This is a genomic window from Brevundimonas sanguinis, assembly GCF_029636725.1.
GTDB classification, from domain to species: Bacteria; Pseudomonadota; Alphaproteobacteria; order Caulobacterales; family Caulobacteraceae; genus Brevundimonas; species Brevundimonas sanguinis.
Genome location: NZ_CP116770.1, coordinates 422743 through 643410 on the forward strand (window position 1 = coordinate 422743; position 220668 = coordinate 643410).

Sequence of the window (220668 nt, forward strand, 5' to 3'; positions counted from 1 at the left end):
GCCAGATCCGCGAGGCCCTGGCCGGGCCGGGGGGCGGCGCGCCGGCTCAGACCCGGCTGAACATGGTGGTGCGGATCATCGCCCGCTCGATGGTGGCCGAGGTCTGCTCCATCTATCTGCGGCGCGCCTCGGGCGAGCTGGAGCTGTTCGCCACCGAGGGGCTGAACCCCGAGGCCGTCCATAACACCCGCCTGCGCCCCGGCGAGGGGCTGGTCGGCGAGGTGGCCCGCACGGCCGAGCCGCTGAGCCTGTCGGACGCCCAGTCGCACCCCAGCTTCTCCTACCGGCCGGAAACGGGCGAAGACCCCTATCACGCCTTCCTCGGCGCGCCCCTGCTGCGCGGCGGCCGGGCCATCGGCGTCCTGGTCGTCCAGAACCGCGCCGCTCGTCGCTATGACGAGGAAGAGATCGAGGACATCCAGACCATCGCCATGGTCCTGGCCGAGACGGTGGCCTCGGGCGAGCTGCTGGCGCTGGAGGAGCTGCGCGACGTCGAGGTGGCACCTCATCGGCCCGAACGGCTGCGGGGACAGAAGTTCGCCGAAGGCCTGTCGTTCGGTCGGGCGGTGCTGCACGAGGCGCCGATCGCGCCCGAACAGCTTCTGGCCGACGACCCGATCGCCGAGGAGGTCCGGCTGAAGGCGGCGCTGGACGGTCTGCGCACCAGCATCGACGCCCTGCTGGAAGGCAGTCAGGGCAAGCTGGGCGGCACCCCCTATGAGGTGCTGGAGACCTATCGCATGTTCGCCGACGACCGGGGCTGGAACCGGTCGCTGGAGGAGGCGGTGCGCTCTGGCCTGACGGCCGAGGCCGCCGTCGACCGCGTTCGTAACGAGCACCGCGCCCGCTTCGCCAATGCCCGCGATCCCTACATCCGCGAGCGTCTGCACGACTTCGAGGACCTGGCCAACCGCCTGCTGCGGCTGATGGCGGGCGACCATCCGGGCCAGCGCGACCTGCCCGACGACGCGATCCTGGTGGCCAAGAATCTCGGTCCAGCGGACCTGCTAGAATATCCGCGCCACAAGCTGCGCGGCCTGCTGCTGGAAGAAGGCTCGGCCGCCGCCCACGCGGCCATCGTCGCCCGCGCCCTGCAGATCCCCTGCGTCGGCCGCCTTCAGGGCCTGCGGGACCGCCTGACCGAGGGCGATCAGGTGATCGTCGACGGCGAGACGGGCGAGGCCTATCTGCGGCCGCGTCCGGACATGCTGGCGGCGGTCGAGAGCCGCATGGCCGTGCGCGCCCAGCAACGCGCCGAGTTCGACCAGCTGCGCGACACCCCCGCCGTCACCAAGGACGGCAAGCGCATCGTGCTGCTGACCAACGCCGGTCTGGCGGTGGACCTGGAGAATCTGGACGCTACGGGGGCTGAGGGCATCGGCCTGTTCCGCACGGAGTTCCAGTTCATGGTCTCGGACGAACTGCCGCGCTTGGACTCGCAGACGGCCCTCTACAAGCTGGTGCTGGATGCGGCGGGCGATCGGCCGGTCACCTTCCGCACGCTGGATATCGGCGGCGACAAGGTCCTGCCCTATCTGGACAATGAGCGCGAGGAGAACCCGGCGCTGGGTCGGCGCGCCATCCGTCTGGGGCTGGATCGTCCGGCCCTGCTGAGGATGCAGCTGCGCGCCCTGCTGACCGCCGCCGCCGGCCGCGAACTGCGCGTCATGTTCCCGATGATCGCCACGGTGGACGAGTTCAGGGCCGCGCGCGAACTGGTCGACATCGAATGCGACTGGGCGCGACGTCGGGGCCGCCCGCTGCCGTCCCTGCTGCGCGTCGGGGCCATGATCGAGTGCCCCAGCCTGCTGTGGCATCTGGACGCCCTGCTGCCGCTGACCGACTTCGTCTCGATCGGCACCAACGACCTGATGCAGTATATGTTCGCCTCCGACCGCACGAACCCGCGGGTGTCCGAGCGTTATGACGCCCTGTCGCCGCCCTTCCTGCGCGCCCTGGCCGAGATTCAACAAAAGTGCGCCGACAGCGCCACGCCCGTCTCCGTCTGCGGCGAACTGGCGGGCCGCCCGCTGGAGGCCTTCGCCCTGATCACCCTGGGCTACAGCCGCCTGTCCGCCCCGGCGGGCGGGGTGGGGCCGGTCAAGCGCATGATCCTGTCGGCGGATCTCAATGCGGCGCGACGGGGGATGAACGTCCTGCTCGGCTCCTCGGCCGGGTCGGTGCGCGGCGAGATCGAGTCGCTGGCGCGCAAGCTGAACGTGGAAGTCTAGGAAAGCTGCGCCGCTTTCCCGCGTTGCCCGCGCTCCTCGCCTCGTCTAAGCGGGGATGACGGGCGCACGGCCGCCTGGCGTGACGGAACCCCGACCCTATGGACCAGGATCGGCAAGCCGCGTTCGACTTCGACGCCGACGCGACGCTGGATCAGACCCCTGAGCCGACGCCCCAGCCGGCGCCGGAAGATCCCTCGGAAGATTCCCTGGGCGCGACTTTGCGCGCCGCGCGTCTGGCCTCGGGCCTGTCGATGGCCCAGCTTTCGACCATGACGCGGGTGCATCCGCGTTTCCTGACGGCGCTGGAGCAGGCTGAGTACGCCGCCCTGCCGTCGCGCATCTTCTCGATGGGCTATGTGCGCGCCTATGCGGGCGCCTTGGGGCTGGACGAGCTGAACGCGGTCGAGCGGTTCAAGCAGGAATATCCCGATGCGGCCGTGCCGTTGCAGCCGCCGACGGGCGCCGCCCTGCAGCAGATGCGCCAGAACTCGCCCAAGATCTTGGGCGTCATCGGCGCCTTTCTGGCGGTGGTGGTCGGCTGGAACGTGTTTCAGCGGCTGAACCGCATCGAGGCGCCGCACCCGTCGGATCTGGTCGCCGTGCCCAAGGACTGGGCCGAGCAGGCCGACCGCCAGCGCGACCGCGCCCTCTACCTCGGCGCCCCCCGGGCCGCCCCGCCGGATCAGACCACGCCGGCCATGTACATCACGCCGGGCCTGGAGGCGCAGCTGACCGGCATCGACCCGGACGACCCCAACGCCGCGCCGCCGCCGGCCCCGCCGGTGCAGGCCGCCTTCAACCCGCGCGGCGCCATCTACGGCGCCTCGGCCACGGTGTCGCAGGTCACGCTTCAGGCCCGCAAACCCGCCATCCTGGTTATCCGTCAGGGCGACGGCCGCATCCTGTTCGCGCGCCAACTGGCGGCGGGCGAGGCCTGGCGCGCGCCGCCCGGCCTGTCGGCGACCATCGACACGCCCGATCCGGAGGCGTTCGACGTCTATCTGAACGGCGAGCATGGCGGCGTCCTGCCCGCGCCTCAGTCGCCGCTGGGCGCGCTGAACAATCGCGCCCAGGCCGCCGCGCGTGAATCCGAGGCGCGCGCCGCCGCCGCCGTCGAGGCCCGCGCCCGCGCCGCCCAGGCCGCTGCGGCGGCCGCCGCAGCGGCGGCGCCGGGACCGCAGCCGTATCAGCCTGCCGCCGCCCCGGTCGCCCAGCCGCCCGCCGCCTGATCTGATCCTTTGGCTGCGACGACGATCTTTCGTCGTCTGTCGTGGTTTTGCCGTCCGTCCTGTCCTATGTGTACGGCGTCATGAGCGACCACAGTTCCGAACTCGGCCACGTCCGCCCCTGGCGCCACATCGAGCGCCGCAAGAGCCGCCAGATCATGGTCGGCTCCGTTCCCGTCGGCGGGGGCGCGCCGATCAGCGTCCAGTCGATGACCAATACGCCGACCGCCGACGCGGCGGCGACGCTGGAGCAGATCCGCCAGCTGGAAGAGGCCGGGGCCGACATCGTCCGCGTCTCCTGCCCGGACGAAGAGTCGACGGCGGCCTTCAGCACCATTGCGCGCGAGGCCCGCGTGCCGCTGGTGGCCGACATCCATTTCCATTACCGCCGGGGCATCGAGGCGGCCCAGGCGGGCGCCGCCTGCCTGCGCATCAACCCCGGCAACATCGGCTCGATCGAGCGGGTCAAGGAGGTCGTCCAGGCCGCCCGCGACCACGGCTGCTCCATGCGCATCGGCGTCAACGCCGGGTCGCTGGAGAAGGAGTTGCTGGAGAAATACGGCGAGCCCTGCCCTGACGCGATGGTCGAAAGCGCCCTGAACCACGCCCGCATCCTGCAGGACCTGGACTTCCACGAGTTCAAGATTTCGGTGAAGGCGTCCGACCCCTTCCTGACGGTCGCCGCCTATCAGCAGCTGGCCGACGCCATCGACTGCCCCCTGCACCTGGGCGTGACCGAGGCGGGGCCGCTGCGCACCGGTACGATCAAATCGGCCATCGGCATGGGCAATATGCTGTGGTCGGGCATCGGCGACACCATCCGCGTGTCCCTGGCCGCCGATCCGGTCGAAGAGATCAAGGTCGGTTTCGACATCCTGAAGTCGCTGGGCCTGCGGCACCGGGGGGTGAACATCATCGCCTGCCCGTCGTGCGCCCGTCAGGGCTTCAACGTGATCGAGACGGTGGGGATTCTGGAAGAGCGGCTGGCGCACATCTCGACCGCCATGTCGCTGTCGATCATCGGCTGCGTCGTCAACGGGCCGGGCGAGGCCCTCTATACCGACGTCGGTTTCACCGGCGGCGGCAAGGGGGCGGGCATGGTCTATCTGAACGGCAAGATCGCCCACAAACAGGCTAACGACGGCATGATCGAGGAGATCGTCGCCCAGGTCGAAGCCAAGGCCGCCGAACTGGACGCCGCCCGCGCGGCTCCCGCCGCCCTCAACGCCGCCGAGTAATCATGAAACTCTACATCACCACCCCGTCGCCCTTCGCGCGCAAGGTGCGCATCGTCGCCCGTGAAAAGGGTCTGGCCGACCGTATCGAGGAGATCGTCGTCGATCCCTACGGCAATGCGCCGGAGCTGCTGTCGACCAATCCGGTGGTGCAGGTGCCGACCCTGATCGCCGAGGACGGCCTGCCGCTGAACGACAGCCCGGTGATCGCTGAATATCTGGACGCCCTGGGCGCCGGCCCGCGTTTGCTGCCCGCCGAGGGGGCGGAGCGTCTGCGGGTCAAGCGGCTGGAGACGCTCGGCAACGCCGCGCTGGAGATGGGCGTCAAACTGGTGCTGGAGAAGCGCCGCCCCGAGCAGGAGCGCTCGGCGTCCTGGATCGAGCGCTGGACCGTCAATATGGGCCGCGCCCTGGACGCGCTGGAAGCCGCCGCGCCGGACGCCCAGGCGCTGGACATGGGCGTGCTGACGGCGGGCGTCGCCGTCACCTGGATCGGCTTCCGCCACCCGGACTACGACTGGAAGACCGGGCGCCCGAACCTGGTCGCCATGCAGACGGCGCTGGAGCAGCGGCCCAGCTTCATCGACACCTATCCCGTCTGAGGCTCAGTCGTCCCCGTCGAACGCGGCGAGAAGGCGGTAACGCAGACGGGTGTTGTCCGCCTCCAGAACCTCCAGCCGGGCGCCGCGAAAGCCGATCACCGCGCTGTGGGCCAGGTCGTAGTCGAGGCTCTGGGTCTGGGGCGCGCTGTCGCCCATCGTCTCGCGATAGAGGAAGCGCACCTTGCCGTCGGCCCGGCCGTGGTAGATCAGCTCGCGTCGCCGCGCGTCCTCGTCGGCCTCTTCGATACGGATATCGCGCACCTGGGGCGTCGCGTTCCAGGTCAGGACGCACTGGCCCGGCGTGATGAAGCCGCGCACCGGGCCTGAGCCGTCCTTGGCGCGGCACAGCCCGCCGGAGGCGTAGGGCACCGTTCCGAACAGCGGATCGCGGGCGGTCATCCGGTCGGAAAAATAATAGATGTGGCGGGCGTCGCTCTGGCGCGCCGCCAGTCGGCCCGGCGCGATGGTGAAGCGTTTTCTCAGCACCCCGTCGCCCCAGCTCAGCTCATTGGCGAGGGCCAGACCCGGCAGGCTTCGGCTCCGTCCTGTCGCGACCGCCGCCTCCCCCAGTTCGATGGCGGTGACGGCCCCGAGAGCGGGCTGATCGATCTGTTCGATCTGCGGCGGGATCGTCTGCGTCGAGGCGCAGCCGGACACCAATCCCCCGACCATGACGCCGATCATCCATACGCGCATTCGTCGCCCCCCGGCCTAGTGTAGGGACAGTCGGCCAGCCGCGCGATCGGCTGTCAATGACCCGCGTTAGGTCAGGAGCTGATAGCCCTGGAACGCCGCCAGCACGATCAAGAGCCCGCCGACGGCATAGGTCAGCACCTTGCGCGGCACCTTCTTGACGATCAGGCCGGCGAAGGGGGCGGCGATCAGCCCGCCGACGACCAGTCCGCCCACAGCGGCGGCGTGATTCTGAAGGGCCCCGGCTTCTTCCCAGTGGCCGGTGACCAGGGCCCAGACGAAAGTGGCCGAGACGGCGACGGTCAGGAAGAACTCGGCCGTGTTGACCGTGCCGATGGCCTTGCGCGGCTCGTGCCCGGCGCCGACCAGGGTCGAGGAGACGGTCGGCCCCCAGCCTCCGCCGCCGATCGCGTCCAGAAAGCCGCCGACCAGTCCCAGCGGCCCGGTGATCCAGGCGGGCAGGCGGCGGTGCGGAATATCGTGCCCGGCCCGCCACAGAATCCACACCCCGATCAGGGCCAGATAGGCGACGATGAAGGGCTTGATCACCGCCGCTTCCAGCCCGGTCAGCACATAGGCGCCCAGCACCCCGCCGATCACCCCGGCGACGGCCAGCGGCGCCATCAGCCGCCATTCGACGTTCTTGTGCCAGGCATGGCTGCCCGCCGAGGCGGCGGTGGTGAAGACTTCGGCGGCGTGGACGCTGGCCGACGCCGTGGCCGGGGGCACCCCCAGCGCCAGAAGGACGGACGACGAGATGACTCCATAGGCCATGCCGAGCGCCCCATCGACCGCCTGGGCCAGGACGCCGACCAGCAGAAACAGGAAGAAGGTTTCCATTCAGCGCCTCAGCCGGGGATTACGGACCATCAGGCGCAGGTCGCAGCCGGTCTGGCAATGGCCTGCGCGAGGGCCCCTGCCGGGCGTCAGGCCCCCTCCAGCCGGGCGATGGCGTCCAACACGTCGCGCCCGCTGTAAGGTTTGATCACCATGGCGGCGGCCAGCTCGGCGTTGTGCGCCGCCGCCGTGACGTCGCCCGACAGGAAGATGACGGGCATGCCCCAGCGTGATTTCAGCTTGCGCGCCAGGTCGACGCCGGTCGCCTCCCCCGACAGATTGATGTCCAGCAGGGCCAGGTCGATGGCGTGCAGGGCGGTCGCCGCCTCGGCCGCTTCGGCGCTGTGGAAGGGGCCGATCACGCGATGTCCGGCGGCGTCCAGCGCCTCGGTCAGATCGGCGGCGGCGTCGGCGTCGTCCTCGACCAGCAGGACGGTCCGGGGCTCGACCGGCGTGGAGGCCGCCGTCGGCTCCCGCGGCGCCTGCCGCACCAGGACCGCGCGGACATAGGGCCACAGTTCGGCGGCGGGCCGCTCGGCGTCCAGGTCGAAGATGTTGGCCAGCGCCTTCAATTCCTTTTCGGCGGCGGGACTTATGGAAGGTGAGCCCGGCGTCAGCAGGTCGTCGTAGAGCGCGCACAGGCGCGCGACATCGGCGCCCGGCGTGATGCCCGCCGGCGCCCCTTCAGGAGGTTTGTGATGTGTCATGCCCTGTCTCCACTTCGGTTCCAGCCCGTTAAAGTCGAGGTGGAGCTAGGGCGCTTGCAGGTGCGAAGAAACCGAGCTGACGGGTTTGTGACGGCGGTTCACAATCGCTCCATGAGCGCGTGTAGAGGCGTTTTTATCGACACGGCGCGGCGGCGCGGGTAAGGCTCCGCCCTCGTTTTCCTCTGCAAGGACACGCCGTTGCGACTGCCCCAGGCCCGGCTCGATCAGGTGCTCGACCGCTTCCATCAGGTGGAGGCCCGGATGGGCGCCGCCACGGACGGCGCCGAGATCGTGCGCCTGTCGAAAGAGCACGCTGAACTCAAGCCCGTGGCCGATGCGGTTCAGGCCCTGGCGCGCGCCCGCGCCGAGATCGAAGACCTGAAAGCCATGGCCGCCGACCCGGAAATGGCCGCCCTGGCCGGCGATGAACTGGACGCCCTGACCGCACGCCTGCCGGAACTGGAGCGCGAGGTCGCCCTGCTGCTGGCGCCGCGCGACGCCGATGAGAACGCCTCGGCCGTGCTGGAAGTGCGCGCCGGCACCGGCGGCGACGAGGCGGCGCTGTTCGCCGGCGACCTGTTCCGCATGTATTCGCGCTACGCCTCCACGCGCGGCTGGCGCGTCGAGATCGACAGCGCGACCGAGGGCGATGCGGGCGGTTTCAAGGAAATCATCGCCACCGTCAGCGGCGAAGGCGTGTTCGGTCGCCTGAAGTTTGAAAGCGGCGTCCACCGCGTCCAGCGCGTGCCGACCACCGAGGCGGGCGGGCGCATCCACACCTCGGCGGCCACGGTCGCCGTCCTGCCCGAGGTCGAGGACGTCGAGATCGAGATCCTGGATAAGGACATCCGCATCGACACCTTCCGCGCCTCCGGCTCGGGCGGCCAGCACGTCAACAAAACGGATTCGGCGGTGCGCATCACCCACCTGCCCACCGGCATCGTCGCCACTTCGTCGGAGAAGTCGCAGCATGTGAACCGCGACAAGGCGATGAAGAACCTGCGCATCCGCCTGTACGACATGCAGCGCCAGGCCAAGGACGCCGCTCGTTCCGACGCGCGCAAGTCGCAAGTCGGCTCGGGCGACCGGTCCGAGCGCATTCGCACCTACAACTTCCCGCAAGGGCGCGTGACCGATCACCGCATCGGCCTGACCCTGCATAGCCTGCCGCAGATTCTGGAAGGCGACTTGGCCCCTTTGCTGGACGCCCTGATCGCCGAGGATCAGGCCGCTCGCCTGGCCGATCTGGAAGCTGAGTTCGCTTAGGACCAGGAGCCACGCCTCTCCCTCCCCGTCCCGGGGAGGGTGGTCGGAGCGAAGCGGAGGCCGGGTGGGGAGGGCTGGGCGATCCGGGCGCCACGAACAGCCTATGCGCCTTGATCGCCCGGCGCCTGAATAGCCTAGCCGCCCCCACCCCGCTTCGCCCTGACGGGCTCAGCCACCCTCCCTGGGACGGGGATGGAGAGGCGCGACGTGACGTCAGCGCCGCCGCTTCAGCACCCGGTCGCCCAGGCTCTCGGCGTATTTCAGCGTATAGGCCAGGGCGGCGGGGTTGCCGCGTCGGGCCCCGACGGAATCGGCCATCACCGCGCCTCGCTCGCCGATGGGCAGGGGCGGACCGATGGTCGTATCCTGGGCTGTCTGGTGTTCGATCTCGGCGTTCAGGCGCGCGCCCATCAGGATCACCTGCACCGAGAACCAGGTCCACAGCAGGAAACCCATGGCCGCCGCCAGCGGGCCGTAGGAATCGGTGCGCACGAAGTTGGTCAGGAACCAGCTGAACAGGAAGGAGACCAGCAGGCTCATCGTCGCTGCGAACAGGGCGCCCGGCGTCAGCCAGCGCCACCGCGCCCGCGCCCGGCTCGGCCCCAGCCGATAGATCAGGGCCAGCGCGCCGACATAGCCGAAGAACAGCAGGGGCCAGCGCAAGGGGGCCAGATAGGCCCATTCGTCCTGAAGCCCGAACACCGCCAGCACCAAGGGCACGCCGACCACCAGGGCCGAACTCAGCAGCACCGCCGCCATCGCCGAGACGGTGAAGGCCATGCACATCAGGTTGTAGACCACGATGTTGCGCCGCTCGACCTCATGGTAGGCGAGATTCAAGCCGTAGAAGAGCGTCTTGATGCCCCCGTTCGCCGCCAACAGCGTCAGCAGCAGGGTCCACACCAGGGTGAAGGTCAGCTGGCCGGTGGAATTGCCCGCCAGCCGCGTCATCTCAGCCCCCAGGAACTGCGCCACGTTCGAGGGCAGAATCTCATAGAGGAAGCTGAGCTGGCCCCAGGCGTCGGTCGGATCAGCGAACAGGCCGTAGATGGTGACGAAGGCACCCAGCGTCGGGAACAGCGCCAGCAGCATGAAGAAGGTCACGCCTCCCGCCACGAAGCCGACCCGGTCGCCGAAATAGCCCATCACCGTGCGCCACAGGATATCGACCCAACCCTTGTGCGGGATTTGCAACGGCCGCTGGGCCAGGCGACCGCGTCCCGGCTCCTTGTCGTCATAGTCCTCGGGCGTCGGATCGCGCGGCGGCAGGACGTCGGGGCGCGCCGGCCGCAACTCAAGGCCGAAGCGATGGCCTTGCGTATAGAGCAGGTGGGCGGCGGTGGCTCCGGTCGCCAGTCCGCCGGCCGCAGCCGCCAGATAACGCACCAGGCCGCCGCCGCCTCTCGTCGAGGAACGAGACGGGCGACGCCTTGAACGGCGACGGTTCGATTTGAGCCGGTCGTGAATCCCCATTCGCCCCTCAACGGCTACGCTGCGATGCCGTTCCGTCTTGAAATCGCGCGCCGCAGACCCCAATCACCGGGAATGCCCGATCAGAACACCCAACCGACCCTGCTGACCGCCTGGAAAGGCGCGCAGGCCCGCCTGAAGGCCGCCGGCATCGACAGCCCCTCCATCGACGCCCGCCTGCTGCTTGAGGCGGCGACCGGGGCGGGGCGCGTCGACATCCTGACCGATCCCTATCGCGCTCTCAGCGAAGAGCAAACCCGCGCGCTGGACGCCATGGTCGATCGCCGCCTGCGCCGCGAGCCGGTGTCGCGCATCCTGGGCCGCAAGGGCTTCTGGAAGATCATGCTGAACGTCACCCCCGACGTGCTGAGCCCGCGCCCGGACACCGAGACGGTGGTGGACGTCATCGTGCGCGCCTTTCCGCCGCACTCGACCTTCGAGATGGCTGATCTGGGCACCGGGTCGGGCGCGATTCTGCTGGCCGCCCTGGCCGAGCGGCGCGGCGCGCGCGGCGTCGGCACCGACATCTCGACCGAGGCCATCGCCGTGGCGCGGGAGAACGCGGCCAATCTGGACCTGAACAACCGCTGCACCTTCATGCGAACGGACTGGGCGGCGGGTTTCGCCGACGCCAGCTTCGATCTGGTGGTGTCCAACCCGCCCTATATTCCGACCGGCGACATCGCCGGCCTGGATCCCGAGGTGCGCGAGCACGACCCGCATCTGGCCCTGGACGGCGGGCCGGACGGCCTGCAGCCCTATCGCGACCTGGCGCCCGAGATCGCCCGCATCCTGCGCCCCGAGGGCGTCTTCGCCGTCGAGATCGGCTGGGATCAGGGCGAGGCGGTCAAGGCCCTGTTCGAGGCGGCCGGCTTCACCGACGTCAAGGTGGTCAAGGACCTGGCGGATCGCGACCGCGTCGTGACCAACGGTCCGGACCCCCGCGTGGGCCCCATCCCCGAGGTCGAAGCGCCGCTGCAATAAAAACCCTTGGAAAGCGGCGCGCCGCGCGCTAAGTCCGTGTTGTTCCCATCCAAACGCATCCTTTTCGGGCAGGTTTGCTCGCTTAAGCGCGTCTGGGTCCAGTGACGGTCGCGCCCCTCAGACGGACGCGGCGGACCACGGGGAACACACGGTTTTCCGAACAGCTCGCACCGGGGATAGGCCCCGAACGAACGGAACGACGAACAGGGTCCCGCCCGTCCTCTTCGACGGCGGCCCGCACCAGCACGGTAAGCTCCGATGAGAGATTTCAAGGGCATGAAGCGTCAGCGCGGACGCAACCGGAAGCCCGGCGGCGGCAACAACGCCAACGCCACAAATCCGAACCGCTCGTGGGACTCGCAAGGTCCTGAGAACATCAAGGTCCGGGGCAACGCCCAGACCGTCTATGAACGCTATATGCAGCTGGCGCGCGACGCCGCAGCCGCTGGCGACCGCGTTCTGGCCGAGAACTACACCCAGCACGCCGAACACTATTTCCGCGTCCTGCGCGCGCTTCAGCCCCAGCGTCCGGTTAGCGAGATCGCCCAGCGCGAACTAGCGGGCCAGGGCTTCGACATCGATTTCGAGGACGAATCGGGCGCTCAGGCCGCCGCCATCATCGCCGCTCAGCAGGCCGAGGAGCGCCGTGTGGAAGACGAGGCGCGCCGCCAGGCCGAGCGCGCCGACCGCGAGGCCAACCGCGACCGTGACCGCGATCGCGACCGTGACCGCGAGGGATCGGACAACGGCGCCGACGCCGAAGGCCGCGAGGGCGGTCGCCGCGAAACGCGTCGGGAGCGCTGGGAGCGCCGGCGTGAGGAGCGCAACCGCCGCTTCGAGAACAATGAAGGCGAAGGCGACGCTGCGGCCTCTGGCGAAGATTCGGCGCCGGGCGAGGACCAGCCGATTCAGAGCGCCGAGGCGCCGGCCGTGGTTGAAGAAGCCCCGGTCGAGCGTACGCCCCGCGCGCCTCGTGCTCCGCGACGTGCGCGTGCGGCGGCCGAGGACGATGCGGCTCAACCGACCGATGACGCCGCCGCTCTGCCGGGCTTTCTGACGCGGCCGATCGCGGCCGAAGAAGCGGCCTCCGCCGAGGATGAACCGGCCCCCGCGCCCAAGCGTCGCACTCGCCGCAAGGCCGATGCGGTCGCCACGGACGAAGAAGGCTGAGGCCCGTTTAAACCGTAAAGGTTGCGCCTACAGACAAATACAACCTTTCGTCGTCATCCTCCTCTCTATGGGAGGAAGGCTGATGGAATTGCTCGTCTTTGTAGTCGCTCTCTGTCTGGCGACAGGCGTCGCCGGGGTCCGGCTGTCTTTCCGAGCGCATCGACGCATCGGCGCGGTCCAGCGCGTTCATGACGGCCAGCTGGAAGGCGCCCGTCGCCGCGTCGCCCAGCTCGAGGCCGCTCTGACGCAGTCCGATGCGGCGCGCCTGCGTGCTGAAGAAGAGGCCTTTCAGGGCCGTCGTCGCCATGCCGATCTGATCCGCGTCGTCAGTCGCCAGATGCGCACGCCGCTGGAGGGCGTGCTGGGCTTCTCGGATCTGCTGCGGCTGAACGCAGGGGGCGAGCCGCTCAGCCATCGCCAACGGCAGGCGGCCGAACGCATCGGCGAAGCGGCGACGCGCCTGCTGACGCTGGTGGAGGGCTTGAGCGCGCTGGCCGAGGCCGAACGGCCGGCGACGGGCCGGCTTCAACGCGTCGATCCCCTGTTGCTGGCGCACCGCGCCTGCCTGCCCCTGCTTCAGGAGGCCGAAGCGGCCAAGGTGTCGCTGGCTCTGCCCGAGCCTCAGGCCGGGCTGACCGCGATGGCGGATCCCGAACGCCTGATGCGCGTGTTCGCCGATGTGATCGCGGGTGCGGTACGGCGCAGCGACCCCGGCGGCTCTGTGGATATCCTGGCGCGCCGTCTTGGCGGCGAGGTCCAGGTGACGGTTCGCGACAACGGTCCGGGCCTGTCGTCGGCGCAGCTTGAAACCCTGTTCCAGCCGCTCGCCGCCCATGCCATCGCCGCTGTCGGCGAAGAGGGCGCTCGCTCATCCTGGCCGGGACTGGCCGCCGCCAGGAGCCAGTTGCAAGCCATGCAAGGGCGTCTCGAAGGCGTCAGCGCCGAGGGGCGGGGCGCCGCCTTCATCATCAGCCTGCCTGCCGCCGACGCGGCTTCGACGGATGGGGCGCCGAATGCGGATCGCCTGTTGCCGGAGCTGTCGCGGCTGCCGCACGGCGTGGTCCTGTATGTCGCCAGGGACAAGGCCGCCGTCGCCCTGATGCGCCGCCTGGCGCAGGACTTCGGCGGCTTGCAGCTTCATGTCGCGGACTGCGCGGCCAAGGGTGCGGCGATGGCGCGCGACCTGCGGCCGGACGCAGTGGTGATCGATCTGGATCTGGCGGCGGACGGCGGCGCGGCCTTCCTGACGGACCTGCGGAGGGACCCGGCCATGCGCTCCACCCCCGTGCTGGGCGTCAGTTCGGATCCTGAGGTTTCCAGGGCCGCGGACGTGGCCGAGGTGCTGCACCGCCCGGTCTCCGTGACGGGGTTGGCGCAGGCGTTGACGCGCGCCCTCAGCGGACCGCCCGCGATGCGCGCCGCTTCATAAGTCGCGGCTCAGGGTTGACGCGGAGGGCTGCGACGGCTTCCTAGAGAAATGGGGCTTTCGATCCCGTTCGTCAGGGAAACCCGATATGCAGCGCGCGCCCGTTGACTTTTTCCGACCAACCGTTGTCCGCACCGGTCTGGCGGCGCTGTCGCTGTCCGCCCTGCTGGCGGCGTGCGCCACGACCCTGCCGCCGCCCCCTCCGCCTCCGCCGCCGCCTTCCATTCCGGCCGCGCCGGACGCGCCGACGGGCGCCGTGCTGGCGGATTGGCGCGGCGTCATCACCGCCGCCGATCGTGATCGTTATCAGCGCCGGGCCGCCGCCTGGTCGCTGGCTCTGGAGCAGTCCAGGCGTCAGACAGGTTCGGGCGACCTGGCGTCGCTGGGCGACCTGATCGACCCGGCCGCGACGCGGGCGGGCGTGACGCCGCCTGAGGGCGCCTATCGCTGCCGGACGGTCAAGCTGGGTTCTCAGGGCGGCGACGGCGGTCTGGGCTATGTCGTCTACGGCTGGTTCGCCTGCCGCATCGAGAACACCGCCCTGGGGCTGAAGCTGACCAAGCTCAGCGGCTCGCAACGTCAGGCGGGCCTGCTGTTCCCCGAGAATGATCGTGAAATGGTCTTCCTCGGCTCGATGGCGCTGGCGTCGGAGCCGGCCGCCCGCGCCTACGGCCAGCGGCCCGAGCGCGACATGGTCTCGGTGCTGGAGCGGATTGGCGAAAGCCGCTGGCGGCTGGTGACGCCCTGGCCGGCCAATGAGTCCAATCTCGACATTCTGGAGCTGGTTCCGGCCCCGGCCGCAACGCCGAAGCGCCGACGCTGATCGGCGTCGTCATGATGCTTGACCGCAGGCGGCTCTCGCCGCCACCTTGCCCGTCTCTTTTGCTTTAGCTTTTCAGGACAAGCCCATGCGCGGCGTCGGCCTCACCGTTGGATCCATCGTCGGCGTCGTCGCCGTCCTGGCGATCGTGCTGATCGGATTTCCGACCTACAACGTCTACTCCAAGCAGATGGCCGGCCGCGCCGCCTATGAAGAGGCCGTGCAGAACCGCCGCATCCGCGTGCTGGAAGCCCAGGCCGCCCTGGACTCGGCCAAGCTGACCGCCGCCGCTGAGATCGAGCGCGCCAAGGGCGCCAATGAGGCCAACCGCATCATGGCTGAGGCCCTGGGCGGCCCAGAGGCCTATCTGCGCTGGTCCTACATCAACATGCTGCAGGAGACGGCCGGTAAGGACGGTCGCCAGACCATCTACATCCCGACAGAGGCGGGCATGCCGATTCTCGAGGCGGGGCAGCGGCCTGCGCGCTGACCGAGGCCCTTCTTCCCTTGTGGGAGAAGGTGGCATGCGCAGCATGACGGATGAGGGGTGATGGCGGGCGGCTTCAAGGTTCAAACGTGTCGTCGCCCCACATTCTAGGCGAGGCGCCCACACCCCTCATCCGGCCCTGACGGGCCACCTTCTCCCACAAGGGGAGAAGGGACCTTTTTTCAGACCCGCGTCAGCCGCAGGTCTTGATAGTCGTAGCTGAAGTCGATGTCGGGCGAGACGCCCTTGACCGTGGCGGTCGCGGGCTTGGCCGTGGCGATCGCAAAGGTGATGAAGGCGTCCTCCTCGCGCTTGTCGGCGAAGCGGGTGCGGAACGTCTCGCCGTCATAGGGCTCCAGCCAGCCCTGCAGCGCCGGGGTGTGGGTGAAGCGCAGCCACAGGCCGGACTTGCGGTTGCGGCCGCGACCTTCGGTCTTCGGCTCGATGACGATGTCGCCGTACCAGGGGTCGCGCCAGGTTCCGGCGTAGGCCTCCAGCGGCATGGAGGGCGGCGCGCCCGCCGCCTGTTTGGCGTCGATCTCGACGGCGGCCTTCAGCGATTTCTCGACCCCCTCGGCCTCGATGCGTTTGGAATCGGCGATCCAGTCGACGTCGACCTTGTTCATGGCGATGTCGGACAGGCCGGAGCGCAGGGCGCGCAAGAGGAAGCTCTCCTCGGCGTTGGTGAAGACGGAAAAGCCGATCTTGCGGCCGGGGATCAGCACCGTGGCCGAGATGCCGCCGGGCGAGCCGCCGCCGTGCGTCGCCAGCCGCTCGCCGCGATAGTCCTGCACCTGCAGCCCCATGGCGTAGGTCGAGGCCACTGCCCGATTGGGCAGGGCCGCCGTCGGTCCGTTGGACGAGGAGACGACGATGTTGGGCTTGTACATTTCCCGCGCGGCGGCTTCGGAGAACAGGCGCGAGCCGTCGGCCAGCTTGCCGTCGTTCAGGCGCACGGCGATCCATTTGGCCCAGTCATGGGCGCTGGCGCAGATGCCGCCCGCCGCCGCCGCCGAATCCCAGTTCCACACCTCGACGATGGAGTCGGCGATCTGGGTCATCGGCCCCTGATAGCGCAGGGGCGGCCCGACGCGGCCGTGGGGCAGGGCGGACTTCGCCGGATCGGCTAGGCGGGCTAGGGGCACGCTCTCACTCATGCCGACCTTGTCGAAGATGCGGGTCTGGACGAAATCCTCCCACGACAGGCCCGACACCTTCTCGATCACGGCGCCCGCGACCACGAACATCAGGTTGCAGTAGTTGTAGCCTTCGCGAAAGCCGTCCTTGATCGGCACGAAGGCGGCCTGGGCCAGGACCTCGGCGCGGGTCCGGTCGCTATTGGGCCAGAACAGCAGGTCGCCGGCGCCCAGGCCGAAGCCGGCGCGGTGGCTCAGCGTATCGCGCACGGTGATGCGCTCGCCGACCATCGGGTCCGACAGGGTGAAGCCGGGCAGATAGGTCTTGATCGGCTCGTCCCACTTCACCTTGCCCTCGTCGACCAGGATGGCCAGGCAGGCGGCGGTGACGTTCTTGGAGTTCGACGCGATGGCGAACAGGGTGTGCTCATCGACCGGCTCGGCCTTGCCCTGGCGGCGCACGCCGTAACCCTTGGCCAGCACCGTCCTGCCGTCGCGCACCAGGGCCAGGGACACGGCGGGCTGCTCCGGCCAGGCGGCCATGCAGCGCTGCACCCAGGCGTCGGCGGCGGCGGCGATCTCCTCGTCAGAGCGCGTATCGGCGCTGGTCTGGGCCCAGCCGGTCGTCGGCAGGGCCGCGCCCGTGGCGGCGACGGCGGACGAAATCAGCGCCGCGCGGCGCGACAGGCGGATCGACATCAAGAACGCTCCCGAAGACTGAGCGGCGACGCTACCGCCGCCCGTCTCCGGGGCCAAGGGGGAGTCTGACCTAGGCGGCCAGCCGCCAGCGTTGCAGGTGCTCCAGCACGTCCGCCACGATCTGGGCGCGGGTGAAGCCGGTCACGTCGCGCGGGCGGGCGCCGTCGCCGGTCACGGCGCTGAGCCGCCACTCCAGCGCCCGGCGGCTTTCGGGCGCTTCCAGCGCGGTGAGGGCGGGGCGAGGTCGCGACCGGGCGCCCAGTCGATAGAGGAAGTCCCGTCCGTTGGCGTGCTCGACCCTCAGCCAGACGCCGTTCTCGTCGCTCTGCACTTCGCTGTTCTCCAGCCCCTCGGCGGCCACGGCGGCGCGCACCTCTTCCAGCGCCGGGGCGCCGTGGCGTGCGATCTGGCGATCAATATCGCGGCGGCTGGCGGGGGCTAGGATGCGCTTGAGCTGTTCGCGCAGCGGCGCCGCGTCGGTCTCGACGGCCTCGCCCTTCAGGTCGGCGTTCATCTGCCGCGCCAAGCCGAAACAGGCCAGGATCATGATGACGGCGAAGGGCAGGGCCGCCACCAGTGTCGCCGCCTGCAGGGCGCCGAGCCCGCCGGCCAGCAGCAGCAGGGCCGCCGCCAGCCCCTGCACCAGGCACCAGTAGATGCGCTGCCAACGCGGCGTGTCCTCGGCGCCGCCCGAGGCCAGGGTGTCGATCACCAGAGAGCCTGAATCCGCCGAGGTGACAAAGAAGACCGCCACCAGGGCGATGGCCAGGACCGAGGTGATCGCCGTCCCCGGCAGATACTCCAGGAAGCGGAACAGGGCCGTCGACAGGTCCGCCTGCACCGCCTCGGAAATGGCCCCGGCCGCCACGCCCAGGTCCAGGCTCATGGCCGAATTGCCGAAGACCGTCATCCACAGGAAGGTGAAGGCCGACGGCACCAGCAGCACGCCGATCAGGAATTCCCGAACGGTCCGCCCGCGTGAGATGCGGGCGATGAACATGCCGACGAACGGCGACCAGGCGATCCACCAGGCCCAGTAGAACAGCGTCCAGTCCGCCATCCAGGCGCGTGGCTCATAGGCGTAGAGGGTGAAGGTGCGGACGAAGAAATGATCCAGATAGAGGCCGAAATTCTGCACATAGGCCCGCAGCAGGAACAGCGTCGGCCCCGCGATCAGCACGAACAGCATCAGGCAGACGGCGATGACGAGGTTCAACTCGGACAGTCGCCGCACCCCTTTGTCTACGCCCGTCAGGACCGAGATCGTCGCCGCACCCATGACCACGGCGATCAGCCCGACTTGCATCATCACATGGCTGGGCACGCCGAAGACGTAGTTCAGTCCCGAGTTCATCTGCGCCACGCCCAGCCCCAGGGAGGTGGCGATGCCGAACAGCGTGCCGCAGATGGCGAAGATGTCGACCGCATCGCCCAGCCAACCATTCACCCGCTTGCCCAGTAGGGGATAGAGACTCGACCGCATGGTCAGGGGCAGACCCTTCCTGTGCGCGAAATAGCCCAGGCTGAGGCCGACCACGGCGTAGATGGCCCAGGCATGCACGCCCCAGTGGGTATAGGTGATGACCATGGCCTCGCGCGCGGCGTTCAGCGTGCCGGGCTGGGCCTCGGGCGGGGCGATGTAGTGCTGAACCGGCTCGGCGACAGCGAAATACATCAGGCCGATGCCCATGCCCGCCGCGAACAGCATGGCCAGCCAGGAGACATAGGGAAAGTCCGGTTCGGCGTCGTCCGGCCCCAGCTTCAGCCGTCCGGTCGGCCCGACGGCCAGCACCGCCACAAACAGCAGGAAGCCGGCCACCGAGGCCACGTAGAACCAGCCGAAGGTGTCGATGACCCAGGCCTGGGCGCGCCCGAACAGAAGGTCGGACGTAGCGGGCGCCATCAGGGCGAGCAGCAGCAGCCCGCCCGCAATCGCGCTGGCCCCCCAGAAGACGCGGGGGTTCATCTTGGTCGTCAGCATGGGGGCCAAGCGCCCGGCGAAGCTTATTGTTCCAGCCCTTCGCCGACCCTGCTGCAGATCAGGCCCCAGGTCAGGGTTGAGGACAGGCGCAGGAACCGGTCAGGCGGCGCAGATGAGAGGAGGCGAGGGCGGCGCCGCCCTCGCGACGGCTCACCTCTCGAACACTTCGACCCCGATCAGGCCGTCGGTGGCCAGCCAGGCGCGCTTCATGCCCTGGCTATTGTAAGGGGCGGCGATGTTCCCCTCACGGTCCAGGGCGATCAGGCCGCCGTCGCCGCCCAGGGCGCCGATGCGGTCGATCACGCTCTGAGAGGCCTCGGCCAGCGACTGACCGGCGGCGACGCCGAAGGCGGTGCGGGCGGCGGCGGCGACGCGGATGAAATATTCGCCCTGGCCGGTGCAGGAGACGGCGGCGTGCTCGTCGGCCCAGGTCCCGGCGGCGGGGATGGGGGTGTCGCCGACGCGGCCCGGCATCTTGCCGAACGCGCCCGCAGTCGAGGTGGCGGCCGCCAGACGGCCCTGGCTGTCCAGCACGCAGCAGCCGACGGTGCCGTGGCTCAACATGCTGGGCGGATGGTTGTCTTCGCCCTTGCCGGCGCCGGTGAACCAGGCGGCGGGGTCCTCCACGCGCGCCAGGCCCTGTTCGGCGGCGAAGCGGGCGGCGCCGCTTCCGGCCAGCATGACGTGGGGGGTGCGGTCCATCACCGCGCGGGCGGCGACGACCGGGTTGCGGAAGCCCTGCAGGGCGGCCACGGCCCCGGCCTTGCCGGTCGCGCCGTCCATCAGGCTGGCGTCCAGCTCATATTCGCCCGCCAGATTGGGCGAGGCGCCGCGCCCGGCGACGTAGAGGCCGGAGTCTTCGAGCATGACGACGGCCTCGACCGCCACGTCCAGCGCCGAGGCGCCGGCGTCCAGCCGCGCCTTCATCGCCTCGACCACCTGGCGCATGTTGGCGACCTCGGCGTCGTAGTTGCGCTCGCGCCGGGCCCCGGCGCCGCCGTGAAGGATGAGGGCGGGTTTCGCCATGATCGTCTCCTCAGAACCTGTTCGGCCTCTTTGCATCGGGCCGCAGGCTGATTAGCGTCGCTGGCGTGTCGGCGCCATGGCCGGCGGGGGTGGCTGAAGAGAGTTCCTAATGCGCGCAGTCCTGTCCAAGGCTCCTGGCGGCCCGGAATCGCTTGTCGTCGAGGAGGTCATGGACCCCACGCCCGGACCGGGCGAGGTGGTGATCGAGGTCAAGGCCGTAGGCGTCAACTATCCCGACGCCCTGATCATCGCCGACAAATACCAGTTCAAGCCCGAGCGCCCTTTCGCGCCGGGGGCCGAGGTCGCGGGCGTGGTCGACGCTGTCGGCGAGGGGGTGAAGGGCGTGTTCCGGGGCGACCGCGTCGTCGCCGTGCCCGGCTGGGGCGGCATGGTCGAGCGGCTGAAGGTCAGGGCCGAGACCCTGATCCCCATTCCCGAGGGCATGGACTATGAGACCGCCGCCGCCTTCATCATGACTTACGGCACCAGCTATTACGCGCTGAAAGACCGGGCGCAGCTGCAGCCGGGCGAGACCCTGCTGGTGCTGGGCGCGGCGGGGGGCGTCGGCGCCGCCGCCGTCGAGCTGGGCAAGGCGATGGGCGCGCGCGTGGTCGCCGCCGCCTCGACCAACGACAAGGTGGAGTTCGCGCTGGAGTTGGGCGCCGACAACGGCCTGATCTACCCCTCCGGCCCGATGGACAAGGCGGCCCAGAAGGCGCTGTCGGGCGAGTTCAAGCTGGCGACCGGCCGCGACGGGGCGGACGTGGTGGTCGACGGCGTCGGCGGCGACTACGCCGAACCGGCCCTGCGCGCCATGGACTGGAACGGGCGCTATCTGGTGGTGGGCTTCCCGGCGGGGATCCCCTCCCTGCCGTTGAACCTGACGTTGCTGAAGTCGGTGTCGGTCATCGGCGTCTTCTGGGGCGCCGCCGCCGCCCGCGATCCCAAGGCCCACGCCGCCAACATGGCAGAGCTGATGCAGCTCTACGCCGAGGGCAAGATCAAGCCGCGCGTCAGCCGCACCTTCCCGCTGGAACGCGCCCATGAGGCCATTCAGGCGCTCAGCGACCGCACGGCCGTCGGCAAGATCGTGGTGAAGGTCGAGGATTGATCGGAGCATCCTTCTCCCCTTGCGGGAGAAGGTGGCCCGTCAGGGCCGGATGAGGAGTGTGAGCGCGACATTCAGGTGATTGATGCAGAGGGACGGCGACAGGATTTCAGACCGGTCGCAGACACCCCTCATCCGAGCGCCTCCGGCGCCCACCTTCTCCCACAAGGGGAGAAGCGGCTTATTCCTCGTCCTCCCGGAGACGTTTCAGCGCCTGCGCCGCCTGATCGTGATGGCGCGGTTTCAGGTGCGCGCCCAGGGTGGCCAGCACGGCGGCGATCACCGCCGCGTCGTCGGTGAAGCCGATGCCGGCGAAGATGTCGGGAATGGCGTCCACCGGCATGACGAAATAGGCCAGCGCCCCCAGGATCAGGCCCTTGGCCGCCAGCGGGGTCTTGGGGTCCTGGGCCGCGTACCAGGCTGCGACCGCCTGCTGGGCGAAGGGGATGCGGGCGGCGGTGCGCCGCATCTTGGGCCAGAAGCCCTTGCGCACGCGCAACTCGTTCACCTTCTGCACGGCGGGAACCAGGGCCTTGTCAGGATTGATGGCGTCATCAGGCGACATTCCGTTGGTCTTTGCGGTCATGGCCGCTAAATCCTCGCACTAGCACTCGGTTCAATCGAATATAGGACGACTTCCATGAAACTCGACGCTTCGATCGCGGCGGTGGTGACGGGCGGGGCTTCGGGCCTTGGCGAAGGCACGGCGCGCGCCCTGGCGGCCAAGGGCGTCAAGGTCGCCCTGTTCGACCTGAACGAAGAGCGCGGCGAGGTCATCGCCCAGGAGATCGGCGGCGTCTTCTGCAAGGTGGACGTGACTTCGGACGACAGCGTCGCCGCCGGCTTCGCCAAGGCGCGCGCCGCCCATGGCCAGGAGCGTCTGACCGTCAACTGCGCCGGCATCGCCACCGGCCAGAAGACCGTCAGCCGCAAGAAGGACACCGGCGAGATCCGCGCCCACGACATGGCCCAGTTCGAGCGCACGGTCTCGATCAACCTGTTCGGCACCTTCCGCGTCCTGTCGCAGTCGGCGGCGGGCATGGTCACGTTGGAGCCGATGGAAGACGGCGAGCGCGGGCTGATCGTCAACACCGCCTCGGTCGCGGCCCAGGACGGCCAGATCGGCCAGGCGGCCTATTCGGCGTCCAAGGGCGGCGTCTACGCCATGACCCTGCCGATCGCGCGCGACCTGATGAACGAGGGCGTGCGGGTCAACACCATCCTGCCGGGCATCATGTGGACGCCGATGATGGCGGGCATGGATCAGAAGGTGCAGGACGCCCTGGCCGCCATGATCCCCTTCCCCAAGCGCCTGGGCACGCCGGCCGACTACGCCGCCCTGGCCCTGCATCTGGCCGAGAACACCTACATCAACGGCGAGTGCATCCGTCTGGACGGGGCTATTCGTCTGGCACCTCGCTAAGGCGAGGAGCGGAAGGCCGCTAACGCTCGCCGCGCGGCGGCTCGCTGCTTGAGCGGGTCGGGCGCGTAACGGCAGGCGGCGGCGCTTTGAAGCGGCCTCCGGGCGTCCTTTCGGGCGTTTCGGGGGCCGTTTTCGTGTGAAGTTTCAGGGCTGTTCGAAAAAAATCGACGGATTGGACGAAAATCGAAAAAGGGGCTTGCGCGATCCGAAGCGGGTCCGCTATACGCCCCTTCCTCGACGGGGAGCAGCACATCGCTCCCAACGGAGTGCGGGCGTAGCTCAGGGGTAGAGCATCACCTTGCCAAGGTGAGGGTCGGGCGTTCGAATCGCCTCGCCCGCTCCAGTCGAAGCGTGGAAAACGGGGTCCGGCCGCAAGGTCGGGCCCCGTTTCGCTTTTCCGCCCATTGTGTTCAGCCTGCATGGCCGCGCGCGCGATCGCGGCCTATATGGAGCCTGGCGGTTGACCCCGCCGGGAGCGGCGCTAGTGTCCGCGCCGCTTCCTTCCCAGCGCATTTCGTATCCAGCGCCAGACCGATCAGAGGACCTCATGGCCGACGCCGCTTCCCAGACCTACGACGTGGTGATCATCGGGGGCGGGCCGGGCGGCTACAACGCCGCCATCCGCGCCGGCCAGCTGGGCCTGAAGGCCGCCCTGGTCGAGAAGCGCGCCACGCTGGGCGGCACCTGCCTGAACGTCGGCTGCATGCCCTCCAAGGCCCTGCTGCACGCTTCGGAGCTGTATGAGGCCGCCAACGTCGAGTTCGCCGGCATCGGCATCGAGGTGAAGCCCAAGCTGAACCTGGCCCAGATGCACAAGGCCAAGGACGACAGCGTCGACGCCCTGACCAAGGGCATCGAATTCCTGATGAAGAAGAACAAGGTCGACGTGGTGAAGGGCTTCGGCCGCATCGCGGGTCAGGGCAAGGTCGAGGTCGAAGCCGAGGGCGGCGCCAAGACCACGCTGGAGACCAAGAACATCATCATCGCCACCGGCTCCGAGCCGACCCCGCTGCCGGGCGTCGCCTTCGAGGACGGCAAGGTCATCGACTCGACCGGCGCCCTGTTCCTACCCAAGGTGCCCAAGCATCTGATCGTCATCGGCGCGGGCGTCATCGGCCTTGAGCTGGGCTCGGTCTGGCGCCGCCTGGGCGCCCAGGTCACGGTCGTGGAGTTCCTCGACAAGGTCGGCGCGGGCATGGACGGCGAAGTCGCCACCGCCTTCCAGCGCGGCCTGACCAAGCAGGGCATGACCTTCCGCATGGGGACCAAGGTCACCGGCGCCCAGACCTCCAAGGACGGCGTCGAACTGACGCTGGAGCCGGCCAAGGGCGGCGAGGCCGAGACGCTGAAGGGCGACGTGGTGCTGGTCGCCATCGGCCGCCGCCCCTACACGCAAGGCCTGGGGCTGGAGACGGTCGGCGTCACGCCGGATCAGCGCGGCTTCATCGCCAACGACCACTTCAAGACCTCGGCGCCGGGCGTCTGGGTCATCGGCGACGTGACGCACGGCCCGATGCTGGCCCACAAGGCCGAGGAAGACGCCGTGGCCGTGATCGAACTGATCGCGGGCAAGCCGGGCCACGTCGACTATGACCTGGTGCCGTCGGTGATCTACACTGGCCCGGAAGTGGCCTGGGTCGGCAAGACCGAAGAGGCGCTGAAGGCCGCGGGCGTCAACTACAAGAAGGGCAAGTTCCCCTTCGCCGCCAACAGCCGCGCCAAGATCAACCACGAGACCGACGGCTTCGTGAAGGTGCTGGCCGACGCGGCGACCGACAAGGTCCTGGGCGTCCACATCTACGGCCCGCAGGCCGGCGAGCTGATCGGCGAGGCGTGCATGACCATGGCCTTCGGCGGCTCGTCCGAGGACATCGCCCGCACCTGCCACCCGCACCCGACCCGCTCCGAAGCCGTCCGTCAGGCGGCCATGGGCGTCGAAGGCTGGACCATGCAGGCGTAAGCCTCCGGCTTCCGTTTGAAGTCAGAACGGCGCGCTCCGCATGGGGCGCGCCGTTTTGTTTGGAAGGGCGTCAGGAAGCGCGATCATGGCCGTCTGGCCCCCCGGGGTCACCCGCGCGGGTGCGCCTGCGAATAGGCGGCCAGCAGGCGGGCGGCGTCGACCTGGGTGTATTTCTGCGTCGTCGACAGGCTGGCGTGGCCCAGCAGTTCCTGGATCGAACGCAGGTCGGCCCCCGCCCCCAGCAGGTGGGTGGCGAAGCTGTGCCTCAGCGCGTGGGGCGTCGCGGAGGCGGGCAGGCCGAGCCGCCCGCGCAGCCGCTGCACCGTCGCCTGCACATGGCGGGCGCTCAAGGGACCGCCGCGTCGGGCGCGGAAAAGGGCCTGATCGGCGTCGATGACGAAGGGCTGGAGCGCAAGATAGGCGTCGATCGCCTCGCGCACCTGCGGCAAGACGGGGACCATGCGCGTCTTGCCGCCTTTGCCGGTGATGCGAAGGCTGTCCGGCAGGGGGGCGTCCGACCGCGTCAGCGACAGGGCCTCCGAAATCCGCAGGCCGCAGCCGTAGAGCAGGGTCAGGACGGCGCGGTCGCGCGCCGCCTCCCACGGCTCCATGTCGGGGTCGGCCTCGGGTTCATGCAGCAGACCCTTCGCCTGATCCTCGCTGATCGGTCGGGGCAGGGAGGGCTTGACCTTGGGCCCGCGCACCAGGGTCAGTTGCGGCGTCGCCACGCCCAGCCGTCGGTCGAGGAAGACGTGAAAGCCCCGGATGGCGGCTAGGGTCTGGCTGAGCGAGCGGGCGCTCAGCGGGCGCTCGCCGCTGCGGCGCTCGGCCAGGTGGGCGCGCGCCTCGGCCGCCGTGACCGAGCCGAGCTCGGCCGCGCTTTGCGGCCCGCCGCGATGGCGCTCCAGAAAGGCCAGATACAGCCGCCCGATATGGCCATAGGCCTCGAGCGTGCGCGGCGACAGGCGGCGTTCGTGGGCGAGATGCTCCAGCCAGGCGGCCAGAGCGTCCTGCGAAGTCATGGAGGGGGCGGTCAGGCTTCCAGCGGCCATCGCTCGGCCATGCGTTCGACGACGCGAGCGACGAAGGCCACCAGTTCGCAGCCCATGGCGGGGGTGAAGCCGTCGTCCTCGGCCGAGCCGAAGGCGCACAGAGCCGGTCGGGGCAGGCTTTCGCCGGGCGCGCTCAGGCTCATCCGCACCAGGGCGACCGAGGCGACTTCGCCCTCAGAAGGGCCGAACAGGCTGAGGCCGGTGAAGTTGGGGCCGAGCCAGTGCAGGCCGTCCTCGCCCAGCAGGGCGTCGACGCGGCCCGGCTCCAACGCCTTCCAGCCGAAGGGGACGGCGCCCGGCTTCTCGATCGCCACGGCGGCGCCCGCCAGACCGAACCGGCCCTGCGCGACGGCGTCCAGATGGCGCGCCAGTTCAACGTGGGTGCGCGCCTCCATCAGGTCCAGGGCGGCGACATGGGTCTGGGTCTGGGCGGCGAAGTTGGCGCGGGCGATCTCTTCGATCAGCTTGCGCGCGCCGGCCTCGCGCTGGGCCACGGCCTCCAGCCGCGCCAGGGCGGCGCGGCCGAAGTCGACGACGTTGCGGCCGGTGGCGGCCAGGCCCAGCTCTTCCAGCAGGGCCCGGTCGTCCAGCAGGTGTTCAGCGTGATCTTCCAGCCAGGCGCGCACCTGCGGCCAATGAAGGCCCGCGGCCGGGTCGGCAGAGAGGTCCAGGGAAGTGCTCAAGCGGGACCTCTCATCGGGTCAGAACTACAGAATCGGCGTCACAGGATGGACTGACCGGTCTTGCCCCAGTCCGCCAGGAAGGCATCCAACCCCTTGTCGGTTAACGGGTGCTTGACCAAGGCCTTGAAAACGTCGGCCGGAATGGTCGAGGCGTCGGCGCCGGCCAGCGCAGCGGCGGTCACATGGTCCGCATTACGCACCGAGGCGGCCAGGATTTCCGTGCTGAAGTCGTGGATGTCGTAAAGGGTGCGGATGTCTTCCAGCAGGCCCACGCCGTCGGCGCCGACATCGTCCAGGCGACCGACGAAGGGCGAGATGAAGGTCGCGCCGGCCTTGGCGGCCAGCATGGCCTGGGCGGCCGAGAAACACAGGGTGACGTTGGTCTTGATCCCCTTGTCGGCGAAGGCGCGGGTGGCGCGCAGGCCGTCCCACGTCAGCGGCAGCTTGACCACGACGTTGGGGGCGATGGAGGCCAGCTTGTCGCCCTCCTTGACCATGGTCTCGAAGTCGGTGGCCACGGCCTCGGCCGAGATCGGCCCCTCGACCAGGGCGCAGATTTCGGCGATGACCTCGGCGATGTTGCGACCCGACTTGGCGATCAGGCTAGGATTGGTGGTGACGCCGTCCACCATCCCGGTGGGCAGCAGGTCCTTGATGACGGCGACGTCGGCGGTGTCGAGAAAGAGTTTCATGGGGAAGAGTTCTAACCCTGACCAACGCGAAGGGCGACTCCCCTTTTCCTCCCCATTTTATGGGGAGGGGGACCACGTCGTGGCGGAGGGGCCTCTGTCAGCAGAACCAAGCAGCCCCTCCGTCGCGGCCGCTGCGCGACCGCGCCACCTCCCCATGAGATGGGGAGGAGAAGCCGCGTGAAGGTCGCCTCCGTCCTCATCCCCCTGCCGGTGCCGGAAGCCTTTGACTACGAAGTCCCCGAGGAACTGACGGTCGTGCGCGGCGATCAGGTCGCCGTGCCGCTGGGGCCGCGCCTGATCCGGGGGGTGGTGGCCGAAGTGTTCGAAACGACCGGCTCCAACCGCAAGCTCAAGGCGGTCGAACAGGTGCTGGACGATCCGCGCCTGCCGGAACGCACGCTGGACTTCGTCGAATGGGCGGCGCGCTGGACCCTCAGCCCGCCCGGCGAGATGGCGGCGACGGCGCTGAAGGGCCTGCGCGCGCCGCGGCCCCGGCCCGAGCGGCGGGTGCGGCGTGTCGAGGGCCGCAGTCCCGCCCGCCCGACGGCGGCGCGCACGGCGGTGCTGGAGGCCCTGGGCCAACGATCCATGCCCGGCCCCGATCTGGCGCGGGCGGCGGGCGTCTCGTCCGGCGTGGTCAAGGGCCTGGTCGATGAAGGGGTGCTGGAGCCGTTCGAGGTCGAGGCGGTCGCCGCCTTCGACCCGCCCGATCCCGACCATGCGCCCGCGACCCTGAACCCGGATCAGGCGGCCTCGGCGGCGGCCATTGCGGACGCTGTGGCGGCGGGCGGCTTCGCCCCTTTCCTGCTGGACGGGGTGACGGGCTCGGGCAAGACCGAGGCCTATCTGGAGGCGGCGGCGCGGGCGCTGCGGGCCGATCCGACGGCGCAGGTGCTGATCCTGCTGCCCGAGATCGCCCTGACCCAGGCGGTGATCGAGCGCATCACCGCCCGCTTCGGCGTCGCCCCGGCCGAATGGCATTCCGGCGTCGCCCCGCCGCGCCGGCGACAGGCGTGGGAGGCGGTGGTCTCCGGCCGCTGCAACATCGTCGTCGGCGCGCGCTCGGCCCTGTTCCTGCCCTACGCCAACCTGAAGCTGATCGTGGTGGACGAAGAGCACGACGGCTCGTTCAAACAGGAGGAAGGGCTAGTCTATCACGGCCGCGACCTGGCCGTGGCGCGGGCGCGGATCGAGGGGGCGACGGTCGTCCTCGCCTCGGCCACCCCGTCGCTGGAGACGCTGTGGAACGCCCATCAGGGGCGGTATCGCTGGCTGAAGCTGGCGGCGCGACACGGGGCGGCGGTCCTGCCCGAGATCGGCCTGATCGATCTGCGCGACTGTCCGCCGGACCCGCAGACCTGGCTGTCCGCACCTTTACGCGAAGCCATCGGCGAGACGCTGACGCGCGGCGAGCAGAGCCTGCTGTTCCTGAACCGGCGCGGCTACGCCCCGGTGGTGCTGTGCCGGTCGTGCGGGCATCGGCTGACGGCGCCGGATACGGATTCCTGGCTGGTCGAGCATCGCTACACCGGGCGGCTGGTCTGCCACCTGACCGGCTTCTCAATGCCCAAGCCCAAGACCTGCCCGTCGTGCGGGGCCGAGGATTCGCTGGTCCCCGTGGGGTCGGGCGTCGAGCGGGTCGAGGAGGAGGTGCGCCAGCTCTTCCCTCAGGCGCGCACCGCCGTGTTCAGCTCGGACACCGTGCCGGACGGCAAGTCGGCCCGCGCCCTGATACAGAGCATGGCCGACGGCGAGATCGACATTCTGGTCGCCACCCAGGCTGCGGCGAAAGGCCACAACTTCCCGCGCCTGACGCTCGTGGGCGTGGTGGATGCGGACCTGGGCCTGCGCGGCGGCGACCTGCGCGCGGCAGAGCGGACCTATCAGCTGCTGGCCCAGGCTACGGGCCGGGCGGGGCGGGCGGACAAGCCGGGCCGCGCCCTGCTGCAGACCTGGACGCCCGAGCATCCGGTGCTGCAGGCCCTGGCGGCGGGCGACCGCGACGCCTTCGTCGAGGCCGAGATGGCCGAGCGCGAGGCGGCCTCCCTGCCGCCGCACGGCCGTCTGGCGGCGCTGATCCTGTCCAGCGAGAACGCCATGGCGGTCGAGAAGGTCGCCCGCGACCTGGCCGAGGCCATCCCCAACGCCGAACGGCTGGAGGTCTATGGTCCCGCCGACGCGCCCCTGGCCTTGGTTCGCGGGCGGCGCAGGAAGCGGCTGTTGGTGCGCGCGGATCGCGACGTGAACCTGCAGGCCTTCCTGCGCGCCTGGCTGGCTCGGGTGAAGGTCCCGGCGTCCGTCAGACTGACCGTGGACGTGGATCCGTACAGCTTCTTGTAGGGCGCGCTGACGCCTACCCGCTCTCCGTCATCCTCGGGCTTGACCCGAGGATCGAGCAGCGGGCGCGCTCACCTCTCCAAAGTCGCGCAGGGGGATGGACCGATCCTCGGGTCAAGCCCGAGGATGACGGTGGAGTGAGGGGCAAGGGCGAGAGCCGCGCCTACCTCGGCCCGGTCAGCCGGATCTCGAACAGGGCGGGCCAGTTCTTGCCGGTGACGAACAGGCGGCGGCTCTTGGCGTCCCAGGCGATGCCGTTCAGCACGTCGTCGGCCGGATCCTGCACCGGATCCTTGAGCAGGCCGGTCAGGTCGATGACGCCGACGACCTGGCCGGACGCCGGGTCGATGCGGACGATGAAGTCGGTCTGCCAGACGTTGGCCCAGACCTCGCCGTCGATCCATTCCAGTTCGTTCAGTCGGCTCAACGGGCGGCCGTTCAGGGTGACGACGACGCGGCCGGTCTCGGCTTGGTTGTCGAGGTCGAGAAAGCGCAGGGTCGCCGATCCATCGGACAGGATCAGGCGCGTTCCGTCGTGGGTCAGCCCCCAGCCTTCGCCCGCATAGGCGAAGCGGGAGACGGGCTTCAGGTCGTCCGCATTCCAGATGAAGCCGACGCCGTTGATCCAGGACAGGGAGAAGACGCGCCCGTCCTTCTCGGTCAGGCCCTCGCCGAAATACGCGGGGTCGAGTTCATGGCTCTGAAGCACGACGCCGTCCTCGAGCCGCACGCGGCGCACGCTGGACGGGTTGCGGCCGGTGCTTTCGATCAGCACGCCGTCGCGGATGACCAGCCCCTGGGTGAAGGCGGCGGGATCGTGGGGAAAGGCCCGCACCACCTCATAGCCGTAGACCGGAATCGGCGCGGGCGCTGGGCGGGCGGGGGAAGATGCGGGGGCCGGCCCCGGCGCCTGCGCCGCCGCCGGCGCGCAAAGCGCCAGCAGAAGCATCGCCAGGACCGGCCCCACGCCCATGTCTTAGACGCCGGGCTCGGCGGTTTCGGCCTTGTTGAGGGCGGCCCGCGCGGCTTCCTGGGCCTGGGCCTTTCTGATCTGGGCGTTGCGCGACCACATGTTCAGGCCTTCCACCAGGGCCGAGAAGGCCATGGCGGCGTAGATATAGCCCTTGGGCACATGGACGCCGAAGCCGTCGGCGATCAGCACGGCGCCGATCATCAGCAGGAAGCCCAGGGCCAGCATGACCACGGTCGGGTTCTTGTCGATGAAATTGGCCAGCGGATCGGCGGCCAGCAGCATGACGGTCACGGCGGCGATGACGGCCACCATCATGATGGGCACGTGTTCGGTCATGCCGACGGCGGTCAGGATCGAATCGACCGAGAAGACCAGGTCCAGCAGGATGATCTGGAAGATGGCCGCGCCGACGTTGTTGAGGACGACGTCCTTCTTGTCCTTCTCCAGCAGATCGTTCGACGGGGTGGTGTCGACCGAGTGGTGGATCTCCTTCGTGGCCTTCCACAGCAGGAACAGGCCGCCGGCGATCAAGATCAGGTCGCGCCAGGAGAAGGCGGTGTCGAAGGTCTCGCCGTGGAAGCCCAGGTCGAACACGGGCTGGGTCAGGCCGACGATCCAGCCGATGGTGGCCAGCAGGCCCAGACGCATGATCAGGGCCAGGCCGATGCCGATGCGGCGCGTGCGTTGGCGATGCTCGGGCGGGAGCTTGTTGGAGAGGATCGAGATGAAGATCAGGTTGTCGATCCCCAGCACGACCTCCATGACCACCAGAGTCACGAGGGCCGCCCAGGCGGCGGGGTCGCTGAGGAGCGGGGTTATGCTTTCAAGCATCGGGTTTCCAGGATGTGATGGTGAGCATAAGCGGTAACGGGGCCGTGAGGTTGCATCAAGCGGTCGTGCGCGGCGTCGTGGTCGCACCCCCCGGCACATCGGTCACCAGGGCGCCGGGCCCGCCCCCCGCCATGACGGCCGCGCGGACCGCCGCGTGGCTGGCCAGGCTCTGGGCCTCGACATAGATGCGGCCTGCCTGGGGGTGGGCGGCGCGGATGCGCTGCTCCAGCCGCGCCACGGCAGCCTCGACATCGGCGGCGCTGAGCCGGTCGTCGAAATCCAGGCTGAGGGCGACCAGGATCTCGTTGGGTCCGAAATGCATGGTGCGCAGGTCGTTCAGACCCTCGACGCCCGGCTCGGAGCGGGCGATGGCGGCGATGCCGGCCCGCGTGGCTGGATCGGCGGCCTCGCCGGTCAGCAGGCTCTGGCTCTCGAAGGCCAGGAAGCCGGCGGTCAGGGCCAGCACGACCCCGATGGCCACGGAGGCGACCCCGTCGATGACGGGCAGGCCGAAGACGTGGCTGGCGACCACCCCGATCAGGGCGATGACCAGGCCGGTCAGGGCGGCGGTGTCCTCGAACAGCACGGTGAAGACGGTGGGGTCCTTGCTGTCGCGCACGGCGGCCAGCAACGGGCGGCCGCCGCGCTGGCCGTTGAAGGCCCTCAACGCCACCCACCAGGAGCCGCCCTCGAACAGCACCGCCAGCCCCAGCACCAGATAGTTGACCCAGGGGTTCTGGATCGGCTCGGGCGCGCGGATGCGCTCGAGCCCGTGCAGGATCGAGATGACCGCCCCCAGGCCGAAGATCAGGATGGCGACGACGAAGGTGTAGAAATAGAGCTGAAGCCCGTGACCGAAGGGATGGCGCTCGCTGGCCGGCCGCGCGGCGCGGCGCAGGCCGATCAGCAGCAGGACCTGATTGCCGGTGTCCACGGCCGAGTGGATCGCCTCGCTCATCATGGCGGCCGAGCCGGTGAACAGGGCGGCGGCGAATTTCGTGATGGCGATGGCGGCGTTGCCCGCCAGGGCCGCGAAGATCACCTGCTTGGATGTAGAGGCGGCCATGACGTCCCGCTTCGGTTCGACCAAAGGAGCGCGGGTGCGGCGTTATCGTTCCGCGCCCCTTGGTTGCGGCTTGCGGCCTTGCATGGTATCAGCCGCGCGGCTTTAGCGAAGGGCGTATCGAAAGATGCGTCCCCAGCGTGCTTTCTCAAAGCATATCAGGCCCTTGACTGGCGCAGGCGACTGCGGCCGGTCTTGCGACAATCGCTTCAGACGCGGACCAATATAAGTGGCGGACGATTTCAGGACGACGGAAGTCGGCGGACGGTATGCACAGGCGCTGTTCGACCTGGCGGATGAGACGGGGGCGCTGGACGCCGTGCGCGCCGATCTGGCTTCGCTGAAGGCGGCCTGGATCGACAGCGCCGACCTGCGCCGTCTGGCGACCTCGCCGCTGATCTCTTCGGATGATCAGGCCAAGGGTCTGGCGGCCATCGCCGACAAGGCGCAGTTCACGGCCACGACGCGCAACTTCCTGGGCCTGCTGGGCCAGAACGGCCGCGCGGCGGACCTGCCGGGCGTGATCGCCGCCTTCGAGGCGCTGTACGCCAAGAAGACGGGCGTGGTGGCCGCCGAGGTGACTTCGGCCGTGGCTCTCAGCGCCGCTCAGACCAAGACGATCCAGAGCGAGCTGCGCGCCGCCCTGGGCCGCGACCCCGAACTGACCGCCCGCGTCGATCCGTCGATCCTGGGCGGCCTGAAGGTCAAGGTGGGCTCGAAGCTGTTCGACGCCTCGCTGAAGACCAAGCTCGACCAGATGACCTTTGCGCTGAAGCGCGCCTAAACCCCGAATTTCAGTTCAAGCCGGGCCAGCGGGCCCGCACCGAAGACGAAAGCCGAAAGAGCCAATCATGGATATCCGCGCCGCCGAAATCTCGGCCATCCTCAAGTCGCAGATCGCCAACTTCGGCGTAGAAGCCGACGTTTCCGACGTCGGCCAGGTGCTGTCGGTCGGCGACGGCATCGCGCGCATCCACGGCCTGGACAACGTCCAGGCGGGTGAAATGGTCGAGTTCACCAAGGCCGGCGTGAAGGGCATGGCCCTGAACCTGGAGCGCGACAACGTCGGCGCCGTGATCTTCGGCGCGGACGCCGCCATCGCCGAGGGCGACGACGTGCGCCGCCTGGGCGAAATCGTGGACGTGCCGGTCGGCAAGGGCCTGCTGGGCCGCGTCGTCAACCCGCTGGGCGAACCGATCGACGGCAAGGGTCCGATCCAGTTCACCGAGCGTCGCCGCGTCGACGTGAAGGCCCCCGGCATCATCCCGCGTAAATCGGTTCACGAGCCGATGCAGACGGGCATGAAGGCCATCGACACCCTGATCCCGGTCGGCCGCGGCCAGCGCGAGCTGATCATTGGCGACCGTCAGGTCGGCAAGACCGCCGTCGCCATCGACACCATCCTGAACCAGAAGACGGTCAACAAGTCGGACGACGAGTCGGCCAAGCTGTACTGCATCTACGTCGCCATCGGCCAGAAGCGCTCGACCGTGGCCCAGATCGTCAAGACCCTCGAAGAGTCCGGCGCGCTGGAATACACCATCGTCGTGGCCGCCACGGCGTCGGAACCGGCCCCGCTGCAGTTCCTGGCTCCGTTCGCCGGCACCGCCATGGGCGAGTATTTCCGCGACAACGGCATGCACGGCCTGATCATCTATGACGACCTGTCCAAGCAGGCCGTGGCCTACCGCCAGATGTCGCTGCTGCTGCGCCGTCCGCCGGGCCGTGAAGCCTACCCGGGCGACGTCTTCTACCTGCACAGCCGCCTTCTGGAGCGTTCGGCCAAGCTGAACGAAGACTACGGCTCGGGCTCGCTGACCGCCCTGCCGATCATCGAAACCCAGGCCAACGACGTGTCGGCCTACATCCCGACCAACGTGATTTCGATCACCGACGGCCAGATCTTCCTGGAATCGGACCTGTTCTATCAAGGCATCCGTCCGGCCGTGAACGTCGGCATCTCGGTGTCGCGCGTGGGCTCCTCGGCCCAGATCAAGGCCATGAAGCAGGTCGCCGGTTCGATTAAGGGCGAGCTGGCCCAGTATCGTGAAATGGCCGCCTTCGCGAAGTTCGGCTCGGACCTGGACGTCTCGACCCAGCGCCTGCTGGCCCGCGGCGCCCGCCTGACCGAGCTGCTGAAGCAGCCGCAGTACTCGCCGCTGGCCGTCGAGGAGCAGGTCGTGTCGATCTACGCCGGCACGCGCGGCTATCTGGACGGCATCGCCGTTTCGGACGTCGGCCGCTTCGAGAGCGAACTGCTGGCCCGCGTTCACGCCAACCACGCCTCGCTGCTGGAAGGCATCCGCACCAAGAAGGCCCTGACGCCCGAGCTGGAAGCCGAGCTGAAGGACATCCTGGCGGCCTTCGCCAAAACCTTCGCCTGATCGTTCGGCCCTGTAGTCAAAGGAAGAGCAGAGCCGGATGGCTAGCCTCAAGGAAATGCGCGATCGGATCGGAAGCGTCAAAGCGACGCAGAAGATCACGAAAGCCATGCAGATGGTCGCCGCGGCCAAGCTGAAGCGCGCCCAGGAGCAGGCGGAGAACGCCCGCCCCTATGCGTCGCGGATGGCCTCGGTCATCGCCAACCTGGCGGCGGGCGTCGGCGACGACGGCCCGCGCCTGATGACCGGAACCGGCGCCGACCAGAAGCACCTGGTCGTCGTCGCCACGGCCGACAAGGGTCTGGCGGGCGGGTTCTCGACCAACGTCATCCGCGCCGCGCGCGATCACATCAACAGCCTGATCGCCAACGGCAAGGACGTCGAGATCGTCGCTGTCGGCCGCAAGTCGCGCGACCAGCTGACCCGCCTGTTCGGGGACAAGGTCGTCAAGACTTTTGAACTAAGCGAACATAAGACGGTGGGCCTGCATTCGGCCCAGCCGATCGCCGAACTGCTGGCTGAAAAGTTCGAGGCGGACGAGGCCGACAAGGTCACGCTCTTCTACAGCCAGTTCAAGTCGGTGATCTCTCAAGTCCCGTCGTCGCGTCAGCTGGCCCCGGCCGAAGTCGACGCCGACGCCTCGGCCGACGCCGGCGCGCTCTATGAGTACGAGCCGTCGGAAGAGGACATCCTCGAGACCCTGCTGCCGCGCAACCTGACGACGCAGATCCTGGCCGCCCTTCTGGAAAACCAGGCCGGCTTCTTCGGCGCCCAGATGGCTGCGATGGACAACGCCACGCGCAACGCCGGCGACCTCATCAGCGCCTTGACGCTGCAGTACAACCGTTCCCGCCAGGCCCAGATCACCACCGAGCTGATCGAGATCATCGCCGGCGCTGAAGCGCTCTGATCCCGACACAGCCGACATTCGACACGGATAAACCCCGATGACCGACACCACCGCCCCCAAGAAACCCGCCGCCAAGAAGCCGGCCGCCAAGAAGGCCGCTCCGGCCGCCGCTCCCGTCGCTGTCGCGGGCCAGGGCAAGATCGCCCAGGTCATCGGCGCCGTCGTCGACGTTGAGTTCACCGGCCACCTGCCGGGCATTCTGAACGCTCTGGAAACCCAGAACGTCGACCAGAAGACGGGCGAGCCCTTCACCCTGGTCCTGGAAGTCGCCCAGCACCTGGGTGAGAACATGGTCCGCACCATCGCCATGGACACGACCGAAGGTCTGACGCGCGGCCAGGCCGTCGTCGACACCGGCAAGTCGATCATGGCTCCGGTCGGCCCGGGCACGCTCGGCCGCATCATGAACGTCGTCGGCCAGCCGATCGACGAAGCCGGTCCGATCAAGACTACCGAGTTCCGCCCGATCCACCGCGAGGCGCCTTCGTTCGAAGAGCAGTCGACCTCGTCGGAAATCCTGGTGACGGGCATTAAGGTCATCGACCTGATCTGCCCCTACACCAAGGGCGGCAAGACCGGCCTGTTCGGCGGCGCCGGCGTCGGCAAGACCGTGACCATGCAGGAACTGATCAACAACATCGCCAAGGCGTACGGCGGTTATTCGGTTCTGGCCGGCGTGGGCGAACGCACCCGCGAAGGCAACGACCTGTATCACGAGATGATCGAGTCGAACGTGAACGTCGCCGGCGGCGGCGAAGGCTCCAAATGCGCCCTGGTCTACGGCCAGATGAACGAGCCCCCCGGCGCCCGCGCCCGCGTCGCCCTGACCGGCCTGGCCCAGGCCGAGTACTTCCGCGATGAAGAGGGCAAGGACGTCCTGCTGTTCATCGACAATATCTTCCGCTTCACCCAGGCTGGTTCGGAAATGTCGGCTCTGCTGGGCCGCATTCCCTCGGCCGTGGGCTATCAGCCGACGCTGGCCACCGAGATGGGCAACCTGCAGGAGCGCATCACCTCGACCAAGAAGGGCTCGATCACCTCGATCCAGGCCATCTACGTCCCGGCTGACGACCTGACCGACCCGGCGCCCGCCGCTTCGTTCGCCCACTTGGACGCGACCACGGTTCTGAACCGCGACATCGCCGCCCAGGCCATCTTCCCGGCCGTGGACCCGCTGGACTCCACCTCGCGGATCATGGACCCGCTGGTCATCGGCGAAGAGCACTACACGGTCGCCCGCCGCGTTCAGGAAATCCTGCAGCAGTACAAGGCGCTGAAGGACATCATCGCCATCCTGGGCATGGACGAGCTGTCGGAAGACGACAAGCTGGTCGTGTCGCGCGCCCGCAAGATCCAGCGCTTCCTGTCGCAGCCCTTCTTCGTGGCCGAACAGTTCACCGGCTCGCCGGGCAAGTTCGTCGAGCTGGCTGACACCATCCGCTCGTTCAAGGCCATCTGCGACGGCGAATACGACCACCTGCCGGAAGCCGCCTTCTACATGGTCGGCGCCATCGAAGAGGCTGTCGAGAAGGCCGCCAAGATGGCTGCGGAAGCCTAAGTCATGGCCGGTAAGCTGAACTTCTCCCTCGTCGCCCCGGAACGCGAAATCTTCGCCGGTTCGGTCGATCAGGTCGATGCGCCGGGCGTCGAGGGCGACTTCGGCGTCCTGCCGGGCCACGCGCCCTTCATGACCACCCTGCGCGAAGGCGTGGTGACCGTCTATGACGGCGCCCAGCGTCGCCGCTTCGAGGTCAAGGGCGGCTTCGCCGATGTCAACGGCGAAGGCCTGACCATCCTGGCCGAAGAGGCCTCGGAGCTCGTCGCGAACTAAGGTTCGCGCGGCTGACACGATCAAAGGCCCCTCGCTCTGGCGGGGGGCCTTTTGTTTTGGGCGATGTACCTCTGCCGTCATCCTCGGGCTTGACCCGAGGATCCAGCCGTCCGCCCTGCGGAACCTTGGCCAGGTGGGAGCGCGTCCCGCACTAGATCCTCGGGTCAAGCCCGAGGATGACGGCGTGAAAAGGGGGAGGAAGGCGACTGCTGAGCGCCTAGGCGGCCCACTCTCCGAACGCCCGCGCCACCTGCTCATAGACCGGCCGCTTGAACGGCACGATCAGGCCGGGCGCTTCGTCCAGCCGGCCCCAGCGCCAGGCGTCGAATTCCGGTTCGCCGTGCGCGTTCAGGTCGATCTCGTCTTCGGCGCCGGTCAGGCGGAAGGCGAACCACTGCTGGCGCTGGCCCTTCAGGCCTTTCCAGCTCTTGGGACTCGGCAGGCCTTCGGGGAAATCATAGGGAATCCAATCCCTCGTGCGGCCCAGAAGGGCGATGGAGCGCACGCCGGTCTCCTCGTGCAGTTCGCGGCGGGCGGCGGCCTCCAGGTCCTCGCCGTCGTCGACGCCGCCTTGCGGGAACTGCCAGTTCCACGGCTCGGGCGTGTCGGCGCGGCGGCCGAACCAGACCTGGCCGGCCGGGTTGAACAGGACGACCCCGACGTTGGGGCGATAGAGGGACAGATCGATGCTCATGCCCTTCGCATACGCCGCCGTCTCGATGCGGGCTAGGCGTCAACGTCCGGGAAAGGCGCCGCGACTAAGGTCGCCGCATGGACAGACGTCATCTGATCGGCCTGACTTTGAGCGCCTTGACGCTGGCGGGCGCGGCGCAGGCTTCGCCTGAGAAGAGCGGCGGCGGCAAGGGCGGCTATCTGTCCTTGCCCACCGCCACGGCCACGGTTCTGCGCCGCGACGGGCGGCGCGGGGTCATGACGGTCGAGACCGGGCTGGACATCGCCGACGGCGCCCTGATGGAGCGGGCGCGCCTGTCGCAGCCGCGCCTCAGCGCCGCCTATAACGAGATCGTCCGCATCGCCGCCGAGCGGCTGCTGCCGGACGCGCCGCCGAATGTCGAATGGCTGGTGGTGGCGTTGCAGCACGCGACGGACGCGATCCTGGGCAAGCCGGGGGCCAAGCTGCTGCTCGGCACGGTGATGGTGGGCTGACGCGTTCTTCAGGGGCCTATCGCCCTGCGGGCTGCTTGAGGCCGGGTCGTCAGTCCTGCGTCGGATCCGGGCGGCTGGCGTCGCCGTAGGTCATGGCCAGGAAGACGTCTTCGAGATCCGGGTCCTCGGTGGCGATGTCCTTGATGGTCACGCCCGCAGCGCGCACCGCCGCCAGCACCTGTTCGACGCTGGACTCGCCCGTGCGGTAGGTGACGACGAAGGCGCCGTTGGCGCGCGGGGCGACGTGGAAGCCGTTCAGGACCGGCAGGGTCTCGGGCGCCGTCTCGGGCGTCACCACCACGTTGCGGGTGTCGAGACGTTTCAGCAGCTGCTGCGTCGGCTCGCAGGCCACGACCTCGCCCCGGTTGATGATGGCGATGGTGTCGCACAGCTCCTGGGCCTCTTCGAGGTAGTGGGTGGTCAGGATCACCGTCACCCCCTCCTCGTTGATCTTGCGGACATAGTCCCACAGCTGGCGGCGCAGCTCGACGTCCACGCCCGCCGTCGGCTCGTCCAGGATCAGCACGGGCGGATTGTGCACCAGGGCCTTGGCCACCATCAGGCGCCGCTTCATGCCGCCGGACAGGGCGCGGACATAGGCGTTGGCCTTGTCCGACAGGCCCAGGGCCGCCAGCAGTTCGTCCGAGCGGCGCTCGTTGGCGGGCACGCCGTAAAAGCCGGCCTGGACCTCCAGCGCCTCGCGCGGGGTGAAGAAGACGTCGGCGACGATTTCCTGCGGCACCACCCCCAGGGCCGAGCGGGCGTCGCGCGCCTCATGGTCGATGTCGCGGTCCCAGATGCGGACCGTGCCCTCGGACTTGTTCACCACTCCGGCGATGATGTTGATCAGGGTCGACTTGCCCGCGCCGTTGGGCCCCAGCAGCCCGAACATCGAGCCGCGCGGCACCGTCAGATCGACCCCGCGCAGGGCGGTCTTCGGCGGCGACTTGCGCGAGCCCTTGTAGGTCTTCTTCAGCCCCCTGACCTCGATGGCGTTGACGGGCAGGGCGGGGGCTTGGGTCATGGCGCGGACTTCGACTCGGGCAGGGAGGGGCGAACGGCATAGGTAGGGGGCGCGGCGCCATTCGCCAAGGCGTCGTTGCGACGGTGAAGACAAGGCCGCGAGACGATATGTAAAAGTCGCTTGACGCCGCCCTCAAGGGTGTCTAGCTTACTTGTCAGAAAGACAACTTCGCTTGGATAAGGAAACGCCATGACCCCCGCCATCGCCTCCCGCAAAACGCTGACCCGCACCCGCCTGATCGGCTTTATCGCCATGGGTTTCTGCGCCGTCGGCTACGTCGGCTTCGCCCTGGCGCTGGGCGCCGGCAAGATGGAATACCTGCCGATGACCCAGGCGGCGATCATCGCCGCCGTCGCCGCCGTGGTCGGCGAGGTCGGCCTGTGGGTCGGCGCCGGCTGCCTGGGGTTGACCCTGTTCAAGAAGCGCAAGGCCCTGTTCGACAAGGTGATGGGCCGCAAGCCCGCCGCGTCGGACGTTTGACCTGAGGTTCCGGTCCGCCTAGGAACGGCGCAAAGCCTCTCCAGACCGGACCGGATCATGCCTCCCCGTCATCTCGAAGCCGTCATTCCTCCCCCCGAAGAGATCGTCGTCTCGACCAAGCGCGTCGCCTGCGACGGCGGCGGCGGCGCCCTGGGCCACCCGCTGGTCTATATGGACATGGGCGAGGACGACTTCATCGAGTGCGGCTATTGCGACCGCCGCTTCGTGCTGTCGGCGCACCCGCAGCCGGAAAACGAATACCTCGACCCGGCGGCCCGCCCGCCCGAGGCGCACTGAGGCGGGACGATGCGTTTTCTGCACACCATGGTCCGGGTGAAGGATCTGGACGCCTCGATGCGCTTTTACTGCGACCTGCTGGGTCTGCAGGAGACGCGCCGCGCCGACTATGAGGCCGGGCGTTTCACCCTGGTCTATCTGGCGGCCCCTGCGGACAAGGCGCGGGCCAAGGCCGAGAAGTCGCCGGAAGTCGAGCTGACCTACAACTGGGACGATCAGGATTACGACGGCGGCCGCAACTTCGGCCACCTGGCGTTCCAGGTCGAGGACATCTACGCCGCCTGCCAGCGCCTGATGGACGGCGGCGTCGTCATCAACCGCCCGCCGCGCGACGGCCACATGGCCTTCGTCCGCTCGCCGGACGGCATCTCGATCGAACTGCTGCAGGCGGGCGAGCGCCTGGCTCCGGCCGAGCCGTGGGCCTCCATGCCGAACGTGGGCGCCTGGTGAGGCCTGCTCTCCGTCTCCTGCCCGCCGCCTTGGTCCTGACCCTGGGCGCCTGCGCCATGGTGACCGAGACCAATCCTGCGCGGACGGCCACCGACATGCTGCTGGTCAACCGGGCGGCCGACCGCGCGGTCGAGGGGCTGACCCTGCCCATCCCCCAGGGCGCGCGCGTCTTCGTCGACGAAACCTATTTCCAGGCTGAAAACGCCCGCTATGCGCTGAGCGCCATCCGCGCCGCCCTGTCGGAAGCCGGCTACGCCATCGTGCGTGAGCGCGGCGAGGCCGACGCCATCTTCGAGGTGCGCGCCGGGGCCCTGTCGCTGGATCAGTTGCGCCGGGTGGTCGGCATCCCCGACATGCGGGTGCCGATCAATGAGAGCCTGAACGTCGTCTCCATCCCCGAGGTGTCGCTCTACTCCAACCGCGACCGCATGGGTGTGGCCGAGTTCTCGGGCTTTCTCTACGACGCGCGCACCGGCATGCCCCTGGGCGCCGTCACACCCATGATCGGCCAGTACAAGATCCGCAGCCACAAGGCCTTCATGATGCTGACCTGGGGCCAGCAGCTGGCCCAGCCGGGCGAGCGCGATCCGGGGTCGAGCTGGAAGGAATTCTAGGGCGGGGCCAAACCGCCCTTGCGCCGCTCGGTCCGTTCGCGGAGCGAGACAGGCGCGTTCGGCCGTGTTAGGGCGCAAGTGAGCATAAGGCGTTCCGGCCGCGCTCATTGTTCGCCGCCCGCCGCAAGAGACGCCCTTGTCCTTCTTCCACGCCGGTCCTGCGCCGAAAGGCTCCGGTCTTCGCCGAGGCGCCCTGCGCGACGGGCTGGACCTGGCGCCGGGGATGAAGGTCGGCCTGTTCGGCGGCTCGTTCAATCCGGCCCACGACGGCCACGCCCATGTGGCGGCCACCGCCATGCAACGACTGGGGCTGGACCGGGTGGTCTGGCTGGTCTCGCCGCAGAACCCGCTGAAGTCCGCCCATGAGACCGCCCCCCTGGCCGAGCGGATGGCCTCGGCGCGGGCGGCCGCGGCGACGGTCGGCCCGGCCATGATCATCTCGGATTTCGAGACGCGGGCGGGTACGCGCTGGACCGTGGACACCCTGCGCGCCATCGTCGCGCGCCATCCGGGAGTGCAGTTCGTCTGGCTGATGGGGTCTGACAATCTGGCGGATTTCCACCGCTGGCGCGGTTGGACCGACATCATGCGGCTGATGCCCGTGGCGGTGATCGCCCGGCCCGGCAGCCTGCTGGACAGCCGCACGGCGCCGGCGGCCGTGCGTTTCGCGCGGTATCGCGTGCCGATGGCCCAGGCGGGCCTGCTGCCCAGCCTTGAGGCGCCGGCCTGGACCTATCTGTCGGCGCCCCTGAATCATCGCTCCTCGACCGCTATTCGGGCCGCGCGGGCGGCGCGAAGCGAAGAGTCGCCGCCAGCCGGGTGACCTTTCGCGCCGGGCGTGCTATAGTGGGCTTTTAGTAAATCGCCTTGGAGCCCTCCGCTGACCCCCTCGACCGCGCACGATGCGCAAGACGCCGTTTCCAATGCGGCGCACGAAATGGACCTGATGGATTCCGTCCATTCCGAAGACGGTCAGGCCGAGGACGGCCCCAGTAGCGACGAGTCCGGCGATGGGCGCCAGCCTCTGCCGGTCGGCGCGACCGAGCTGGAACAGGCCATCCTCGCCAAACTCGACGAAGACAAGTCTCAGGACATCGTCCTGATCGACCTGCGCGGCAAGAGCCCGATGACCGACGCCATGATCGTGGCTTCGGGTCGTTCGCACCGCCACGTCGGCGCCATCGCCGATCACCTTCTGCGCCTGTTCAAGGAGCAGGGGCTGGGCAAGGTGAAGGTCGAGGGCCTGCCGCACTGCGACTGGGTGCTGCTGGATGCGGGCGACGTCATCGTCCACCTGTTCCGCCCCGAAGTGCGCACCTTCTACAACATCGAGAAGATCTGGGCCGTCGACAGCGCCCACCGCGGCGGCCCCGTCCGCGGCTGAACCACCTGACGGCGGGCTGACCTCATGAAGCTGGCGATCGCGGCCATCGGCAAGCCGGGCCGCGGTCCCGAGGCGACTCTCGCCGAGGACTACGCCCGGCGCGCCACCCTGTCGGGGCGGGCGCTGGGCCTGGGGCCTCTCGAACTCATCGACCTAGAGCCGAAGAAGCCCGGCAAGGCGCCGGAGGCCGAGCTGCTGCTCGCCGCCGCCGAGGGCGCGCACCTGATCGCCTGCGACGAGCGGGGGCGGACCTATTCCTCGCGCGCCTTCGCAGAACATGTGGCGGCCCTGCGCGACCAGGGCGAGCGGCGCCTGGTCTTCGTCATCGGCGGGGCGGACGGTCTGGACGAAAGCGTGCGCCGCGCCGCGCGTTCGACCCTCGCCTTCGGCCCGCAGACCTGGCCCCACGCCCTGGCCCGCGCCATGTTGGCCGAACAGCTGTATCGGGCCGTGACGATCCTGGCCGGTTCGCCCTATCATCGCGACTGATGCGACGCGGGGCCGTTCTTCTTCTGACCTCTTCCAGCCTGCTGCTGGCCCTGGCCGGGCCGGCGGCCAGCCAGCGCGCGGGCCAGGCCAACGCCGAGCTGACCCGGCTTCAGGCCGAGTATCGCGACGAGACCGCCCGCGCCCGCCGCCTGCGCGCCGAGGCCGCCGCCGCCGCCGAGGAGATCGTCGACCTGGACCGCCAGCTGCGCGACCTGCGCCGGGCCGAGGCCGAGGACGACGTGCAGCTGGAGGCGCAGCGCGCCCGGCTGAAGGAGCTGGCCGAGCGTGAGGGGTCGCTGGTCGCCGCCCTGTCGCGCGAGCGCGCGGCGCAGGGACGGCTGCTGTCGGCCCTGCAGATGATGAGCCGCAAGCCGCCGCCGCCCCTGCTGATCCCCGCCGATCAGGCGGTGGACGCCGTGCGCGCCTCCATCCTGATCCGGGCTATCACGCCCGACCTTCAGAAGCGCGCCGAAACCCTGGTCGAGCGTCAGGCCGAGATCGGCCGCATCCGCCGCCTGGCCGCCCTGTCCAGCGAGCGCCTGTTCACCGTCGAGAGCGCCCAGAACGACCGCCGCGCCGAAATCGAGGGCCTGACGGCGCGCAAGACCGCCCTGCGCTCGGTGCTGAGGGCCGAGGCGGCGCGGGCCGAGCGCGCGACGCGGGCGCTGGAGGCTCGCATCCGCGAACTGGGCGGGCAGACGCCCCAGGTGGCCGAGGCGCCCGAAGCGGCGCCCGCCGCCCGCCTGCCGGCCGGGCGCAGCCGCCTGACCCCGCCGATCGCGGGGACGCCCTCGCAACGCTTCGGCGGCCGTTCGGCCGGTTGGAGCTGGCGCTCCAGCCATGAGGCGGTCGGCGCGCCCGCGGCGGGCCGCGTCGCCTACGCCGGGCCGCTGAAGGAGTGGGGCGAGGTGGTGATCCTGGACCTGGGCCCCGGCTGGCGCGCCGTGATTGCGGGGCTTGACCGTCTGGAGGTCGAGACGGGCCAGCGCGTGGCCGACGGCCAGACCCTGGGCCGCACCGGCGAGGACGGCGAGGCCTATTTCGAACTGCGCCGCCAGGAACGGCCCATCGATCCGGCGCCGTGGCTCCAGTAAGGGGGCCAACCGCGCGAAATTCCTTTCAAATCGGCGCGGACGCTGATTGTATCGGCCGAACTGTCGCGCGCGCCGTTTGCGGCGTCCGCGCCGCCCTGGACGACCGGAGCCGAGAGCGGATCCGATGGAAAGAGACCGAATGCGTAAACTGCTTCTCGTGGGCGCCGCCGCCCTGGCGCTGGGCGGATCGGCGGCGGCTGTCGCCAGCCAGACTCCGCGCAACGAGACCTTCCGGATGCTCGAGATGTTCGGCGACGTGCTGGGCATCGTCGAGCAGGCCTATGTCGTTCCGGTCGATAACAAGAAGCTGATCGAGGCCGCCCTGCAGGGGATGATGACGGCGCTCGATCCGCATTCCAACTACCTGCCCGCCAAGGGGTTCGACGACCTGCGCGAACGGACCTCGGGCGAGTATTCGGGCGTCGGCCTGACCATCACTTCCGAAGGCGGGCTGGTGAAGGTCATCTCGCCGATGGACGACAGCCCGGCCGGGCGCGCCGGGGTTCAGGCGGGCGACGTCATCAGCGCCGTCAACGGCCAGAACGCGGCGGGCCTCAGCGTCTCCGAGGTCTCTGACAAGCTGCGCGGCGCCACCGGCACCAGCGTCACCGTCACCTTCCTGCGCGACGGCGAAGAGCCGCGCGAGGTCGTGCTGACCCGCGAGGTCATCAAGGTCGAATCCGTCACTGGCCGTCTGGAAGGCGACTTCGGCTACCTGCGCGTCTCCACCTTCAACGAGAACACCGGCCGCGAGCTGACCGAGACCATCGAGCGGCTGAAGCGCGAGAAACCTGGCCTGAAGGGCTATGTGCTGGACCTGCGCAACAACGGCGGCGGGTTGCTGACGGCGGCCATCGACGTGTCCGACGCTTTCCTGGAGCGCGGCGAGATCGTCAGCCAGCGCGGCCGCAAGCCCGAGGATATCGAACGCTACGCCGCCAAGCCGGGCGACCTGACCGGCGGCCTGCCGGTGGTGGTGCTGATCAACTACGGCTCGGCCTCTGCGTCCGAGATCGTGGCGGGCGCCCTGAAGGATCAGGAGCGGGCGACGGTCGTCGGCCTGACCAGCTTCGGCAAGGGGTCGGTGCAGACGGTGATTCCGCTGCGCGGCGGCCGCGACGGCGCCCTGTCGATCACCACGGCGCGCTACTACACGCCGTCCGGTCGCTCGATCCAGAAGATCGGCATCGAGCCAGACCTGGAAGTGGCCCGTTCCGAGGCCGAGGCGCGCATCGTCTCGCGCTCCAGCTTCATCTATTCCGAGGCAGCCTATTCGACGGCGCTGGACTCCTCCATCGGGGCCGAGCGCAAGGGGCCGCACACCCCGCGCGAGGCGCCGGGCGCCGACTACGCCAAGGACAAGGACTATCAGTTGGAGCGGGCGCTGGACGTGCTGCGCGCCGGCGGCGACCTGACCAAACTGGCCGCCGCGCCCGAAGGGATCGTCATCACCGAACCGGGACAGGACAAGGTCGAGACGGCCGAGACCGACACGCCCAAGGTCACGGTCGCGCCGAAAGACCCCCCGGCGCCGCGCGCCCCGGAAATCACGCCGGGGAACCAGCCGAAGAGCGACTGAGGCGCGGCCCTCGAACGTGGTGAATGCGCCGTTAGGGTTTCTTAACCGGCGCAGGGCTTAACTGAGGCTGAGGGGCGCCGCGCCTGTGCGGCGCCTGCAAGCTCGAGCCGCCATCCTGACCATGTTCGCCAAGCGCCAGTCCGCCCTAGCCGCCGCCGCAGGCGCGCCGCCGGAGCCCCGGTCGCGCGTCGCCATGGACCCGGTCCTCAACGCCCTGAAGAAGCCGCCCGTCGCGGCGGGCGCGGCCGGGGTCTTCGTCATCGGCGCGGCCGCCCTGTTCGTCGCCGTTCTGGGCGATCCGCGCGCCGGCGCGCCGACGGCCAGCGCGCGCCTCGAGCGTCCCGCCGCCGCCGACACGGCCCCGACCGGCGCCGAAGCCTTCGGCTTCAGCGGCCTGGACATCTATCAGGACCTCGGCCCCATCGACCCGGCCCTGATGGGCGAAGCGGGCGGCGCTATGGGGGGCGAGGCCCTGATCACCCTGCCGGACGGCGCCAGCGTGGCTTCGGGCCAGGGCTTCAGCGCCCCGGTGCGCGCCCCGTCCAGTCCCTTGCCCAAGGCGCCGATCGCGGGCCTGTTCCAGCCCGGACCGAACGGCCCCCTGCCGCGCATCGCCGCCGACGGCCGCGTGCCGGCCCAGGCCTACGCTCGGCCCTTCCGCTCGAACGGCAAGCCCATGGTGGCCCTCGTGGTCGGCGGTCTGGGTCTGAACAGCGCCACCACCCGCGCGGCGATCGAACGTTTGCCCGCCGAGGTGACCCTGTCCTTCGTGCCTTACGCCGAGGGGCTTCAGACCTGGATCGACATGGCCCGCGCCCACGGCCATGAGGTGATGATCGAACTGCCGATGGAGCCCACCGGCTATCCCGACAACGACCCCGGCCCCTACACGCTTCTGTCCAGCGGCGGCGCTGACGACGTGGCGGTCAAGCTGGACTGGCTTCTGGCGCGCGCCACGGGCTATTTCGGCGTCACCAACTATCTGGGCGACCGCTTCGCGACCTCGGACGAGAGCATGGGCGCGCTGATGACCCATCTGCGCCAGCGCGGCCTGGCCTTCCTTGACGACGGCTCGATGCGCCGCCGCCCCGGCGCCTTCGCCCGCGCCAGCGCCGACCGCATCATCGACGAGGAACAGAGCCCCGCCGCCATCCTGCGCCAGTTCAACGCGCTAGAGGCCGCCGCCAAGACCAACGGCGCGGCGCTGGGAACCGGCTTCTCCTACCCCGTCACCGTCGAGGCGGCCGCCCGCTGGACGGCGGGCCTGGAGGCGCGGGGCCTGCAGCTGGCCCCCGCCTCTGCGATGACCCGGCGGCCGGGGCGCTAAGGCGGGGGCTGCTTCTTCGGCTAGGCGAACGGCGTGATGTCGACTAGGGTATCGATGTTCTTGTCGGCAGGAGGTCTGGGAAGTGAGCAGCTTTCGTATGGGCGCCCTCTGGGCCGCGCTGGTGTCAACGGGGCTGGCCTCAACGGCCTTGGCGCAGGCGCAGCCTGACGTCACGGTCCTGCCTGAAGTCGCTGTGCAGGGCCGGGCGACGCCTGAGGCTGTGCGTGACTTCGTCGGTCGAGTGGCGGCGCCGTCTCCGGGCCGCCCCCTGGCGCAATGGCGCGGGCCGATCTGCCCTGGGGTGGTCAACTTGGCACGCGAGCCCGCCCAGGCGATCATTGATCGCGTGAGCCGGACTGCGGCAGGCCTGGGGCTTCATACAGGCAAACCGGGCTGTGAAAGCAATCTGGTCGTGGTTTTCGCCGAAGACGGCCGCGCGACGGCTCAGAGTTTGAACCAGGCGAACCCCCAACTGTTCCGACAGAATGTCACCGGTTGGGATGCGGGCCGGGGGGCGTTCCGCGCTTTTCTGGCGGACGAACGGCCTGTGCGCTGGTGGTCTCTGAGCATCCCTACAGATCCAGATACGGGGCAGCGCGGGGTGCGGATGCCCGGCGAGAGAGGCGGCGTAGTTGTTGACGGAGAAATCGCCGGAATCCTGAACTGCAACCAGCACGACTGCGCCATTGGCGCTGCACCCATCATAAAGCGCCGCCAGGGCAATACGCGGCTTGACGCGGCCGTGGTGGAGACGCTTTTCAAGGTGATTGTCATCGTTGACATGGATTTGATCGGTTCCGTCAATACGACGCAGCTGGCCGATTACGTTTCCATGATCGCCCTGGCGCAGATCGACGCCAGCGCCGACACGACAGGGTTTGATACGGTCCTGAACCTCTTCTCCGGGAGCCTTCCTGCCGGACTGACCGAATGGGACAGATCCTATCTTGCGGCTCTATATGCGCCTCGCGCGCAGAGGCGCTCGGTGTCGGCGCAAGCTGAAGCGGTCGCTGAAGTGATGACGCGAAGCGAACTGACTGCGCGACGCCAGCCCTGAAGACGGCGCAAAATCTCGGCCCTGAACGCGTCGCCGTGTTACAGATCGAGCATGAGCACTGACGACGATCACACCCCCGCCGCCGAACCCGCGGACGCTGTTGCCGGCGAGACGCCTGTTCAGCGGGCTCTGCGGCTCAAGAAGGCGGCGCTCGAGGCGCGGCCGAAGCGGCCGCGCGGCGGGCGTTTCCAGCGTGAGCAGGCCGCCCGCATCAAGAGCGGGGCGGCGCGGCCCTGGATGAGCAAATAGCGGCTCCGCCCTCCCGGCCGAGGATGGCTGAGGAGGAGGGGGGGCGGCGAGCCCTAAGCCCGCGCCTCGATCTTCAGCGGCATGGGCTTCAGGTCCAGCAGGGCGAACAGTTTGGCGTCGTCGTCCTCTTCCGGGTTCGGCGTGGTCAGCAGCTTGCCGCCGACGAAGATGGAGTTGGCGCCGGCCAGGAAGCACAGGGCCTGCATTTCCGGCGTCATGCCTTCGCGGCCGGCCGACAGGCGCACCATCGACTTGGGGCAGACCAGACGGGCGACGGCGACGGTGCGGACGAACTCGATCGGGTCGATCTCGCCTTCCTTCAGCACCCGCTCGCCCAGCGGCGTGCCGCCGACGGGGACCAGGGCGTTGACCGGCAGGCTGTCGGGGTGGACGGGCAGGGTGGCCAGGGCGTGCAGCAGGCCCGCGCGGTCGCGGCGCTTCTCGCCCATGCCGACGATGCCGCCGCAGCAGGTCGACATACCTGCGTCGCGGACGTGCTGCAGCGTCTCCAACCGGTCCTGATAGGAGCGGGTCGTCACCACCTCGGCGTAATACTCCGGCCCGGTGTCGAGGTTGTGGTTGTAGTAGTCGAGGCCCGCGTCCTTCAGCTGTTTCGCCTGGTCGGCGTTCAGCATGCCCAGGGTGGCGCAGGTCTCCAGCCCCAACGCCTTCACGCCCGAGATCATGGCCGCCAGCTTGGGCGTGTCGCGGTCCTTCAGCTCGCGCCAGGCGGCGCCCATGCAGAAGCGGCTGGCCCCGCCCGCCTTGGCCGCCATGGCCTCGGCGATGACGGCGGTGGGCTCCATCAGCTTTTCAGCCTTCAGCCCGGTCTTGAAGCTGGCCGACTGCGAGCAATAGCCGCAGTTTTCGGCGCAGCCGCCGGTCTTGACCGACAGCAGTTGGGATTTCTGGACCTCGTTCGGGTCGAACCAGCGGCGGTGCACGCTCGCCGCCTCGAACACCAGCTCCATGAAGGGGCGGGCGAACAGGGCCTCGACCTCCTCCAAAGTCCAGTCGTGACGGGGGATCGAGAGATCGCGGGCGGGTCGGATCGAAGCGTCGTCAGCCATGGGGCGACGGCTTAGACGACTTGCGGCCGATCCGCCAAGCCTGTCTTGGCCGCACGATGTTGCGCGAGGCGCCCGTCAGGCGACAAGACGCGGACCCGCCGCGCTGGCGACCGGACGGTCCAGGCGGAAGCGGCCGACCTGTTGGTTCAGGCTGACAGCCTCATTGGCCAGCTGACGGGCGGCGGCGGTGGCCTCCTCGGTCATGGCGGCGTTCTGCTGGGTGATGTCGTCCATCTCGCCCATGGCGCGGCGGACGCGGGCCAGGCCTTCCGCCTGTTCCTGAGCCGAGCCGGCGATGCCGCCGGCCAGGCCGTCGACGGCTGTGACCTTGGCGCCGATGCGCTCCAGCGCCGCGCCGGTGCGCTCGACCAGATCGACCCCGCGCGCCACCTGGGCCGAGGAGGTGGAGATCAGGGTGCGGATCTCGCCTGAGGCTTCCGACGAGCGCTGGGCCAGGGCGCGCACTTCCTGGGCCACCACGGCGAAGCCGCGCCCGGCGTCGCCCGCGCGGGCGGCCTCGACCCCGGCGTTCAGCGCCAGCAGATTAGTCTGGAAGGCGATCTCGTCGATCAGGCTGGTGAAGCGGGCGATCTCGGCCGAGGATTCAGCGATGGCGTGGATGGCGGACACCGCGTCGCCGACCACCTGGGTCGTGTGTTCGACATCGGCGCGGGCGGCGGCCAGGGCCTCGGCGGTCTGGCGCGCGCCGTCGGCGGTGGCGGCCACTTCGCGGGCGATGGCGTCGGCTTCGTTGACGGTCCGCTCCAGATTGGCGGCCTGACGCTCGGTGCGGCTGGCCAGATCCTCGGAGGCGACGGCCAGCTGGCTGGAGCCGGCGCTCAAGCTCTCGACGCTGTCGGCCACGGCGCGCACGGCGGTGCGCAGGGCGCGGGTCGCGGCGTGGAAGTCGTTCTGCAGCGAGCGATACTGCTCGGGGAAGGTCTGGGGGATGGTCACCGACAGGTCGTTGTCGGCCAGGCTGTGGAGGGCGGCGCCCAGCGCACGCACCACCTCGGCCTGTCGCGCCTCGGCGGCGTCATGTTCGGCCTGAACGCGGTCGCGCTCTTCCTGCAGGGCGTCCAGATAGATGGAGATGGCCAGGTCCATGTCCAGCATGACCCGCTGGGTCAGTTCGGCCACGGCCTCGGCGGTGATGCGGTCATGTTCGCGGCGATTGGCGAACAGCTTTTTCGGCCGCTCGACGATGGCGCGGGTCAGGTGGGCCAGGATCACGCTGTAGCCGCCGATGTACCAGCGGGGCTCCAGACCGATGCGGGCGTGAACCCGGCCGATGGTGCGCACCGAGGCGGCGTAGTCCTCGTCGGCCCGGCCGTCGATGATGGCGTCCCAGTGGCGTTGCTGGGCGTTGCTGGCGGCGCTGATGTGGCCTTCGTCGCGGAAGAAGCGGCGCATCTCAGGCTCGGCGCGCACCTTGTCGTAGAAGGCGGCCAGGGCCAGAGGCGCGTTCTTGCGCAGCACGCCGGAAACGGCGCTGTAACCGGCGGACGGCCGACCCAGACCCATGAAGTTCATGCGGCGGTCGATCTCGTGGGAAGCCATGACGCGATACTCACTGCAACGGCAGGGCGGGGGAGAGCCCTTAATACCCCTTGTCATCAAGAGGGTATTGGCCGGGTTAAGCCGCGGATGCGTAGATTCCCTTAATGGGCGGGCTCAAATCGCTGTGGGAGGCCGAGGTGGTCAGCGCCCTGGCCCGATTCATATAAAGACATCCTTATGTCTTGATTGCTCCACCCGCCGCGTCGCGCTATAGCGGCGACAATCCCCTGATAGTGGCCGAAAGACATTCCAGCATGACCGACTACATCGTCCGCGACATCTCCCTGGCCGATTTCGGCAACAAGGAAATCGCCATCGCCGAAACCGAGATGCCGGGCCTGATGGCGCTGCGCGACGAATACGGCGCGTCCCAGCCGCTGAAGGGCGCCCGCATCGCCGGCTCCCTGCACATGACCATTCAGACGGCCGTGTTGATCCAGACGCTGGAAGCCCTGGGCGCCGAGGTGCGCTGGGCTTCGTGCAACATCTTCTCGACCCAGGACCACGCCGCCGCCGCGATCGCCGCCGCCGGCACGCCGGTCTTCGCCTTCAAGGGCGAGAATCTGGTCGAGTACTGGGAATACGCCCACAAGATCTTTGAATGGGCCGACGGCGGCTATCCGAACCTGATCCTGGACGACGGCGGCGACGCCACCCTGCTGTGCGTGCTGGGTCCGAAGGCCGAGAAGGACGCGTCGGTCCTCGACAATCCGCAGAACGAGGAAGAGGAAGCCCTCTTCTCGGTCATGAAGCGCTACCTGAAGGAGAAGCCGGGCTTCTACTCGGCCATCCGCGACGCCATCGGCGGCGTGTCGGAAGAGACCACCACGGGCGTGCACCGCCTGTATCAGATGGCCGAGCGCGGCGAGCTGCCCTTCCCTGCCATCAACGTCAACGACAGCGTCACCAAGTCAAAGTTCGACAACCTGTACGGCTGCCGTGAATCCCTGGTCGACGCCATCCGTCGCGGCACCGACGTCATGCTGTCGGGCAAGGTGGCGGTGGTCTGCGGCTACGGCGACGTGGGCAAGGGCTCGGCCGCTTCGCTTCGCAACGGCGGCGCCCGCGTGATCGTCACCGAGATCGACCCGATCTGCGCCCTGCAGGCGGCGATGGAAGGCTATGAGGTCCAGACTCTGGAAGACGTCGCCGACAAGGCCGACATCTTCGTCACCACGACGGGCAACAAGGACGTCATCCGCGTCGAGCACATGCGCGCCATGCGCAACAACGCCATCGTCTGCAACATCGGCCACTTCGACTCGGAAATTCAGGTCGCGGGCCTGAAGAACTTCAAGTGGGACAAGATCAAGGACCAGGTCCACCACGTCGAGTTCCCGGACGGCAAGAAGATCATCCTGCTGTCGGAAGGCCGTCTGGTGAACCTGGGCAACGCGACCGGCCACCCGTCGTTCGTGATGTCGGCGTCCTTCACCAACCAGACGCTGGCCCAGATCGAACTGTGGACCAACGCCGCCAAGTACGAGAACAAGGTCTATACTCTGCCCAAGCACCTGGACGAGAAGGTCGCCTTCCTGCACCTGGCCAAGCTGGGCGCCAAGCTGACGACGCTGAATCAGGACCAGGCCGACTACATCAACGTGCCGGTCCAGGGCCCGTTCAAGCCGGAACACTACCGCTACTAAGGCCTGCGGAAGGTCTGAAAAGCAGAACCCCGCGCTGGCGACAGCGCGGGGTTTTTCTTTCCTCCCCATGCAATGGGGAGGTGGATCGGCGGCGTAGCCGACGAGACGGAGGGGCCGCTTGGTTTCGCCTCGGCCTTCTTTTCCGTCCCGCTGTTCAAGCCCCTCCACCCCTTCGGGGTCCCCCTCCCCATTTCATGGGGAGGAAAGCGGCGCTCAGTTCACGCCGCGATGTCGCGCGGATCGAACTCGTCCGGCCCGCGGCCCATCAGGCCGGTCTCGAAGTCCATGAAGATGTCGATCAGCTCGTCCACCCCCACCGGCGGCGCCTTGGGGTTGAAACGGAAGCGCCAGAAGCTGACGATGTGCTGCACCGCGCCCAGCTGATCCCCCAGCCGCGTGAACAGGGCCGGCGCCTCCAGAAGAAAGTCGCGGAACGCCACCGGATTGCCCTCGCGCGTCAGGGCCGCATAGGCGTCGTCGTAATAGCGCAGCGTCCGGCTGACCTCGTCGCAGGTCTTCATGATGCGCGCGCGCAGGACGCCGCGTCCGCGTTGAATATATTCGGCGGCGGCCCGGTCGCTGGGGCCGACGGGCTGCACCGTCACTACCTCGTCGGCGACATTGACGATGTCGGCCATCAGGCTGCTGAGCGCCCATTTGTAATAGAGGAAGCCCTTCCAGCAGAAGACGCCCTCCTGATACTGCTCAGGCTCCAGCTTCAGCGTCAGGCGCAGGGCCTCCAGCCGGTCGCCGGGCGCGTTGGACAGGATCTTCGCGGCCATGCGGGCGGTCGAGCCGGCGGCCACGACCCCGTCGCCGATGCTGAGGGTCACCAGGGGCTCGATTTCGAGTTGGACGAACTCCAGCATCCGCTCCAGGTCGGCGTCGCTGAGGGCGAAGTAGCAGGGCGCGGCGTCGACATTGCCGCGCCTCAGTTGCTCGCGCAGCAGGAAGGGGTCCAGCGACGGCAGCCGGTCCATCAGCCGCAGGGTCTTCAGGTCCGGGTGATCGGCGTCGACGCCGAACGCTTCATGCATGGCGCGTTCAAAGCCGATCTGATTGACGAAGATGAAGCGGCCGCCGGTCTTCAGGTCGGTGCTGTCGATCGGCACCACGATCTTGGTCGCCACCTGCCGCCGGCCGGGGAAGGCGTCCGTCTCGTTGCGGCGCAGGCGGTGCTTGATGATCAGGGCGCGGTTCAGCGCAGGCGTGCGGAACATCGGCCGCTCGGCCCAGCCCTCGGTGTCGCCGTGTTCGTCATAGACCTTGAGCAGGTTCAGCACCCGCGCCGTCGAGGCGGTGCGGCGTAGGTGTTCGAGATTGCGGATGGCGCGATCGGTCATGCCGCCATTGTGCTCGCCAAAGGTGACCAACGGCTTAGTTTGCTGACGTCAAAAAAACGGGCCGCTTCCCGGAGGAGGCGGCCCGGTCAGTCGGGGAGGAAACTGAAGCGGGTTTAGAAGGTCGTCGTCACCGATACCCAGAGGCGGCGCGGTTCCTGATTGTTGGCGTATTCCGGCGAATAGGCGACCGGCGTCCCATAGGGAGCCAGGCGCACGAAGTCCTTGTCGAACAGGTTGTAGACCGCCGCATTCAGCGTCACCCGGTCGTTGACTTCGTACGAGCCGCCGATGTGGAACAGCTCATAGGCCTTGAAGTCGCCCAGGGCGTCGCGGGCGGCGCCTTCGCCGCGCCAGCGCTCGGAGCGATATTCGCCGCGCACCCAGGTCGACAGGCGGTCGGTGGGCCGCCAGCGCAGCTGGGCGTTGACCATGTGTTCGGGCGTGTCGGTCAGGCGCTGGCCCGCCCGGGCGCCGGACTTCTGCTCGCTGTCGGTATAGGTGTAGTTGCCGTGCAGGCTCCAGGCTTCAGCGAAGCGCCAGCGGGCGGCGACTTCCAGCCCCTGGGTCACGGCCTCGTCGATGTTCACGCTCTGGCCGAACTCCTTGATGGCGGACCAAAAGCCCACGTCGGCGCAGCCCGTCTTGGAATAGGTCCCGGCGTCATACTGGGCCTGGGTCAGGCCGAAGGTGCAGTTGGCGATCGGTTGGCCCGAGGCGATCTTGTCCTCGAAGTCGTTGCGGAAGATCGTGGCGTTGGCGCGGAAGGTCGAGGCGTTGTCGAAATAGACGCCGAACTCATAGGCGGTGCTGGTCTCGGGCTTCAGTCCCGGGCTGCCGATCAACGGCAGGGCGCCCTGGCGGCCGAACCCGTTGATGCCGGGGGTCAGCTGCTCCAGGCGCGGGGTCTTGTAGCCGCCGCTGACGCCGCCCTTCAGCGTCCACTGCTCATTGGCGTTCCACACCAGATAGGCGCGCGGGCTGACATGGTCGCCGAAGCTGGAGTGGTCGTCGTAACGAAGGCCGACGGTCAGGGCCAGATCATCGCGCAGCCGCCATTCGTCTTCGGCGAACAGGGCCCATTGCTCGAAGACGAAATTGCCGCTGGCCACGCCGTCGGTCATTTCGGCGTCCATATACTGGCCCCCGACGGTGAAGGTGTGGTTGCGCCACTGGCTGTTCAGCTTGGTGTCGAACAGGGTGGTCGTCGTCTCCAACGTGCGGTCGCCGCCAGCGCCGGAAACGCCGCGCGGGATCAGACGGCCCAGCGTCTCGGTCTTGTTGTGCGACAGAGTGGATTCCAGCGTGCCGAAGCTGAAGCGCCAGTTATGGGCCAGCAGGTATTGCTCGCGGTTGAACTCCAGGAAGTCCTTGTAGCCGCCGGCGACCGTGTTGGTCCCCATCTGACCCCTGGCGTTGTCGTACCACTGGCTGGCGGCGTCGACGTCCAGCCACAGGTCGTGGTCTGTGTTCGGCGTCAGGCTGAGGCGGGCGCCCAGGGTCCAGATCTCATAGGCGGTGGCGCTGCGGCCGAAGCCGGCGACCTCGACCTCGTCGCCGTTCACGTCGCGGTACTTCAGGTTGGACTGCTCGCGCTCGGCCCAGGAGCCGCGCAGGGCCAGGCCGAGGCGGTCGGCGATCAGCGGACCCGAGGCGTAGCCGTTCACACCCCAGAAGTCGCCGAACTCGCTGTCGCCCTGCAGCGTATAGTTGGCCGAGGCCGAGCCGGTCCAAACCTGCCCGACCTTGCGGGTGATCAGATTGATGACGCCGCCCATGGCGTCGGAACCATAGAGGGTGGCGACCGGCCCGCGCACCACCTCGACCCGCTCGATGGCCGACACCGGCGGCAGGAAGCTGTTGGCGGTTTCGTTGAAGCCGTTGGGCGTGACGCTGCCGGCGGTGTTCTGGCGGCGGCCGTCGATCAGGATCAGGGTGTAGTCCGGGCCCATGCCGCGGATGTTGATGGTCTGGCCGCCCGACTTGCCGACGCCCGAGCCGGTGTCCACGCCCTCGATGTTGCTGAGGATTTCGGCGATCGATGTTGCGCGAATCTCTTCGATCTCCTGGCGCGGCAGCACGCTGATCGAAGCGGGCGCCTGAGTGATCCTCTGTTCGAAGCCGGATGCGGTGACGACGACATCGGCGACCTTGTGCGCCTGATCCATCCCGTCGCCGCTGTCCCTGGCCAGGGCCGGCGCGGGACCCGCGACGGTCATCAGGGCGGCGGCGGTCAGCAGGGACGAGCGGCGGGAGATGCGGAAGCAGGACATGGTGGGAAGGGCCTTAAGAAATGAGAACGCTTCTCAACAGCGTTCGCATCTGTCTGGCAACCGGGGTGTGCGAATAGGTCGCATTTGCGCTTGTTTCGGACCCGACTGGCGCGCCAATGCGGGTGGGCCTAAAGAGGCGGTCATGGACATCATCGACATCCTGATCCTCATCGCCGTGGCCGCCGTCGCGATCACCCTTGGCCTGGGCCTGTACAACCTGCAGCGCGGGGGCGAGGGCGCCGGCGTCCGGTCCAACAAGCTGATGCGGTGGCGCGTGGCCCTGCAGGCGGTGGCGGTGCTGCTGCTGATGATCGGAATGTGGCTGAAACGCACGCACGCGGGCTGAGGCCGGCGCCGACGAAAACAGGGGAGGGCGCGCCATGGTGACGCTGAACAAGATTTACACCCGCACCGGCGACGCCGGTCAGACGCGACTGGCCTCGGGCGCGCCGGTGTCCAAGACCGATCTGCGGGTCGAGGCCTATGGGACGGTGGACGAACTGAACGCCGTCATCGGCGTGGCGCGCCTGAACAGCGGCCAGAACGACCGCATCGACGCCATGCTGGGCCGCATCCAGAACGAGCTGTTCGACCTGGGCGCCGACCTGGCCACCCCGCTGGAGCCTGCGCCCAAGTGGGAGGCGCTGCGCATCATCGCCTCTCAGGTCGAGCGTCTGGAAAGCGAGATCGACTGGATGAACGGATGTCTCAAGCCGCTGGACAGCTTCATCCTGTCAGGCGGTTCGCCGCTGTCGGCGCATCTGCATCTGGCGCGCACCGTGTGCCGGCGGGCCGAGCGCGACGCCGTGCGCCTGGTGGAAAGCGGCGAGACGGTGAACCCTGAGGCGGTCCGCTATCTGAACCGCCTGTCGGACCACCTCTTCGTCGCCGCCCGCCGCGCCAACGCCAACGGCGCGGGCGACGTGCTGTGGCGCCCCGGCGCGACGCGCTGAGGCTGAGCACAGACTGAAAAGCCGGAGGCCTTAGCGTCCCTGCAGCGCCTTGACCCGCTCGCGCTCGGCTTCGGTGGCGGCGGCGCGGGCGCGTTTGTCGGCGGCGATCTGGTCTTCCAGCTTGACCAGGTCGCGGTTGGCCTCGGCCGAGGCTTCAGCGCGCGACATGCCCTCCGGCCGTTTGGTGATGTCGGGGATGTAGACGGGCTGGGCGCAGATGCGCGTCTCCAAGTCGTACCAATAGCCCTTGGCCGTACAGCGATCGCCCGGATCGACCCAGAAACGCTGCAGGATGAACACCCCCGCCAGCGTCACAGCAAACAGGCTGAAGAAGATAAAGCTGAGGCGACGGATCGTCAGGAAGCGTTTCATGCCGGTCTCAATAAATCAAAAATGCGGCCGCGACACCACCGCACTTCACGTAGCGTTACGTTGACAGGTCGGCCTCGTCGGTCCAATCCCTCGACCGACATTTCGATGACCAAGTGGATAGGCTCATGAAGGTACTCGTCCCGGTGAAACGGGTGATCGACTATAACGTCAAGGCCCGCGTCAAGGCGGATCAGACCGGCGTCGATCTGGCCAACGTCAAGATGAGCATGAACCCCTTCGACGAAATCGCCGTCGAAGAGGCGGTGCGTCTGAAGGAAGGCAAGGAACATCATGCCGCGGGCACGGCGACCGAGATCGTCGTCGTCTCCATCGGCGTGACCCAGGCTCAGGAAACCATCCGCACGGCCCTGGCTATGGGCGCCGATCGCGGCGTTCTGGTGCAGTCGGACACGGACCTGGAGCCGCTGGCCGTCGCCAAGGTGCTGAAGGCGGTGGTCGACGAAGAGAAGCCGGATCTGGTCCTGCTGGGCAAGCAGTCGATCGACGGCGACAACAATGCGGTCGGCCAGATGCTGGCCGCCCTGTTGGACTGGCCGCAGGCCACCTTCGCCGGCAAGCTGGTGATCGAGGGCGGCAAGGCTGTGGTGACGCGTGAAGTCGACGGCGGCCTGCAGACGGTTGCGGCCGAACTGCCCGCCGTCGTGTCGGTCGACCTGCGCCTGAACACGCCGCGCTACGCCAGCTTGCCGAACATCATGAAGGCCAAGAAGAAGGAGATCGCCGTGAAGGCGGTCGCCGATTACGGCGTCGACACGGCCGACCGCCTGAAGGTGCTCAAGGTGACGGAGCCGCCGAAGCGTTCGGCGGGCGTCAAGGTCGCCGATGCGGCCGAACTGGTTTCCAAGCTCAAAGACGCAGGGGTTCTGTAATGGCCGTTCTCGTCATCGCCGACCACGACGGCTCGGCTGTTCGCGACACCACCCACAAGACCGTGACGGCCGCCCTGGCGCTGTCGTCGGACGTGGACGTCCTGGTGCTGGGCAAGGACGCCAAGGGCGTCGCGGACGCCGCCGCCAAGATTTCGGGCGTCCGCAAGGTCCTGCTGGCCGAGGGCGACGCCGTCGCTCACGGTCTGGCCGAAGCGGTCGAAGCCACTGTCCTGCCGCTGGCGGCGAGCTATGACGCCGTTCTGGCCCCCGCCACCACGGACGGCAAGAACTTCGCTCCGCGCCTCGCCGCCAAGCTGGACGTCGCGCCGATCTCGGACATCGTCGAGGTCGTCTCGGGCGACACCTTCGTCAGGCCGATCTACGCGGGCAACGCGCTGGAGACGATCCAGTCGGCCGACGCCAAGAAGGTCATCACCGTGCGCCCCACGGCCTTCGCCGCCGCCGCTGAAGGCGGCTCGGCCGCGGTCGAGAGCGTCGCCGCCGGCGAAGCGCCCAAGACCGCCTTCGTCTCGGAAGAGATGGTCAAGTCGGACCGCCCCGAACTGGGCGCCGCCAAGATCGTCGTCTCGGGCGGCCGCGCCCTGGGCTCGGCCGAAGAGTTCCACGCCGTCATGGACCCGCTGGCCGACAAGCTGGGCGCCGCCGTCGGCGCCTCGCGCGCGGCGGTCGACGCGGGTTACGCCCCGAACGACTATCAGGTCGGCCAGACCGGCAAGGTCGTGGCCCCGGCCCTGTACATCGCCATCGGCATCTCGGGCGCCATCCAGCACCTGGCCGGGATGAAGGACTCCAAGGTGATCGTCGCGATCAACAAGGACGCCGACGCCCCGATCTTCCAGGTCGCCGACTACGGCTGGGTCGCCGACTACAAGACCGCCGTGCCGGAACTGATGGCCGCTCTGGGCTAAGGGCAGTCGTCACGCTGAGTTGGAAGCGCGCCGGGCGAGAGATCGTCCGGCGCGTTTTCTTATCCGCCTTCTATATCCGCTCATCCCGGCGGACGCCGGGACCCAGTAAGAGCTGCGCGCTCAACGGTGGAGATATCCGCAAGCCTGCGCGGCGCCTGAGGCAAAGCACTGGATCCCGGCGTCCGCCGGGATGAGCGGGAAGGTTAGCTTGGCGCTCTCGCGTGAATGGGCCAAACACGTCCCATGACCGCCCGCATCCCCGTCAAGCTGACCCCGCGCGCCTCGGCCGATCGCATCGACGGTTGGGACGTCGACCCGGACGGCCGCCCCGTGCTGAAGGTCCGCGTGCGCGCCCAGCCGGTGGAGGGCGAGGCCAACGCTGCCCTGACCGCCTTCCTGGCCAAGGCGCTGGGCGTGCCCAAGCGCGACGTGACCCTGGCGCGCGGCGGCCAGTCGCGGCTGAAGATGATCGAGGTCGACGGCCTGACCGACGCGGAGGTCCGCGCCCGTCTGCCCGCCGATTGAGCGCTTCGCTGACTTTGCCGCGAGCAACCGCTTTTAGAGCTTTACCCTGACGGAAACAGGCGATTGTATACGCGCCATTGTTTGCCCGCCGTTCGCGGGCGCGAGGGGGCTCGCCCATGTTGTTCAGTCGCCTGCGGGGTCCAAGCCTCGCTGTCCTCACCTGCGCGCTCGGCGCGCTCAGCCTTTCGGCCTGCGCTACGACCGGCGAGGCGTCGCCCAAGACGCAGACCGCTTCGACGTCGTCGGCCTCCAAGGACCGCACGATGGCGCCGGGGCTGGACGGCTGGGCCAATCAGGACCCCTATCCCTCGACCTATCGCGGCCTGCCGCGCCAGAACATGGCCATCGTCGGCGCCACGGTGCTGACCGGCGCGGGCCAGAAGATCGAGGGCGGCGTCGTCGTCGTCACCGACGGCCGCATCGCCGCTGTCGGCGGCGCGGACACCCCGGTCCCGGCTGGTCACCAGGTGGTCGACGCGCGCGGCCGCTTCGTCACGCCCGGCATCATCGACATTCACAGCCACCTGGGCGTCTATCCCTCGCCCGGCGTGCAGGGGATGAGCGACGGCAACGAAGCCACCAACCCGAACACCGCCCAGGTCTGGTCCGAGCACTCGATCTGGCCCCAGGACCCCGGCTTCAACGCCGCCCGCGCGGGCGGGGTGACGACGGTGCAGATCCTGCCCGGCTCGGCCAACCTGTTCGGCGGTCGCGGCGTGACGCTGCGCAACGTGCCGTCGGTGACCATGCAGGGGATGAAGTTCCCGGGCGCCCCCTACGGCCTGAAGATGGCCTGCGGCGAGAACCCCTCGCGCGTCTACGGCGGCCGCAACCAGTCGCCCGCCACCGGCATGGGCAATGTCGCCGGCTATCGCGCCGCCTTCATCTCGGCCCGCGACTACAAGGACAAGTGGGACAAGTGGCGCGAGACCGGTCAGGGCACGCCCCCGACCCGCAACCTGCAGCTTGAGACCCTGGCGGGCGTGCTGGACGGGTCGATCCTGATCCAGAACCACTGCTACCGCGCCGACGAGATGGCGGTCATGCTCGATGTGGCCAAGGAGTTCGGCTACAAGATCACCACCTTCCACCACGCGGTCGAGGCCTACAAGATCGCGCCTCTGCTGGCGCGCGAAGGCGTCTGCGCCGCCATGTGGACCGGCTGGTGGGGCTTCAAGATGGAGGCTCTGGACGGCATCGAGGAGAACGCCGCCCTGACCGACGCGCCCCAGGGCTCGTGCGCCGTCATCCACTCGGACGACGCCGAACTGATCCAGCGCCTGAACCAGGAAGCCGCCGCCGCCCTGTCGGCCGGTCGCCGCGCCGGGATGAACATCGCCGAAGAGCACGCCATCAGCTGGATCACGCTGAATGCGGCCAAGTCCATCGGCATCGACAAGGAGACGGGCTCTCTGGAAAGCGGCAAGCGCGCCGACGTGGTGATCTGGAGCGCCGATCCCTTCTCCATCTACGCCCGCGCCGACCAGGTCTTCATCGACGGCGGACTGGCGTTCGACCGTCAGAACCCCGCCTTCCAGCCCGTGTCCGATTTCGAACTGGGTCAGCCCGGCTTCGGCCTGTCCGCCGCTGGCGTCGCCCAGGGAGCCCGTTGAACCATGCGTATCAAAACTCTCCTCGCGGGCGCTGTCGCGGCCCTGGCCCTGACCGGTCCCGCCCTGGCGCAGGACGTCGCCATCACCGGCGGCCAGGTGCTGACCGGAACCTCGGTGATCGAAAACGGCACCGTGGTCATCCGTAACGGCAAGGTCGTCTCGGTCGGAACCGGCGCGGCCCCGGCCGGTCTGCGGGTCATCGACGCCCGCGGCAAGGTGGTGACGCCGGGCTTCGTCGCCGTGGATTCCGGCCTCGGCGGCACCGAGGTCGGCTCGGTGCGCGGCTCGAACGATCTGGCCAACCGCGCCAACACCCTGACGGCGGCCTTCGACCTGTCCTACGGGCTGGACCCGTGGTCCTTCACCCTGCCGGTGGCGCGTCTCGGCGGCGTCACGCGCGCCGTCGTCACGCCGCAGCACGGCGGTTCGGGCGGCGGTCACAGCCATGACGACAGCGACTTCGCCGGCGCCGGGGCGGGCGGCTTCCAGACGCCGGGCCTGTTCGCGGGTCAGGCGGCGGTCATCAAGCTGGGCGGCGCCGACATCCTGGTGAAGCCGCGCGTGGCCATGGTCGCGCCCTTCGGCGAGGCCGGCAAGGCGGTGGCGGGCGGCGCGCGTGGCGCCGAGTTCGTCCTGTTCAAGGAGACCCTGGCCGAGGTGCGGGCCTACGCCCGCAACAAGGCCGCCTATGAGCGGGCCGACATGCGCGCCCTGTCGCTGTCGCGCGCCGATATGGAGGCCCTGATCCCGGTGGCCGACGGGCGTATGCCGCTGATCGTCACCGTCAACCGCGCCTCGGACATTCAGCAGGTGCTGCGTCTGGCGCGCGAGGAAGGGATCAAGATCATCCTGGACGGCGCCGCCGAAGGCTGGCTGGTCGCCGACGAGATCGCGGCGGCCAAGGTTCCGGTCATCCTGCACCCGACCACCAATCTGCCTTCGAACTTCGAGATGCGGGCGGCTCGGATGCAGAATGCGGCGGCCCTGAACGCGGCGGGCGTGGTCATCGCCCTCAAGGGCAATGAGGGCTCGGCCCACCGCGCCCGCGATATCCGCTACAACGCCGGCAACGCCGTCTCGCACGGCCTGCCCTTCGCGGCGGCCATCCAGGCGATCACGGTCAACCCGGCCCGCATCTTCGGCTTCGACGGCCAGTTCGGCGAGTTGAAGGCCGGCGCGGCGGGCGACGTCGTGGTCTGGTCGGGCGACCCGCTGGAGCCGCTGAGCCAGCCCTCGGCCGTGCTGATCGACGGGGTGGAGCAGCCGCTGCAGGCGCGCAACCTGCTGCTGCGCGACCGCTATCGCACCGGCGGCGAAGGGGCGATGCCGCCCGCCTACGGCAACTGAGGCTTCAAGCCTGACGACAGAGGGGCGCTGCGGGAGACCGCGGCGCCCTTTGTCATTGCTTTCGACTTCCGTTCATCCCGGCGGACGCAGGGACCCAGTGAGAACTCCGCGCACAGCGGTTTCCAATGTCCAGCTTGAAGCCAAAGAACTGGGTCCCGGCGTCCGCCGGGATGAGCGGGTTTGTAGGCCCGAGCGCTACTGCGCTGTCAGTCCGCCGTCGATCTTGAACTCCGCTCCGGTCACGAACTTGGACTCGTCCGAGGCGAGATACAGCACGCAGTAGGCCACGTCGTCCGGTTGGCCGATGCGCTTCAGCGGGATGCCGCGCGCCAGCCTCTCATGGGCGCTCGCCTCGTCCCCGCCCGCCATGGCGACGAAGGGATCGAGGATCGGCGTCTTGATGAAGACCGGGTGCACCGAGTTGGCCCGCACGTTCCAGCCTGCCTTGGCCGCTTCCAGCGCCACCGTCTTGGTGTAGAGCCAGACCGCCGCCTTGGTGGCGTTATAGGCGCCCATGCCCGGCGCCGCCGCCAGTCCCGCGATGGACGAGATGTTGATGATGGACCCCGCGCCCGAGGCCCGCAGCGGCGCCATGGCGTGCTTGCAGCCCAGCATGACGGATTCCAAGTTGATCGCCTGAACCTTGCGCCAGTTCTCCAGCGTGTCTTGCTCGGCCCACAAAAGCTGGCCGCCGATCCCAGCGTTGTTCACCAGGATGCTGAGCCCGCCCATGTCCTCGACCGCCGCGCCGACGACGCGGACCCAGTCGTCCTCGCGCGTGACGTCGTGTTCATAGGCGAAGGCCTTGCCGGGGTGGTCGGCGTTGATCGCCTCGGCCAGGGCGCGGACGCCGTTCAGCTCCAGATCGCTGAGCGCGACGTTGGCGCCCTCGCGGACCAGCATCCGCGCCATCGCCTGGCCCAGCCCGCCAGCGGCGCCGGTGATCAGGGCCGCCTTGCCCGCGACGCGGCCCGATCGGGGGGCCGTCACTCGACCAGGCCCTTGACCGCCTCGTCGATGAAGCGGGCCATCGCCACGTCGCGCTCGGTCACCCCGTCGGCGTCATGGGTGGTCAGCAGCACCTCGACGCGATTGTAGACGTTCGACCACTCCGGATGGTGATCGACCTTGTCGGCCAGCAGGGCGACGCGGGTCATGAAGCCGAAGGCGGCGTTGAAATCGGCGAAACGCAGGGTCCGCGCGATGGCCGGGCGCGGATCGTCGGCGCGGCGCCAGTCGGGCAGGCCCGCCAGAACTTCGGTCACGTCGAGGGCGGCGGTCATGGGCGTCTCCTTATGCTTTCGTCAGGCGTATCGCGCGCCCAGTGACGCGACAAGCCGTCAGCCTGCGTCAGATGCGGCGCTTCCCCGGATGACGGCGAGGGCGGGAGGCGTTACACCCGCATCCATGACCCAGGCCGATCCCTCCTCCGACGCTTCCGGCAAGACCTCCTCCTTCGGCTTCCGCGATGTGGACGCCAAGGAAAAGGTGCAGATGGTGCGCGGCGTGTTCAACTCCGTCGCCTCCAACTACGACCTGATGAACGACCTGATGAGCGCGGGCGTCCACCGCATCTGGAAGGACGCCACGGCGGCCAAGCTGAACGTCAGGCCAGGCGAGGTTGTGCTGGACATGGCCGGCGGCACCGGCGACATGGCCCGCCGCTATTCGAAGATGGCCCGCGCGGCGCAGGACCGGCGCGGCGGCGAGGACGCCACCGTCATCGTCATGGACTACAACGCCGAGATGATCCTGAACGGCGTGGCCAAGGGCGGCGAGCCCGAGATGGCCTGGGGCGTCGGCGACGCCATGCACTTGCCGCTGCCGGACGCCTGTCTGGACGCCTATTCGATCAGCTTCGGCATCCGCAATGTGGCCGACATTTCGCAGGCGTTGCGCGAGGCGCGCCGCGCATTGAAGCCGGGCGGCCGCTTCATCTGCCTGGAGTTCTCGCGCCCGACGACCGGCGCGCTGAGGAAGGCCTATGACGCCTGGTCCTTCCACGCCATTCCGCGCATCGGCCAACTGGTCGCCAAGGACCGCGACAGCTATCAGTACCTGGTCGAGAGCATCCGCCGCTTCCCCGATCAGCAGACCTTCAAGCGGATGATCGAGGAGGCGGGCTTCAGCCGCGTCAGCGTCACCAACCTGTCGGGCGGGATCGCCGCCATCCACCACGGGTGGGCGATCTGAGCCGGCTGACCTTCAACGCCCCGCCGCCCAAGCCCGAGGCGCAGCCCGTCCGCCATCCGGTCGGCGCCGCCCTGCGCATGATTCGCTGGGGCTGGGTGCTGGCGCGCCATGACGCCCTGATCCCGCGCGAGGCCAACCCGCTGCTGCCCGCCTGGGGCCGCCCCTTCGCGCAACTGATTCAGATGCTCGCCAGCCGCAGACACCGCGCCGGGCGGCCCGGCCAGCGCGTGGGCGAGGCCTTCGAGCACCTCGGCCCCGTCGCCATCAAACTGGGCCAGGTGCTGGCCACCCGCGCCGACATCTTCGGCCTGCAGTTCGCCCAGGACCTGGGCCGGCTGAAGGACAAGCTGCCGCCCTTCCCGCTGGAGGAGGCCAAGCGCGAGATCGAACGCTCGCTGGGCCGTCCGGTCGAAAGCCTGTTCATTGATCTGAGCGAACCGATGGGCGCCGCGTCGCTGGCGCAGGCGCATCCGGCCTGGCTGGCGGACGGGCGCAAGGTGGCGGTCAAGGTCTTGCGCCCCGGCGTGGAGCGCCGCGTGGCCCAGGGGCTGGACGCCATGCGTCTGGGGGCCAAGCTGGTCGATCGCTTCGTCGAGCCCGCCCGTCGGCTGGAGCCGCGGGCCTTCGTCGAGATCATCGCCCAGTCCTTGCAGCTGGAGCTGGACATGCGGCTGGAGGCGGCGGCCGCCTCCGAACTGGCCGAGGTCATGGCCAAGGACGGCTATATGTCCGCGCCCGCCGTCGTCTGGGACGGGGTGGGCAAGCGGGTGCTGACCCTGGAATGGGCGTCCGGCCTGCCGATGACGGACCCGGCGCTGGTCCAACTGCCGGGCCTCGACAAGGACGCCCTGGCCGACAAGGTGGTGCGCGCCTTCCTGGTTCAGGCGCTGGACCATGGCGTCTTCCACGCCGACCTGCACGAGGGCAATCTGTTCGCCGACGCGCCCGCGCAACTGACGGCCATCGACTTCGGCATCGTCGGGCGGCTGGGACCGGCCGAGCGCCGCTACCTGGCCGAGATCCTGTGGGGCTTCATCAGCCGCGACTACGATCGCATCAGCCGGGTCCACTTCGAGGCCGGTTATGTCCCGCCGCACCATTCGGTCGACACCTTCGCCCAGGCCCTGCGCGCGGTCGGCGAGCCGGTGATCGGCCGCCAGGCCAGCCAGGTGTCGATGGGCCGCCTGCTGGGCCAGCTGTTCGAGATCACCGCCCTGTTCGACATGCATATGCGCCCCGAACTGGTGCTGTTGCAGAAGACCATGGTCTCGGTCGAGGGGGTGGCGCGCCGCCTCAATCCCGATCACGACCTGTGGGAGGCCGCCAAGCCGGTGGTCGAGCGCTGGATCCGCCGCGAGCTGGGGCCGGCGAACCAAGCCAAGGAAGCGATGGACGAGGCCGTGGCCGCGCTGAAGGCCCTGTCGCGCCTGGTGCAGAACCCGCCGCCGTCTCAGACGTTGGTGATCGACAAGGCCGGAACGCGGCCCTGGGTGGTCGCCGCCGTCACCGTCGCCGTATGCGCGTCGGCCGCCGCCTTGGTGCTGACGCTTTGGCCGATGATCGTCGCCTGACGTTTCTTCGGAGCCTGCGCATGAAGACCCTTTCTCTGACCGCCGCCCTGATGGGCGCGACCCTGCTGGCCGCCCCGGCGCTGGCGCAACAGGCGCCTGCACAGCCTGCGACTGGCCCCGCGACTGGTTCGGGCGCAGCAGCGGCCACCCTGCCGCACGCCTTCGAGGGCGACGCCGCTCCGGCTCGCCCGCAGGCCGCTCCGGCTGCGCCGACGACGGCGATCGCGCCTGACATCGCTCGCTCAGAAGAGGCCTTGCGCGCCGTGATCGCCGCCATGCAGGCCGGTCAGATCGACTACACGGTGTTCACCCCTGACATGGCCGAACAGATTCGCGCCCAGTCGGGACAGGTCGCGCCGCTGCTCCAACAGTTCGGCCCGCTGAAGTCCATCTCGCACCTGGATCAGCAGAACGGCGCCGACGTGTTCCGCGTCATATTCGAAAAGCAGGCCACCGACTGGGTCATCGGCTTCGACGAGGAAGACCTGATCGCCGCCCTGCTGTTTCGCCCGGCTGCGGACTGATCAGTCCAGCGACGGCTTGCCGCGTCCGCTCTTGATCGAGGACCGGCTGGACTTGGCCTTCAGTCGTCGCTCTTTGGACGCCCGCGTCGGGCGGGTCGGCACGCGATAGACCGGCTTGATCGAGGCCTCGGCGACCAGGGCCTCCAGCCGCTCGATGGCGTCCGCCTTGTTGCGTTCCTGGGTGCGGAAGCGCACGGCGCTGATGACGATCACCCCGTCCAGTGTCAGGCGGCTGCCCGCCAGCTTCATCAGCCGCGCCTTCACCGGCTCAGTCAGGCTGGGCGAGTTCTTGACGTCGAACCGCATCTGCACGGCGGTGGAGACCTTGTTGACGTTCTGGCCGCCCGGACCGCCGGCGCGGAAGAAGCGGAACTCCAGCTCCTCCTCGGGAATGCGGCTCATGACGCCTCGCTTGACGCCTCTTTGCGCGCCCGCACCACGGCGGCGTCCAGCGCCTGCAGGAAGCGCGAGCGGTCGGCGGCCGAGAAGGGCGGGGGGCCGCTGGTCGGCACGCCCATGGAACGCAGGTGCTCGCCGATCATCCGCCCGGCCAGGGCCGAGCCGATGGAGTCGGTCGTGAACGGCTGGCCGTTCGACTTCAGCGCCTGGGCGCCCGACTTCAGGCAGCGGTCGGCCAGGGGAATGTCGGCGGTGATGACGATGTCGCCGCGCTTGGCGCGCTCGGCGATCCAGTCGTCGGCCACGTCCGGCCCGGCGTCGACGACCACCTGTTCGATCAGCGGCTCGCGCGGCGTGTTGATCCAGGCGTTGGACACCACGAAGACCTTCAGGCCGCAGCGGCGAGCCACGCGGTACACCTCCTCCTTTACGGGGCAGGCGTCGGCGTCGATGTAGAGTGTGGTGGCCATGGAGGGCTTATGGCCCGGCTCGGCGCGAGGGAGAAGACCGCCTGATGCTGGGTCGCGGTCAGAAGGCTCCGCCTCCTCGACCCGACGCGACTTTCTCCTCCCCATGCAATGGGGAGGTGGATCGGCGGCGCAGCCGCCGAGACGGAGGGGCCGCTTGGGTCTGCTGTCGCAAGGCCCCTCCACCGCTAGGCGGTCCCCCTCCCCACGGGTGGGGAGGAGAAAGCATGGTCAGGCTTGGCCGTCGCGCAGGCGCTTCAGGTCGGGCGCCAGGGCCTCGTCCGTCAGCATGGCGATGGCTTCCTCGACGGTGACGATGGTCTGGGCCTGGGAGCCGAAGCGGCGGATGGCGACCTTGCCTTCCTCGGCCTCCTTGCGGCCGACCACGGCGATGGCGGGCACCTTGGCGACCGAGTGTTCGCGGATCTTGTAGTTGATCTTCTCGTTGCGCAGATCGATCTCGGTGCGCAGACCCGCCGCCCGGAACTTGGCCAGAACCTCTTCGGCGTAGCCGTCGGCGTCCGAGGTGATGGTCGCCACCACGGCCTGGGTCGGCGCCAGCCACAGCGGGAAGGCCCCGGCGTAGTTCTCGATCATGATGCCGATGAAGCGCTCGAACGACCCCAGGATCGCCCGGTGCAGCATGACCGGGCGGTGCTTCTGGCCGTCCTCGGCGATGTAGGTCGCGTCCAGACGTTCCGGCAGCACATAGTCCAGCTGGATCGTGCCGCAGGTCCATTCGCGGCCGATGGCGTCCTTGACAATGAAGTCCAGCTTGGGCGCATAGAAGGCGCCGTCGCCCTCGGTGATGACCGGCTCGGACCCGGCGGCGCGGGCGGCCTCCAGCATCTGGGCCTCGGCCTTGTCCCAGAAGGCGTCGTCGCCGGCGCGCTGCTCAGGACGGGTGCCCAGGCTGATGTATTTGGTCTCCATGCCCAGGTCGGCGTGGACGCTGCGGCACAGCTTGATGAACTCGGCCGTCTCCTCGACGATCTGGTCCTCGCGGCAGAAGATGTGGGCGTCGTCCTGAGTGAAGCCGCGCACCCGCATCAGGCCGTGCAGCGAGCCCGAGGGCTCATAGCGGTGGCAGGCGCCGAACTCGGCCATGCGCAGCGGCAGTTCGCGATAGGAGCGCTGGCCCTGATCGAAGATCTGCACGTGGCCGGGGCAGTTCATCGGCTTGAGGCTGAGGGTCTCGCCCTCGACCGTCTCGCAGACGAACATATTGGGGCGATACTTGTCCCAGTGGCCCGAGGCCTCCCAGAACTTGCGGTCCAGCACCTGCGGCGTCTTGACCTCAACGTATCCCGCGGCGTCGAGACGGCGGCGCATATAGGCCTCCAGCACGCGCCACAGCACCCAGCCCTTGGGGTGCCAGAAGACCATGCCCCGACCCTCTTCCTGCATGTGGAAGAGCTCCATGGCGCGGCCCAGCTTGCGGTGGTCGCGCTTCTCGGCCTCCTCGATGCGCAGCAGATAGGCGTCCAGGTCCTCCTTGGTCGCCCAGGCCGTGCCGTAGATGCGCTGCAGCTGGGCGCGGTTGGAATCGCCGCGCCAATAGGCGCCCGCCAGCTTGGTCAGCTTGAAGGCCTTGCCCACGAACTTGGTCGTCGGGAAGTGCGGCCCCCGGCACAGGTCGGCCCATTCGCCCTGCTTGTAGACGGTGATCGTCTCGCTCTCGGGCAGGTCGCGGATCAGCTCGGCCTTGTAGGTTTCGCCGACGCCCTCGAAGTGGGCGATGGCGGTGTCGCGGTCCCAGACCTGACGCTCCAGCGGGGCGCCACGGTCGATGATCTCGGCCATCTTCTTCTCGATCTTCGGGAAGTCGTCGGTCGAGAAGGGCTCGTCGCGGGCGAAGTCGTAATAGAAGCCGTCCTCGATGGCCGGGCCGATGGTGACCTGAGTGCCGGGGAACAGCTCCTGCACCGCCTGGGCCAGAACGTGGGCGGCGTCGTGGCGGATGGTCTCCAGCGCCTCGGGATCGTCGCGCATCAGCAGGCGGAAGTCGCCGTTCCCGTCGATGACCCGGTCCAGGTCGCGCTGCTCGCCGTTCCAGACGACTAGGGCCGCCTTCTTGGCCAGCGAGGGCGAGATGGCGGCGGCCACGTCGCGGCCCGTCGAGCCGGCCGGATACTGACGCACGGCGCCGTCGGGGAATTTCAGTTCGATCATGACGGTCGTTCTTTTTCGGTCTTGGCGGGCGGAACGGGATCATAGCCCGAACCGCCGAAGGGATGGCATTTACAGAGGCGCCGCACGGTGAGCCATCCCCCCCGCACCGGACCGTGCCGGATCAGGGCGTCGCGCCCGTAATCCGAACAGGTCGGCATGAACCGGCACTGCTGGCCGATCAGGGGGGACAGCGTCAGCTTATAGCCCCGATGGGCCGCGCGGACGCTGCGTTCGTAGAGAGACATCTGTCCCTTCGCCGGGGGCTCTGTTGCGGGTTCGTCGCGCTTATCCCTCTTCACAGCAGGGGGATCAACCGACGCACCGTTCAGGCCGCGCCGGCGAGACGAGTTCGCGTATCGCTGTGGTGTTTGGCCAACGCCTGCTTGACGGCGTCCAGCGTCGCCTCCAGCGCCACCATGGTCGAGGCGTGGCGGGCGGGATAGTCGGCGACCTGTTTCAGCACGCGCAAGGCTTCGAAGCGGCCCTCGGGGCCGTCGCCGCCGGATTTCAGCATGGCGGACATGGCGTCGCGCGCGGCCTCGATCTCCTGAACCGAAGCGCCGAGGACATGTTCGCCGACCACGCCCGCCGCCGCCTGACCCAGGGCGCAGGCCTTGACCGTCTGAGCGAAGTCGCTGACGCAGCCGTCGGCGTCCAGCGTCACGTCAATGATCGCCTTCGACCCGCACAGCTTGGCGACCCGTTCGGCCGAGCCTTCGGGCGCAGGCAGGCGCCCGCTGTGCGGCAGGTTGGCCGCCAGCGACAGAATGCGCGCGCTGTAGAGGTCGTCGATCACGGGATGAAGATAGGCGTTTGGAGGCGGAAGGTGAAGAGAGGCTGCGAACGCGACGCCTCTCCCTCCCCGTCCCGGGGAGGGTGGCTGAGCCTGAAAGGCGAAGACGGGTGGGGGCGGCAAGGCTATTCAGGCGCTGAGGCCGGGATCGCGTCGAGGCCAGGATCGCCTGGCCCTCCCCACCCGATCTCCGCTTCGCTCCGACCACCCTCCCCGGGACGGGGAGGGAGAGGCGTCGAGCGCGTTCTATCCGCCTTGCAGCGACGACCATGTGCGCGCCGTTGGCGAAGTCTCCGCGCTCGCCGCCGCGCCCCCCTGCATCCGCGCGGCCAGCCAGCGCAGGTTCTGGTCCGCCGCCTCGGGCGGCAGGTCGCGGCGCAGGATGGCCTCGGCCTCGGCGGTCTTGCCCTGCAGCCCCAACGCCAGGGCCAGGTTCTGGCGCACCTGCAGGCCGGCGCCCGGCTGGGCGGCGGCGCGGCGCAACAGGATCTCGGCCGACGGCGCGTCGCCCTCGCCGATGCGGGCGATGGCGGCGTTGGTCAGGACGTCGGCGTTGTCGGGCGACAGGCGCAGGGCCTCGGCCCAGGCGGCCTTGGCGTCGTCGGGGCGGCGCACCTGCTGATAGGCCACGCCCAGCAGCGACAGCGGGCGCCAATCGCGCGGCGCGGCGGCCTTGGCCTGTTCCAGCGCGGCGATGCCGTAGAAGGCCTGGCCGCGCGCGATGTGGGCGCGCCCGACCTCCAGCATGGCCTCGACATTGCCGGGCTGGACGACCAGCACCCCTTCCGCCGTCTCGGCGGCCTGATCGAACTGACCGAGTTCGCGCAGGGCTTGGGCCAGCTTGACCCCGGCGACCGGGTCCATCGGGTTGAGCTGCTGCTCCTGGGTCCAGAACACCGAGCGGCTGAGGGCGTCGGCGCGGTCATAGCCCGCGCGCGTGGCGGCGTCGGCGGGCGCGCGGGCTGCGGGCGCAGTCTGGCTCAGGGCCGGGGCGGCGAGGGCCAGAAGCGTCAGGCTGACGGTTGCGACGAGGGCGGCGTTGCGCGACATGGAAGGGTCCGTGGCGGTTCAGCCCCTAGGGTCGCGCCGACGGGTCAAGGTTTGGTTAATCGACGTTAAGCGTCGGAAAGGTCCCCCTATGTCCCCTCAGTCCGAACTGCTGATCGCCGCCGCCGAGGCCGCGCGCCCGCTCCGCATCGTGAAGTCTGGCGCGGCGCTGGAGGGACGGATCGCCGCCTGGGCCGAGGCCAACGGCTTCACCGGCAAGTCGGGCCAGCTGCTGGTCGTCCCCGGCGCCGACGGCGCGCCGGAGCAGGCCCTGTTCGGCGCGGGCGAGACTTTCGATCCCATGACGGCGCGCGGCCTGCCGGCGCGCCTGCCTGCGGGCGACTGGCGACTGGAGGGCGTCGAGGGAGAGGCGGCGCATTCGGCGGCCCTGGCCTTCGCGCTGGGGAGTTATGTGTTCGACCGCTACAAGGCGCGGCCCGAGCGCGGCCGTGCGCGGCTGGTCGCGCCGGAGGGCCTGGACCTGACGGCGACGCTGAACATCGCCGCCGCCTGCGCCCTGACGCGCGAGATGGTCGACACCCCCGCCGCCGACATGGGGCCGCTGCAGCTTGAAACCATTGCGCGCGAGATCGCCGAGGCGGCGGGCGCGAGCCTGACCGTCACGACGGGCGACGCCCTGCTCGAAGACAACTATCCGGCCGTTCACGCCGTCGGTCGCGCCGCCGCCCCGCACCGCGCGCCGCGGGTGCTGGAGATCGGCTGGAACCTGGACCGGGCGGACCTGCCGCTGGTGGCCCTGGTCGGCAAGGGGGTGGTGTTCGACACCGGCGGCCTGGACCTCAAGCCCGCCGCCGGGATGCGCAATATGAAGAAGGACATGGGCGGCGCCGCCCACGCCCTGGCGCTGGGCCGCCTGATCATGCAGGCCGAGCTGCCGGTGCGTCTGGTGGTGCTGGTCGCGGCGGTCGAGAACGCCGTGTCGGCCGACGCCTTCCGGCCGGGCGACATCCTGAACAGCCGCAAGGGCCTGACCATCGAGATCGGCAACACCGACGCGGAAGGGCGGCTGATCCTGGCCGACGTGCTGACGCGGGCGGGCGAGCACCAGCCGGACCTGACGCTGGACTTCGCCACCCTGACCGGCGCGGCGCGCATCGCGCTCGGTCCCGAACTGCCGCCGCTCTACACCGACGACGACGCCCTGGCCGAGGGCCTGCTGAGCGCGGGCCGGGCCGTGGGCGACCCCCTGTGGCGGATGCCTTTGTGGGCGGGCTATCGCGCCTCGCTGGACAGCGAGATCGCCGACGTGCGCAACGATTCCGCCGCCTGGGCCCAGGCCGGGTCGGTGACGGCGGCCCTGTTCCTGCAGAAGTTCGCCCCGACGGCGGGAAGCTGGGCGCACATGGACGTCTTCGCCTGGAATCCGCGCGCCCGACCCGGCTGGCCCGAAGGCGGGGAGGCGCAGGCGATCCGCGCCTGCTTCCGCTACCTCAGCGACAAATTCGTCAAATAGCCAAGGCTGTTAACGCCCCCTTTGGGATCGACGCCTAGGGTCGGCGGTTCGATTTGTACGAGCCGTCGAGAGACCGCCGCTTGACCCATGTCCTGGCCCTGCTGCCGCCTGGCGCGCCCCTGATCCTGCGGGACGGGGATCGTGTCGTGCTGGCCGAACAGGCGCTGGAAGGTCTGATGCGGGCCGAGGCCTATCGCCCGACCGATCCCTCTCACTGCCGCCTGCCGGTCGCCGATATCGTCGCTGACGACGGACAACGCATCGACCAGCTGCTGTTCGGCGAGGCCTTTGACGTGTTGGAGCGTCGCGAGGACCGCGCCTGGGGCCGGGCGCGGCGGGACGGCGTGGTGGGGTGGGTGTCGCTGGCGGCTCTGGCCTCCGGCGCGCCCCCGGCGACCCGGCGCGTGGCGTCCGTTTCCGCCGCCTTGCCGCTGAACGCCCTGGTCGGCGCAGACGCGCACGGCCTGTCCGAGGCTGATCTCGAATCTGTCGGCGCCTTCGAGCGCGATCTGGTCGCTGTGGCCGAGCGGCTGCTGGGCCGACCTCACGCTCTGGGCGCGCGGTCTTCGGTGGAGACCGACTGTTCCGGGCTGGTGCAGCAGGCTCTGTTCGCCTGCGGCCTGCCCGGCCCGCGCCGTGCTTCAGAGCAGGCCGAAATCGGCCGCGCCGTGCCGCGAAACGGCGTCCGGCGCGGCGATCTGGCGATCTGGCTGTCCTCGGCCGAGGGCGACTGGACCGGCCATTCCGCGCTGATGGTTGACGCTGAGCGCATCATTCATGCGACCGGCGCGCGCGGCGGCGTGGTGATCGAGACCTTGGCCGAGGTCGAGGCGCGCCTGACCGCCGACGGCTTCGCGTCTGCGATCTTCCGTCGGGTCTGAACCCTCCACCTGATCCCTGAAACGAAGAAAGGCGACCCGAGGGCCGCCTTTCCGTCGTCTACTGTCCGTCAGCCTCAGGCTTGCGGCGCCGGGTTCGTCGCTTGAGTCGCGGGGGCGTCGGCCGGGGCCTCTGCCGGAGCCGAACCAGCTTCGGTGGCCGCGGCGCCTTCAGCGGCCGGGGCTTCGCCTTCGGCCGGGGCGGCGGCGCCCGGTTGGCGCGCGGGGTCCGGCGCCGGGATGGCGTAACCGCCCGAGCCTTGCGTGCGCAGCCAGGCGATCAGGTTGATGCGGGTCTGCTCGTCGCGAATGCCGGCGAAGGACATCTTGGTGCCCGGGACATAGCGGCCCGGCGCGTTGATGAAGTGATCCAGCTCGTCGTAGTTCCAGGTCGGAGCCTCGGCCTTGTGCTTGGCCATGGCGTCCGAATAGGCGAAGCCGGCGCGGTGCATGACCGGGCCGCCGACCAGGCCGAACAGGTTCGGGCCGATGCCGTCGGCGCCGCCCGAGTTCACGGTGTGACAGGCCTGGCAGCGCGCGAAGGCGGCTTCGCCGGCGGCCAGGTCGGCGGTCGGCAGGACCGTGCCCCAGTCGATCGGCAGGGCGGCTTCAGCCGCGCCCGCGGCCGATTCATCCGGCGCGTCGACGAAGTAGCCCATCTTTTCGGGCTGCTTGGTGTGGTAGACCATGCCCGAAACCTGCTGGACCACCAGGATCGCAAAGGCGGTACCCAAGCACGCGCCCATAATCTTGTTCCACTTCAGATCGCCGCTCATTCCGCGTCGTCGCATCCCGTCTCTAGATGAGCCCCGCGACCGCAAAGCGGCGCTTAGGCGTATTCTTGCGTGGGCGTCTCTTACACGCTAGCGCGACCTTCGCAACCGGCCCGGACGTTTCCGGGCGTTTTCAAGGCGCTTGGCGACCATGAAACCCCTGATAATGATACCCGTTCGCATGGCCGCCACCCGTTTGCCCGGCAAGCCCCTGGCTGACATCGGCGGCAAGCCCATGATCGTGCGCGCTTGGGAGCAGGCGTCGCTGTCGGGCTTCCGCGTGGCCGTGGCGGCCGGCGATCCCGAGATCGTCGCGGCGGTGCAGGGGGCGGGCGGCGAGGCGGTGCTGACCGATCCGGACCTGCCCAGCGGTTCGGACCGCATCCTGGCGGCGGCCCAGGCGGTCGACCCCGACGGCGCCCATGAGGTGGTCATTAATATTCAGGGCGACATGCCCTTCGCCTCGCCGGGGCTGGCGCAGGCCTGCGCCGAGCTGCTGGCGCGCGAATCAGCCTGCGACATCGCCACCCTGGTCGCGGCCGAGGCGGATGTTTCGGATCGAACCAATCCTGACGTGGTCAAGGCGGTCCTGGCCCTGCCGCAAGGCGCGACGACGGGCCGCGCCCTGTATTTCACCCGTTCGACCCTCTACGGCGACGGACCCGTCTGGCGCCACGTCGGCATCTACGGCTATCGCCGTCAAGCCCTGGCCCGCTTCTGCGCCGCCCCGCCCTCGCCGCTGGAGACGCGCGAGAAGCTGGAGCAGCTGCGCGCCCTTGAGATGGGGCTGCAGATCTGGGCCTCGGTAATCGACGAGGCGCCGCTGTCGGTGGACAATCCGGCGGATCTGGAGGCGGCGCGAGCGTTGGTCTGACTCTCTCCCTTCTCCCCTTGTGGGAGAAGGTGGCTCGCGCAGCGAGACGGATGAGGGGTGACTACGAGGCGGCGTGAAGATTCGGCTGCCACGTCGCCCCATCATTTTCCAAGCGCGACGCCGACACCCCTCATCCGAGCGCCTCCGGCGCCCACCTTCTCCCACAAGGGGAGAAGGGTCCTATTCCGCCGCCCAGCTTTCCAGCAGCCGCCGGGCGATGGCGTAGGGCGGCGGGGCGTGGATGGTCGGGTGGGTCTCGTCCAGGACGGCGCGGGCCTCGGCCTTGGTCAGCCAGGCGACAGCCTCCAGTTCGGTCTGGTCGGGGGCGGCCTCGTCGGTCGTGACCTCGGCGATCAGGCCGATCATCAGCTGAGCCGGGAAGGGCCAGGGCTGGCTGGAGTGGTAGCGCACGTCCAACACCGTCAGCCCGGCCTCCTCCATCACCTCGCGGGCGCAGGCCTCCTCGATCGCTTCGCCCGGCTCCATGAAACCCGCCAGCGCCGACATCCGGCCTTCGGGCCAGGCGGCCTGACGGCCCAGCAGGCACAAGGGCTCGGCGCCGCCCTTGTAGATCGGCAGCATGATGACGACGGGGTCTACGCGGGGAAAATGCTCCGTCCCGCAGGCCGGGCAGACGCGCTTCCAGCCGCCGGACGCCTGATCGGTCGCCTTGCCGCAGGCGGCGCAGAAGCCGTGGCGGCGGCGCCAGTCGAACAGGCTCTTGGCCGTGGCGGCGATGCCGGCGTCGGCCTCGGGCAGGACGAGCGCCGCCTCGCGCATCTCGACGAAGCGGCCCAGGCCCCCGGCCGGTCCGCTGGTCGGGTCGATGGATCCCTCGAACTCGGCGGCGAACACCGGCGCGCCCTTCCACAACCCCAGGAAGACGTCGCGGTCGCGCGCCAGGTCGCGCGCATGGCCCAGCGACAGCCAGACCAGCCGCTCGGCGCCGTCATGCGGTTCGATCAGCGGCCGCCCCTCCCACAGGATCATGGCCAGGGCTTCGGGATTGGCCTCCTGTTCGGCCAGCCAGGCGGCGTCGTTGCGAAGGTCGCCGGAGCGGTCGAGCGGATTGCCGGAAAAGGCGTGACGGTAGGGCATGGCGCTTCATACTCCCGACCGCCCGCGCAGGGGAGGGCTTGATTCCCGCGCCGTCCGCCGTCATATCCCCTCTCGGAGATCGCGGGCGAAGGCTTCGCCAACCTGGTCAGGGCCGGAAGGCAGCAGCCACAACGAATTCCCCTTCGGGTCGCGGTCTCCACCCTCTTCTTTTTTAGTGCGCTATCGCTCGTCGCGCGGCGGCTCGCTGCTTGAGCGCGTTTTCGCGCACCTCCCCTCGTCTAACCCGCCGTCATCCTCGGGCTTGACCCGAGGATCGAGTGAGGCGGCAGGCGGCGGCATGGAAAACCCGTCGTGCAAGCTTCACGGAACCGGGCCGCGCTTCGTTCGCTGAAACAGCTTCATCCCTCATCAGGAGCAGGCGAATGAGCATTCTCGGCAAGATCCTCGGCGGCGTCTTTAAGAAAAAGGAGGCGACGCCTGCTGCGCCCGCGCCTGAAGCGACGGCCCCGACCCTGGCGCCCGCGCCCACCGCAGCCGCCGTCGCGCCCCAGCCTGCGCCCGAGGTCGATGTCGCCGGCATCCTGGACTTCATGAACGAGCAGCGCGACCAGAAGCTGAACTGGCGCACCTCCATCGTCGACCTGATGAAGCTGGTCGGCCTGGAATCGTCGCTGGCCGAGCGTAAGGAGCTGGCCGACGAACTGGGCTACACCGGCGACAAGTCGGACAGCGCCAGCATGAACATCTGGCTGCACAAGCAGGTAATTCAGAAGATCCGCGATAACGGCGGCCAACTGCCCACCGATCTCTGAGTCCCGATTAGGCGCGAGGGGGTGCGCGACCGCATCCCTTCGCGCTAAGACAGGGCCATGAGCGACGCCGATCACAGTCTCGATGGTCCTCCGTGGGAGGAAGACGCGCCCGAAGTCGAAGAGCGCGACCCCAACACCAGCGACATGTTCGGCGCGCCGCCGCCGGCCGCCGCGCCTGAACCGGCGCCGGAGCCCGCGCCCCAGCCGGCGCCCCAGCCTGCGCCCGCTCCCGCCCCGGCGCTCGTCGAGCCGACCTCCGGCGAGGGCGAGGCCTACACCGTCCTGGCCCGCAAATACCGGCCGCGCGCGTTCGAGGATCTGATCGGGCAGGAGGCGATGGTCCGCACCCTGACCAACGCCTTCGCCACAGGCCGGATCGCCCACGCCTTCATGCTGACCGGGGTGCGGGGCGTCGGCAAGACCACGACCGCGCGCCTGCTGGCCCGCGCGCTCAACAACGAAACCGAGACCATCGACAAGCCGTCCCTGGCGCTGAGCCTCACCGGCCGGCACGACGCCGCCATCATGGCGGGCCAGCACATGGACGTGATGGAGATGGACGCCGCCTCGCACACCGGCGTCAACGACATCCGCGACATCCTCGAAAGCGTCCGCTACGCGCCGGTCGAGGCGCGCTACAAGGTCTATGTGCTGGACGAGGTCCACATGCTGTCGACGCAGGCGTTCAACGCCCTGCTGAAGACGCTGGAGGAGCCGCCGCCGCACGCCAAATTCATCTTCGCCACCACCGAGATCCGCAAGGTGCCGGTGACGATCCTCAGCCGTTGCCAGCGCTTCGACCTGCGCCGGGTCGAGCCGGAGGTTCTGGTCGGCCATCTGGGCCGCGTCGCCGAACGCGAGGGCATGAAGATCGAGCAGGAGGCCCTGGCGCTGATCTCGCGCGCCGCCGAGGGCTCGGTGCGCGACGGCCTGTCGCTGCTGGATCAGGCGCTGGTTCAGGCTGAACGCGGCGCGGTGGTCGAGACGGCCACGGTGCGCGACATGCTGGGCCTGGCCGACCGCACCCAGACCATCGCCCTGTTCGAACAGACGATGGCGGGCAAGACGGCCGAGGCGCTGACGACCTTCCGCACCCTCTACAGCTACGGCGCCGATCCGGTGCAGGTGGCCAACGACCTGCTGGAGCACTGCCACGCGGCCTCGGTCGCCAAGATGCTGGGGCCGAACGCCACCCGCCTGCCCGGCGATCAGGCCCAGAAGCTGGCCGCCCTGGGCGCGGCGATCTCGGCCGGAACCCTGTCGCGCACCTGGCAGATGCTGCTGAAGGCGCTGGACGAGGTGCGGCGCGCGCCGAACCCCGCGGATGCGGTGGAGATGGCCATCGTGCGGCTGGCCTACGCCGCCGACCTGCCGGGGCCGGAAGAGGCGCTGAAGGCCATCCAGTCGGGCGGCCTGCCCGGCGGCGGGGCCGGCCCGCGCGGCGGCGGTTCAGGCGGGGGCTCTGGCGGGGGAGGCGGCGGCGCCTCGGCCATGCTGGCGGCGCGGCCGATGGCGGCGCCCGCCCTGCCGGACCCGCAGAGCTTCGAGGCCGTGGTCGCCCTGATCGGCGAGAAGCGCGAAATCACGCTGCAGATGGACGTGGAGCGCTACGTTCGCGTCGTCAGCTTCCGTCCCGGCGCCATCACCTATGAACCGGCCGAAGGCTCGCCCCACGACCTGGCGCGGCGTCTGGCGGGTCGTCTGAAGGAATGGACCGGCCGCACCTGGCTGATCGCCGCCAACGGCCAGGGCGGCGGCGAGACCCTGATCGAGGTCGAGAAGAAGGCCCGCGCCGCCCGCCGCGCGGCGGTCGAGGCGGACCCCTTCGTGGTGTCGATCATGCAGGCCTTCCCCGGAGCCGAGATCAAGGAGATCGTCACCCTGGCCCCGGCGGTCGAGATGCCCGCCATCCCCGAGGACGGCGAGGCGGGCGACGACGACTGAGTTTCTCCTCCCCACTGCGTGGGGAGATGGATCGGACGCGGAACGGCCGAGACGGAGGGGCGTCTGGGTTTCGCCGTCGTTAAGCCCCTCCACCGCTTCGCGGTCCCCTCCCCATAAAGTGGGGAGGAGAGGGATGCCGCTTACAGAATCTGCGCGGCGTCCTCGAAGTCGAGGCGGGGCGAGCGGGGGAACAGGTTCTCGTCCGTGCCGTAGCCTAGGTTCATGATGAAATTCGGCTCGACATTGCTGTCGGCGAAGAACTCGGCCTTCACGCCCGCCGGGTCGAAGCCCGACATCGGCCCCACGTCCAGACCCAGCGCCCGCGCGGCGATGGTCAGATAGCCGCCCTGCAGCGAGGCGTTGCGGAAGGCGGCCTCGCGTCGGCCGGCCTCGTCTAGGAACCAGTCGCGCACGCCCGGGGCGTGCGGGAACAGCTTGGGCAGGGTGTCGTGGAAGTCGATGTCCTGGGCGATGATCAGGTTGACCGGCGCGGCCAGGGTCTTGGCGCGGTTGCCTTCGGCCATGTGCGGGGCCAGGCGCGCCTTGGCTTCTGGCGAGGTGACGAAGACGAAGCGGGCCGGGGTCATGTTGACCGCCGTGGGGCCGAACTTGGTCAGGTCGTAGAGCTTGCGAATCAGGTCTTCGGATACCGGCCGGTCGCTCCAGCCGTTGTGCGTGCGGGCTTCGGTGAACAGTCGGGCCAGAACGGCGTCGGAGACCGGAACGTCACGGTTGGAAAGGGCGTCAAAGGCCATTAGGGCTTCTCCAGAAACTAATTAGCAACTCCATGTGTGGCTAATTAGGGAGGGGCCGCGGACGCGTCAAGGGATCGGCCGGCGATTTCTCAGCGAATAGCCGCAAGGCGCCGCGACACGCTTTCTTCGCGGGGGTCTGGAGCCGGGCGGCGCTTGATCCTATCTAGGGGGCATGAAAGATCTCAACGCCCTGATGCAACAGGCCCAGGCGATGCAGCAGAAGCTGCAGGACGCCCAGGCGAAAATGGCCGAATCCACCGCCGAGGGCACCTCGGGCGGCGGCCTTGTCACCGTCGCCCTGAAAGGCCCCGGCGAAATCACCTCGGTGAAGATCGACGACAGCCTGATGGCCCCCGGCGAGGGCGAGATCCTGGCCGACCTGATCGTCGCCGCCCACGCCGACGCCAAGCGCAAGCTGGACGAGATCAACAACGCCCTGATGCGCGACGCCGCCGGGCCGATGGCCGGGATGAACATCCCCGGAATGCCGAAACTCTTCTGATGGCCGCTTCCGCCGGGCCGGAAATCGAACGGCTCATCAGCCTGCTGGCCAAGCTGCCGGGCATGGGCCCGCGCTCGGCCCGGCGCGCGGCGCTGGCCCTGTTGAAGCGGCGCGAGCAGTTGCTGGTCCCGCTGGCGGCGTCTCTGGCCGAGACGGCGGCCAAGGTCGTCAACTGTTCGGTCTGCGGCGCGCCCGATACGCGCGATCCCTGCTCGGTCTGCTCGGACCAGACCCGCGACAACGCCCTGATCTGCGTGGTCGAGGAGGCCGGCGCCCTGTGGGCCATGGAGCGCTCGGGCGCCTTTCGCGGCAAGTATCACGTGCTGGGCGGCCTGCTCTCCGCGCTGGACGGCGTCGGCCCCGAACAGCTGCGCATCGCCGAACTGATCGGCCGGGTCAAAGGCGGCGAAATGGGCGGCGGCGAGGCGAGGGAGGTCGTCCTGGCCCTGCCCGCCACGGTCGACGGCCAGACGACGGCCCATTACCTGGCCGAGCGCCTGTCGGCGGCGGGGGTGCAGGTCACCTCCCTGGCGCGCGGCGTGCCGGTCGGCGGCGAGCTGGACTGGCTGGACGACGGCACCATCATCCAGGCGCTGCGGGCCCGGCGGCCCGCCTGAACCGGATCCCGACGGGCGACTTTCTTCCGTTCCCGACTCCCGCTAGGAACGGAGCATGAACACGCTCGAACTCATCCTGCTGGTCGTCGCGCTGATGGCGGGCGGCGGTTTCCTGTGGGCCTACATGGGCTGGCAGAAGACGAAGGGGGCGCTCGACGCCGCCGACGCCCGGCTGGAGCTGATGGAGGAGAGCCGGGACTCCATGGCCGAGTTCCTCAAGGCTCAGGCTTCGCAGTCGGCCGAGGCCGTGGCGGCCAAGCTGGTCGCCCGCGCCACCGAGACCTTCCAGGCCCAGGACCGCGTCGCGCGCGAGCGCATGGAGGCTCAGCTCAAGCCCGTCTCGGAGACCCTCGCCAAGTTTCAGGAGCACGTCACCGCTCTGGAGAAGAGCCGCGCCGACGAGACCGGCGGGCTGAAGGAGCAGCTCAACCTGTTGATGGCCGCCTCCACCGCCACCCGCGACGAGGCGCGGCGCCTGACCGAGGCCCTGAAAGGCAACACCGGCCGGCGCGGCCGCTGGGGCGAGCAGACCTGCCGCAACGTGCTGGAAGCCGCAGGCATGGCCGGCCGCTTCGACTTCGAGGAGCAGAACTCCTCGGCCAATGACGAGGGCCGCCAGCAGCGCCCGGACTTCATCGTCAAACTGCCCGGCGGCGGCATGTTCGTCATCGACGCCAAGGTCTCCCTGGCCTTCCCTGACGAGGCGGACGGCGACGAGGAGGCCCAGGCCCGCGCCATGTCGCTGCGCACCGCCGCCAGCATGAAGACCCACGTGCGCCAGCTGTCGTCCAAGGCCTATCAGGACCAGTTCAAACCCAGCCCCGACTTCGTCGCCATGTTCGTGCCCGGCGACGCCTTCCTGGCCGCCGCCCTGGACCATGAGCCGGACCTGATGACCACGGCCATGGCCTCGCGCGTGGTCATCGTCACCCCCACCACCCTGTTCGCCTTGTGCAAGGCCGTCGCCTACGGCTGGCGCGCCGAGGAGCAGGCCCGGAACGCCGAGGACGTCGCCCGCCTGGGCAAGGAGCTCTACAAGCGCCTGTCGGTGATGGGCGGCCACGCCGCCTCGGTCGGCAAGGCGCTGGACGCGGCAGTCGGCCGCTACAACCAGTTCGTCGGCTCGCTGGAGAGCCAGGTCATGGTCTCGGCCCGCCGTTTCGAGGACCTGAAGGTCGACCACGAAGGCAAGGAACTGCCCGAACTGACCGCCGTCGAACAGTCGCCCCGCGCCCTCAGCCGGCCGGAGCTGCTGAACGCGCCGGAATGACACCGGGTGTGACAAACACGCTTGACGTGGTGCGCTGGGACTGACAAACAAACTTGTCTGTTTCTGCCTGAGAGCGCCGATGTCGTTCAAATCGTTCAAGCCGCTTGGGATTCGCGGCGCCCTGCTGGTGTTCGCCGTTTCTCTAGGCCTGGGGCTTATCGGCGGCGTCCTGGGCGTGATCCTGTCCGACCGGCCCGGCGTGGGCGGGTTCGCCATGACCGCTGTGATGCTGAGTCTGGTGATGGCGGGGGCGCTGCTGATCTGCGTCTGGTGGTGGCGTCATCTCGACGAGGCCGCGCGCGAGGCCCACAAATGGTCCTGGTTCTGGGGCGGGACCAGCGGCATGGCGGTCGGCGCCGTGCTGTTGATGGTCCTGTCGCTGCGGCGCGAAGAGGTCGTGCTGCCGCAATGGGCGGGCGAGACGCCGCCGGAACTGCTGTTGACCGGCATGATGGCCATTCTTCTGTTCCAGCTCGCCGGCTACGGCCTGGCCTGGGCCTGGTGGTGGCTGGGACGCCGATGAGGAGGACGCCGTGAAGAACCGCCTCAAGGTATTGCGCGCCGAGCGCGACTGGAGCCAGGCGCACCTGGCGCAGGAACTGGGTGTCTCGCGCCAGACGGTGAATGCGCTGGAGACCGGCCGCTACGACCCCTCCCTGCCGCTGGCCTTCAAGATCGCGCGGCTGTTTGAGATGCCCATCGAGTCCATCTTCATCGACGAAGAGGGCTGACGCGTCTCCCTTTTTTCCTGCGACTTAGGAGCCCGACCATGATCCGCCGCCTCTGGAGCCGCGCCTGCGCCTGCGCCTCTGTCTCCGTCGTCGCCCTCGGGGCCGCCCTGCTGGCGCCGAGCACGCCCGCCTTCGCCCAGGCCGCGCCCGCCGCCGTCGATCCCGCCGCGGTGGTGGCCGCTCCGGCCGGATCCGGCCCGCGCCTGTGGGTGGTGAAGGACGAGGATTCGACCCTCTATCTGTTCGGCACCGTCCATGTGCTGAAGCCCGAGACGCCTTGGGGCAGCGCCAAGCTGGACCGGGCCTTCGCCAGCGCCGATGAATACTGGTTCGAGATCGCCGATCTGAACGATGCGGCCGGCGCCGTGCCGATCATTCAGGCCAAGGGCGTGTCGCCGGACCGCCCCCTGTCCAGCCTGCTGACGGCTGAAGAACTGGCCGACCTCGACGCCGCCGCACGCCAGGTCGGCTCCACGGGGGCTTCGCTGGATCCCTTGCGGCCCTGGTTCGCGGCCCTGCAGTTGGCGATCGCCAGCATCACCAAGGCCGGCTATCTGCCGCAAAACGGCGGGGACCAGGTGCTGCACGCCCGCGCCGCCGCCGCCGGCAAGCCGATCAAGGGCTTTGAGACGATGGCGCAACAGATCGGCTTCATCGCCGACATGTCCGAAGAGGCGCAACTGGCCATGCTGCGCTCCGGCTTGAAGGAGTTCGAGCAGGCGCCCGAGTTCCTTGGCCGCATGGTCGGCGCCTGGTCGACCGGCGACGTCGACAGCCTGGACGCCCTGATCGGCCAGGAGATGAAGGCCCAGTCGCCTGAAATGTACGACGTCATGCTGACGCGCCGCAACGCCGACTGGACCCGGCAGATCCTGACCTTGCTGGAGGGCTCGGGCACGGCCTTCATCTCGGTGGGCGCGGGCCACCTGGCAGGCGCCGACAGCGTCCAGACCATGCTGGCCAAGCGGGGCGTCAAGGTCGAGGAAGTGCGCGACTAGGGCCGTCGCCAGATCTGAGAAAAATCAGGGGCCCGGTTCGCCGGGCCTTTTCTTTTGCTCCGCGCCCTATATCTTCCGCGCTCGCTTCGGCGATGCGGGTATAGTTCAGAGGTAGAACGTCAGCTTCCCAAGCTGAATGTCGCGAGTTCGATTCTCGCTACCCGCTCCAACACCTCCCAGCGCTTTCTCCAGCATGCAGAGCTTCGACGCAGCGGCAGCGCGCGCGAGTTGTTGAGCGCCTTCATTCTCCTTTAAGTTGTGTTGCGCATGATCGCTGCTCAGTCAGGAGCGCGACGATGCAGAAGGCGTGTGGTTCTGGTGTAGCGGGTAGGCGCACAGGCGCGGCGGCGATCGAGTTCGCCATCGTCGGTCCCTTCTTTCTGCTGCTGGTCGTGGGCATGATCGTTTACGGCGGCTGGCTGTGGATGGCCCATTCGGTTCAGGCGGCGGTGTCGGAAGGCGCGCGCGCGGCGGTCGCCGGGCTCGATCCCGCAGAGCGAGAGCAACTGGCCCGTGACGGCGTCGAGGGGCATCTGCGCAATCTGGGGTTGAGGGCCGCAGACGCTTCTGTAGAGACCAGCGTTGACGGTCGGTTTTTCCGCGTCGTGGTGGCCTATGACGCCGCTCATCACCCTCTGATGGCCCTGGCGCCCCTGACCGTGTCGCCGCCCAAGGTCATCCGTCGCGCCGCCGTCATTCAGATCAATGAGGTCTGATGTGAACGGGGCGGACGGTCTGCGGCGGGCGATCAGGCGTCTGGGACGCAACCGGCGCGGCGGGGTGACGATCATGTCGGCGGCCTTCGGCGCGCTGATCTGCGTCAGCGCCGCCCTGGCGGTCGATGTGGGAATGGTGGTCCTGAAGGGGCGTGAGCTGCAAGGCGCAGTCGATCTGTCGGCCTTGGCGGCCGCGGGCTCGCTTCAGCGCGCCGAAGCGGCGGCGGAGGCGACGGCGCGCGCCAATCTGGCGGATATCGCGACCTTAAGCGTGCAGACGGGCGTCTATATGCCGGACCCCAGGCTGAAGCAGTCGCAGAGGTTCGTCGCGGCCGAAGGGCAGGTCAACGCCGCGCAGGTGACGGCGACGGCGCCCGCCCCCTTGTTCTTTAGCCGCGTCGTTCTGGGGCGCGATGCGGTGTCGATCACCAAACAGGCGACGGCCGCGCGGCCCGGCGGCGCGCCGACAGCCCTGTTCTCGATCGGGTCGCGGCTGGGGTCGGTGGATGGGGGGCTGGCCAACAGCCTGTTGTCGGGCCTTCTGGGAGGCCGGGTGTCGCTGACCCTGATGGATTACAGAAGCCTGCTCGACGCCCAGGTCAGCCTGCTGCAGTTCTCGGACGCGCTGGCGGCGGATCTGGGGGTGACGGCGGGGGACTATGACGCTTTGCTGAAGCATGAGGTCGAGACCGGGCGTGTCCTGCGCGTGCTGGAGCGGATTGCAGGCGCGGGGCCCAGCAGCGCGCTGGGCAAGCTGACGAGCGCGCCCGCGGACGCCCGTTTGAAACTCGGCGATCTCATCGGCGTGGAGGCCGACGCCCGTCAGGGACTGCGTGAGCGGTTGAACGCCCAGGTGTCTGTCTTTGACCTGCTGATGGCGACCCTGCAGACGGCGAACAAGGAACGCCAGCTGGCGCTGGATGTGGGCGCGCGGCTTGGCATAGCCGACCTGGATGTCGTGCTGGCTATAGGCGAGCGACCGAACCGGTCGCCCTGGCTGACGGTGACCAGCAGGGGCGAGCCGATCATCCGCACGGTCCAGACGCGGCTTTATCTTGAGGCGACGACCGCCAAGGCCCTGTCGGATCTCACCGCGATCAAACTTCCTGTCCTGATCGAAGCGGCGAGCGCGCAGGCGCGGCTGAAGCAGATCGACTGCGCCCCAGGGCCCGGTGCAACGCTGGAGGTCAAGCCCGGCGTGGCGCGGGCGGCGATCGGCGCCGTCGACAAGACCAAACTGCGCGACTTCAAGTCGAAACTGACCGTCACGCCTGCGCCTCTGGTGTCGGTCCTGGGGCTTCTCGGCATCAAGGCGGCCAATGTGACCGGCCGGGCGGACATAGAGGCGGCCGACCCTGATTGGCGCCAGGTCCGTTTCACCGCCGTCGATATCGCCGCGGGCGAACCCAAGACGGTGGGCTCCAAACAGTTCGGCCACGGGGTGATCGCGAGCCTGCTGACCAAACTGGACCTGAAGGTCGAGTTGCTGGGAGGACTGATCAGTCTGCCGGTCAGCGAGCTGTTGGGGACCGTCCGCGGGCTGCTGACGCCGCTAGGTCCCGTTCTGGACGGGGTGGTTCAGCCCCTGCTGGAGCTTCTGGGCGTGCGTCTGGGCGAGGCGGACCTGCGGGTCCACGGCGTGCGGTGTCCGAATCAGGAAGGCGCGCCGCAACTGGTCGGTTGAGGCGCGACTGTCGCCCGGTATCAGCCTTCGGCGGGACGCAGGCCGTTGGCGGCCTGTTGCACGGCGGCGGGGCGGCGCTGGCCGCCGGCGGCGATGATGCGGTCGATGCGGGCCTTCTCGGCGCGGAAGGCGTTCAGGTCGGCGCCCGCCAGGACGGTGCCTTCCTGGGTCTTGATGCCCGAGGGATTGATCCGCTGGCCGTTGCGCCAGATTTCGTAGTGCAGGTGCGGTCCGGTCGAGGCGCCGGTCGAGCCGACATAGGCGACGACCTGGCCCTGAGTCACGCGCTGGCCCGCGCGCATGCCCGAGGCGTAGCGCGACAGGTGGCCGTAGCCGCTTTCCAGGCCGTTGGCGTGGCGGATGCGCAGCCAGTTGCCGTAGCCGCCCCAGCGGCGAGCCTCGACCACCACGCCGTCGGCGGGGGCCACGACCGGGGTGCCGGTCGATGCGGCGAAGTCCATTCCCTGGTGCATCTTGCGATATCCCGAGATCGGGTGGGTGCGGACGCCGAAGTTGGAGCTGACGCGGCGGAAGTTCTGCAGCGGCGTGCGCATCATGGCGGTGCGCGTGTTCTTGCCGGTGGCGTCGAAATACTGGGCCGTCTTCGAGCCGGCGGGCTGGAAGCGATAGAAGGCGTGGCCCTTCAGCTCGGCGTAAAGAAGCTCGCCGGTTTCGACGGTGCGGCCCGATTCGGTCACCTTGCGGTCGAAGACCAGGGTGAATTCGTCGGCGGCGCGCACGTCGCGCTGCATGTCGAACTTGTGGGCGAACAGCTGGCTGGCGCGGCGCACCACGGCCGAGGTAGCGCCCAGTTCGCGTGCGCTGGCCGACAGGGAGCGCTGAACCTTGTCGTTGGCGACGACGGTTTCCTCGGTCACCTTTTCATCCAGCGAACGCAGGCGAAGCGCGCCGTCGAAGCTGCGCGACACGGTCAGCTGGCTGGCCGGGCCGGTGCGCATGGTCAGGCCGATCAAGCGGGCGTCGCCCATGCCGCCGCGCGGCTTGGACACGGCGGTTTCAAACTTCAGGCCGGCGCGCAGGTCCTTGAGGTCAAAGGCGCTGGCGACGGTGTCGGCCACGGCGCGGGCTTCTTCGGCGCCGACGCCGGTGCGGCGCACGGCCTGTTCGAACGTCTCGCCGCGACGAATCTGTACGGGAATGGCTTCGGGGGTGGTCATGCCGGCAGGAGCGGCGGCGGCGGCGTAGGCCTGGGCCTCAAGAAATTCGATCTGTTCCGCCGTCAGAGGTGGAACCTCCTCGGCCTTCACCTGTTCAAACCCTCGACCCGCCAGCAGGGCGATGCCGACGGCGGCGCAGGTGGTCAGCAGGTGCGGCGCAAGCCGAACGGGCTGGCGGCGTGGATCGAACTGAGCCATGGGTCCCCGGCGAATCAACGACGCGTGCTGCGCCAGACCAGTCGAAATTAGGTCACGCCGGACGTCCCCGACCGACAGTGAAGCGAGCCGTATAGCCCGGCTGATCCATGATGGGAAGCGGTCAGGTTACATTCGGTTAACTTGGCGGGGGGTTGATGAAGTATTTCGACGTTCGCTGCGGTCCTGTCGTGAATCTTCGCCATTTTTAGGGTCTGATCGTCGTGTAGTGGCGACGATGACACGGTAGAGTTGTCGCAAGGCAACGACTGTCATCGTGGCGCATTTTGTGGCGTTGTCGCCTTCAACCGTTAGATGATGATCGTTCCGCGACCTTGACCGAAGACGCCGATCCTTCCTCGCCGCGCGAGCGACCTCGCAAGCCTTCCGCTGTGCGGACCCTGATGAAGGGCGTCGGGGTCGCCTTGATGGTGCTGCTCGTGCTGGCGGCGGCGCTTTATCTGAACCGCCGGGCGGCGGCGCGCGAACTGCTGGTCGGCTGGCTGGAGCGCAAGGGCGTCGACGCCGACGTCGAGGTCGAGCGGCTGGAGGTCAACGGTTTCGTCGGCAAAATCTCCATCGGCGATCCCAAGAACCCGGACTTCAAAGTCGAGCGGGTCGAGGTCGATTACGCCCTGGGCTTGCCCTGGTCGAAGGCCGGGCTTGGGGTGACGCCCAGTCGGGTGCGGCTGGTGCGGCCGATCGTCCGCGCGGCGTGGAAGGACGGCAAGCTGTCGCTGGGCAGTCTGGACCCTCTGGTCGAAGAGTTCACCGGCAAGCCGCCCAAGCCGGATTCGCGCGCGCCCCTGGTCATCGTCGAGCGCGGCCAGGCGCGTATCGACACGGAATACGGCCCGGTCAATCTGCTGGCCGACGCGCGCATCGACAACGGAAAGCTGATGCGGTTGTCGGGCCGGATGCCGGCCGCCTCGCTCAAGAGCGGCGGGATCGAGGCGCGCGGTCTGGGCGGCGTGATCGAGGCGACGACGACCGGCGACCGGCTGGCGATCCAGCTTGATCTTCAGGCCGAACGCTTTGCGGCCCAGGATCGGGCGAGCGGCGAGGGCGCGGTCCTGCATCTGAAGGGCGACCTGCCTTATCCGGACATGAAGACGCGGCGCGGCGACGGGCGCGTCGCCCTGACCGGCCGGTTCACTGCGGATGCAGCCGGCGGGGCCGGCGTCAACAGCCGCGCCGTCAACGCCGACCTGGCCTTCGATGGTCAGGTCGCGGGCTGGATCAATCGATATGATCTCAAGGGCAAGGGCCGCTTGGCGACCACGGCGGGCTCGGTTACGGCCGAGGGGCTTCAGGCGCGCGCGCTGGATCTTGGTCTGACGGACGCCGAAGTGGCGGTCGCCGGGGGCGTGGAGGCCGACAAGGCGCGCTGGTCGGTGACGACGCGCGCGCGCCTCAACGTCGGGGCGGGCCGCGCAGGCGAGACGCGGCTGGAGGGCCTGAGCCTGAGCTCGGCCAGCGTGCGCGCGGGCGGCCATGGCGACGCGCTGGAGGTGCAGGGGCCGGTGGCGCTGCAGGCGCGATCCGTGCGGGCCAAGGACTTCAGCCTGCGCGGCGCCAGCGGCGCGCTGAATCTGGACATCGTGCGCGACGCGGTGACCCGGATCGATGTTCAGGGCGCCCTGAAGGCCGATCATGCCGCCGTGACCTCGCTGGGGGCGGCGACGGCGGACGACCTGCCGGAAATGGCCGCCTTGAAGCGTGGGCTGGGCGACTTCGCCCTGAACGCTCCGCATATCCGCCTGTCCAGCGACAACGCCGGACTGGAGCTGACGCTTCCCCAGCCGATCACGGCGCGCCCGGCCAACGGCGGCGAGCTGCGGCTGGAGGCGCATCATAAGCCCCTGTTCGCCTCGGGCGAGGGCGCAAGCGGGGGCGGGGCTCTGAGCCTGACCTCCACGCGCGGCGGCGGCCTGCCCGACGCTCGCTTTGAAGGGATCGAGTGGCGTCTGACCCGCGGCGGCTTTGCGGCGCGCCTCAAGGGACGGGCCGGGCTGGACTTCGGCCCGGCGCGCGACATCGCCTTCAGCACCCAGGGCGAACTGGCTTCGTCGGGCGGGCGGCTGACCTACACCGCTCACGACTGCATCCCGCTGACGGTCGGCAAGCTGGACCTGGGCGAGAACTCGGTCGAGGCGATCTCGGGCCGGATCTGTCCTGGCGACGAGCCGCTGATCACGGCCCAGGGCGGGGCCTGGCGCGCGCGCGGCCGCCTCGCGGACGTGCAGGCCACGGCGCCGTTTCTGGAGATGCGGTTTTCGCAGGCGGAAGGCCGCCTGGCCGTCGACGGCGCCGCCAAGGGGCTGTCGATGCGGGCCGCGATCTCCAAGGCCCAGGTTTCCGACGTCGCCGACCCGGCTCGCTTCCTGCCGCTTCAGGCCAAGGGCGAGGCTCAGTTGGCCGGTGAGGTCTGGACCGCCGGTTTCGATCTCACCCGGCTGGGCCATGAGGTCGGTCGCATCGACCTGCGCCACGACGGGCGCCTTCAGGCGGGCGGGGCGGCGATTGCCGCGCCCAACCTGACCTTCACCGAGCACGGCCTACAGCCGGCCGATCTCAGCCCGTTGGTGGCGGACTATGTAAAGTCGCCGGTCGAGGGCTCGGCCGGGTTCGAGGGGCGGTTCGACTGGACTGCCGAGGGGGCGACCAGTTCCGGCGTCCTGACCGTGCCGGATCTGGATTTCACCAGCCCGGCGGGCAAGGTTCAGGGCCTGAAGGGGCGGGTGGAGTTCACCAGTCTGACGCCCCTGATCACCGCGCCCGATCAGACGCTGACCGCCGATCGGGTGCAGACGGTGACGCCGCTGACCGATTTCCAGCTGACGTTCGGCCTTGACGAAAAAGCCCTGACCATCGGCGGCGGGCGGATCCAGGCGGCGGGCGGGCGCATCAGCGTCGAGCCCCTGTCCCTGCCGCTGACGCCGGGCGAGGGCTGGGGCGGGGTGATCGTGGTCGAGGGCGTGCAGCTGAACGAGCTGCTGAAGAGCGCCAATCTTCAGGACAAGGCGGAGCTGGACGCCGTGGTGTCCGGCCGTCTGCCCTTCACCTATGACCCCAAGGCGGGCTGGCGCATCGTCGGCGGCGTGCTGAACGGGGTGCGGCCCGGCCGTCTGTCGATCCAGCCGGAGGTGTTCGACGATCTGGCCGCCGGCGGCGGGGCCAACTCGGCCGACCTGCCGCCCAACACCATGCAGGATCTGGCCTATCAGGCCATGCAGGACCTGGCGATCAGCGACCTGACGGCCGAAGTCAACAGTCTGGACGAGGGGCGCCTGGGCGTGCGCTTCCGCATCAACGGCCGCCATGATCCGCCCCAGCGCGAGCAACTGCGGCTGACCTTCATGGAGCTAATTCGCCGCGACTTCATGAACAAGAAGCTGAATCTGCCGTCCGACACGCCCATCGACCTGACGCTCGACACGACGTGGAACGCCAACCAGATCGTCTCGGATCTGCTGGAATATGCTCGGCGCGGCGAAGCGCCCGTCCTGACGACGGATGAGCAGCCTTGATCGCCGGCTTCGCTTTGTTCAGAACCCGTTCACTCGCCGCAGCGTTAGATGGCGGTGACTTCCAACGCCGCCTTCGGAGATCGGCCCCATGATCAGCAAGCGTCAGATCGTCGCCATGCTTGGCCTTAGCGCCGTCAGCCTGGCCGCATGCGCGCCTACGGTGAACATCAAGTTCAGCGAGCCGCTGCAAATCTACGCCAAGCTGGACGCCGATATCCGCATCAAGCTGGATCAGGAACTGCAGAACCTGCTCCGCGAAAACCCCAACCTGTTCTGATACGAAAGGGGGCTTTGACATGACGAACCGCAAACTCTTCGTGGCCGTGGCCGCAGTGGCCGCCCTGGGTGTCGCCGCCGGGGCCGCCATGGCCCAGACCGCTTCGCAGAAGGCTCTGGTCGACCGGGCCAAGGCCGCCGGCGCGGCGGGCGAACAGGCCGACGGCTATGTCGGCGTGCGCACTTCGGTCGACGGCGACACCCAGGCCGCCATCAGCGCGACCAACGCCGGCCGCCGCCAGGCCTACGCCCGCAGCGCTTCCGAGGCGGGCACCACCGCCGATGTAGCCGGCGCCCGGATGTTCGAAACCCAGCTGCTGCCGCGCATCAGCTCGGGCCAGTGGTACAAGAACGCCCAGGGCCAGTGGGTCCAGCGCTGAGCTGAGCTATGACCACGACCTTTAGAGGCGGGCGACTGGTCCGGCTTCTGCGGTCGCTGGTTCTCGCCGTCTCCATCTCGGCCGTCAGCACGCTTGGGCTGGCGGCCTATTGGCGTCTGATCGGCGGCGGCCAGATGAGCCTGCACGGCTGGATCGCCATGGGGCTGGGCGTGCTGGGCACGGTCGGCCTCGCCTGGGGGCTGATGGCCCTGGCCTTCCGCTCGGATCGCGACGGCTGGGACGATCGGGTCGATAACCATCTGGACCCCGGCATCGAAGGCTCCGAGGACCGCAAGGACGAAGACCTCTATTATTGACCGCTCAGGCCGCCGCTTCGGCGCTGTCGGTCAGGGCGGGCAGGAACAGGCCGCGCGTCAGCGCCGCCACCACCGGCACGGCCACGGCGTCGCCCATCAGCTTCAGCGCCGCGCTTTCGCTGGCAGGCAGGCGATAGGCCTCGTCCACCCCCATCAGCCGCGCCGCCTCGCGCCCGGTCAGGCGGCGCAGGGCGACCCGGCCCCCGTCCACGATGACCACATACTGTCGCGATGACCCGCCCGACGGCGTGCGCAGACAGCCCGCCAGCCCGTCGAAGCGCAGCTCCAGCCGTTGCAGCTTTCGCCCGTCCTTGGTCCGCACCCGGCGGAAGGCGGCGCCGACCCGCCGTTCGCCCGAGGCCTGAAACGCCTCCAGCCGCGCCCGGTGCAGCGGCGACAGCATGGCCAGCAGGGTCTGCGCCTCCGCCTCGTCGAAACAGGGAACGTCCGGCTCCAGCACCGCCGCCAGATCAAGGTTGCGGCGCGGCGGCGTCTCCAGCCGCCACCAGGCCCAGTTCGCCTTCAGGGGCGCGGGCAGCCGCGCCCAGGCGGCGGTCAGGCGCGGCGAATGGAAGGGCAGGGCGGGGCCTTTCAGGCGCGGCCCCTCGACCCCCCGCATGGCGATGATGAACAGGCGCGGCCGCGACTGGGGCAGCCACAGTTCCGCGTCCAGCTCCAGCGCCCCGACCGTATAGCCCGCCTCGACCATGGCCCCGCACACGGCGGCGAAGTCCTGGCCCTCGCCCGAGGTCAGCAGGCCGACGACGTTCTCCAGCACGATGACGCGGGGCGCGCGGCCCTCGGCGTCCAGCCCCTGCATCAGCTTCCAGAAGCCCCAGAAGGCGCCCGACCGCTGCGCCTTCAGACCTCCGCGCGCGCCGGCCAGACTGACGTCCTGACACGGCGAGGAGGCCCAGCACAGGTCCGGCGCGCCGGGCACTTGATCGGGCGTCACCGCCCAGACGTCGCCGTGGATCAGCGGCGTGTCCGGGTGGTTGGCGCGAAAGGCGCGCGCCTTGGCCGCGTCGATGTCGTTGGCCAGGACGGTGCGGAAACCGGCGCCGTCCAGATGCAGCCCCAGCCCCGCCAGCCCGCCGCCCGCAAAGAACTCGCAGGCCGTGAAGGCGGCGCCTGAGTCTGTGGCGGGTGCGGGACGAATCGGCATGGGGCCACATTAACCCAGCCGCGCCGCTTTGGCGCCTGTCTTGACGAGGCGGCGGCAAAGCCTGACCTTGGCCGACGAAGCTCAGAAAGGATCGCCCATGCGCGCCGTATTCCTGTCAACCGCCGCCCTGTCGCTGGTCCTCGCCGCCTGCTCCCAACCGGCCCAAAAGGCGCCGGAAGCCGCCAAGGCCGAGTCGCGCGTCCTGGCGGGAGTCGATCTGGACCAGCCGGTGCGCGTGCTGGGAACCGAGCCCTTCTGGGCCGTGGAGATCACGCCGCAGGGTCTGACCTATTCCGGCGTCGACCGGCCGGAGCAGAAGGCCGCGAACCCCGGCCCGACGCTTCAGGGCAATCTCGTCAGCTGGACGACCAAGACTGAAGCGGGCGCCGATCTGACCGTCACCCTGACGGCGACCGACTGCTCGGACGGCATGAGCGACCGCACCTATCCGCTGACCGCCAAGGTCGAGATCGGCGGCGAGACCCTGACCGGCTGCGCCGCCGCCGTCGCCGCGATCGAGCGCGCGGGCGAGAGCGGCCGCGTAGAATAAGGTCAAGCTGGCGCCGGGCTTGCACTGATCCCCTCAGCGCGGCCGGGCTGTCCCCGGTCGGTTCACCGACCAGGATGGTCCCATGACGCCCGCAGCGACGCCGATCGACATCCGTCCCCTGACTTCGCTCAGGTTCCTCGCGGCCCTGTGGGTCGTGGTCTATCTGATGTGGCCGAACCTGGCGGTCGGCGGCATGCCCGCCCTGGCGGCCAAGGGCTATCTGGGCGTCGAACTGTTCTTCGTCCTGTCGGGCTTCATCCTCAGCCACGTCTATCTGCAGGCCTTCGGCGAGAAGCGGTTCGGCTACAGAAGCTTCCTGTGGGCGCGCATCGCCCGCATCTATCCGCTGCACCTATTCACCCTGTTCGGCGTCATGGCCCTGGGCCTGGCGGCGACGGCGGCGGGCATGGCGATCGATTCCGGCATCCTCAGCTGGAAGACCCTGCTGCCCAATCTGTTGATGGTCCACGCCTGGGGCTTCGCCGGCGAGGCGGGCTGGAACCATCCGTCCTGGTCGATCTCGGCCGAGTGGTTCGCCTATCTGACCTTCCCCATTTTCGCCGCCGCCGCATGGAAGCTGCGTGATCGGCCGTGGGTGGCGACGGGGGCGGCGGCCCTGTTGCTGGCCGCCCTCTATGTCGGGTTCGAGCGCGTCGCCGGCTATCGCCTGACCGAGGCGACGTTCAAATGGGGGGCGCTGCGGATCGTGCCCTGCTTCGCCTACGGCTGCGCCCTTTATCTGGTCTATCGCCGCGCGCCCCTGCCGCGCGCGGGCTTGCTGGCTGCGGCAGCGGCGGTCGTGATGGCGTTCAGCGCCGCCCTGTTGAGCTGGGACGGGATCACTGTCCTGTCGGGCGGTCTTCTGATCCTGGCCCTGGCCAGCATTCCGGCGAGCAAGGCGGGCGTTCTGGGCTCGGCGCCCGCTGTCTATCTCGGCGAGATCAGTTACGCCGTCTATATGCTGTGCGCCCCGTGGCAGATACTGGCGGTCAATGTGGTGGCGCGTCTGATCGGAGCGGAAGACAAGCAGCTTCCGCTGGCGTTGTGGCTGGCGATCATCGCGGGACTGATTGTCGCCGCTGCGATTGTTCATCGGCTGATCGAGCGCCCGGCCCGCAGTTTCCTGCGCGGATGGGCGAAACGGCGTCGATCATCTGTGGATCGACAGGGGAAACAGTCGGAAACAGTTCTTCAACATTCTGATCCTATCGTCTAAGGCTTGTCCGCGTTCAGTCGGGAGCACGCCAGATGATGAAACGGCTCACAGCCGCCGCCCTTGCGGCGACCCTTGGGTTCTTCGCCTTCAGCACCACCCCCGCCCAAGCCGGCGACCCCTATTGGCAGTGCGTGACCTTCGCGCGCATGTTCTCGGGGATTCAGATTTTCGGCGACGCCTGGACCTGGTGGCGTCAGGCCGTCAGCAAGTTCCGCACCGGCGATGCGCCTGAGACCGGCTCGGTGCTGGTGTTCCAGCCCCACGGCCGCATGAGCGCCGGCCACGTCGCCGTCGTCTCCGACGTCCTGACCGACCGCGTGATCCGCGTCACCCACGCCAACTGGGGCGGCAGCCGCGGCAAGGTCGAAGAGAACGTCACCGTCGTCGACGTCTCCTCCTCGGGCGACTGGAGCCGGGTGAAGGTCTGGTACAACCCGATCAATGATCTGGGCACCACCGTCTATCCGACCTACGGCTTCATCTATAACGGCGCCCGCGACGCCTTCGCCAACGGCCGCCAGATGGCCGCCAACGCCGTCGCCGACGACCGCGCCGCCAACTAAGGCCAGGGCGCGGCCGCGTTGAAAAAGGGTCTGGCCCCGCCCGGCTGATCGGGCGATAGCTGGCTCATGACCGACGCAAACGACATTCGCGGACACGCTATCGAGACGGCTAAGCACGAGCCGCAGGGCGTGACCTACGCCGGCTATCTGGCGCTTGACGACATCCTGTCCGCCCAGAAGCCGCGCTCCGACCAGCATGACGAGATGCTGTTCGTCATCATCCACCAGACCAAGGAACTGTGGCTCAAGCAGATCCTGCACGAGGTGGCCCTGGCGCAGACGCTGGTGCGCGCCGGCGATCTGGTGCCCGCCTACAAGAGCCTGGCCCGCGTCAGCCGAATCCAGTCGGTGATGACCCAGAGCTGGGACATCCTGGCCACCATGACGCCCGCCGACTACCTGAAGTTCCGCGGCGACCTGGGCGCCAGCTCGGGCTTCCAGAGCGATCAGTTCCGCCGTCTGGAGACCATGCTGGGTCTGAAGGACCCCCGCTTCCTGCGCTTCCACGCCGAGCGCCCGGCTGCCCATGCGGCGCTGAAGGCGGCGCTGGAATCGCCCAGCCTTTATGACGACGCCTTGCTCCAGCTGGCCAAGGCGGGCCTGCCGGTGCCCGACGCGGTGCTGAACCGCGACGTCAGCCAGTCCTATGAGGCGAACGAGGGCGTCGAGGCCGCCTGGCTGGAGGTCTATCGCGACACCGAGCGCTGGTGGCCCCTGTACCAACTGGCCGAGAAGCTGGTCGATCTGGACGACGCCCTGCTGACGTGGCGGCATAAGCACGTGGTCACGGTCGAGCGCATCATCGGCCGCCGCCAGGGCACGGGCGGCACCGACGGCGTGGGTTACCTGGTCGAGACCCTGAAGCGCCGCTGCTTCCCGGAACTCTGGTCTCTGCGCACCAAGCTGTAGAGCGCGGGCAGGTCGGCAACCTTCGCTGCTGGCAGGGATTGAACCTGTGAAACGGCCAAGGGAGGTTTCCGATGAGCGGCAACAGTCACGACATCAAGGTCCTCAACGGTCTGGTCGAGGGGCTGATCGACAGCGCCCAGGGCTATCATGAGGGCGCGGTCAACGCGCCCGGCGAGGCCTATCGCGACTGGTTCGAAGGGCGGGCGTCCGAGCGCCGCCGCGTGGCCGAAGAGCTCAAGGCGGCTGTGCGCGAGCGCGGCGGATCGCCGGAGGAGGATCGGTCCATCCTGTCCAAGGCCCAGCGCGCCTTCAGCGACATCAGCCACGCCCTGCTGCGCAACGAGGTCTCAATGATCGACACGGTCGAACGCGGCGAGGATCAGTTGAAAAGCCGGTTCGAGCGGGCCCTGGCGGACGAGGCCCTGTCGGCCACGACCAAGGAAAGCATACGCCGCGCCTATGGCGAGGTCTGCGCGGGCTCTGATCAGCTCAGCGCGTTGAAGCACAGCCTCGCGGGCGTCGGCCCGCGCTCAAGCAGCGAGCCGCCGAGCGGCGAGCGCTAGCGCACTCCACCCGCTCAAGCAGCGAGCCGCCGGGCGGCGAGCGGGAGCGCACCAAACCAGCTCAAGCAGCGAGCCGCCGCGCGGCGAGCGGTAGCGCCCTCAAAGAAGAGCACTAAAAAAGCCCCGGCGTTTCCGCCGGGGCTTTTGATCTTCAGCGCGAAGCCGAAGCCTGAAATCAGGCCTCGTCGCCCGCCTTTTCGACCGTTCCGGTGGCCGGGACGGCGACCTTGCGGGCCGTCTGGCGCTCGGCGATCCGGGCCGACTTGCCGCGACGGTCGCGCAGGTAATACAGCTTGGCGCGACGGACGACGCCGCGACGCTTCACTTCGATGGAGTCGACGTTCGGCGACAGGATCGGGAAGCGACGCTCCACGCCTTCACCAAACGAAATCTTGCGGACCGTGAAGGTCTCGTTCACGCCGCCGCCGTCACGGGCGATGCAGACGCCTTCGAACGCCTGGATGCGTTCGCGCTCGCCTTCCTTGATGCGCACGTTGACGCGCAGGGTGTCGCCCGGCTGGAAGTCGGGGATGGTCTTGCCTTCGAGCAGGCGGGCTTTTTCTTCGGCAGCGAGCTGCTGGACGATGTTCATGTCATTTCTCCGGAGCTTGTTTGCTCTTTACCTGTAAGTTGGCGAGATGCCGCTCCCAGAGATCCGGGCGCCGCTCCCGCGTCGTCGCTTCCCTTTGCTCCTGGCGCCATTTGGCGATCTTCTTGTGATCGCCTGACAACAGGACTTCCGGGATGTCGTGGCCCTCGAACGTCCGCGGCCTGGTGTACTGCGGATGTTCAAGCAGGTCGTCCTCGAAGCTCTCGGTGGACAGGCTTTCCGCCGCACCCAGAACCCCCGGAACCAACCGGACGCACGCCTCGATCGCCACCATGGCCGCCGCCTCGCCGCCGGCGAGCACCGCGTCCCCGACGGAGACCTCCTCGAACCCCCGGGCGTCGAGCACCCGCTGGTCCACCCCCTCGAAACGGCCGCACAGCACGACGATGCCGTCGGCCTTGGCCCATTCCGTCACCCGCGCCTGCGTCAGGGGTCGACCGCGTGCGCTCATGTACAAAAGCGGCCTAGGCGGGCCTTCCAGGCTGTCGAGAGCCCTGGCCACCACGTCCGCTTTCAGCACCTGACCGGGACCGCCACCCGCAGGGGTGTCGTCCAGGAAGCCGCGCTTATCTTCGGAAAACGCGCGAATGTCCAGCGCCTGCAGGTCCCACAGCCCCTTCTCGCGCCAGGCGGTGCCGATCAGCGACACCCCCAGCGGTCCAGGAAAGGCCTCGGGGAACATGGTCAGGACGGTGGCGGTAAAGGGCATGGGCAGCCTCCTAGCCCTTCTCCCCTCGGGGGAGAAGGTGTCATGCGTCAGCATGACGGATGAGGGGGCGGGCGGATGAAGGCGAGACGTTAGCCGCGCGTGCGCTGAAACCTCCCCCTCATCCGAGCGCCTCCGGCGCCCACCTTCTCCCCCGGCGGGGAGAAGGAAGACTTAGGCCGGCTGGCCGCCGCCCTTGGCGATCCAGGCGTCGACCAGGTCGCCCAGCACGTCCAGCGGCACGGCGCCCGAGCCCAAGACCACCGTGTGGAAGTCCTTGATGTCGAACTTGTCGCCCAGCGCGGCCTCGGCCTTGGCGCGCAGCTCCTCGATCTTCAGCTCGCCGATCTTGTAGCTGGTCGCCTGGCCGGGATTGGTGATGTAGCGCTCGACCTCCTTCTGGATGTCGCGCTCGGACAGCAGGGAGTTGTGGCGGAAGTAGTCCATCGCCTCCTCGCGGCTCCAGCGCTTGGCGTGCAGGCCGGTGTCGGTCACCAGACGCACCGCGCGCCACAGCTCGGTCGAGAGGCGGCCGAAGTCGGAGTAGGGGTCCTGATAGAAGCCCATCTCCTTGCCCAGGCGCTCGGAATACAGGCCCCAGCCTTCGGAATAGGCGCCGTAGCCGCCGAAGCGACGGAAGCTGGGCAGGTGCTCCATCTCCTGCGCATAGGCGATCTGGAAGTGGTGGCCCGGCGCGCCCTCGTGATAGCTGATGCCCTCGATCTGGGGCTTCAGCACCTGGGTCATGTCGGACAGGTTAACGTAGTAGATGCCGGGGCGCGAGCCGTCCGGCGCGGGCGAGTTGTAGAAGGCGATGGAGGCCGTCGCCTCACGGAACGGCTCGACCGCGCGGACCTCCAGCGGGGCCTCGGGCAGGTTGGAGAACCACTGCGGCGCCACGGCCATGACCTGGGCCACGAAGGCGCGGGCGTCGGTCAGATAGGCTTCCTTGCCCTCCGGCGTATTCGGATACTGGAACTGCGGGTCGGTCTTCAGGAAGGCGAAGAAGTCCTGCAGCGTGCCGGTGAAGCCGACCTGGGTCTTGATCGTCTCCATGTCGCGCTGGATGCGGGCGACCTCGTCCAGTCCGATCTGGTGGATCTGGTCGGCGGTCAGGTCGGTGGTGGTGGAGAGCTGCAGGCGCGCGTTGTAATAGGCCTCGCCCTGCGGCAGGCGCCACACGCCCGCGTCGCTGTCGGCCTGGGTCCGCACCTGGTCCAGCGCGGTCAGGACGGTGTCGAAGCCGCGCTTGTAAGGGCCGGTCAGGGCCGTGCGCGCCGAGGCCAGCAGCCGGTCCTTGGTCGCCTGATCGGCGTCCAGGGCGGCGATCTTCTTCTGGAAGTCGGCCCAGACCGGGTTGTCGGCGCCGCCGTCGAACGGGGCGCCGGCGATCACCGCGCGGGTGTTGTCGATCGACGGCGCGAACACGAAGCGCGGCGAGACCACGCCCTTGGCGGCGCGCGCGGTCAGGGTGTCGGCGACCTGGCCCATGTAGCGCTCGGCGGCGTTCAGGCGGGCGACATAGGCCTCGGCGTCCGCAACGCTTGAGATGCGGTGGTTGTTGATCAGGAACACCGGCAGGCCCGTGGTCGGATTGCCGTTGGCGGCGAACTGGAAGCCCCAGTCGCGCCACTGGTTCGACAGGCGCGCCTGCTGCACCCCGTGCTCGAACAGGCGCCAGGACAGGCGGCTCTGCTCGCTCAGCTTGGCCGGATCGAACTGGGCCTTCATCTGCGCCAGCTGGGCTTCCTGCAACGCCAGCGAGCGTTCGGCGGCGGCGTCGGAGACGTCGTCCAGCTTGTCGTAGTCGGTCTTGCGGCCCAGCGAGGTCATGCGCTGGGGGCTCAGCGCCACGCGCGCCTCGAAGGCCTGTTCGAAGAAGGCGTTGAGCCGCGCGTCCTCGCTTTGGGCCTCAGCGGGCGCAGCGGCGGGCGCCGCCTGCGCCATGACGGCGGGCGCCGCGGCGCAGAGCGCCAGGACGGCGACGGATGAAATCAGAAGACGACGCATGAGAAAGACCCCCCTCGGTACAATAAGGGGCGCACTCTTTCGCGAAGCGTGGCGGGACGCAAGCCGCTAAGGGGTCGCCCTCTTCCGCCGAGAGAGGGTTCAGGCGCCGCGAAGTTGCGTGATCGTCCGTCCCGGGGCGATCTGTTCGGCGTCGGTGATCAGGTGAATCAGCGCCGGGCGCCCGCCCGCCGCCGCCTCGCGCGCCGCCGCCAGAGCCGCCGGGAAGTCGCCGGTCGCCTCGCAGCGCACGGCGAAGGCGCCGAAGGCCTCGGCGAACTTCACGAAGTCGGGGTTCTTCAGCTCGGTGGCGATGACGCGGGCCGGGTATTCCCGCTCCTGGTGCATGCGGATGGTGCCGAAGGTGCCGTTGTCGACGACGACCACGACGACGCCGAGGCCGTATTGGGCTGCGGTGGCCATCTCATTGGCGCTCATCATGAAGTCGCCGTCGCCGGCGATGCAGACGACCTCGCGCGACGGATCGACCGCCTTGGCCCCCAGCGCCGCCGGATAGCCGTAGCCCATGGCGCCCGAAGTCGGGGCCAGCTGGGTGCGGCGGGCCTGATGGCGGTGGAAGCGGTGCAGCCAGGCGGCGAAATTGCCTGCGCCGTTGGTGATGATGGCGTCCTCGGGCAGGGCCTCGGCCAGATGGGCGATAACCTCGCTCATGTTGACGGCGCTGTTCACCTCGATGGGCGAGGAGAAGGCGAGGAAGTCGGCGTGGGCCGCCGCGCCCTGATCGCGCCAGGTCCGCCCCGGCTCTATGGCCGACAGGGCCAGGGCGGCCAGCGCGTTGTCCGCCGCCGCCGACAGGGCGGGGGCCCAGACGCGGCCCAGCTCCTCCGGACCCGGATGGATGTGCACCAGGGTCTGCGCCGTCTTCGTGCGTTCCAGCAGGGTGTAGCCCTGCGTCGGATTCTCGCCCATGCGGGCGCCGATCACCAGCAGCAGGTCGGCCTCCTTGACCCGCGCCACCAGCTTGGGGTTGGGCCCCAGGCCCAGGTCGCCCGCATAGCCGGGGTGATCGTTGCGGATCAGGTCCTTGCGGCGGAAGGACAGGGCGACCGGCAGCCCCAGACGCTCGGCCCAGCCGGAAATCGCGTCGGTCGCTTCATCGCTCCAGCCCGAGCCGCCGAGGATCAGCAGGGGACGCTCGGCTTGGCTCAGGCGCTCGCGCACCTGTTCGACGAAGGCCGGGTCCAGCGCGGCCTTGGCGGGCATGACCGGACGGACGGGCGCCGGGCCGCCGTTTTCGTGCAGGATGTCCTCGGGCAGGGCGACGACGACCGGGCCCATGCGGCCCTGCTGGGCGACGGCGAAGGCGCGCTCCACGACCTCCACCGTGCGCTGCGGGCTTTCGATCTCGGTCGCCCACTTGGCCAGGCCGCCGAAGACCTCGCGATAGTCGACCTCCTGGAAGGCGCCGCGGCCCCGGTCGGTCAGGGCGATCTGGCCGACGAACAGGATCATGGGCGTCGAATCCTGATGCGCCGTGTGCACGCCGATGCTGGCGTGGGTCGCGCCCGGCCCGCGCGTGACCATGCAGACGCCGGGACGGCCGGTCAGCTTGCCGTAGGCCTCTGCCATGTTGGCGGCGCCCGCCTCGTGGCGGCAGACGATGACCTCGATCTTGTCGCGCACGTCGGCCAGGGCGTCGAGCACGGCCAGATAGCTCTCGCCCGGCACGCAGAAGACCTTGTCGACCCCGTTCATCACCAGGGTTTCGACCAGACGGCGGGCGGCGGTGTCAGAAGCTTGCGTCATGCTTTGGCCGTTAGCAGATCGGAGGATATGTTGGCCATGCAACCTTACGGCCAAGCTTCACGTTGAAGCGCTCTATCGTTCTACGGGGATTTCATCATGCGCAAGCTCATCGTTCTGGGCGTCATCGCCGCCGCCCTGACCACCGCCGCCTGCAACACGGTGTCGGGCATCGGCCGCGACCTTTCGGCCGCCGGTCAGGCCGTCACCTCGGGCTCGGAACGCGCCAAGAGCTGAGGCGCCCGCTGGCGCCCGCTGGCGCCCGGCGCCATGTTTTACCTTCCGGCGGCGAACGGGTCAGAAAAACCGACTAACGTGACGCCTCAATCGGAGGAATGAGCATGGGACTTCTGGACAATATCCTGGGCGGTCTGGGCGACGGCGCGGCTGGGGGCGTGGCCGATCTGCTGAAAAGCCAGGGCGGGGTGTCGGGCCTGACGGAAAAGTTCGGCCAGAAGGGGCTGGGCGATGTGGCGGCCTCGTGGGTCGGCAAGGGCGGCAACGCCCCGATCAGCGCCGAGCAGATCGCCGCCGTGATCGGCTCCGGCCCCATCGCCGACTTCGCCAAAAAGCTGGGCGTCTCGCCGGAACAGGCCAGCGCGACGCTGGCCGCCGTCCTGCCCCAGGTCATCGACCGCCTGACGCCGGACGGCACGGCCGCCGGCGCTGACGACATGCTGGGCGGTCTTCTGAACAACCTGCCGGGCGGCCTCAGCGGCGCCCTGGGCGGTCTGTTCAAGCGTTAAAGGCGAGACGCCAAAAGCTGCCCTTTTTCTCTCCGTCATCCTCGGGCTTGACCCGAGGATCGGACTTTCCGCCTGCTCGACGGTGGCCGGCTAGGGCGACAGTTGCGGGGCCTCTACATGCCGCTGCAGAGCCGACGGCTCGATCCTCGGGTCAAGCCCGAGGATGACGGCGAGCAGGGGCGAGGCGTCAGGCTTCCGTCTCATAGGTGACGCCCGTCAGATATAGCCCATCTGACGGCGCCACCGGACCGCAGCGCGCGCGGTCCCTGGCCGCCAGGGCTTCGGCCAGGTCGGCGGGGCTCCAGCGGCCCAGGCCCACTTCGACGAGGCTGCCCGCCATCGAGCGCACCTGCCGATGCAGGAAGCTGCGCGCCTCGAACACCAGATGCACCTCTTCGCCGACGCGTGCGACGCGGGCCACGTCCAGCGTTTTGGTCGGACTGGCCGCCTGACAGGCGGCGTCGCGGAAGGTGGTGAAGTCGTGCTGGCCGATCAGATGTTGCGCCGCCGCGTGCATGGCCTCGACGTCCAGCGGCTTCTTGACGTGCCAGACCCGGCCCCGGTCCAGCGCCGGGCGGCCGGGCCGGTTCAGGACGCGATACAGGTATTTACGCCCGGTCGCGGTGAAGCGCGCGTGCCAGTCGTCGCTGACGGGCGTGCAGTCCAGAACCGCGACCGCTTCCTTCACCAGATGGGCGTTCAGGGCGTTCATCACCGTCTGCGCCGGCCACTCCTTGTCCAGATCGACATGGCAGGTCTGGCCCGTGGCGTGGACGCCCGTGTCGGTGCGCCCGGCGGCGGCGATGCGCACGCTCTGACCGCTGAAGGCCGTAATCGCCGTCTCAATAGCGCCCTGGACGGTCGGCTGGTCGGTCTGAGCCTGAAAGCCGTTGTAAGCGGAGCCGTCGTATTCGACCGTGAACCGATACCGGGGCATTATCCTTGGGGGCCGCGCTCAGAAGGCTCCGCCTTCTCGACCCGACGCGCCCCGTCCAGCACGGTTCCGGCGGGGAGGGGAAAGCCGCGCAGCATTTCCTCGGCCGATTGCGCGGCCTTGCCCGGACGCTGCACGCGGGTCAGGCGCACCGCGCCGGTTCCGCAGGCGACCGTCAGGGCGTCGTCCAGCACCTGACCGGCCGGGCCTTCGCCGTCGGCCAGAGCCGACATCAGGGCCTTGATGCGGACCGGCTCGCCGTCGGCCTCGACCTCGAACCAGGCGCCGGGGAAGGGCGACAGCCCGCGGATGTGGGCGTCCACCTCGGCCGCCGGGCGGGTCCAGTCGATGCGGGCTTCGGCCGAAGTGATCTTCTTGGCATAGGTCGGCTCGCCTGCCTGCTGCGTCTCGGTGAAGCCGCCGCGTTCGATGGCGGCCAGGGCGCGCGGCCACAGGGCGGCGCCGACGTGAGCCATGCGGTCGCCGAGGCTGGCGGCCGTGTCGTCGGCGTAGATGTCCATCAGTTCCGACAGGATGATGGCGCCTTCGTCCAGGCCCTCGCTCATCCGCATGATCTGGGCGCCGGTCTGGCGATCCCCGGCCATGATGGCGCGCTGGATCGGGGCGGCCCCGCGCCAGCGCGGGAGCAGCGAGCCGTGCAGGTTGAAGCAGCCCAGGCGCGGCGCATCCAGCACCTCCGCCTTCAGGATCTGGCCGTAGGCGACGACGCAGGCGGCGTCGAGGTCCAGGCTCTTGAAGGTGTCGATGGCTTCAGGGGCCTTCATGCTTTCGGGCGTGAAGACCGGCAGGCCCATGGCCTCGGCGAAGGCGTGAACCGGCGACGGCGTCAGCTTCTGGCCCCGGCCCTTGGGGCGCGGCGGTTGCGAATAGACGGCGACGATCTCGTGCCCCGAGGCGATCAGCTCGGCCAGCGACGGCACGGCGAAGTCGGGGGTTCCCATGAAGGCTAGGCGCATGGGCAGGCCTTTAGACCGTGGGGCCGATTACATCCAGCGGGTATAGACGCCGCCGCCTTCGTCCCACTCGCCGCCCGCGTCCAGCGCGTCGTCGAAATCGAGCAGACGGTCGACGATCAGGCCCGCCACCACGCCGACGGCGGCGACCGCCACCAGGGTCGCCAGGCTGGCGACGCCGACCTTTTCGTTGCGGGTCAGACGGCGACGCTCTCTCTGATCGATGATGCGGGTCTTGCGGGACATCAGGCGGCCAACCTCGCTTGTTTCTTGACCTTGGCGACCGCGCGGTCGCGACGCAGGCGCGACAGGTGGTCGATGAACAGGACGCCGTTCAGGTGATCCAGTTCATGCTGGAAGCAGACGGCGTAGAGGCCCTCGATCTCTTCCTCGATCGTCTCGCCCTGATAGTTCAGATAGCGGACGCGCACGCGGGCCGGACGCTCGACCGAGTCGAAATAGGTCGGCACCGACAGGCAGCCTTCCTCGTAGGAGAACATCTCCTCGGACGCCCACAGGATCTCGGGGTTGACGAAGAAGCGCGGGTTGCGGCGCTCCAGCGCCTCTTCCTCGGTCTGCGGCTCGTCGGAGGCGCCTTCGACGGGCTTGTCGCCCAGGTCCATGACGACCACGCGGGTCAGCTCGCCGATCTGCGGCGCGGCCAGGCCGATGCCGGGCGCGTCGTACATCGTCTCCAGCATGTCATCCATCAGGGCGCGCACGGCGTCGGTCACCCCGCCCTCGACGGGCGCGGCGACGGTCTTCAGGATCGCCAGATCGGCGGCGTTATCGATAGTCAGGATGCGACGAATGGCCATGCGGGGGAGGTAGGGCCGCCGCCCCCGAACGTCAAGAATTTCCGACTGTCGCGCTGGGACTTCCAGCCGTCCTCAGGCGGGCGGCACTTCGCGCGGTTTGCGGTCCTGGTCGATGGCCACATAGGTGAAGACGCCCTCGGTCACGCGGACCGACAGGGCCTCGGCCTGGCCGCGCGCCCGCTTCCAGGCCTCGACATGCACGCGGATCGAGGTGCGGCCGACGCGGATGATCTTGGCGTAGGTGGACACCTCGTCGCCGACCGACACCGGCTGGTGGAACACCATGCCGTCCAGCGCCACGGTGGCGCAGCGGCCGCCCGCGCGCTCGAACGCCGGGGTCGCTCCGGCCAGGTCCATCTGCGCCAGCAGCCAGCCGCCGAAGATGTCGCCCTCGGGATTGGTGTCGGCCGGCATGGCGATGACGCGGCCGACGGGCTGGCCTTCAGGCAGGGTGGCGATGGGCTTTTCGTCGGACACGGCGATTTCTCGATCAGGCGAAGGGGAGGGCGGATTTCATGCGCCCTTGGGCTTCAAGGCGCAAGTTCCGTGCGGCCAGGCTCACCAACGCGCGGCGAATCTCAGGATGGCGGGCAGGCTGGCGAACGGCGTCGAGCCGTGATCCTCGTCGGCCAGGATGGACAGGGCCGCGCCGGCGGCCCCCGCCAGATCGCGCAGGTTGGAGACCATGCGCCGCGCCAGATGCGGGCCGGGCAGGCCGGGCGCCTCCTCCTGCGCGCCGACGGCCAGGAACAGTTCGCTTTGGGCCTGCGACGGCTGGGCGTCGATGACGGCGGGGTTCCACCAGATCGACGGGCTGAGGGCGGCGAAGCGGGCGAAGGGCGCCGAGCGGGCGCGCGCCTCCAGCACGAACTGGCCGGACATGGAGTGGCCCATCAGAACGGCGCGCGTCGGGTCGGCGCCATGCTGGACCGCCAGCGGCAGGACATCATCGACCAGTCGGCGCAGCAGGCCGGCGCCGCGCGGGGCAGGCGCGCCGTCGCCCCTGTCGGGGCCAGGCGTAAAGGCGAAGGCCCCCACACGCTCGGCGCCGGGGGCCAGGGCCACGCCCATCACCATCATCGGCCCCACGCGCGTCTTTTGCGGGCGGCGGGCCAGGCGGCGCGCGCACTCGGCGGCCGCCGTGAAATAGGCCTCGCCCTCCAACACGATCAGCAGGGGCCAACCCTCAGCCGGCGGCTCGCCGTCGGGCGCGCTCAGCCACAGGGTCAGGCCGGGCGCGTCGCTCTCGGCGGCCAGGCTCAGGGCGCGGCAACCGCCGGACAGGGGCGGCGCGGAGGGCGAAAAGACGCAAGCGGCGGAATCCATGGCTTCACCCTAGCCCATCTCGGCCCCGAGATGTATTGCGACGCAGTCGCTGAATGGAGTGTGCTGTTGGCGAGTCTCGAACCTGTCGCGTCCAAGGCGGCCTCCAGCGCCACGCCCGACGCGATCGCGGCCTATGGGCGCGACGTGCGCTTACGGTTCCTGGCCATCGGCGGGCTGGCGGCTCTGGCCCTGTGCAGCCTGCTGCTGGACGTGGTGACCGGGCCGTCGTCGATGTCGCCTCTGACGGTGCTTCAGGGCGTGTTCGACCCGTCCAGCCTGTCGACGGCCCAGCAGGCCATCGTCTGGCAGGTGCGCCTGCCCTACGCCCTGATGGCGATGATGGTCGGCGCCGCACTGGCTCTGGCCGGGGCCGAGATGCAGACGGTGCTGAACAATCCGCTGGCCAGCCCCTTTACGCTGGGCGTGTCCTCGGCCGCCTCCTTCGGCGCCTCCCTGGCCATCGTGCTTGGGGTGGGGGCCAGCTTCATCGGCGCCGACTGGCTGGTGCCGCTGAACGCCTTCGTCTTCGCTTTCGGCTCGGTGCTGGCGCTTCAGGCCCTGGCGCGGATGAAGGGCTCAGGCGTCGAGAACATCGTCCTGTTCGGCATCGCCCTGGTCTTCGCCTTCAACGCCCTGACGGCGCTGGTGCAGTTCCTGTCCTCGGCCGAGGCGCTGCAGCAGCTGGTGTTCTGGACCATGGGCTCGCTGTCGCGCGCCACCTGGGGCAATGTCGGGGCGCTGGGCGTGGTGCTGGCGGCTGTGGCGCCCTTTTCCCTGCTGTCCTCGCGCGGCCTGACGGCGCTTCGCCTCGGCGAGGACCGGGCCATGAGCTTTGGCGTCGACGTGAAGCGCCTGCGCTTCCTGTCCCTGCTGCGGGTCAGCCTGCTGTCGGCGACGGCCGTGGCCTTCGTCGGCGCCATCGGCTTCATCGGTCTGGTCGGGCCGCACATCGCCCGCCTGCTGGTGGGCGAGGATCACCGCTTCTTCCTGCCCGCCAGCATCCTGTCGGGGGCCGTCATCATGTCGTTGGCCTCGGCGGCGTCCAAGATCATCGTGCCCGGCGTGCTGATGCCGGTCGGCATCGTCACCGCCGTGATCGGGGTGCCGGTCTTCCTGGTGCTGATCTTCCGCAACGGAGGACGGGCATGAGCGGGCTGGACATCCAGAACCTCAGCGCCGGCTATGGCGGCCGTCCCATCGTCGAGGACCTCAGCCTGCCGCCGCTCAGCCCCGGCGAGGTGGTGTCCGTGGTCGGCCCGAACGGCGCGGGCAAAAGCACCTTCCTGCGGGCCCTCGCCGGGCTGATCCCGGCCAAAGGGGCGATCCGGCTGGATGACGCCGAGCTGACCGGCCTGTCGCTGGCCGATCGGGCCAAGCGCGTCACCTACATGCCCCAGACCCTGCCGCAGGGCGTGGCCCTGAGCGTGCTGGAGACGGTGGTCGCCTCGATCCGCGCCACGCCGCTGGGCGGCGCCAGCTTCACCGACCAACAGGCGGTCGAGCGCGCCTATGAGGTGCTGCAACGCATCGGCGCCGAGGCTCTGGCCGGGCAGCGGCTGGACCGGCTGTCTGGCGGCCAGAAGCAGCTGGCGGGCCTGGCCCAGGCCCTGGCGCGCGAGCCGCGCCTGCTGCTGCTGGACGAACCGACCAGCGCGCTCGACCTGCACTATCAATTGCGCGTGCTGGACCTGGCGCGTGAAGCGGCGGCCGAGCGGGGCATGACGGTGATGATCGTGCTGCACGATCTTCAGGCGGCGGCGCGCGTCTCGGACCGGATCGCCGTCATGGCCAAGGGGCGGCTGGTCGCCTTCGGGACGCCCGACGAAGCCGTCACGCCCGCCATCCTGGCCGAGGTCTATCGCGTCTCGGCCCGCGTCCAGCGCTGCGATCGCGGCGTGCTGCAGGTGATGATCGACGACGTGCTGACGAGCTGACCAGTCAGCGTCATCCGACAAAAAGGCCCGGCTGCTTCTGCGGCCGGGCCTTTCCTTATGGGCTCACATCAGGATCAGGGCCGGATCAGCGTCACCACGTCGCCGGTCGGGTCGACCGGGACCGGCGTGCCGGCCGGGGCGCCGCGCGGCAGGCCGCGCGCCTTGTTCGAGACGTAGACGGCGTTGGTCGCGCGATCGATGGCGATCGTCTGGGGGAAGGTGCCGGTCTCAAGGTTCGCCTTCACGGCATAGGTGTCGGAATCCAACACCGTCACCGTGCCCGCCTGACGGTTGGCGACGTAGATCTGCTTGACCGCGCCGTTATAGGCGACGCTCAACGCGCCCGCGCCGGTGGCGACCTTGTGGATCAGGGCGCCGGTGTCGGCGTTCAGCACCGTCAGCTCGCCCGACTTCTGGTTGGCGACGAACAGGCGGCGGCCTTCGGAATCGACGGCGACGTTGATGGCGGAGTCGCCGTGCGACGGCCATTTGCCGACCGTCTCGCCGGTAGCCAGGTCGATGGCGGCGACTTCGTTGCTGGTCATGCCCGTGACGTAGAGGCGGTTGGTCGCCGGATCCAAGGCGGCGCCTGTCAGGCCGCCGACCGTGGCGGTGATGGTGCGATCGACCGTGTTGGTCGCGCCGTCGATGACCCAGATCAGGTTCGGCTTGGCGGCGTCGCCCGCCTCGCCGCCGACGACGCTGACGTAGACCTTGTTGTTCGCCTCATCGACGACGACCTGGCGGACGTGAGCGCCTTCTTCGTCGCCGTTGCGAATGGTGGAGATGACTTCGCCCGTGCGGGCGTTGATGGCCGTGACCGCGCCCGCGCGGGTGTCGGTGCCGTACAGGACCTGCGTGCGGGTGTTCAGGTTCAGGCCGTAGAGCGGATTGGCCGAGACGTCGACCGAGGACTCCGGCGCCAGGCTCTGGCCCTGCAGGCGAACGATCTGGGCCTGATTGGCGCCGCGCGGGCCGACGGCGGCGACATAGAGGTCGTTGTCGGCCGGGTTGAAGACGATCTCATAAAGGCCGCCGGGGGCGACCTTGACGGTCTTCTCGATCGTCTGGGCCGAGGCGGTCGACGCGATCGCCAGGGCGGCGAAGGCGGCGACGGTCATCAGGCCGTGGCGCAGGGTGGTCATGGCGGTTCTCCGTGGTGAAATCAGGCGGCGGAATATCAGGCAGTGGGGACCAGATCGGTCCAGTAGTCCCCGCGATAGGGGACGGCCAGGAAGTCCTTGTTGATCGCGTCCAGCGTCGCGCGCGGGTCCAGATCGGCGAACAGCTCGGGCTGGATCCACTTGGCCAGCACCTCTGTGGCGACGATGTCGATGGGCGAGTTGATCAGCTGGTGCGACAGGCCGTGCACCTTGCCCTCGCGCACCGCCTTCAGGGTCGACAGGCCGCGCCGCCCGGCCCCGCGGCGCAGCGAGGCGCGCGAGGTCTCGGCGTCGTATTTCGGGCCGACGACGAAGCCGCCGGTCTTCTCCAGGTGCGGGCCGCCGGTGGCGATGTAGATGTCGGGATCGCGCTCGACCACGAACTCCAGGTTCAGCTTGCCGGACGGCTGTTTCAGCACCTCGGCGCCGATGTTGCGGGCGCCGACGAAGGTCAGATAGTCGCCGATGTTCCCGGCCCCGACCGAGTTGCAGCAGTCCGGCCCGTTGCCCGCGTGGGCCTCAAGGAAGACGGTCGGCTTCTGCGCGTCCGTCAACCCGGCGACGCGCTCGGCGATGGTTTTCAGCTTCGCCGCGCGGAAGGCGTTGTAGGCTTCGGCCTGTTCCTCGCGGCCGATCATGGCGCCCAGCAGCGACAGGCTGCGCGGCTGGTTCTCGAACGGGTGCTGGAAGAAGTCGATATAGGCGACGCGCACGCCCGCCTGCTCCAGCTGCGCCGTCTGGGCGTCGGTCGGTCCGGAATCCAGCGACACCAGGGCGACCTGCGGCTGGGCGCCCAGCACCGCCTCGACGTTGAAGGCGGCGGCCGAACTGGGCGTCTTGGGCAGGCTGGCCAGCGCCGGGGATTTCTCCAGATAGGCGGCGTAGATTTCCGGGCTGAGTCGGTTCACGTCGCCGGCCCAGGCGGCCAGCAGGCTGACCGGATCGGGGTGGATCAGCGACAGGGCGATCAGGAAACGGCTGTCGTCGATCGACAGCTTCGTCACCGGCGGGGTGATCGCCACGGGTCGGTCGCGCAGGTCCGTCAGCAGCGACGACGGTGCGGCCTCCTCACGCCGCGCGCAAGCGCCGGTTCCGGCGGCTAACAGGGCGGCCGCGCCCAGCAGAAGGGCGCGACGGCCCGGTTTCAATGGGGTCGCAGCTCCGGTCGTCAAGCGTCTCATTCCCATGCATCGTCAAGATGGATGGGATAGTAATAATCACTCGCACTTGCAAGCACATTGATCGGGCATGCTGACGCACGGGGTCCGCCGCGCGAGGGCTCGGATCAGGGGGCGGGCGGCGTCGGCAGGCTGGGCGAAGGCGCCTCGGCCGCGGGCGTAGCCGAGCTCGCCGGCGTCCCCACCAGGAAAGGCCCCAGGGCGAAGGCGGCCGCGGCGGCGCCCGCCGACAGGGCTAGGACCGCGACCACCACATAGGCGGTCATGGCGCGCGCGCGACGGCGGCGGGAACCGCTCGATCTGACGTGCGTGATCAGCACATACTGTCGATTGCTGAAGGCCTCGGAGCCCACGATGTTATGCTGGGACAAGAATACGCTCCCGACTGTCCTGTAGCGGACGAGTCAGAGAGCGGCCCGATAAGGCCAAAGGATGGCGAACGCCGGTCGGATTTTGTAATTCGCCTGCGTTGTCAATGGCCAAGGTTGACGTTGATCGCGCGTCCGCCGCGGGTCTGGACCCGTCGCATCACCACCACGATCTCGTCTCCCGCCTTGACCGGGGAGATCAGGAACCAGCCGCCGTCCGGCAGGCCGGTAAAGCGGAACCCGTTGTCGGTGCAGGCTTCCGCGCGCTCGAACGACCGATAGTCCGCGCCCTGTTCGCCGGCGGAGCGGGCGCGCACCACGGCGGCCGGCACGGCGGCGCGATCGGTCGATCCGTACAGGCGCTGCATGCGCGCGCGGGTGTAGGGGGTGTCGGGGATCAGACCGACATTGCCGACGCACTGGAAGGCGCGGCCGTCCTGAATGAATTCGACGCGGCCGTTGATCGAGCCTTGGCCGGCGCGGGCGGACCAGGCGAAGTCGTCGGCCGTGAACACGGCCGGGCCGCTGGTCCCGCCGCCCATCGGCGTGGTGGCGCAGGCGGCCAGCGTCAGGCCGGCGAGGGCGACGGCGGCGAGGGCGATGCGGCGCGGGCGGCGCGCGTTCGAGGGGCGGTCGGTCATCGTGTGTGGGCTCCGGCTTTGCTCGATCAGGCGTGTTCCGGCATGAGCCCCGTCGCAGGGGTGAGTCAAGGTTGCCCGCCGCCGCAGCCTGTTCCACAAGAGGCGCAGCAGACCGGACGACAGAGGCCGGCCACAGTGTTTTAGGGACTTCATGACCGTCACCATCGACGACATCCGCGAGGCGCAAAAACGCATCGCCGGCCAGGTCGACCGCACGCCCGTCCGTTATTCCCGCCGCCTATCGCAACTGACCGGCGCCGAAATCTGGATCAAGTTCGACAATCTGCACTTCACCGGCAGCTTCAAGGAGCGCGGCGCCCTGAACCGGCTGATGCAGCTGACGCCGGACGAGAAGAAGCGCGGCGTCGTCGCCGCCTCGGCCGGCAACCACGCCCAGGCCCTGGCCTACCATGGCGGCCGCCTCGGCGTGCCGGTGACCATCGTCATGCCCGAGGGCACGCCCTTCGTGAAGGTGGACGGCACCCGCGCCCACGGCGCCAATGTCGTCATCCACGGCCTCGACTTCTCGGCCTCGACCGAGGAGGCCAAGCGGCTCCAGGCCGAGCACGGCTACGTCTTCGTCTCGGCCTTCGACGATGAAGGCATCGTGGCGGGGCAGGGGGTCTGCGGCCTGGAGTTCGTCGAGGACGCGCCCGATCTGGACGCCCTGATCATCCCCATCGGCGGCGGCGGTCTGATCGCCGGCAGCGCCATCGCCGCCAAGGCGATCAAGCCGGACATCAAGATCTTCGGCGTCGAGGCGGCCCGCTATCCCTCCTTCACCGCGCGGCGTCGCGGCGAGCCGGCCAAATGCAGCGGCCAGACCATCGCCGAAGGCATCGCCATCAAGGCGGTGGGCGAGATCCCCTTCGCCCTGGCCGACAGCCTGATTGACGAGGTCTTCGTCTGCGAAGAGGCGGATTTCGAAAAGGGCGTGGCCCTGCTGGCGACGCTGGAGAAGACAGTGGCCGAGGGCGCCGGGGCCGGCGGCCTGGCAGCCATCCTGGCCAATCCCGAGCGCTTCAAGGGCATGAAGATCGGCGTCGAACTGACCGGCGGCAATATCGACGCGCGCATGCTGGCCGTGGTGCTGAACCGCGAAATGGTCCGCGAGAAACGCCTGATCGTCTATCGCATCCTGGGCGACGACCGCCCCGGCATGCTGTCGGCCATGGCCGCCGTGATCGGCGGTCTGGGCGGCAACATCATCGACGTCGTGCACAACCGGCTGGCGCTGGACGTGCCCGCCAAGGGCGCCGAGTTCGACATCATGGTCGAGACCCGCGACGCCCGTCATGCCGAGGAAATCGGCGCCGCCTTGAAGGACCAGGGTTATGAACTTCGCATGGGCTAAACGCCCCGCCGTCGCCGCCCTCGCCGCGACCGCCCTTTTGGCTCTGGCCGCCTGCGGCCGCCCGGCCGCCGCGCCCGAGGACCTGGCCAAGAACGCCGCCGAATCCGCCGCCTTCATGAAGCAGAACGCCTCCGAAGAGGGGGTGAAGACCCTGCCGTCCGGCCTGCAGTACAAGGTCGTGGCCTCCGGTCCGGCGGGCGGCGTCAGTCCCGACCGCAACGACCTGGTCAAGGTCGACTATGAGGGCACGCTGACGGACGGCACGGTGTTCGACAGCTCGTTCAAGCGCGGCGCCCCGGCGGTCTTCTCGCCCGAAGGCGTGGTGCCCGGCTGGACCGAGGCCCTGCAGATGATGAAACCGGGCGACGAGTGGATCCTCTTCCTGCCGCCCGAGCTGGGCTACGGCGAGATGGGCGGCCCGCCGATGATCCCCGGCAACGCCGTGCTGGTGTTCCGCCTCAAGCTGCTGGACGTGGCCCCCGTGCCCGGCGGCGGCCGAGGCGTCGGCCAGGCGATGGGGTAAAGCGTCTTCCTTCTCCTCTTGGGGGAGAAGGTGGGCGCCGCAAGGCGCTCGGATGAGGGGTGTCATCGCGGCGGCCTAAAGGTTTGATCACGCCGTCGCCGCATCCTTGCTGAATGTCGCGTCGACACCCCTCATCCGTCTCGCTGCGCGAGCCACCTTCTCCCTCAAGGGGAGAAGGGCTCTAGATGCGTTCGCTGATCTTGATGGCGGCCTTGCAGCCGACCTTGATGACGCTGCTGAGCAGGCGATAGGCGGGCGCTTCGCGGCTGCCGTGCTCGATGGCGTGGTCGTGGTGAGCCAGTTCCTCTTCGCGGAACTTGGTCAGTTCGGCGGCCAGTTCGGGGTCGCGCTCGCGGACCTCCTCGATCTGGTCGGCGTAGTGTTTCTCGATGACGCTCTCGACCGCCTCGGTGCAGGCGTGGGCGGCCTTCTCCGAAATCAGGGCGGTGCCGGCGCCCAGCGCCGTGGCCGCCAGCTTCCACAGCGGGATCATGGCCGTCGGGCGCACCCGGTTTTCGGTCAGCAGCGCCTCGAAGCGGGCCAGGTGGACGGCCTCGTGCCCTTCCATCTCGGTCAGGTCGGCGGCGATGGCGTCCTTGCCCTTGCGGCCTTCCAGCACGGCGCGCTGGGCGCGGTAGATGTGGACCGCGGCGAACTCGCCCGCATGATCGACGCGCAGGATTTCGGCCAGGCGCGCCTTGTCCTGACCGACGCCGGGGCGCGGCAGGGGAATGCGGCGGGCGGCGGCGATGTCTTTAGCGGATTGGGTCATGACGCCCCTTCTTAGCTCTTGGGCGCGCGCGCGTCCTTGGGACGTTTCGCCGCCAGCAGGCTGATGATAGCCAGCGCCAGGGAGATGACAAAGTTCCAGCCCGCCATCGACAGGCCCGCAAAACTCCACGGCGCGTCGCCGCAGGAAACGAAGGCCGTCCCGCCGCCCGTCCCGTCGATCAGCGCTGTCAGCGCCGACAGGTCGATCGAGGTCGAAGGCGCGGCCATGCAGGTCGCGGGCAGGCTCCACCACTTCAGCTCGCCCCCGGCGTGATAACCCGCCGTGATCGCTCCCGTCAGGAAGACGACGGCCAGCAGGAAGGAGGCGATGCGCGGCGTGCCCCGGCTGGCCCGGCTGAACAGGGCCCAGAAGGTGGCGGCCCCGGCGATGGCGACGGCGGCCCAATAGACCTCGCGCTGCTTCAGGCACAGGCTGCACGGCGGCAGTCCGCCGAACCGCTCGAACGCATGGGCGGCGCCCAGCATGGCCAGGGCGGCGGCCAGGGCGAAGGCCGTCCACCAGCGGGTCAGCAATTTGTAGATCGCGCTCATGTGCGCCTCACAGGAACCGGGCGCCCCTCATAAACCGTGCCGGGAGCGGCGTCGATCAGTGTCCGATAAGCTTGACCATAAAGAAGGCGCCGATCAGCAGCGCCAGGAACAGCACGGTGAACAGGGCCAGACGCTTTTCCACGATCGCCAGCATCGGCGGCCCCCAGCGCTTGAGCACGAAGGCCACCAGGAAGAAGCGGGCGCCGCGCGTCACGACGCACAGGGCGATGAACAGCGCCAGATTGAACTGGAAAATGCCCGAGGCGATGGTGATCAGCTTGAAGGGGATGGGCGTCAGCCCCTTGATCAGGATGACCCAGGCGCCGTGCTGCTGGAACAGGGCCTTGGAGGTCTCGAAGGTGTCGGCCTTGCCCAGCCAGGCCAGCATCTGCAGGCCGACCGGCTCCAGAAAATAGCCGATGGCGTAACCCAAAAGGCCGCCCAGCACCGAGGCGATGGTGCAGACCGTCGCATAGAAATAGCCGCGCTCGGGCTTGGCCAGCACCATCGGCGCCAGCATCACGTCCGGCGGAATCGGGAAGAAGGAGCTCTCGGCGAAGGAGACGACGGCCAGCGAGCGGGTGGCGTGACGATGGCGGGCCAGAGAGAAGACCCAGTCGTAGAGCTTGCGCAGCATTCAGGCGTCCTGATCGAGGCCCCCGCCTCTTGTCATCCCGCCCGATAGCAGGCTGCGCCGATGCGGGCGAGAGGTCAGGGCGCGGCTGCGACACCGGAACGTGCGCCCTTTCCGCTGAAACCCGCCTTGCGCCCCATGCCGCCCCGCCAGTAGGTTCCGCCCCAATCAGCGGCCGCGCCATCACGGTCCCGGCCGCGCCAAACCATAAGAGAGAGGAGACGCGTCATGCAGGACGCCGCCAAACTCGACCAGGAAAACCCCCTTGGCGTCGACGGCTTCGAGTTCGTCGAATTCACCGGCCCCGAGCCCGAGGCGATGATTTCGCGTCTGGAGCTGATGGGCTTCACCCCGACCCATGTGAACCCGGCCAACGATGTTGTGCGCCTGAAGCAGGGCGACATCACCATGCTGGTCCATCGCACCCCCGCCGGACAGGCGGCGGACTTCGCCAAGGATCACGGCCCATCGGCCAACGGCATGGCCTTCCGCGTCGCCGACGCCAAGGCCGCCTATGAAGGCGCGCTGGCGCGCGGCGCCCGCGCCGCCGAGGGCGTGCATGGCGGGGCGCTGGCGCACGACTACCCCTATGTGCTCCAGGGCATCGGCGGCAGCCTGCTCTACGTCATCGACCAATATGGCGAGACCGGCTCCCTCTATGACGCCTGGGACGAGATCGAGGGCTGGGAAGAGGCCGAGCGCAAGAACAGCGTCGGTCTGGAGATCCTGGACCACCTGACCCACAACGTCCGTCGTGGCGAGATGCGGACCTGGTCGGGCTTCTACAACTCGGTGTTCAACTTCGAGGAGCAGAAGTATTTCGACATCAAGGGCAAGGCGACCGGCCTGTTCTCCCAGGCCATGATCGCGCCCGACCGCGCCATCCGCATCCCGCTGAACGAGAGCCAGGACGAGAATTCCCAGATCGAGGAATTCATCCGTCGCTACAACGGCGAAGGCATCCAGCACATCGCCCTGACGACCGAGAACATCTTCGAGACGGTCGAGGCCATGCGCGCGCGCGGCGTCGAGTTCCAGGACACCATCGAGACCTATTTCGAGCTGATCGACAAACGCCTGCCGGGCCACGGCGAGGACGTGGAGCGGATGCGTAAGAACCGCATCCTGATCGACGGTTCGGACGAGGAAGGCCTGCTGCTGCAGATCTTCACTCAGGACACCTTCGGCCCGATCTTCTTCGAGATCATCCAGCGCAAGGGCAATGAAGGCTTCGGCAACGGCAACTTCCAGGCCCTGTTCGACTCGATCGAGCTGGACCAGATCCGTCGCGGCGTCATCAAGGTCGACGCCTGAATGCGGTTCCGGCCGCCGCACTGGCTGCCCTGGCTCGGCCCGCTTCTGGCGGCCGGCGCCGGGGCGCTCGCGGGCGAATACTGGCTGGGGGGCGGGTTCTGGATGGTCCTGATCGCCGCCCTCGTCTGCGGCTTCGCTCCGATCCTGGCCTATCGCGTCTGGCGACGCCTGCATCAGAAACGCTAGCCTTGCTCTCCTCCCCATGGAATGGGGAGGGGGACCGCGAAGCGGTGGAGGGGTCTCTTCAGCGGAACCAAGCAGCCCCTCCATGTCGTCCGCTACGCGTCCGATCCACCTCCCCATGGAATGGGGAGGAGAAACACACTGGGGAGCTTGAAATGAAGTCCATCGCCTTCGCCGCTGCTGCGGCCGCCGCCGTCCTGGCCGCGCCGGCCCTCGCTCAGGAGGGGCCGACCTGGTCGCTGGCCATCCACGGCGGTGCGGGCGTGATCGAGCGCGCCCAACTGAGCCCCGAGCGCGACGCGGCCTATCGCGCCGGGCTGCAGGCGGCGCTGGACGCCGGTTCGGCCGTGCTGGCGCGCGGCGGCTCCTCGCTGGACGCGGTTCAGGCCGCCGTCGAGGTGATGGAGGACAATCCCCTGTTCAACGCCGGGCGCGGCGCCGTCTTCACCTCGGCGGGCAAGAACGAACTGGACGCCGCCGTCATGGACGGCACGGACCTGAACGCCGGGTCCGTCGCGGGCCTGACCCGCACGCGCCACCCCATCGCCGCCGCTCGCGCGGTGATGGAGAAGTCGCCCCACGTCATGCTGATCGGCGAAGGCGCCGAGACCTTCGCCCGCTCGGCGGGTCTGGAAGAGGTCGGCCCCGGCTTCTTCTTCACCGAAAGCCGCTGGCAGGCCCTGCTGAAGGCCCTGCGCGACGCCGGCCAGCCCCTGCCGCCGCGCCCCGAAGGCGCGCCGGCCGAACCGGCCCGTCTAGGCCCGGCCGCGCCCCTGGCCTTCAACCTGCATGAAGCCCCGCTGGACGAGCGCAAGTTCGGCACCGTCGGCGCTGTGGCGATGGACAGCCAGGGCCGCCTGGCCGCCGCCACCTCGACCGGCGGCATGACGGCCAAGCGCTGGGGCCGGGTCGGCGACGTGCCGCTCATCGGCGCTGGGACCTACGCCTCCAACGCCGACGGCTGCGCCGTCTCGGCGACGGGCTCGGGCGAATACTTCATCCGCGCCACCGTGGCCCGCGACATCTGTGCGCGCACCGCCACGGGCGCCTCCGTGCAACAGGCGGCCGACGCCGAGATCGCCGAGGTCGGCTCGATCGGCGGCGACGGCGGGGTCATCGTCATGGGCAAGGACGGCGTACACGCCTTCTCGATGAACACCTCGGGCATGTATCGCGGCGCGGTGTCCTCGACCTCGCCCGCGCGCGTCGCCATCTACGGCGACGAAGAAGCCGCGCGTTGACGCCCATGAAGCCGGGCAGGGGCGATCATTCGGGCGTCGTCGTGCCGCCGCCCGCCATCTATTTCGCCTTCCTGCTCGGCGGCTGGGGGTTGGGCCAGTGGCTGGGCGAGCCGTCGCTCGGTCTGGCGACAGAGGTTCGGCGCGGCCTCGCCCTCGTATTGATCTTGGGCGGCCTGCTGCTGGACGGGGCGGCGGCGGGCTATTTCCGCCGCCTCGGCACCCCGCCCGAGCCGTGGAAGCCGACGACGGTGCTGGCCACCGGCGGCCTCTACCGTTTTAGCCGCAACCCGATCTATCTGGGGTTCGCCATCACCTATCTGGGGCTGGCGGTCGCCATGGACAGTCCGATCGCCCTGGGCCTGCTGATCCCCTGCCTGATCGTGGTCGACCGCTTCGTCATCGCCCGCGAGGAGCGCTATCTGTCCGCCCGTTTCGGCCCCGAGTACGAGGCCTATCGCCAGAAGGTCCGTCGATGGCTGTAAGCCCTGAAACGCCCGAACCCCACGCCGACGAACTGTCGGAAATGGCCATAGAGGAGCTGGACGCCGCCTGCGCCCTGCGCTGGGTCGAGATGAAGGCGATCACCCCCTGGGGCGACACCTATGAGGGCATGGCCCCGTCCGGTCGCGAGGTCGAGGTCGAGCGTCGCTATCTGTGGGCGCACGACCCCGTCGGCGCCATCATCATCGAGGTCGAGGTGCGCGACCCGGCCAAGCGCACCGGCGCCGAAGCGCGCGCCGTCATCAGCCCGCCGGGCGTCCAGACCGTCTGACGCGCCTGCGCCCCTCGCGCAGACTTCCCTCCGGCCCTGCTTCGGATTAGCTTCAGCTCATGAAACTCGCCTCGCTCAAGCACGGCCGTGACGGCCGCCTCGTCGTCGTCTCGAATGACCTGAACTGGTTCACGGACGCCTTCCTGATCGCGCCGACCCTGCAGGCGGCGCTGGACGACTGGGAGCGGTGCGAGCCGCTGCTGCGCGCCCTGGCCGAAAGCCTGGAGCATGAAGCCGTGCCGCGCGGCCGTTTCCGCGAGCACGAGGCCGCCGCCCCCCTGCCGCGCGCCTATCAGTGGGCCGACGGCTCGGCCTACGTGAACCACGTCGAACTGGTGCGCAAAGCCCGCGGCGCCGAGATGCCTGAGAGCTTCTGGACCGATCCGCTGATGTATCAGGGCGGCTCCGACGGCTTCCTGTCGCCGCGCGACGCCATCCCGCTGAAGGACGAGGCCTGGGGCTGCGATCTTGAAGCCGAGATCGTGGTCGTCACCGGCGACGTAGCCCTGGGCGCCACGCGCGAAGAGGCCCTGGCCTCGATCCGCCTGGTCGGCCTGGTCAACGACGTCAGCTTGCGCAACCTGATCCCGGGCGAACTGGCCAAGGGCTTCGGCTTCGTCCAGTCCAAGCCAGCCAGCGCCCTGTCGCCGGTCTTCGTCACGCCCGATGCGCTGGGCGACCGCTGGAAAGACGGCAAGCTGTCCGGCGCCCTGCTGGTTCAGGTCAACGGCCAGGACTTCGGCCGCGCCGACGCGGGCGTCGACATGACCTTCGACTTCGGGACCCTGATCGCCCACCTGGCCAAGACCCGCGCTCTGGGCGCCGGAACCGTCATCGGCTCGGGCACGGTGTCGAACAAGGACGCCGACGGCGGCCCCGGCAAGCCGGTGTCCGAAGGCGGTCTGGGCTACAGCTGCATCGCCGAGATCCGCACCGTCGAGACGATCCAAAGCGGCGCCGCCAAGACGCCCTTCCTCAAGCACGGCGACACCGTCCGCATTGAAATGCTGGACGACAAGAACCGCACCGTCTTCGGCGCCATCGAACAGACGGTCGAGCCGGCCTGAGCAACCCGATAAAAACTGGCGACGGCTGCGCTTCATCGATTGACGCGACCTCAGCCGTCGCTAGATTGCGCCGCCTTGAGCCAGGCCGTGCCGGTGTGGTGGAATTGGTAGACGCGCCGGACTCAAAATCCGGTTCCGCAAGGAGTGTCGGTTCGAGTCCGACCACCGGCACCACCGGCCCCTGAGCCGGCTTCCAGACAATATCCAAATGTTCCGTCGCGAAGGCGTTCGCGGCGCAGCTTGCGCGCGACTTGCGCATTCAAGGCAAGACAGCCCTTGAACAACCGGACACCCGTGTCCACTTAGCGCGCCATGACCCGTCCGTTGCGACAAGACGCCGCAGAACGTCGTGAGAAGCTGCTTCAGGCGGCGCAGGCCGCCTTTGCGCGCGACGGGCTGGATGCGCCGCTGCACCTGATCGCCGAGCACGCGGGGGTCGGGCGGGCGACCCTGTATCGAAACTTCGCCGATCGCTCCGAGCTGGCCCTGGCGGTTTTCCTGAAGCAGATCGACGACCTGGCGGGGCGCACCCGCGCGCGGCTGGACGATCCGGACGTCTTCATCTGGTTCCTGGAGCAGATGACCCGGCTGATGCTGGACAGCGCGGGCCTGTCCAGCGCGATCCGCGATCTGAAGGACGAGGCTCTGGCCCCGATCCGTCAGGGTTTAAAGGCCGCCGGCGCCGAGGCCCTGGCCGTGTCCCAGGCGGCGGGGCGGGTGCGGCCGGATCTGAGCGTCGAGGATATCCGCGTCCTGGCCCTAATGCTGGGCGCCCCGTCGCGGACGGCGCCGGCGAAGGCGCGCGAGGCGCTCAGCCTGCGGTCCCTGGCCCTGGTGCTGGACGCGGTGCGGCCGCGTGGCGAGGCCGCATGAGCCGCCGTCACTGGGACCTGCCGTGGGAGGATTACCTCGCCACCCTGAAGCCGCACGAGCGGCCGGTCCTGCCCGGTTCGCCCGCGACGCCGGATCACACGACGCCCTGGCGGCTGGCCTACGCCTTCGTCGGGGTGCTGGTGGCCCTGACCGGCAGTCTGGGCAACGCCGCCGTGACGGCCGACCTGCCGCAACTGGCCGGGGCCCTGGGCGTGACCATGACCGAGGCGGCCTGGCTGCCCGTGGTGTTCGTCATGACCAACGCCTGCATGAACCTGCTGCTGGTCAAGTTCCGCATGCAATACGGCCTGCGCCTGTTCACCGAGATCATCCTGGTCGTCTTCCTGGCCACGGCGGCGGCGCATCTGTTCCTGGAGGATTTCGGCTCGACCCTGGTCGTGCGCGGCGTGGCCGGGATGGCGGCGGCGGGGATGTCGACCCTCGGCATCCTCTACATCATCCAGGCCTTTCCAGCGCAGCACCGGCTGAAGGGCATTATCATCGGCGTCGGCCTGTCCAGTCTGGCCATTCCGCTGGCGCGGCTGGGCGTCATGCGCCTGCTGGATCTGGATCAGTGGCGGGCGTTCTACATGTTCGAGCTGGGGTTGGTGCTGGTCGCCCTGCCCGCCGTCTTCGCCCTGAAGATGCCGCCGTCGCAGCGTGTGCGCGTGTTTGAGAAACTGGACTTCGTCACCTTCGCCCTGTTCGCGCCGGGGGTGGCCCTGCTGACGGCGGTGCTGGGGCTGGGGCGCGTCGTCTGGTGGACCGAGGCGGCGTGGATCGGCTGGGCCCTGGTCGGGGCGATCCTGCTGCTGACCGCCGCCGCCCTGATCGAATACAACCGGACCAACCCGCTGATCGACCTCAAGTGGCTGGCGGGCCGGGACTTGGTGCGGCTGCTGCTGGCCATCCTGCTGGTGCGGATCGTCCTGTCGGAACAGACCACCGGCGCGGTCGGCTTCCTGCAACAGATGGGGCTGGTCCCGCAGCAGATGCAGGGCCTGTTCCTGGTCATGCTGGTCGCCACGGCGGCCGGGACGCTGGTCAGCGCCTTCACCCTCAATCCGATGAAGCTGTGGAAGCCGATCTCGATCGCCCTGGTCATGATCGCCGTCGGCGCCTTCATCGACAGCCACGCCACCGTGCTGACGCGCCCGACCCAGCTCTATTTCAGCCAGGCGCTTCTGGCCTTCGCCGCCGCTTTCTTCATCGGCCCGACGATGATCCTGGGCTTCGGCCAGGTGCTGCAGGGCGGGGGCAAGAACATGGTCAGCTTCATTGTCCTGTTCTCGATCGGCCAGAACGTCGGCGGACTGATGGGCTCGGCCCTGGTCGGCACGATCCAGACCCTGCGCGAGAAGTTTCACTCCAGCCAACTGTCCGAGAGCATCGGCCTGGGCGATCCGGAGACCGTGCTGCGCCTGCAGCAGTTGGGCGGCGCCTACGCCCACGTCATCGGCGACGCAGCCCAGCGTCAGGGCGCGGCCCTGCGCCTGCTGCAGCAGCAGGTCAGCCAGCAGGCCCAGGTGCTGGCCTACAACGACGTCTTCCTGCTGATCTCGGGGGCCGCCGCGATCGGCGCCGCCTGGGTCGCCCTGAACCACTACCGGCCCAGGCTGGAGGCGCGCCGCGCCGCCCGCCTGGCCCAGACGCAAGCCTCCGACGCCGCCGCCTCCGTCGCGGCGGCCGTCGATTGAACCGGACAAGACCATGACCGACGCCGCCCCCCCGCCGTCCGCTGCCGCCGCGCCTCCTGCGTCCCCTCCGTCTGGGCCGACTCCTGCCGCGCCGCCGCCGTCCAACGGTCGTCGCGTGATGTGGAGCGTGGCCCTGATCGCCATGGCGCTGGTGGGGATCGGCCTGATCCTTCACGCCTGGCGCCTGCCGCCCTTCCCGGGCGGGCCGCAGACGACGGACAACGCCTATGTGCGCGGTCAGGTGACCATCATCAGCCCTCAGGTCAGCGGCTATGTGACCTCGGTCGAGGTGCAGGACTTCCAGACGGTGAAGCAGGGACAACTTCTGGCGACCATCGACGATCGCATCTATCGCCAGCGGCTGGAGCAGGCGCAGGCCTCCCTGCACGCGGCCGAGGCGGCGCTGGCCAACTCCGCCCAGAGCCAGGCCTCGGCGCGCGGATCGGTGGCCCAGACGCGCGCCGCCATCGCCGCCGCCCAGTCGGCCGTGACCAAGGCCCGCGCCGACGCCACGCGGGTTGGCGCCCTTTTCGAGGGCGGCTGGGTCGCCCAGGCCCAGGTGGACACGGCCCAGAACGCCCTGCGCGCCGCCGAGGCCCAGCTGGCGCAGGCCCGCGCCGCCGAGGAGGTGGCCCAGACCGGCGTCACCTCGGCCGTGGTCGGCAAGGGCTCGCTGGAGGCCGCCGTCGAGAACGCCCGCGCCCAGGTGCGTCTGGCGCAGATCGATCTGGACAATACGCGCATCACCGCGCCGCGCGACGGCCGGCTGGGCGAGGTGACCGTGCGTCAGGGCCAGCAGGCCGCGGTCGGGACGCAGTTCATGGCGCTGGTCCCCGACGTGGTCTGGGTCACGGCCAATATGAAGGAGACGCAGATGCGCGACGTGCGCGTCGGCCAGCCTGTCGAGATCACGGTCGACGCTCTGGGCGGTCGCGTCCTGACCGGCAAGGTCGAGCGCATCTCGCCCGCGACCGGCTCCGAGTTCAGCGTCATCCGCCCCGACAACGCCACCGGCAATTTCACCAAGGTGGCCCAGCGCATCCCCGTCCGCATCGCCGTCGATCCGGGGCAGGAGGGCGTCGAGCGCCTGTCGCCCGGCATGTCGGTGACGGCCCGGATCAAGGTGAAGGACTAGGCGGCGGGCGTTAGACTCGGCGCAAAAGGAGCGCCTGACTTTTTGTTGCAGTGCGGAAAACTTCGCCGGTCCGGGGTTGCGTCAGCCTGACGCAGGCCGCATCTGGAGCCGATGACCAGCGCCCCTTCTCCCGCGATCAAGACTCCGTCCAAGGGGCCGGGCTTCGCTGAATTCGTCTGCCTGATCGCCGTGATGATGGCGCTGAACGCTTTGGCGATCGACGCCATGCTGCCGGCCTTGCCGCACATCGGCGAGGATCTGGGCGTGACCAATGAGAACAGCCGCCAGTGGGTGATCACCGCCTATCTGCTCGGTTTCGGCGTGGCGCAGCTGTTCTATGGGCCGCTGTCGGACCGTTATGGGCGGCGACCGGCCCTGTTCGCGGGCATCGGCGTCTATGTCGTCTTCAGCATTCTGGCGGCCTTCGCCCATACGTTCGACATGCTGATCCTGTCGCGGATCGGCATGGGGATCGGCGCGGCGGCGACGCGGGTTCTGGCCGTGTCCATTGTGCGCGACCGCTATGTCGGACGGACGATGGCGCGCGTCATGTCGCTCAGCTTCCTGGTCTTTCTGGGCGTGCCGATCATCGCGCCCGCGATGGGTCAGCTGGTCATGCTGGTGGCGCCCTGGCCGTGGATCTTCGGCGTCTTCGCCCTGTCGGGCGGGGCCTTCCTGATTTGGGCGGGCCTGCGTCTGCCCGAGACGCTGCATCCCGAAGACCGGATGCCGATCGACATCAGCCGGATCGCCGCCGCCTTCCGCTTCGCCTTCACCCACCGTCAGGGCATGGGCTACACCCTGGCCATGACCGTCATCAGCGGGGCGCTGTTCGGCTTCATCAACTCCTCGCAGCAGATCTTCTTCGACGTGTTCAAGGCGCCGGGCCTGTTCCCGGTGGTCTTCGCCCTGGTGGCGGCGGGCATCGCCGTGGCCTCGATCATGAACGCGCGTCTGGTCGAGAAGCTGGGCTCGCGCCTGATCGCCCACGCCGCCCTGATCGGCTTCATCGGCTTCAGCGTCCTGCACGCCGTGATCGCCTGGCTGGGCCATGACAGCCTGTGGATGTTCGCCGCCATGCAGGCCTGCAAGATGTTCTGCTTCGGCTTCATCGCCGGCAACTTCGGCGCCATGGCCATGGAGCCGATGGGCCATATCGCCGGCACGGCCTCTTCGGCCCAGGGCTTCATCTCCTCCATCGGCGGCGCCCTGCTGGGCTTCGCCATCGGCCAGCAGTTCGACGGCACGACGGTGCCGATGACGGTCGGCTTCGCCCTGCTGGGCGTGGCGGCTCTGGCCCTGGTTCTGGCGGCCGAGCAGGGGCGGCTGTTCAAGGCCCGCCATCTGCCGCCGGTTGTCGCCGAGACTTGATCTTTCGGCCGCGAGGGAGCCTCTTCGGGCGCATCTGAATACGGAGCGTTCGATGACCCTGAAGCTGGTCGGGCGGGTTTCCGCCCTCGCTATAGCCGCCGCCCTCGCCACATCCCTGGGCGCCTGCGCCACGACCGGAGACACGATGCCGATGTCGCCTCTGGTTCCCGCCGCGTCGGTCCTCCCGAGCGATTACGTCAACGACGCCCACTCCTACGCGCGGCCGGCCGAGGCGCGGGTGACGCATGTCGACCTGGACCTGGCTGCCGACTTCGCCGCCAAGACCCTGTCAGGCAAGGCGACGCTGGACGTGACCGGGCGTCCCGGCGCGACCGAGGTGGTGCTGGACGCCAAGATGCTGGACATCAAGGCCGTGACCGACGCCGCCGGCCGTCCGCTGGACTGGAGCCTGGGCGCCGCAGATCCGATCAAGGGTCAGCCGCTCAGCGTGCGCCTCCCGGCCTTCCGCGGCGGCGAGACGCAGAAGATCGTCGTCGCCTATTCCACCCGCCCCGACGCCTCGGCCCTGCAGTGGCTCAGCCCGCAGCAGACGGCGGGCGGCCAGAAGCCCTATCTGTTCAGTCAGGGCCAGGCGATCCTGACCCGCACCTGGATCCCGACCCAGGACAGCCCGGGGATTCGTCAGTCTTACAGCGCGCGGATCACCGCCCCGGCCGACCTGACCGTGGTCATGGCTGCTGAGCAACTGACGCCGAACGGCGAGGCGGCCGGCGCCGGGACCAAGGCCTGGCGCTTCAAGCTGGACAACCCCATCCCGCCCTATCTGATCGCCGTCGCGGTCGGCGACCTGGCCTTCGCCCCGTTCGACGCCCGCACCGGCGTCTGGGCCGAGCCCAGCCAGCTTCAGGCCTCGGCGCATGAGCTTCAGCCGACGGCCCAGATGGTCGATGCGGCCGAGGCGCTTTACGGCCCCTATCGCTGGGGTCGCTACGACCTGCTGGTCCTGCCGCCCAGCTTCCCCTTCGGCGGCATGGAGAACCCCATGCTGACCTTCGCCACCCCGACCATCATCGCCGGAGACCGCTCGCTGGTCTCGCTGGTGGCGCACGAGCTGGCGCACTCCTGGTCGGGCAATCTGGTGACCAACGCCACCTGGGACGACTTCTGGCTGAACGAAGGCTTCACCTCCTATTTCGAGAACCGGATCATGGAGGCGGTCTACGGTCGCGACGCCGCCGTTCAGGAACAGGTGCTGGCCTGGGACGGGCTGCAGGACGAGCTGAAGACGCTGGCCGCCGCCGACACCCGCCTGCATCTCGAACTGGCGGGCCGCGATCCCGACGAGGGCATGAACACCATCGCCTATGACAAGGGCGCCGCCTTCCTGCGCACCATCGAGCAGATCGCCGGGCGCGAGCGGTTCGACGCTTGGCTGCGCGGCTATTTCGAGCGCAACGCCTGGCGGCCGATGACGTCGGAGCGATTCCTTGAGGACATCCGCACGCATCTGATCAAGGGCGACGCGGGCCTGGAGCAGAAGCTGCAGCTGAACGCCTGGGTCTATGATCCCGGCCTGCCGTCCAACGTCCAGGCGCCGGTGTCGCGGGCCTTCGAGCCGGTCGATGCGGCGGCCGAGGCCTTCTACGTCGCCAAGGGCCCGGCCTCGGCCGTGCCGTGGAAGGACTGGAACACCCAGCAGCGCCTGCGCTTCCTGTCGTGGCGGCCGCAGGGGCTGGCGGCGGGGGCCGACTGGCTGACCCCGGCGCAACTGGCCGATCTGGAACGCACGCTGAAGCTGGACAGCGAGGGCAACGCCGAACTGACCTTCGCCTGGCTGCAAGCGGCCCTGGCCAACCGTTACGAGCCAGCGGCGGCTGTGGCCGAGCGCTTCCTGACCAGCCAGGGGCGGCGCAAATTCGTCCTGCCCCTGTTCCAGACCCTGTGGGCCGAAGGCGACTGGGGCCGCCCGATCGCCACGCGCATCTACGCCAAGGCGCGGCCGCTGTATCACCCGGTGACCAGCAACTCGGTCGATCAGGTGGTGGGCCGCCCGTAAGCTAGAGGTTCACCACCTCGACGCCGTCTTCGCGGGCCAGCCGGTCGGCGAGGACGGCGCGGTGGCAGCCGCAGGCGTCGGCCTCGAAGCACAGCAGGGCGACGCGCTTTTCGCCCGCGACATGGCGCAGTTGCTGGAAGGCCGCCTCGGCGTCGGGTTCCTGCATATGGGCGTTGAAGATCGCCTGCATGGTCGCGACGTCGCCGTTGCGCGCCGCGTCGCGCCCGGCCTTGGGCGTGCCCAGGGCGCGCAGCTGCAGATATTCGAGCCCTTCCGCCTTCAGGCTTTCGCCCAGCACGGTCTTGGAGAAGCCCGCTATGCGGGACGAGGCGACGGCGCGCACGTCGGCCACGAGCTCGACCCCGGCGGCCTTCAGCCGGTCGAGAACCTGGGCTTGCGTCGAGCTTTCGTAGCCGATGGTGAACAGTTTCATGCGCCGATCATGCGACGGCGGCGGCTTGACGCCAAGCGCGGCTGCGGCTCCCTTGGCCGCGACTGGAGGCGCTGATGACCCGAACCCTGAAGACGACCCTGCCGCTGGTGGCCGCGCTGTTGCTGGCCGCCGCGCCTGCGGCCTACGCTCAGAACCTGTTGATCCGGGGCGGGACTATCCATACCGGCGTCGAGGCCCAGCCGACGGCCGAGGTCGTGGTCGTGCGCGACGGGCGCATCGCATATGTCGGCGCGGCGAACGGCGCGCCGTCCGCCGAGGGGCTGGAGGTCGTCGATCTGAAGGGGGCGACGCTGTTTCCCGGCTTCACCGACGGCCACGCCCACCTGGACGGCATCGGCTGGCGCGAGATGACGCTGAACCTCGAAGGCGCGGCCTCGCTCGCCGAGGCCATGGCGCGCCTGACGGCCTGGGCCGAGGCGCATCCCGAAGGCGTCATCGTCGGCCGCGGCTGGATCGAGACCCACTGGCCCGAGAAGCGCTTCCTGACCGCCGCCGATCTGGACGCTGCGGCGCCCGGCAGGGTGGTGGTGCTGAGCCGGGCCGACGGCCATGCGCGTGTGGTCTCCAGCGCGGCTCTGGCGGCGGCGGGGATCGATGCGACGACGCCGACCCCGTCGGGCGGAGAAATCCTCAAGGACGCGAACGGACAGCCGACCGGCCTGCTGGTCGACGGCGCCATGACCCTGCTTGAAGGCCTGACGCCCGAGGCCGACCCGGCGGCGGCGCGCGAGGCCTATCGCGCCGGCTTCGGCGTCTATGCCCGCTATGGCTGGACCGGCGTTCACTTCATGAGCGCGCCGTGGAAGGACGTGCCCCTGCTGGAGTCGATGGCTGAGGCGGGCGAGGCGCCGCTGCGGGTCTACAACGCTATAGACATGGGCGATGCGCGCGCCCTGATGGCGGGCGGGCCGCGCGACGCGGGCGACGGGCGCGTCATCACCCGGGCGATCAAATTCTACGCCGACGGCGCCCTGGGCTCGCGCGGGGCCAAGCTGTTCGAGCCCTATGCCGATCGGCCCGACACCTCCGGCCTTATGCTGGCCTCGCGCGACGAGGTCATGCCGCTGTATCAGCAGGCGCTGCGCACCGGCATTCAGATCGCCACCCACGCCATCGGCGATCAGGGCAACCACGACGTCGCCGCCTGGTATGAAGAGGCCCTGCGCTCGACGCCCAAGGCCGAGTGGAAGCTGGCCGACCCGCGCTGGCGCATCGAGCACGCGCAGATCATCCGGCCGGCCGACTATCACTATTTCAACGACCTGCCGATCATCGCCTCCATGCAGCCCAGCCACGCCATCGGCGACCTGCATTTCGCCGCCGACCGCCTGGGCGACGCGCGGTTGGACGGCGCCTACGCCTGGCATACGCTGGTGGAACGCGGCGTGATCGTGGTCGGCGGCTCGGACGCGCCGGTCGAGCGCGGCGACCCGCTGATCGAGTTCTACGCCGCCGTGGCGCGCCGCGACCTGAACGGCTTTCAGGGGCCGGACTGGCGCCCGAACGAGGCGGTGGACCGGTCGACGGCGCTGAAGATGTTCACCCTATGGCCGGCCTACGCCAGCTTCCGCGAGAATGAGCTGGGCACGATCGAAGTCGGCAAGCGCGGCGACTTCACCGCCTTCGACATCGACCTGATGACCGTCCCCGCCGCCGACATTCCCAAGGGCCGGGCCGTGCTGACGGTGGTCGACGGACAGATCGTCCACCGGGCCGACTAGGAGGGATTGATCGCGCGGAATCCCGCCCTTCTCGTTGCGGGGCGTGGCCGCTTCGGTTAAGCCCCGCGCATAGGATTTTATCTCCGGCCGGGTCTGCGGCCGGGGCTTGGCGTTTGGAGCGTCTGAGATGGCTGATTTCGCCCCCGGTCTGGTCACTGTGTTCGGAGGCTCGGGCTTCATCGGGACCCAGGTGGTGCGCGCCCTGGCCCGTCGCGGCTGGCGCGTGCGCGTCGCGGCCCGCAACGCCAAGAGCGCGCCCGTGCTGCACATGGCCGGCGACGTCGGCCAGGTTCAGGTCGTGCGCTGCGACATCACCGACAAGGCCGCCGTCGCCGAGGCCGTGCGCGGCGCCGACGCCGTGATCAACCTGGTCGGCATCCTGTTCGAGACCGGCGGCCGCAAGTTCCAGACCCTGCACGTCCAGGGCGCGACCAACGTCGCCGAGGCGGCTGCGGCGGCGGGCGTCAAGCGCCTGACGCAAATCTCGGCCATCGGCGCCGATGCCAACGGCAAGGCCGACTACGCCCGCACCAAGGGGGAGGCCGAGGCCGCCGTGCGCGCCGCCTTCCCGGGCGCGGTGATCGTGCGTCCGTCGATCGTGTTCGGTTCGGGCGATCAATTCCTGAACCGCTTCGCCGCCATGGCCAGCTGGTCGCCGGTCCTGCCGCTGATCGGCGGCGGCCAGACGAAGTTCCAGCCGGTCTATGTCGCCGACGCCGCCGAGGCCATCGCCCGCGCCACCGTCGCCCCCGAGGCTGTGGGCCAGACCTATGAGCTGGGCGGACCGTCGGTGTGGACCTTCGAGGACATCCTGAAGTTCATCCTGCGCGAAACCAACCGCAGGAACATCCTGCTGCCGCTGCCCTTCCCGGTGGCGCGCATGATCGGCTCGCTGGCCCAGATCCCGGCCATGATCGGCCTGGCGCCGCAGCTGACCAAGGATCAGGTGACGCTGCTGGAGACGGACAACGTCGTCTCTCCGGGCGCCAAGGGCCTGGCCGACCTCGGGGTCGAGCCCTCGGGCATCGAGGCCATCGCCCCGGGTTATCTGTGGCGCTATCGCGCCGGCGGCCAGTACGCCGAAAGCCCCGCCGCCTGATTTCCAGCGCCTCGGCGGCGCCTGACGCGCGCCTTTTTTCCTCCCCATGAAATGGGGAGGGGGACCGCGAAGCGGTGGAGGGGCAGGCCCGGCCCGAAGCCGCCCCCCCGTCTCGGCGTCTACGCCGCCGATCCACCTCCCCACGGCGTGGAGAGGAAATGGCCTACAGCGCCCCCGTCGCCGCCAGGCCGATGATGCCGACGACGCCGACCGCGATCCGCCACCAGGCGAAGGGGCCGAAGCCGCGCTTGGACACGAAGTCGAGCAGGAACCGGACCACGGCCAGGGCCGAGATGAAGGCGGCGATGAAGCCGATGGCGATCAGGCCGAAATCGCTGAAGTCCAGCACGTCGCGGTTCTTGAACAGGTCATAGGCCACCGCCGCCCCCATGGTCGGCAGGGCCAGGAAGAAGCTGAACTCGGCCGCCGACCGCTTGTCCGTGCCCAGCAGCAGCCCCCCCGCGATGGTGGCGCCCGAGCGCGACACGCCGGGGATCATGGCCAGGCACTGGAACAGGCCGATCAGGAAGTAGACCCGGAACGGATAACGGTCCGCGTCCAGATAGGCCGGGATCTTGTTCATCCGGTCCAGCCACAGCAGCAGCACCCCGCCGATGATCAGGGCGACGCAGATAACCAGCGGCGTCTCGAACAGCACCGTCTTGATGAAGCCGTAGGCCAGAAAGCCGATCACCACGGCGGGGGCGAAGGCGACCAGCAGGCCGATCAGAAAGCGCCGCGCCTCGGCGTCGAAAGGCCAGCGCGTCGCCAGCGTCCACAGTCGCTTGAAATAGACGCTGATGATGGCCAGCAGGGCGCCCAGCTGAATGACGATCTCGAACGTCTTGCCGGTGCTCTGAAAGCCAAGAAAATGCCCCAGCAGCAGCAGGTGGCCGGTGGACGACACCGGAATGAACTCGGTCAATCCCTCCACCAGACCCAGAAGGATCGCCATCAGCCAGTCCGCCATGAATTCTCCGTCTTGTCCGCCAGGTCCGGGGGTCGGGTCGCGCCGTGCGGCGTCGCGTCCGCCTTCCTTAGCGTCCCGGGCATCGCGCCGCCATTGGCGCGGGCGCGGTTTTAGGCGACAAGGTCGGGAAATGACCGTCTCTCCCCTCGACGCCGCCCACGAGACCACCCGCCGGATCACCACCCTGTCGGTGGCGACGGCGGTCCTGCTGATCGTCATGAAGGCCTTCGCCCTGGGGGCGTCCGGCTCGGTCTCCATCCTCGCCAGCCTGGCGGATTCGACGCTGGACCTGATCGCGTCGCTGGCGACCTTCGTCGCCGTGCGCTGGGCGGCCCTGCCGCCGGACGATTCGCATCGCTATGGCCACGGCAAGGCCGAGGGCCTGGCCTCCCTGGTGCAGGCGGGCATGGTGCTGGCCTCCAGCGTCTTCATCGGCTGGGAGGCGGTGCAGCGCATCTTCGACCCGCGCCCCGTCACCTCGGGCGGATGGGCGATCGGCGTGGTCGTCTTGTCTATCGCCATCACCGCCGGCCTGGTGTGGATGCAGAAGCAGGCGGTGAAGAAGACCGGCTCCCTGGCGGTGGCGGGCGACCGCGCCCACTACGCCGCCGATCTGGCCGCCAACGTCGTGGTGCTGATCGGCGTCGTCTCCGGCGCCCTGCTCAAGGCGCCCGGACTGGATGCGGCGGCGGGTCTGGTGGTCGCGGTCTGGCTGGCCTGGGGGGCGTTGAATCTGTTGAAGGGCGCGGCCGATCACCTGCTGGACCGGGCCGCCTCGGACGCGGAGCGCGCCGCCATCGTCGCTGCGGTGACTGAGGACGCCCGCATCGCCAACGTCCACCAACTTCGCACCCGCATGGCCGGGCAGGCGCTGATGGTGCAGATGCACGTCGACCTGGACCCCGATCTCAGCCTGAAGGCCGCGCACGACATCACCCTGGACGCCGAAAAGCGGGTGTTACAGGCCTTTCCCCACGCCGACATTCTGATCCACGCCGACCCCCGGGGCGCGGCAGAGCCGCACGGCGGCGCCTTCGCCTCGCCGCGGCCTGAGACGCCGGATCGCGATGCGCCCCCATCACCCCGCTCTGAAGGGCCCTCAACCGAAGCGTCCCCGTCTGGATCGCGGGCGCCCCAGGCGCCGGACTCGCCTTCGGCGCGGGTCGGCCCCTGGTCCTGAGCCCTGCGACAATCGCGCGCGGTAAACGGAGCCTTAACGGGCGAGGGCGCATTGAAGGCGGACAATGTCCACGCCCGCCGTCCTGTATCATTTCGCCTTTCACCCGGCTTCGCGCACGGCGCGGCTGGCGCTGGGCGAGGCCAAGGTCGAGTACGGCGAGGAGTTGGTCCGCCCGTGGGAGGGCGACTGCCCCCTGTTCGAGATGAACCCTTCGGGCATGCCGCCGGTGCTGAGCGTGACCGAGAAGGGCAGGAGCCTGACCCTGTGCGAACAGGACGCCATTCTCGGCTGGCTGGAGGACCGCTCCAAGGGCGACTTCCTGCTGCCGTCCGACCCGGCCGAGCGGGCCGAGGCGCGGCGTCTGGCGACCTGGTTCAGCCGCCGTTTCACCGATGAGGTCGACGCCGTCCTGCTGCATGAGCGGATGGAGAAGCCGCTGTTGCGCATGGGGCCGCCCGACGCCCGGATGCTGCGCGAGGGGCGCGAATTCCTGAAGGGCCACCTGACGGTTCTGGAGCCGCTGGCGGCCGGCCGCGAGTGGCTGGCGGGGCGCCGGCTCAGCCAGGCCGACCTGATCGCGGCGGGCCATCTGTCGGTGCTCGACTATTTCGGCGAGATCGCCTGGGCGTCCTGGCCCTCGCTGAAGCTGTGGTATTCCAAGCTGAAGTCGCGCCCCTGTTTCCGCCCGCTGCTGGGCGACCGCTTCCCCGGCGTCCACCCCGCGCCCTGGTACGCCGACCTCGACTTCTAACCCTGCGCAGGGCTAAAGCGCCCTCATGGCGGCCGATCCCCGCATCTTCATCCGACAGCGCGCCGCCGAACTGGGCTTCGGCGTGTGCCGCTTCGCCTCGGCCAGCGATCCGTGGAGCGCGGGCGAACGGCTGGCCTATTTCGTCGATGCGGGCCGTCACGGCGACATGGGCTGGATGGAGACGACGCTGGAACGCCGCGCCCACCCCACCGCCATGTGGGACGGCGCCCGAACCGCTATCGTCCTGGGCATGAACTACGGCCCCGACGAAGACCCCCGGCCAGAGCTTCAGGAGGCGTCGGCGGGCTACATCTCCGTCTATGCGCGCGGCGACGACTATCACGAGGTCATCAAGGGACGGCTGAAGATCCTGGCCGGTCAGATCGCCGCGCGGCTGGGTCAGGAGGTCAAGGTCTTCGTCGACACCGCCCCCCTGATGGAGAAGCCGCTGGCGCAGCGCGCGGGGCTAGGCTGGCAGGGCAAGCACACCAATCTGCTCAGCCGCACCCACGGCAACTGGCTGTTCCTGGGGACCATCCTGACCGCCGCCGAGATCGAGTCGGACGCGGCCGAGAGCGAGCACTGCGGCCGCTGCACCGCCTGTCTGGACGCCTGTCCGACCAAGGCCTTTCCGGCGCCGTTCCAGATCGACGCCCGACGCTGCCTCTCCTATCTGACCATCGAATATGCGGGCGCCTGGCCGCGCGAGTTCCGCCTCGCCACGGGCAACCGCATCTATGGCTGCGACGACTGTCTGGCGGCCTGTCCGTGGAACAAGTTCGCCCAAAGCGCGTCGGAGGCCCGGCTGCAGGCGCGCGACGCGCTGAAGTCGCCGCCGCTGATCGATATCCTGGCGCTGGACGACCCCGCCTTCCGCGCCCTGTTCACCAAGAGCCCGGTCAAGCGCATCGGCCGCGACCGCTTCATCCGCAACGCCCTCTATGCGGCGGGCAATTCCGGGGACGCTGCGCTGGTCGCGCCGGTCGAGGCCCTGCTGGACGACCCCGCCCCCGTGGTGCGCGGCGCGGCGATCTGGGCGCTGGCGCAACTCGCGCCCCAGCGGTTCGAGCCGGCTCGTGAAACGCGGCGGGCGAACGAAACAGACGAAGAGGTTCGCCAAGAATGGTCCTTCTCCCCTTGAGGGAGAAGGTGGGCGCCGGAGGCGCTCGGATGAGGGGTGTCGGCGCGACGTTCAAAGCTTGAGGGCGCGCGCTTGAGTTCAAGCGGCAGGGCGAACGCGTAGTCACCCCTCATCCGTCAGGCTTCGCCTGCCACCTTCTCCCACAAGGGGAGAAGGATCACTCGACATCAAACGCCAGCAGCAGCGTCTTCTGCGCCGGGTTGGCGTTGTCGTCGGACAGGATGTAGAGGCGCACGCTGTCGCCCCTCGTCTCGGCGGCGATCCCCTCGAAATTGTCCGTCAGTCCCGGCAGCTTCAGCTCGACCAGCGCCGGTCCCAGCGTCCCGTCCGCATCCATGCGGCGCACACGGGCGCGCACGTCGAAGGGCGGGCGCCATGAGCGTTCCACCGCGAACCAGCCGCCGCCGCGCGGATCGCGCTCAAGGCCCGTCAGGCGCCAGCTGTCGGCGGGCGGGCTCGGCCGGGTCACGACGCGGCAGCCTTGCGTCGAGCAGTCCCACACCCCGCCGCCTTCCCCCCCGACGCGCCAGCCGCCGGGCGCGCTCGCCAGCGCCTCCATGCCTTCGTTCAAGGGAAAGTCCGCCGCCGGGTGCGGCTGCGCCCGCGGCTGCGCGCGCAGGGCGTCCAGCCGGCCGTAGCTCCAGATGCGGTGCTCGCGTTCGAAGCTGACCAGCACCTCGCCGTCGTCGGTCAGGGCCAACCCTTCGGCGTCGCCCATGCGTTTGTCGGCGATCGGGTCGCCGTCGGTCAGCGTCAGCCGCCGCACCCGCAGGTCATGCAGTCCCGTCAGCCTGCCGTCCGCATCCAGCTCCAGCCGCCCGCGCACCAGATCGCCCGAATCCGACACGGCGACGAAGCCGCCATCGCCCGTCAGCTTCAGATCCGACAGGCCGTGCAGGGTGGAGGCGGGCGCGGCGACCAACTGCACCCCGCCCGCATAGCGCACGCCCTTGGCCAGCCTGGCCCCGCCCGGCCAGCCCAGATCGACCTGCCGCGTCGAACCGCCTGCGGGCGACCAGCCGTCGGCCGTCGCTTCGGGCGTCCAGGGATGGGAGGTCGCCGCCGCCCCGGCGCAGGCGGCCAGGGCGAGGGAGATCAGGGCGGCGACATAGAGGCGCCGGTTCACGCCGCGCGCTTGTGCGAGGGCCGTCCCGTCCTGGCGCTGACGGCCTTGGGCTCGGCCTCGAACAGCTCGGCCAGCTTTTCGGTCATGGCGCCCGCCAGCTGCTCCACATCGACGATGGTCAGGGCGCGGCGATACCAGCGGGTCACGTCGTGGCCGATGCCGATGGCCAGCAGTTCGACCGAGCTGCGCGTCTCGATCTTCTCGATCACCTGACGCAGGTGCTTGTCCAGATACAGGGCCGCATTGGCCGACTGGGTCGAATCATCGACCGGCGAACCGTCCGAGATGACCATCATGATCCGCCGCGCCTCGGGCCGGGCCAGCAGGCGGTCGTGCGCCCATTCCAGCGCCTCGCCGTCGATGTTTTCCTTCAGCAGGCCTTCGCGCATCATCAGGCCCAGGTTCTTCTTGGACCGGCGCCAGGGCGCGTCGGCGCTCTTGTAGATGATGTGACGCAGGTCGTTCAGGCGGCCGGGGTTGGCGGGCTTGCCCGCGCTGATCCAGGCCTCGCGGCTCTGTCCGCCTTTCCAGGCGCGGGTGGTGAAGCCCAGGATCTCGACCTTGACCCCGCACCGTTCCAGCGTCCGCGCCAGGATGTCGGCGCAGACCGCCGCCACCATGATCGGCCGCCCGCGCATCGAACCCGAGTTGTCCAGCACCAGGCTCACCACCGTGTCGCGGAACGGGCTTTCGCTCTCCATCTTGAACGACAGGGGGCTGGTCGGATCCGTGATGACGCGGGTCAGGCGCGCCGTGTCCAGCATCCCTTCCTCAAGGTCGAACATCCAGCTGCGGTTCTGTTGCGCCAGCAGGCGCCGTTGCAGCTTGTTGGCCAGGCGCGACACGACGCTGCCCAGGGTCGACAGCTGGGCGTCCAGCAGGGCGCGCAGCCGGTCCAGCTCCATCGGGTCGCACAGGTCGGCCGCGTCGATGACCTCGTCGAAGGCGGTGGTGAAGGCGTGATAGACCTCGACCGCGCGGCCGTCGTCCTGGGTCTGCTGATGGTTGGGGCGGTCGCCTTCGCTCAGTTCGGGAGCCTCTTCCTGGCCCTCGCCGTCCGTTTCGCCCGGCGCGCCGTCGGGGCGGGCGGGGCGCTCGTCGTCAGCGGACTGATCGTCGGCCGAGCCGTCCAGGGATTCGCCCCCGTCGCCGCCGTCCTGTTCTTCCTGTTCGTCCGGTTCAGCCTGGTCTTGATCCTGCTTTTCGGCGTCGTCCTCGCCGTCTTCCTCCGACTCGCCGCCATCGGCGTCGCCGGGGTCGAGGTCCAACGCCCGCAGAAGGTCCTTCAGCCGCGCGCCGAAGGCCGCCTGATCGTCGCCGGACGCCGCCAGGGCGTCCAGTTCCGCCCCCGCCTTGGCCTCCAGCTCGGCGCGGACCCGGTCCAGCATGGTCTTGGCGCCGTCGGGCGCGGGCTCGCCCGTCATCCGCTCGCGCAGCAGAAGGGCGGCGGCCTCGGCCACCGGCACCTGCTCCGCCTGGGCGCGCAGGGCGCCCGACTTCTCCAGCCGGGTCAGTAGCGCCGAATCCAGGTTGCGCCGCACGCCCTTCAGCTCGCGCGCGCCGACGGCCTCGACGCGAGCCTGTTCGACGGCGTCGAACACCTCGGCGGCGTTGATGTCGGTCGGACGCAGCCGCGCATCCAGGCCTGCGTCGTGATTGGCCAGGCGCAGCGCCAGCCGGTCGGCCTGACCGCGCAGGGCGGCGCTCTCGGGCCCGCGCGGATCGCGCGGCGGGTGCGGCAGGGTCAGCACGCCGCCGGACAACCTCGGCCCGTCCGAGCCGAAGCGCACCTCCAGCTCGGCCTGTTCGGCCAATGCTCGCGCCGCGTGCGACAGAGCGCGTTTAAAGGTCTCGACGGGGGTCTCTGCGGCGGCCATGCGCCACACATAGACCATGCCGCGCCGGGGGGAAGAGGCGAGACGCCCTACTTGGCCTTCACCCGGACGTTCATCGCGCCGTTCGGCCCGGCCTTGACCTCGAAACGGCCGGTGGCGCGGATCAGGTCCGACAGTTTCACATGGCCGTAGGTGCGCTGGTCGAAGTCGGGATAGGCGTTGCGCAGCCGACTGCCGATGCCGCCCATCGCCACCCAGCCGTCGCCGTCCTCGTCCATGTCGGCGATGGCCTTGGCGATCAGACGCCCGGCTTCGGACGGTTTGCGGCGAGCGGGGGCGGGGGGCGTCGCCGCGGCCTCGTCATTGGTCTCGGGCGACGGGACCGTCAGATTCTCCGTATAGATGAAGCGGGTGCAGGCCTGACGGAAGCTCTCGGGCGTCTTCTGTTCGCCGAAGCCATAGACCGGGACGCCCTGTTCGCGGATGCGCGCGGCCAGCCGGGTGAAGTCGCTGTCCGACGACACCAGGCAGAAGCCGTCGAACCGTCCCGAATGCAGCAGGTCCATCGCGTCGATGACCAGGGCGATGTCGCCCGAGTTCTTGCCCTTGGTGTTCTGGAAGTTCTGCTGCCACTGGATCGCCCAGCGCGGCAGGACGTCGATCCAGCCCTTCAGCGATGGGTTGGCCGCATCGCCGTAGATGCGCCGGGCCGAGGCCTCGCCCAGGGTGGCGATCTCGCTAAAAAGCGCCTCGGCGATCCGGGCCGAGGCGTTCTCGCCGTCGATCAGCACGGCCAGGCGCGGGGCGCGGGCGGAAGGGATCAGGGCGTCGGTCGGCATGGGGGCTCCGGCGAGGGGAGGGGACGAGGAAGGCTCGCCCTGTCGGCCTCTCGGGTCAACTGCAAAGCAAAACGGCCGGCGGGTCGCCCCGCCGGCCGTCTCGTTTAGGTCTGGATCGAAGCGGCTTACTGGGCCGGCTTCGGCGCCTCGGCGGCGCGCACCTCGACCGGCAGGCCCAGGGCGTCCAGCTGCGGCTTGACCACCGCAGCGTCGCCGACCACGACCCAGACGAAGCTGTCGGGCTTGATCGCGGCGCGGGCGGCGGCGTCCATCTGTTCGGCCGTCAGGGCGTTGATGCGGCCCGCCAGCGTCTCCTGATAGTTGTCCGGGCGGCCGTACAGGGCGTTCGAGCGCAGGGCGTTCAGCACCTGGAACGAGGTCTCATAGCTGCCCGACAGGCCGCGCGTGTCGCCCAGGACGGTGCGCTCGCGCTCGGCCTGCGTCACGCCGTCGGCGGTCAGGAAACGCTCGTACTGGCCGATCAGGGCCGCGATCGACTCGCCGGTGCGGTTGGCCTGCACCGGGGCGTTGACGATGTAGGGCGAGCGTTGCTCCTGGGCGACGACATAGCCGCGCACCCCGTAGGACCAGCCCTTGGTCTCGCGCAGGTCGGCGTTGATCCGCGACAGGAAGTCGGCGCCCAGGACCGTATTGGCTGTGGTCAGGGTCAGCAGATCGTCCCTACCGGACACCGGCAGAACCTGACCGCCATAGATCAGCGACTGCGGCGATTGCGGCCGGTCGATCAGCACGATGCGGGCCGAGGTCTGGGGCAGGGCGGCGTCGAAGGCTTTAGTCCCCTTCGGCGTCGAGGGCGCGCGCCAGTTGCCGAAAGCGGCTTCCAGCTGCGGCTTCAGCTCGGCCAGCGGCAGGTCGGACACCACGAACAGCTTGGCGTTGTCCGGACGGATCCAGCGCGCGTGTTCGGCCATCAGGTCGTCGCGCGTCAGGCTGCGGATCACCGCTTCGTCGCCCGTGCCGCTGAACGAGCGGCCATAGGGGTGGGTCTCGCCAAAGAGCAGCGGCGGCAGGGCGCGGCCGGCGATGGCGGTCGGTTGCGTCTTCTCATTGGCCAGGCCGGCCAGGCGCGTCGCGCGCAGGCGCTCGATCTCGGCCGGGGCGAAGGCCGGGTTGCGCACCACGTCCGATAGCAGGGCCAGCGACGGCTGCAGATTGGTCGTCACCGCCGACAGATTGGCCACCGTGCGATCCATCGACGAGCCGACGGAGACGCTGGCGCCCAGACGCTCCTGCGCCTCGGCCAGGGCCTTGGAATCACGCGTCGTCGTGCCTTCCTGCATGACGTTCAGCATCAGGGTGTGGGCGCCCAGACGGTCGGCGCGGTCGGCGGCGACCCCGGCGTCGAACTCCAGCGCCACGCGCGTCACCGGCACGGTGGTCGAGCGGGCGTAGACGATCTCGACGCCGTTCGACAGGGCGGCGCGCTCCACGGCCGGGAAGACGACGTTGGACACCTGGCCGATGGCCGGGGCGGGATCGCGGGCGACGCGCTGGATCGGCTCGGCCGGGGTCGGGGTCGCGCCCGACGGGGCGGCGGCGGCCTCGACATAGGCCTCACGCTCGCCCGGCATGACGATCTGGCTGTAGACCGGGCGGCTCAGCCACTTCTTCATGGCCGCCTGGACCTGGGCCGGGGTCACCGCCGCATAGGCCGCCAGCTCCTTCTTGTAGAAGTCCGGATCGTTGGCATACAGCTGCCCCTCGGCCAGGACCGAGGCCTTGCCGTTGGCCATTTCCAGCCCCTGGATGCGCTGCGAGGCGTAGCGCGTGACCACCCGGTCGATCTCGTCCTGGGTCGGGCCGTTGGCGATCAGGTCGGCCAGCACCTCGTCCATGCGCTTGGCCACGGCGTCGGCGTCGGCGCCCGGCTTGACCATGGCGGAATAGCTGAACATGCCGACGCGCTGGAACACCTGGTTGCCGGCCGAGACGCCCGAGGCCGTCTGCTCGTCGCGCACCAGGACGTTGTCCAGACGCGAGCTGGCCAGGCCGCCCAGCACCGAGGCGCCGACGCTCAGCGGCACGGAGTCCGGATCGCCCAGGCCGGGCACGGCCCAGGTGCGGCTGATGCGGGTCTGGGCCACGCGGTCGTGCAGCACCTGTTCGACCGGCGCCGCCAGGGTCGGCACGGGGGCCGCCGCCGGGGTGTTGACCGGGCCGCGCGCGATGGAGCCGAAATACTTCTGCGTCAGTTCGCGGGCCTTGGCTTCATTGATGTCGCCGGACAGGACCAGGACGGCGTTGTTCGGGCCGTAGTTCTGGCGGAACCAGTCGCGCACCGTCTCCATGCTGGCGGAATCCAGGTCGTCCATCGAGCCGATGGTCGAGTGGCGATAGGGGTGGCCCTCCGGGAACAGGGCTTCCAGCGTGGCGTAATAGGTCATGCCGTAGGGCTGGTTGTCGCCCTGGCGCTTCTCGTTCTGAACGACGCCGCGCTGCAGATCCAGCACCTCCTGGCTGACCTGGCCCAGCAGATAGCCCATGCGGTCGGATTCCAGATAAAGCGTGTATTCCAGCGCCGGGGTCGGCACCGTCTGGAAGTAGTTGGTGCGGTCGAACCAGGTCGTGCCGTTCAGGCCCGTGGCGCCGGCCGCATTCATCGTCTGGATGTGGCTGGAGGGCGAGTTCTCCGACCCGCCGAACATCAGGTGTTCGAACAGGTGGGCGAAGCCGGTCGAACCCTTGGGCTCGTCCTTGGAGCCGACGTTGTACCAGACCGACACCGCCACGACGGGCGCCTTGCGGTCCTCGTGCACCAGCACGGTCAGGCCGTTGTCCAGCTGGAAGCGCTGCCACGGAATGTCGACGCGGGCGATCAGCTCAGACACCGGCGCGCCGCGCAGAGGCTGGGCCTGGGATTGGGCCTGGGTTGCTGTAGTCGCGGCGGCGGCGGTCGCGACGGGCGCGGCCAGAACGGGCGTGCTCACGGCCAGAAGGGCGGCGAGGGCTACGGAAGAGGCGGCAAGGCGCATGGTGTTTGGTCCCCAACGGATCATGTTGGGCCGGACCTTAGCCGCGTAAACGCATCCCGCAACGCGGCACATCGTTACATGAACGATTGTTCATGTTCGGCATCCCGGCCTGCGCGGCGTCGGTTCGGCCGCAAACAGCCGCTTCGCTTCAGGCGCGCTTGCTGGGCAGGAAGGGCGAGAAGGTGATGACGGTGAAGGTGTCGCGGATGTGCGGACGCGTCTGCACCTGCTTGGTGACGAAGGTGCCGATGTCGGCGTCCTTGGACAGCTGGAACTTGGCCAGCAGGTCGTGCTGGCCCGATGTCGAATAGACCTCGCTCACATTCTCGACATTGTCGACCAGATCGGCCGCAACATCGTTCGCAAAGCCCAACTCGCATTTGATGAAGACGAAAATGGCGGTCATCATGGCCTTCAAGCCTCCCGTTCAAGCGGAGGTCTCTAGCGGATGGAGACGACATGGGTAAGGCTTTGTCGCCCGAGGCGACGCAGAACGAACGGGCCGCGGCCTATGAGGCGGCCTATAACAACCGCGCCCGCGTGCCGGGCCACCCCGCCATCCTGGACCGCTGGCGCAAGGAATCGCTGCGGGTGATCGACGCCCGGCGCCCCGAGACGATCGAGTACGGCCCGTCCGAGCGCCAGAAGATGGAATGGTTCGACGCCGGGCCCGGCGCCCCCGTCGCCGTCTTCATGCACGGCGGCTATTGGCAGGCGCTGGACCGGGGCTGGTTCGCCTGGGTGGCGCCCGCCCTGCTGGAGCACGGGATCAGCGTCGTCGTGCCGGGCTATGACCTGGCGCCGGGCGTCTCGGTCGGCAAGATCATCAGCCAGATGCGCGACGCTACGGAGTTCGTCCGCGCCCGCAGCGGCAAGCGGCCGCTGGTGTTCGGCCATTCGGTTGGCGGCCATATGGCGGCGGGCATGTTGTCCGAAGGCCGGGCGCGCGCGGCGCTGGCGATCTCGGGCGTGTTCGATCTGGAGCCGCTGATCCACACCTCGCTGAACGACGCCCTGGGCCTGGATGCGCCGGTCGCCCGCGCCCTGTCGCCGATCCACTGGCCCGCGCCGAACGGGGCGACGCCCGGCGGCACGACGCTGGACTGCTGGGTCGGCGGGGCCGAGAGCAATGAGTTCGTTCGCCAGAGCCGAGAGATGGCCGCCGCCTGGGGCGGAAAGGGCGCCGACACCCATGTCGAGATCGTCGACGGCGCCGACCACTTCACCGTGCTGGACTCTCTGGCCGATCCCGACAGTCCGATGGTCAAGCGTCTGGTGGAACTGGCGACCGCCGAATAGGCTTCGATCTGTCAGGCCGTAAGGAGTTTTCATGCGTCACGACCGCCTCGCCGTGCTGACCGCCATCGAGACGCAAGGGGTGGTGCCCGTCTTCTACCATCCCGACGCCGAGGTCTGCGCCCAGGTGATCCGCGCCTGCGCGCGCGGCGGGGCGCGCGCGGTGGAGTTCACCAATCGCGGCGACTTCGCCTGGGAGACCTTCACCGCCCTGTCAAAGGACTTCGCGCGCACGGACCCCGACATCATCCTGGGCGTCGGCTCGATTCTGGATGCGCCGACGGCGGCCCTCTATCTGGCCTCGGGCGCGCGGTTCGTGGTCAGCCCGTGTCTGGTTCCCGAGGTGGCGCAGGTCTGCAACCGCCGCATGGTCGCCTATGCGCCGGGCTGCGGTTCGGTGCGCGATATCTCTGAGGCGCAAGAACTGGGCTGCGAGATCGTCAAACTGTTCCCCGGCGCCTCGGTGGGCGGGGCGGACTTCGTCAAGGCGGTGCTGGGGCCGATGCCGTGGACCAAGATCATGCCGACCGGCGGGGTCGACCCGGACGAAGCCTCCATCCGCGACTGGTTCGGGGCGGGCATCGTCGCGGCGGGCATGGGGTCCAAGCTGATCACCAAGGCCGCCATCGAGGCGAAGGACTGGGCCGGGATAGAGACCCAGGTGCGCCAGACGGTTGAGACGATCGCGGCGTTTCGGAAGAAAGGCTGACCCTCTCCCTCCCCGTCCCGGGTGGCTGAGCCTGAAAGGCGAAGCCGGGTGGGGGCGGCTGGGTCATTCAGTCGCCGAGCCCAGGATCGCCTGGCCCTCCCCACCCGGTCTCCGCTTCGCTCCGACCACCCTCCCCGGGACGGGGAGGGAGAGGCGTCGCGCCTATATTGCGCTCAAGCAGCGAGCCGCCGCGCGGCGAGCGCTAGCGCACAAAAAAGACCCCGCCGTTTCCAGCGGGGCCTCTTCTATTCAAACGCCTTCGCCGATCAGGCGGCGGCTTCGTTCTTGGCGGCCAGCTTGGCCTGGTGGGCGGCCATGCCGGCGGCGATCAGCTCGGCGGCTTCGCCCGCGTCGCCCCAGCCGTTGACCTTGACCGACTTGCCCTTCTCCAGATCCTTGTAGCGGGTGAAGAAGTGCTCGATCTGCTCGATCAGGATGGCGGGCAGCTGACGATAGCTGGAAACCTCGGTGTAATAGGGGTTCAGCTTGTCGACCGGCACGGCCAGGATCTTTTCGTCGCCGCCGGCCTCGTCGACCATCTTCAGCACGCCGATCGGGCGCGAGCGGATGACGCAGCCCGGCACCACCGGCGTCGGGTTCAGCACGATGACGTCGCAGGGGTCGCCGTCGTCCGACAGGGTGTGCGGCACGAAGCCGTAGTTGCCCGGATAGTACATGGCGGTGTGCAGGAAGCGGTCGACGAACAGGGCGCCGGAGTCCTTGTCCATCTCATACTTCACCGGCAGGCCGCCCTGCGGGATCTCGATGATGACGTTGATGTCCCACGGCGCGTTGGGGCCGACCGGGATGGCGTCGATGTTCATGGTACGCTCTTATTGCAGGTGCGAACGGGGGAGAATTGACGCGCGTGATAAGCTTTGCGCGTCTTTACGGCAAGCGTCGCGGCGATCACGCTTGCCTTGCGCGGGCCGACGTGGCGTCAATCAGGCATGAGTCTGTTTGATTGGATCGCCCTGTTCGTCTTCGTCATCGCCTGGTTGGGCTATGGCCCGCTGATGCGTCTGACTGCGCGCCGCAGCGGCTCGCTCAACGTGGACATGCTGTCGGTGCGCGACGCCTGGATGCGCGCCATGACCCACCGCGAGATGCGGTTGATCGACAGCCAGCTGCTGGGCCATTCGATCAACTCGGGCTCCTTCTTCGCCTCGACCAATCTGCTGCTGATCGCCGCCGTGGCGGGCGTGCTGTTCGGGGGGGAGGCGGCCCTGCGCGGTTTCGCCGCGGTCGGCGCCGAGGCCGTCACGCCGCGCCTGATGGAGGCCAAGCTGGCCCTGGTGCTGCTGTGCCTGGCGCGCGGCTTCCTCGACTTCATCTGGGCGCTGCGCCAGCTGAACTACACCGTCGCCCTGATCGGCGCCGCGCCGGAAATCCATGAAGAGGCCGACCGCGTCGCCTATGGCCGGGCCGTGGCGCGGGTGCTGAACCCTGCGTTGGCCAACTTCAATCAGGGCGTGCGGGGCTATTATTTCGCCCTCGCCGCCGCGGCCTGGCTGTTCGGGCCGCTGTGGCTGCTGCTCGGCGCAGTGTCGGTGTTCGCCCTACTGGCCTGGCGACAGCTGGCCTCGCCCGCCGCCTCCGCCATACGTCAGGCCCGGCGTCTTCTGGAGCAGGCCTAGCTATCTCGCAGGTGCGAGATAAGCGCCGATGACGACCCCGTCCGGCGCTCCGCGTCGACCGTGAACTCCGTAACATCCCGTGATTGCATAAGGCCGAAACGGCCCTTGTTTTTTTGTGCGCTGCAAACTAACTTCTTTTTCGACGCTTTCGAGCGTCTTGCCCTTCCTGGGCGTTTCCTCCCTATAGACTTTCAAAGCCGCGCCGTTTGGCGCGGCTCTTTTTTTGTCCTGGGACCCGCAGTCAGACGCGCCAGTCGGCGCACAGCTCGGCGATCACCCGCCGCAGCGCGGAGCGGCAGCGGCTCCAGCCGGGGGAGGGGGCCCAGGCGGCCTCATCCCAGTACAGCCCCCGGCTCAGCTCCACCTGAATGGCCTCAAAGCCCTCGTCCGGCCGTCCCCACCGCTGGGTCGCATAGCCGCCGGCGTAGGGCCGGTTCAGCCCCACCGTCAGCCCCTGCGCCTCGAACAGCCGCCGCAGCCGCCGCGTCAACGCTGCGTCGCAGCTGCTCCCATGCCGGTCGCCCAGCACCACGTCCACCGCGCCGCCTGTCGCCCGCGCAGGCATGGAGTGCCAGTCGACCAGCACCGCCCGCCCGGCGTGCGATCGCGTCGCCCGCATCATCTGCTCCAGGGCCGCGTGATAGGGGGCATGAACCTGCGCCACGCGCGCCTCGGCCTCGCGCACCGTCAGGCGTCGGTCGTACAGAGGCGTCCCGTCCCCCGCCAGGCGCGCCACCACGCCGTATCCGGCCAGAGCCTTGGCGGTGGCGGGACTGTCGTCCGCGTCGATGATCAGGTCCGGATCCCACTCGTCCGGCGCCCGGTTCAGATCGACATAGGCCCGGCCGAACCGCGCGGCGATCACGGCCGCGCCTTGCTCGGGTCCGCAGTCGATCAACTGGTCCACCGCCGCGTCCTCGGCGCTGCGCACGGCGCGGACCGAGGCGGATGCGTTCATGGCCGCCGGATACACGTCGCCCGAATGCGGCGAGGCGAACACCAGCGGCGTCGCGCGCCCGGCGGCGGCCGGCGCGATCCAGAAGGGCGACTGAGACGCGTCCATGTTTCGCCCATAGCCTGCTTCGCGCGCAAAGGCGCGTCCGGCGAGCCCGCCGTTCGTCTTCATCGCCGGTTTACCCGGCCCGCCTAGTCTGGCGACTGAATTCCAACGGTTTAGACTCGATCATGGCGCGCATTCTTCTGGCCGAAGACGACAACTCCCTCCGCGGCTTCCTGACCCGCGCGCTTGAGCGGGCCGACCATGAGGTCGTGGCCTGCGAGAACGGCGACGACGCCATCGACGCCCTGGACCAGGGTCCCTACGACCTGCTGCTGACCGACATCGTCATGCCCGGCGCCGACGGCATCGAGGTCGCCCGTGTCGCCGCCGCCCGCCAGCCGGGCCTGCGCATCATGTTCATCACCGGCTTCGCCGCCGTCGCCCTCAGCGCCGCACAGGCCTCGCCCCAGGCCAAGGTCCTGTCCAAACCCGTCCACCTGCGCGACCTGGTGACCGAGGTCGAGCGCATGATCGCGGCTTAAGCGAAAGAAAAGTCGAAGAAAGGCGCAGAACCCCCTTGCGGCCTGCGCAAACTGCGGGTTATAGACGCCGCCTTCCCGCCCACCGGCCCAACCGCCGAGGGGCCGCAGAACAGGCGGACGCGTAGCTCAGCGGGAGAGCACTACGTTGACATCGTAGGGGTCACAGGTTCAATCCCTGTCGCGTCCACCATTCTTTTTCCCTTATAGAACAAGCTCTAAGCTCACCGCCTTGCTGCGTAGCAATTGAGCCTTGAAGCGCTGCTACCCAGAATGCTCCCCGGAATGGGGGCCTGATAGACGGGTAGGGGCGCGCGCCGCACGATTCAGCTACACCGCCGCGCCATGACACCCGACCAGTTGAACGACGCCCTCGACGCCATGGCTGCAGCCGCCGGCGACGACCCCCAACCTGGCGCCCGGCCTGATCACAGTTGAGAGCGGCCATTGGGTGAACGTGCTGTCGGCAGTACGCGCTACCTGCGCGGCGCTGAACGACGGGCTGCGCCACCGCAACATGGTGATCCACGTCGGATCGCAACAGGAAACGAAGGTGCTGACGCGCGCGGAAGCGGGAGAGCGGGGCGCGCCCTATCGCGACCTGGAGCCGAGAACCTGATGATCACAAGCGGCGGTTTGAAATGTCCGCTGAGGGTGGAAAGCTGCCATTACTATGACTCCCATGAGCGTAGCATTGCCATTGCCTTCTGGAAGGTCGCTTCAAGCGCCGGGATTTCATCATCCTTCAATTTGATCGTGAGAGCCAAGTCGTCAACGCCGAGTGTCGCTGAACAAAGACCAGAGCGACCTTCTGTTTCCATCTTGAAGCAACTTATAAAGGGGGTGTTCGCGCCAGAAGATGTATTCGGGCTGTAGGTCCAGAACGTATCGTCACCATTCCTGAGCCACTCATGGCCTTGCCATTCTATTGGCTTCGGGCTGCAAATTGTTTTTGAAACGTATCCACTTCCATTAGCCCGCCGACATACCTCTGCCCTGCCTTCAACCACGACAAGTATCCGTCGTCGTAAATCGGCTTCAGGATTGAGAATGAAGATGAACCCTTCGTCTTTCGGCTCAGGCAGAAAGAACGGAAAAGAACTCCCAGGAATTAGATAAGCGACGGGAACATCATAACGATGACCAGAGACTTGATGATGTCCATTGGTGCAACTGACCAAAAGCAGGGCCGTCGCGCCGACTGCGAAGCTGAAAGCTGACGATTTTTGGCGGGCAGCACCCATAGCCCAATAATAACGGTTCTCGGAAAAGTCCGCTACAGGTCGCAAGCGGCCGTTTACTCCTCGACCGAAAGTCTACGCCCGAAAACGCAGAAAACCCCGCCACCCGGTGAAGGGCGACGGGGCGTATAGCGGAGCCTTAGAGGCTCGACGCCTTGCAATCCGGCCTCTAAGCCCCATTTAGGATAGGAGCCTCGGCTCAATGCCCGTCTGAGTGCCAATCTGGCAGACGGGACGTGCCCGTCAGCCAGGCCTGGGCGGAAGTTCAGGCGGCGGCGGGCAACTCAGGCCCTTCAACCCCATCTCATCGAAGAACCGGCACAGGCGCCCGACCTGCGCCCAACCCGCCTCGCCCCAGGCCTCGATGGCGTTGTCGTGCAGCTCGCCGGCGATCCGGCTGGTCAGCACATCGTCGGGCGGGACCGGCTTAGGCTGGACCCTCAAGTCCTCGACAGGCGGGCGGGATGCGCCCAGCGTCCCGCAACTGGCGACACCGGCGCCTAAGCTCACGCTCATCAGGCACGCCGTCAGGAAGGGCTTGCGCGGCATGGTCTCTCTCCTCTTGCCGGTTGCGGATCGTGGTGGTGTCGGTCAGGCGCTCGCTGGCCGCCGCTTCCCGGGCGGCTGACGCCTTCGCCTCGACCTTGGCTTGCTCGGCCGCCTGACGGTCGCGAACGCCCTCAGCGCCCCTGCGAGCGCAGTAGCCGCCGAAGATCAGGAAGGCGGTGAGGAGGGCAATGGCCAGCCAGGTGGTCGGGGCGAGGGCGCGGCCGAGGCCGAGGGCCAAGGTCAGCATGTCCGCCACTCCCCATTGGTGAGGAAGCCGTGCCACTCGCACCCGCCCCGGAATAGGACCGAAGGCGTAAGCGTCGGGTGCTCACGGTTGCCGTCCCAGTCCCAGCGCGGCTCGATGGTGTTGGTCTCGACCGGCAGATATCCCTCACGCTTGCGGCCGCAGGGGCAGATGAAGGCGATCCCGCCGACGCTACCGTCTGGATATGAACGGATCTCCACCGCGCCGGGCGTGTCGTTGTGGTGGTCGATGTCCTCGACAATGAAGCCGGCGATCATCGCGCGAGCTCCCAATGAGGGCTGTCCGTCTCGCCCCGCTCGCGCGGCTTGCCGTTGCGGTTCCAGTCGGCGCCCCAGCGGATCGCCACGCCCAGCTCGGCCGACGCCGCGAACATGGCCTCGGCGATCGCGTCGAACTTCGGGACCCGAACCGGCCCTTCCCAGTCCACCGGGAACGGGATCAGATCGACGGTGTGGTCATAGCCCGTCTGCGCGTTGACGAAGTGGTTGCTGGTCAGCGTCCAGGTGACCTTGGGGCCGGGCTTCGTGCGGCCCTGCGCGTAAAGCTCGCGCTGGCGCTGGGGCGTCCGAACGCCCTCCAGCACCGAGAAGTCGACGGACGACAGCTGGATGGCCCGCTCGACCACGCGGATGAGGTCCGGGTGCACGCCAGCGAGCCGGGCGCGCGATTGCGCACCAAGGCGAAAGGCCATCATGGTCTCCAGTTCAGATTGTGAGGGTCGGATTTGCGCTTTCCGCCAATCGCGGTTAGGCGATGCGTCTGCTTAGGGGAGAGGCGATTTGAAGAAGCTGATTGCGACGACTGTCATGATTGCAGCATTACTGTCGTGCGCAGGCACCGCTGCTGCTGGAACCTATCAGGGCGTTGCAAGTCATGACGGTACACAGTGGGGGATTTCTTGGAGTAATGTTTGGCCAACATGCTCATTTAAATCTCTATCTTCTTATTCACCTTCTGTAGTATTAGCTACTATTGACGGCGTCGATAGAGATTTAACTAGATATAATATCGGTGTTAATAGCATAACCGGCAAGAATTATTTGACATTCCTGCCGAGCCCTCCTGGCGTCTTGAATGAGATGACATTTCAGGGCCAAGACTCATTTCAGTGTGACGGCCACACTTTCCTTCTTCCTGGATATGTCGCTCCCACCGCCATTCCCACCATGTCCGAATGGGCGATGATTTTGCTGGGCGTCTTGCTGGCTGGCGGTGCGGCGCTGATGATCCAGCGGCGGCGTCCGGCGGCCTGATCCCCACTCTGGTTGCGCCCGAAGTAGAAGCCGAGGATCAGCAGCATCCCGTCCTTGAACATGGACGCCACCAGCATGACAGCGTCGGCATAGCGCTCGGCCACCATGTCGCCCAGCCAGGCGATCATCGGCAGGAACAGCAGGTTGCCGGCCAGGAAGCCGAGGGCGAGGATCGTCGTGGTGCGCGGCAGGTTGATCACCTGAGGCCACCAGCGGGGCGGTTTGCGGCTCATGCTCCGGCTCCGTTTTTGATGCTGATGCCCGCGACGAAGGCGGCGATGCCGGCCAGCAGCCACGGCGCGGTCTGACGCAGCCAATCGACCAGGGCCTTGGCGCCCTTCTGCTGATCCCGCGTCCCCTCCAGATCGTCGATGCGCTTGAAAGCGGCCGACAGGCGGTCGTTCAGGGCCTCGATCTGGCGCTCGTACTCGCGCGCCTCCAGCTTGATGACCCGCTCGCGCACGTCATCGACCTTGGCGTTCATCCGCTCGACCTGACGGCCAAGGGCTGACACCGCGTCGGTCAGACCGCGCATGGCATGAATTTCGGCCATGCTGACGGCCTCCGGCTTGGTCACCGGAGTAATGATCTCGTCGCCTGCGGACATGCGGGCTCCTACGCGATGGGTTTGGAGAAGAGACGAACCGGGTTCATCAGGCAGCCGGTTCGGCCGGTTCCGCCTGAGGCGGCTGCGGCAGCTCGAAGTTCTCGGCCAGTTGCCCGGCCAGGAATCGGGCCTGCGCGCCGCTGTTCGCGAGACGGTCGGGCAGGCCGCCGTGCCAGAGCGCGAACCCATCCAGATCCGACGTCTTCATGGCCACGACCTCGGCGCTGATGATCATCAGCTTGTCGATGATGGCCTGCACCTGGGCGTTCCGGGCATCCAGCAGTTGTTGTGCGTCGGGATAGGGCGTACCGCCCTCGGAATTGTTTTGCGTAGTCGACATTATGCGCTCCTTTGCTATGCGCCGAAGTAACCAGACACGTTGAAGTGGTCGATGAAATCGCCAGTGTTCTGGTTGTAGAGGTAGGCATCAAAGCCGAAGCTGCGTCGGCCGCCCGTCGTATTCAGGACCACGGCGAAGCGGATGCTGTCGCCGTTATAAACGGTCACGTAGCTGGTGCCGTTGTACAGCTGCGTCGTCAGGATATCGCCGCGCTGGGTCTGGCAGGCCATGACGCTGTCGCGGATGGGAACTGACACGGAGTAGTTGGCGATCTGAACGACGACAGTAACCGGCTGATTGATGCCCGATACCGACTGATAGTTGTTATAGGTGTAGTAACCGCCGTCGTAGGTATCGAACCAGATATTCCCGAAATCCATGTGGTTCAGGGAAGAGTCGGCGACATTATAGTTCGTCGTTATCAACCGTCAGCGTTAGGCGGCCGCCCGTCAGGCTGACGTGGCCCACGCTTTCGTTCCAGAAAGCGATGTCCCACTGCCCCCCACCGCCGCCCGCACGAGGTGTCGCCATAGGCGTAATAGTAGACCCAATCGCCGTTGTTCACGGTGAAATCGACATACCGCGTGGCCGATCGCCGAGAGTCGATCTCGGCCACCTTCGTCCACGGCCCATTCGGCCCCGGCCCTTAAACGTAGGTGACCGCCGTCGTCAGATTCCCCGAATAGTTGAACCGCTCGACCCGCAGCGTCACGGTGCGGTTGATGCCGGTGAACTGAACGACGCTCTCGACGCCATGGCCGCAGCCGCCGGCCATGACCCCGACCTGGCGCCCGGCCTGGTCGCCATAGAGGCCGATCATTGGATCCAGGTCTTGTCGGCCGTGCGCGCAGGCTCGGGTTTGCACGACGGCCTGCGCCACAGGGAGATTGTGATCCACGTCGGATCGCAGCAGGAAACGGAGGTGCTCGCGCGCGGTGAGGCGGGAGAGCGCGGCGCGCCGTTCGTCCGGCGTCTCGACCAGCGCCCTGTTCGCTTTTTCAGCGCGCCGTCGCCGTCTGCAAGATTTCGTAAAGAGGTCCGGCTCTACGCAGATATCCAACCAGCAGGGAGCGCGAGCGATGGGGACGGGATGCGAGGGCTGCCGCGACGGCGCCGGGTTCGATCTGCCCTTCTCGATGGCTTTCCAACCCATCGTGGATATCGCCAACCAGACGATCTTCGCGCACGAGGCCCTGGTGCGCGGCGTCGGCGGCGAAGGCGCCTATTCGGTTCTGAGCCGGGTCGCGGACGACAACCGCTATGCTTTCGACCAGCAGTGCCGGGTCAAGGCCATCGAAATGGCCACCGCCCTGGACCTGCCGCGCGACGGCGCGCGACTGTCGATCAACTTCATGCCCAATGCGGTCTATGAGCCGCGGGCCTGTATTCGCCTGACCCTGGCGACGGCCATGCGCACCGGCTTTCCGCTCGACCGGATCATCTTCGAGTTCACCGAAGACGAGAAGCTGGACGCCAACCACCTGCTGAATATCCTGCGCACCTACCGCGCCATGGGCTTCAAGACGGCGATCGACGATTTCGGCGCCGGTTATGCGGGTCTGGGCCTGCTGTCGAAATTCCAGCCCGACATCGTCAAACTGGATATGGAGTTGATCCGCGACATCGACCGCGATCAGGCCAAGCAGAAGATCGTCAAATCCCTGCTGGGCCTGATGGCCGACCTGGGCATTCAGACCATCTGCGAAGGCGTCGAAACCCAGGACGAGCTGCGGGCGCTGGAGGATCTAGGAGCCCACCTGATCCAGGGCTACGCCCTGGCCCGACCGGCGTTCGAGAGCCTGGTGAACGCCGACGCCCTGACCTCCATGCAGGCGCGCCAAGTCGCCTGAACCTACAATGCGACAACTGATCTACGTCAGCAGGGTCGTTCCCGGCTTGCAGGACGAAGACGCCTTGCTGCGATCCATCCTCGAGGTCTCGGTCCGAAACAACACCGCCGTGGCGGTGAGCGGCATGCTGCTGCGCCATCGCGACCATTTCTTCCAGGCGCTGGAAGGGTCGGCTGCCGCCGTTGAAGCCATCTATCGCCGGGTGCGGCGAGACCCGCGCCATCAGGACCTCAAGCTTCTTCAGGACGCGACGCCGACATCCAGAAGTTTCGCCGGCTGGGCGATGTGCGGCCACAATATGGGACCGGCAGACAATGAAATCCTGGAAGTCCTGGCGCTGAGACGCGGGTTTGATCCGCAACGAATCAGCGGTCCTGGCGCCTTGTCGCTGTTGAGAACCGTGCACGCTGTGCAGCAGCGCGTAGACCTACGGGCCCAGGCGGCGGTCGTTATTGAAGCTTGAACCATCGCACCGGGTCTCTGCCCGAAGCCGGACTCTTACGCGGGGCCGCCTGCGGTTATCAGTGCTGGACGAAGGCGCTTCGGACGCTTCGGCGCCGACAAGCTACTGAAAACTCATAGAGCGCCCAGGTTGTCATCGTGGGGTCAAAGGTTCAATGCCTGCCCGCCGCCATTCTTTACAAGCCGTTGGATAGCCTGAGCGGCGCGAGGCTTGCTTCGCTGAAGCGTGATTCGCCTCTGGCGGCCTGCGGCGGGTTTTTCGCCAGCTCAGAATCTCTTGCTCGCTCGCGCCGTGTTTTCTTCGGGTATCGCACCGGGACTCATTGATCCGTCCGGGATTATCGCGCTGCCGCCCGGTTTACATTCGGTCCAGCTTGCCGCCCAATCCCCCATTGGGCGACGCTTGTCCGCGCGCCTGGCTCTCGAGGGGAGCCGTGACGCTTATTGGGGGTTGAGGATGAAGAAACTGCTTGTCGCCGCAGTGTCGGCGCTGGCTCTGGCTGGGCCGGTCATGGCCCAGGACGCGGCGCCGGCCGGGGCGCGCTCGGACGCGGCGCGTGAGCGCGGCGAGGCGGCCATTCCGCCGCCCGTGATGTCCGAGACCCGCCACACCGGCGTCTTCGGCGGGCAGCGCATCGCCTATCGCGCCATCGCCGGCGAGACCTATCTGAAGGACAAGGACGGCAAGCCGCTCGCGGCCATGGTCTCCTACAGCTACATCAAGGAAGGCCCGAAGGATCCGAACCGTCCGGTCACCTTCCTGTGGAACGGCGGCCCCGGCTCGGGCTCGCTGTGGCTGCACATGGGCGCCTTCGGGCCCAAGCGCGTGGTCGTGCCCTCGGACGCCAAGGATGACGGCGCGGCGCCGTTTCCGATCATCGACAACCCCGAGTCCCTGCTGGACGTCACCGACATCGTCTTCATCGACCCGATCGGCACCGGCTTCAGCCGCGCCCTGGGCAAGACCGATCCGGCCGACTACTGGGGCGTGACCAAGGACGCCAAGTCGATCGCCGAGTTCATCCGCATGTGGCTGAACACGCATGAGCGCTGGAACGCGCCCAAGTTCATCGGCGGCGAAAGCTATGGCACCACCCGTTCGGCCGCCGTCATCAATGAACTGGAAGGCAGCTACACCGACGTTTCGATCAACGGCATCCTGCTGATCTCGTCGATCCTGGACTTCAGCCTGGCCGCCGATGCGCAGGGCAACGAGCTGGGCTTCGTCACCAATCTGCCGTCGATGGCGGCCACGGCCTGGTATCACGACAAGGTGCCGAACAAGCCCGCCACGGTGGAGGAGTTCGTCGCCGAGGCCCGGGCCTGGGCCATCGGCCCCTACGCCACGGCCCTGCTGAAAGGCAACGACCTGACGGCGGAAGAGCGGGCGGCCATCCTGCCGCAGCTGTCGCGCTACACCGGCGTGTCCCAGGCCTATCTGAGCAACGCCAACCTGCGCCTGTCGCCCAGCCGCTTCTACAAGGAGCTGCTGCGGGATCGCGGCCTGACCATCGGCCGTCTGGACACCCGCTACACCGGCGTCGACTACGACAACGCCGGCGACCGCCCCGACAACGACCCCAGCTTCTACGGCATCGACGGCGCCTATACCGCCGCCATGAACGCCTGGGCGCGCGAAGGGCTGAAGTATTCGCCTGACGTGGTCTATTCCTCGATCGGCGGCACCCGCAACTGGGACTGGAACCTGCCGACCGCCGGGCGCGGCGGCGCCGAGTATCTGAACGTGGCCCCCTATATCGGCCGCGCCCTGCGCGAGAACAGCGCCCTGCGCGTCTGGGTGGGGCAGGGCTACTACGACTTCGCCACGCCCTTCTTCGGCGCCGAATATTCGCTGAACCGTCCGGGCTTCCCGACCGACGGCCGCATCGAGTGGCACTACTACCACTCGGGCCACATGATGTACGTGCGTGAAGACGACCTGAAGAAGCTGTCCAGCGACATCCGCTCCTTCATCCGCGCGCGCTAACCCAGCGTCCGCCAAGGCAGAAGACGCCGCCCGTTCCTGATGCAGGGACGGGCGGCGTTTTTTGTCGGCTCCCGAGCGGAAGCTCCAGGGCCTGTGGGCCTTGCGGTCTGATCTTGGGCCCCTTGCGCGTCAGCGTCGTGGCGCAAAGCCGCGCGCCGTGCTACGCGCGCCGGACCATGACGACGCCCCCTATCGAACGCATCCGCAATTTCTCGGTGGTCGCCCACATCGACCACGGCAAGTCGACCCTGTCCGACCGCCTGATCCAGTTCACGGGCGGCCTGACCGCGCGCGAAATGTCCGAGCAGGTGCTCGACAACATGGACATCGAGAAGGAGCGCGGCATCACCATCAAGGCGCAGACCGTGCGCCTGAACTACAAGGCCAAGGACGGGCACGACTACGTCCTGAACCTGATGGATACGCCGGGCCACGTCGACTTCGCCTATGAGGTGTCGCGCTCTCTGGCGGCCTGTGAAGGCTCGATCCTGGTGGTGGACGCCTCGCAAGGGGTCGAGGCCCAGACGCTGGCCAACGTCTATCAGGCCATCGACAACAACCATGAGATCGTCCCGGTCCTGAACAAGATCGACCTGCCCGCCGCCGAGCCGGAGCGGGTCAAGGCCCAGATCGAGGACGTCATCGGCCTGGACGCCTCGGACGCCATCGAATGCTCGGCCAAGTCGGGTCTGGGCATCGAAGACGTGCTGGAAGGCATCGTCGCGCGCCTGCCGGCGCCCAAGGGCGACATCAACGCTCCGCTGAAGGCCATGCTGGTCGACGCCTGGTACGACCCCTACCTGGGCGTGGTGCTGCTGGTACGCGTGTTCGACGGCGTGCTGAAGGCGGGGATGCGCGTCAAGATGATGCAGACCGGCTCGACCCATCTGGTCGATCGCGTCGGCGTCTTCCTGCCCAAGAACACGCCCGTCGAGCAGCTTGGCCCCGGCGAGGTCGGCTTCATCACCGCCCAGATCAAGGAAGTCGCCCACGCCGCCGTCGGCGACACCATCACCGACGAGAAGAAGCCGACCGCCGAAGCCCTGAAGGGCTTTAAGGAAGTCCAGTCGGTGGTTTTCTGCGGCCTGTTTCCGGTCGACGCCGCCGACTTCGAGGACCTGCGCGCCGCCATCGGCAAGCTGCGCCTGAACGACGCCAGCTTCACCTATGAGATGGAGAGCTCGGCCGCCCTGGGCTTCGGCTTCCGTTGCGGCTTCCTGGGCCTGCTGCACCTGGAGATCATTCAGGAGCGCCTGAGCCGCGAGTTCAACCTCGATCTGATCGCGACGGCGCCGTCGGTCGTCTACAAGATCGGCCTGCGCGACGGGACCGAGATCGACCTGCACAACCCGGCCGACCTGCCGGACGTCATGCAGATCGAGACCATCAGCGAGCCGTGGATCAAGGCCACCATCCTGACCCCCGACGAATACCTCGGCGGCGTGATCAAGCTGTGTCAGGACCGTCGCGGCAGCCAGATCGAGCTGTCCTACGTCGGCAGCCGCGCCCTGGTGGTCTACGAGCTGCCGCTGAACGAAGTGGTGTTCGACTTCTACGACCGGCTGAAGTCCATCTCGAAGGGCTACGCCTCGTTCGACTATGAGATCACCGACTACAAGGTCGGCGACCTGGTGAAGATGTCGATCCTGGTCAACGCCGAGCCGGTGGACGCCCTGTCGATGCTGGTGCACCGCGCCCGCGCCGAGACGCGCGGCCGCGGCATGGTCGAGAAGATGAAGGAGCTGATCCCTCCGCACATGTTCACCATCCCGATCCAGGCGGCCATCGGCGGCAAGATCATCGCCCGCGAGACGGTGCGCGCCCTGCGCAAGGACGTGACGTCCAAGTGCTACGGCGGCGACGCCACCCGCAAGAAGAAGCTGCTGGAGAAGCAGAAGGCGGGCAAGAAGCGGATGCGCCAGTTCGGCAAGGTCGAGATCCCGCAGGAAGCCTTCATCGCCGCCCTGAAGATGGACGAGGACTGACGGCCGAGCCCGCCCTCTTCATCCCTGTTCGCACAAGGATGATGCCGGGGCGGGTTTGATCCAAGGCAAAGTCATCCCCCTCGGGGTGACGCTGCGATGCGGATCGCTTACATCTCTCGCCAAGGGAGAAACGATATGACGCGATCCAACGCGCCCGCCTATCAGAGCGGCTTCGCCAATCACTTCGCTACGGAGGCCGTGGACGGCGCCCTGCCGGTCGGGCGCAACTCGCCGCAGCGCCCGGCGCTGGGCCTTTATGCCGAACAGCTGTCGGGCACCGCCTTCACCGCGCCGCGCGACCACAATCTGCGCAGCTGGCTGTATCGCCTGCGGCCCTCGGCCCAGCACGGGCCGTATCAGCCGTTCGCGCAGGGCCGGGTGCGGTCCGGCCCCTTCACCGAGACGCCGCCCAATCCCAACCGGATGCGTTGGGACCCGCTGCCCATGCCGGATCAGCCGACCGACTGGGTCGAGGGGCTGACCACCTATGGCGGCAACGGTTGCGCCGATTCCGGCACGGGGGTGGGCGTTCACCTCTATGTCGCCAACCGCTCGATGGTTGACCGGGTCTTCTACTCGGCCGACGGCGAACTGCTGATCGTGCCGCAGCAGGGGACGCAGCGTTTCGTCACCGAGATGGGTCTCATCGAGGCGGCGCCGGGCCACATCGTCGTCATTCCGCGCGGCGTGCGTTTCCGCGTCGAGGTGGACGGTGAGGCGCGCGGCTATGTCTGCGAGAACTACGGCGCGCCCTTCCGCCTGCCGGACCTGGGCCCCATCGGCTCCAACGGCCTGGCCAATCCGCGCGACTTCGAGACGCCCGTCGCCTGGTTCGAGGACGTGGACCGCCCGACGCAGTGCGTTCAGAAATACGGCGGCCAGCTGTGGGCCACGACCTTCGATCACAGTCCGCTGGACGTGGTCGCCTGGCACGGCAACTACGCCCCCTGCCGCTATGACACGGCGCGGTTCAACACCATCGGCACGGTCAGCTTCGACCACCCGGACCCGTCGATCTTCACCGTCCTGACCTCGCCCAGCGACACGCCCGGCACGGCCAACTGCGACTTCGTCATCTTCCCGCCGCGCTGGATGGTGGCCGAGGACACCTTCCGTCCGCCGTGGTTCCACCGCAACGTCATGAGCGAGTTCATGGGGCTGATCTTCGGCGAGTATGACGCCAAGGCCGGCGGCTTCGCGCCGGGCGGCGCTTCCTTGCACAACCGCATGAGCGGCCACGGCCCCGACCAGGCCAGCTGGGACGGCGCGACCAAGGCGGACCTCAAGCCGCACAAGATCGAGAACACCCTGGCCTTCATGTTCGAGACCCGGATGCCGATCCGCACCACCCAGTGGGCTGAACAGACTCCGCTGATGCAGCTCGATTACGACGACTGCTGGACCGGGTTCCAGAAGGGCGCGGCCGGCTGAGGCCTGCCGGGCCAGCCTGAACTTTAGGCGCGAAAAAGCCCCCATCGCCAGCGCGGTGGGGGCTTGATCATTCTGGACCGTCTTTTAGTTCGACGGGGCCGGCGGATTGGTGCTCGGCGAGGTGTTCGGCGTATTCTCGGTGGTCATGCCGCCGTCGGCGTTGCCCGCTTGTTGCTCGATGCGGTCGGCCTCGGCGTTCAGGGCGCGCTCTTCGGCTTCATTCGGCGTGGCGGCGGCCTGAGCTTCCAGGGCGTCGGCCTTCTGTTCCGCAGCCCGGTCGGCGGCGCTTTCGCCGCAGGCGGCCAGGCCGGCGAAGGCGGCGATGGAGACGGCGGTCAGAACGAGTTTACGCATGGTGTTCCTCCAAAGGTTGAGGCCCGAGTAACGCGTCGTCCTCACATTCGGTTCACGCCTCCGTGATCATTTTTATCGCTCTTGTGCGAGCGCCACGCGCGCGGCCCCCAGCAGGGCGGCGTGTTCGTGCAGGATCACCTTCGTTGGGATGGCGGCCATATAGTCCTGGAACCGCCCCTTGCGCTCGAACCGGCGACGGAAGGGACTGGCCTGAATGAAGGGCAGGATGCGCGGGACGATGCCCCCGGCGATATAGACCCCGCCGCGCGCGCCGGTGGTCAGGGCGATGTCCCCCGCCACGGCCCCCAGCATGGCGCAGAAGCGGGCCAGGGTGGCGCCGCACGGGCTGTTCGGATCGTCCAGCGCCTGGGCGGTGATCTGGGCGGGGTCGTCGATATGGGTCTCGCGGCCGTCGATCTCGGCCAGGGCGCGATGCAGGTTCAGCAGGCCGGGCCCGCAGATCAGCCGCTCGATCGACACCCGTTCATAGCGGCGACGCAGGATGCGCAGAACCTCGTCCTCGACCGCGTCGCCGGGGGCGAAGCAGGCGTGCCCGCCTTCGCTGGCCAGGGCGGTCTGCCGCCCCTGGGCGTCGCGCGCCAGGGCCGATACGCCGAAACCCGTGCCGGGTCCGACCACGGCGAGAGTCGCGTGCGGATCGCCTTCTTCCGGCCCGCCCAGGGGCGCCAGCCGATCCGGCGGCACGACCGGCGCGCCCCAGGCCTGGGCCTCGAAATCGTTGATCAGCCGCACCGGATCGAGGCCCAGCGTCTGCAGCTCCTGCTCCGACACCCGCCAGGTCGAGTTGGTCATGTCGATGGCGCCCTGCGCGACCGGCCCCGCCACGGCGATCACCCCGCCGCTGGGCCGAACCTCGCACCCGTCCAGATAGGCGGCGACGCCCTCCAGAAAGGTCGGGTAGGTGCGGGCGGGAAAGCTGTCGAAATGCTCCAGCACCGTGCGGCCCTCGACGGTGCGGGCCAGGGCGAACCGGGCGTTGGTGCCGCCGACGTCGCCGACCAGAAGCGGGGCAGAGGTCATGCTTTCCTGCGTCATGCGTCCACCGCGCGATCGACCAGGTTCGGATCGGGCGGGCCGTCGTCATGGCCGTTGGCGCCGATGGGGGCGCTGAAACAGACGCTGGCGCCTTGCTCGGCCGTCGACACCGCCTGGCGGAAGGCGCCGAACAACTCGCGCCCATAGCCCCAGGACGAGCCCTCTGCATGGACGCGTGAGCGGGCGGCCGCAGGACGAGCCTTCAGGTCGCCGGCGCCGACCGTGGTCAGCACCCCCGCCTCGGGATCCAGCTGGATCACGTCGCCGTCGCGCACATGGGCCAGAGGCCCGCCCGCCAGCGCCTCGGGGCTGACATGGATGGCGGCGGGCGTCTTGCCGCTGGCGCCCGACATGCGGCCGTCGGTGACGAAGGCGACCTTGAAGCCCTTGTCCTGCAGCACGCTGAGCGCGGGCGACAGGCTGTGCAGTTCGGGCATGCCGTTGGCCTTGGGGCCCTGGAAGCGCAGCACCACCACCACGTCCCGGTCCAGCTTGCCGTCCTTGAAGGCCTGAAGCGCGTCTTCCTGCGTCTCGAACACGGCGGCGGGGGCCTCGACGATGCGGTTCTCAGGCTTGACCGCCGAGATCTTGATCACCGCCCGGCCGAGGTCGCCCTGCACCAGCCGCAAACCCCCCTCGCGGTCGAACGGGTCCGAGGCGGGCCGCAGGGTGGTCAGGTCCAGGCTCTCCTTCACCGTGTCGCGCCAGACCAGTTCGCCGTCCTCCAGCCGAGGCTCCTTGAAATAGGCCTCCAGCCCCTGGCCCATAATGGTCGTCACGTCGGGATGCAGATTGCCCGCCTCGACCAGCTCGCGGGTGACGAAGGCCACCCCGCCCGCCGCCTGAAAGGCGTTCACATCGGCCGAGCCGTTCGGATAGACCCGCGCCAGCAGCGGCGTGACCGACGACAGCTGGTCCATGTCGGTCCAGTCGATCAGCACCCCCGCAGACCGGGCCATGGCCACAAGGTGGATGGCGTGATTGGTCGACCCGCCGGTGGCCAGCAGGGCGACGATCATGTTGACGATGGTCTTTTCCGACACGACGTCGGCCATCCGGCCGCGCCCCTCGCGCGCCAGCTCGATCGCCCGCTTCGCCGCCGCCGCCGTCAGGGCGTCGCGCAGGCCGGTGTCCGGGTGGACGAAGGCCGTCGACGGCATATGCAGTCCGGCGACCTCCATCATCATCTGATTGGAGTTGGCCGTGCCGTAGAAGGTGCAGGTGCCGGAAGAGTGGTAGCTGGCGATCTCGCTCTTCAGCAGTTCGGCGCGGTCGATCAGCCCTTGCGCGTATTCAGCCCGAACGCGGGCCTTCTCGGCGTTGGGGATGCCGCTGGGCATCGGCCCGGCCGGGGCGAAGACGACGGGCAGATGGCCGAACGCCAGCGCCCCCATGAACAGGCCCGGCACGATCTTGTCGCACACCCCCAGCATCAGGGCCGCGTCGAAGGCGTCGTGGGTCAGCGCCACCCCCGTCGACATGGCGATGACGTCGCGGCTGAACAGGCTCAGCTCCATGCCGGGGCGCCCCTGGGTGACGCCGTCGCACATGGCCGGGGTTCCGCCCGCGACCTGAGCCGTCGCGCCCGCCTCGCGCGCGGCCTGGCGGATGATCCCGGGGAAGCGCTCGAACGGCTGATGCGCCGACAGCATGTCGTTATAGGCGGTGACGACGCCGAGGTTCGGCTGGGCGCCGGTCATCGCCGTCAGCTTGTCGGCCACGGTCTGGCCGGCGAAGGCGTGGGCCCAGTTGGCGCACGACAGCTTGGCCCGGCCCGGCGCTGTGCCTGTCGCGGCGTCCATGCGGCGCAGATAGTCGGCGCGGGTCTGTCGGCTGCGTTCGACGATACGGGCGGTGACCTCGGCCACCACAGGATTGAGCGCCATCACTCGGCCTCCGTCCAGAGCACTTTAAGGGGAGCGTTCGCCGCGATCAGGGCGGCGATGGGGTTGACGGCCGGATCGCCTGCCGCCTCACGCTCGAATACGGCGCGCTTGTTCGCGCCCGTCAGCGCCAGCACCACGCATCGAGACCCGGCCAGCCACGGCAGGTTGAGCGTCAGCCGCTCCTGCGGCGGCGCCGCGCCGTCGCGCCCGGCCGGCACGCCATAGACGGCCGGCTTCAGCCCCGGCGTCAGCAGGGTGGTCAGCGTCGGACTGCCGGGGAACATCGAACAGATATGCCCGTCCTCGCCCATGCCCAGCAGGACGGCGTCCAGCGCCCGCCCTTCGGCCGCCAGCGCCTGAGAGGCGAGGGCGGCCGCCCGATCCACCGTCACGGCGGGGCTATAGAGCGGGACGAACCGCGCGCCTGCGGCGGGGCCGGTCAGCAGCGCGCGCTTCAGCAGGGCCGCGTTCGAATCCGGCGAGGCCTCGGGCACATAGCGCTCATCCACCAGCGTCGCCGTGACCCTGGCCCAGTCGAGATCTGCCTGCGCCAACCGCGCATAGATGGGCGAGGGGGTCGACCCGCCTGACCCCGCGAACAGGGCGCGCCCGTCGGCCGCAAGCGCCTCCGCCAGCGCTTCGGCCAGCCGGTCTGCGGCGGCCTCGGCCCAGGCCTGGCGGGTGGGAAAGTTCCGGATCATGCCGTCACGCTCCTTCTCCGCTCGGGGGAGAAGGTGGGCCGCAGCGCGGCTCGGATGAGGGGGACGTTAGCCCCACACTCCGCCGTCTTGCGTGATAACACAGCCCCCTCATCCGTCCTGCTTCGCAGGCCACCTTCTCCCTCGAAGGGAGAAGGAGAGAAGTTGAGCTTCTTCATCGCACGTTCCACTTCCGCCCAGTGCGCGACAGCAGCAGGTCCGCCGCCTCCGGCCCCCAGCTTCCCGCGTCATAGTCCAGCGGCCGACACTCCCGGCACGACCAGGCGTCCGCCACCTCGTCCACCCATTTCCACGCCTGCTCGGCTTCATCTCGGCGCACAAACAGGGTGGAGTCGCCGTGCAGGGCGTCCAGCAGCAGCCGCTCATAGGCGATGCGGCGACGCGGAGCCGCGCCGTCCTTCCCATCCTGCCCCCACGACAGGCTCATCTGGATCGGCTGAAGCTGCATCCGCTGCTCCAGCCCCGGCTTCTTGTTCATCACCGACAGGGAGATGTCCTCGTCCGGCTGCAGCTCGATCACCAGCCGGTTGTCGTAGATGGCCCCCCGCTCTCCGTGGCCGAAGATGGAGTGGGGCACCGGCTTGAACTGGATGACGATCTCGGTGCGTTTCTCGGCCAGCCGCTTGCCGGTGCGCATGAAGAAGGGCACGCCGGCCCAGCGCCAGTTGTCGATATCGGCGCGCAGGGCGACGAAGGTCTCCGTGTCCGACGGCTGGCCGCGCTCGGCTTCATAGCTCTCGACCGACCGGCCCTCGATATCTCCAGCCCTATACTGGCCGCGCACCGTCACACGCTCGGCGTCCTCGGCCATGATGGGGCGAAGCGAGCGCAGCACCTTCACCTTCTCATTGCGCACCGAGTCGGGGTCCAGGTCGCTGGGCGGCTCCATCGCCACCAGACACAGCAGTTGCAGCATATGGTTCTGCACCATGTCCCGCAGGGCGCCGTATTCGTCGTAATAGGGCCAGCGGTCGCCGACGCCGACCGTCTCTCCGACCGTGATCTGCACATGGTCGATGGTCAGATTGTTCCACAGCGGCTCGAAGATGGCGTTGCCGAAACGCAAGGCGATCAGGTTCTGCACCGTCTCCTTGCCCAGGTAGTGGTCGATGCGGAACACCTGCCGCTCGTCAAAGGCGTGGGCCACGGCGTCGTCGATTTCGCGGAAGCTCTCCAGATCGCGCCCGACCGGCTTTTCCAGCACGATGCGGTCGTCGGGCCCGGCCAGACCGGCCGTTTTCATGGCCGTGACGATGCGGCCGTACAGCGACGGCGACACCGCCAGAAAAGCCGTGATCGCGCCCTCGCCGGCGCGGGCCTTCAGCGGCTTCAGGCTGTCGGCGTCGGTGGCGTCTACGGCCATGTATTCCAGCCGCTCAGTCAATCGCCGCCAGCTGTCTTCGCTCCAGGCGTTGTCGGCTTCGGCGCGCGGCTGCACCGCCTCGCGCACCTTTTTTAGATAGGCCTCGGTCGTCTCTTCGGTGCGCGCGGCGGCGATGATCTTCAGCCCGTCCGGCAGCAGGCCGTCGTGATCGAGGAAGTACAGCGACGGCAGCAGCATCCGCAGGGCGAGGTCGCCCCCGCCTCCGAACAGTATCAGCGCCGCCATTCAGGTCTCCTTCGCTTCAGGCCGACCCGCACAGCGGGCCGTCAGCCTTGATCTTCAGCCGGTTCCGCCCGCCGGGTCAGAACGTCCAGCACGTCCTGGAACACCATGTCACGGGCGTGCAGAAGCACCAGCAGGTGATAGATCAAATCCGCCGCCTCGCTGGCGAGTTCCGCATTATCTCCCGCCGCCCCGGCCAGAGCCGTCTCGACGCCCTCTTCGCCGACCTTCTGGGCGGCGCGTTTGGGGCCTTGCGCGATCAGCCGCGCGGTCCAGCTGTCGTTGGGATCGGCCTGCGCGCGGACATGGATGGTGCGCTCCAGCCGCCCGATGCGGCCCAGGCCGGGCGCGTCCTCCTCGCCGAAGCAGCTGATGCGGTTCAGATGGCAGGCGTTGCCGACCGGGCGCACCTTCACCACCACGGCGTCGCCGTCGCAATCAGGCGTCACCGAGACGACGTTGAGGAAGTCGCCCGACGTCTCGCCCTTCCTCCACCGCCCGCCGCGCGAGCGCGAGAAGAAGGTGGCCTGCCCGCTGTCCAGCGTCTCGCGCAGCGCCGCCGCGTCCATATAGGCCAGCGTCAGCACCTGCAGCGTGTCGGCGTCCTGCACCACGGCGGGTATCAGGCCGTTTCCTTTGGCGAAGTCGATCTGGGAAATGTCGAACGTCGTCATATCCTCACCTCCACGCCTTGCGCGTCCAGGTAACGCTTGAGATCGGGAATCGAGATCGCGCCCGAGTGGAAAACGCTCGCCGCCAGCGCGCCCGACACGTCCGCCTCCACGAACACGTCCCTGAAATGCTCCACCGCCCCGGCCCCGCCCGAGGCCACCAGCGGAATGGTCAGCCGCCTGCGCGCCTCGGCCAGCTGAGCCACGTCATAGCCTTTGCGCACCCCGTCCTGATCAATGCAGTTCAGCACGATCTCGCCCGCGCCCAGCCCCTGCGCCTCGACGATCCAGTCCATGGTCAGTCGCCCCGCCCCGCGCCGCGCGTTTGGATCGCCGGTGTATTGATGCACCCGCCATTCGCCGTCCTGAAAGGCGCTGTCGACCCCGACGACGACGCACTGGCGCCCTAGTCGCTGGGCCAGCTCGCCGATCAGTTCGGGCCGCTCCAGCGCGGGGGAGTTGATCGACACCTTGTCCGCCCCGTGGTCGAGACAGCGCGCCGCCTGCTCGACGTTACGGATGCCGCCGGCGACGCAGAAGGGAATGTCCAGCAGCCGGGCGATGTCCTGCACCCAGCCATAGTCCAGCGTGCGTCCTTCGGGGCTGGCGGTGATGTCGTAAAAGACCAGTTCGTCGGCGCCCTGATCGCGATAGCGCGCGGCCAGTTCGGCGGCGTCGCCCATGTCGACGTGGCCCTCGAACCGCACGCCCTTGACCACCCGTCCGTCCTTGACGTCCAGGCAGGGGATGATGCGCCGGGCGGTCATCGGACCGCCCCTATGCAGAAATGGGCGGTCATCCCGCGACGGCCCTCAGCGCCTCGGCCACGGTGAAGCGGCCGGTATAAAGGGCGCGGCCGGTGATGGCCCCCGCGCAGCCGATGGCCTTGGCCGCCCTCAGATCGTCCAGGTCGGCCACCCCGCCCGAGGCCTGGATCTCCAGCTCAGGCCGACGGCGAACGGCTTCGGACAGAAGGTCCTGGTTCAGGCCCGTCAGGGCGCCGTCGCGACCGACGTCGGTAATCAGGATGTGGCGCAGCAGCCCCGCCGGATAGCGCTCCAGCACGCTCCACAGATCCACGCCGGACGACTGGGTCCAGCCCTTCAGCGCGGGCACCGGCAGGCCGTCCTCGTAGCGGACGTCCAGGGCCAGGGCGATGGCTTCGGGGCCGAACTGCTCCAGCCACTTCAGCACCAGATCCGTATCGGTGACGGCCAGCGAGCCGACGACGACGCGGCTGATCCCGGCCCCCAGCAGGTGTTCGATATCCTTTTCCGAGCGGACGCCGCCGCCGGACTGGACCTTGATATCCACGGCCCGGGCCATGTCGCCGATCAGCGCATACTGACGCGCCTCGCCCGCCTGCGCCCCGTCCAGGTCGATGACGTGGATCCACTCGGCCCCTTCGGCCGTGAAGGCCGCCAGCCGGTTGGCGGGATGGGAATCGTAACGGGTCACGTGATTGAAATCGCCGTGCAGCAGGCGAACCGCATGGCCGTCGATCAGGTCAATGGCGGGATAGATGATCACGCGGGCAACTCCAGGAAGTTCTTCAGAATACGCGCTCCGGCGGCCGCCGAGCGTTCGGGGTGGAACTGGCAGCCCCAGCGGTTGGCGCTGTTGACCACCGCGGGCACGGGCAGGCCGTAGTCGGCTGCGGCGATGGTGGCGGGTCCGTCAGGGCAGACATAGCCGTGGACGAAATAGGCCCAGTCGCCGTCCTCGATCCCTTCCAGCAGCGGATCAGGCCGACGGAGGCTCAGCCGGCTCCAGCCCATGTGGGGCGAAGGACGCGACGGCGCGGGCGCGATCGCCCCCACCCGGCCGGGGATCAGGCCCAGCAGGTCGGCGCCGCCGTCCTCGGCGCTGGTCTCGAACAAGAGCTGCTGACCCAGACAGACGCCCAGCAGCGGGCGAGGAAAAGCGCGCAAGGCCTCGACCAGACCCAGCGCCTTCAGTCGCTGCATGGCGTAGCCTGCCGCGCCGACGCCGGGCAGGATGACGCGCTCCGCCTCGTCCATATCGGCCGGATCGTCGGTGATCCGCACCCGCGCGCCCAGCCGCTCCAGCGCGAACCGCACCGAGGCGACATTGCCCGCCCCATAACCGATCAGGGTGACGTTCATCGCCCTTCTCCTCCGCCGTATTTCCCTTCTCCCCTCGGGGGAGAAGGTGGGCGCCGGAGGCACTCGGATGAGGGGGCTGCGTCCGCAGGCGACAGGGCGGAGGGTGACGTCGACGTCCCCCTCATCCGTCTCGCTCCGCGAGCCACCTTCTCCCCCGAGGGGAGAAGGAAAGCGGCGGCCGCCATCACAGCACCCCCTTGGTGCTGGGCACGGCGTCGCCCTCGACCCGGATCGCCTGACGCAGGGCGCGGCCCAGGGCCTTGTACACGGCCTCGGTCTTGTGGTGGTCGTCGTCGCCGGTGACACGGACGTGGACCGCCGCGCCCAGATTCTCGGCCAGAGACCGCACGACGTGGGCCGTCAGGTCGGTGCGATAGCCGCCCAGCATCGGCGTGGCGAACGTCCCCTCGAACACCGGATAGGGCCGCCCCGACAGGTCGATGGAGACCGACGCCTCGGCCTCGTCCATCGGCAGGACGAAGCCGTAGCGGCCGATGCCGCGCCGCTCGCCCAGCGCCTGTTTCAGCGCCTGGCCCAGGGCGATGGCGCAGTCCTCGATGGTGTGGTGCGGATCGATGTGCAGGTCGCCTTCGCACGCCAGACGGATCGAGAACCCGCCGTGCGCCGCCACCTGTTCGATCATGTGGTCGAAGAAGCCGACGCCGGTTTCGATTGTCACCGGCCCGGCGCTGTCCAGATCGACGGCGCAGACGATGCGCGTCTCCTTGGTGTCGCGGATAGCCTGACCGGTGCGGTTGCGCCGCGCGCCGGGGGCGGCGGCGCCGAGCGCTGTCAGCAGGCGGTCGTTGACCTCGCGCTTCAGCGAGACGGGCAGCCGCAGCCGCTCGCCGGCCAGATCGGCGCGCAATCCGTAGCGGCGCAGGGCCTCGAGCGCGCCCTCCGGATCGGAGGGTCTGGCGACGATCACCGGTCCCACGCCGGCCTCCAGCGCCATGATGCGCGAAAGGGCCTCGGCGACGCGGGCGCGCTCGCGGCGCACGGCGCTGATGCGTTCGGCCGTCTCCATCATCCGCGACGGGTCCAGCGCCTGCATCGCCAGCCGCACCGAGACCTCGGGCAGGGCGTAGGGCTCCAGCGCCTCAGCCAGCCGCGCCAGCGTCTGCGCCTGCGCGAGCGCGGCCCCGACCCGCGCCCCGGCCAGGCCATAGGCCAGCGACAGGCTGCGCAGCACGATCAGATTGGCGTGGTCGTTGACCACCGCCGCAGCGGACGGCGCCTCGGCGAACTCGACCATCCCTTCATCGACGACCAGCAGGGCGGGAGCGATGCGCTCGGCCATCTCGGCTGCGGCCTCGGGCGAGCTGAGGGCGCGGATGACCACGGCGGCGGTCCCGGCGTCAGCAGCCGGGCGGGCGTAGAGGGCGGCCAGTTGCGCATAGGGCTCGGCGTCGGGCGCCTGCACCTTCAGCCCGTCGCGCGCGGCCAGGCGCCAGACTAGCTCCAGCCCGTGCGTCAGCCCGCGCGTCGGCAGCGCCTGATCGGCGTCGACGCCATAGAGCGCGGCCATGCGGGCCGCCAGCGCAGCGGGCTCCCCCGGATAGCGCTCGAGGCCGTCGCCGCCCGAGACGAGCGGCGGATAGGGGGCGGGCAAGCTCATGACCCTTCTCCCCTCGTGGGAGAAGGTGGGCGCCGAAGGCGCTCGGATGAGGGGGCTGTGTCCACGCGCGAGACGGATGAGGGCGAAGCCAACGTCCCCCTCATCCGACCTGCTCCGCAGGCCGCCTTCTCCCTCAAGGGGAGAAGGAAGAAATCGTTGGTCATCCCGCGCTCCTCAGATCGGCCGCCCGGGCGTGGGCCTCCAGCCCCTCCAGCCGCGCCAGGGCGGCGGCGACGGGGGCCAGCGCTGCGGCGCCTTGTTCGGTGACGGTCTGCACCGACATCGCAGTCATGAAGCTGGCGGTGGTGACGCCGCCCAGCGTCCGCGCCGCGCCGTCGGTCGGCAGGACATGGCTGGGTCCGGCGGCGTAGTCGCCCAGCGTCTCGGCCGCCCACCGGCCGACGAAGACGGCCCCGGCGGCGGTGATCTTGTCGACCAGGGCTTCCGCATCCTCCACCTGGATCGACAGGTGCTCGGGACCGTAGAGGTTCGCGACCGCGCACGCCTCGGCCATGTCGCGCACCCGGATGGCGCGGGCCTCGGCCAGCGACGCGCGGGCGATGGAGGCGCGCGGCAGGCTTTCGACCTGTCGTTCGACCTCGGCGATGATCTCGCTCAGGGCCGTGCCGCTGTCGGACACCAGGATCACCTGGGCGTCGGCGTCATGCTCGGCCTGGCTGAGCAGGTCGGCCGCGACGATCTCGAAATCGGCGTCGCGGTCGGCGATGACCAGCAGTTCCGACGGACCCGCCGGCAGATCCTGCGCCGGGCCGCCGGGCAGGGAGGCGGCGTAGCGCTTGGCCTCGGCGACATAGGCGTTGCCGGGACCGAACAGCTTGTCGACCGGCGCGATGACGCCGTCCTCCAGTTCGGCGCCGAAGGTCAGGGCGGCGATGGCCTGCGCCCCGCCCAGCAGCCACAGCTCGTCCAGCCCCGCCTCGGCGGCGGCGGCGATCATGGCGGGGTGGACCGAGCCGTCCTTGGACGGCGGGGTGACGGCGACGCGCCGCCCCACGCCGGCCACGCCCGCCGGTATGGCCAGCATCAGCAGCGATGAGAACAGAGGCGCCGTCCCGCCCGGAACATAGAGGCCCGCCGAGCCGATCGGCCGCCAGACCAGCTTGGACTTCACGCCGGGCGTGGTCTCGATGAAGGCCGTGTCCTCGGGCTTCGTCGCCTGATGAAAGACGCGCACATTGTCGGCGGCGACGCGCAGAGCGCGGGCGGCGGCGGGCGGCAGGTCGCGGCGCGCCTTGGTAGCGGCGGCTTCCGTGATTTCGATGCGGCGCGGCGCGGCGCCGTCCAGACGCGTGGCCCAGTCGGTCACGGCCTCGCCGCCGCGCGCCTGCACGTCGTCGAAGATCTCGCGCACCACGCTGGCGACAAAGCTCTCGGTGCGGCGCTGCGGGCGGGCCAGGGCGGCCTTGCGTCCGTCGGCGTCCAGTTGGTTCCAGTCGATACGCTTCATCACATCATCTTCTCGATGGGCAGGACCAGGATGGCCGACGCCCCTTCGGCCTTCAGTTTCTCCAGCGTCTCCCAGAAGACGGCCTCCTGGCAGACGGCGTGGACAGCCACGGCGTCGTCGCGCCCCGACAGGGGCATGACCGTCGGCGACCCTGCGCCGGGCAACAGGGCGGTGATCCGATCCAGCGCCGCGCGCGGGGCGTTCAGCATCACGTATTTGGCGCCCTGAGAGGACACCACGCCGGCCATCCGCTCGACGATGGAGTCCAGCAGGTGTTGAAGCCCCGCCTCGGGCGGCGTCGGCGCCTTGATCAGCACCGCCTGACTGTCCAGCACGGTGTCGCGCGCCATAAGCCCGTTGGCCTCCAGCGTCGCCCCGGTCGAGACCAGATCGCAGATGGCGGCGGCCAGCTTCAACCGCGGGGCCACCTCGACGGCGCCGCGCATGGTGACGATGTCGGCGTCCACCCCCGCCTCATCCAGAAAACGACGCAGAATCTTCGGGTATGAGGTGGCGATCCTTAAGCCCTGCAGCGACGACGGCCCGGCGTAGTCCAGCGCCGGCGGCGTCGCGATCTTCAGCGTGCAGCGGCCGAAGCCCAGCGGCATGACGACCTCGGCATTCGGCCCGCCGTTCTTCACTTCCTCCAGCACGTTCTCGCCGACGATGCCTAAGTCGCAGACCCCGTCCGCCACGAAGGTCGGAATGTCGTCGTCGCGCACCCGCAGCAGGTCGATCGGATAGTTCTCGATCCGATACAGCAGGTCGTTGTTGCCCTTGACCACGCGCAGGCCCGCATCGCGGACCAGGTCGAGGCTGCGTTCGGCCAGGCGGCCGGATTTCTGGACGGCGATGCGCAGCCGCCCCTGAACCGTGCTCATGATGTCGTCTCAGGCTTTCAGTCTGTCCAGCACCAGCCGATAGCCCTGGTGCGGCATGTCCTTCAGGGAGCGCGCGACCCGCACGACAGTGGTCGGGCTGGCCGGCGCCTCGGCGGCGATCTCGCGATAGGTCTTGTCCCCGGCGTCCAGCATCCGCGCCACCTGCCACCGCTCGGCCATGGCGCGCAGCTCGGCCGGGGTGCACAGGTCGGCCAGAAAGGCGTCCGCCTCCTCCCGCGTCTTCAGCGAGAGCAGGGCGTCCAGCAGGGCGGTCTTGGCGGCGTCGGTGCTCATGGCGCGTTCCATTATGCTGTAACAATGGAACGGTCAAGGGGGAAAAGTTGACCTCCGTCTTTCCTCCCCATGACAATGGGGAGGGGGACCACGAAGTGGTGGAGGGGCCATGCCGCCGACCGTCGAAGCCTATCGTCGTGCGGCAGGAATGCGTCGCTCCCTGACGCCGCCCGAGGCGCGGCTGTGGGCCTGCCTCAAAGCCGGCGGCCTGGAAGGTTTGAAGTTCAGGCGTCAGCATCCCATCGGCCCTTACATCGTCGACTTCTACTGTCCTGCGTCCCGTTTGGCGGTTGAAGTTGACGGCGCAACTCACGACGACCCGGACCAGATCGCCCACGATGCGCGGCGAACCGCATGGTTGAAAGCGCAGGGGATTGAGGTTCTGCGCATCCGGGCCACGGATGTTCGGGATCATCCTGATGGCGTTCTGGCCGTGATCCTGCTTCACGCAACGGGGCGGTAGAGAGCCCCTCCACCACTTCGTGGTCCCCCTCCCCATTGTCATGGGGAGGAAAAGCCTGACCGCCACTCGCCACTCGCCGCTCGCCGCTCTATCTGTCCGCCATGACCAAGGTTCTGATCATCGGCGCGGGACACGCGGGGGGCTCGGCGGCGGCGCTGCTGAGGCAGTATGGCTTCGAGGGCGAGATCGTCCTGGCGGGGCAGGAGAGCGCGCCGCCCTATCAGCGACCGCCCCTGTCGAAAGCCTGGCTGAAAGACGAGGCGGGTCTGGAAGACCTGCTGCTGCGCCCCGAGAGCTTCTACGCTGAGCAGAACATCGACTTGCGCACCGGCGTCACGGCGACCGCCATCGACGCGGGCGGCAAGACCGTGACCTTCGCTGACGGGACGGTCGAAGCTTACGACGTGCTGATCCTGGCCACCGGCTCGACGGCGCGCAAGCTGGCCATCCCCGGCGCGGATCGGCCGGACCTGCTGGAGCTGCGCACGCTGGAGGACGCCGAGCGGCTGAAGGCGGTTCTGGCGCCGGGCAAGAAGCTGGCGGTGGTCGGGGGCGGCTATGTCGGGCTGGAGGCGGCGGCCTCGGCTCGCGCCCTGGGCGCCGAGGCGGTGGTGATCGAACGCATGGACCGGGTGCTGGCGCGCGTAGCCTCTCAGCCCCTGTCGGCCTTCTTCACCGACCTGCACAAGACGCACGGCGTCGAGATCCTGACCGGCGTGGAGGTCGCGGGGTTCGAGGATGCGGGCGTGCGGCTGGCGGATGGGACGCTGATCGCGGCGGATGCGGTGCTGGTCGGCGTCGGCGCCTTCGCCTGCGAGGCTCTGGCGCGCACGGCGGGACTGACGTGCGAAAACGGCGTAGTGGTGGATGAGACCGCCCGCACGCGCGACCCGCACATCTACGCTATCGGCGACGTGACGCGGCGGCCCATCCCGGTGCACGGCGGCGTCATGCACCGGCTGGAGAGCGTGCCCAACGCCCTGGAACAGGCCAAGCAGGCGGCCAGCGCCATCGTCGGCCGCGCCGCCCCGGCGCCGGAAGTGCCCTGGTTCTGGTCCGACCAGTTCGACGTCAAGCTGCAGATCGCCGGCGTGCCCTTCGACGCCGACCGACAACTGGTGCGCGGCGATCCGGCCAGCGGCGCCTTCTCCGTCTTCCATCTGGCGGGGGAGCGGATCGTGGCGGTGGAGGCGGTCAACGCCCCCGCCGACTTCATGGGCGGACGGCTGCTGATTGGTAAGGCGGCGCCGGTCGACGACGCCTTGCTGGCCGACCCGGCGGTGTCGATCAAGGCGGTGGCCAAGCCCCAGGTGTGACCTGCGTGTGACACTCGCTTCGCAATTGAGATTTAGTCGCAAGAGTCAGATTGTCGCACCCGGAAAAGGTGCTAATGCGAGCCGGTCTCAATAATAGATCGGTTCCTCCCCCATGTCCGACGTCCGCCCCGACGCTCGCCCTGACGCCCGCTCCGCCGCTCTCAAGGCGCTTCTGTTCGCGTCCAGCGCCGCCGGCATGTTGTGCGCCGCCCCCGCGATGGCGACGGTCGCCGATGAGGCTGCGCCCTCGGACGGCGTGATCAGCCAGGACGCGACCCACCTGGGCACGGTGGACGTGCACGGCCACCGCGTGAAGCGCGAGCCGAAGGACCCGCAGTTCGTCGCCCCCCTGGTCGACACCCCGCGCACGGTGACGGTGATCCCGCAGCAGATCATCGAACAGACGGCCGCCACCTCGCTTCAAGACATCCTGCGCACCTCGCCGGGCATCACCTTCGGCGCGGGCGAGGGCGGCCAGCCGCTGGCCGACCGGCCGTTCATCCGGGGCCAAGCCTCGGGCAACAACATCTTCGTCGACGGCGTGCGCGACACCGGCGGCCAGCAGCGCGAGGTCTTCAACCTGGAGCAGGTCGAGGTCATCAAGGGCGCCGATTCCGTCTATTCGGGACGCGGCTCGGGCGGCGGCAGCATCAATCTGTCGTCCAAGGCGCCGCGCCTGACCAACTTCGTCAACGGCTCGGTCGGGGCCGGTACGGACGACTATCTGCGCGGCACGGCGGACGCCAACTGGCAGGTCGGGCCGACCGCCGCCATGCGCCTGAACCTCATGGCCTCGCAAGGCGACGTGCCGGGCCGCAACGGGGCGGATTTCGACAAATGGGGCGTCGGGGCGTCGATCGCGGCGGGTCTGGGCACGCCGACGACCGTCACCGCCAGCTACTACCACCTCGACAGCAATCAGCTGCCTGACTACGGCGTCCCGCTCTACACCAAGCTGGGCGGGGCGACGGCGCCGCGTCCGGACGCCTCGGGCGTGCTGGACGTCCCCTCCGACAGCTTTTACGGCCTGAAGGCGCGCGACTATCTGAACAATACGGTCGACAGCCTGACGCTGGAGGTCGAGCACCGCTTCAGCGACAATCTGGCCCTGCGCAACGTCACCCGCTACTCGCAGACGCTGAACGACTATGTCGTCACCAACCCCGGCGACGGCGGCGCGGCCCAGCTGGTCGACGGCGTCTGGTGGATGAAGCGGGGCCTGAAGTCGCGCTGGAACCCGGCCGAGACCCTGGCCAACGTCACCGACCTGCACGGGTCCTTCCTGACCGGTTCGATCAAGCACGACTTCGACGTCGGCGTGGAGGTGTCGCGCGAGAAGAACCGCAACGCCTCCTATACGGTCACGACCCTGACCGGCGCCGCCTGCCCGGCGCCGCTGACGGGGCTGGACTGCACCCCCGTCTATGCGCCCAATCCGAACGACCCGTGGACGGGCACGAAGACGCGCGGTCTGGTCAGCCGGGCCGACACCGATTCCGTGGGCGTCTACGCCTTCGACGCCATTCACCTGAGCGACCGGCTGATCGTGAATCTGGGCCTGCGCTGGGACGACTATTCGGTCGAGGGGCTGAACGCCTCGGGCACGGTGACGGCGCCGGTCTATACCGCCACGCGCGGCGACTGGGACTTCGTCAACTATCAGCTCGGCCTGGTCTATAAGCCGACGGCGAACAGCAGCGTCTACGCCGCCTGGTCGACGGCCTCGACGCCGCCGACCATCTCGGCCGGGGATCAGAACACGGGCACGACCAACGGCAGCGCCAACTTCGTCGCCACCGTTCTCGACCCTGAGGAGACCGAGAGCTTCGAGATCGGCGCCAAGGCCAATCTGTTCGGCGACCGTCTGGCGTTCAGCGGCGCCCTGTTCCACCTGACCCGCAAGAACGCCGCCATTCTGGTGGCGCCGGACCGCTATGAGCAGGCGGGCGAGGCCAGGGTGCAGGGTCTGGAGCTGGGCGTCTCGGGCAACATCACCGACAACTGGCAGGTGTTCGGCGGCTACACCTGGATGGACTCCGAGCTGGTGCGCGGCGCCTACAACAGCATCAACGTCGGCGATCCCCTGGCCAATACGCCCGAGCACAGCGCCAGCCTGTTCACCACCTACCGCGTCCTGCCGAAGCTCAGTCTGGGCGGCGGCGTCTACTACGTGTCCAAATCCTGGGGCGGCAACCAGGGCGGAGCCGGCGGCGGGGCCAACCGCGTCTATGCGCCGGAATACACCCGGTTCGACCTGTTCGCCGCCTACGACATCAACGAGCGCGCCTCGCTGCAGCTGAACGTCCAGAACGCCGGGGATGAGGACTACATCATCCGCACCAACGGCGTGCACCACGCCGACGTCGCCCCGGCGCGCCAGGCGATCCTGACGCTGAACGTCCGCTACTAAGAGGCCGCGTTTCACGCCATCCTGTCGGCCCCGCGCTTTCACAAGTCGCGGGGCCGATATGTCTCCAGACGGTGAGAGAGCCATGCTGCTGCACATCCCCGACGTCTTCACCAAGGCCGAGGTGAAGGCGCTGCGCCGGACCCTGGACGCCGGTCCCTGGGCCGACGGCAACATGACCTCGGGCCATCAGTCGGCGACGGCCAAGAAGAACCAGCAACTGCCCGAGGACAGCCCCCAGGCGCGCGAGGTTTCGGCCCTGGTGGTCCAGGCGCTGAACGCCAATCCGATGTTCGTCTCGGCCGCCCTGCCGCACACGATCTTTCCGCCCCTGTTCAATCGCTATGAGGGCGGCGGCGAGTTCGGCACCCACGTCGACAACGCCATCCGACAGCGGGGCGAGCACCGCATCCGCAGCGACCTGTCGGCCACCCTCTTCCTCTCCGAGCCCGAGGACTATGACGGCGGCGAACTGATCATCGAGGAGATGTACGGCACCCAGTCGATCAAGCTGCCGGCGGGCGACCTGGTCCTGTATCCGTCCAAGAGCCTGCACCGGGTGACGCCGGTCACGCGCGGCGCCCGCGTCTCCAGCTTCATGTGGCTGCAGAGCCTGATCCGCGACGACGCCGACCGCGAAAGCCTGTTCCGCCTCGACGTGGCGATTCAGCGCGTGAACCTGGACAAGGGGCCCAAGGATGCGGCCGTGATCGAACTGACCGGCGTCTATCACAACCTGCTGCGCCGCTGGTCGGAGGTGTGACGCCTCGGCGCGCTCAGGCCGCCTTCGCCGCCTCGCCGCGCGACAGCGCCAGCCGGATCGCGTTCAGCAGGGCGTCGGGCTGGATCGGCTTCTGCACCACCCCGTCCATCCCCGCCGCCAGATAGGCCGCTTCGTCGCGCGGATCGGCGTTGGCGGTGAGGGCCAGGATGGGCAGGGCGGCGGCGGGGCAGGGCTGGGCGCGGATCGCCCGCGTCGCCGCCACCCCGTCCATCACCGGCATCTTCACATCCATCAGGATCAGGTCGAACGGCGCGGCGGCCGCGCGCTCGACCGCCTGGCGCCCGTTCTCGGCGGTCTCATGGGTGCAGCCGAACAGCTCCAGCACCTTGCCGGCGACGAAGCGGTTGGCGGCGTGGTCGTCCACCACCAGCACGTGCAGCGTCTCATGCAGCGTCGGCGACGCCTGACGATCCTCGGCGCGGCGGGCGTCGCGCTCCGCCAGCGGCAGATGCAGTTCGAAGCCGAAGCGCGCCCCGCCCTGCGGCGAACGCTCCACGGTCAGCGCGCCGTACATCCGCTCCACGATCTGGCGGCAGATGGCCAGGCCCAGCCCGGCGCCGGCGCCCTGCCGTCCCGCCTCGCCGGTGTTGAAGGGCTCGAAAATGGCGCGCGCCGCCTCGTCGCTGACGCCGGGGCCGCTGTCGTCGACGGTCGCGGACAGCCGCACTCGTCCATCATCCAGCGCCGTCGCCAGCCGCACCGCGACCGATCCGGCCTCGGTGAACTTCAGTGCGTTGCCGATCAGATTGTTCAATAGCTGTTTGAGCCGCATCTCATCGCCGACGACCCATCGCGCGGCCGTCAGCTCCGCCTCGACCTGCAGCTCCAGCGCCTTCTCCTCGGCGCGCGGGCTCCACAGGGCCGACAGGTCTGCGGCCACCGACTGCAGGTCCAGCGGCGCGGGCTCCAGCGTCAACATCCCCGCCTCGGCCCGCGACATATCCAGCGCGTCGGTTAGCAGCCGCAGCAGGCTGGCGCCCGAATCGAGGATGGTGCGGACGTGGGGCCGCAGGTCGTCCTGCGTCAACTGCCGCTCCATCAGGGCGGCGACCCCCAGAACGCCGTTCAGGGGCGTGCGGATCTCGTGGCTCATCACGGCCAGGAATTCGGACTTGGCCCGGCTGGAGGCACGGGCCTCGGCCTCGGCCCTCACCAGGTCCTGGGCCAGATCAGCCATGGCCTCGGCGCGGCGTTTGTGGATGGCCACCCCGGCCTGGAGCACGTGCAGGCCCGCCCCCACGCCGACGTAACGGCCGCGCGAGACGACGATAAAGCCTTTCAACAGCGCCCCCAGCCCGGCCGCGTCCATCGACTGGAACAGCAGGTCGGCCGAGGCGTCGGCCTCCACCACCATCGGCGCCGCGTCCATCAGCGCCGAGATCGGGCGCCGGACATACAGGGCGCGTCCGAACTCGGCCGCCAGCTTCAGGGTGAAGGCGTTGCGCTCGATCAGGCCGACGGGGCGCCCCTCGGCGTCGGCCACGGCGATGACCAGGGTTTCCGGCTCGGCCTCGAACCGGGCCAGAGCCTCTGCGCCCAGGGCGTCGGGCGCCATCGGCGCCGAGGCGTCCACGAAATCTCCTATCCGGGCCATTTCCCAGCCGTCTCCTGCTTCTTGCCGGAGCAGGGTTAGGCGAGGCGGCTTAACAGCCGCTTTGCCGGAAATGAATGTTTTGCAAGGCTAATTTGACGGGTGGTCCGACGGCGGACAGTCAGATCCGCGCCAGCAGCTCGGCCGCAAAGGTCGACAGGCTGTCGTCGCGCGCGCCCATGACCACCACCCGGTCGCCGGGCCGGGCCATGTCCACGATGCGGTCGCCGCAGTCGGCGCGGGTCGCCAGCGCCTGCGCCCGACGTCCCGCCGCGCGCACGCCGGCCGCGATGTCCTCGCTGCCGACGCTGCGGTCGGTGGTGCCGCCGTAATAGACCGGCTCGGGCATCAGCAGCACGTCGTCATGCCGCATCAGCCCGGCGAAGCCCTCGATGAACTCCTGCTTCATCAGCTTCAGCGGGCCGAAGCCGTGCGGCTGGAACAGGATCAGCAGCCGCCCGTCAAAGGCGTGCAGGGTCTTCAGCGTCGCGGCGATCTTGTCCGGGTTGTGCGCGAAGTCGTCGATCACGGTGACGCCGCCCTGCGTTCCGACCACCTCCAGCCGCCGCCGGATGCCGCTGAAGGTCTCCAGCGCCGCGACCGCCTGATCCAGGCCGACGCCCAGCGCCCGAACCGCGCCCAGCGCCGCCAGAGCATTGGCGACATTGTGCGCGCCCGGCACGGTCAGCGTCACCGCTCGCGCCGCCTCGCCGCGCACCCGCAGCTCAAACGCCATGCCGGTCGGCAGGGGCTGAAGGTCGTGCGCCGACAGCTCGGCCTCTTCCTCGCCCAGCGCAAAGGTGATCGCCTTGCCGGGCGCCAGCGTCTGCGCCAGCGCCGCCGTCTCGGGATTGTCCAGGTTCAGCACCGCCGTTGGCGCCCGGCCGACGAAGCCGCCGAATAGCTCACGCAACTCCTCCATCGACTTGTGGTCCAGCGAGATGTTGGAGACCACGGCGACCGTGGGGTCATAGCGGGCGATGGAGCCGTCGCTCTCGTCCACCTCGGCCGCGAACAGATCGGGACCGCCGACCAGGGCGCTGGCGAACGGCTGGTCGGGCGTGGCGAAGTTTTTCATCACCGCCCCGTTGACCACGGTGGGCGCGCGCCCGGCCTGATCCAGGATCCAGGCGATCATGCCGGTAATGGTCGACTTGCCGCTGGTGCCCGCCACGCCGATCGAGGTCGGGGCTGCGTTGAACAGTTCGCTGAGCAGTTGGGGCCGGGTCTTGATGACGGCGCCGACCCGCCTGGCCGCGCCGATGTCGGGCACGGTGTCCTCGACCGCCCCGGTGGCGACGACCACCTGATCCTTGCTGATCACGCCCGATCCGTCCTGTGGGTGAAGGGCGACGCCGTGGGCGCGCAGCCAGTCGAACTTCTCGGGCGTGCGTCCCTGATCCAGCGCCCGGTCGGAGCCTGAGATGCGGCCGCCCTGCGCCTGAACGATCATGGCCAGCGGCATCATGCCGGAGCCGCCGACGCCGCAGAAGAAGTAGTCTTTGTTCATCGGCTTGATTTCAATGCGGGAAACCGGGGAAGGTCCGGCCTGACTAGCACGCAAGACGCTCAAGGCCATCCCGTCCATGCAGACCAGACCGTTCCGAATCGGCGTCGTCAACGCCAGCTCCCGTCTCGAACTGGCGCGGGGCGAGGCGATCCGGGCCTGGGCGGCGGCGCAGTGGCCGGACGGGGCGGTCGAACTGGTGCTGCACCCGGCCCTCTATGACGTCCACGGTCATTTCGGCGGCGACGACGCCACCCGGGCCCGCGCCTTGGTCGAGACGGCCAACGACCCCGACATCGACGCCGTCTGGTTCGCGCGCGGCGGTTACGGCGCCTGCCGCATCGCCGAGGCGGTGATCCCCGAGCTGACCGCCCGCGCCTGGGCCAAGCGCTATCTCGGCTATTCGGACGCGGGCAGCCTGCTGGCGGCGCTGTATCGCGCGGGCTTTCCCCATGTGGCGCACGGGCCGATGGCCTCGGACGGATCGCGCCATGACGCCACGGGCCTGCGCGCCGTGAACTGGCTCAGGTACGGCGACCCGGCCTCGCTGGAGCCGTCCCTGCGGAGCGACCCGCGGCCCGCCGTCGGCTTCAACCTGACCATCCTCAACGAACTGGTCGGCACGGCGATCGAGCCGGACCTGACCGGCCACGTCGTCATGCTGGAAGAGGTGTCCGAGGCGCTTTACCGCGTCGATCGGATGATGTTCCATCTGACCGGCCAGGCCTCGATCCGCCGCATCGCCGGCATCCGTCTGGGCCGGGTGTCGGACGTGACGGCCAATGATCCCGAGTTCGGCCTGACTGCCGAAGAGATCGTGCGCCACTGGTGCGTGCGCTCCGGCATCCCCTATCTGGGCTCGGCCGACATCGGCCATGACCGGGACAACAAGGTCGTGCCGTTCGGCCCGCGCGGCTGAGGCCCAAGCTGCCTTTCAGGATTCAGCCCTTCAGGATCAGCCCGTCCGGCCGCGCCTCAAAGGCCGACAGCCGGCCCAGGAAGCTCATTCCCAGCAGGGCGGCGGGCATGTCGCGGTCGATCACCAGGGCCTCGACCGAGGTCAGCTCGACCCCCGCCACCGACACGGACGTCAGCAGCACCCGCGCGGCGGGCGTCTGGCCCGAGGCGGTGTTCAGGGTCTGGTTGAAGTCATGCGGTTTCAGCCGCACGCCCAGCCGTTCGGCGTCGGCGCGGCTCAGCGTCACCGCGCTGGCGCCGGTGTCGACCAGCATCCGCATCGGCCGCCCTTCGACGGTCGCCTCGGCCCAGTAGTGACCATCGGCCGCGCGCGTCACCGACGGCGCCTCCTTCAGCGCCACGGCGGCGTAGGCCTTGGCCGGCCCTTCCCACCACATCAGGGCGCCGGCGCAGGCGCAGGCCGACGCCAGGGCGGCGGCGAAAACGACAGCAGAGCGCGGGTCAAAGCGGATCATGAAAGCGACTATGCCGCCGGGGTCTTCCCATGCGGTGAAGCGACGTGGCGAACGAAAGGTTGACGCCGGACCGGTGATCGCCGCCGGCTCACTCGCCCAACAGCCTGGGGTCGATCCGGCTCTTGCGGCCCGGCAGGTCGGCCATGACGTCGGCGCGGCCCTCGTCGGTCATCCGGCTCCAGGTCGCGATCTCCTGCAGCGTGCGCAGACAGCCCAGGCACAGGCCCGAGGCGCCGTCGACGGTGCAGACCATGACGCAGGGGCTGGCGATGGCGCGGGGCGGGGAGGGGGCGGAGGCGTGGGACATGGTTCGTGACGGTATCGCAACAATGAGTCCGAGAACGGACTATAATTTCTTGACTTTTCGCGCCAGGCGGCTATAGTCATCCTCGACGCGAAACGACTGACAGGGTGAGAGTCCCGAAAAGCACGACGTGTCTTCTTTCATCGTTCAACGAAAGGAGACGCCAAAAATGAACGAAAACAAAGAGCGTAATCTCCAGCACGCCATGATGTCCTTCGCCCTATTCGGCGGGATGCTGGTGAACACGAAGCAGATGAACGGCGCCGGCGACCGCGTGGTCAGCCACCCGTCCAACTTCGTACCCATAACGATCAAACGGCCGCGCGCGTAGTCGCGAAGACTGGAAGATCCAGCCAGAAGCCCCGGTCAGAACGACCGGGGTTTTTCAATTCCGCCCTTGCCATCGCCGCGCGCCCTGGCCGAAACCGACGGCTTCACCGGCAAGGAGGAAGCCCGCCATGAGTCTGATCGTCGAAGAGCGCAAAGGCGCGGTCATGGTCTGGACGCTGGACCGGCCCGACCGGCTGAACGCCCTGCCGGACCTGGAAGACGGCGAGGCCTTCGCCGCCGCCTGCGACGCCGTTAACGCCGACCCCTCGATCCGCTGCGTGGTGATGACCGGGGCCGGACGCGCCTTCTCGGCGGGCGGCGATCTGAAGGCTATGAAGGACCGCCGCGACCTGTTCGAGGGCTCCGGCGTCGCCATCCGCGAACGCTATCGCCGCGTCGTCCACCGCATCGTGCGCGCCCTCTATGGGCTGGAGGTCCCGCTGATCAGCGCCGTCAACGGTCCGGCCATGGGGCTGGGTTGCGACATCGCCGGTCTGGGCGACATCCGCATCGCCTCCGAACGCGCCAGCTTCGGCGTGCCCTTCATGAAGCTGGGCATCATCCCCGGCGACGGCGGCTCATGGCTGCTGCCTCGGAACATCGGCTACGCCCGCGCCGCCGAACTGCTGTTCACCGCCCGCTCGATCGACGCAGCGACGGCCGAGCAGTGGGGCCTGGTCAACCGCGTCGTCGCCCATGAGACGCTGATGGACGAGGCGATGCAGACGGCGGACCAGATCGCCGCCCAGCCGCCCCAGGCCCTGCGCATGGCCAAGAGCCTGCTGCGTCAGGGCCGCGACATGAACTTCGACCAGATGCTGGAGCTGTCCGCCGCCATGCAGGCCCTGGCCCACCTGACCGACGACCACATCGAAGGCGTGAGCGCGGTGCTGGAGAAGCGGGCAGGGGAATTTACGGGGAACTGAGTTCCTCTCTTCCGCTCATCCCGGCGGACGCCGGGGCCCAGTGAGAGCCGCGTGCACAAGGTCTGCGGTCCTTGTCATTGCGCTTGAGGCCAAAGGACTGGATCCCGGCGTCCGCCGGGATGAGCGGGAGAGTATACGCCAACAAAAAAGGGGCCCCTCGCGAGGCCCCTTTTCCGTTTTCATCCCGACCCGATGTTACGCCCGGGCGGGGGCCTTCATGGCGCGCGTGGCGGGCACGCCGGTCGAGGCGTTGTCGCGCTTGGCGCCCGCCGTTTCGCCCGGCTTCATGAACTTGACCAGCACGCGCTGGCCGATCAGCAGCGGGGCCTCGTCGACGGCGACCACCACCTCGACCACGCGCTCGTCGGTGCGTTGCGACGGGTCGTCCGAGGCCAGCTTGCGGGCGCCGAAGACGGCGGCGCGGCGCAGCACCTTGCCGACATAGACCTTGGTCGGATCGCCCTCGGGGGTGATCTCGACGGCCTGATCGACGCTGACGTTGGGGATGTCGGCCTCGACGATCTCGGCGCGGGCGATGCGCGGGGCGGCGGGCTCCAGGTCGAACATGTTCGACACGTTCAGGGTCGAGGCGCCGGCGCCGGGGTTGGCGTAGCGGCGCACGATGCGGCCGTCGGCGGGCGAGCGGATCACTGTCAGCTCGACGTTATAGGCGGCCTGATCGCGGCGGGCGCGGGCGGTCTGCACGGCGGCCTGCTGCGAGGCGAGGCGGGCCTGGGCCTGGGCGATGGCGTCGCGGGCCTGATCCATGCGCTGAGCGGCGACGAAGTTGGTGGCGACCAGTTTCTGCAGCCGGTCGTGCTCGCGCTGGGCGGTGGCGATGTCGACGTTGATCATGCGCAGCTGGCTTTCGGCCTGGGCCAGATCGGCCGCCGCCGTCTGCAGCGACAGGCGCGGCTCGTCGTCCTCCTGACGGGCCAGGATCTGACCGGCCTTCACCAGGTCGCCTTCCTGCACCAGGACGTCTCGCACCACGCCGCCGCGACGCGCCGCGATCTGGATGATGCCGCCCTCGATGTCGATCTTGCCGTTGGCGATGGCCGAGTAGGGGCTTTCGACCTTCTTGTCGGCGGCCTGCGCCAGTTCAGCCTTCTTGGCGGCGCCGGCCTTCTGCATCAGGCTCAGGCCGATGACGATGGCGATCACCAGCGCCAGGCCGATCCAGAGCCATTTGTTTTTCAGGAATGCGGGCATGGGGGTCCTCAAGGGGATCGGGGTCAGTGCGACGCCAGGATGGCTTCGGGATTGGGGGTGCGGCGCTGATCGTCGATGATCACGCCGTCTTCGATGTGGATCACCCGGTCGGCCCAGGCTTCCAGGCGCGGGTCGTGGGTCACGCAGATGACGGCCGCGCCGTGTTCGGTGGCCGCCCGGCGCAGCAGTCTGATGACGACCTGGCCGTTCTCGCCGTCCAGCGCCGAGGTCGGCTCATCGGCGAACAGGATCTGCGGGTCCTTGGCCAGGGCGCGGGCGATGGCGACGCGCTGCTTCTCGCCGCCGGACAGGGCGGCCGGGCGCTGGTGCAGGCGATGGCCCAGACCGACCTCTTCCAGCGCCAGGGCGGCGCGCTTCTTGGCCTTCTCCGGCGACAGGCCCTGATACTTCAGCACCGTCGTCACCTGCTGCAGGGCGCTGAGCGCCGGGAACAGGTTGAAGCCCTGGAAGATGAAGCCGCAGTGATCCAGCCGGAACTTGTCGATCTTGCCGCCCGATAGCTTCCACAGGTCGTCCACGTCCAGGGCGTCGACGCGCCCTTCCTCGGGCCGCAGCAGGCCGGACAGGGCGGCGATCAGCGTCGACTTGCCCGAGCCCGACGGGCCCATGACCATGGTCAGGTCGCCGTGGCGGGCGTCGAAATCCACGCCCTTCAGCACCTCGACATAGGACCGGCCGGACTTGAAGCGCTTGACCAGTCCCTTGGCTTCCAGGGCGAACTCGCCGTGCCTGCCTTGAACTTTCGTATGTTTGTTCATCGCAGCAGGTCCGCAGGTTGGCTCTTCTTCAGGATGCCCATCGACAGGAAGCCCGACAGCATGGAGATGGCGATCAGGCCGCCGCCGACCACGATCAGCAGCATGGGCGGCAGGGCGATGATGACGGCGTTGGACAGGGCCAGCAGGGACAGCAGCCAGGTCAGCAGGATGGCCGCGCCGACCCCCACCATGCCGACCCAGAAGCTCAGCTCCATGACGATGCGGCGCAAGCTGCCCATGCCGACGCCCAGGGCGCGCAGAGAGGCGAACTCCTTGATGTTGGCCATGATCGCCCCGCGCAGGGTCTGCCAGGTGATGGCCACGCCGATGATGATGCCCAGCACCACGCAGCCGCCGATGATGATGACCAGGATGCCTTCCTCGAACATGGCGCCGGCGTTGGCGTCGGCCAGTTGCTGGCGGGTCCAGGCCTTCCACTGGCCGTTGCCCATGGCGTTCAGCTGGGCCACCACGACCTCGGCGCGGGCCGGGTCCTTGATCTTGAGCATCAGCGGGCCGACGCGCGGCCCCTCGAAGGCCTGGCCCAACATCCGCAAGCTGTCGCGCGACATGACGATCGTCGGCTGCATCATGTTGGGATAGCCGCGCAGCACGCCCACCACGGTCACGGTCTGGCCGTTGAACAGGGCCTTGTCGCCCAGCTTGACGCCCAGCGGCGTCAGGGCCGTCTCGTCCACCGCCACGGTGAAGGGCTGGCGCAGGGCCTCGACCAGTTCGTCCGAATAGTCGCGCGGGATGGTGACCGAGCCGGGCGCGGTGTCGATGATGTTGACTAGGACGCTCTTCTGGCGCGGCGCGCCCTGCTTGGCGCGATCGGCGGCCGTGGCAGTCGGGTCGACGTTCTTGATGTTCTGGAAATTGCCGCCCGACATGTCGAGCGTCTTCACCTCGACCACCTCGGGGTGGTTGTAGGCCAGCGGGACAAAGCGTCGCGGCATGCCCATCGGCCCGCTGAACAGGGCCTTGGCTCCGGGCTGCATGATGAAGATGTCGGCGCTGGAGCGCTCGATGGCGGCGGTGAATCCCTTGCCGATGCCGATGAAGACCCCGGTCATGGCCAGCACCAGCAGCCCCGACAGGGCGAGCGCCATGACGGCGGCCATATAGCGGCGCCACTCAAAGAGCAGCGTGGATAGCGCGAGCGACATGACGCGTATTCATTCCCCTGACTTGCACTGTTATCTGACGCTCTGGCCGCGCTTGGCCAAGTTAAATCGGGGTAAGGCTGGCTCGGCCGGATTTGTTACGGGGCTTGAGGGGGCGCCCCTCGCGGGTTTAGTGACGACTTCAACAGCAAGGCGTGGGCGTGGTGTCCCGCCTCTCGGAGACGCCTATGTCGGTTCGCCGCACCCTTTCCTTCACCGCCTCGCTGGCCGCCCTCGGCATGGCCGCCGTGGTGGTCAACGCTCCCGCCTCGGCCGCGCGCGCCGACGAGGGGATGTGGACCTTCGACACCTTCCCGATCCAGACGGTCAATGAGAAGTACGGCACGCGCATCGATCAGGCCTGGCTGTACCGCGTCCGCAACGCCGCCGTGCGCCTGCAGGGCTGCTCGGCCTCCTTCGTCTCGGGCGAAGGCCTGATCCTGACCAACCACCACTGCGTCATCTCGTGCGTCCAGGACCTGTCGACGGCCCAGAACGACTACGTCAAGAACGGCTGGATGCCCGCCACGCGCGAGGAAGAGAAGACCTGCCCCGGCCAGACGGCCGAGGTCCTGACCGACATCACCGACGTCACCGACCGCGTCCTGGGCGCCGGCTCGGGCCTGGAAGGCGCCGCCTTCGTCGCCGCCCGCTCGGCCGAGATCGACAGGATCCAGAAAGAAGCCTGCGGCGACGACCGCAAGCTGACGTGTCAGGTCATCAGCTTCTATCGCGGCGGCAAATACGCCCTGTACAAGTTCCGCAAGTATGAGGACGTGCGTCTGGCCTTCGCGCCGGAGTTCCAGGCGGCCTTCTTCGGCGGCGACCCGGACAACTTCAACTTCCCGCGCTACGCCCTCGATGCCGCCTTCCTGCGCGCCTATGAGGACGGCAAGCCGGTCGCCTCGCCCAACCACCTGAAGTGGAACCCCAACGCCCCGACCGACGGCGAGCCGACCTTCGTGGCCGGCAACCCCGGCTCGACCTCGCGCCTGCTGACCATGAGCCAGCTGGAGCGCCTGCGCGACCAGCAGATCCCCATCACCCTGATCCAGAGCGCCGAACTGCGCGGCCGTCTGGTCGAGTATTCGACCCTGGGCGAGGAAGAAAAGCGCGTCGCGCTGGACCCCATCTTCGGTCTGGAGAACAGCTTCAAGGTCTACTACGGCCAACAGGGCGCCCTGACGGACCCCGCCTTCATGGCCAAGAAGCGCCAGGAAGAGGCCGAGCTGCGCCAGCGCGTCGCCGCCGACCCGGCCGTGGCCGAGCGCATCGGCGACCCCTGGGGCGATCTAGAGAAGGTGCAGGCGAAGGCCCGCGACCTCTATCTGCCCTATCGCCAGCTTGAGGCGAATGCGGGCGGCGGCTCGACCCTGTATTCCTACGCCCGCGCCATCGTCCGCGCGTCTAAGGAGCGCGCCAAGCCCGTCGCCGAACGCCGCGCCGGCTACGCCGACAGCGACATCGCCGCCCTGGGCCGCCGCCTGGCCTCGGACGCCCCGATCCCGGTCGGCGTCGAGGAGATCCAGCTGTCGCACTGGATGCTGAAGACCCGCGAATACCTGACGGTCGACAGCGCCGATGTGAAGGCCATGCTGGGCGCTGAAAGCCCCGAAACCATCGCCGCCCGTCTGGTGCAGAGCCGCCTGATCGACCCGGCCTTCCGCGCCGAGGCCCTGGCCATGACGCCGGAGCAGCTGGCCGCCTCGGGCGATCCGATGATCGCCTTCGTCCTGGCCAATGACGACGCGGCCCAGGCCGTCCGCACCCAGTGGGACGCCGGGGTCAACGCCCCGACCGCCCGCGCCGCCGAAAAGGTCGCCCAGGCCCGCTTCGCCGTCTACGGTGACAACCTGTATCCGGACGCCACCTTCTCCTTGCGCCTGTCCTACGGCCAGGTGAAGGGCTGGACCTATCGCGGCGTCACCGTGCCGTCCTTCACCTACATGGGCGGCCTGTATGAGCGCGCGACCGGCGCCGAGCCGTTCAACGCGTCCGAGCGTTTCCTGGCCGCTAAGGACCGGATCAACAAGGACGTGGTCTACGACTTCGTCTCGACCAACGACATCATCGGCGGCAACTCCGGCTCGCCGGTGATCAACGCCAAGGGTGAAGTGATCGGCGCCGCCTTCGACGGCAACATCCACTCGCTGGGCGGCTCGTTCGGCTACGACGGCGAGCTGAACCGCACGGTGTCGGTCTCGACCGCCGCCGTCACCGAGGCCCTGCGCAACGTCTACAACCAGCCGCGCCTGCTGCGCGAACTGGGCGTGCGTCGCTAAATAAAGGCGACTTTCTCCTCCCCACATCGTGGGGAGGGGGACCACGAAGTGGTGGAGGGGCCTGCGACAGCAGAACCAAGCAGCCCCTCCGTCTCGTCGGCTTCGCCGCCGATCCACCTCCCCGTCGCCATGCGATAGGGAGGAAAAGTTACGCCCCCGTCTGACGCATCGGCCTGCTAGCTTTCTTCCCGCCGATTTCAGACTATTCAGACGAATTAGACTCTGTTTTTTCCTCGCCGGAGTCTGAATCAGGAGCTTCTCATGCGTCACATGCTGTTCGCCTCGGCCGCCGTCCTGGCCTTCGCCGCCGCCTCTTCCGCCAAGGCAGAGGAGGGCATGTGGACCTATGACAACTTCCCCATCGCCCGCGCCAATCAGACTCTGGGCACGAACATCGATCAGGCCTGGCTGGACCGCGTGCGCCTGTCGTCGGTGAAGTTCGGCGGCTGTTCGGCGGGCGTCATCTCGGCCGAGGGGCTGGTGATGACCAACAACCACTGCGTCTCGTCCTGCGTCGCCAACCTGTCGACGCCGCAGCTTCAGTATAACGAAACGGGCTTCACCCCCAAGAGCCGCGAGGAAGAGCTGCAATGCCCCGGCGCCTCTGCGGAAATCCTGACCGACATCACCGACGTCACCGAGCGGGTCCAGAAGTCGGGCGCCGGTCTGGACGGCCAGGCCTACACCCAGGCGCGCGAGGCTGAGGCGGGCCGCATCGAAACCGAAAACTGCGGCGACGACGCCAAAATCCGCTGTCAGGTCGTCAGCCTGTATCGCGGCGGCCAGTTCAAGCTCTACAAGTTCCGCAAATATTCGGACGTGCGTCTGGCCTGGGCGCCGGAAGACCGCGCCGCGACCTTTGGTGGCGATCTGGACAACTTCTCCTTCCCGCGCTTCGCCATCGATGCCGCCTTCATCCGCCTGTATGAAGACGGCAAGCCCGCCGCGACCCCGACCCACTTTACCTGGAATCCGAACAAGCCGACCGAGGGCGAGCCCGTCTTCGTCACCGGCAACCCCGGCTCCACCCAGCGTCTGCTGACGCAGGCCCAGCTGATGACTATCCGCGACGTGGTCCTGCCGCTGGACCAGCTGATCGCGTCCGAACTGCGCGGCCGTCTGATCCGCTATTCGGAAGAGGGAGAGGATCAGGCCTTCATCGCCATGGACCCGCTGTCGGGCGTCGAGAACACCTATAAGCGCGGGCGCGGCCGGATGGCCGCCCTGATCGACCCGGCCTTCATGGACCAACTGGCCGGGCAGGAAACCGTCTTCCGGCGCGGCGTGGCCGAGAACGAGGCCCTGTCGGCCGAGGTCGGCGATCCCTGGGCCGTTCTGACCGATGTTCAGCCGATCGCGCGCGAGCTCTATGCCCCGATGGCCCTGCTGGAAGGCGGCACCGGCATGGGCACCACCTCGGTGGCGGGCGGCTCGCCCCTGTTCCAGTGGGCGCGAGCCATCGTGCGCGGGGCGCAGGAGCGCGCCAAGCCGTCCGACCAGCGCCTGGCCGAGTTCGCCGACAGCCGCCTGCCGGGCGTCCAGTCCGGCCTGTTTGCCGCACGCCCGACCTATCCGGCGCTGGAGCAGGTCCGTCTGGAATGGTGGCTGTCCAAGACGCGCGAATGGCTGACCGTCGACAGCCCACATGTCCGCACCCTGCTGGGCAAGGAGAGCCCCGAGGGCCTGTCCGCCCGTCTGGTCGAAGGCACCAAACTGGCCGATCCGGCCGTGCGGCGCGCCCTGTGGGAAGGCGGCCTGCCCGCCGTCCAGGCCTCGACCGATCCTCTGATCCAGTATGTCCTGGCTATCGACGCCGACGCCCGCGCCGTCCGCACCGACTGGGAGAACCGGGTGCAGGCGCCGACCGACCGCGCCTCGGAACAGCTGTCGGCCGCCCGCTTCGCCGTCTTCGGCGACGCTGTCTATCCCGACGCCACCGGCACCCTGCGTCTGACCTACGGCCGGGTCGAGGGGACCGACGTGCCGGGCCAGCGCATCCCGGCCTTCACCACCTTCGCCGGCCTGTGGGATCGGGCGACCGGCGCCGAGCCGTTCAACGTCGCGCCCAAACTGTTGGCCGCCAAAGACCGCATCGACCCGAACGCGGTGATGAACATGGCCGTCTCGTCCGACACCATCGGCGGCTCTTCGGGCTCGCCCGCCGTCAACGCCAAGGGCGAGATCATCGGCGCCAACTTCGATTCCACCGTCCTGACCCAGCGCAACGCCTATGGCTATGACCGCAACGTCAACCGCAGCGTCATCGTCACCACCCAGGCCGTGACCACGGCCCTGCGCGACGTCTACGGCATGGATCACCTGATCGCCGAACTGGGCGCGGATGCGCCCAAGGTCGCCCCGCGCCGGGCGCGCCGTTGAACGGCCCGGTCTTTCGACCTGCGGCGCCGGACGACGTTCCGGCGCTGCGCGCCCTGATCGAAAGCGCCTATCGCGGCGACAGCGCCAAGGCCGGCTGGACCCACGAGGCCGACCTGCTGGAGGGCCAGCGCACCGACGAGGCGGAGTTGCGCGACATCCTCGCCGACGCCTCGCGGATCATCCTGCTGGCCGAGGTCGACGGCGCCCTGATCGGCTGCGTTCAGGTCGCGGATCAGGGGCGGGGTCTGGCCTATCTGGGCCTGCTGACCGTCGATCCGGCGCGTCAGGCGGGCGGTCTGGGGCGCCGCCTGATCGACGCCGCCGAGGCGGAAGCCGCCGCCCGCTTCGCCGCCACGCGCATGGAGATGACCGTCATCCGCCAGCGCGTCGAACTGATCGCCTGGTACGAACGGCGCGGCTATCGCCTGACCGGCGAAACCCGCCCCTTCCCGCTGGACGACCCCCGCTTCGGCCTGCCCCGCACGCGCGACCTGGCCTTCGTGGTTCTGGAGAAGGCGCTTTAGATCAGGAGGGAAGGGCGCAATTTTCGTTCTCATAAGGGTTGGTCTGGCCTAGACGAGCACACGCTTCGTTTCTTTTTTTGACGCCTGACCGAGATCATCGTGCAAGACACCGTCCGCCGCATCCTGACCGCCCGCGTCTATGACGTGGCCGAGGAGACCCCCCTCGATCCGCTCAAGCGGCTGTCGGCCCGCCTCGGCCGGACCGCCCTGCTGAAGCGCGAGGACCTGCAGCCGGTCTTCTCGTTCAAGATCCGCGGCGCCTACAACAAGATCGCCGCCCTGAGCCAGGCCGAGCTGGCGCGCGGCGTCATCTGCGCTTCGGCGGGCAATCATGCGCAAGGGGTGGCGCTGGCGGCGGCGAAGCGCGGCGCGGCGGCCACCATCGTCATGCCGACCACCACGCCCGGCATCAAGGTGGCGGCGGTCCAGGGGCTGGGCGGCCAGGTCGTGCTGCATGGCGAAAGCTTCGACGACGCCTACGCCCGCGCCCGCGAGTTGGAGAAGCAGACCGGCGCCGCCTTCGTCCACCCCTTCGACGATCCCGACGTCATCGCCGGGCAGGGCACGGTCGGGCTGGAGATCCTGCGCCAGCACGCCGATCCGATCGACGCCGTGTTCATCCCCATCGGCGGCGGGGGGCTGGCGGCGGGGGTGGCGGCCATCGTCCGCTTCCTGCGGCCCGAGACGCGGCTGATCGGCGTCGAACCCGCCGAGGCCCCGACGATGAAGAGCGCCATCGAGGCCGGGCGCGTCGTCGATCTGGATCAGGTCGGCCTGTTCGCCGACGGGGTGGCCGTGCGCCGCGCGGGCGACGAGACCTTCCGCCTGTGCCGCGATCTGCTGGACGAGATCGTCCTGGTCGACACCGACGCCATCTGCGCCGCCGTGAAGGACATCTTCGACGACGTGCGCGCGGTAGCCGAGCCGTCGGGCGCCGTGGCGCTTGCCGGCCTCAAGGCCTGGGCCGCGCGCAATCCCGGATCGGGGGCGCTGGTCGCGATCAACTCGGGCGCCAACGTCAACTTCGACCGCCTGCGCCACGTCGCCGAGCGGGCCGAGATCGGCGAGGGCGCCGAAGCCCTGTTCGCGGTCTCCATGCCCGATCGGCGCGAGGACTATCACCGCTTCCTGCGCAGCCTGGACGGCCGCTCGATCACGGAATTCAATTATCGCTGGTCCGGCGACGGCACGGCGCAGATCTTTGTCGGCGTAGCCCTGCGCGACGGCGCCGCCGAGCGTGAAAGCCTTCTGCGTCGCCTGACCGCCGACGGCTATGCCGTCGTCGACATGAGCGACAACGAGACCGCCAAGCTGCACGTGCGCCACATGGTCGGCGGACGCACCATCGGCCTGCCGCATGAGCGGCTGCTGCGCTTCGAGTTCCCCGAGCGGCCGGGCGCCTTCCTGCGCTTCCTCAACAGCCTTCAGCCCGCCTGGGCCCTGACCCTGTTCCACTATCGCAACCACGGCGACGACGCGGGCCGGGTACTGGCGGGCGTCAGCGTCCCGCCGGATCAGGCGGCGGCCCTGACGACGGCGCTGGACGACCTGGGCTATCCGTACGTCGACGAGACGGACAACCCGGCCTGCCGCCTGTTCCTGGATGGGGCGGCCTGAACCCCGGCGCCGTCCCGGAAGCGGCGCAGCCGCTGTCCGGGACCGCCAGAGAGGCGAACGGCGAGGTCTGGGAGGTCCCGGCTCTCCGCCTCGCCAGCGCGGCCGCAGCCGGGATGACGGGCGTTATGTCACGCCCGGCTGATCGCCTCGGCCACCTCATCCGCCGGGCGGCCGGTCAGGTCCTTGGCGATTTCGCCGACCAGCAGGCCCTCCAGCGTCTTGTGCCAATGCTTGCGCAACTGGCCCAGGGTCTTGGGCGCGGCGACGACGGCCAGGGCCTCGAACTTGTTGGTCAGGGCCATGTGGTTCAGCGCCTCGGCCACGCCCATGGCGAAGCCGTCCTCGGCCTGGGTGTCGTTGTCGGGGTTGGCGTCGCTGGAGCGGCGGCCCGGCGCGCCGGACAGGCGTTCGGGGATTTCGGGAGTCGCCATCGGCTTGAGCTGGATGTCGAGGTTGTGGCCGGTGTTGCGGAACAGGCTCAGCTTCTCGCCGTCGGCGACGGCGACCAGAGCCCCGTTGGGCAGGTTCATATCAGACTCCACATATGAGCGCCGAAAGGAAAGGGCGCTGTCAGTCCAGCGCAAACGTCCCCTGTCCCGTTCCATCATCAGGGCCAAGCTGCGACGCTTCGTGCGCCAGAAGCCAGCGCTTGCGCTCCAGCCCGCCCGCGTAACCGGTCAGGGTTCCCTTGGCGCCGACGACGCGGTGGCAGGGCACGATGACGCCGATCGGATTGGCTCCGTTGGCCAGCCCCACGGCGCGCACCGCGGCGGGCCTGCCGATGGCCTGCGCCAGTTGGCCGTAGCTCCAGGTCCGTCCCGCCGGAATGGTGCGCAGCGCCGCCCAGACCGCGCGCTGGAAGTCGGTGCCGCCGGTCTTCACGGCGAGGCTGTCCAGCGCCGTCAGATCGCCGTCGAAATAGGCGATAATGGCCTTCCGCACCGCTTCGGGCGCGCGGCCGGGCGTCAGCCGCACCTCGCCGTAGTGGCGGGCCAGCAGCGCTATCATCCGCGCCTCATAGTCGGTGAAGTCGAAGGCGCGCACGGCCCCCTCCACGTCCGTGACCAGCAGCACCTCGCCCACCGGCGTGGCGATGCGGTCCAGGGTGAAGGCTTCAGGCTGCGTCTTTTTCATCGTCGCTCTCCATGATCGCCGCGCCGTCTACGCCTGCCTCGCGCAGGTGCAGCGCGCCATAGGCCCGCCAGGGTCGCCATCGCTCGGCCCGCGCCGCGAGCCTGTGATCTTCAAGCCGGTCGCTGGCCATGTCGCCCTCATCGTCGATCCAGGCGCCCGGCAGGCGCAGGCCGGGCCGCGCCGCGACCAAGGGCGCCAGAACAGGGTCGAGCGACAGGTCGCGCCGGATGGCCTCGGGGTCGGCTGGCAGGTCGAACAGCCGCCGCACCCGCGCCAGCACGCCTGGCAGGGCCTTGAGGTCGTCCAGCGCCGCCGTGACCGCCAGGCGGTTCCCGTCCTCGAACCGGGCCGAGACCTCACCCGTCGCCCCGTCCGTCACGGGCGTCAGGACGCGCCGCCAGATGCGCTCCTCGACCGTCTCGCCCCTCGCTTTCAGGGCCGCCAGCATGGCCTCGATCTCATAGGGCGGGCGATAGGGCAGGCTCAGCCGCACGCCCCCATCCCAAGGCCGCTCGGTCCGCGCCCGCAGCGCCGACGGGGGCCGCCCATACAGGGCCTGAAACGTCTCGTTGAAGCGGCGCACGCTGCCGAAGCCGGACGCCATAGCGACTTCGGCCATGGGTAGGTCGGTCTGGTGGATCAGGGCCTTGGCCAGCAGGACGCGGCGGGTCTGGGCCACGCTGACCGGGGCGGCGCCCAGGTGCTGGCGGAACAGGCGGCGCAAGTGTCGCTCGCCTACCCCCAGCCGCGCGGCCAGGGCGTCGACGTCGCCCTCATCTAGCGCCCCCGCCTCGATCAGGTTCAGCGCCCGGCTGACAGTGTTGGACGTCCCCCGCCACGCGCCCATATCGGGCGCGGTTTCCGGCCGACAGCGCAGGCAGGCGCGGAAGCCCGCCTCCTCGGCCGCCGCCGCGCTGATGACGAAGCGCATGTTCTCACGCTTGGGCGTCCGCGCCGGGCAGACCGGGCGGCAATAGATTCCGGTGGACTTCACGCAGGTGAAGAAGCGCCCGTCGAAGCGCGGGTCGCGCGTCAGGACCGCCCGATAACAGGCCTCCTGATCCAGCGTGTCGCGGGCGTTGTCCATGCCCGCACCTTGCGCCTGAGATGATGGCCTGTCTCGCGGTTTTCGGACATGACGGCGCCGCAGCCCGGCAGATCACACCTCGCGCGTCGTCGCGAGCCGCCAGATATAGGTCGCGATGTTGACGACGAAACTGATCGCCATCACCGCGAACACCCAGGTCAGCACCGTACCCAGCGTCAGGGCCGTCCCCTCCAGATCGCGGCCCGCATCGTTCACCGCGCGCAGGGCGTCCAGGCTGATGTTCGTCGCCCCGCCCTCGACGCGGGCGCTCGCCGCGCCCTGGGTCAGGGTGAGCCACCAGCCCGCATCAAACAGTCGCCACAGCACCCAGAGCGCCGCGCCCGCCAGCGGGATCTTCAGCAGCAAGGTCAACCGCCCCTCGCGCCCGCGGATCAGGCTGACCGCGTCCACCGCCATGCCGCCGACGGCCAGGGCCAGGATGGGGCCGTAGAGGACCGCCCACACCGGCGCCGCCTCGATCCCGACCGCGCCGCTTCTCAAGGAGAACTCGCCCAGGCCCGGAAAGCGGATCACGCCGATCCACCACATCACGAAGACGCCTCCGACGATCAGCGAGGCCAGCGCCTCCAGCCCCGGCTTGTCGTTCGCCGTCACGCCCCACACGCGGGCGCCCTTCGGCAACCACTCCGCCTTGGCCTTCTCAGACCCCGACAGCGAGGCGCCCCACTTCGCCGGATCGGCCAGGCCGAAGGCCGACAGGTCGCGCACCCGCCATTTCGTCAGCCAGGTCGGCTTGATGTCATAATGCTCCAGGATCGCGCCGGCCAGGGTCAGCGCTCCCAGCAGGGTCAGCCCCCCGGAGAAAAAGCCGTGGAAGGCCTGGCTGATCGCGCGTCCGAAATCAGCCGGAGCGCCCAGTACGCTGACCAACAGCCCCAGCGCCTGAACGGCCGCAATGACGATCAGCCCCGCCTTGGCGCCGAACAGCCAATAGGGAAACAGTTCCGGCCCGATCAGGCTGTCCGGACCCTTGCGATAGCGGGCGGCGACGATCAGCGGGTGGCCGATCTCATGCAGGATCGCCTCCTTCTCCTCGTCGCTCAGGGCCCGGCCCAGCTCCTCTTCGCGCGCCTCGACGCGGCTCAGGATCAGGTCGCGCAGCTCGGCGATGATGTCCTCGCGGTCCTCGGTCGGCAGCTGCGCCGCCACGGCCTCCAAATAGCGTTCGATGATGTCCATCGCGCCCTCTCCCGTCCCTTCAGAGAATTCGTTCCAGCGAGGCGTTGATGCCGCGCCATTCCTCGGTCAGGGCGGCCAGCATTGCCTCGCCCCCCGGCGACAGGACGTAGAAGCGCTTCTTGCGCTTCTCCTCCTCGCGCCATTCGCTGGTCAGCAGTCCTTGCCCCTCCAGCCGCCGCAGCAGGGGGTAGAGGGTGGATTCCTCCATCTCCAGCCCATCCGCCGCCAGCGCCTGACGCAGGGTGTAGCCGTAGCGTTCGGTCCGCAGGCAGGCGAGCACCGCCAGGACCAGCGTCCCGCGCCGCAGCTCCAGCCGCATCGTCTCGAACAGTTCCCGATCCACGCCGTCGCCTCACCTGTCGCCACATAGTGTGTGACACACAGTGTATGCGACATACTGTGCGCCATAGTCAATACAGGATGTCCCGCCGCTTCCTTCACGGCAGCCGCAAGGCTAAGTTGGCCGCTCCGTAGGGGGAGTATTCTGAATGTCGTATCGTCGCCGCGTCGCCTGTTCCTTGCTGGCGCTCAGCCTGGCCCTGGGCGCCGCGCCTGCACTGGCGCAACAGACGCCGCCCGCGCTTCAGGCCGTCGTCGGCCATGACAGCGGCGAGCGCATCACCCGCTCGGCTGATGTGCGCCGCTATTTCGAGGCGCTGCGCGCCGCCAATCCCGACCGCATGGTCATGGGCGACTACGCCCAGTCGTGGGAAGGCCGCCCGCTGTTCTGGGCCGCCGTCGGCTCGCCGCGCAACATCGCCCGGCTGGACGCGATCAAGGCCGCGACCAACGCCCTGGCCGACCCGCGCAAGACTTCGCCCGAGCAGGCCCGCGCCCTGATCAACGACACCCCGGCCATCGTCTGGATGGCCTATTCGGTCCACGGCAATGAGATCAGCCCCGCCGACGCCGCCCTGGCCGCCGCGCGCCGCCTGACCGACAGCCTCGACGCCGAGGCGCAAGGCTGGCTGGAGAACGTCGTGGTCGTCTTCGTCCCGACCCAGAACCCCGACGGGCGCGAGCGCTTCATCAACAGCTTCGAGGCGGGCCTCGGCGCCCAGCCCAACGGCGACCCCCTGTCGGCCGAGCGGGCCGAGCCCTGGCCGTCGGGCCGCTTCAACCACAATCTGTTCGACCTGAACCGCGACTGGTTCATCCAGTCCCAGCCGGAGACGCAGGGGCACTCGGCCCTGATCCGCGAATGGCGTCCGCAGGTGGTGGTCGATTCCCACGAGATGGGCACGGATTCCAGCTTCTTCTTCCCGCCCGAGGCCCAGCCGCTGAACCCGTGGATCTATCCGCCGATCCTGGACGCGCGCGAGCGGTTCGGCCGCAACACCGCCGGACGCTTCGACCAAGCCGGGCTGGACTATTTCACGCGCGAGACCTTCGACGCCTTCTATCCCGGTTACGGCGACGGCTGGCCCGCCTATTTCGGCGCCGTCTCCATGACCTATGAGCAGGGCTCGTCGCGCGGGTTGCTCGCGCGCCGCTCGTCGGGCGAGATGCTGACCTACGCCGACACGGTCAAGGGCCACCTGACCGCCACCCTGTCGACCATCGAGACCGCCGCCCGCGACCGCGAGAAGCTGCTCAGCGACTTCTACGCCTTCCACCGCGACGGGATTTCGGGCGGACGCGGCGCCTACGTCCTGTCACGCTCCGCCGCGGCCGACCCGGCCGCCGCCGACAAGCTGGCGGGACTGCTGGTGCGTTCGGGGCTGGAGGTCGGACGCGCGACCGCATCCTTCTCCGCCTGCGGCCAGACCTATCAGGCGGGCGATTACATCGTGAATCTGTCCCAGCCGCAGCGCCGCATGGCCGAGACCCTGCTGGCCAAGGACGTGCCGCTGGACCCGAAATTCCTGGCCGAGCAGGAGGCCCGCCGCGCCCGCGGTCTGGGCGATGAGATCTATGACCTGACCGGCTGGTCGCTGCCCCTGCTGTTCAATGTGCCGAGCCAGCGCTGCCCCGGCGCCCCGTCGGTCCAGACGGCCGCCGTCGGCCCCGAACTGATCCGCCCCGCCGCCGTGGCCTCCGGCGACGCGACCTACGGCTACGCCATCCATCCGGGCACGGCGGGGATGCGCTTCCTGACGGCCGCCCTGACCGACAAGCTGCCGGTCCGCTCCGTCGAGGAGCCCTTCACCCTGGACGGCCGCGCCTATCCGGGCGGGACCTTTATCGTGCCGCGCGCCGGGTCGCCCGCCGACCTCGACGAGCGCGTCCGCCGTCTGGCCGCCGGCAGCGGCGCCCAGGTGACGCCGCTGGCCACCTCCTGGGTCTCCAGCGGTCCCAGCGTCGGCTCGGACAAGGCGACGCTCATCGCCGCCCCGCGCGTGGCCATGGCCTGGGATGACCCGACCGAGCCGGAATCGGCCGGATCCATCCGCCATGTGCTGGAGCGGGAATACGGCTGGCCCGTCACGGCGGTGCGCACCCGCCGCCTGGCGAACGCCGACCTGTCCCGCTACCAGGTGCTGATCCTGCCCTCGGGCGGCGACTATAAGCAGATCCTCGGCGAGAGCGGCGTCGCTAATCTGCGCGCCTGGGTCCAGGCGGGCGGCGTCCTGATCGGCGTCGGCTCGGCCAGCCGCCTGCTGACCGATCCCGATTCCAAGCTGCTGGAGAGCCGCCGCGAGAGCGCCGCCTCCGGCGACGGCGACAAGGACAAGAAGGACGGCGGCAGCGAGATCGCCACCGACGCCGAATACCTGGCCCTGACCGGCCACCACGGCGGGGCGCCCGATCCGGTCGCGGGCGTCCTGGCCAGCGCCGTGGTCGACAATGAACACTGGCTGGGCGCGGGCGTCGCCCCGACCCTCAGCGTCATGGTGCGCGGCTCGGACATCTACACCCCTCTGGCCCGCGATCAGGGGACCAACGTCGTGCGTCTGGCCGGACCGGATCAGGTGCTGGCGTCCGGGCAGCTGTGGGCCGAGAACCGCCGCCAGCTGGCCTACAAGCCCGTCGCCATGGCGTCCGAAGTCGGGCGCGGCCAGGTCGTCGCCTTCACCCAGGACGTCACCATGCGCGCCTTCCTGGAAGGGCTGAAGCCGATGTTCCTGAACGCCATCTTCCGCGGCCCGGCTCACACCTCCGGGACCAAGGGAAACTGACGGGGGTGAAGGGGAGGGGCCTCAGCGCCCCTTCCTGAACGCCTCGGCCTTTTCGGCCGCCGCTTCCCTGCGCCAGCGTTTGGGGGCGGACTTGTCGACCTCCTCGCCCGCGCCGGTGAGGGCTTCGTTGGCGAATTCGAGGTCGAGGAGCTTCATCTTCTTGATCTCGTCGCGCAGGCGGGCGGCTTCCTCGAACTCGAGGTTGGCGGCGGCTTCGCGCATCCGGCCTTCCAGATCCTTGAGCGCGGCCTGGAAGTTGGAGCCGATGAAGGGCTTGGCTTCCTCGGCGACGCCGGGGCGGGTCAGGCGGTCCAGGTCGCGCGACTCATAGGGGCTGTCGAGGATCTCCTTGATGTCGCGCTTGACCGTCTCGGGCGTGATGCCGTGTTCGAGGTTGTAGGCCTGCTGCTTCTCGCGGCGGCGGTCGGTCTCGGCGATGGCGCGCTCCATCGAGCCGGTCATGCGGTCGGCGTAGAGGATGACGCGGCCGTCGACGTTGCGCGCGGCCCGGCCGATGGTCTGGATCAGGGAGGTCTCGGAGCGCAGGAAGCCCTCCTTGTCCGCGTCGAGGATGGCGACCAGGCCGCATTCAGGGATGTCGAGGCCCTCGCGCAGCAGGTTGATGCCGATCAGGCAGTCGAACGAGCCCAGGCGCAGGTCGCGCAGGATCTCGATGCGCTCCAGGGTGTCGACGTCGGAGTGCATGTAGCGGACGCGTACCCCCTGTTCGTGCATGTATTCGGTCAGGTCCTCGGCCATCTTCTTGGTCAGGGTGGTGACCAGGGAACGGTAGCCCGCGCGGCTGGTGGCCTTCACCTCGTCGATGACGTCGTCGACCTGGTTGCGGGTCGCGCCGGAGACGGGGCGGATCTCGACCGGGGGGTCGATCAGGCCGGTTGGGCGGATGACCTGTTCGACGAAGACGCCGCCGGTCTTGTCCAGCTCCCAGGCGCCGGGGGTGGCCGAGACGAAGACGGTCTGGGGCCGCATGGCGTCCCATTCCTCGAACTTCAGCGGCCGGTTGTCGATGGCCGACGGCAGGCGGAAGCCGTACTCTGCCAGGGTCGACTTGCGGCGGTAGTCGCCGCGATACATGGCGCCGATCTGGCCCACGGTGACGTGGCTCTCGTCGACGAACAGCAGGGCGTTGTCGGGGATGTATTCGAAGAAGGTGGGCGGCGGCTCGCCCGGCGCGCGGCCGGTCAGCCAGCGGCTGTAGTTCTCGATGCCGGCGCAGGAGCCGGTGGCCTCCATCATCTCCAGGTCGAAGCGGGTGCGCTGCTCCAGCCGCTGGGCCTCCAGCAGCTTGCCGTTCTCGACCATCCAGTCGAGCGTCTCCTTCAGCTCGGCCTTGATGCCGGTAATCGCCTGATTGAGCGTCGGGCGCGGGGTGACGTAGTGGCTGGCGGCGTAGACGGTGACTTCGTCCAGCGCATTGGTCTTCTTGCCGGTCAGGGGGTCGAACTCGTCGATGGCCTCGATCTCGTCGCCGAACAGGCTGATGCGCCAGGCGCGGTCTTCAAGGTGGACCGGGAAAATCTCGAGGGTGTCGCCGCGCTTGCGGAACATGCCGCGCTCGAAATGCAGGTCGTTGCGCTTGTATTGCAGGGCGATCAGGTCGGCGCGCAGCTTGGCCTCGTCGATCTGGTCGCCGACCTTCAGGCCGAAGGTCATGGCGGTGTAGGTCTCGACCGAGCCGATGCCGTAGATGCAGCTGACCGAGGCGACGACGATGACGTCGTCCCGCTCCAGGATCGCGCGGGTGGCGGCGTGGCGCATCCGGTCGATCTGCTCGTTGATCGACGAGTCCTTCTCGATGTAGGTGTCGGTGCGCGGGACGTAGGCCTCGGGCTGATAGTAGTCGTAGTAGCTGACGAAATACTCGACGGCATTGTCGGGGAAGAAGGCCTTGAACTCGGAATAGAGCTGGGCCGCCAGCGTCTTGTTGTGGGCCAGGATCAGGGCCGGGCGCTGGGTCTGTTCGATCACCTTGGCCATGGTGAAGGTCTTGCCCGAGCCGGTGACGCCCAGCAGCACCTGTTCGCGTTCCCCGTCGTTCGCCTGGGCGACCAGTTCGGCGATGGCGGAGGGCTGGTCCCCCGCGGGCTGGTATTTCGTCTCTAGCCGGAACGGGATGCGCTTCTTGTTGGTCGGCCGGTCGGGGCGGTGAGGGACCCAGTCGGCAGGCGCGGCGGGCGCTTCCTCGGGCGTCAGGCGCGGACCGCTCACCGGCGCGAACATCGGCGCACGACCGTGATCGAAGGCGACGGGCGCCTCGCTGAGACCGGGATTGGGCGTGTGCACGGGCTTGGTCAGCTTCGGGGACGGTGTCGCGGGAGAACGGGCCATGAACATCAAGGTAATGCCTGCGCCTGCGCGACGCTAGGGCGAGCGGAACGGCGATTTCGATAAAGGGCGGCGTCTGAAACGGCGATTTCCCGGTTGTGCGATTGGGGCCGTATCGCCAAGGTCCGCGCCATGAGTGAGCTTCGCGACGTCTTCATCACTGGGACCGGCGCCGTCCTGCCCGGCGAGCGGATCGGCAACGATCGGATGGAGGATTTCATCGGCCGGATCGGCGGGCGGCCGTCCGCTGTCGGGCGCCGCGCCCTGCGCTGGAACGGGATCGAAGGGCGGCACTACGCCCTGAACGAAGACGGGGCGCCGTTGCACTCCAACGCCTCCATGTGCGCCGGGGCGGTGCGGGCGGCGCTGGACGCAGCGGGGCTGAGCCTTGGCGACCTGCAGCATCTGGGCGCGGCGGCGACGCAGGGGGACTATCTGGTGCCCGGCCACGCCAGCGCGGTTCAGGCCGAACTGGGCGCGGGGCCGCTGGAGGCGTTCAGCTATCAGTCGGTCTGCGCCAGCGCCCTGATGGCGGCCAAGGGCGCGTGGCTGAGCGTGCGCGCGGGCGAGGCGGATGTCGCCGCCGCCTGCGCCGGCGAGTTTTCCTCACGCTGGTTCCGACCCGCCTTCTATGAGGGCACGGCGCTGGTGGACGAGAAGGGCCGGGCGCGGATCGAGGCGGATTTCCTGCGCTTCACCCTGTCGGACGGGGCCGGCGCCGTGGTGATGGAGCCGAGGCCCAAGCCCGACGGCCTGAGCCTGAAGGTCGAGTGGATCGACATGACGTCGCTGGCCGGGCGCTTCGATCCCTGCATGTGGGCCGGATCGACGCCGGAAGCGCGCGCCGACATGACCAGCGCCTGGAGCCACGCAGGCCCGGCGGCGGCCCATGCGGCGGGGGCGGTGGCCCTGCTGCAGGACTTCGAACTGCTGAAGATCGTCATTCGCGCCTGGATCGGCGTCTGGCTGGAGAAGGTGGATGCCGGGCGCATCGTGCCCGATCAGGTCGACCATCTATTGTGCCACTACTCCGCGCGGTCGCTGCGTCAGGAGATCGTCGGCCTGCTGGAAAGCACCGCCGCCATGATCCCGGAGGAGAAGTGGTTCACGACGCTGCCGGACAGCGGCAATGTCGGCTCGGCCTCGATCTGGGTCATGCTGGACGCCTTCCTGAAGTCGGGGCGCGGCAAGCGTGGAGACAAGGTGCTTTGCATCGTGCCCGAGAGCGGGCGGGCGATGATCGGCTTCATGATGCTGGAGATTGTGTGATGGCGGAACTTGGGGCCGAGGCGGCGGTGGCTGATACCTTACGGAAGCTGGCGGTCGTCTTCGCCGACTTTGAACAGCGGCTGGAGGCGACGCCGCTGATCCGCAAGCTGACGCGCGGGCGGTTCGAGGTCGCCGACTATCACGCCTTCCTGATCAACCTGCGCCAGCAGGTGAAGGACGGGGCGCTGTGGATGAGCCGGGCGGCGTCGAATATCGGCGAGGACCATCTGGAGCTGCGCTCGACCCTGATGCGTCATGCGGTGACGGAGCATCGCGACTTCCGCCTGCTGGAGGCCGACTTTGTGGCGGCGGGCGGGGCGCTGGGCGACATTCAGTCGGCGCCCAAGAACGTGGGGTCCGAGGCCCTGTCGGCCTGGATGTTTCATGAGGCGTCGAAGCCTGATCCCTTCGGCCTGCTGGGCGCCATGTTCATCATCGAGGGGCTGGGCTCGATCAAGGCGCGGCCGTGGGGCCTGAAGGTGCAGGAGCGGCTGGAACTGCCCGACGAGGCGGTGCGCTTCCTGCTGTATCACGGCGACAACGACGCCGAGCACATGAAGGAGTTTGAGGAGATGCTGGGCATGGTGCTGCCCGATCCCTTCATCGCCGAACGCATCGTCACGACCGCCAAGGTCACGGCCCGTCTCTACGCCCTGCAGATCGAGGAGATCACGGCGTGAGATACTACAAGCCGGGGGAGGATCCGTTCGACCCCGCGCGGTTCGATCCCAAGGATCCCGATCCGTGGATGGCGCTGTATCTGGATCACAGCCTGCCGATCGACGACGGGGCCAAGCGCGACCTGTTGCTGGGGGCGCGGTCGCGCTCGCGGCGCTGGCTGTTCCCGGTGGCGCGGCCGCTGGTGTTCCTGTTCTTCTGTCTGGTGAAGGTGCTGCGGGTTATTTCGCCCAAATACCCGAACCTGAACGGCCTGCTGCACAAGACCATCCACTGGGGGTTGCGGACCTTCGCCACGCCCGAGGCCAACCGGGTGATCCTGCGTCACTTCCACGTCGGGTCGGAACTGACCGCCTTCGTGCGGGAGAACGCGGGCGTGGGCGACAAGGTGACGAAGTGGCCGCTGACGCCGACGCGGCTGAAGGACATCGAGCCGGACCTGTTCCTTCAGCACGATCTGAACATCTTCAACTTCGTCATCGAGCTGAACGCCGCCCTGCGCGCCGAGGGACGAGAGCTGACGCCGCCCGAACGCATCGACTTCTCCATGATCTCGGACGAATTCCCGCCGTTCGAGGAGTTTCCGCGCAAATGGCACAACTTCGTCGACGTGCAGACGGCGGTGGAGTTCTACACCCCGATCTACGCCCTGATGCTGCCGAGGGACGACTTCGTGCGGGCGTCCAGCTCGCTACAGCTGGATGAGGTGATCGCCATCTACATCGCCCGCATCCTGGGCACGAGCTACCACATGGCCTTCGTCAAGAACGGTCATCCGCTGGTGGCGCTGTCGACGCTGCAGGCGGGCTATCGGCTGATGATGCACGGGCTGGATTCAGAGGCCATGCACGGCTGGCTGCGGGTGATGAAGGCGCGCCAGGCGGCGGGCCTGCCGCTGGACCCGGCCAACTCGGGCGCGCCGCATTAAGGCAGGAGGCGGTCGCCGATTTCCGCTGGCGCCCGGCGCGGCGGCTGCTAGCGTGGCCGGATGAAATCGGCGCGTTCCTTTCTGACCTCTCTCAGCACGCTTGTGTTGCTGTCGCTTGTGCTGGGCCAGGTCGCCGGGGCGGCGGCGCAGCGCTGGGGCCTGCCGGGCGGGCATGTTACGGCCGACCTTATCCAGGCGCTGGGCCAGCTGTGGCTCAATGCGCTGAGGATGACGATCATCCCGCTGGTGTTCAGCCTGCTGGTGACGGGCATCGCCTCCATCGCCGATGCGGCGCGGACCGGGCGGCTGGCGCTGAAGGCGGTGGCCTGGTTCGGGGGGCTGATCGTCTTTGCGACCATGTACGCCGTCGCGGCGGCCTATGGGCTGCACGCCCTGTGGCCGATCGACCCGGAAGGCGCGCGCCTGCTGCTGGCCATCAAGCCGGAAGGGGCCGAAGGCCTGGGCGCCGGGGCGCCGTTCAGCGAGTTTCTGAAGACCATCGCCCCGTCCAACCCGATCCGCGCGGCCGCCGAGGACGCCATTCTGGGCATGGTGGTGTTCGCCGTCTTCTTCGGCTTTGCGGCCTCGGGGCTGCCCGAGCGGCTGCGCGTGCCTCTGATCACCTTCTTCGAGGCGGTAGGCGAGACGATGATCGTCATCGTCCGCTGGGTGCTGAGCGTCGCGCCGCTGGGCGTCTTCGCCCTGTCGATCGGGGTGGGGCTGACGGCGGGGGCCAGCGCGGCGGGGGTGCTGCTGCACTATGTGGCGCTGATCTCCATCGCCTGCATCGGCATCGGCCTGATCTTCTATCCGCTGGCGGTCATCTTCGGCCGGGTGTCGCTGGGCCGGTTCGCCCGGGCGGCGGCGCCGGCGCAGGTGGTGGCCTTCTCGACCCAGTCGTCGCTGGCCAGCCTGCCGGTCATGGTCGAGCGGGCGGTCGACGAGCTGGGCGTCAAGCGGGCGACGGCGGGCCTGGTCCTGCCGCTGGCGGTGGCGGTGTTCCGCATCACCAGCCCGGTCGCCAATCTGGGGGTCGCCATCTACTGCGCCCACCTGTTCGGGCTGGAGCCCTCGGCGGGCCAGCTGTTCGCCGCCATGCTGACGGCGGTGCTGATCTCGATCGGCACCGTGGGCCTGCCCGGCCAGGCCAGCTTCTTCGCCTCCATCGCCCCCATCTGCATCGCCATGGGCGTGCCGCTGGAGCTGCTGCCGCTGCTGTTGGCGGTCGAGGTCGTGCCCGACATCTTCCGCACCCTGGGCAACGTCACCGCCGACCTGGCCGTGGTCCGCATTGTTCAGGGCGGCGAGGCGGCGTCGGACTGAACGCCTCTAGTCTTCCATCGCCTCAAACATGGCCTCGGCCTCATCGAAGGTGTCGTAGTCGAGGCGTTCGGGCGGGCGCACGATGACGAAGCGGGTCAGGACGGGGGCGGCGGGCTCGGGACGCCGGTCCCACTGCCAGAAGGTGCGGTCGAGCCGGCTTTGCAGAAGGGTCCACTCGCCTGCTTCTCCCTGAGGCGGCTTCGGCGGCGGAACGGTCTGTCTCATCAGCGTCTCCCTGTGCGGCGACAGCAAAGCGCGGCTGGACCGCAGTGTCAAAGAGCGTAACGCAAGCGGAACCGTTGGCGGCGGTCGTGATTGATGCGGCCTTGGCGCAACATGCGGCGCCGTCCTTGCAGCTTGGCTGCAGATGGGATGCGACCCTAAGGCGAAAATGAGGCATGCTGTCGCCAGGAGAATATGCGATGACCAAGTCCAGCAATGAATCCGACGCCCGCGCCGCCCTGCGCGTGGTCTCCTCGCCGGAAGCCGAGGTCTATGACCTGATGCGCGCGCCCGAAACCACCGCCGAACGGGTCAAGCGCCTGCAGGCCGAAGCCCGCGCCCTCGCCCTCGAGCAGGTCGAGGCGCTCGAAGCCGCCCTGTGCAAGGCCGCCGACATGGCCAAGGAGATCGCCGACGGCGGCGACGCCTATCCGGTCGGCGCCCGCGAACTGGCCGCCCGCCTGGTTGCGGACCTGCCTTCCAAGGCCGAGACGATGAAGGCCATCGTCGCCAAGAGTCATCCTTGATCTAAGGGCGCTACCGCTCGCCGCGCGGCGGCTCGCTGCTTGAGCGCGCGAAGCGCCAGGCTGCGTCGGGTCGAGAAGGCGGAGCCTTCTGACGCAGCCCACTACGAACCGAGTACGTCTTCGTACTCAGGATGGCGTTTCAGCCAGGCGACGGCGTAGCTGCAGTGGGGGATCAGGGTCAGCTTTTCGGCGCGGGCGTGTTCGGCCAGGGCCTGCATGAAGCGGCCGGCGGCGCCCGTGCCGCGCAGGGCCGGGTGGGCCTCGACGTGCAGGATGATGCGGGCATGACCGCGCACGGCGTATTCGGCCCAGACGGGATGCTCGGTCCCGTCAGAATCGGCGAATGTCTGCTGGAAGCGGTGGTCGGCGGCGTGGTCTTTGAAGGCGGACACGAAAGGCTCCTCCTGAAGGGGTCTCAGATCAGGCCGGCCGATCGTTCAACAGGGCCAGCAGACCCAGAACGCTTTTCACCGTGAACCAGATCGACACCAGCAGCAAAAGAAGTCCGAACAGCAGAAGGAACGGAATGCCGATCAGGAAGGCCGAAGCCACGGCGCTGACGGCCACCAGCACCCACAGGATGGCGCTGATCCAGAACACCGACCAGAACAGCTTGATCTGCGCCTCGACATGCTGGGCCGCCAGACCCGTGGCCGAGCCGCGCGTGATGTAGGCCACCACCAGACCGACCAGCACCAGCACGTTCGCGCTGGGGATCGACAGGATGTAGAGGAGCCACGCCACGATGGCGCCGTCGCGGCCCGCAATGGGGGCGGCCGGGTTCTGCTCGCTCATGAAGGCGGTCCTTTCAGTAGAAGAGGCGGCGGGGCTCAGCGATAGGGCGTCCGTTCAGCAGGTCCTTCAGCCCCAGAGCGCCGCGCACGATGGTCCACACGGCCATGATGAACAGGACGAAGACGCCGACGTTGACCAGGATCAACACCGCGCCGGCGATGATGGCGCAGACGGCGGCGAGAAGGGTGCGCTGCTGAAAGATGAAATGGCTGCGCAGAATCGGATCGACCGGCGCGGAACGGCGCCAGACCCGCAGCAGCCCGACCGCCGCCGCCACGCCGAAGGTCGGCGCCGCCAGCAGGATCAGCGCATAGCCGACATAGAGCCCGGACAGGTCAGCCGAAACCTCGCCGCCGCTGTTGCTGGTGTAATCGCCGGACTGGACCATCGGAACCTCTTGTCAGAGCGAGATGATGGCGGGACGGAGGGCCCCGCGCAACCAGCCTCAGCGCGAATAGGCGACTTCGCAGGCGGCGGCCGCGGCGTCGGGAATGGCGCCTGGCTTTTCGACCCGCACGATGACGCCCAGCACGCGGGGATCGGCCAGGCAGGCGACCGCCGTGCGTTCGGCGAAGGTTTCGATCAGGGCGATGTGCGGTCCCGCCGCCAGTTCGCGCACGATGCGGGCGACGCCGTCGTAGTCCAGGGTGTCGGCCAACCGCTCGACCGGCGCGTCGCCCAGGTCCAGCTCGACGTCCACGACCAGAGGCTGGAGCCGCCCATGCTCGTGGTCATAGAAGCCGATGGAGGCTTCGACCTTCAGCGCCCGCACCATGACCTTCAGGCCCAGGCGGCGCGGCTCCGCGGAGGGCAGAGGGGTGACGACGGCGCTCAAGACCAGGTCTCCGGCGGCAGAAGATCATTGATGCTGAAATCGGCCCGGTCGCACCAGGCGCCCAGCGCCCACGCCCGCTCGGCCTCAGTCAGGCCGCGCGTCAGGACGGTGTTGGTCGGCGTTTCCTCGATGGCCAGCTCGGCCAGGCGGAACGGCAGGCCCTCGGCTTGCAAGATGGCTTCCAGCTTGCGCCACAGGGCGATGACCAAGGCCTCGGTCGTGGGGTCGCCGTCGACCGTCAGCACCTGGTTGAGCCGATGCGGCTCATGCTGCTGGAACCAGCCGAGCAAGGGGTCGGCGCGGTTCAGCTGGAAGGCGTGGTCCAGGCTGCGGTCGACGAAGCCGTGCCAGCGCGCCTTCAGCCGTTCGAAGGAGGCCGCATAGTTGGCGCCGCCGAAGTCGATCTCGGCCGTCGGCTCCAGCGTCACGGTCACGAACTCGTTGTGCCCATGCGGCACGGCGCACTTCGACCCCGCATCGGCGATCAGCCGGTGCGCCATCGAGAAGCGGCGAGTGAAACGGACAGCGGGCATGAAGGTCTCAGGATGAACGGCGGCAGCTAAAGCACCAACCTATCGGCAAATAAAGGTCATGTGGCGGCGAACGACGCCGCCGCTGACGGCTCAGGCGAACTCCAGGTCGCGGTCGCGGCGGGTCAGGGACGCCCCGGCGTCGACCACCAGATTCTGTCCGGTCAGGCTGCGCGCGGTCAGGATGAAGGTCAGGGCGGCGGCCAGATCCTCGACCTGGACGGGCCGTTTCAGCGGCGTGGCCTCGGCCCCGGCCTGATAGTCGGCCTCGGGCCACCCGGCGGAGGGCAAGGTCAGGCCCGGCGCAATGCCGCAGACGCGGATGCGCGGCGCCAGGGCCAGCGCCAGGGCGCCGGTCATGTGGGCGATGCCGACGCGGCTGACGGTATAGGAGAAGAAGTCGGGGTTCGGCGCCGTGACCTTATAGTCCAGCATATTGACCACCACGCCTTCGTCCGTCTCGGGCAGGCGGGCGGCGAAGTCGCGGGTCAGGGCCAGCGGCGCCAGGACGTTGACCTCGTGATGAAGGCGCAGATCCGCCTCCTGAAAGGTCTTCAGCTGATCATAGACGAACAGGGAGGCGTTGTTGACCAGCACCCGCAACGGTCCGAAGGCGAAGGCCTGATCCATCAGGGCGGCGCGCGCGCCGGGGTCCGTCAGCTCGGCGTGAACGGCGACCGCGCGCTGTCCAATGGCCTCGATGGCCTGAACGACGTCACGCGCGCCGTCGGCGTCGGAACGATAGTGGACGACGACGTCATAGCCTGCCTGAGCGGCCGCCTTGGCCAGCACCGCCCCGATCCGGCCCGAGGCGGCGGTGACAAGCGCTGCGCCTCTCGACAAGGGCGGCGAAGGGGCGTCGGCGCGCCCGGACTCAGTCAACCCGGCCGAACTCGTAATAGTTGACGGCGGCGATGACGGCGATGAAAACGAAGATGGTGGCGATGGCCAGCATGGTGCAGCTCCTGATTTTGTCCCCGAATAGGGGCAAGCGCGCCCCTGTTCAAGCCGCCCGACCGCAGCCTATCGTGCGCGCATGGCGAACTGGCGCACGCGCATCGAACCCTTCACCCGGCCTTTGTTCTTCGCCTGGTCGCGTATGAGCCGGGGCATGACGCTGGGCGTGCGCGGCGCGGCGGTCGACCCAGAGGGCCGGGTGCTGCTGGTCAAGCACACCTATCTGGAGGGCTGGTGGCTGCCGGGCGGCGGGGTGGACAAGGGCGAGACGACGCAGACCGCCGTCATCCGCGAACTGCGCGAAGAGGCCGGGCTGATCGTCCGGGGCGAGCCGCGCCTGCTGTCGGTCCACGCCAATGAACGCTTCTTTCCGGGGGACCATGTGCTGGTCTTCCGCATCGACGCCTTCGACCTGACCGAGCGGACCAGCCACGGCGAGATCGCCGAGATCGGCTGGTTCCATCCCCACGCCCTGCCCGACGACGCCACCCGCGCCACTCGCGCCCGCCTGGCCGAGATCTTCGGCGGCGCCGCGCCCGACCCGAACTGGTGAGACAGCCGATGCAGCTTCCCGTCCTCGCCCTGCTGGCCATGGTGCTAGGCGGCGCCGCCACCGCCCTGCAGGGGCCGACCAATGCGCGGCTGGCCAGCGCGGTCGGATCGCCAGTCAATGCGGCCTTCGTCTCCTTCTTCGTCGGTACGGTGGCGCTGGGGCTGCTGGCGATGGCGTTGCAGACGCGGCCGGACGTACAGGCGATGAAGGCTCTGCCCGCCTGGGGCTGGATGGGCGGTCTGTACGGCTGCGTCTTCGTGGTGGCCGCCGCCTGGGGCGTGCCCAAGATCGGCGTGGCGCTGACCATCACCCTGATGGTGGCGGGCCAGCTGGCGCTGAGCCTGATCCTCGACCACTTCGGCGTTATGGGCGTGCCCCAGCAGCCGCTCAGCCTGACCCGCATCGCCGGGGTGGCGCTGGTGATCGGCGGGGTGCTTCTGGTCCGGCGCGGCTGAGCCTATATCCCGGCTGATGACCGATCCGACGCCCGATACTCCGGAAACGCCCAACTCGCAGGCGAACGCCCTTCCGCTTCAGGCCGCCGAGCTGATCGCGGACGAGGCCCGGCGCGCGCCCGACAAGCCCGGCGTCTATCGCATGTACGGCGAGGACGGCGCCTGCCTCTACGTGGGCAAGGCCAAGTCGTTGAAGAAGCGGGTTGTTCAATATGCGCAAGGGCGATTCCACACCCAGCGCATCGGCCTGATGGTGTCGCTGACCCGCTCGATGGAACTGGTGGTCACGGCGTCCGAGACCGAGGCCCTGCTGCTCGAATCCAACTTCATCAAGAAGCTGAAGCCGCGCTTCAACGTCGTGCTGAGGGACGACAAGTCCTTCGCCGAGCTGATGATCCGGCGCGACCACCGCGCGCCCCAGGTGCGCAAGCATCGCGGCGCCCATACGATACCCGGCGACTATTTCGGCCCCTTCGCCTCGACCTGGGCGGTGAACCATACGTTGAACACCCTGCAGAAGGCCTTCCTGCTGCGATCCTGTTCGGACAGCGTCTATGAGACCCGCACCCGCCCCTGCATGCTGCACCAGATCAAGCGCTGCTCGGCGCCCTGCACCGGCCTGATCTCGCTTGAGGATTACGGCGATCTGGTCACTGAGGCCGAACAGTTCCTGCGCGGCAAGTCGCGCGCCGTCATCGGCCGTCTGTCGCAGGAGATGCAGGCGGCGTCGGACGATCTGGACTTCGAGACCGCCGCCCGCGTGCGCGACCGGATCCGCGCCCTGTCGGCCATTGCGATGGAAAGCAGCATCAACGCCGACGGCGTGGCCGAGGCCGATGTCTTCGCCCTGCACGCCGAGGGCGGCCAGGCCTGCGTCCAGGTCTTCTTCTATCGCGCGGGCCAGAACTGGGGCGGGCGCGCCTATTTCCCGCGGGTGGACAAGAGCGACAGCGACCCGGAAATCCTCGCCGCCTTCCTGGGCCAGTTTTATGAGGACAAGCCGATTCCGCGCCTGATCCTGTCCAACGTCCGCCCGCACGAGCTGGAGTTGCTCGAGGAGGCCTTCAGCATGAAGGCCGAGCGGCGGGTCGAGATCGCCCGCCCCTTGCGCGGCGGCAAGGCCAGCCTGGTCGACCACGCCCTGACCAACGCTCGTGAGGCGCTGGGCCGCAAACTGGCCGAGAACTCGGCCCAGTCGAAGATTCTGGACGAGGTGTGCGAGGCCTTCGGTCTGGACGCCCGGCCCGAGCGGATCGAGGTCTACGACAACGCTCACATCCAGGGGACCAACGCCGTCGGCGGCATGATCGTCGCGGGGCCGGACGGCTTCCGCAAGAATCAGTACCGCAAGTTCAACATCCGGGGCGAAGACCTGACGCCCGGCGACGACTACGGCATGATGCGCGAGGTCATGCGCCGCCGCTTCGGACGGCTGGTGAAGGACGAGGAAGCCGGCGAGGCGGTCGAGCGCCCCGACCTGCTGCTGATCGACGGCGGGGCGGGCCAACTGGCCGAGGTGCTGGCCGTCATGGCCGATCTGGGCGTCGACGACATCGCCGTGGTCGGCGTAGCCAAGGGACCGGACCGCGACGCAGGCCTGGAGAAGTTCTTCATGCCCGGCAAGGCGCCCTTCATGCTGCCGCTGAAAAGCCCGGCCCTCTACTACCTGCAACGCCTGCGCGACGAGGCGCACCGCTTCGCCAACGGCGCCCACGCCAAGCGCCGCTCGATGGACATCACGAAGAATCCGCTGGACGAGATCGAGGGCGTCGGACCGGGACGCAAGAAGGCTTTGCTGCACGCCTTCGGCTCGGCCAAGGGGGTCAGCCGCGCCTCTGTCGCCGACCTGGCCAAGGTGGACGGGGTCAGCCACGCTCTGGCCGAACGCATCCACGGCTTCTTTCACAAGTCATGAGAGACGAAGATTTCGGGTTGAGCGACCGCGCGTCGCGGGTTTAGGAACGATCTCATGATCTCCGAGCTGACCAAGGGCTACCATCGCTTCCGCGCGAACCGGTGGCCGTCTGAACACGCTGAATACGAGGCCCTGGCCGCCAACGGCCAGAAGCCGCACACCCTGGTCGTGGCCTGTTCCGACAGCCGCGCCGACCCGGCCCTGATCTTCGACACGGCGCCGGGCGAGCTGTTCGTGGTGCGCAACGTCGCCAACCTGGTCCCGCCCTATGAGCCGGACGGCAAGCTGCACGGCGTCTCGGCGGCGCTGGAGTTCGGCGTCAATGTTCTGAAGGTCCGGCACATCGTCGTCATGGGTCACGCCTCATGTGGCGGGGTGAACGCCATGCTGAACGGCGCGCCCGCCAACTGTCAGGACTTCGTCGCCCCCTGGGTCGAACAGGCCGCCCCCAGCGTGCGGCGCGCGGTCCAGGCCCTGCCCGACGAACAGGTCGAATGCGCGGCCGAGGAAGCCGTGGTGCGCCTGTCGCTGGACAACCTGCGCACCTTCCCCTGGATCGCGGAGAAGGAGGCGGCGGGCGAACTGAAGCTCAGCGGCCTGCACTTCGGCATCGCGCTGGGCATTCTGTCCAAGCTGACGGGGCCGGGACGGTTCGAGCGGCTGGACTGACGCCAGCCCCGCGGCTTACCCCGCCCTCGCCTCTGGCCGCGAACCATGGCACACCGGGCGTGTTGCAACGGAAGACGTCATGGCCCCTGCCTACAAAGCCATCCCCAACATCCTGACCGGCCTGCGGCTGGGGGCGGGGATCCTCATGTTCCTGCTGCTGGCGGGGGCGACCAGCGGCTTCCCCTTCGTCTCGGCCTGGCTGAGCCCTGACGACCAGTTCGCCATGTACCGGACGGGGTTCTGGATCTTCGTCATCGCCGCCTCGACAGACTGGATCGACGGCTACCTGGCTCGCCGCTGGAACGCCGAGACGCGCTGGGGAGCCATCCTGGACCCCATCGCCGACAAGATCCTGGTCACCGGCGCCGTGCTGGGCGTGCTGACCAGCGGTTCGGTGCAGCAGATCATCATCCCCTGCGGCCTGATCCTGTTCCGCGAGTTCGCCGTCTCGGCCCTGCGCGAAACCATGGCCGGGCGCATCAAGCTGCCGGTCACCCTGGCCGCCAAGTGGAAGACGACGCTGCAGATGGTGGCTCTGGGCTGCCAGCTGTTCGCCCGCAACTGGGACGGTTGGGGCTTGCCGTTCGACTATCTGCCAGCCTTCCAGCTGTTCTCGGACGCCTTGATCTGGCTGGCCGCTATCGTCACCCTGTGGACCGGCTGGCAGTATTTCAGCGCGGCGCAAAAGCAGATGCGCGACCTCTAAGCCGCCCAGTCTCTCCACCTAAGGCAAGCCAAGCTTTCGCCCCGCCCATCAGGCGGCGGCGTCCTTTTCCCTTGCGCTGTGTGCGGAACGGCCTACATTGTTCCTGCTTATGCTAAGTTTGAGCATAAGTCGGGGCCGTGCAGACGGCCGTTGCAGGAGTAGGGATGATGGCGGACGGCGCTTTCGGTCTGTCGAGGGAACTGGCGGAAGAGACCGCTCCGGTGTGGGACAAGGTCAAGGACTTCGTCACCCCGCTGGAATGGCCGCAACAGGCCCGGTTGATCAGCGAGATCAACCGGCTGAAGCGCGAGCGCGACGCGGTCATCCTGGCCCACAATTACATGACGCCGGAGATCTTCCACGGGGTCGGCGACTATGTCGGCGACAGCCTGGGCCTGGCCAAGGAGGCGGCGCGCTCGGACGCCAAGGTGATCGTTCAGGCGGGCGTCCACTTCATGGCCGAGACGTCCAAGATCCTGTCGCCGGACAAGACGGTGCTGATCCCCGACCTGCGCGCGGGCTGTTCGCTGGCTTCCTCGATCACGGGGGCGGACGTGCGGCTGATCAAGGAGCGGCACCCGGGCCTGCCGGTCGTCACCTATGTGAACACCACGGCCGATGTGAAGGCCGAGACCGACATCTGCTGCACCAGCGCCAACGCCGTTCAGGTGGTGGAATGGGCGGCCAAGGAGTGGGGCGTCGACAAGGTCATCCTGATCCCCGACGAATATCTGGCGCGCAACGTCGCGGCCCAGACGACCGTGGGCATCATCGCCTGGGCGGGTCGCTGCGAGGTGCACGAGCGCTTCACCGCCGACGACATCAAGGAGATGCGCGCCGCCTATCCGGGGGCCGAGATCCTGGCCCACCCGGAATGCCCGGAAGAGGTGCTGGCGGCGTCGGACTTCGCCGGGTCGACGGCGGCGATGATCGACTATGTCGCGGCGCGCAAGCCGAAGCAGGTGGTTATGATCACCGAGTGCTCCATGGCCGCGAACGTCAAGGGCGACGTGCCAGGCGTCGACTTCATCGGCCCGTGCAACCTGTGCCCGCACATGAAGCGCATCACCCTGGAGAACATCCGCGACTGCCTGCGCGACATGAAGTTCGAGGTGACCGTGGCGCCCGAGATGGCCGAGCGCGCGGCCCTGGCCGTGCAGCGGATGATCGATCTGCCGCCGCCGTCCAAGCCCGCGCGCTATGACCTGGTCAAGGCGCGGCATCATGTCGATGTGGAGCTGATCTGATGGCCCTATCCGCAATCCTTCTCCCCTCGGGGGAGAAGGTGGGGCGCGCAGCGCCTCGGAAGAGGGGGCTGCCTGATAAATGCTGGACGTCGAAGGGGTGGCGAGCGTCCCCCTCGTCCGTCCGGCTTCGCCGTCCACCTTCTCCCCCGAGGGGAGAAGGATGAGCGTTGAGGGGCCCTGGGGCGCGCGCGACGGGTCGACGCCCCCGCCTGTGCGAACGCCGGAGCGCGAGACTCCGCGCTACAGCGCGCGTCACGACACGCCGCGCGAGGACAAGGGGCAGCACCCGGTCTGGGCGGTGGTCTCCACCCTGTTGATGGCGGGTTTCCTATGGTTCCTGACCGGCAGCTGGGTCGTGGCGGGGGCGGTCCTGTTCGGCCTGTTCGTGCACGAATACGGCCATGTGCTGGCGATGAACCGCGTCGGCATGGGTCCGGCGCGCATCTACATCATTCCGTTCCTGGGCGGATTGGCGAAGGGTCAGCGCGCGCCGAAGAGCGAATGGCACGGGGTGCTGGTGTCGCTGGCGGGGCCGGCGTTCGGCCTGCTGGCGATGATCCCCTTTGTGGCCGTGGGCGTGACGATGAAGTCGCCGGAGTGGCTGATGGGCGCCTTCTTCATCGCCATGATCAACCTGTTGAACCTGCTGCCCGCGCCGCCGCTGGACGGGTCCAAGGCGCTGGGGCCGGTGCTGACCCGGGTGCATCCGCGGCTGGAGCAGGTCGCCCTGCTGGCCGTCGGCGGACTGGCCGTGTGGTGGGGGCTGTCGACGGGGCGGCTGATCCTGGCCGTCTTCCTGGGGCTGGCGGTGATCGGCCATCTGAAGCGCGGCGTGTGGCGGGCGGCTTGGGGACAGCTGAGTTGGCCCGAGGCGGGGCGAAGCCTGGGGCTGTATCTGCTGACGGCGGTGGTCTGCGCGGCGGCGGCGATCGGCGCCCTGCTGCCCCTGACGGGCGGGGCGGTCGAGCCGGCCTTCGAGATGGGGCTGCGTTTCTTCGGGGTGGGAGGCCGCTAGGCCATGGCGCGCATCCGTCATGACGGGCCCCTGATCATCGGCGGCGGGCTGGCGGGCCTGTCGGCGGCGCTGGAGGCGGCCGAGGCGCTCGGTCCGAACGGCAAGGTGCTGGTGGTGACGCCGGAGCCCTTGCTGAACGCCTGTTCGTCGGCCTGGGCGCAGGGCGGGATGGCGGCGGCCCTGTCGCCGCACGACAGCGCGGCCTTGCACGCCAAGGACACCGAGGGGGCGGGCGCCGGTCTGGTCGAGGCTGAGGCGGCGCGCGCCCTGACGACGCGGGGGCGCGAGACGGTCGAGTGGCTGGCGGCGCTCGGCGCGCCGTTCGACCGCGACGCCGACGGCGGCTTTTCCGTCAGCCTGGAGGCGGCGCACAGCCTGCCGCGCGTGGCGCGGGTCGGCGGCGACGGCGCCGGGCGCGCCATCCTGTCGGCCGTGGTCGCCGCCGCGCGGGCGGTGAAGGGCATCGAGATCTGGGAGGACGGGCGGCTGCGCGGCTTGATCCGCGACGTCGACGGCCGGGTGCGCGGCGCGGTGATCGAGCGGCGCGGCGGCCAGGGACATGGAAGGCTGGACGAGGTGTTCGCGCCCGCCGTGGTCCTGGCGACCGGCGGGATAGGCGGCCTGTTCGAGGCGACCACCAACCCGTCCGCCCTGCGCGGCGAGGGGCTGGCGCTGGCCTATCTGGCGGGGGCGGAGATTCTCGACCCCGAGTTCGTGCAGTTTCACCCCACGGCCATCGATGTGGGCCTTGATCCGGCTCCGCTGGCGACCGAGGCCCTGCGCGGCGAGGGGGCGCGGCTGGTCGACGGAGGCGGAGCCTTCCTGCTGGGCGATCATCCCGACGCCGATCTGGCGCCCCGGGACATCGTGGCGCGGGCAGTGCACGCGGAGCGCATCGAGGGGCGCGGCGCCTTCCTGGACGCGACCCGGGCCGTGGGCGAGGCCTTTCCGCATGAGTTTCCGGCCGTCTTCGCCGCCTGCATGCGGGCCGGGCTGGACCCGCGCGTCTGCCCGATCCCGGTGGCGGCGGCGGCTCACTATCACATGGGCGGCATCGTCGCCGACGACGAGGGGCGAACGACCGTCCCCGGCCTGTTCGCCATCGGCGAGTGCGCGGCGACGGGGGTGCATGGGGCCAACCGGCTGGCGTCCAACTCCCTGCTGGAAGCGGGCGCCTTCGGACGGCGCGCGGGCCGGGCGGCGGCGGCGGAGGTTCAGCCCGAGCGGCGGCCGCTGGCGGCGGTGCAGGCGATGACGGATCTGCTGCCCGAGGCTCTGGCGACCTTGCGCGCCGCCATGACGCGCCATGCGGGCGTGGTGCGGGACGAGGCGGGGCTGACGGCGCTGCTGGCCCTGATCGACGACCTGGCGAAGGCGCATCCGACGGCGGCGTGCCTGACGGCGGCGCGGCTGGTGGCCCAAGGGGCGCTGAACCGACGCGAGAGCCGGGGCGGCCACTATCGCCGCGACTTCCCCGACAGCCTATCGAGGGCCGAGCACACGCGGATGCGCGCGGCGTCGGCGCGCGACGAAGAGGCCGAGGCGGCGACGCTCGCCGCCTTGGCCGCCGTGATCTGAATGACGAAGGACGTTTCCGTGACTCGAACCTTGCCGGACCTGCTGATCGAGCCTGTGGTGCGCATGGCGCTGGCCGAGGACCTGGGACGCACGGGCGATGTGACGGCCCAGGCCTGCATCCCCGAGGACGCCCGCTTCGGCGCCGTCTTCGCGGCGCGCCAGGCCGGGGTGATGGCGGGCGGGGCGGTGGTGCGGATCGCCGTCCATGCGCTCGACCCTCAGGCGACGGTGACGGTCAAGGTCGCCGACGGCGAGGCGTTCGAGGCGGGGGCCGTGCTGGTCGCGGTCGAGGCGAACGCCCGCGCCCTGCTGGCGGCCGAGCGGACGGCGCTGAACCTGCTGGGCCGGATGTGCGGCATCGCTGCCCTGACGCGGACCTATGTGCAGGCGGTCGCAGGGACGCACGCGCGCATCGCCGACACCCGCAAGACCACGCCGGGCCTGCGCGCGCTGGAGAAGCATGCGGTGGCCTGCGGCGGCGGGCTGAACCATCGCTTCGGCCTGGATGACGCCATCCTGATCAAGGACAACCACGTCGCCGTCTGCGGCGGGGCGGGCGAGGCGGTGCGCCGCGCCAAAGCCTTCGCCCCGCACCTGATGAAGGTCGAGGTCGAGGTCGACGGCCTGGATCAGCTGGACGAGGTGCTGCCCGAGCGGCCCGACGTGATCATGCTGGACAATTTCAGCTTGGACGACATGGCCGAGGCGGTGCGGCGGGTGCGGGACAGCGCCTTCGGGCCGGTGGTGCTGGAGGCGTCAGGCGGGGTGAACCTGACCACGGTCGCGGGCATCGCTGCGACCGGCGTGGACGTCATCTCCGTGGGCGCGTTGACCCATTCGGTGATGCAGCTGGATATCGGCCTGGACGCCGATTGAGCGGACACGGACCGGGGTTTTTCGGGGAACGGGCCCCGCGGGGGGCCGTTCTCATGCGGCGGGAGGGCGCGACCTCGAAGGAGCGACGCCATGACCAAGGTTCCACATCCGCCCCCGGAGCAGCGCAGCTTTGCCGACCGCGGCCATCGGCCGATGGATGAAGCCGCAGCTGGACGACGCCACAGGGCGGAAGGCGTGCAGTCCGACCAACCCGGCGACGCCGACGTCAATCTGGGCCAGCAGGGGCGCTTCGGCAATCTGCATCAGAACCTGACCACCCGCCGCATGAGCCATCCGTAGGAGGGATCAAGCCTCGGCGCTGACCGAGACCGGAGCGCCCGGCTTGGGCGACGGCGCAGCGCTCCCCGAGCTGGACGGCGTCGGCGGCGGAGTCTCGGCCTTGCCTGAAGCCAAGACCTCGCGCGCCACGACGGCGGTGTAGGCCACGGCGCCCGAAGCGTTGCGGGCGGCTTCGACCGGATCGAGGCTGGCCTGCACCAGGCGGGGTGCGGCCTCGGCCGGACCCGACGGACGCGGGTTGTAGGCGAAGGCCTGGCTGGCGCCCGAACGACCGCCGAAGCGATAGAACAGGTGATCGCCGACCTGATTCACGCGGATCAGATTGTTGCGCCATGACGGCGAGACGGCGGTGGTGTGGAAGTGGGTGGCGTTGCCCACGGCGCTGAACACCTGGCCGGACAGGGCCTTGGTCGCCACTTCGCGGGCGCGGTTCCAGGCGCTGCGGTTGACGGCGCCGCGCATGGCGCCGTTGCAGGTGAAGCTGAACTGGCAACCCGTGCCGCGGTTTGCGCCCTGATAGACGACGGCGCAGACCGTCTTGGGGAAGGCGGGGTGGCGGGCGCGGTTCAGCACCACCTGGGCCACCGCCTTCATGCCGTCGCGGCCTTCGCCGCGCGCTTCATAATAGACGGCCTGGGTCAGGCATTCCAGGTCGCGCGATTGGTCCAGCGCGCCGTCGAGGCGGAAGGGGCGGGCGGCGGACATCTT

General features: G+C 68.9%; 226 protein-coding genes, 4 tRNA genes, 1 other RNA gene and 2 pseudogenes (2 of these 233 cut by a window edge). 130 read left to right on the forward strand and 103 right to left on the reverse strand.

Annotated features, from left to right (window positions below; translation table 11 throughout):
- The 4 genes from ptsP to PIB44_RS02030 form a co-directional block, all read left to right on the forward strand.
- A protein-coding gene (gene ptsP, locus PIB44_RS02015) for a phosphoenolpyruvate--protein phosphotransferase (protein WP_278070249.1) crosses the window boundary here: on the forward strand, positions 1-2231 show its 3' portion. It extends 49 nt beyond the left edge of the window; the window shows 2231 of its 2280 coding nt (coding positions 50-2280); its start codon lies beyond the left edge, outside the window; the stop codon is at positions 2229-2231.
- A 98-nt stretch (positions 2232-2329) separates the two neighbouring features.
- Positions 2330-3460, forward strand: a complete 1131-nt coding sequence (locus PIB44_RS02020; RefSeq protein ID WP_278070250.1) for a helix-turn-helix domain-containing protein — start codon at positions 2330-2332, stop codon at positions 3458-3460.
- A gap of 80 nt (positions 3461-3540) precedes the next feature.
- Entirely contained in the window at positions 3541-4695 is a 1155-nt protein-coding gene (gene ispG, locus PIB44_RS02025; protein ID WP_134582166.1) for a flavodoxin-dependent (E)-4-hydroxy-3-methylbut-2-enyl-diphosphate synthase, read from the forward strand.
- Positions 4696-4697: 2 nt separating this feature from the next.
- Positions 4698-5294 carry a glutathione S-transferase N-terminal domain-containing protein gene (locus PIB44_RS02030; protein WP_278070251.1) on the forward strand — a complete coding sequence of 199 codons (597 nt, stop codon included), beginning with the start codon at positions 4698-4700 and terminating at the stop codon, positions 5292-5294.
- A gap of 3 nt (positions 5295-5297) precedes the next feature.
- Here PIB44_RS02030 and PIB44_RS02035 read toward each other — a convergent pair whose 3' ends face one another.
- From PIB44_RS02035 to PIB44_RS02045, 3 genes are all read right to left on the reverse strand, one after another.
- Entirely contained in the window at positions 5298-5990 is a 693-nt protein-coding gene (locus tag PIB44_RS02035) for a hypothetical protein (protein ID WP_278070252.1), read from the reverse strand.
- A gap of 66 nt (positions 5991-6056) precedes the next feature.
- Positions 6057-6827: a sulfite exporter TauE/SafE family protein gene (locus PIB44_RS02040; RefSeq protein ID WP_025976908.1), complete on the reverse strand. Its 771-nt coding sequence runs from the start codon at positions 6825-6827 to the stop codon at positions 6057-6059.
- Positions 6828-6913: 86 nt separating this feature from the next.
- A complete protein-coding gene (locus tag PIB44_RS02045) occupies positions 6914-7531 on the reverse strand; it encodes a response regulator (RefSeq protein WP_134582170.1) in 618 nt (205 codons plus the stop codon).
- 198 nt (positions 7532-7729) lie between these two features.
- Between PIB44_RS02045 and prfA the strand changes: the two genes are divergently transcribed.
- Entirely contained in the window at positions 7730-8797 is a 1068-nt protein-coding gene (gene prfA, locus PIB44_RS02050) for a peptide chain release factor 1 (RefSeq protein WP_278070253.1), read from the forward strand.
- 213 nt (positions 8798-9010) lie between these two features.
- On the opposite strand, the gene PIB44_RS02055 is transcribed toward prfA, so the two are convergent.
- Positions 9011-10183 (reverse strand): YihY/virulence factor BrkB family protein, encoded by a 1173-nt coding sequence (locus PIB44_RS02055; RefSeq protein WP_278070254.1) that lies wholly within the window; start codon positions 10181-10183, stop codon positions 9011-9013.
- Positions 10184-10342: 159 nt separating this feature from the next.
- Here PIB44_RS02055 and prmC point away from each other — a divergent pair, with 159 nt between their 5' ends.
- The 5 genes from prmC to PIB44_RS02080 all read left to right on the forward strand — a co-directional run bounded on the left by prmC (position 10343) and on the right by PIB44_RS02080 (position 15157).
- Entirely contained in the window at positions 10343-11251 is a 909-nt protein-coding gene (prmC, locus tag PIB44_RS02060) for a peptide chain release factor N(5)-glutamine methyltransferase (protein WP_278070255.1), read from the forward strand.
- A 276-nt stretch (positions 11252-11527) separates the two neighbouring features.
- Positions 11528-12421 carry a DUF4167 domain-containing protein gene (locus PIB44_RS02065; RefSeq protein WP_278070256.1) on the forward strand — a complete coding sequence of 298 codons (894 nt, stop codon included), beginning with the start codon at positions 11528-11530 and terminating at the stop codon, positions 12419-12421.
- Between the two features lie 82 nt (positions 12422-12503).
- Complete coding sequence (locus PIB44_RS02070; protein ID WP_278070257.1) at positions 12504-13850, forward strand: ATP-binding response regulator; 1347 nt, start codon at positions 12504-12506, stop codon at positions 13848-13850.
- 85 nt (positions 13851-13935) lie between these two features.
- Positions 13936-14670: a DUF4893 domain-containing protein gene (locus PIB44_RS02075; RefSeq protein WP_278070258.1), complete on the forward strand. Its 735-nt coding sequence runs from the start codon at positions 13936-13938 to the stop codon at positions 14668-14670.
- A gap of 85 nt (positions 14671-14755) precedes the next feature.
- The gene (locus tag PIB44_RS02080) at positions 14756-15157 is read left to right on the forward strand and encodes an SPFH domain-containing protein (RefSeq protein WP_025976900.1); all 402 of its coding nucleotides are present in this window, start codon (positions 14756-14758) and stop codon (positions 15155-15157) included.
- 179 nt (positions 15158-15336) lie between these two features.
- On the opposite strand, the gene PIB44_RS02085 is transcribed toward PIB44_RS02080, so the two are convergent.
- The 3 genes from PIB44_RS02085 to PIB44_RS02095 all read right to left on the reverse strand — a co-directional run bounded on the left by PIB44_RS02085 (position 15337) and on the right by PIB44_RS02095 (position 19996).
- Positions 15337-16989, reverse strand: coding sequence for a serine hydrolase (locus PIB44_RS02085; protein ID WP_278070259.1), 1653 nt, complete (start codon positions 16987-16989; stop codon positions 15337-15339).
- A gap of 70 nt (positions 16990-17059) precedes the next feature.
- Entirely contained in the window at positions 17060-18970 is a 1911-nt protein-coding gene (locus PIB44_RS02090; RefSeq protein WP_278070260.1) for a BCCT family transporter, read from the reverse strand.
- Between the two features lie 150 nt (positions 18971-19120).
- Positions 19121-19996 carry an isoaspartyl peptidase/L-asparaginase family protein gene (locus PIB44_RS02095; protein ID WP_278070261.1) on the reverse strand — a complete coding sequence of 292 codons (876 nt, stop codon included), beginning with the start codon at positions 19994-19996 and terminating at the stop codon, positions 19121-19123.
- Positions 19997-20105: 109 nt separating this feature from the next.
- Here PIB44_RS02095 and PIB44_RS02100 point away from each other — a divergent pair, with 109 nt between their 5' ends.
- The gene (locus PIB44_RS02100; RefSeq protein ID WP_278070262.1) at positions 20106-21107 is read left to right on the forward strand and encodes an NADPH:quinone oxidoreductase family protein; all 1002 of its coding nucleotides are present in this window, start codon (positions 20106-20108) and stop codon (positions 21105-21107) included.
- Positions 21108-21285: 178 nt separating this feature from the next.
- On the opposite strand, the gene PIB44_RS02105 is transcribed toward PIB44_RS02100, so the two are convergent.
- The gene (locus PIB44_RS02105) at positions 21286-21690 is read right to left on the reverse strand and encodes a YkvA family protein (protein ID WP_253122869.1); all 405 of its coding nucleotides are present in this window, start codon (positions 21688-21690) and stop codon (positions 21286-21288) included.
- Between the two features lie 54 nt (positions 21691-21744).
- Here PIB44_RS02105 and PIB44_RS02110 point away from each other — a divergent pair, with 54 nt between their 5' ends.
- The 3 genes from PIB44_RS02110 to lpdA all read left to right on the forward strand — a co-directional run bounded on the left by PIB44_RS02110 (position 21745) and on the right by lpdA (position 24487).
- Entirely contained in the window at positions 21745-22527 is a 783-nt protein-coding gene (locus PIB44_RS02110; RefSeq protein ID WP_278070263.1) for an SDR family oxidoreductase, read from the forward strand.
- A gap of 268 nt (positions 22528-22795) precedes the next feature.
- Positions 22796-22870: transfer RNA gene (locus PIB44_RS02115), tRNA-Gly, on the forward strand.
- A gap of 204 nt (positions 22871-23074) precedes the next feature.
- Positions 23075-24487: a dihydrolipoyl dehydrogenase gene (gene lpdA / locus PIB44_RS02120; protein ID WP_278070264.1), complete on the forward strand. Its 1413-nt coding sequence runs from the start codon at positions 23075-23077 to the stop codon at positions 24485-24487.
- 107 nt (positions 24488-24594) lie between these two features.
- On the opposite strand, the gene PIB44_RS02125 is transcribed toward lpdA, so the two are convergent.
- From PIB44_RS02125 to fsa, 3 genes are read right to left on the reverse strand one after another with little or no spacing between them, the layout of a single operon-like run.
- Positions 24595-25509 (reverse strand): tyrosine recombinase XerC, encoded by a 915-nt coding sequence (locus PIB44_RS02125; RefSeq protein WP_134582566.1) that lies wholly within the window; start codon positions 25507-25509, stop codon positions 24595-24597.
- Positions 25510-25520: 11 nt separating this feature from the next.
- A complete protein-coding gene (locus PIB44_RS02130; protein WP_025976891.1) occupies positions 25521-26222 on the reverse strand; it encodes a DUF484 family protein in 702 nt (233 codons plus the stop codon).
- Positions 26223-26260: 38 nt separating this feature from the next.
- Positions 26261-26914, reverse strand: coding sequence for a fructose-6-phosphate aldolase (gene fsa, locus PIB44_RS02135; RefSeq protein WP_003166309.1), 654 nt, complete (start codon positions 26912-26914; stop codon positions 26261-26263).
- A 159-nt stretch (positions 26915-27073) separates the two neighbouring features.
- Here fsa and PIB44_RS02140 point away from each other — a divergent pair, with 159 nt between their 5' ends.
- A complete protein-coding gene (locus PIB44_RS02140) occupies positions 27074-29254 on the forward strand; it encodes a primosomal protein N' (protein WP_278070265.1) in 2181 nt (726 codons plus the stop codon).
- A gap of 160 nt (positions 29255-29414) precedes the next feature.
- Here the strand turns inward: PIB44_RS02140 and PIB44_RS02145 are convergent, their stop codons facing one another.
- The 3 genes from PIB44_RS02145 to PIB44_RS02155 are packed head-to-tail and all read right to left on the reverse strand — an operon-like array spanning position 29415 to position 32121.
- Entirely contained in the window at positions 29415-30224 is an 810-nt protein-coding gene (locus tag PIB44_RS02145; RefSeq protein ID WP_278070266.1) for a glutaminyl-peptide cyclotransferase, read from the reverse strand.
- Between the two features lie 3 nt (positions 30225-30227).
- Complete coding sequence (locus tag PIB44_RS02150) at positions 30228-31055, reverse strand: TerC family protein (protein ID WP_134582184.1); 828 nt, start codon at positions 31053-31055, stop codon at positions 30228-30230.
- A 55-nt stretch (positions 31056-31110) separates the two neighbouring features.
- The gene (locus PIB44_RS02155) at positions 31111-32121 is read right to left on the reverse strand and encodes a cation diffusion facilitator family transporter (protein ID WP_278070267.1); all 1011 of its coding nucleotides are present in this window, start codon (positions 32119-32121) and stop codon (positions 31111-31113) included.
- A 226-nt stretch (positions 32122-32347) separates the two neighbouring features.
- Between PIB44_RS02155 and PIB44_RS02160 the strand changes: the two genes are divergently transcribed.
- The 5 genes from PIB44_RS02160 (at position 32348) to PIB44_RS02180 (ending at position 37240) form a co-directional block, all read left to right on the forward strand.
- Positions 32348-32902, forward strand: a complete 555-nt coding sequence (locus PIB44_RS02160) for a F0F1 ATP synthase subunit delta (RefSeq protein WP_025976885.1) — start codon at positions 32348-32350, stop codon at positions 32900-32902.
- Between the two features lie 67 nt (positions 32903-32969).
- Positions 32970-34502, forward strand: a complete 1533-nt coding sequence (gene atpA, locus PIB44_RS02165) for a F0F1 ATP synthase subunit alpha (RefSeq protein WP_025976884.1) — start codon at positions 32970-32972, stop codon at positions 34500-34502.
- 37 nt (positions 34503-34539) lie between these two features.
- A complete protein-coding gene (locus tag PIB44_RS02170) occupies positions 34540-35409 on the forward strand; it encodes a F0F1 ATP synthase subunit gamma (RefSeq protein ID WP_025976883.1) in 870 nt (289 codons plus the stop codon).
- Positions 35410-35446: 37 nt separating this feature from the next.
- Positions 35447-36967, forward strand: coding sequence for a F0F1 ATP synthase subunit beta (atpD, locus tag PIB44_RS02175; RefSeq protein ID WP_025976882.1), 1521 nt, complete (start codon positions 35447-35449; stop codon positions 36965-36967).
- Positions 36968-36970: 3 nt separating this feature from the next.
- A complete protein-coding gene (locus tag PIB44_RS02180) occupies positions 36971-37240 on the forward strand; it encodes an ATP synthase F1 subunit epsilon (RefSeq protein ID WP_278070268.1) in 270 nt (89 codons plus the stop codon).
- Between the two features lie 217 nt (positions 37241-37457).
- Here the strand turns inward: PIB44_RS02180 and PIB44_RS02185 are convergent, their stop codons facing one another.
- A complete protein-coding gene (locus tag PIB44_RS02185) occupies positions 37458-37934 on the reverse strand; it encodes an RNA pyrophosphohydrolase (protein ID WP_278070269.1) in 477 nt (158 codons plus the stop codon).
- A 77-nt stretch (positions 37935-38011) separates the two neighbouring features.
- Between PIB44_RS02185 and PIB44_RS02190 the strand changes: the two genes are divergently transcribed.
- On the forward strand, positions 38012-38407 hold the full coding sequence (locus PIB44_RS02190; RefSeq protein WP_227157878.1) for a hypothetical protein: 396 nt from the start codon (positions 38012-38014) through the stop codon (positions 38405-38407).
- Positions 38408-38456: 49 nt separating this feature from the next.
- On the opposite strand, the gene PIB44_RS02195 is transcribed toward PIB44_RS02190, so the two are convergent.
- Positions 38457-39431: an ABC transporter ATP-binding protein gene (locus PIB44_RS02195; RefSeq protein ID WP_025976878.1), complete on the reverse strand. Its 975-nt coding sequence runs from the start codon at positions 39429-39431 to the stop codon at positions 38457-38459.
- 189 nt (positions 39432-39620) lie between these two features.
- Here PIB44_RS02195 and PIB44_RS02200 point away from each other — a divergent pair, with 189 nt between their 5' ends.
- The 12 genes and pseudogenes from PIB44_RS02200 (at position 39621) to PIB44_RS02255 (ending at position 48451) form a co-directional block, all read left to right on the forward strand.
- Positions 39621-39911, forward strand: coding sequence for a hypothetical protein (locus tag PIB44_RS02200; protein WP_025976877.1), 291 nt, complete (start codon positions 39621-39623; stop codon positions 39909-39911).
- A gap of 57 nt (positions 39912-39968) precedes the next feature.
- The gene (locus PIB44_RS02205; protein WP_024355136.1) at positions 39969-40208 is read left to right on the forward strand and encodes a zinc-finger domain-containing protein; all 240 of its coding nucleotides are present in this window, start codon (positions 39969-39971) and stop codon (positions 40206-40208) included.
- Positions 40209-40217: 9 nt separating this feature from the next.
- Complete coding sequence (locus tag PIB44_RS02210; RefSeq protein WP_278070270.1) at positions 40218-40658, forward strand: VOC family protein; 441 nt, start codon at positions 40218-40220, stop codon at positions 40656-40658.
- Between the two features lie 95 nt (positions 40659-40753).
- A pseudogene (locus PIB44_RS15160) lies at positions 40754-41083 on the forward strand (DUF6655 family protein); the annotation flags it as partial.
- A 412-nt stretch (positions 41084-41495) separates the two neighbouring features.
- Complete coding sequence (locus PIB44_RS02220; RefSeq protein ID WP_376787732.1) at positions 41496-42095, forward strand: nicotinate-nucleotide adenylyltransferase; 600 nt, start codon at positions 41496-41498, stop codon at positions 42093-42095.
- A gap of 114 nt (positions 42096-42209) precedes the next feature.
- A complete protein-coding gene (gene rsfS / locus PIB44_RS02225) occupies positions 42210-42656 on the forward strand; it encodes a ribosome silencing factor (RefSeq protein ID WP_134582192.1) in 447 nt (148 codons plus the stop codon).
- 24 nt (positions 42657-42680) lie between these two features.
- Positions 42681-43145, forward strand: a complete 465-nt coding sequence (gene rlmH, locus PIB44_RS02230) for a 23S rRNA (pseudouridine(1915)-N(3))-methyltransferase RlmH (protein ID WP_278070271.1) — start codon at positions 42681-42683, stop codon at positions 43143-43145.
- Complete coding sequence (locus tag PIB44_RS02235) at positions 43145-44239, forward strand: murein hydrolase activator EnvC family protein (protein ID WP_278070272.1); 1095 nt, start codon at positions 43145-43147, stop codon at positions 44237-44239. Before rlmH ends, PIB44_RS02235 begins: the two co-directional genes overlap by 1 nt.
- A gap of 139 nt (positions 44240-44378) precedes the next feature.
- Complete coding sequence (locus PIB44_RS02240) at positions 44379-45818, forward strand: S41 family peptidase (protein WP_227157871.1); 1440 nt, start codon at positions 44379-44381, stop codon at positions 45816-45818.
- Positions 45819-45939: 121 nt separating this feature from the next.
- Positions 45940-47145: a divergent polysaccharide deacetylase family protein gene (locus tag PIB44_RS02245; RefSeq protein WP_278070951.1), complete on the forward strand. Its 1206-nt coding sequence runs from the start codon at positions 45940-45942 to the stop codon at positions 47143-47145.
- Positions 47146-47227: 82 nt separating this feature from the next.
- A complete protein-coding gene (locus PIB44_RS02250; protein ID WP_278070273.1) occupies positions 47228-48202 on the forward strand; it encodes a hypothetical protein in 975 nt (324 codons plus the stop codon).
- Positions 48203-48253: 51 nt separating this feature from the next.
- Positions 48254-48451, forward strand: coding sequence for a hypothetical protein (locus tag PIB44_RS02255; RefSeq protein ID WP_278070274.1), 198 nt, complete (start codon positions 48254-48256; stop codon positions 48449-48451).
- Positions 48452-48504: 53 nt separating this feature from the next.
- Here PIB44_RS02255 and bioB read toward each other — a convergent pair whose 3' ends face one another.
- Both bioB and PIB44_RS02265 read right to left on the reverse strand, forming a co-directional pair.
- Positions 48505-49521 (reverse strand): biotin synthase BioB, encoded by a 1017-nt coding sequence (bioB, locus tag PIB44_RS02260; protein WP_253122895.1) that lies wholly within the window; start codon positions 49519-49521, stop codon positions 48505-48507.
- 75 nt (positions 49522-49596) lie between these two features.
- Positions 49597-51081 carry a globin-coupled sensor protein gene (locus tag PIB44_RS02265; RefSeq protein WP_025976094.1) on the reverse strand — a complete coding sequence of 495 codons (1485 nt, stop codon included), beginning with the start codon at positions 51079-51081 and terminating at the stop codon, positions 49597-49599.
- Between the two features lie 254 nt (positions 51082-51335).
- On the opposite strand from PIB44_RS02265, the gene ahcY reads away from it, so the two are divergent.
- A complete protein-coding gene (gene ahcY, locus PIB44_RS02270; protein WP_025976095.1) occupies positions 51336-52727 on the forward strand; it encodes an adenosylhomocysteinase in 1392 nt (463 codons plus the stop codon).
- A 218-nt stretch (positions 52728-52945) separates the two neighbouring features.
- Here ahcY and PIB44_RS02275 read toward each other — a convergent pair whose 3' ends face one another.
- Both PIB44_RS02275 and PIB44_RS02280 read right to left on the reverse strand, forming a co-directional pair.
- Positions 52946-54070, reverse strand: a complete 1125-nt coding sequence (locus PIB44_RS02275) for a hypothetical protein (protein WP_025976096.1) — start codon at positions 54068-54070, stop codon at positions 52946-52948.
- Between the two features lie 113 nt (positions 54071-54183).
- The gene (locus PIB44_RS02280) at positions 54184-56340 is read right to left on the reverse strand and encodes a TonB-dependent receptor domain-containing protein (protein ID WP_278070275.1); all 2157 of its coding nucleotides are present in this window, start codon (positions 56338-56340) and stop codon (positions 54184-54186) included.
- Positions 56341-56482: 142 nt separating this feature from the next.
- Here PIB44_RS02280 and PIB44_RS02285 point away from each other — a divergent pair, with 142 nt between their 5' ends.
- Together PIB44_RS02285 and PIB44_RS02290 are read left to right on the forward strand one after the other, a co-directional pair.
- Positions 56483-56686, forward strand: coding sequence for a twin transmembrane helix small protein (locus tag PIB44_RS02285; RefSeq protein WP_025976098.1), 204 nt, complete (start codon positions 56483-56485; stop codon positions 56684-56686).
- Between the two features lie 34 nt (positions 56687-56720).
- Positions 56721-57293: a cob(I)yrinic acid a,c-diamide adenosyltransferase gene (locus tag PIB44_RS02290; protein ID WP_134582197.1), complete on the forward strand. Its 573-nt coding sequence runs from the start codon at positions 56721-56723 to the stop codon at positions 57291-57293.
- A 30-nt stretch (positions 57294-57323) separates the two neighbouring features.
- Here the strand turns inward: PIB44_RS02290 and PIB44_RS02295 are convergent, their stop codons facing one another.
- Positions 57324-57665 carry a hypothetical protein gene (locus PIB44_RS02295; RefSeq protein WP_025976100.1) on the reverse strand — a complete coding sequence of 114 codons (342 nt, stop codon included), beginning with the start codon at positions 57663-57665 and terminating at the stop codon, positions 57324-57326.
- Between the two features lie 125 nt (positions 57666-57790).
- Between PIB44_RS02295 and PIB44_RS02300 the strand changes: the two genes are divergently transcribed.
- The 5 genes from PIB44_RS02300 (at position 57791) to PIB44_RS02320 (ending at position 62969) form a co-directional block, all read left to right on the forward strand.
- Positions 57791-58555, forward strand: coding sequence for an electron transfer flavoprotein subunit beta/FixA family protein (locus tag PIB44_RS02300; RefSeq protein ID WP_025976101.1), 765 nt, complete (start codon positions 57791-57793; stop codon positions 58553-58555).
- A complete protein-coding gene (locus PIB44_RS02305) occupies positions 58555-59484 on the forward strand; it encodes an electron transfer flavoprotein subunit alpha/FixB family protein (protein ID WP_278070276.1) in 930 nt (309 codons plus the stop codon). The genes PIB44_RS02300 and PIB44_RS02305 overlap by 1 nt, the downstream gene beginning before the upstream one ends.
- A 243-nt stretch (positions 59485-59727) precedes the next feature.
- Positions 59728-60009: a DUF167 domain-containing protein gene (locus PIB44_RS02310; protein WP_227157864.1), complete on the forward strand. Its 282-nt coding sequence runs from the start codon at positions 59728-59730 to the stop codon at positions 60007-60009.
- Between the two features lie 116 nt (positions 60010-60125).
- Positions 60126-61622 carry an amidohydrolase gene (locus PIB44_RS02315; RefSeq protein ID WP_227157863.1) on the forward strand — a complete coding sequence of 499 codons (1497 nt, stop codon included), beginning with the start codon at positions 60126-60128 and terminating at the stop codon, positions 61620-61622.
- Positions 61623-61625: 3 nt separating this feature from the next.
- Positions 61626-62969, forward strand: a complete 1344-nt coding sequence (locus PIB44_RS02320) for an amidohydrolase family protein (protein ID WP_278070277.1) — start codon at positions 61626-61628, stop codon at positions 62967-62969.
- Positions 62970-63164: 195 nt separating this feature from the next.
- Here PIB44_RS02320 and PIB44_RS02325 read toward each other — a convergent pair whose 3' ends face one another.
- Both PIB44_RS02325 and PIB44_RS02330 read right to left on the reverse strand, forming a co-directional pair.
- Positions 63165-63959 carry an SDR family oxidoreductase gene (locus PIB44_RS02325; protein ID WP_278070278.1) on the reverse strand — a complete coding sequence of 265 codons (795 nt, stop codon included), beginning with the start codon at positions 63957-63959 and terminating at the stop codon, positions 63165-63167.
- Positions 63956-64252 carry a 4a-hydroxytetrahydrobiopterin dehydratase gene (locus tag PIB44_RS02330; protein ID WP_024355112.1) on the reverse strand — a complete coding sequence of 99 codons (297 nt, stop codon included), beginning with the start codon at positions 64250-64252 and terminating at the stop codon, positions 63956-63958. The genes PIB44_RS02325 and PIB44_RS02330 overlap by 4 nt, the downstream gene beginning before the upstream one ends.
- 124 nt (positions 64253-64376) lie before the next feature.
- On the opposite strand from PIB44_RS02330, the gene PIB44_RS02335 reads away from it, so the two are divergent.
- Genes PIB44_RS02335 through PIB44_RS02345 form a run of 3 tightly spaced genes read left to right on the forward strand, consistent with a single transcriptional unit; the run spans position 64377 to position 67257 of the window.
- Positions 64377-65162: a class I SAM-dependent methyltransferase gene (locus tag PIB44_RS02335; protein WP_278070279.1), complete on the forward strand. Its 786-nt coding sequence runs from the start codon at positions 64377-64379 to the stop codon at positions 65160-65162.
- Complete coding sequence (ubiB, locus tag PIB44_RS02340; RefSeq protein WP_278070280.1) at positions 65150-66733, forward strand: 2-polyprenylphenol 6-hydroxylase; 1584 nt, start codon at positions 65150-65152, stop codon at positions 66731-66733. The genes PIB44_RS02335 and ubiB overlap by 13 nt, the downstream gene beginning before the upstream one ends.
- Before the next feature lie 20 nt (positions 66734-66753).
- Complete coding sequence (locus PIB44_RS02345; RefSeq protein ID WP_278070281.1) at positions 66754-67257, forward strand: hypothetical protein; 504 nt, start codon at positions 66754-66756, stop codon at positions 67255-67257.
- Here PIB44_RS02345 and arfB read toward each other — a convergent pair whose 3' ends face one another.
- The 6 genes from arfB to PIB44_RS02375 form a co-directional block, all read right to left on the reverse strand.
- A complete protein-coding gene (gene arfB, locus PIB44_RS02350) occupies positions 67258-67659 on the reverse strand; it encodes an alternative ribosome rescue aminoacyl-tRNA hydrolase ArfB (protein ID WP_278070282.1) in 402 nt (133 codons plus the stop codon).
- Positions 67656-68126: a YaiI/YqxD family protein gene (locus PIB44_RS02355; RefSeq protein ID WP_278070283.1), complete on the reverse strand. Its 471-nt coding sequence runs from the start codon at positions 68124-68126 to the stop codon at positions 67656-67658. The genes arfB and PIB44_RS02355 overlap by 4 nt, the downstream gene beginning before the upstream one ends.
- Before the next feature lie 228 nt (positions 68127-68354).
- Positions 68355-70295 carry a threonine--tRNA ligase gene (thrS, locus tag PIB44_RS02360; protein WP_134582210.1) on the reverse strand — a complete coding sequence of 647 codons (1941 nt, stop codon included), beginning with the start codon at positions 70293-70295 and terminating at the stop codon, positions 68355-68357.
- Positions 70292-70540 (reverse strand): membrane protein insertion efficiency factor YidD, encoded by a 249-nt coding sequence (yidD, locus tag PIB44_RS02365; protein WP_024355105.1) that lies wholly within the window; start codon positions 70538-70540, stop codon positions 70292-70294. Before yidD ends, thrS begins: the two co-directional genes overlap by 4 nt.
- Before the next feature lie 80 nt (positions 70541-70620).
- Positions 70621-71091: an iron-sulfur cluster assembly scaffold protein gene (locus PIB44_RS02370; protein ID WP_278070284.1), complete on the reverse strand. Its 471-nt coding sequence runs from the start codon at positions 71089-71091 to the stop codon at positions 70621-70623.
- Between the two features lie 243 nt (positions 71092-71334).
- Positions 71335-72138: a tetratricopeptide repeat protein gene (locus tag PIB44_RS02375; protein ID WP_278070285.1), complete on the reverse strand. Its 804-nt coding sequence runs from the start codon at positions 72136-72138 to the stop codon at positions 71335-71337.
- An 88-nt stretch (positions 72139-72226) separates the two neighbouring features.
- Here PIB44_RS02375 and PIB44_RS02380 point away from each other — a divergent pair, with 88 nt between their 5' ends.
- Positions 72227-73609: a leucyl aminopeptidase family protein gene (locus PIB44_RS02380; RefSeq protein ID WP_278070286.1), complete on the forward strand. Its 1383-nt coding sequence runs from the start codon at positions 72227-72229 to the stop codon at positions 73607-73609.
- An 80-nt stretch (positions 73610-73689) separates the two neighbouring features.
- Entirely contained in the window at positions 73690-74490 is an 801-nt protein-coding gene (locus tag PIB44_RS02385; protein WP_278070287.1) for a C40 family peptidase, read from the forward strand.
- 74 nt (positions 74491-74564) lie between these two features.
- Here the strand turns inward: PIB44_RS02385 and PIB44_RS02390 are convergent, their stop codons facing one another.
- On the reverse strand, positions 74565-75263 hold the full coding sequence (locus PIB44_RS02390; RefSeq protein WP_025976118.1) for a c-type cytochrome: 699 nt from the start codon (positions 75261-75263) through the stop codon (positions 74565-74567).
- A 148-nt stretch (positions 75264-75411) separates the two neighbouring features.
- Here PIB44_RS02390 and PIB44_RS02395 point away from each other — a divergent pair, with 148 nt between their 5' ends.
- A complete protein-coding gene (locus PIB44_RS02395) occupies positions 75412-76134 on the forward strand; it encodes a 3-deoxy-manno-octulosonate cytidylyltransferase (protein ID WP_278070288.1) in 723 nt (240 codons plus the stop codon).
- Positions 76135-76314: 180 nt separating this feature from the next.
- Here PIB44_RS02395 and nudC read toward each other — a convergent pair whose 3' ends face one another.
- Complete coding sequence (gene nudC / locus PIB44_RS02400) at positions 76315-77232, reverse strand: NAD(+) diphosphatase (RefSeq protein ID WP_278070289.1); 918 nt, start codon at positions 77230-77232, stop codon at positions 76315-76317.
- 71 nt (positions 77233-77303) lie between these two features.
- Here nudC and ffs point away from each other — a divergent pair.
- The 3 genes from ffs to PIB44_RS02415 all read left to right on the forward strand — a co-directional run bounded on the left by ffs (position 77304) and on the right by PIB44_RS02415 (position 79949).
- Positions 77304-77397, forward strand: an RNA gene (ffs, locus tag PIB44_RS02405) — signal recognition particle sRNA small type.
- Positions 77398-77615: 218 nt separating this feature from the next.
- Positions 77616-78005, forward strand: a complete 390-nt coding sequence (locus tag PIB44_RS02410) for a DUF3597 domain-containing protein (protein ID WP_025976121.1) — start codon at positions 77616-77618, stop codon at positions 78003-78005.
- Positions 78006-78062: 57 nt separating this feature from the next.
- The gene (locus tag PIB44_RS02415) at positions 78063-79949 is read left to right on the forward strand and encodes a DNA polymerase III subunit gamma/tau (protein ID WP_278070290.1); all 1887 of its coding nucleotides are present in this window, start codon (positions 78063-78065) and stop codon (positions 79947-79949) included.
- A gap of 140 nt (positions 79950-80089) precedes the next feature.
- Here PIB44_RS02415 and PIB44_RS02420 read toward each other — a convergent pair whose 3' ends face one another.
- On the reverse strand, positions 80090-80704 hold the full coding sequence (locus PIB44_RS02420) for a malonic semialdehyde reductase (protein ID WP_278070291.1): 615 nt from the start codon (positions 80702-80704) through the stop codon (positions 80090-80092).
- Positions 80705-80876: 172 nt separating this feature from the next.
- Here PIB44_RS02420 and PIB44_RS02425 point away from each other — a divergent pair, with 172 nt between their 5' ends.
- From PIB44_RS02425 to PIB44_RS02465, 9 genes are all read left to right on the forward strand, one after another.
- On the forward strand, positions 80877-81206 hold the full coding sequence (locus PIB44_RS02425; RefSeq protein WP_025976124.1) for a YbaB/EbfC family nucleoid-associated protein: 330 nt from the start codon (positions 80877-80879) through the stop codon (positions 81204-81206).
- The gene (gene recR / locus PIB44_RS02430; protein WP_134582220.1) at positions 81206-81823 is read left to right on the forward strand and encodes a recombination mediator RecR; all 618 of its coding nucleotides are present in this window, start codon (positions 81206-81208) and stop codon (positions 81821-81823) included. Before PIB44_RS02425 ends, recR begins: the two co-directional genes overlap by 1 nt.
- A 55-nt stretch (positions 81824-81878) precedes the next feature.
- Positions 81879-83093 (forward strand): DNA recombination protein RmuC, encoded by a 1215-nt coding sequence (locus tag PIB44_RS02435; protein ID WP_025976126.1) that lies wholly within the window; start codon positions 81879-81881, stop codon positions 83091-83093.
- A gap of 79 nt (positions 83094-83172) precedes the next feature.
- On the forward strand, positions 83173-83616 hold the full coding sequence (locus PIB44_RS02440) for a hypothetical protein (RefSeq protein ID WP_278070292.1): 444 nt from the start codon (positions 83173-83175) through the stop codon (positions 83614-83616).
- 10 nt (positions 83617-83626) lie between these two features.
- A complete protein-coding gene (locus tag PIB44_RS02445; RefSeq protein ID WP_025976128.1) occupies positions 83627-83824 on the forward strand; it encodes a helix-turn-helix transcriptional regulator in 198 nt (65 codons plus the stop codon).
- A 38-nt stretch (positions 83825-83862) separates the two neighbouring features.
- Positions 83863-84822, forward strand: a complete 960-nt coding sequence (locus PIB44_RS02450) for a TraB/GumN family protein (RefSeq protein ID WP_278070293.1) — start codon at positions 83863-83865, stop codon at positions 84820-84822.
- Positions 84823-84916: 94 nt separating this feature from the next.
- Positions 84917-84991, forward strand: a tRNA-Gly gene (locus PIB44_RS02455).
- A 127-nt stretch (positions 84992-85118) separates the two neighbouring features.
- Entirely contained in the window at positions 85119-85538 is a 420-nt protein-coding gene (locus PIB44_RS02460; RefSeq protein WP_025976130.1) for a TadE/TadG family type IV pilus assembly protein, read from the forward strand.
- Position 85539: 1 nt separating this feature from the next.
- Positions 85540-87222, forward strand: a complete 1683-nt coding sequence (locus tag PIB44_RS02465) for a TadG family pilus assembly protein (protein WP_278070294.1) — start codon at positions 85540-85542, stop codon at positions 87220-87222.
- 20 nt (positions 87223-87242) lie between these two features.
- Here PIB44_RS02465 and PIB44_RS02470 read toward each other — a convergent pair whose 3' ends face one another.
- The gene (locus PIB44_RS02470) at positions 87243-88598 is read right to left on the reverse strand and encodes a M23 family metallopeptidase (protein WP_025976132.1); all 1356 of its coding nucleotides are present in this window, start codon (positions 88596-88598) and stop codon (positions 87243-87245) included.
- A gap of 332 nt (positions 88599-88930) precedes the next feature.
- Here PIB44_RS02470 and PIB44_RS02475 point away from each other — a divergent pair, with 332 nt between their 5' ends.
- From PIB44_RS02475 to PIB44_RS02490, 4 genes are all read left to right on the forward strand, one after another.
- Positions 88931-92125 carry an intermembrane phospholipid transport protein YdbH family protein gene (locus PIB44_RS02475; protein ID WP_278070295.1) on the forward strand — a complete coding sequence of 1065 codons (3195 nt, stop codon included), beginning with the start codon at positions 88931-88933 and terminating at the stop codon, positions 92123-92125.
- 88 nt (positions 92126-92213) lie between these two features.
- A complete protein-coding gene (locus PIB44_RS02480) occupies positions 92214-92402 on the forward strand; it encodes a YnbE family lipoprotein (RefSeq protein ID WP_025976134.1) in 189 nt (62 codons plus the stop codon).
- A gap of 19 nt (positions 92403-92421) precedes the next feature.
- Positions 92422-92781: a YdbL family probable chaperone protein gene (locus tag PIB44_RS02485; protein ID WP_278070296.1), complete on the forward strand. Its 360-nt coding sequence runs from the start codon at positions 92422-92424 to the stop codon at positions 92779-92781.
- 8 nt (positions 92782-92789) lie between these two features.
- Positions 92790-93098: a hypothetical protein gene (locus PIB44_RS02490; RefSeq protein WP_278070297.1), complete on the forward strand. Its 309-nt coding sequence runs from the start codon at positions 92790-92792 to the stop codon at positions 93096-93098.
- Between the two features lie 4 nt (positions 93099-93102).
- Here the strand turns inward: PIB44_RS02490 and PIB44_RS02495 are convergent, their stop codons facing one another.
- Complete coding sequence (locus PIB44_RS02495; RefSeq protein ID WP_278070298.1) at positions 93103-94263, reverse strand: DNA cytosine methyltransferase; 1161 nt, start codon at positions 94261-94263, stop codon at positions 93103-93105.
- A 97-nt stretch (positions 94264-94360) separates the two neighbouring features.
- Here PIB44_RS02495 and PIB44_RS02500 point away from each other — a divergent pair, with 97 nt between their 5' ends.
- The 5 genes from PIB44_RS02500 (at position 94361) to PIB44_RS02520 (ending at position 98064) form a co-directional block, all read left to right on the forward strand.
- Positions 94361-94813, forward strand: a complete 453-nt coding sequence (locus PIB44_RS02500) for a COG3650 family protein (protein WP_278070299.1) — start codon at positions 94361-94363, stop codon at positions 94811-94813.
- Between the two features lie 82 nt (positions 94814-94895).
- Positions 94896-96029 (forward strand): acyltransferase family protein, encoded by a 1134-nt coding sequence (locus PIB44_RS02505; protein WP_025976139.1) that lies wholly within the window; start codon positions 94896-94898, stop codon positions 96027-96029.
- Between the two features lie 32 nt (positions 96030-96061).
- Positions 96062-96592 (forward strand): CHAP domain-containing protein, encoded by a 531-nt coding sequence (locus PIB44_RS02510; protein ID WP_025976140.1) that lies wholly within the window; start codon positions 96062-96064, stop codon positions 96590-96592.
- Between the two features lie 66 nt (positions 96593-96658).
- Complete coding sequence (locus PIB44_RS02515) at positions 96659-97501, forward strand: tryptophan 2,3-dioxygenase (protein WP_227157392.1); 843 nt, start codon at positions 96659-96661, stop codon at positions 97499-97501.
- 71 nt (positions 97502-97572) lie between these two features.
- On the forward strand, positions 97573-98064 hold the full coding sequence (locus PIB44_RS02520; RefSeq protein WP_253122960.1) for a PA2169 family four-helix-bundle protein: 492 nt from the start codon (positions 97573-97575) through the stop codon (positions 98062-98064).
- Between the two features lie 175 nt (positions 98065-98239).
- Here PIB44_RS02520 and rplS read toward each other — a convergent pair whose 3' ends face one another.
- The 4 genes from rplS to PIB44_RS02540 form a co-directional block, all read right to left on the reverse strand.
- Positions 98240-98656 carry a 50S ribosomal protein L19 gene (rplS, locus tag PIB44_RS02525; protein ID WP_025976143.1) on the reverse strand — a complete coding sequence of 139 codons (417 nt, stop codon included), beginning with the start codon at positions 98654-98656 and terminating at the stop codon, positions 98240-98242.
- A 1-nt stretch (position 98657) separates the two neighbouring features.
- On the reverse strand, positions 98658-99383 hold the full coding sequence (gene trmD, locus PIB44_RS02530) for a tRNA (guanosine(37)-N1)-methyltransferase TrmD (RefSeq protein ID WP_278070300.1): 726 nt from the start codon (positions 99381-99383) through the stop codon (positions 98658-98660).
- A gap of 171 nt (positions 99384-99554) precedes the next feature.
- Positions 99555-101390, reverse strand: a complete 1836-nt coding sequence (locus PIB44_RS02535) for a DUF885 domain-containing protein (RefSeq protein ID WP_278070301.1) — start codon at positions 101388-101390, stop codon at positions 99555-99557.
- A 99-nt stretch (positions 101391-101489) separates the two neighbouring features.
- The gene (locus PIB44_RS02540) at positions 101490-103154 is read right to left on the reverse strand and encodes a thiamine pyrophosphate-binding protein (RefSeq protein WP_278070302.1); all 1665 of its coding nucleotides are present in this window, start codon (positions 103152-103154) and stop codon (positions 101490-101492) included.
- Between the two features lie 96 nt (positions 103155-103250).
- Between PIB44_RS02540 and PIB44_RS02545 the strand changes: the two genes are divergently transcribed.
- Complete coding sequence (locus tag PIB44_RS02545) at positions 103251-103388, forward strand: entericidin A/B family lipoprotein (protein ID WP_003166208.1); 138 nt, start codon at positions 103251-103253, stop codon at positions 103386-103388.
- A 98-nt stretch (positions 103389-103486) separates the two neighbouring features.
- Positions 103487-103897, forward strand: a complete 411-nt coding sequence (locus tag PIB44_RS02550; RefSeq protein ID WP_278070303.1) for a YidB family protein — start codon at positions 103487-103489, stop codon at positions 103895-103897.
- A 187-nt stretch (positions 103898-104084) separates the two neighbouring features.
- On the opposite strand, the gene truA is transcribed toward PIB44_RS02550, so the two are convergent.
- The 6 genes from truA to PIB44_RS02580 form a co-directional block, all read right to left on the reverse strand.
- Complete coding sequence (truA, locus tag PIB44_RS02555; protein WP_278070304.1) at positions 104085-104834, reverse strand: tRNA pseudouridine(38-40) synthase TruA; 750 nt, start codon at positions 104832-104834, stop codon at positions 104085-104087.
- The gene (fmt, locus tag PIB44_RS02560) at positions 104834-105808 is read right to left on the reverse strand and encodes a methionyl-tRNA formyltransferase (RefSeq protein WP_278070305.1); all 975 of its coding nucleotides are present in this window, start codon (positions 105806-105808) and stop codon (positions 104834-104836) included. The genes truA and fmt overlap by 1 nt, the downstream gene beginning before the upstream one ends.
- Positions 105809-105835: 27 nt before the next feature.
- Positions 105836-106051 (reverse strand): hypothetical protein, encoded by a 216-nt coding sequence (locus PIB44_RS02565; RefSeq protein ID WP_025976151.1) that lies wholly within the window; start codon positions 106049-106051, stop codon positions 105836-105838.
- On the reverse strand, positions 106051-106623 hold the full coding sequence (gene def, locus PIB44_RS02570) for a peptide deformylase (protein ID WP_278070306.1): 573 nt from the start codon (positions 106621-106623) through the stop codon (positions 106051-106053). The genes PIB44_RS02565 and def overlap by 1 nt, the downstream gene beginning before the upstream one ends.
- Before the next feature lie 72 nt (positions 106624-106695).
- Positions 106696-107100, reverse strand: coding sequence for an acyl-CoA thioesterase (locus PIB44_RS02575; protein ID WP_025976153.1), 405 nt, complete (start codon positions 107098-107100; stop codon positions 106696-106698).
- An 81-nt stretch (positions 107101-107181) separates the two neighbouring features.
- Positions 107182-107949 (reverse strand): alpha/beta hydrolase, encoded by a 768-nt coding sequence (locus tag PIB44_RS02580; protein ID WP_278070307.1) that lies wholly within the window; start codon positions 107947-107949, stop codon positions 107182-107184.
- A 60-nt stretch (positions 107950-108009) separates the two neighbouring features.
- Between PIB44_RS02580 and PIB44_RS02585 the strand changes: the two genes are divergently transcribed.
- Together PIB44_RS02585 and PIB44_RS02590 are read left to right on the forward strand one after the other, a co-directional pair.
- Entirely contained in the window at positions 108010-109098 is a 1089-nt protein-coding gene (locus PIB44_RS02585; protein ID WP_278070308.1) for a FecCD family ABC transporter permease, read from the forward strand.
- Positions 109095-109883 carry an ABC transporter ATP-binding protein gene (locus tag PIB44_RS02590; RefSeq protein ID WP_278070309.1) on the forward strand — a complete coding sequence of 263 codons (789 nt, stop codon included), beginning with the start codon at positions 109095-109097 and terminating at the stop codon, positions 109881-109883. The genes PIB44_RS02585 and PIB44_RS02590 overlap by 4 nt, the downstream gene beginning before the upstream one ends.
- 74 nt (positions 109884-109957) lie before the next feature.
- On the opposite strand, the gene PIB44_RS02595 is transcribed toward PIB44_RS02590, so the two are convergent.
- From PIB44_RS02595 to PIB44_RS02610, 4 genes are all read right to left on the reverse strand, one after another.
- Positions 109958-111028, reverse strand: coding sequence for a YncE family protein (locus tag PIB44_RS02595; RefSeq protein ID WP_253122984.1), 1071 nt, complete (start codon positions 111026-111028; stop codon positions 109958-109960).
- A 35-nt stretch (positions 111029-111063) separates the two neighbouring features.
- Complete coding sequence (locus PIB44_RS02600) at positions 111064-112227, reverse strand: ABC transporter substrate-binding protein (RefSeq protein WP_278070310.1); 1164 nt, start codon at positions 112225-112227, stop codon at positions 111064-111066.
- Positions 112228-112331: 104 nt separating this feature from the next.
- On the reverse strand, positions 112332-112595 hold the full coding sequence (locus tag PIB44_RS02605; protein ID WP_025976159.1) for a hypothetical protein: 264 nt from the start codon (positions 112593-112595) through the stop codon (positions 112332-112334).
- Between the two features lie 101 nt (positions 112596-112696).
- Positions 112697-113233: a hypothetical protein gene (locus PIB44_RS02610; protein WP_025976160.1), complete on the reverse strand. Its 537-nt coding sequence runs from the start codon at positions 113231-113233 to the stop codon at positions 112697-112699.
- Between the two features lie 151 nt (positions 113234-113384).
- Between PIB44_RS02610 and PIB44_RS02615 the strand changes: the two genes are divergently transcribed.
- Positions 113385-114587, forward strand: coding sequence for a threonine ammonia-lyase (locus PIB44_RS02615; protein ID WP_134582235.1), 1203 nt, complete (start codon positions 113385-113387; stop codon positions 114585-114587).
- Positions 114568-115110: an FKBP-type peptidyl-prolyl cis-trans isomerase gene (locus tag PIB44_RS02620; protein ID WP_025976162.1), complete on the forward strand. Its 543-nt coding sequence runs from the start codon at positions 114568-114570 to the stop codon at positions 115108-115110. The genes PIB44_RS02615 and PIB44_RS02620 overlap by 20 nt, the downstream gene beginning before the upstream one ends.
- A 181-nt stretch (positions 115111-115291) precedes the next feature.
- Here the strand turns inward: PIB44_RS02620 and PIB44_RS02625 are convergent, their stop codons facing one another.
- The 3 genes from PIB44_RS02625 to PIB44_RS02635 are packed head-to-tail and all read right to left on the reverse strand — an operon-like array spanning position 115292 to position 117070.
- Positions 115292-115882: a demethoxyubiquinone hydroxylase family protein gene (locus tag PIB44_RS02625; RefSeq protein ID WP_278070311.1), complete on the reverse strand. Its 591-nt coding sequence runs from the start codon at positions 115880-115882 to the stop codon at positions 115292-115294.
- 11 nt (positions 115883-115893) lie between these two features.
- Entirely contained in the window at positions 115894-116433 is a 540-nt protein-coding gene (locus PIB44_RS02630) for a disulfide bond formation protein B (protein WP_025976164.1), read from the reverse strand.
- A gap of 55 nt (positions 116434-116488) precedes the next feature.
- On the reverse strand, positions 116489-117070 hold the full coding sequence (locus tag PIB44_RS02635) for a YqaA family protein (protein WP_278070312.1): 582 nt from the start codon (positions 117068-117070) through the stop codon (positions 116489-116491).
- 225 nt (positions 117071-117295) lie between these two features.
- Between PIB44_RS02635 and hppD the strand changes: the two genes are divergently transcribed.
- The 12 genes from hppD to PIB44_RS02695 all read left to right on the forward strand — a co-directional run bounded on the left by hppD (position 117296) and on the right by PIB44_RS02695 (position 128737).
- Positions 117296-118381, forward strand: a complete 1086-nt coding sequence (gene hppD / locus PIB44_RS02640; protein WP_278070313.1) for a 4-hydroxyphenylpyruvate dioxygenase — start codon at positions 117296-117298, stop codon at positions 118379-118381.
- The gene (locus tag PIB44_RS02645; protein WP_025976167.1) at positions 118382-118567 is read left to right on the forward strand and encodes a hypothetical protein; all 186 of its coding nucleotides are present in this window, start codon (positions 118382-118384) and stop codon (positions 118565-118567) included.
- Between the two features lie 152 nt (positions 118568-118719).
- Positions 118720-119805: an isoaspartyl peptidase/L-asparaginase family protein gene (locus PIB44_RS02650; protein ID WP_278070314.1), complete on the forward strand. Its 1086-nt coding sequence runs from the start codon at positions 118720-118722 to the stop codon at positions 119803-119805.
- Between the two features lie 5 nt (positions 119806-119810).
- Positions 119811-120287 carry a methyltransferase family protein gene (locus PIB44_RS02655; protein WP_278070953.1) on the forward strand — a complete coding sequence of 159 codons (477 nt, stop codon included), beginning with the start codon at positions 119811-119813 and terminating at the stop codon, positions 120285-120287.
- Positions 120278-120577 carry a hypothetical protein gene (locus PIB44_RS02660; protein WP_025976170.1) on the forward strand — a complete coding sequence of 100 codons (300 nt, stop codon included), beginning with the start codon at positions 120278-120280 and terminating at the stop codon, positions 120575-120577. The genes PIB44_RS02655 and PIB44_RS02660 overlap by 10 nt, the downstream gene beginning before the upstream one ends.
- 59 nt (positions 120578-120636) lie before the next feature.
- Positions 120637-121644, forward strand: a complete 1008-nt coding sequence (locus PIB44_RS02665; protein WP_278070315.1) for a fumarylacetoacetate hydrolase family protein — start codon at positions 120637-120639, stop codon at positions 121642-121644.
- 89 nt (positions 121645-121733) lie between these two features.
- Positions 121734-121818: transfer RNA gene (locus PIB44_RS02670), tRNA-Leu, on the forward strand.
- Positions 121819-121956: 138 nt separating this feature from the next.
- Positions 121957-122517, forward strand: coding sequence for an SbtR family transcriptional regulator (locus PIB44_RS02675; RefSeq protein ID WP_278070316.1), 561 nt, complete (start codon positions 121957-121959; stop codon positions 122515-122517).
- Positions 122514-124214 carry an efflux MFS transporter permease gene (locus tag PIB44_RS02680; RefSeq protein ID WP_278070317.1) on the forward strand — a complete coding sequence of 567 codons (1701 nt, stop codon included), beginning with the start codon at positions 122514-122516 and terminating at the stop codon, positions 124212-124214. Before PIB44_RS02675 ends, PIB44_RS02680 begins: the two co-directional genes overlap by 4 nt.
- A gap of 13 nt (positions 124215-124227) precedes the next feature.
- Positions 124228-125349: an HlyD family secretion protein gene (locus PIB44_RS02685; RefSeq protein WP_278070318.1), complete on the forward strand. Its 1122-nt coding sequence runs from the start codon at positions 124228-124230 to the stop codon at positions 125347-125349.
- A gap of 111 nt (positions 125350-125460) precedes the next feature.
- Positions 125461-126720, forward strand: coding sequence for a multidrug effflux MFS transporter (locus PIB44_RS02690; RefSeq protein ID WP_278070319.1), 1260 nt, complete (start codon positions 125461-125463; stop codon positions 126718-126720).
- A gap of 52 nt (positions 126721-126772) precedes the next feature.
- Positions 126773-128737 carry a M1 family metallopeptidase gene (locus PIB44_RS02695; protein ID WP_278070320.1) on the forward strand — a complete coding sequence of 655 codons (1965 nt, stop codon included), beginning with the start codon at positions 126773-126775 and terminating at the stop codon, positions 128735-128737.
- Position 128738: 1 nt separating this feature from the next.
- Here PIB44_RS02695 and PIB44_RS02700 read toward each other — a convergent pair whose 3' ends face one another.
- On the reverse strand, positions 128739-129170 hold the full coding sequence (locus PIB44_RS02700) for a DUF488 domain-containing protein (RefSeq protein WP_278070321.1): 432 nt from the start codon (positions 129168-129170) through the stop codon (positions 128739-128741).
- Between the two features lie 74 nt (positions 129171-129244).
- Between PIB44_RS02700 and PIB44_RS02705 the strand changes: the two genes are divergently transcribed.
- Both PIB44_RS02705 and PIB44_RS02710 read left to right on the forward strand, forming a co-directional pair.
- Complete coding sequence (locus PIB44_RS02705) at positions 129245-130912, forward strand: amidohydrolase (RefSeq protein ID WP_278070322.1); 1668 nt, start codon at positions 129245-129247, stop codon at positions 130910-130912.
- A 127-nt stretch (positions 130913-131039) separates the two neighbouring features.
- Positions 131040-132011: a complex I NDUFA9 subunit family protein gene (locus PIB44_RS02710; RefSeq protein WP_278070323.1), complete on the forward strand. Its 972-nt coding sequence runs from the start codon at positions 131040-131042 to the stop codon at positions 132009-132011.
- 163 nt (positions 132012-132174) lie between these two features.
- On the opposite strand, the gene PIB44_RS02715 is transcribed toward PIB44_RS02710, so the two are convergent.
- A complete protein-coding gene (locus PIB44_RS02715) occupies positions 132175-132981 on the reverse strand; it encodes an undecaprenyl-diphosphate phosphatase (protein ID WP_025976180.1) in 807 nt (268 codons plus the stop codon).
- A gap of 130 nt (positions 132982-133111) precedes the next feature.
- Here PIB44_RS02715 and PIB44_RS02720 point away from each other — a divergent pair, with 130 nt between their 5' ends.
- The 3 genes from PIB44_RS02720 to queG all read left to right on the forward strand — a co-directional run bounded on the left by PIB44_RS02720 (position 133112) and on the right by queG (position 136053).
- Positions 133112-134161 carry a cation diffusion facilitator family transporter gene (locus PIB44_RS02720; protein WP_278070324.1) on the forward strand — a complete coding sequence of 350 codons (1050 nt, stop codon included), beginning with the start codon at positions 133112-133114 and terminating at the stop codon, positions 134159-134161.
- A gap of 64 nt (positions 134162-134225) precedes the next feature.
- On the forward strand, positions 134226-134912 hold the full coding sequence (fzlA, locus tag PIB44_RS02725; RefSeq protein ID WP_278070325.1) for an FtsZ-binding protein FzlA: 687 nt from the start codon (positions 134226-134228) through the stop codon (positions 134910-134912).
- Positions 134913-134937: 25 nt separating this feature from the next.
- Positions 134938-136053, forward strand: coding sequence for a tRNA epoxyqueuosine(34) reductase QueG (queG, locus tag PIB44_RS02730; protein ID WP_278070326.1), 1116 nt, complete (start codon positions 134938-134940; stop codon positions 136051-136053).
- A gap of 157 nt (positions 136054-136210) precedes the next feature.
- Here queG and PIB44_RS02735 read toward each other — a convergent pair whose 3' ends face one another.
- From PIB44_RS02735 to PIB44_RS02755, 5 genes are all read right to left on the reverse strand, one after another.
- Positions 136211-137179, reverse strand: a complete 969-nt coding sequence (locus tag PIB44_RS02735) for an esterase-like activity of phytase family protein (RefSeq protein WP_278070327.1) — start codon at positions 137177-137179, stop codon at positions 136211-136213.
- A complete protein-coding gene (gene cobT, locus PIB44_RS02740; protein WP_278070328.1) occupies positions 137176-139056 on the reverse strand; it encodes a cobaltochelatase subunit CobT in 1881 nt (626 codons plus the stop codon). The genes PIB44_RS02735 and cobT overlap by 4 nt, the downstream gene beginning before the upstream one ends.
- A 47-nt stretch (positions 139057-139103) precedes the next feature.
- Positions 139104-139853, reverse strand: a complete 750-nt coding sequence (locus PIB44_RS02745; protein WP_134582253.1) for an NYN domain-containing protein — start codon at positions 139851-139853, stop codon at positions 139104-139106.
- A gap of 125 nt (positions 139854-139978) precedes the next feature.
- A complete protein-coding gene (locus PIB44_RS02750) occupies positions 139979-142846 on the reverse strand; it encodes a M16 family metallopeptidase (RefSeq protein ID WP_278070329.1) in 2868 nt (955 codons plus the stop codon).
- 148 nt (positions 142847-142994) lie between these two features.
- Positions 142995-143255, reverse strand: a complete 261-nt coding sequence (locus PIB44_RS02755; RefSeq protein ID WP_278070330.1) for an Lrp/AsnC ligand binding domain-containing protein — start codon at positions 143253-143255, stop codon at positions 142995-142997.
- A 50-nt stretch (positions 143256-143305) separates the two neighbouring features.
- On the opposite strand from PIB44_RS02755, the gene PIB44_RS02760 reads away from it, so the two are divergent.
- The gene (locus PIB44_RS02760; RefSeq protein WP_278070331.1) at positions 143306-144145 is read left to right on the forward strand and encodes an alpha/beta hydrolase; all 840 of its coding nucleotides are present in this window, start codon (positions 143306-143308) and stop codon (positions 144143-144145) included.
- Positions 144146-144176: 31 nt separating this feature from the next.
- Positions 144177-144851, forward strand: a complete 675-nt coding sequence (locus tag PIB44_RS02765; protein WP_278070332.1) for a bifunctional 4-hydroxy-2-oxoglutarate aldolase/2-dehydro-3-deoxy-phosphogluconate aldolase — start codon at positions 144177-144179, stop codon at positions 144849-144851.
- Positions 144852-145117: 266 nt separating this feature from the next.
- On the opposite strand, the gene ppa is transcribed toward PIB44_RS02765, so the two are convergent.
- Positions 145118-145675: an inorganic diphosphatase gene (ppa, locus tag PIB44_RS02770; RefSeq protein WP_025976190.1), complete on the reverse strand. Its 558-nt coding sequence runs from the start codon at positions 145673-145675 to the stop codon at positions 145118-145120.
- Positions 145676-145801: 126 nt separating this feature from the next.
- On the opposite strand from ppa, the gene PIB44_RS02775 reads away from it, so the two are divergent.
- A complete protein-coding gene (locus PIB44_RS02775; protein ID WP_025976191.1) occupies positions 145802-146488 on the forward strand; it encodes a DUF599 domain-containing protein in 687 nt (228 codons plus the stop codon).
- Between the two features lie 241 nt (positions 146489-146729).
- Here PIB44_RS02775 and PIB44_RS02780 read toward each other — a convergent pair whose 3' ends face one another.
- Positions 146730-147551 carry an N-formylglutamate amidohydrolase gene (locus PIB44_RS02780; RefSeq protein ID WP_278070333.1) on the reverse strand — a complete coding sequence of 274 codons (822 nt, stop codon included), beginning with the start codon at positions 147549-147551 and terminating at the stop codon, positions 146730-146732.
- Between the two features lie 122 nt (positions 147552-147673).
- Between PIB44_RS02780 and cpdR the strand changes: the two genes are divergently transcribed.
- The 3 genes from cpdR (at position 147674) to PIB44_RS02795 (ending at position 148646) form a co-directional block, all read left to right on the forward strand.
- Positions 147674-148030 carry a cell cycle two-component system response regulator CpdR gene (gene cpdR / locus PIB44_RS02785; protein WP_025976193.1) on the forward strand — a complete coding sequence of 119 codons (357 nt, stop codon included), beginning with the start codon at positions 147674-147676 and terminating at the stop codon, positions 148028-148030.
- A 115-nt stretch (positions 148031-148145) separates the two neighbouring features.
- Positions 148146-148220 (forward strand) — tRNA-Val (locus PIB44_RS02790).
- Positions 148221-148478: 258 nt separating this feature from the next.
- Positions 148479-148646, forward strand: a complete 168-nt coding sequence (locus PIB44_RS02795; RefSeq protein WP_278070334.1) for a hypothetical protein — start codon at positions 148479-148481, stop codon at positions 148644-148646.
- A 52-nt stretch (positions 148647-148698) separates the two neighbouring features.
- On the opposite strand, the gene PIB44_RS02800 is transcribed toward PIB44_RS02795, so the two are convergent.
- The 5 genes from PIB44_RS02800 to PIB44_RS02820 form a co-directional block, all read right to left on the reverse strand.
- The gene (locus tag PIB44_RS02800; RefSeq protein ID WP_278070335.1) at positions 148699-149316 is read right to left on the reverse strand and encodes a hypothetical protein; all 618 of its coding nucleotides are present in this window, start codon (positions 149314-149316) and stop codon (positions 148699-148701) included.
- Positions 149317-149511: 195 nt separating this feature from the next.
- Positions 149512-149712, reverse strand: a complete 201-nt coding sequence (locus PIB44_RS02805) for a hypothetical protein (RefSeq protein WP_278070336.1) — start codon at positions 149710-149712, stop codon at positions 149512-149514.
- A complete protein-coding gene (locus tag PIB44_RS02810) occupies positions 149696-150064 on the reverse strand; it encodes a hypothetical protein (RefSeq protein WP_278070337.1) in 369 nt (122 codons plus the stop codon). Before PIB44_RS02810 ends, PIB44_RS02805 begins: the two co-directional genes overlap by 17 nt.
- Entirely contained in the window at positions 150058-150339 is a 282-nt protein-coding gene (locus PIB44_RS02815) for a ubiquitination-like system serine protease family protein (RefSeq protein WP_278070338.1), read from the reverse strand. Before PIB44_RS02815 ends, PIB44_RS02810 begins: the two co-directional genes overlap by 7 nt.
- Positions 150336-150773 carry a M15 family metallopeptidase gene (locus PIB44_RS02820; protein ID WP_278070339.1) on the reverse strand — a complete coding sequence of 146 codons (438 nt, stop codon included), beginning with the start codon at positions 150771-150773 and terminating at the stop codon, positions 150336-150338. Before PIB44_RS02820 ends, PIB44_RS02815 begins: the two co-directional genes overlap by 4 nt.
- Before the next feature lie 490 nt (positions 150774-151263).
- On the opposite strand from PIB44_RS02820, the gene PIB44_RS15165 reads away from it, so the two are divergent.
- On the forward strand, positions 151264-151335 hold the full coding sequence (locus tag PIB44_RS15165) for a hypothetical protein (protein WP_376787733.1): 72 nt from the start codon (positions 151264-151266) through the stop codon (positions 151333-151335).
- A 229-nt stretch (positions 151336-151564) separates the two neighbouring features.
- On the opposite strand, the gene PIB44_RS02830 is transcribed toward PIB44_RS15165, so the two are convergent.
- The 4 genes from PIB44_RS02830 to PIB44_RS02845 form a co-directional block, all read right to left on the reverse strand.
- Positions 151565-151942 (reverse strand): hypothetical protein, encoded by a 378-nt coding sequence (locus PIB44_RS02830; protein WP_003170423.1) that lies wholly within the window; start codon positions 151940-151942, stop codon positions 151565-151567.
- Positions 151943-151988: 46 nt separating this feature from the next.
- Positions 151989-152282 (reverse strand): hypothetical protein, encoded by a 294-nt coding sequence (locus PIB44_RS02835; RefSeq protein ID WP_278070341.1) that lies wholly within the window; start codon positions 152280-152282, stop codon positions 151989-151991.
- A 14-nt stretch (positions 152283-152296) separates the two neighbouring features.
- Positions 152297-152662 carry a hypothetical protein gene (locus PIB44_RS02840; RefSeq protein ID WP_278070342.1) on the reverse strand — a complete coding sequence of 122 codons (366 nt, stop codon included), beginning with the start codon at positions 152660-152662 and terminating at the stop codon, positions 152297-152299.
- 266 nt (positions 152663-152928) lie between these two features.
- Positions 152929-153102, reverse strand: coding sequence for a hypothetical protein (locus PIB44_RS02845; RefSeq protein ID WP_278070343.1), 174 nt, complete (start codon positions 153100-153102; stop codon positions 152929-152931).
- Between the two features lie 259 nt (positions 153103-153361).
- Between PIB44_RS02845 and PIB44_RS02850 the strand changes: the two genes are divergently transcribed.
- The 5 genes from PIB44_RS02850 (at position 153362) to hmgA (ending at position 159997) form a co-directional block, all read left to right on the forward strand.
- The gene (locus tag PIB44_RS02850) at positions 153362-154132 is read left to right on the forward strand and encodes an EAL domain-containing protein (RefSeq protein WP_278070344.1); all 771 of its coding nucleotides are present in this window, start codon (positions 153362-153364) and stop codon (positions 154130-154132) included.
- A gap of 7 nt (positions 154133-154139) precedes the next feature.
- The gene (locus PIB44_RS02855; RefSeq protein WP_278070345.1) at positions 154140-154595 is read left to right on the forward strand and encodes a BLUF domain-containing protein; all 456 of its coding nucleotides are present in this window, start codon (positions 154140-154142) and stop codon (positions 154593-154595) included.
- Between the two features lie 456 nt (positions 154596-155051).
- Positions 155052-156581: a S10 family peptidase gene (locus PIB44_RS02860; RefSeq protein ID WP_278070346.1), complete on the forward strand. Its 1530-nt coding sequence runs from the start codon at positions 155052-155054 to the stop codon at positions 156579-156581.
- A gap of 176 nt (positions 156582-156757) precedes the next feature.
- Complete coding sequence (gene lepA, locus PIB44_RS02865; protein WP_025976205.1) at positions 156758-158566, forward strand: translation elongation factor 4; 1809 nt, start codon at positions 156758-156760, stop codon at positions 158564-158566.
- 135 nt (positions 158567-158701) lie between these two features.
- On the forward strand, positions 158702-159997 hold the full coding sequence (gene hmgA / locus PIB44_RS02870) for a homogentisate 1,2-dioxygenase (protein ID WP_278070347.1): 1296 nt from the start codon (positions 158702-158704) through the stop codon (positions 159995-159997).
- An 84-nt stretch (positions 159998-160081) separates the two neighbouring features.
- On the opposite strand, the gene PIB44_RS02875 is transcribed toward hmgA, so the two are convergent.
- From PIB44_RS02875 to PIB44_RS02935, 13 genes are all read right to left on the reverse strand, one after another.
- On the reverse strand, positions 160082-160351 hold the full coding sequence (locus PIB44_RS02875; protein WP_025976207.1) for a hypothetical protein: 270 nt from the start codon (positions 160349-160351) through the stop codon (positions 160082-160084).
- A gap of 72 nt (positions 160352-160423) precedes the next feature.
- Positions 160424-161392, reverse strand: coding sequence for a glucokinase (gene glk, locus PIB44_RS02880; protein WP_278070348.1), 969 nt, complete (start codon positions 161390-161392; stop codon positions 160424-160426).
- Positions 161393-161403: 11 nt separating this feature from the next.
- Positions 161404-163293, reverse strand: coding sequence for a phosphogluconate dehydratase (gene edd / locus PIB44_RS02885; protein WP_278070349.1), 1890 nt, complete (start codon positions 163291-163293; stop codon positions 161404-161406).
- A complete protein-coding gene (gene pgl / locus PIB44_RS02890) occupies positions 163293-163994 on the reverse strand; it encodes a 6-phosphogluconolactonase (protein ID WP_278070350.1) in 702 nt (233 codons plus the stop codon). The genes edd and pgl overlap by 1 nt, the downstream gene beginning before the upstream one ends.
- Before the next feature lie 172 nt (positions 163995-164166).
- Positions 164167-165621 carry a glucose-6-phosphate dehydrogenase gene (zwf, locus tag PIB44_RS02895; protein ID WP_278070351.1) on the reverse strand — a complete coding sequence of 485 codons (1455 nt, stop codon included), beginning with the start codon at positions 165619-165621 and terminating at the stop codon, positions 164167-164169.
- A 41-nt stretch (positions 165622-165662) separates the two neighbouring features.
- On the reverse strand, positions 165663-166292 hold the full coding sequence (hisIE, locus tag PIB44_RS02900; RefSeq protein WP_278070352.1) for a bifunctional phosphoribosyl-AMP cyclohydrolase/phosphoribosyl-ATP diphosphatase HisIE: 630 nt from the start codon (positions 166290-166292) through the stop codon (positions 165663-165665).
- On the reverse strand, positions 166289-167056 hold the full coding sequence (gene hisF, locus PIB44_RS02905; protein ID WP_278070353.1) for an imidazole glycerol phosphate synthase subunit HisF: 768 nt from the start codon (positions 167054-167056) through the stop codon (positions 166289-166291). Before hisF ends, hisIE begins: the two co-directional genes overlap by 4 nt.
- Positions 167057-167084: 28 nt before the next feature.
- Positions 167085-167819, reverse strand: a complete 735-nt coding sequence (gene hisA, locus PIB44_RS02910) for a 1-(5-phosphoribosyl)-5-[(5-phosphoribosylamino)methylideneamino]imidazole-4-carboxamide isomerase (protein WP_278070354.1) — start codon at positions 167817-167819, stop codon at positions 167085-167087.
- The gene (hisH, locus tag PIB44_RS02915; protein WP_278070355.1) at positions 167816-168415 is read right to left on the reverse strand and encodes an imidazole glycerol phosphate synthase subunit HisH; all 600 of its coding nucleotides are present in this window, start codon (positions 168413-168415) and stop codon (positions 167816-167818) included. The genes hisA and hisH overlap by 4 nt, the downstream gene beginning before the upstream one ends.
- Before the next feature lie 184 nt (positions 168416-168599).
- Positions 168600-170033, reverse strand: a complete 1434-nt coding sequence (gene hisB, locus PIB44_RS02920; RefSeq protein ID WP_278070356.1) for an imidazoleglycerol-phosphate dehydratase HisB — start codon at positions 170031-170033, stop codon at positions 168600-168602.
- A 160-nt stretch (positions 170034-170193) separates the two neighbouring features.
- Positions 170194-171501, reverse strand: a complete 1308-nt coding sequence (hisD, locus tag PIB44_RS02925; protein WP_278070357.1) for a histidinol dehydrogenase — start codon at positions 171499-171501, stop codon at positions 170194-170196.
- A complete protein-coding gene (gene hisG, locus PIB44_RS02930; protein WP_278070358.1) occupies positions 171501-172382 on the reverse strand; it encodes an ATP phosphoribosyltransferase in 882 nt (293 codons plus the stop codon). Before hisG ends, hisD begins: the two co-directional genes overlap by 1 nt.
- A 9-nt stretch (positions 172383-172391) precedes the next feature.
- On the reverse strand, positions 172392-172688 hold the full coding sequence (locus PIB44_RS02935; RefSeq protein WP_376787726.1) for a YerC/YecD family TrpR-related protein: 297 nt from the start codon (positions 172686-172688) through the stop codon (positions 172392-172394).
- A 97-nt stretch (positions 172689-172785) separates the two neighbouring features.
- Between PIB44_RS02935 and PIB44_RS02940 the strand changes: the two genes are divergently transcribed.
- From PIB44_RS02940 to PIB44_RS02955, 4 genes are all read left to right on the forward strand, one after another.
- Complete coding sequence (locus PIB44_RS02940) at positions 172786-173139, forward strand: endonuclease domain-containing protein (protein WP_134582278.1); 354 nt, start codon at positions 172786-172788, stop codon at positions 173137-173139.
- 101 nt (positions 173140-173240) lie between these two features.
- Positions 173241-174455: an NAD(P)/FAD-dependent oxidoreductase gene (locus PIB44_RS02945; protein WP_278070359.1), complete on the forward strand. Its 1215-nt coding sequence runs from the start codon at positions 173241-173243 to the stop codon at positions 174453-174455.
- A 112-nt stretch (positions 174456-174567) separates the two neighbouring features.
- Positions 174568-176865 (forward strand): TonB-dependent receptor, encoded by a 2298-nt coding sequence (locus PIB44_RS02950; RefSeq protein ID WP_278070360.1) that lies wholly within the window; start codon positions 174568-174570, stop codon positions 176863-176865.
- Positions 176866-176947: 82 nt separating this feature from the next.
- Positions 176948-177625 carry a Fe2+-dependent dioxygenase gene (locus tag PIB44_RS02955; protein WP_278070361.1) on the forward strand — a complete coding sequence of 226 codons (678 nt, stop codon included), beginning with the start codon at positions 176948-176950 and terminating at the stop codon, positions 177623-177625.
- 13 nt (positions 177626-177638) lie between these two features.
- Here PIB44_RS02955 and PIB44_RS02960 read toward each other — a convergent pair whose 3' ends face one another.
- Both PIB44_RS02960 and PIB44_RS02965 read right to left on the reverse strand, forming a co-directional pair.
- On the reverse strand, positions 177639-179240 hold the full coding sequence (locus PIB44_RS02960; protein ID WP_278070362.1) for a response regulator: 1602 nt from the start codon (positions 179238-179240) through the stop codon (positions 177639-177641).
- A 118-nt stretch (positions 179241-179358) separates the two neighbouring features.
- Entirely contained in the window at positions 179359-180747 is a 1389-nt protein-coding gene (locus PIB44_RS02965) for a UDP-N-acetylmuramate--L-alanine ligase (protein WP_278070363.1), read from the reverse strand.
- Between the two features lie 76 nt (positions 180748-180823).
- Here PIB44_RS02965 and PIB44_RS02970 point away from each other — a divergent pair, with 76 nt between their 5' ends.
- Entirely contained in the window at positions 180824-181663 is an 840-nt protein-coding gene (locus tag PIB44_RS02970; protein WP_278070364.1) for an LD-carboxypeptidase, read from the forward strand.
- 22 nt (positions 181664-181685) lie between these two features.
- Here PIB44_RS02970 and PIB44_RS02975 read toward each other — a convergent pair whose 3' ends face one another.
- Both PIB44_RS02975 and PIB44_RS02980 read right to left on the reverse strand, forming a co-directional pair.
- The gene (locus PIB44_RS02975; protein ID WP_025978628.1) at positions 181686-182177 is read right to left on the reverse strand and encodes a retropepsin-like aspartic protease family protein; all 492 of its coding nucleotides are present in this window, start codon (positions 182175-182177) and stop codon (positions 181686-181688) included.
- Positions 182178-182265: 88 nt separating this feature from the next.
- Positions 182266-182484 (reverse strand): DUF1289 domain-containing protein, encoded by a 219-nt coding sequence (locus PIB44_RS02980; protein ID WP_278070365.1) that lies wholly within the window; start codon positions 182482-182484, stop codon positions 182266-182268.
- Between the two features lie 166 nt (positions 182485-182650).
- Between PIB44_RS02980 and PIB44_RS02985 the strand changes: the two genes are divergently transcribed.
- The gene (locus tag PIB44_RS02985; RefSeq protein WP_167309526.1) at positions 182651-182812 is read left to right on the forward strand and encodes a hypothetical protein; all 162 of its coding nucleotides are present in this window, start codon (positions 182651-182653) and stop codon (positions 182810-182812) included.
- A gap of 127 nt (positions 182813-182939) precedes the next feature.
- Positions 182940-183737 carry a crotonase/enoyl-CoA hydratase family protein gene (locus tag PIB44_RS02990; RefSeq protein WP_278070366.1) on the forward strand — a complete coding sequence of 266 codons (798 nt, stop codon included), beginning with the start codon at positions 182940-182942 and terminating at the stop codon, positions 183735-183737.
- 195 nt (positions 183738-183932) lie between these two features.
- Here the strand turns inward: PIB44_RS02990 and PIB44_RS02995 are convergent, their stop codons facing one another.
- From PIB44_RS02995 to PIB44_RS03005, 3 genes are read right to left on the reverse strand one after another with little or no spacing between them, the layout of a single operon-like run.
- The gene (locus tag PIB44_RS02995) at positions 183933-184949 is read right to left on the reverse strand and encodes an HlyD family secretion protein (RefSeq protein ID WP_134582287.1); all 1017 of its coding nucleotides are present in this window, start codon (positions 184947-184949) and stop codon (positions 183933-183935) included.
- Positions 184950-184972: 23 nt separating this feature from the next.
- Complete coding sequence (locus PIB44_RS03000; protein WP_191744078.1) at positions 184973-185728, reverse strand: ABC transporter ATP-binding protein; 756 nt, start codon at positions 185726-185728, stop codon at positions 184973-184975.
- The gene (locus tag PIB44_RS03005; RefSeq protein ID WP_134582289.1) at positions 185725-186897 is read right to left on the reverse strand and encodes an ABC transporter permease; all 1173 of its coding nucleotides are present in this window, start codon (positions 186895-186897) and stop codon (positions 185725-185727) included. The genes PIB44_RS03000 and PIB44_RS03005 overlap by 4 nt, the downstream gene beginning before the upstream one ends.
- A 185-nt stretch (positions 186898-187082) precedes the next feature.
- Here PIB44_RS03005 and PIB44_RS03010 point away from each other — a divergent pair, with 185 nt between their 5' ends.
- The 4 genes from PIB44_RS03010 (at position 187083) to ilvA (ending at position 193696) form a co-directional block, all read left to right on the forward strand.
- Entirely contained in the window at positions 187083-189176 is a 2094-nt protein-coding gene (locus PIB44_RS03010) for a S46 family peptidase (protein WP_278070367.1), read from the forward strand.
- 261 nt (positions 189177-189437) lie between these two features.
- Positions 189438-191555: a S46 family peptidase gene (locus PIB44_RS03015; protein ID WP_278070368.1), complete on the forward strand. Its 2118-nt coding sequence runs from the start codon at positions 189438-189440 to the stop codon at positions 191553-191555.
- The gene (locus tag PIB44_RS03020) at positions 191552-192079 is read left to right on the forward strand and encodes a GNAT family N-acetyltransferase (protein ID WP_278070369.1); all 528 of its coding nucleotides are present in this window, start codon (positions 191552-191554) and stop codon (positions 192077-192079) included. Before PIB44_RS03015 ends, PIB44_RS03020 begins: the two co-directional genes overlap by 4 nt.
- A gap of 99 nt (positions 192080-192178) precedes the next feature.
- Positions 192179-193696: a threonine ammonia-lyase, biosynthetic gene (gene ilvA, locus PIB44_RS03025; protein ID WP_278070370.1), complete on the forward strand. Its 1518-nt coding sequence runs from the start codon at positions 192179-192181 to the stop codon at positions 193694-193696.
- A gap of 128 nt (positions 193697-193824) precedes the next feature.
- Here ilvA and PIB44_RS03030 read toward each other — a convergent pair whose 3' ends face one another.
- From PIB44_RS03030 to PIB44_RS03050, 5 genes and pseudogenes are all read right to left on the reverse strand, one after another.
- Positions 193825-194226 carry a host attachment family protein gene (locus tag PIB44_RS03030; protein WP_025978619.1) on the reverse strand — a complete coding sequence of 134 codons (402 nt, stop codon included), beginning with the start codon at positions 194224-194226 and terminating at the stop codon, positions 193825-193827.
- Between the two features lie 40 nt (positions 194227-194266).
- Positions 194267-194830 carry a methylated-DNA--[protein]-cysteine S-methyltransferase gene (locus tag PIB44_RS03035; RefSeq protein ID WP_278070371.1) on the reverse strand — a complete coding sequence of 188 codons (564 nt, stop codon included), beginning with the start codon at positions 194828-194830 and terminating at the stop codon, positions 194267-194269.
- Entirely contained in the window at positions 194811-195917 is a 1107-nt protein-coding gene (locus PIB44_RS03040; protein WP_278070372.1) for a bifunctional transcriptional activator/DNA repair enzyme AdaA, read from the reverse strand. The genes PIB44_RS03035 and PIB44_RS03040 overlap by 20 nt, the downstream gene beginning before the upstream one ends.
- Before the next feature lie 72 nt (positions 195918-195989).
- Entirely contained in the window at positions 195990-197117 is a 1128-nt protein-coding gene (locus PIB44_RS03045) for a hypothetical protein (RefSeq protein ID WP_278070373.1), read from the reverse strand.
- Between the two features lie 19 nt (positions 197118-197136).
- Positions 197137-197513: pseudogene (locus tag PIB44_RS03050) on the reverse strand (PadR family transcriptional regulator).
- Positions 197514-197605: 92 nt separating this feature from the next.
- On the opposite strand from PIB44_RS03050, the gene PIB44_RS03055 reads away from it, so the two are divergent.
- A complete protein-coding gene (locus PIB44_RS03055; RefSeq protein WP_278070374.1) occupies positions 197606-200236 on the forward strand; it encodes a M14 family metallopeptidase in 2631 nt (876 codons plus the stop codon).
- Between the two features lie 21 nt (positions 200237-200257).
- Here PIB44_RS03055 and uvrB read toward each other — a convergent pair whose 3' ends face one another.
- Positions 200258-202585, reverse strand: coding sequence for an excinuclease ABC subunit UvrB (gene uvrB / locus PIB44_RS03060; protein WP_278070375.1), 2328 nt, complete (start codon positions 202583-202585; stop codon positions 200258-200260).
- 129 nt (positions 202586-202714) lie between these two features.
- Here uvrB and PIB44_RS03065 point away from each other — a divergent pair, with 129 nt between their 5' ends.
- From PIB44_RS03065 to PIB44_RS03080, 4 genes are all read left to right on the forward strand, one after another.
- Positions 202715-203851 (forward strand): beta-ketoacyl-ACP synthase III, encoded by a 1137-nt coding sequence (locus PIB44_RS03065; protein WP_278070376.1) that lies wholly within the window; start codon positions 202715-202717, stop codon positions 203849-203851.
- Positions 203791-204531 (forward strand): iron-containing redox enzyme family protein, encoded by a 741-nt coding sequence (locus tag PIB44_RS03070; RefSeq protein WP_253119943.1) that lies wholly within the window; start codon positions 203791-203793, stop codon positions 204529-204531. The genes PIB44_RS03065 and PIB44_RS03070 overlap by 61 nt, the downstream gene beginning before the upstream one ends.
- Positions 204528-205457: a DUF6999 family protein gene (locus PIB44_RS03075; protein ID WP_253119941.1), complete on the forward strand. Its 930-nt coding sequence runs from the start codon at positions 204528-204530 to the stop codon at positions 205455-205457. Before PIB44_RS03070 ends, PIB44_RS03075 begins: the two co-directional genes overlap by 4 nt.
- A 102-nt stretch (positions 205458-205559) precedes the next feature.
- Positions 205560-206780: a dicarboxylate/amino acid:cation symporter gene (locus tag PIB44_RS03080; protein WP_278070377.1), complete on the forward strand. Its 1221-nt coding sequence runs from the start codon at positions 205560-205562 to the stop codon at positions 206778-206780.
- A 6-nt stretch (positions 206781-206786) separates the two neighbouring features.
- Here the strand turns inward: PIB44_RS03080 and PIB44_RS03085 are convergent, their stop codons facing one another.
- Positions 206787-207005 carry a hypothetical protein gene (locus tag PIB44_RS03085; protein WP_278070378.1) on the reverse strand — a complete coding sequence of 73 codons (219 nt, stop codon included), beginning with the start codon at positions 207003-207005 and terminating at the stop codon, positions 206787-206789.
- Between the two features lie 197 nt (positions 207006-207202).
- Between PIB44_RS03085 and PIB44_RS03090 the strand changes: the two genes are divergently transcribed.
- Positions 207203-207529 carry a hypothetical protein gene (locus tag PIB44_RS03090; protein WP_025978607.1) on the forward strand — a complete coding sequence of 109 codons (327 nt, stop codon included), beginning with the start codon at positions 207203-207205 and terminating at the stop codon, positions 207527-207529.
- 101 nt (positions 207530-207630) lie between these two features.
- On the opposite strand, the gene PIB44_RS03095 is transcribed toward PIB44_RS03090, so the two are convergent.
- The 6 genes from PIB44_RS03095 to PIB44_RS03120 form a co-directional block, all read right to left on the reverse strand.
- Entirely contained in the window at positions 207631-207921 is a 291-nt protein-coding gene (locus PIB44_RS03095) for a GNAT family N-acetyltransferase (protein WP_025978606.1), read from the reverse strand.
- Positions 207922-207949: 28 nt separating this feature from the next.
- The gene (locus tag PIB44_RS03100; RefSeq protein WP_278070379.1) at positions 207950-208324 is read right to left on the reverse strand and encodes a hypothetical protein; all 375 of its coding nucleotides are present in this window, start codon (positions 208322-208324) and stop codon (positions 207950-207952) included.
- Between the two features lie 13 nt (positions 208325-208337).
- Positions 208338-208712, reverse strand: a complete 375-nt coding sequence (locus PIB44_RS03105; protein ID WP_253119937.1) for a serine/threonine protein kinase — start codon at positions 208710-208712, stop codon at positions 208338-208340.
- Between the two features lie 57 nt (positions 208713-208769).
- Complete coding sequence (gene folB, locus PIB44_RS03110; protein WP_134582308.1) at positions 208770-209159, reverse strand: dihydroneopterin aldolase; 390 nt, start codon at positions 209157-209159, stop codon at positions 208770-208772.
- Positions 209156-209692 (reverse strand): 6-pyruvoyl trahydropterin synthase family protein, encoded by a 537-nt coding sequence (locus PIB44_RS03115; RefSeq protein ID WP_134582309.1) that lies wholly within the window; start codon positions 209690-209692, stop codon positions 209156-209158. The genes folB and PIB44_RS03115 overlap by 4 nt, the downstream gene beginning before the upstream one ends.
- A gap of 90 nt (positions 209693-209782) precedes the next feature.
- Positions 209783-210571: an SDR family oxidoreductase gene (locus PIB44_RS03120; protein WP_278070380.1), complete on the reverse strand. Its 789-nt coding sequence runs from the start codon at positions 210569-210571 to the stop codon at positions 209783-209785.
- Between the two features lie 154 nt (positions 210572-210725).
- Between PIB44_RS03120 and PIB44_RS03125 the strand changes: the two genes are divergently transcribed.
- The 10 genes from PIB44_RS03125 (at position 210726) to PIB44_RS03170 (ending at position 219960) form a co-directional block, all read left to right on the forward strand.
- On the forward strand, positions 210726-211199 hold the full coding sequence (locus PIB44_RS03125) for an NUDIX domain-containing protein (protein ID WP_278070381.1): 474 nt from the start codon (positions 210726-210728) through the stop codon (positions 211197-211199).
- Between the two features lie 8 nt (positions 211200-211207).
- The gene (locus PIB44_RS03130) at positions 211208-211654 is read left to right on the forward strand and encodes a DMT family transporter (protein WP_134582312.1); all 447 of its coding nucleotides are present in this window, start codon (positions 211208-211210) and stop codon (positions 211652-211654) included.
- A 16-nt stretch (positions 211655-211670) separates the two neighbouring features.
- Complete coding sequence (gene uvrC / locus PIB44_RS03135; protein WP_278070382.1) at positions 211671-213569, forward strand: excinuclease ABC subunit UvrC; 1899 nt, start codon at positions 211671-211673, stop codon at positions 213567-213569.
- Positions 213570-213623: 54 nt separating this feature from the next.
- Positions 213624-214238: a carbonic anhydrase gene (locus PIB44_RS03140; protein ID WP_134582314.1), complete on the forward strand. Its 615-nt coding sequence runs from the start codon at positions 213624-213626 to the stop codon at positions 214236-214238.
- 79 nt (positions 214239-214317) lie between these two features.
- Positions 214318-214944, forward strand: a complete 627-nt coding sequence (pgsA, locus tag PIB44_RS03145) for a CDP-diacylglycerol--glycerol-3-phosphate 3-phosphatidyltransferase (RefSeq protein ID WP_025978596.1) — start codon at positions 214318-214320, stop codon at positions 214942-214944.
- A 167-nt stretch (positions 214945-215111) separates the two neighbouring features.
- On the forward strand, positions 215112-216191 hold the full coding sequence (gene nadA, locus PIB44_RS03150; protein WP_278070383.1) for a quinolinate synthase NadA: 1080 nt from the start codon (positions 215112-215114) through the stop codon (positions 216189-216191).
- A 160-nt stretch (positions 216192-216351) separates the two neighbouring features.
- Positions 216352-217206, forward strand: coding sequence for a metalloprotease (locus PIB44_RS03155; protein WP_278070384.1), 855 nt, complete (start codon positions 216352-216354; stop codon positions 217204-217206).
- Between the two features lie 3 nt (positions 217207-217209).
- Entirely contained in the window at positions 217210-218784 is a 1575-nt protein-coding gene (locus PIB44_RS03160) for an L-aspartate oxidase (RefSeq protein ID WP_278070385.1), read from the forward strand.
- Positions 218785-219660 carry a carboxylating nicotinate-nucleotide diphosphorylase gene (gene nadC / locus PIB44_RS03165; RefSeq protein WP_029972737.1) on the forward strand — a complete coding sequence of 292 codons (876 nt, stop codon included), beginning with the start codon at positions 218785-218787 and terminating at the stop codon, positions 219658-219660.
- Between the two features lie 90 nt (positions 219661-219750).
- Complete coding sequence (locus PIB44_RS03170) at positions 219751-219960, forward strand: hypothetical protein (RefSeq protein WP_253119915.1); 210 nt, start codon at positions 219751-219753, stop codon at positions 219958-219960.
- 6 nt (positions 219961-219966) lie between these two features.
- On the opposite strand, the gene PIB44_RS03175 is transcribed toward PIB44_RS03170, so the two are convergent.
- On the reverse strand, positions 219967-220668 hold the 3' portion of the coding sequence (locus tag PIB44_RS03175; protein ID WP_278070386.1) for a cell wall hydrolase. The gene runs 381 nt beyond the window's last position; the window shows 702 of its 1083 coding nt (coding positions 382-1083); its start codon lies off the right edge, out of view; the stop codon is at positions 219967-219969.

Bases quoted from the DNA above. Each gene is read 5' to 3' on its own strand.
- PIB44_RS02020 (WP_278070250.1), top strand. From the start codon at position 2,330: ATGGACCAGGATCGGCAAGCCGCGTTCGACTTCGACGCCGACGCGACG.
- ispG (WP_134582166.1), top strand. From the start codon at position 3,541: ATGAGCGACCACAGTTCCGAACTCGGCCACGTCCGCCCCTGGCGCCAC.
- PIB44_RS02030 (WP_278070251.1), top strand. From the start codon at position 4,698: ATGAAACTCTACATCACCACCCCGTCGCCCTTCGCGCGCAAGGTGCGC.
- PIB44_RS02035 (WP_278070252.1), bottom strand. From the start codon at position 5,990: ATGCGCGTATGGATGATCGGCGTCATGGTCGGGGGATTGGTGTCCGGC.
- PIB44_RS02040 (WP_025976908.1), bottom strand. From the start codon at position 6,827: ATGGAAACCTTCTTCCTGTTTCTGCTGGTCGGCGTCCTGGCCCAGGCG.
- PIB44_RS02045 (WP_134582170.1), bottom strand. From the start codon at position 7,531: ATGACACATCACAAACCTCCTGAAGGGGCGCCGGCGGGCATCACGCCG.
- prmC (WP_278070255.1), top strand. From the start codon at position 10,343: ATGCCCGATCAGAACACCCAACCGACCCTGCTGACCGCCTGGAAAGGC.
- PIB44_RS02065 (WP_278070256.1), top strand. From the start codon at position 11,528: ATGAAGCGTCAGCGCGGACGCAACCGGAAGCCCGGCGGCGGCAACAAC.
- PIB44_RS02070 (WP_278070257.1), top strand. From the start codon at position 12,504: ATGGAATTGCTCGTCTTTGTAGTCGCTCTCTGTCTGGCGACAGGCGTC.
- PIB44_RS02075 (WP_278070258.1), top strand. From the start codon at position 13,936: ATGCAGCGCGCGCCCGTTGACTTTTTCCGACCAACCGTTGTCCGCACC.
- PIB44_RS02080 (WP_025976900.1), top strand. From the start codon at position 14,756: ATGCGCGGCGTCGGCCTCACCGTTGGATCCATCGTCGGCGTCGTCGCC.
- PIB44_RS02085 (WP_278070259.1), bottom strand. From the start codon at position 16,989: ATGTCGATCCGCCTGTCGCGCCGCGCGGCGCTGATTTCGTCCGCCGTC.
- PIB44_RS02090 (WP_278070260.1), bottom strand. From the start codon at position 18,970: ATGCTGACGACCAAGATGAACCCCCGCGTCTTCTGGGGGGCCAGCGCG.
- PIB44_RS02095 (WP_278070261.1), bottom strand. From the start codon at position 19,996: ATGGCGAAACCCGCCCTCATCCTTCACGGCGGCGCCGGGGCCCGGCGC.
- PIB44_RS02100 (WP_278070262.1), top strand. From the start codon at position 20,106: ATGCGCGCAGTCCTGTCCAAGGCTCCTGGCGGCCCGGAATCGCTTGTC.
- PIB44_RS02105 (WP_253122869.1), bottom strand. From the start codon at position 21,690: ATGACCGCAAAGACCAACGGAATGTCGCCTGATGACGCCATCAATCCT.
- PIB44_RS02110 (WP_278070263.1), top strand. From the start codon at position 21,745: ATGAAACTCGACGCTTCGATCGCGGCGGTGGTGACGGGCGGGGCTTCG.
- lpdA (WP_278070264.1), top strand. From the start codon at position 23,075: ATGGCCGACGCCGCTTCCCAGACCTACGACGTGGTGATCATCGGGGGC.
- PIB44_RS02125 (WP_134582566.1), bottom strand. From the start codon at position 25,509: ATGACTTCGCAGGACGCTCTGGCCGCCTGGCTGGAGCATCTCGCCCAC.
- fsa (WP_003166309.1), bottom strand. From the start codon at position 26,914: ATGAAACTCTTTCTCGACACCGCCGACGTCGCCGTCATCAAGGACCTG.
- PIB44_RS02140 (WP_278070265.1), top strand. From the start codon at position 27,074: ATGGGGAGGAGAAGCCGCGTGAAGGTCGCCTCCGTCCTCATCCCCCTG.
- PIB44_RS02145 (WP_278070266.1), bottom strand. From the start codon at position 30,224: ATGGGCGTGGGGCCGGTCCTGGCGATGCTTCTGCTGGCGCTTTGCGCG.
- PIB44_RS02150 (WP_134582184.1), bottom strand. From the start codon at position 31,055: ATGCTTGAAAGCATAACCCCGCTCCTCAGCGACCCCGCCGCCTGGGCG.
- PIB44_RS02155 (WP_278070267.1), bottom strand. From the start codon at position 32,121: ATGGCCGCCTCTACATCCAAGCAGGTGATCTTCGCGGCCCTGGCGGGC.
- atpA (WP_025976884.1), top strand. From the start codon at position 32,970: ATGGATATCCGCGCCGCCGAAATCTCGGCCATCCTCAAGTCGCAGATC.
- PIB44_RS02170 (WP_025976883.1), top strand. From the start codon at position 34,540: ATGGCTAGCCTCAAGGAAATGCGCGATCGGATCGGAAGCGTCAAAGCG.
- atpD (WP_025976882.1), top strand. From the start codon at position 35,447: ATGACCGACACCACCGCCCCCAAGAAACCCGCCGCCAAGAAGCCGGCC.
- PIB44_RS02180 (WP_278070268.1), top strand. From the start codon at position 36,971: ATGGCCGGTAAGCTGAACTTCTCCCTCGTCGCCCCGGAACGCGAAATC.
- PIB44_RS02185 (WP_278070269.1), bottom strand. From the start codon at position 37,934: ATGAGCATCGATCTGTCCCTCTATCGCCCCAACGTCGGGGTCGTCCTG.
- PIB44_RS02190 (WP_227157878.1), top strand. From the start codon at position 38,012: ATGGACAGACGTCATCTGATCGGCCTGACTTTGAGCGCCTTGACGCTG.
- PIB44_RS02195 (WP_025976878.1), bottom strand. From the start codon at position 39,431: ATGACCCAAGCCCCCGCCCTGCCCGTCAACGCCATCGAGGTCAGGGGG.
- PIB44_RS02200 (WP_025976877.1), top strand. From the start codon at position 39,621: ATGACCCCCGCCATCGCCTCCCGCAAAACGCTGACCCGCACCCGCCTG.
- PIB44_RS02205 (WP_024355136.1), top strand. From the start codon at position 39,969: ATGCCTCCCCGTCATCTCGAAGCCGTCATTCCTCCCCCCGAAGAGATC.
- PIB44_RS02210 (WP_278070270.1), top strand. From the start codon at position 40,218: ATGCGTTTTCTGCACACCATGGTCCGGGTGAAGGATCTGGACGCCTCG.
- PIB44_RS02220 (WP_376787732.1), top strand. From the start codon at position 41,496: ATGAAGGTCGGCCTGTTCGGCGGCTCGTTCAATCCGGCCCACGACGGC.
- rsfS (WP_134582192.1), top strand. From the start codon at position 42,210: ATGGACCTGATGGATTCCGTCCATTCCGAAGACGGTCAGGCCGAGGAC.
- rlmH (WP_278070271.1), top strand. From the start codon at position 42,681: ATGAAGCTGGCGATCGCGGCCATCGGCAAGCCGGGCCGCGGTCCCGAG.
- PIB44_RS02235 (WP_278070272.1), top strand. From the start codon at position 43,145: ATGCGACGCGGGGCCGTTCTTCTTCTGACCTCTTCCAGCCTGCTGCTG.
- PIB44_RS02240 (WP_227157871.1), top strand. From the start codon at position 44,379: ATGCGTAAACTGCTTCTCGTGGGCGCCGCCGCCCTGGCGCTGGGCGGA.
- PIB44_RS02245 (WP_278070951.1), top strand. From the start codon at position 45,940: ATGTTCGCCAAGCGCCAGTCCGCCCTAGCCGCCGCCGCAGGCGCGCCG.
- PIB44_RS02255 (WP_278070274.1), top strand. From the start codon at position 48,254: ATGAGCACTGACGACGATCACACCCCCGCCGCCGAACCCGCGGACGCT.
- bioB (WP_253122895.1), bottom strand. From the start codon at position 49,521: ATGGCTGACGACGCTTCGATCCGACCCGCCCGCGATCTCTCGATCCCC.
- PIB44_RS02265 (WP_025976094.1), bottom strand. From the start codon at position 51,081: ATGGCTTCCCACGAGATCGACCGCCGCATGAACTTCATGGGTCTGGGT.
- ahcY (WP_025976095.1), top strand. From the start codon at position 51,336: ATGACCGACTACATCGTCCGCGACATCTCCCTGGCCGATTTCGGCAAC.
- PIB44_RS02275 (WP_025976096.1), bottom strand. From the start codon at position 54,070: ATGACCGATCGCGCCATCCGCAATCTCGAACACCTACGCCGCACCGCC.
- PIB44_RS02280 (WP_278070275.1), bottom strand. From the start codon at position 56,340: ATGTCCTGCTTCCGCATCTCCCGCCGCTCGTCCCTGCTGACCGCCGCC.
- PIB44_RS02285 (WP_025976098.1), top strand. From the start codon at position 56,483: ATGGACATCATCGACATCCTGATCCTCATCGCCGTGGCCGCCGTCGCG.
- PIB44_RS02290 (WP_134582197.1), top strand. From the start codon at position 56,721: ATGGTGACGCTGAACAAGATTTACACCCGCACCGGCGACGCCGGTCAG.
- PIB44_RS02295 (WP_025976100.1), bottom strand. From the start codon at position 57,665: ATGAAACGCTTCCTGACGATCCGTCGCCTCAGCTTTATCTTCTTCAGC.
- PIB44_RS02300 (WP_025976101.1), top strand. From the start codon at position 57,791: ATGAAGGTACTCGTCCCGGTGAAACGGGTGATCGACTATAACGTCAAG.
- PIB44_RS02305 (WP_278070276.1), top strand. From the start codon at position 58,555: ATGGCCGTTCTCGTCATCGCCGACCACGACGGCTCGGCTGTTCGCGAC.
- PIB44_RS02310 (WP_227157864.1), top strand. From the start codon at position 59,728: ATGACCGCCCGCATCCCCGTCAAGCTGACCCCGCGCGCCTCGGCCGAT.
- PIB44_RS02315 (WP_227157863.1), top strand. From the start codon at position 60,126: ATGTTGTTCAGTCGCCTGCGGGGTCCAAGCCTCGCTGTCCTCACCTGC.
- PIB44_RS02320 (WP_278070277.1), top strand. From the start codon at position 61,626: ATGCGTATCAAAACTCTCCTCGCGGGCGCTGTCGCGGCCCTGGCCCTG.
- PIB44_RS02330 (WP_024355112.1), bottom strand. From the start codon at position 64,252: ATGACCGCCGCCCTCGACGTGACCGAAGTTCTGGCGGGCCTGCCCGAC.
- PIB44_RS02335 (WP_278070279.1), top strand. From the start codon at position 64,377: ATGACCCAGGCCGATCCCTCCTCCGACGCTTCCGGCAAGACCTCCTCC.
- PIB44_RS02345 (WP_278070281.1), top strand. From the start codon at position 66,754: ATGAAGACCCTTTCTCTGACCGCCGCCCTGATGGGCGCGACCCTGCTG.
- arfB (WP_278070282.1), bottom strand. From the start codon at position 67,659: ATGAGCCGCATTCCCGAGGAGGAGCTGGAGTTCCGCTTCTTCCGCGCC.
- PIB44_RS02355 (WP_278070283.1), bottom strand. From the start codon at position 68,126: ATGGCCACCACACTCTACATCGACGCCGACGCCTGCCCCGTAAAGGAG.
- thrS (WP_134582210.1), bottom strand. From the start codon at position 70,295: ATGATCGAACTGAAATTCCCCGACGGCGCCGTGCGTCAGTATCCGGCC.
- yidD (WP_024355105.1), bottom strand. From the start codon at position 70,540: ATGTCTCTCTACGAACGCAGCGTCCGCGCGGCCCATCGGGGCTATAAG.
- PIB44_RS02375 (WP_278070285.1), bottom strand. From the start codon at position 72,138: ATGTCGCGCAACGCCGCCCTCGTCGCAACCGTCAGCCTGACGCTTCTG.
- PIB44_RS02380 (WP_278070286.1), top strand. From the start codon at position 72,227: ATGTCCCCTCAGTCCGAACTGCTGATCGCCGCCGCCGAGGCCGCGCGC.
- PIB44_RS02390 (WP_025976118.1), bottom strand. From the start codon at position 75,263: ATGAGCGGCGATCTGAAGTGGAACAAGATTATGGGCGCGTGCTTGGGT.
- PIB44_RS02395 (WP_278070288.1), top strand. From the start codon at position 75,412: ATGAAACCCCTGATAATGATACCCGTTCGCATGGCCGCCACCCGTTTG.
- nudC (WP_278070289.1), bottom strand. From the start codon at position 77,232: ATGCCCTACCGTCACGCCTTTTCCGGCAATCCGCTCGACCGCTCCGGC.
- PIB44_RS02410 (WP_025976121.1), top strand. From the start codon at position 77,616: ATGAGCATTCTCGGCAAGATCCTCGGCGGCGTCTTTAAGAAAAAGGAG.
- PIB44_RS02415 (WP_278070290.1), top strand. From the start codon at position 78,063: ATGAGCGACGCCGATCACAGTCTCGATGGTCCTCCGTGGGAGGAAGAC.
- PIB44_RS02420 (WP_278070291.1), bottom strand. From the start codon at position 80,704: ATGGCCTTTGACGCCCTTTCCAACCGTGACGTTCCGGTCTCCGACGCC.
- PIB44_RS02425 (WP_025976124.1), top strand. From the start codon at position 80,877: ATGAAAGATCTCAACGCCCTGATGCAACAGGCCCAGGCGATGCAGCAG.
- recR (WP_134582220.1), top strand. From the start codon at position 81,206: ATGGCCGCTTCCGCCGGGCCGGAAATCGAACGGCTCATCAGCCTGCTG.
- PIB44_RS02435 (WP_025976126.1), top strand. From the start codon at position 81,879: ATGAACACGCTCGAACTCATCCTGCTGGTCGTCGCGCTGATGGCGGGC.
- PIB44_RS02440 (WP_278070292.1), top strand. From the start codon at position 83,173: ATGTCGTTCAAATCGTTCAAGCCGCTTGGGATTCGCGGCGCCCTGCTG.
- PIB44_RS02450 (WP_278070293.1), top strand. From the start codon at position 83,863: ATGATCCGCCGCCTCTGGAGCCGCGCCTGCGCCTGCGCCTCTGTCTCC.
- PIB44_RS02460 (WP_025976130.1), top strand. From the start codon at position 85,119: ATGCAGAAGGCGTGTGGTTCTGGTGTAGCGGGTAGGCGCACAGGCGCG.
- PIB44_RS02470 (WP_025976132.1), bottom strand. From the start codon at position 88,598: ATGGCTCAGTTCGATCCACGCCGCCAGCCCGTTCGGCTTGCGCCGCAC.
- PIB44_RS02480 (WP_025976134.1), top strand. From the start codon at position 92,214: ATGATCAGCAAGCGTCAGATCGTCGCCATGCTTGGCCTTAGCGCCGTC.
- PIB44_RS02485 (WP_278070296.1), top strand. From the start codon at position 92,422: ATGACGAACCGCAAACTCTTCGTGGCCGTGGCCGCAGTGGCCGCCCTG.
- PIB44_RS02490 (WP_278070297.1), top strand. From the start codon at position 92,790: ATGACCACGACCTTTAGAGGCGGGCGACTGGTCCGGCTTCTGCGGTCG.
- PIB44_RS02495 (WP_278070298.1), bottom strand. From the start codon at position 94,263: ATGCCGATTCGTCCCGCACCCGCCACAGACTCAGGCGCCGCCTTCACG.
- PIB44_RS02500 (WP_278070299.1), top strand. From the start codon at position 94,361: ATGCGCGCCGTATTCCTGTCAACCGCCGCCCTGTCGCTGGTCCTCGCC.
- PIB44_RS02505 (WP_025976139.1), top strand. From the start codon at position 94,896: ATGACGCCCGCAGCGACGCCGATCGACATCCGTCCCCTGACTTCGCTC.
- PIB44_RS02510 (WP_025976140.1), top strand. From the start codon at position 96,062: ATGATGAAACGGCTCACAGCCGCCGCCCTTGCGGCGACCCTTGGGTTC.
- PIB44_RS02515 (WP_227157392.1), top strand. From the start codon at position 96,659: ATGACCGACGCAAACGACATTCGCGGACACGCTATCGAGACGGCTAAG.
- PIB44_RS02520 (WP_253122960.1), top strand. From the start codon at position 97,573: ATGAGCGGCAACAGTCACGACATCAAGGTCCTCAACGGTCTGGTCGAG.
- rplS (WP_025976143.1), bottom strand. From the start codon at position 98,656: ATGAACATCGTCCAGCAGCTCGCTGCCGAAGAAAAAGCCCGCCTGCTC.
- trmD (WP_278070300.1), bottom strand. From the start codon at position 99,383: ATGCCCTTTACCGCCACCGTCCTGACCATGTTCCCCGAGGCCTTTCCT.
- PIB44_RS02535 (WP_278070301.1), bottom strand. From the start codon at position 101,390: ATGCGTCGTCTTCTGATTTCATCCGTCGCCGTCCTGGCGCTCTGCGCC.
- PIB44_RS02540 (WP_278070302.1), bottom strand. From the start codon at position 103,154: ATGACGCAAGCTTCTGACACCGCCGCCCGCCGTCTGGTCGAAACCCTG.
- PIB44_RS02545 (WP_003166208.1), top strand. From the start codon at position 103,251: ATGCGCAAGCTCATCGTTCTGGGCGTCATCGCCGCCGCCCTGACCACC.
- PIB44_RS02550 (WP_278070303.1), top strand. From the start codon at position 103,487: ATGAGCATGGGACTTCTGGACAATATCCTGGGCGGTCTGGGCGACGGC.
- truA (WP_278070304.1), bottom strand. From the start codon at position 104,834: ATGCCCCGGTATCGGTTCACGGTCGAATACGACGGCTCCGCTTACAAC.
- fmt (WP_278070305.1), bottom strand. From the start codon at position 105,808: ATGCGCCTAGCCTTCATGGGAACCCCCGACTTCGCCGTGCCGTCGCTG.
- PIB44_RS02565 (WP_025976151.1), bottom strand. From the start codon at position 106,051: ATGTCCCGCAAGACCCGCATCATCGATCAGAGAGAGCGTCGCCGTCTG.
- def (WP_278070306.1), bottom strand. From the start codon at position 106,623: ATGGCCATTCGTCGCATCCTGACTATCGATAACGCCGCCGATCTGGCG.
- PIB44_RS02580 (WP_278070307.1), bottom strand. From the start codon at position 107,949: ATGGATTCCGCCGCTTGCGTCTTTTCGCCCTCCGCGCCGCCCCTGTCC.
- PIB44_RS02590 (WP_278070309.1), top strand. From the start codon at position 109,095: ATGAGCGGGCTGGACATCCAGAACCTCAGCGCCGGCTATGGCGGCCGT.
- PIB44_RS02595 (WP_253122984.1), bottom strand. From the start codon at position 111,028: ATGACCACCCTGCGCCACGGCCTGATGACCGTCGCCGCCTTCGCCGCC.
- PIB44_RS02600 (WP_278070310.1), bottom strand. From the start codon at position 112,227: ATGAGACGCTTGACGACCGGAGCTGCGACCCCATTGAAACCGGGCCGT.
- PIB44_RS02610 (WP_025976160.1), bottom strand. From the start codon at position 113,233: ATGACCGACCGCCCCTCGAACGCGCGCCGCCCGCGCCGCATCGCCCTC.
- PIB44_RS02615 (WP_134582235.1), top strand. From the start codon at position 113,385: ATGACCGTCACCATCGACGACATCCGCGAGGCGCAAAAACGCATCGCC.
- PIB44_RS02620 (WP_025976162.1), top strand. From the start codon at position 114,568: ATGAACTTCGCATGGGCTAAACGCCCCGCCGTCGCCGCCCTCGCCGCG.
- PIB44_RS02625 (WP_278070311.1), bottom strand. From the start codon at position 115,882: ATGACCCAATCCGCTAAAGACATCGCCGCCGCCCGCCGCATTCCCCTG.
- PIB44_RS02630 (WP_025976164.1), bottom strand. From the start codon at position 116,433: ATGAGCGCGATCTACAAATTGCTGACCCGCTGGTGGACGGCCTTCGCC.
- PIB44_RS02635 (WP_278070312.1), bottom strand. From the start codon at position 117,070: ATGCTGCGCAAGCTCTACGACTGGGTCTTCTCTCTGGCCCGCCATCGT.
- hppD (WP_278070313.1), top strand. From the start codon at position 117,296: ATGCAGGACGCCGCCAAACTCGACCAGGAAAACCCCCTTGGCGTCGAC.
- PIB44_RS02645 (WP_025976167.1), top strand. From the start codon at position 118,382: ATGCGGTTCCGGCCGCCGCACTGGCTGCCCTGGCTCGGCCCGCTTCTG.
- PIB44_RS02650 (WP_278070314.1), top strand. From the start codon at position 118,720: ATGAAGTCCATCGCCTTCGCCGCTGCTGCGGCCGCCGCCGTCCTGGCC.
- PIB44_RS02655 (WP_278070953.1), top strand. From the start codon at position 119,811: ATGAAGCCGGGCAGGGGCGATCATTCGGGCGTCGTCGTGCCGCCGCCC.
- PIB44_RS02660 (WP_025976170.1), top strand. From the start codon at position 120,278: ATGGCTGTAAGCCCTGAAACGCCCGAACCCCACGCCGACGAACTGTCG.
- PIB44_RS02665 (WP_278070315.1), top strand. From the start codon at position 120,637: ATGAAACTCGCCTCGCTCAAGCACGGCCGTGACGGCCGCCTCGTCGTC.
- PIB44_RS02675 (WP_278070316.1), top strand. From the start codon at position 121,957: ATGACCCGTCCGTTGCGACAAGACGCCGCAGAACGTCGTGAGAAGCTG.
- PIB44_RS02680 (WP_278070317.1), top strand. From the start codon at position 122,514: ATGAGCCGCCGTCACTGGGACCTGCCGTGGGAGGATTACCTCGCCACC.
- PIB44_RS02685 (WP_278070318.1), top strand. From the start codon at position 124,228: ATGACCGACGCCGCCCCCCCGCCGTCCGCTGCCGCCGCGCCTCCTGCG.
- PIB44_RS02690 (WP_278070319.1), top strand. From the start codon at position 125,461: ATGACCAGCGCCCCTTCTCCCGCGATCAAGACTCCGTCCAAGGGGCCG.
- PIB44_RS02695 (WP_278070320.1), top strand. From the start codon at position 126,773: ATGACCCTGAAGCTGGTCGGGCGGGTTTCCGCCCTCGCTATAGCCGCC.
- PIB44_RS02700 (WP_278070321.1), bottom strand. From the start codon at position 129,170: ATGAAACTGTTCACCATCGGCTACGAAAGCTCGACGCAAGCCCAGGTT.
- PIB44_RS02705 (WP_278070322.1), top strand. From the start codon at position 129,245: ATGACCCGAACCCTGAAGACGACCCTGCCGCTGGTGGCCGCGCTGTTG.
- PIB44_RS02710 (WP_278070323.1), top strand. From the start codon at position 131,040: ATGGCTGATTTCGCCCCCGGTCTGGTCACTGTGTTCGGAGGCTCGGGC.
- PIB44_RS02715 (WP_025976180.1), bottom strand. From the start codon at position 132,981: ATGGCGGACTGGCTGATGGCGATCCTTCTGGGTCTGGTGGAGGGATTG.
- PIB44_RS02720 (WP_278070324.1), top strand. From the start codon at position 133,112: ATGACCGTCTCTCCCCTCGACGCCGCCCACGAGACCACCCGCCGGATC.
- fzlA (WP_278070325.1), top strand. From the start codon at position 134,226: ATGTCCACGCCCGCCGTCCTGTATCATTTCGCCTTTCACCCGGCTTCG.
- queG (WP_278070326.1), top strand. From the start codon at position 134,938: ATGGCGGCCGATCCCCGCATCTTCATCCGACAGCGCGCCGCCGAACTG.
- cobT (WP_278070328.1), bottom strand. From the start codon at position 139,056: ATGGCCGCCGCAGAGACCCCCGTCGAGACCTTTAAACGCGCTCTGTCG.
- PIB44_RS02745 (WP_134582253.1), bottom strand. From the start codon at position 139,853: ATGCCGACCGACGCCCTGATCCCTTCCGCCCGCGCCCCGCGCCTGGCC.
- PIB44_RS02750 (WP_278070329.1), bottom strand. From the start codon at position 142,846: ATGCGCCTTGCCGCCTCTTCCGTAGCCCTCGCCGCCCTTCTGGCCGTG.
- PIB44_RS02755 (WP_278070330.1), bottom strand. From the start codon at position 143,255: ATGATGACCGCCATTTTCGTCTTCATCAAATGCGAGTTGGGCTTTGCG.
- PIB44_RS02760 (WP_278070331.1), top strand. From the start codon at position 143,306: ATGGGTAAGGCTTTGTCGCCCGAGGCGACGCAGAACGAACGGGCCGCG.
- PIB44_RS02765 (WP_278070332.1), top strand. From the start codon at position 144,177: ATGCGTCACGACCGCCTCGCCGTGCTGACCGCCATCGAGACGCAAGGG.
- ppa (WP_025976190.1), bottom strand. From the start codon at position 145,675: ATGAACATCGACGCCATCCCGGTCGGCCCCAACGCGCCGTGGGACATC.
- PIB44_RS02775 (WP_025976191.1), top strand. From the start codon at position 145,802: ATGAGTCTGTTTGATTGGATCGCCCTGTTCGTCTTCGTCATCGCCTGG.
- PIB44_RS02780 (WP_278070333.1), bottom strand. From the start codon at position 147,551: ATGGACGCGTCTCAGTCGCCCTTCTGGATCGCGCCGGCCGCCGCCGGG.
- cpdR (WP_025976193.1), top strand. From the start codon at position 147,674: ATGGCGCGCATTCTTCTGGCCGAAGACGACAACTCCCTCCGCGGCTTC.
- PIB44_RS02810 (WP_278070337.1), bottom strand. From the start codon at position 150,064: ATGCTGACCTTGGCCCTCGGCCTCGGCCGCGCCCTCGCCCCGACCACC.
- PIB44_RS02815 (WP_278070338.1), bottom strand. From the start codon at position 150,339: ATGATCGCCGGCTTCATTGTCGAGGACATCGACCACCACAACGACACG.
- PIB44_RS02820 (WP_278070339.1), bottom strand. From the start codon at position 150,773: ATGGCCTTTCGCCTTGGTGCGCAATCGCGCGCCCGGCTCGCTGGCGTG.
- PIB44_RS02830 (WP_003170423.1), bottom strand. From the start codon at position 151,942: ATGTCCGCAGGCGACGAGATCATTACTCCGGTGACCAAGCCGGAGGCC.
- PIB44_RS02835 (WP_278070341.1), bottom strand. From the start codon at position 152,282: ATGTCGACTACGCAAAACAATTCCGAGGGCGGTACGCCCTATCCCGAC.
- PIB44_RS02840 (WP_278070342.1), bottom strand. From the start codon at position 152,662: ATGGATTTCGGGAATATCTGGTTCGATACCTACGACGGCGGTTACTAC.
- PIB44_RS02845 (WP_278070343.1), bottom strand. From the start codon at position 153,102: ATGATCGGCCTCTATGGCGACCAGGCCGGGCGCCAGGTCGGGGTCATG.
- PIB44_RS02850 (WP_278070344.1), top strand. From the start codon at position 153,362: ATGGGGACGGGATGCGAGGGCTGCCGCGACGGCGCCGGGTTCGATCTG.
- PIB44_RS02855 (WP_278070345.1), top strand. From the start codon at position 154,140: ATGCGACAACTGATCTACGTCAGCAGGGTCGTTCCCGGCTTGCAGGAC.
- PIB44_RS02860 (WP_278070346.1), top strand. From the start codon at position 155,052: ATGAAGAAACTGCTTGTCGCCGCAGTGTCGGCGCTGGCTCTGGCTGGG.
- lepA (WP_025976205.1), top strand. From the start codon at position 156,758: ATGACGACGCCCCCTATCGAACGCATCCGCAATTTCTCGGTGGTCGCC.
- hmgA (WP_278070347.1), top strand. From the start codon at position 158,702: ATGACGCGATCCAACGCGCCCGCCTATCAGAGCGGCTTCGCCAATCAC.
- PIB44_RS02875 (WP_025976207.1), bottom strand. From the start codon at position 160,351: ATGCGTAAACTCGTTCTGACCGCCGTCTCCATCGCCGCCTTCGCCGGC.
- glk (WP_278070348.1), bottom strand. From the start codon at position 161,392: ATGACCTCTGCCCCGCTTCTGGTCGGCGACGTCGGCGGCACCAACGCC.
- edd (WP_278070349.1), bottom strand. From the start codon at position 163,293: ATGGCGCTCAATCCTGTGGTGGCCGAGGTCACCGCCCGTATCGTCGAA.
- pgl (WP_278070350.1), bottom strand. From the start codon at position 163,994: ATGATCCGGAACTTTCCCACCCGCCAGGCCTGGGCCGAGGCCGCCGCA.
- zwf (WP_278070351.1), bottom strand. From the start codon at position 165,621: ATGGCGGCGCTGATACTGTTCGGAGGCGGGGGCGACCTCGCCCTGCGG.
- hisIE (WP_278070352.1), bottom strand. From the start codon at position 166,292: ATGACGACGTTCGACATTTCCCAGATCGACTTCGCCAAAGGAAACGGC.
- hisF (WP_278070353.1), bottom strand. From the start codon at position 167,056: ATGACCGCCCGGCGCATCATCCCCTGCCTGGACGTCAAGGACGGACGG.
- hisH (WP_278070355.1), bottom strand. From the start codon at position 168,415: ATGAACGTCACCCTGATCGGTTATGGGGCGGGCAATGTCGCCTCGGTG.
- hisB (WP_278070356.1), bottom strand. From the start codon at position 170,033: ATGAGCTTGCCCGCCCCCTATCCGCCGCTCGTCTCGGGCGGCGACGGC.
- hisD (WP_278070357.1), bottom strand. From the start codon at position 171,501: ATGAAGCGTATCGACTGGAACCAACTGGACGCCGACGGACGCAAGGCC.
- hisG (WP_278070358.1), bottom strand. From the start codon at position 172,382: ATGAGCACGGTTCAGGGGCGGCTGCGCATCGCCGTCCAGAAATCCGGC.
- PIB44_RS02935 (WP_376787726.1), bottom strand. From the start codon at position 172,688: ATGGAACGCGCCATGAGCACCGACGCCGCCAAGACCGCCCTGCTGGAC.
- PIB44_RS02940 (WP_134582278.1), top strand. From the start codon at position 172,786: ATGCCGCCGACCGTCGAAGCCTATCGTCGTGCGGCAGGAATGCGTCGC.
- PIB44_RS02945 (WP_278070359.1), top strand. From the start codon at position 173,241: ATGACCAAGGTTCTGATCATCGGCGCGGGACACGCGGGGGGCTCGGCG.
- PIB44_RS02950 (WP_278070360.1), top strand. From the start codon at position 174,568: ATGTCCGACGTCCGCCCCGACGCTCGCCCTGACGCCCGCTCCGCCGCT.
- PIB44_RS02955 (WP_278070361.1), top strand. From the start codon at position 176,948: ATGCTGCTGCACATCCCCGACGTCTTCACCAAGGCCGAGGTGAAGGCG.
- PIB44_RS02960 (WP_278070362.1), bottom strand. From the start codon at position 179,240: ATGGCCCGGATAGGAGATTTCGTGGACGCCTCGGCGCCGATGGCGCCC.
- PIB44_RS02965 (WP_278070363.1), bottom strand. From the start codon at position 180,747: ATGAACAAAGACTACTTCTTCTGCGGCGTCGGCGGCTCCGGCATGATG.
- PIB44_RS02970 (WP_278070364.1), top strand. From the start codon at position 180,824: ATGCAGACCAGACCGTTCCGAATCGGCGTCGTCAACGCCAGCTCCCGT.
- PIB44_RS02975 (WP_025978628.1), bottom strand. From the start codon at position 182,177: ATGATCCGCTTTGACCCGCGCTCTGCTGTCGTTTTCGCCGCCGCCCTG.
- PIB44_RS02980 (WP_278070365.1), bottom strand. From the start codon at position 182,484: ATGTCCCACGCCTCCGCCCCCTCCCCGCCCCGCGCCATCGCCAGCCCC.
- PIB44_RS02985 (WP_167309526.1), top strand. From the start codon at position 182,651: ATGAACGAAAACAAAGAGCGTAATCTCCAGCACGCCATGATGTCCTTC.
- PIB44_RS02990 (WP_278070366.1), top strand. From the start codon at position 182,940: ATGAGTCTGATCGTCGAAGAGCGCAAAGGCGCGGTCATGGTCTGGACG.
- PIB44_RS02995 (WP_134582287.1), bottom strand. From the start codon at position 184,949: ATGCCCGCATTCCTGAAAAACAAATGGCTCTGGATCGGCCTGGCGCTG.
- PIB44_RS03000 (WP_191744078.1), bottom strand. From the start codon at position 185,728: ATGAACAAACATACGAAAGTTCAAGGCAGGCACGGCGAGTTCGCCCTG.
- PIB44_RS03005 (WP_134582289.1), bottom strand. From the start codon at position 186,897: ATGTCGCTCGCGCTATCCACGCTGCTCTTTGAGTGGCGCCGCTATATG.
- PIB44_RS03010 (WP_278070367.1), top strand. From the start codon at position 187,083: ATGTCGGTTCGCCGCACCCTTTCCTTCACCGCCTCGCTGGCCGCCCTC.
- PIB44_RS03015 (WP_278070368.1), top strand. From the start codon at position 189,438: ATGCGTCACATGCTGTTCGCCTCGGCCGCCGTCCTGGCCTTCGCCGCC.
- PIB44_RS03030 (WP_025978619.1), bottom strand. From the start codon at position 194,226: ATGAACCTGCCCAACGGGGCTCTGGTCGCCGTCGCCGACGGCGAGAAG.
- PIB44_RS03035 (WP_278070371.1), bottom strand. From the start codon at position 194,830: ATGAAAAAGACGCAGCCTGAAGCCTTCACCCTGGACCGCATCGCCACG.
- PIB44_RS03040 (WP_278070372.1), bottom strand. From the start codon at position 195,917: ATGGACAACGCCCGCGACACGCTGGATCAGGAGGCCTGTTATCGGGCG.
- PIB44_RS03045 (WP_278070373.1), bottom strand. From the start codon at position 197,117: ATGGACATCATCGAACGCTATTTGGAGGCCGTGGCGGCGCAGCTGCCG.
- PIB44_RS03055 (WP_278070374.1), top strand. From the start codon at position 197,606: ATGTCGTATCGTCGCCGCGTCGCCTGTTCCTTGCTGGCGCTCAGCCTG.
- uvrB (WP_278070375.1), bottom strand. From the start codon at position 202,585: ATGGCCCGTTCTCCCGCGACACCGTCCCCGAAGCTGACCAAGCCCGTG.
- PIB44_RS03065 (WP_278070376.1), top strand. From the start codon at position 202,715: ATGAGTGAGCTTCGCGACGTCTTCATCACTGGGACCGGCGCCGTCCTG.
- PIB44_RS03085 (WP_278070378.1), bottom strand. From the start codon at position 207,005: ATGAGACAGACCGTTCCGCCGCCGAAGCCGCCTCAGGGAGAAGCAGGC.
- PIB44_RS03090 (WP_025978607.1), top strand. From the start codon at position 207,203: ATGACCAAGTCCAGCAATGAATCCGACGCCCGCGCCGCCCTGCGCGTG.
- PIB44_RS03100 (WP_278070379.1), bottom strand. From the start codon at position 208,324: ATGAGCGAGCAGAACCCGGCCGCCCCCATTGCGGGCCGCGACGGCGCC.
- PIB44_RS03105 (WP_253119937.1), bottom strand. From the start codon at position 208,712: ATGGTCCAGTCCGGCGATTACACCAGCAACAGCGGCGGCGAGGTTTCG.
- PIB44_RS03115 (WP_134582309.1), bottom strand. From the start codon at position 209,692: ATGCCCGCTGTCCGTTTCACTCGCCGCTTCTCGATGGCGCACCGGCTG.
- PIB44_RS03125 (WP_278070381.1), top strand. From the start codon at position 210,726: ATGGCGAACTGGCGCACGCGCATCGAACCCTTCACCCGGCCTTTGTTC.
- PIB44_RS03130 (WP_134582312.1), top strand. From the start codon at position 211,208: ATGCAGCTTCCCGTCCTCGCCCTGCTGGCCATGGTGCTAGGCGGCGCC.
- uvrC (WP_278070382.1), top strand. From the start codon at position 211,671: ATGACCGATCCGACGCCCGATACTCCGGAAACGCCCAACTCGCAGGCG.
- PIB44_RS03140 (WP_134582314.1), top strand. From the start codon at position 213,624: ATGATCTCCGAGCTGACCAAGGGCTACCATCGCTTCCGCGCGAACCGG.
- pgsA (WP_025978596.1), top strand. From the start codon at position 214,318: ATGGCCCCTGCCTACAAAGCCATCCCCAACATCCTGACCGGCCTGCGG.
- nadA (WP_278070383.1), top strand. From the start codon at position 215,112: ATGGCGGACGGCGCTTTCGGTCTGTCGAGGGAACTGGCGGAAGAGACC.
- PIB44_RS03155 (WP_278070384.1), top strand. From the start codon at position 216,352: ATGAGCGTTGAGGGGCCCTGGGGCGCGCGCGACGGGTCGACGCCCCCG.
- PIB44_RS03160 (WP_278070385.1), top strand. From the start codon at position 217,210: ATGGCGCGCATCCGTCATGACGGGCCCCTGATCATCGGCGGCGGGCTG.
- nadC (WP_029972737.1), top strand. From the start codon at position 218,785: ATGACGAAGGACGTTTCCGTGACTCGAACCTTGCCGGACCTGCTGATC.
- PIB44_RS03170 (WP_253119915.1), top strand. From the start codon at position 219,751: ATGACCAAGGTTCCACATCCGCCCCCGGAGCAGCGCAGCTTTGCCGAC.